The sequence below is a fragment of the Agrobacterium tumefaciens genome, assembly GCA_025559845.1.
GTDB lineage: Bacteria > Pseudomonadota > Alphaproteobacteria > Rhizobiales > Rhizobiaceae > Agrobacterium.
In genome coordinates, this window is the sequence record CP048469.1 from 2,221,751 (window position 1) to 2,452,436 (window position 230,686).

Here is a 230,686-nt window from a genome sequence, read left to right on the forward strand (position 1 = left end):
TACGACCGGGAAGGATTTCGCTTTCCTGGCGCGGCGTCAGCCGGCCGATCATGCACACGACTTTGGTGGAACCAATATCGAGCACGGACACGATGTGGCTGCGCTTGGAGGAAAGCGGCTTCAGGCGAGGCAGGCCGAAATGGGAAGAACCGAAAAAGCTCATGTATTCTTCTCCGCTTTCTTGAGAGCTTTCGTCCGCGCCTCTACCGCCGCCTGACGGCGTTCGGCAGCACCTTCGGTCAGTTGAACGGTCGTACGGTCCGGCAGGCGCAGGTCGACAGCGGCGACATCGCGAGACAGAACCTTTTCTTCCAGATCGAGCCGCGCCAGAAGTTGCAGCGCCTTTGGCACGTTTTCTTCCGGCAGCTTGATAACGATGCCGTTGTCGAGATGCAGATCCCAACGACGACCGGCAATCCGCACATAGGCGCGTACGCGGTTGCGAATTTCAGGCCAGTCGGCGAGCTTGTCGACGAAACCGGCGGCACCCGTTTCCGCATCGCGCCCGACGAACAGCGGCAGAGAGGCGAATTTGTTGTCACGCAGCGGCGCGATCACGCTGCCGCTTTTTTCGATCAGCGACAGTTCCGAGCCGTGCTGCCAGATGCCAAAGGCCTGGCGCTCCTTCAGGCGAACCTCGATGGTCTTCGGGTAAACCTTGCGGACGTCTACGTCCTCGACCCAGGGCAGTTGCGCCAGCTTGCGGCGCGCAGCATCGATATCGAGCGCGATCAGCGACGTGCTGCCATCGAGACCGAGCAACTGGAAGATATCGATCTCGGAGGTCTGCAGGTTGCCGGAAACCTTCACGTCCTCAACCGCGAAACCCGCCGCCGAGGTGGTCGCCTGGGTCACGATATTCGTGTGCCCGCCAAGCGACATGCCGTAGAGGCCCGTCGCGGCATAAAAGGCGATGGCGGAAACCGTGCCGGTATGGGCCGGAATATGAATACGTCCAGAAGCAAGGCTGACGCAGAAGCGCACGATGCGACGCAGCGGACGCGGCAGAACCATGCGATCGTCGGCATTCGCCGGCGCCATAACCTGCTCGCGCTTTCTTGCCGTCGACTTTTTACCGGTCACCGCAAACACGAAGCGTCCTCCACCATCCAACGGACAAGTTCACCAAAGGAACGGCCCGCGTGGGCCGCCATCTCAGGCACCAGGGAGGTCGGCGTCATGCCGGGCTGGGTATTCACCTCGAGCCAGATAACTTCGCCATCTTCCGAAAAGCGATCGTCGTAACGGAAGTCAGAACGGCTAACGCCACGGCACCCGATCGCCTGGTGTGCCATGACCGCCAATGTTTGAATTTTTTGGTAAATTTTCGGTGAAATTTCTGCCGGGATGACATGCTTTGAGCCACCAGCAGCGTATTTTGCATCGTAATCATAGAAATTGTGACCAAGCGGCACCACTTCGGTGACACCGAGCGCCTCGCCATCCATGACACCGCAGGTCAGTTCGCGACCGTGGACATAACGCTCGACCATCACCTGATCGCCATAACGCCATTCCGACGATGTCAGAACCTGTGGGGGGTGCGACTGATCTTCCTTGACGATAACGACGCCGAAGCTGGAGCCCTCACGGACCGGCTTGACTACGTATGGCGGCGGCAAGGGATGCTCGCTGGTGAAATCGAAGCGGTTCATCACACGCTCCTGGGCAACCGGAATACCGGCTGCGGCAGCAACCTTCTTGGCCTGCGCCTTGTCCATGGCAAGCGCGGACGCCAGCACGCCGGAATGCGTGTAGGGAATGGCGAGATATTCGAGAACGCCCTGAATGGTTCCATCTTCACCGAAGGGTCCATGCAACGCGTTAAAGGCAACGTCCGGGCGCAGCGCGTCCAGAACCGCCGCTATGTCGCGACCGACATCAACGCGCGTGACCTTGTATCCCTCGCCTTCCAGTGCAAGCGCGCAAGCCTCCCCCGACGACAGGCTGACCGGCCGTTCGGAAGAAATACCACCCATAAGAACAGCTACGTGCTTGCCGCTCATGAAACCCTCTGACACCAACTCTCCGCTTTCGAACCGCCACCCGGTGATTCCGGGACACGATCCTCATGATCAGTTAAACGCTATTAAGGTTAATGAACCGTTTACTTTCGTTAACCGCCCTGATCGGCAGACCGACTTTCGTTAAAGAATCAGCACCTACCCGGATTCCCTCCTTGGAATCAGAGAGTTGCGACGATTGCAACATGCAGATTTTCAATGATCGGAAATGGAAAGCCGGATTTCGGGGTAGCTGACACCGCCAAACGCAAGAGCCAAACGTTAAGATGAGCGCGCTTTCCCCAACAAAAATCCGCTTGGCTTTCAGCCCGTTAGAAACGCAGCCTGAATCAAATTTTTAACAAAAGCTTAATGAGCCGACGCGCGGTTTTCAGCGTTTTTCGCAATTGCGAAAAGAAAATGCGCTTTATTTCTTTTTTTGCATTTCAAAAGACCGAAAATTGCGTTAACGCATTTTGCGCCTGCGAAGGCCGCTAGTCTAAATCATCTACAATGGAACCAATACCATGACCGACGCGATATCACCGGTATCGCCGACCGCTGACAATTCGAACGCTGTAAAGACAAATTCGCCTGCACGAGTTCTCACTGCCAGCCTGGTCGGCACGACCATCGAGTTTTTCGATTTCTACGTTTACGCCACTGCTGCAGTGCTTGTGTTCCCGGTCTTGTTCTTCCCGAACAACGATCCGATGACAGCTCTGCTTGCATCCTTCGCCACCTTCTCGATCGCCTTCTTCGCCCGCCCGCTCGGCGCGGTCGTATTCGGCCATTATGGTGACCGCGTTGGACGCAAGGCAACGCTGGTGGCCGCTTTGCTGACCATGGGCGTCTCGACCGTGGTGATCGGCCTACTGCCTTCTTATGAGACGGCTGGCGTCCTTGCACCGCTGTTGCTGGCGCTTTGCCGTTTCGGCCAGGGCTTCGGCCTCGGCGGCGAATGGGGCGGCGCTGTTCTGCTCGCAACGGAAAACGCACCTCCCGGCAAGCGTAGCTGGTACGGCATGTTCCCGCAGCTCGGCGCTCCGGTCGGTCTGTTCCTGTCCTCCGGCGTATTCTGGATTCTTCTGCACTTCATGTCGCAGGAAGCACTTCTGAGCTGGGGCTGGCGCATTCCCTTCGTCGCCTCGATCATCCTGATCGCCGTCGGCATGTGGGTTCGCCTTTCGATCACCGAAACGCCCGACTTCCAGAAGGCTATCGACAAGGAAGAGCGTGTTGCCGTTCCGGTTGCAGAACTGTTCCGCAACCACAAGCGCAGCCTCGTTCTCGGCACCTTCGTTGCTTTGGCAACCTTCGTGCTGTTCTACATCGGCACTGCCTATCTGCTGTCGTACAACGTCAAGGTTCTGAAGATCCCGTTCCTCGACGCGCTCGAAGTTCAGATCCTCGGCTCCATCGTCTTCGGTATTTTCATCCCGATCGCTGGCAAGCTCGCAGAGCGTTTCGGCCGTCGTGAGATCCTCATCTTGACGACGGTTCTGATCGGCCTGTTCTCCTTCCTGCTGCCTGGCCTGATGACCGGTGGCGAAGGTTCGATCTTCGTCTTCGCGGCGCTCGCGATGGTATTGATGGGCATGACCTACGGTCTGATCGGCACGGCACTTGCCGCTCCGTTCCCGACCCGTGTTCGCTACACCGGCTCGTCCATCACCTTCAACATGGCCGGCATTTTCGGCGCCTCCCTGGCTCCCTACATTGCCACATGGCTGCAGGTGAACTACGGCATGGGTTATGTCGGTTATTACCTCTGCGTATCGGCGATCATCACGCTCGCCTGCATCCTGCTTTCTGGCAAGGATGAAGTCTAAGCCGAGCGCTTGAATCGCAGAAACAAAGAAGCCCGCGAAACCTTTGGTCTCGCGGGCTTTTTCTTGTCAGTTTGTCAGGCGCATCAGGCGCCGAGGAACGGTTCGACTTCACGTCCAGGCATGAAGAGACCAAGGCGCTTGATTTCCCACTCAAGGCGAATACCGGAGTTTTCGAACACGCGCTTGCGAACCGCTTCACCCAGATATTCCAGATCGTAACCGGTCGCATGGCCCGTATTGATCATGAAGTTGCAGTGCAGCGAAGACATCTGCGCACCGCCGATCACCATGCCACGACCGCCGGCCTCGTCGATCAATTCCCAGGCAGAATGTCCTTCAGGATTCTTGAAGGTCGAACCACCGGTCTGCTCGCGAATAGGCTGGACGGTTTCACGGTGATGACGAACGGCATCCATGTCGGCACGGATCTTCGCCCGGTCTTCCGGGTAGCCTTCAAACAACGCACCGGTGAAAATCAGGCCAGCATCAGCGCCGGAGTGGCGATAGCTGTAGCCCATGTCAGCGTTGGAAAGAACATGCTCGTTGCCCTGACGGTCAACAGCGTAGACTTCGACGACGCGTTCACGCGTTTCACCGCCATTCGCACCGGCGTTCATGCGCAACGCGCCACCGATCGAACCGGGAATGCCGTAATAGAAATGGAAGCCGCCGATACCATTGTCCATGGCCATCGCGGCGATGTGCTTGTCGGGGCAAATCGCGCCCGCCTTGAGGCGGTTTTCACCGGCCAGTTCGACCTGACCGAAACCCTTGGCGGAAAGACGAACGACAACGCCGGGAATACCACCGTCGCGAACCAGGAGGTTCGAGCCGACACCGACGACCGTCAGCGGTACATCTTCCGGCAGCATTTTCAGGAAAGTGACCAAATCCTCGGTATCGTGCGGCTGGAACATGACTTCCGCCAGACCTCCCGCTCTGAACCATGTCACACGGTCCATAGGTGCATCCGGTGTCAGACGTCCCCTCAGTTCATTAACCCCGTCGCCGAGCCTCCCCAGCAATTTAACCCCATCGACCTGTCTCATGCAGACTTTCCTGATATGCTCTTCAATTCCGAAGGCAGCGCGGCCGCCCACTGGGTAATGTTCCCAGCCCCCAAGAGAACCACGAAATCACCCGGATTCGCAATGCCTGCGACCACCGAAGCAAGGTCTTCGCGGTTTTCGAGGAAACGGGCGTCACGATGGCCCGCCGCCTTGATCGCCGAAACCAGTGTTTCCGAGTTCGCGCCTTCGATTGGATCTTCGCCCGCCGCATAGACCGGAGCAAGGAGAATCGTGTCGGCATCGTTAAAACAATGGGCGAAATCGTCGAAAAGGCTCGCCAGACGGCTGTAACGGTGCGGCTGATGCACCGCGACGATACGGCCCTTGCAAGCCTCACGCGCAGCCTTCAGCACGGCCTTGATCTCAACCGGATGGTGACCGTAATCGTCGAAGACCTGAACGCCGTTTGCTTCGCCCGTCAGTGTAAAGCGCCGCTTGACGCCACCGAAAGAGGAAAGCCCCTTCTTGATATCCGCTTCGGAAATGCCGAGACGATTGGCGACGGCAATCGCTGCCGTGGCATTCGAGACATTGTGACGGCCTGGCATCGGCAGGACGAGATCCTTGAAGGTAAAGACCTTGCCCGTGCGACGACGACGGATTTCCACGTCAAAGACCGAACGAATTCCATCAATGCGCACGTTGGAGAAACGCACATCAGCCTGCGGATTTTCACCATAGGTGATGACCTTGCGGTCTTCGATCCTGCCGACCAGCGCCTGCACTTCGGGATGGTCTAGGCACATGACACCAAAACCGTAGAACGGCACATTTTCCACGAACTGGCGGAACGCGGCGCGCACGGCATCAAAATTGCCGTAGTGGTCCAGATGCTCCGGATCAATATTGGTGACGACAGCAACGTCGGCGGGCAACTTCAGGAAGGTACCATCAGACTCGTCGGCTTCGACAACCATCCATTCGCCCGCACCCATGCGGGCATTGGTGCCGTAGGCATTGATGATACCGCCGTTGATGACGGTCGGATCGAGATTGCCGGCTTCGAGAAGTGTGGCGACCATAGACGTCGTGGTGGTCTTGCCGTGGGTGCCACCAATGGCGATGGCGTTACGGAAACGCATCAGTTCAGCCAGCATCTCGGCACGACGAACGATCGGCAGGTGCTTTTCACGTGCGGCGATGAGTTCGGGATTGTTCTTCTTGATCGCGGTGGACACGACAACGACTTCGGCATCCCCGAGGTTTTCAGCCCGATGACCAACGAAAACCTCGATACCCTTGTCACGCAAACGCTGCACATTGGCACTGTCGGCCTGATCCGAACCCTGAACGCGGTGACCGAGATTGTGAAGCACTTCGGCAATGCCGCTCATGCCGATCCCGCCTATCCCGATAAAATGGACAAGGCCTATGGCTTTCGGCATCTTCATGCCCCAACTCCTTCAACTTTCGATTTGAATTCCTGTACGGACTGACCGTTGGCGACTGCCTCAACCAGATCGGCAAGCGCATCCGCCGCATTCGGTTTACCCGTCGCCCTGGCTGCTGCCGCCGTCTCGGCAAGTCGCTCGGGCTCTGCAAGCGCCGATACCAGAAGACCGGAAAGCTTCTGTGGCGACAATTCCGCCTGCTTGATGACCCTCGCACCACCCGCAGCCGAAAGCGCTGCCGCATTGGCAGCCTGATCGTGATCGAGGGCGTGCGGATAAGGCACGAGAATGGACGGGCGCCCAATCACGGAGAGTTCCGAAACGGTCGACGCGCCGGACCGGCTGATAACAAGATCAGCATCGCCAATGCGAGCCGCCATATCGCCAAAGAACGGTGACACATCAGCTTTGACGCCAAGTTTCTTGTAGGACGCGATAACGCTGTCCTTGTCTTCCGGACGGGCCTGCTGCGTGACGGTAAGGCGAGAGCGTTGTGCATCGCTCATCAGGCAGATTGCCGCCGGAACGGCGCCCGAGAAGAACTGTGCCCCCTGGCTGCCGCCAAACACGACAAGATTGAACGGCTCGCCCTGTTGCGAAGGCGTGTAGGGAATTTCCGAAGCGTGCAGGACGGCAGGGCGCACCGGGTTGCCGGTTGCAATGGTCTTTTCGGCGTATTGGCCACTCGCGGTCGGAAGGAACCCGCCCGCAATCGCCTTCACGCGTCCCGCCAGCGCCTTGTTGGCGCGTCCCATAACAGCGTTCTGCTCGTGGATGATCGAGGGAACACCCAGGCCCGTCGACGCAAGCAGCGGTGGCACAGTTGGATAGCCGCCAAAACCGACAACAGCAACAGGCTTCAGTTTCGCGACCAGCTTTCTCGCCGAACGAAGGCCGACCCAAAGCTTCCACAATGAACGCGCCACCGAAACCGGATTTTTCGATCCGAGCGTTGCAGATGGAACGACATGAATTTCATCGGCGGGAAATTTGCCTGCGTAACGCTCGGCGCGACTGTCCGTCACCAGATGCACAGAATAACCGCGTGCTTTGAGCGTGTGCGCCAAAGCCTCGGCTGGAAAAACATGGCCGCCGGTTCCCCCGGCGGCAAGTAGAACAATACCCTTGCTCATTCAGATTACTCCGCAGGAACGCCTGAACCGACGCGGAAGAAGCTGCGTTCTTGCGCTCTCTTCTCAGGTCTGTGGCGTGTCAGGGCCAAAAGGAAGCCTGCCGTCACGCAGATCGCCATCATCGACGAACCACCGTAGGAAATCAGCGGCAGGGTCATACCCTTGGCTGGCATCAGTTCGAGATTGACGCCGATGTTAATCATGGACTGCATGCCGATCTGCAAAACCAGACCAGCCACCGCGAAACGGCAGAAATCGTCCTTTTCCTTAAACGCGTGGCTGAGACCACGCAGCACGATAAAGGCAAAGATCGCGACGAGGAACATGCAGAAGACAATGCCGAATTCTTCCGCAGCCACGGAGAAGATGAAGTCGGTGTGGCTGTCTGGAATGATGCGCTTGACGATGCCCTCGCCCGGTCCGCGGCCGAACCAGTCGCCGCGAATGATTGCTTCACGTGCAGTGTCCACCTGGAACGTGTCGCCCTCCCCTGTCCAGAAGCGGTCGATACGACCTGCAACGTGCGGCAGCATCAGATAGGCCGAAACGATACCAGCGACACCGAGACCGCCCAGCACGATGATCCAGAACCACGGAACGCCGGCCATGAAGAACATGCCGCCCCAGACAACGGATGTCAGAATGGTCTGACCGAAGTCCGGCTGGGCAATGAGCAAAGCCGCGACAACGCTGAAGGTGATGATCGCAAAGAGGTTGCCAGGAATTTCAGGATGACGTGCACGCTCCGCAAACAGCCAGGCGCAAACGATCACGAAGGCCGGCTTCATGAATTCGGAAGGCTGAATCGAAAAGCTGCCGATCGAGATCCAGCGCCGCGCGCCTTTGACCTCGATACCGAAGAACAGCGCGAAAATCATCATGAGCAGCGATGCGATCAGCAGAATGATCGCGACACGGCGGACCTGACGCGGCGACAGGAAAGACAGGCCAACCATGATCGCCAGAGACGGCACCATGAACATCGCCTGTCGCTCGACGAAGAAGAAGCTGTTGAGGCCGATACGCTCGGCAACCGCTGGCGATGCAGCGAATGACAGCATCAGGCCAATGCCCATCAATGCGATGAACGCCGCCAGAAAGAAACGGTCAATGGTCCAGAACCATTCGGCGACCGGACCACGATCAACACGGCTTACCATGACGTCAGCTCCCCTTTCCCGAATCAACCAGCATCGTTACGCCAGCAAGCGCCGAAACGTGCGAAACGAAAGAATCACCCCGCACTTCAAAATTCTTATATTGATCGAAGCTTGCGCAAGCCGGTGATAACATCACGACATTTCCAGCTTTCGCATCGTCGGCAGCATCAGACGCCGCATGTTCGACGGCTTTGTCGAGAGTTCCGGAGATTTCGTAAGGCACAGCCTCGCCAAGCGTGGCCGCAAATTCGGCAGCAGCCTCCCCGATCAGATAGGCTTTGGCAATGTGTGAAAACAGCGGCGAAAGGCTGGCGATACCCCCGGCCTTCGGCAGACCGCCTGCGATCCAGTAGATGCGATCATAGCTCGACAAGGCAGGCGCAGACGCATCGGCATTGGTCGCCTTGCTGTCGTTGACGAAGGTGACATTGCCTCGCCGGCCGACCGGCTGCATACGGTGTTTGAGACCCGGGAAGGATTTCAGCCCGGCACGGACCTCATCTTCCGAAACGCCGACAGCTAGGCATGCAGCAATGGCCGCCGCCGCATTCTGGGCATTATGGCTGCCGCGAAGCGTCTGGATTCCATCGAGATCAACGAGCAATGCCGATGTTCCGCCATGCGCGCGCAGAATACGGCTACCCTCGGCATAAAGCCCATCGGAAACGACATTGCGCTTGGAAATACGTTCGACCTTCACGCCTGCGCGTTCGATGCGATCGGCAATCAGCGTCGAATAGCTGTCGTCCACACCGACAACCGCGGTGCGACTACCGGCAACAAGCCGTTCCTTGACGTCGGCATAGTGCTGCATCGTGCCATGACGGTCGAGGTGATCGGGCGTCAGGTTAAGCAAGATACCGGCCGTCGGGTTGATCGTCGGCGCCAGGTCTATCTGGTAGGACGAGCATTCCACCACGTAGTAGCGCTCCGCCTTCGGCGGATCGAGGCTCAGCACCGCCGTGCCGATATTGCCGCCGAGCTGCGTATCGCGACCGGAGGATTGCAGAATATGAGCAATCAATGCCGTCGTCGTCGATTTGCCGTTTGTGCCGGTGATGGCAATGAAGGGGCTATCAGGCGCATGAGCGCGACGTTCGCGCACAAAAAGCTCGATATCGCCGATCACATCAACCGCAGCGGCACGTGCCAGATCAACCGACCAGTGCGGTTTCGGATGTGTAAGCGGTACGCCCGGTGCAAGCACGAAGGCCGCGAGCGCAGACCAGTCGATCGTTCGAAGATCAGCCGTAACGATGCCTTCAGCCGAAGCCTTGGCAACGCTGTCGGGATTGTCGTCGTAGGCGACGACATCCGCCCCGCCCGCAACCAGTGCCCTGGCGGTAACCAGACCGGAACCACCAAGCCCGAACAGCGCGACCTTTTTTCCTTTGAACGATGTGACTGGGATCATCGGCTCACCTCAGCTTCAGCGTGGCGAGGCCAAGCAAGGCCAGACCGACCGAAATGATCCAGAACCGGATCACCACCTGGCTTTCCGTCCAGCCCTTTTTCTCGAAATGGTGATGGATCGGCGCCATCAGGAAGACGCGTCTGCCCGTCCGCTTGAACCAGAATACCTGGATGATGACCGACAAGGTTTCCATGACGAACAGACCACCGACGATGACCATGACGATCTCGTGTTTCGTCGCGACGGCAATGGAGCCGATCAGGCCACCGAGTGCCAGAGAACCCGTGTCGCCCATGAAGATTGCGGCCGGCGGGGCATTGAACCAGAGGAACCCGAGACCCGCACCGATCACCGCGCCAACGATAACTGCAAGTTCGCCGGTACCGGGCACGAAATTGATCTGCAGGTAGTTGGAGAAAACGGCGTTACCTGTGAGGTAGGCAATCAGACCGAACGTAGCAGCGGCAATCATCACCGGCACGATGGCAAGACCGTCAAGACCATCCGTCAGGTTGACGGCGTTGCCCGCACCGACAATCACGAAGGCACCGAACAGCACGAAGAAGTAACCGAGGTTGATGACGAATTCTTTGAAGAACGGAAACGCGATGGAGCTGCCGAGGGTGCCGCCATGCGGTGCCGATGCAAGCGCCATCTGCATCATGAAGAACACGGCAATGGCCGCAATCACGAATTCGATGCCGAGACGCGCTTTGCCGGAAAAGCCCTTGTCGCTCTGCTTCGTGACCTTGAGATAGTCGTCGTAAAAACCGATTGCTCCGAAACCGAGCGTCACGAGCAGGACGGCAACAACATAAACGTTGGACAGATCGCCCCACAGCAGCGAACCACCGAGAATCCCCGCAAGGATCATCAGCCCGCCCATTGTCGGCGTACCGGCCTTCTTGAAATGCGTCTGCGGTCCATCCGCACGGATCGGCTGGCCCTTGCCCTGGCGAACGCGAAGAGAATTGATGATAGCCGGACCAAACAAAAACACGATCAGCGCAGAAGTGAACAGCGCGGCCCCTGCCCGGAAGGTGATGTACCGGAACAGATTGAAGATTTGAATTTTGTCCGACAGTTCTACGAGCCAGATCAGCATAAGTGCCCTTTCACAAGGCTAGTTCAGATTTGGCGTTCCGTCTCGGGGAATGCCGGAAACTTGTCAAGCAGGGCAGAGATAATCTTGCCAAAACCGAGGCCCAACGACGATTTTACCATCAGTGCGTCGCCCGGTTGCACCCATTGCAGCGAAAAATCGACAAGTTCCGCGGTTGTCGGGAACCAGATGACCGTCACACTGTCCGGCAATGCGTCACGAAGGGCAGCCATCGCTTCACCCGCCAGCCAGACATGTTCGATACCAGCGGCAAGCAACGGCCCCGCCAGTTCTTCATGCACTTCAGCCGAGAACTCGCCCATTTCCAGCATGTCGCCGAGCACGGCAACACGACGGCCGTGTCCCTGTGTTTCGGTCGCAGCCAACACTGCAATTGCTGCCCGCATGGAGGCCGGATTGGCATTGTAGCTTTCATCGATCAGCAGGAATGAGCCGCCGTTGATCGCAAGGCGATGGCGCTGTCCGCGTCCTTTGACGGCCTCAAGCGTTCCAAGCGCTTCGAACGCCTTGTCCAGATTGGCGCCGGTCACGGCGACCGCACCGAGAGCCGCCATGGCATTGTCGGCAATGTGCCGGCCCGGAACGCTCAGGTGCAACTCGCTCGTTTCGCCATTCAGGATCGCCCAGATCGTCGATCCCGATGTCGTTGCCTCAAAATCCGCCAGGCGGAAGTCGGCTTTGGCATGTTGACCGAAGGTCAGAATGTGGGAGACGCCCGCTTCCTGCGCTGCGGTTTCGAGCTGTTCGAACTGGGCGTTGTCGCGATTGAGGATAACCGCGCCGCCCTCTTCGACACCCTCGAAGATTTCCGCCTTGGCGGCGGCGATTTCTTCAATGTTGCTGAAATTGCCGAGATGGGCTGCGGCAATGGTGGTGATGATTGCCACATGCGGGCGCACCATCTTGACCAGCGGGCGGATTTCGCCTGGATGGTTCATGCCAATTTCAAAAACACCGAATTCAGTGTCGGCAGGCATGCGCGCCAATGTCAGCGGCACGCCCCAATGGTTGTTGAAGGATGCCACTGCCGCATGCACCCGGCCGGATGGCTCCAGAACCTGACGCAACATTTCCTTGGTGGTCGTCTTGCCGACGGAGCCCGTCACAGCAATGATGCGTGCGGAGGTGCGTTGGCGGGCAGCAACAGCGAGCTTCCCAAGTGCCACAAGCACATCTTCCACAACGATCATCGGAACCGTCAAACGACCGAGAGCCGGCAGCTTCCCTTCCGCCACGACGAGAAGACCGGCGCCGTTGGCGACCGCGAAACTCGTGAAATCATGACCGTCGACACGGTCACCCTTGATGGCAAAAAAGGCCTCTCCGGGTTTGACCGTGCGGCTGTCGATGGAAATGCCCGTGATGCCCAGAGGCAGATTGCCGACCGGACGCCCTGCCGTAACGGCGACCATTTCCTCCACTGTCCATAGCCAGTTCAAATCTTCAATCCTTCCAGCGCGGTGCGCACCTGTTCATGGTCGGAAAATGGCAGCGTCACAGAACCGACGATCTGCCCTTCTTCATGCCCCTTGCCCGCAACGATCAGCGTGTCGCCGTTCGAAAGAAGCGAAACGGCGTGGCGTATTGCCTCGGCCCTGTCGCCAATTTCCAATGCGCCCGGCGCCGCAGCCATGATCTCGGAACGGATCGTCGCTGGTTCTTCCGAGCGCGGATTGTCATCCGTCACAATGACGATGTCGGAGAGGCGCGTCGCCACTTCGCCCATGATCGGACGCTTGCCCTTGTCGCGGTCGCCGCCGCAACCGAAAACGGTAATGATGCGTCCGGAGGTAAACGGCCGCACCGAGGTCAGGACATTCTCGAGTGCGTCCGGCTTGTGGGCATAGTCCACATAGGCAAGCGCACCGTTTTTCGTGTGCCCCACCAGTTCGAGACGACCTGCGGCACCGATCAGCTTTTCAAGAGCCTTCATCGCAACGGCAGCAGGCACGCCGGTAGACATCGCAAGGCCGGCGGAAACCAGAGCGTTGGCAACCTGAAAATCGCCCGCCAGTGGAATATCAACCTCGAAGATCGTGCCTTCGTGATGCACCTCGATCATCTGCTTGTGGCGGAAATGCTCGACCCTTTTGAGGGTCAGATAATCGCCCGTGCGGCCCACGGTGCGAACGTTCAGCCCCGCCTCTTCCGCAGCTCTGATTGCCTGAGCCGACCAGGGGTCGTCTGCAAAGATCACGGCCGGTGAACCCTTTGCCATCAGTGTATCGAAGAGCCGCATCTTCGCAGCCATGTAGTCCTCGATCGTCGGATGGTAATCCATGTGGTCACGACCGAGATTGGTAAAACCGGCCGCGGCGAGTTTCACACCATCAAGACGGCGCTGATCGAGCCCGTGACTGGAGGCTTCCATCGCAGCGTGCGTCACACCTTCTGAGGTGAGTTCGGCAAGAAGCCCATGCAACGTGACCGGGTCCGGTGTCGTCAGCGCGCCGTAGTCTTCACGACCGGGTGCAATGACACCTGTCGTGCCGATCTGCGCTGCGGGATGACCGGCGAAGGCCCAGATTTGTCTGGTAAAGGAAGCAACTGAGGTCTTCCCCGCGGTGCCGGTAACGGCAACCATGGTCTGCGGCTGTTTTCCGTAAAAGCGGGAGGCGGCAAGCGCGAGGTAAAGGCGCGGGTCAGTGACGGTCAACACCGGAACGCTTGCTTCGAGCGCGTGGTTGGAGACGATAACGACAGCACCCTTGGAAATGGCGTCCTGCACGTAGACTGAACCATCAGCCTTGCTGCCTGCGACTGCCACGAAAAGGGTGGCCGGACCGGCCTTGCGGCTGTCTGCGGTAATTCCCCCTATTTCGATCGCCCCGATTTCAGAGCGCAGTAGTTCGTTCAATTCCGGAAACTCGGTTCCGGACAGATCTCGCAAATTCATCGACTGTTTCCGTCTTGTCCCCCCGGCACGAATCACCGGAATATCATAAGCTCTAACAATCAATAAGACACGAGCAAGGCCGAGCCGTCCTTCCCGAACTTGGGCTTTACACCCAAAATACCTGCCGTGCGGGTGATGATGTCGTGGACCATCGGCGCTGCGGACGTACCCGCGAGTGCCGCGCCATTGCCCTTGTCCGTCTTCGGTTCGTCGATGAACGTCAGCACCACGTATTGCGGATCGTCGATCGGAAACGCGGAGAGAAATGCGTTGAAGTTCTTGTCGTGAACGTAGCGGCCGTTGACCACCTTGTCGGCGGTGCCGGTCTTGCCGCCAACGTTGAAACCTTCGACGCGGGCGTTGCGGCCCGAACCGTTCACGCCGTTCCATTCAAACAGGAAACGCATGTCCTTGCTGGTCGTCGGCTTCAAGACCTGGGTTGCAACCTGGTCGGCCTGTTCGCGGCTGCGCGGCAGGAAGGTCGGCTCGATGAGTTTGCCGCCGTTGACGAGTGCGGCACCTGCCACCGCAGTCTGAAGCGGGGTCGTCGAGACACCGTGACCGAACGAAATGGTAATGGAGTTGATCTTCTTCCACTGACGCGGCTGCGTCGGCATCGCAACTTCCGGCAACTCGGTCTGCATGCGGCTCAGTAGTCCTAGGCGCGTCAGGAATTCCTTGTGCCCTTCGGTGCCAACCGTGTCGGCAATTTTCGCCGTACCGATGTTGGAGGAATACTGGAAGATTTCAGGAACGGACAGAACGCGCCCCTTGCCATGGAAGTCCTTGATGGTGAAGCCGCCGATGCGGATCGGATAACGCGCGTCGAACGTATCGCCCAGCCGCACCCGGCCGTCATCAAGACCCATGGCGATGGTGAAGGATTTGAAGGTGGAGCCCATTTCGAACGTGCCGTTCGACATGCGGTTCAGCCAGCCTTCCTTTGCGCCTTCAGCCGGGTTGTTCGGATCGTAATCCGGCAACGACGCCATGGCCAGAATCTCGCCGGTATGCACGTCCATCACCACGGCGCCGGCACCAATCGCCTTGAACTTGTCGATTGCCGAGACGACAACCTCGCGCACGATGGCCTGAACACGAAGATCGATCGACAGCTTGACGGGCTCAAGTGGCTGATCACTGGTCATGCCAAGCGCCGTCAGGTCGGCAAGACCCTGGCTGTCGACATAGCGTTCCATACCGGCAACACCGCGGTTGTCGATGTTGACGTGACCGACGATGTGCGCAGCCGTAGGCCCGCCTGGATAGAAGCGGCGTTTTTCCGGTCGGAAGCCGATACCAGGAATTCCGAGCGCCAGAATCTGGCTCTGCTGCTTCGGCGTCAGTTGTCGACGCAGCCACTGGAACCGCGAATTGGAGGACAGTTTCTGATAGGTTCCACGCTGATCGAGATCGGGCAGAACGGTGCGCAGTTTCTCGATTGCCTCATCGATATCGACGATGCGATGCGGCTCGGCAAACAACGAAACGGTACGGATGTCGGTTGCGAGCACTTCACCATTGCGATCGAGCAGATCCGGACGCGACGCCATCAGGCGGTCAGCGGGTGCGATGCTCGAAACGGTTTCCTGTTCGGCAAGACCGTACTGGACAAGACGGCCACCAACCACACCATAAAATGCGACGAAGCCGAAAATGAGAAGGCCAACCCGGCTCTTTGCCTGGGCTGCCCGCTTCTTGCGCGCACCTTCGAAGGCCGAATGGTCGGTGTAACCGGTGGTGCTGGCGGAAAAGTGAGCCTTGCTCTTCAAAACCATGACGCGGGAAAGAAAAGACATCAGTGGTTCACCGATCCTGTAATGGTTTCATCCATATCGCCAGTCTCGTCTCCGGCCTGCGCCGACATGGCAGGAGCAGCCGGGCGTGCGACAGGCGCGCGTGGCGTCGGAACCGGAATGCCGTTGACGGCAATCTGTCCGGCGGGCGGTGATTTCGGCTTGGAGGCTCCGCCAAGGGTGGCGCCGGGTTTCGACCCGTTCACGGCGGCAGCAATCACATCCTCGACGCTCATGCCTTCGGGCTCCGGCGGCTGCGGCAGTTGCGAACGCAGCATCGGGAGTTCGCGCGGCTGCGCCAGTTGCGTCGGCTGCGTCGGAGAAAGATTGAGTTCCGTCTGGTAGGCGTTGACCAGACGATGCAGGCGGTTGGGCTGCGTCAACAGAGCCCAGTCGGCACGGAGAAGATCGATCGTATCTTTTTCAAGCTTGATTTCCGCTTCAAGCTTGCGGACTTGTTCAAGCTTGAGATCTGCCTGATGCTTGATGGAATAGGTGACGACAGCCGCCGCGACCATAACTCCCATCAGAATGATGTCGAAAGTGCGCAGCATGTCAGCCCCCCAACTTTTCAAGGCTAGCGAGATCGGGAAGTTCGAAGATCGAAAAATCTGCCGGACGGGCCGGAGCGGACGTGCGCAAGCCGGCTCGCAATTTTGCTGAACGGGCGCGCGGATTGATGTCGGCTTCTTCGTCGCTTGCGGCAATCATCGGCTTGCCGATGCTGTCGAACACCGCCGGCTTGTCTTCCACCATCGGCATATGACGCGAGCCAGCCGCGCGGCCGGAACGGTCGGCGAAGAACTTCTTGACTATACGGTCTTCCAGCGAATGGAAGGTAACGACGACGAGCCTGCCGCCCGGCTTCAATGCCTGTTCGGCGGCAAAAAGCGCCTGTGCCAGTTCTCCCAGTTCGTCATTGACGAAGACGCGCAGCGCCTGGAACACCCGTGTTGCAGGGTGGATCTTGTCCTTGGCCTTGCGCGGCGTGACGATTTCGATGAGGCCCGCCAGGTCGCGTGTCGTACGGAATGGCTCTTCGGCACGTTTCTTTTCAATGGCGCGGGCGATACGGCCAGGCTGCTTTTCCTCGCCGAGAAAACCGAAAATACGGATCAGGTCGCTGACCTTGGCGCGATTGACCACATCAGCCGCTGATACACCGCAGGCCGACATGCGCATATCGAGCGGCCCGTTCTTCTGGAACGAGAAACCGCGCTCGGCCTCATCGATCTGCATCGATGACACGCCGATATCGAGAACGACACCGTCCAGCCCACCGTCAGGCGCGTGCGCTGCAAGGTTGGAGAATTGCGACTGAATGAGAGAAAGCCTGCCGCCATTGGCAGCAACCATCGTCTGCCCGCCCGCGATAGCGGTCGGGTCGCGGTCGAGCGCGATAACGTTGGCACCTTGATCGAGAATGGCCTGCGTATAACCACCGGCGCCGAAGGTTCCGTCCAGGATGACCTTGCCGGGAGCCGGTTCGAGCGCCGTGATGACCTCACGCAGCAGAACCGGGATGTGACGAACAGGTCCGCCACCGGCATCAGAAGATCGTCCGCCAGAATTCGCCGCCATCCCGTATCCCCGTTCTAGGCAGGGCGGATCGTCGTAAAACCGCGCCCTGCTCTTGCTTCCGCCTGCGCCGCCAAAAACGCCTGCGGTTGCCAAAGCTGAAAATGATCCGCCCGTCCAACGAAGGTGACCTCGGTCGTTATGCCGGTAAATTCCCGCACGAAATCCGTCACCATCAATCGACCTTCCTGGTCGAGCTTCATGAAAACACCGCCGCCGTGAACCAGCAGCGACATTGCATTCGCCTGCGGCGAAAACGCATCCATGGACGCGATCTGCCGCTCGTAACGCTCCAGCAAATCCGGACCACCCACGCTGATCGCCGGAAACGCAAAATCCTGAAGACAATAAAGCTCCTGAATGCCGCGTTGTGCCAGCACCGAACGAAACACCGAAGGAACCGAAACGCGCCCCTTGGCGTCGATCCTGTTCGTTACGTTCGATAAAAAGCGGTCCATAACTCAACTCGCTCAAACCGCACTCCGCCAAGCGATACATCCGCTCGACAGGCAACACCGGTACGCACGACATATCGCTGAGCGCCGGGACGAAGCGCCCCGTAGCAGCCCCTCGTAGGCTCCTTACTCGTTTCAGCGATTGCGGGTCAGAAACACGACCCTTTGTGGTGTGCATTTGGGATACCATGGGACACTATGGGCGTCAATGGGAGAAGATGGCACGATACCGGCTTCGCATCGGAAATTCATAGGCCGTTAAGTTTAACGAATGGTTTACTTCGCGCGTCAGAGCGCGCAGCGCCCACACAAGCGCGACCGAAAAGCGATTGTTTTTGCAAAGAAAATGGCCCTGACACGTAAAAACGCCGGAGACATCAAAAGTTGAAGGGGAATTTTGCCAGTTGGCCTGTAAGCCGGGTTCTGTATGGCTCCGGTTTGATCCGGAACGTGGCAGCCATTCATCTGGGACGACATTTGCATGCCGCCTCACGCAACCCACCCGGATGACTGGCCCAGAAACAGGCTGTTGGCAGACTTTCGTCCGCCCCGCATCATCCCTATTCGGTCTTGCTCCCGGTGGGGTTTACCTTGCCACCGCTGTTACCAGCGGCGCGGTGGGCTCTTACCCCACCCTTTCACCCTTACCACGCAGGCGTGGCGGTTTGCTCTCTGTGGCACTTTCCCTAGGGTCGCCCCCGCCGGACGTTATCCGGCACCGTGTTTCCGTGGAGCCCGGACTTTCCTCACTTTACCGTCTTTCGACATTGGTAAGGCGCGGCTGCCCGGCCAACTGGCATGCGCTCCATAACCGTGTTCCAACACGAAAGCCACCGAAAAGCGCAGAAAATTCTCAAAGAAACGCAGGTGAAAAGTCTGTCGTGAAGGCATCGTCAGCGATTTGGCCATCAAGCAGCAACGTCGCACCCAGACGACCGATCTCATCCGAGCTTTTTGCCGCCGTGCCATTGCCGCCGGTCAGAACGGCGATCCGCGATGATGTGGTAAAGCCGATGGACGGATAACCACTTTTCGTTTTGGAAACGACGCAAGCCGCCATTGAGATGCGGGACCTGTCAATAGACGGCACCAGACCGTCAACAATATCAGACAGATGTTCCCTGACACTCTCGCGGCCACCGGAGCGAAACCATGCACGGATCTCCATGTCGCTCTTCACCAGGATATCGTCCGGATCGCCCCCAATTTTCAGATAGACCTTGCCGTCGGGATAACGGACAGGTGGCAGCAGATAGATGTGCTTTCTCGTATCACGCGGCTCGTAGATCAACGACGGCATGCCAGCGTAACGTTCAGCTTCGTTGTCCGGTATTTCGAAGAACGCGACCGTGCGAGCGTAGACATCCAGCGAAATCGGTTGCGGCAACAGGTTTTCGCTGATCGAAAAACCACCCGCAGCAACCAGCACCTTGTCCGCCGTGTAAGTGGCGCCAGATGCAGTCGCGACACAAACAACACCATTCTCGTCGCGGGTCGACACAACGATATCGTCGATCAAGATTACACCGGCATTCCTGGCGAGAACGCTCTGCGCCTCCACCAAAGCACGCGGGTTAACGTAACCGGCATTATCCCTCTCGAATACGCCTTCGCATTCCGCTTCGAAGGCGAAATACGGAAACCGGCTTTTCAGCGAAGCATCATCCAGCAGCTCGGTAGCAACATTGAGGCGCGTTGCCGCCGCACAGACATTGTCGATGTACGGATTGCTGCCTCCCCGTTTCGGACCGACAATAAGACAGCCAACCGGCCCGTAAAAATCAACACCGCTTCGTGTCGCGATATCGTCGTAACGGGCGATGGAACGGTTGGCGAGCAAGGCCCAGTCAGCATTCCCATCAATCGTCCGTGTAATGCGCGCCTCGTCATAGTGACTGGCAAAAACGCCCTGATGCGACTTGATGTCTTTCGGTTCTCCAGGGCCTATCAAGGCAACACCATCGGTTTTCTCTGCCAGATGGCGGGCCGCTGCGGCACCCATCATCCCACGACCGACGACGATATATTTGAAATGCCCTGACATGCCATTCTCCAGCACGATTTGCGTGTGTGATTGCGTGAGATGTTTCTAGCCGCTTCGCCGTATCAAGTCAGACGAAAACAGGTGACATATTCTGCGCGAAATCTGTCTCCGTCAGCTGGCCATCGACAAGCAGCACAGCGCCGAAGCGGCCGATTTCATCCGACGACTTGGCGGAAACGAAGTTGCCACCAGTCAAAACCGCGATGTTGGAGGATTGTGTATAGCCGATATAGGGATATCCGGTGCGGGTGATTGAAGCGACGCAAGAACCGGACGTCACCGGGCATCCCGCCAACGCCGGCATGAGCGAAACTGCCTTGCGTGTCAGGAAGTCCACCTCGGAAGGCGTTCCGTCCGAATGGAACCAGCCGATCGCCTGCTCAAGCGTCTCCAGCCGCCCCTTTTCGCTTTCGCCGCCGATCTTCAGGTAGACCTTGCCGTCTGGATAGCGCACAGGCGGCAGAATGTAGACGATGTCGTCTTCGCTTTCGGCAAGAACAATCGTCGAGGGCATATCGCGAAAATGCGCCTGCTTTTCATCATCAAGCTCGAAAAAGGCAATGGTTCGGCCCGTGGCAGCCATGTCGACGGGCGTGGGCAACAGCTCGGCCATATTGGTGAAGCCACCCGCTGCAACAATCACTTTTTCCGCAGTATAAATCGCGCCTTCGCGTGTCGATACTTCCACACCGCTCGAGGTGTCGCGAATACGTGCAGCGGTCTCTCGGATAAGCTCTGCACCCTGCTGTACGGCAACCGCGCACTGCGCCTTCACCAGCGATCGGGGATTGATGTGCCCTGCGTTTTTCGCTTCAAAATAACCATCGTGATCGGCCGGGAGTGAAAACATCGGAAACCGATTGCCGACTGCATCATGTCCGACCGTCTCGATACCGAGGCCATCGGCGAATGACAGAGCACGCGAGACATAGGTTCCCGCCAGGCCCTTGCCGTTTCCGGTAAACAGGCATCCGGCTTCGGTGAAGAAGCGGACGCCACTTTGCGCTTCAAGTCCGGCGTAGCGAGCGATGGAGCGCTTGGCGAGCGCCGCCCAGACAGGATCGCCATCGAAACCTCGGGTAATCCGCGCCTCATCGTAGTGGCTGGAAAAGACACCCTGTTGTACCTTGCGGTCAGCAGGCTCGGCAGGCCCGATCAACGCGACCCCACCTGTTTGAGCCGAGAGATGACGCGCGGCTGCCGCGCCCATCATGCCTGCACCAACGACGATATATTTGAAGTCTGGCATTTCCGGTTTTCCTGTTTGCCATTGTTGAATAGCAAAGCAATCCAGCCGGAAAAAGCCCTAGTGTTTGAGAGTATTTCCACGACAGAGGAAACACTCTCTCCGTGATCAGCCTTGCAGCAGCGCCTGTACCTTGCCGCAATAACGCTTGGACACAGGGTTCATGCGCTTGGCACCATGACCCGCATTGTAACGCAGGATCGTGCCACAGACCTCACCCCCACCGAGCTGGTGCGCGGTTGCCAGGTACTGCATGCCCCAGCGGATATTGGTTTCCGGGTCGTAAAGAGCCTTGGCGGTGCCGCGAAAGCCCATCATCCGCGCCGTCGCCGGCTTGATCTGCATCAGCCCGACTTCACCTGCGCTGCCACGAGCCTTTGGATTGAACTTGCTTTCAACGGAAACAACGGCATGCGCCAGATTGACGGGAACGCCATAACGCTTGGCATATTTGACGATCAGATCGGAGTAGTCGTTCTTCAGCGCGGCAGGCAAAACTTTGTCGGGGCTGGGATAACCGGGTTTACGGAAAAAGCTTTCCAGTGGCACGGTCTTGGTCTTCACGTCTTCATCTTTGGCAAAAACGGCCCCTGCCTGCGCAGCGAGCATAATAACGCCCGCGGCGACAGCAACTACAACTCTGTTCATATGCAGAAATAAACTCCAGAACGGATGACTGGCACGATGCAACGGCACAAAAGTCCAGCGTTCGGAAAGTCTATCCAGACCTTCCGTGGTTCAGTCTCCTTGATTGATATTGACGGTCAGTTCCCCTGAAGAACAACACCGCGTCCGGTGCCGTTCTTAAACTTCCTCAATGCGGATTAACTGTGGCACAAGAAAAATGTGACTTTTCGCGAGGCAAAATTTCCAGGAAAATTACAGCAAATGAACTTCAAACGCCGGAGAATCTCGGCAGGCTGGCAATCAGCCTGTGCAGCGTGTCGATCGTTGAAAAATCAGCGATGCCATCGACCAGAGTCGGACGGAAATGCCGCTGGAAAGCAGCCACCGCACCCTCGGTCTGCTCGCAATAAGCGCCTGTTATTTCAATACCGTATCCATAGATGGAAAGCATGGATTGCAGTGCTTCGACCGGCTGGCCTTGATCACCGCGCTGAAAAAACCGACCTCCGGCGATGGGCGCCGGTGCGACCCAATGGCCGATACCGTTCTGCGACAGGATGTCCCACGGGAATTTTTCACCGGGATCGACCTTGCGGATGGGCGCAACATCCGAGTGTCCGAGCACCCGTTCCGGGGCAATAGACCACCGCTCACCACAATCCCGACACAATTCGACGACTGCTGCGATCTGTTTTTCAGGAAATTCGGGCAATCCGCCTGGATGGCCCTGGTTGGCGATTTCGATGCCGATTGAGCGGGAGTTGATATCGCTTTCGCCGCCCCACGTGCTCTTTCCCGCATGCCAGGCGCGTCGATCTTCCGGCACAAGCTGGATCACCCGTCCATCTTCGAAGACGAAATAATGGCTGGAAACCTGGCTTTCGGGATTACACAGCCAGGACAGGGCGCCGTCCGCAGTCGTCATGCCGGTATAGTGGAGAAGGATGATATCCGGCCCACTCACTCCCAGCCGCTCCCCATGGTTCGGCGAAGGCGCAACTGTGGCGCCTTTGAAATCCGGCATAAAATCGATCATGCGACGCGGCGTTCTTTCTCAATCGCCGCATAAGCGGCATTGAGAGCCGCCATACGCTCATTTGCGGCGGCATGCAATTCCATCGGAACGCCACGGGCAATCAGCTTGTCCGGATGGTGTTCTGCGACCAGAGAACGGTAACGCTTGCGGATATCGGAAAAATCGTCGGACGGCGAAACGCCGAGCACACGGTACGGATCACGCCCGTCCATATGAACATGTCGCGCCATGATCGTTTCGAAATGATCTTCGCTGATATGGAAGATTTCCGCGATACGACCAAGGAAGGCCAGTTCCCGCTCGTGAATCAATCCATCAGCCTTGGCGATATGGAAAAGACCGTCAATGACGCTTTCCAGCATCTGGCAATTGTCGTTGCCGGAACCGCAAAGGCCAGCCAGCCTCTCGGCATAGGCTTCGAAACCGGCCACGTCCTGACGGGCTAGATTGTAAAGACGCGCAACGTTCTTGGCTTCCTCATCGGGAAAGTCGAAGATTTGCCGGAAAGCCCGGACTTCCGCATCATTCACGACGCCGTCAGCCTTGGCCATCTTGGCGGAAAGCGCAATGATGGCGACGGAAAAGGATACTCTGCGACGGGTTTCTGGATCGCCTTCGAACAAGGTGCGGATCGCTTCGACAACGCGCCCGAGCGCACCACCTGCAGCGTCGCCGATTGCGCCGAGCAGCCGTTCCCACAGGGATGAAATTTGCAAACAGGCGAAATCGATGATCATGGCCATAAGCATGACGGCATATCATCGTGAATGCAATATCTCGCGCGACCTCAAGGCATTAACTTTTATTCATCTTTGCAACAGCTTCGCTTCATCATTTCAGTTGCCGATGAAAAGTTTTCCACAGGCAGCCAAACCCGTTCCGCGCACGGGCCAACGAAGTGCCGATTGAAACGATTATATTCGAAATCTCGCTGCAAGCTCCTGAAAAACCGCAAGAAATCGCCATTTTTCTCCATAAATTCGCTTTACACCTACACGCGCCTGTCGCATCCATTTGCCAGACATAATCATGGACGCGTGCAAACAAGGAGAGTCATGATGGCCAAACAGAAAGTCGCAATGTTGACCGCGGGCGGTCTCGCTCCCTGCCTTTCATCCGCGGTCGGCGGATTGATTGAACGCTACAGCGACATCGCACCCGAAATCGACCTTGTGGCTTATCGCTCCGGTTATCAGGGCGTGCTTCTCGGCGACCGGATCGAGATCACCAAGGATATGCGCGAAAAGGCATACCTGCTGCATCGCTACGGCGGCTCCCCCATCGGCAACAGCCGCGTGAAGCTGACGAATGCCGCCGACTGTGCGAAGCGCGGTCTCGTCAAGGAAGGCGAAAATCCGCTGCGCGTTGCAGCCGAGCGTCTGGCCGCAGACGGCGTAACCATTCTGCACACGATCGGCGGTGACGATACCAACACGACGGCAGCCGATCTCGCCGCCTACCTAGGTGCAAACGGTTATAATCTGACCGTTGTCGGCCTGCCCAAAACTGTCGACAACGACGTCGTACCGATCAAGCAGTCGCTTGGAGCATGGACGGCAGCCGAAGTCGGCGCCTCCTTCTTCGACAATGTCAGCAACGAGCAGAGCGCCGCACCGAAAACATTCGTCATTCACGAAGTCATGGGGCGCCATTGCGGCTGGCTGACAGCGGCCACTGCCCGCGCCTACATCCAGAAGACCAGCGGCAATGAATATGTCGAGGGCCTGATGATGAATTCTCATATGAAGAACATCGACGGCATCTATCTGCCGGAAATGGCCTTTGATATCGAAGCAGAGGCGGAGCGCCTGAAGAAAATCATGGAAAAGAACGGTTATGTAACGCTGTTCGTTTCCGAAGGTGCCGGCCTCGACGCCATCGTCGCTGAACGTGAAGCCGCAGGCGAAGCCGTCAAGCGCGATGCCTTCGGTCACGTCAAGATCGACACGATCAATGTCGGCGGCTGGTTCCAGAAGCAATTCGCAAGCCTGATCGGCGCCGAACGCTCGATGGTACAGAAATCCGGCTATTACGCCCGCTCCGCGCCTGCCAACGGCAACGACCTTCGCCTGATCCAGAGCATGGTCGATCTGGCCGTCGAAAGCGCACTCAACAAGGTGTCTGGCGTCACCGGCCACGATGAGGAACAGAGCGGCAAACTGCGGACCATCGAGTTTCCACGCATCAAGGGCGGGAAGCATTTCGACATCTCCGCGAAATGGTTCGCAGAAGTCATGGATCATGTCGGCCAGCCGTTCACAGCAGCATGATTTTACGCTACGCTAAAAGAATGCGATGACAGGAAGGGGAGACATGAGAGTGAAAATCCCCTCGGTTTTCGCAGGACAAAAAGCGTGGATTCAATGAATTAGAGCGCCAGTTTTGTGTCTTCATCGACACGTGGCGCTCTAAGGAGGAAAGAGAATGTCTGGAGAGGCCTGGCTGATTTTCTGTACAGCGTGTGCCGTCATGTTCGCACTCCCCTCTCCCCTTGCATTCTCTGCCGCCTCTTATTCTGCCATTCGCGGCAAGCGCACGGTGCTGGCCACCGCTACCGGTGGTGCCCTCGGCGTCACGACGGCCATGACATTGGCCGCCATTCCGACAGTTGCTTTTGCCTACCTGCCCAAGTCGTTTCTCGAAATCATCGAGTGGGCCGGCATCGGCTGGTTAATGCTGTTCGTCCTGTGGATCATGGCAACGCCTGTCGCCAGAGCCGCGAATGCCGACAATGACAACCTGAGAGGCAAAACATTCGGTGCCATCTTCAGGGATTGTTTTGCCGTTGCGGCGTTTCGCCCACGCTATTTCAGCTTCTTCCTTGCGCTGCTTCCGCAGTTCGTTTCCCAGCCTGCCGACGCGGTTGAAGTGCTTGCTGTTGCGCAGAGCGCGGTTTTGATCGCCGCGCTGGTGATACTCGTCGGACAAGCGCTTTTCGCACCCTCGATGCTTGCCCTCATTCGCCGCATGTCAGGCGGCAAAAAGGTCAAGCCGAAGTACCGGACATATTTCATTTCGGGCCGCGCCGTAAGCGCCGGCTACCGGCGAATTGCCGCCTGAAATCGGCGCCGATATCTCACAGCTTGCCGCTATCCTTACAATAGGTTAATGAACGTTCGACGGGACACAGCCTGCTTCGTTCGACGCGGGGTATCGAAAGACAGGCACAACGAAGGCGGCAGCATGCAAATTTCGGGCAAATTCCGCGGGAAAACGGCGCTTTTCCTGTCTTCCACCGTGGGACTCGCACTGACACTGGCTGGATGCACAAGTGTCGAATACACCGCGAAAGAAGGCCCTGACGGCCCGAAGATCGCGACCGTAGCGCCGAGCGCCGCGACTGGAAATGCCCCTGCAACAGCAACGCCTGAAACGGCTCAGGCGGCCGCCCCAGCGGGAACGGCCGCAGCCCCTGCCGCGACCACAGCAACGGCAGACGCAAGCCTGGCGCAACAGCAGCCTGCTCTTCCCAACGTTGCCGCTGTAAAAGGTGGGCGTGTTGCCCTTCCCCCGGCAGCCGAAATCGCGGCAGCCGCAGCCATCGTAAACCAGATGCAGCCGACCGCGGAGACGCAGGTTGCGCAGACATCGACGATGCCAGCAGCGCAGACCACAACCGTCGCTCTTGCTCCGACCACAGCAACACCCGCTGTCGCCGCCGTCAATGCGGCTGCGCAATCAACGCACCCGACCGCCGGCGAACTGCCACAGGTCGTCGCTGTCAAAGGCAGCTTCCCACCTGCACCGCCTCCTCCGGGTTCGCCATCCATCGGCACGGAGTTGACGGCGGAACGCAAGGTTATCCCTCTTCCGAAGCCGGACAGCACTGTACTCGCTTACGCAGCCGGCCCGACCAATGCTGCTCTGGCAGCCGTCAACGCCAGCGGGACCATGACCGCGCCCCTCAACCCGTCGCCAGCAGGCCGGGACAAGTTGAGCGGACTGATCTCGAAATATGCTGCAATGTATCAGGTCCCGGAAGATCTGGTTCACCGCGTCGTACAGCGTGAAAGCCGCTACAATCCCGCCGCCTATAATGGCGGGCATTTCGGCCTCATGCAGATCAAGCATGCAACGGCACGTTCGATGGGCTTCGATGGCCCGGCTTCTGGCCTCTTCGATGCCGAAACCAATTTGCGATACGCGGTAAAGTATCTGCGCGGCGCCTGGCTGGTGGCAGACAACGATCGTGACAATGCGGTCAGGCTCTATGCCCGCGGTTATTATTACGATGCCAAGCGCAAAGGCATGCTGCACGTTCTGCGCAAGTAACGCATAGCACCACAAACGAATTGAAAGGCACTGCATATCTCATGCGGTGCCTTTTTGTTTTGGCGTCAATGCGGCCCTTGGCCAACCGCCCCGTCATCAAACTGTAGTCTCACGGCTGTAGACGCCTCTCAATCGAGCGAGAGGTGGAATCATATGACGAGCGCCGCACCGAAAACCGGCTTCAGCAGAAACGTCAAACTCAAATCCGCATTGCTTCAGCACAAGGCTCTGTCAAAAAGTGGCCTCTCCGAACGACTGTTTGGCGTGCTGTTCTCTGGCCTGGTTTATCCGCAGATATGGGAAGACCCTGAAGTCGATATGGAAGCGATGGAGCTTCGTGACGGCCACAGCATCGTCACCATCGGTTCGGGCGGCTGCAACATGCTGGCATACCTCTCCCGCAATCCGGAAAGCATCGATGTCGTCGATCTCAATCCGCATCACATTGCGCTCAACAAGTTGAAGCTTGCCGCCTTCCGTCACCTTCCGGCCCACCAGGACGTAGTGAGACACTTCGGCCGCGCCAACACACACGTCAACAGCCAGGGCTTCGACCGCTTCATTGCCCCGCATCTCGACGACACCACCAAGGCCTACTGGTCCAAACGCACGATCTCCGGGCGGCGGCGCATTGCGGTCTTCGACCGGAACATCTATCGCACCGGCCTTCTTGGCCGCTTTATCGGCGCGGGCCATCTGATGGCCCGTCTGCATGGCGTCAAGCTGACGGAAATGGCAAACAGCCGCACGATGGAAGAGCAGCGCCAGTTCTTTGACAGCAAGGTCGCGCCGCTGTTCGACAAACCTGTCGTGCGCTGGCTGACGAAGCGGAAAAGCTCGCTTTTTGGCCTCGGCATTCCCCCACGCCAGTATGACGAACTTGCCAGCCTTTCCTCCAACGGCACCATCGCCGCCGTTTTGCGCGAACGGCTGGAAAAGCTCGCCTGCGATTTCCCTCTGAGCGACAACTACTTTGCCTGGCAGGCCTTTGCCCGCCGATACCCGGAACCGCATGAGGGCGCGCTGCCTGCCTATCTGAAGCCGGAATATTACGAAGCGATCCGCAACAACGCCGCACGCGTTTCGGTTCATCACGAAACCTACACCGAGCTTCTGGGGCGAAAGCACGCCGGCAGCGTCGATCGCTATATCCTGCTCGACGCGCAGGACTGGATGACTGACACACAATTGAATGAGTTGTGGTCGCAGATCAGCCGCACGGCGGCACCAGACGCACGCGTCATATTCCGCACCGCTGCCGAGAAAAGCGTGATCGAAGGGCGTCTGTCCCCCGACATCCGCAAACAGTGGGCCTATCTGGAAGACCGCTCGAAAGAACTCAATGCCAGAGATCGCTCCGCCATCTATGGCGGTTTCCACATCTATCAGAGGGCCTCGGCATGAAAACCATCGGCGAGAATGTCAGCCTTGCAGACACGGCCCATGCGGGCCTGATGGATCGCATGTACCGTCACCAGAGGCACATCTACGATCTTACCCGGAAATATTATCTGTTGGGACGCGACAGGACCATCGCCGCCCTCGATATCCCCGAAGGCGGCTCGCTGCTTGAGGTGGGCTGTGGCACCGGGCGCAATTTGCTGCTTGCAAACCGCATTTTTCCGAAAGCGCGTTTGTTCGGTCTCGATATTTCCGCCGAGATGCTGGCAACGGCGTCGGACAATTTTTCCGGAAAAAAGCAGCGCCCTCATTTGCGCGTCGCCGATGCGACGGCGTTCAGAGCAAGCGAATTTGGTGAAGCCGATGGCTTTGATCGGGTGATGATTTCCTATTCGCTGTCGATGATACCGGATTGGGAAAAGGCGGTTGACCGGGCATTGGCAGCGCTCGCCCCGGGCGGCTCGCTACACATCGTTGACTTCGGCCAACAGGAGCAGCTTCCGCGCTGGTTCCGCTCCCTGCTGAAGGCATGGCTCACGCGTTTCCACGTCACACCGCGCGCCAACCTGCGCTACGTGCTTGCCAACATGGCTGGAAGCCATGGCGCAATGCTGCAGTTCGAGGAAATCGCACGCGGTTACGCATGGCGCGCCGTCATCACTCTTCCGGTTGCCGAGCCACAGAAAAAAGCCAGCTGTATTCTCGAAGACGCATGATCTGAGGCCAAAAACGGGCCTGCCCCTCTTGCCATAACCGCTTGTTTACCATGTTATGGTTAAACAGGGAGAGGTGCCGCGCATGGCGTGGCTGCCTGACGGGAAACGACATTTTTCAGGGTTTCAATGCGGTTACGTTTATCGGCGATACTCTCGGCCTTGCTGCTGGTGAGCGGCTGCACCTCCACGAGCTACGATCTGCTTGAGACGGCATCGGTCGCCAAACCGAAATTTGTCGACACGGACCCGCAGGATTTCGGTGTCAACAACCCGCATCGTCATGAAGTTCACGGCATCGACGTGTCGAAGTGGAATGGCAGTGTAGACTGGCAGACAGTTCGCAAATCCGGCGTATCTTTCGTTTTCGTAAAGGCAACGGAGGGCTCCGACCGCATCGACCCGAAATTCGATGATCACTGGCGCAATGCCGCGGCTGCGGGCATTGCCCATGCCCCCTATCATTTCTACTATTTCTGCTCCACGGCCGATGCACAGGCGGACTGGTTCATCCGAAACGTTCCAAAGGGTGCGGTCACATTGCCACCCGTTCTCGATGTCGAGTGGAACCCCGCCTCGCCCACCTGCAAGACGCGCCCGGCGCCCGCAGTCGTCCGCTCGGAAATGCAACGCTTCCTCGATCGTATCGAAGCCCATTACGGCAAGCGCCCGATCATCTATACATCAGTGGACTTCCATCGCGACAATCTGGTCGGCCAGTTCAAGAACTATCATTTCTGGGTCCGCTCCGTCGCGGCCCACCCGGCCAAGATCTATGAAGACCGGCAATGGGCGTTCTGGCAATACACCGCTACGGGCGTGGTACCTGGCGTCACAGGACCAACAGACATCAACGTCTTCTCCGGAACGGAGAAAAACTGGCGTAAATGGGTCGCTGAAGCAAATAACAACGGCTAAGAAGCAACACTTTGTAAAAAACCGCGTTCTGACGTGTGCATTGAAGCAACTGCCCGTTTTTTTGTCACAAACATAGAGGTAAAGCGGGCAAACAATCCATTGAGGACGTTCCTATGCCCACTTTCCGGTCGCGCGGTATCCTTTTTGCCGCGGCTCTGTCTCTACTGTCTGCCGGTTCGGCTTTCGCCGTTACGCCTGTGGCGTCGCCTGACGATCCGAAGCAGGTCGCTTGTGGCGGTGATCTTGCCGCATTCCTGCAAGGCGTAAAAGCCGAAGCCATGGCAAAGGGCGTCCCGGCCGAAGCCGTGGACAAAGCGCTTGCAGGCGCGCAGATCGACCAGAAAGTTCTTTCCCGTGACCGTGCCCAGGGCGTGTTCCGCCAGACCTTCCTTGAGTTTTCCCAGCGCACCGTCAGCCAGGCCCGCCTCGATATTGGCCGCAAGAAGCTTCAGGAACTCTCTTCCACCTTTGCACGCGCCGAAAACGAATTCGGTGTACCTGCTGGTGTGATTGCAGCGTTCTGGGCGATGGAAACGGACTTTGGCGCCGTGCAGGGCGATTTCAACACCCGCAACGCTCTCGTCACCCTGTCGCATGACTGCCGCCGCCCGGAACTGTTCCGTCCGCAGCTCATTGCCCTGACCGAGATGGTTCAGCACGGCGATCTCGACCCGGCGACGAACACCGGCGCCTGGGCTGGCGAGATCGGCCAGGTTCAGATGCTGCCCAAAGATATCATCGCATTCGGCGTTGATGGCGATGGTGACGGCCACGTCAACGTCAAGAGCAGCGCTCCTGACGCGATTTTGACGGCCGCGAAATTCATTCAGCATCTCGGCTTCAAGAAAGGCGAGCCATGGATTCAGGAAGTTTCCCTGCCTGAGAACCTGCCATGGGAAAAATCGGGCCTCGGCGGCCCTCTGACCGCCGGTGACTGGTTCGCACTCGGTGTCACGCCAAGGGACGGCAACAAGAATTTTGCCAATCTGCCAGCCTCCCTGATCATGCCACAGGGCCGCAAGGGGCCGACCTTCATCACCTACCCGAACTTCAATATTTACCTCGAGTGGAACCAGTCGTTCATCTACACGACCTCCGCCGCGTACTTCGCCACGCGCCTGATGGGCCTTCCTGTCTACGACAAGGGCAACCCGGATCCGGGCTTTGACGATGCCACCATGAAGCAGCTTCAGAGCAAGCTCGAAGCCAATGGACACAACGTCGGCAAGGTGGATGGCATTCTCGGTTCAGGCACCCGCGTTGCAATCCAGAAGGAGCAGCAGCGCCTCGGATTGCCTGCCGACGGCTGGCCCACGGCAGCGCTTCTGGAAGCCCTTTAATCTGTCTTAACGGCGGGTCCCGGCCATTAATGCATGAGCCGGAAACAAGGCGAAAACTGTTAATCTCTACCTGATGACTGGGGATAAGACCCCGGTCATTTACTTTTTTTAAAGATATGAAGCATTGCGTGAATTAAAAATAAATTCACATTTTCAATCACTTAGGGAACTCAGAATTTTTCCGACCCAAATTCCGTGCTGCACCGCATCACAGAAACCGCTTTTCAACTGCCACGAAACCGTCATAATGTCTTCTTGTCAGCAACAGGAGGCACCCATGGGACTTACAAAATCTCTTAATGCCTTGGCAGTCGGTTTAGCGTTTCTGTTCGTGACGATGATGCTTTTCATCTAACGAGGAGAGCGGACGGAACGCAAGTGAAGCCGCATTCGATGACACAGTTTAAAAAAAGCGCAGGTTCAGCAGAACCTGCGCTTTTTTCTTGTCTTGTTATGTCGAAAACTCAAGCCGCGCTGCGACGCAATCTCTGCATGCCGAGGTTTTCGAGAACAGCATTGACGAGCGGCGCACGGTTCATCGTGTAAAGATGGAATTCATGGATACCGCGCTTTTGCAGATCGGCAATCTGCTCGGCTGCAACCTCTCCTGCCACCCTGGCGCGGCCTTCCAGGTCCTGGTCGTATCCGGCAAAGCGGTCGTCCAGGAATGACGGGACGCTCGTCCCACAACGTCCTGCAAACCGCTTGAGCTGCGTCAGGTTCTGGATCGGCATGATACCTGGCACCACCGGAATGGTGATCCCGGCAGCGGTCACACGCTCCATGTAACGCTCGAATAGGTCGTTATCGAAGAAGAACTGGGTCAGGGCGCGGGTCGCACCGTTATCGGCTTTGCGCTTCAGCATATCGATGTCGACCGCCTCGCTGGCGCTCTCCGGATGCTTCTCGGGATAAGCCGACACCGAGATTTCGAAGTCACCGATCTCACGAAGCCCTTTCACCAACGCTGCCGCGTTCTCGTAGCCTTCCGGATGGGGTGTGTATGCCGTGCCGATACCGGTAGAAGGGTCGCCGCGCAGCGCCACGAAATGCTTTACGCCCGCATTCGTGAACTCTTCAATGACCTGGTGTACCTCATCGCGGCTTGCATCGACGCAGGTCAGATGCGCAGCCGTGGCCAGGCGGTTGTCGCCAATCATCCGCCGCACCGCATCCAGCGTCGGCGCCTTGGTTGATCCGCCGGCACCATAGGTGACCGAAACGAAGTCTGGGTCCCAGGTCTGAAGCTCTGCCACAGTTTCCCAAAGCTGGGCTTCCATGTCCGGGTTCTTGGGCGGAAAAAATTCGAAAGACAACCGGATATCGCCGTCGCGGCCTGCGGTGTTCGTTCTGGTCATGTCATGCCCTCCCGGCGGCAAGTAAAACGGTCTCTTGCGCCGCATCGTCTGCAATCAGAAGACGCTGGTCGCGGGCAACCCAGATGGTCACGTCCAGCGCATCGCCGGACGCTTTTTCAGATTTGAGATCGACAGTGCGATCCAGTTCAAGTCCGGCCTTCTTCAACCATTCGTCCATGAGTTGGTGTGAGAAACCGAGCCTGACATGCGCATGTTCGCTACGCAGATAGTCGAAAGAATGAGGTGCCAGATCGATGATGATCAGACGTCCGCCGGGGCGCAGCATGCGCGACGCTTCGGAAAGGGCAATTTCCGGCTGGTCAAGGAAATGCAGCACCTGGTGAATGACGATCAGGTCGAAATCCTGCCCTTCCAGCGGCAGGTTGAGAATGTCGCCATGACGAACGGATGCGTTGACGACACCCGCCTTGTCGAGATTGGCGCGCGCTACGGACAGCATGTCGCGGCTCGCATCCACTCCGATTGCCCGACGGTAAACACCGCTCAGAAGCTGAAGGATGCGTCCAGTTCCGGTACCGAGATCAAGCAAAGAATCGATTGGCGTCGTGCCGACAAGCTTTACGAGCGCACCTTCGACAGCCTCATCGCTGACATGCAGGCGACGCAGTTCGTCCCAGGCGGACGCATTGCGGCTGAAATAGTCCTGTGCCCGTTCGGCCCGAACCCGCTTCACAGCCGCCAGTCGTTCGCTGTCGCGCTGCAGGACGGCGTCAGATGGCGATGCAGCGGCAAGAAGCTGGCGGACCAGCCCGGCAGATTGACCGTCCTGCATCAAACGAAAATAGGCCCAGGCACCTTCCTGATAACGCTCGATCAGCCCCTCTTCCGCAAGAAGCTTGAGATGTCTGGAAATTCGAGGCTGCGATTGACCGAGAATTTCGGTAAGATCGGTGACAGTCAGGTCGCCAGCCGAAAGCAGCGCAAGCAAACGAAAGCGCGTTGGCTCTCCCGCCGCCTTCAAGATATCCACCAGATTGTCCAGCCCGAAATCCAAAACTCTCACCATACCCAATCAAGACATAAAGATATCTTTATGTGATTTATGCAGGGGGCGCAACAGGAATTGCGGAGCAACCTCCAATATCATCAGGAAAATCGGCACAGACACATAAAAGGGGCAGCCATTCGGCTGCCCCTTTCAATTCCATGTCTGTAAGTCGGATAAGCGCATTGCACGAGCACAATGCGCTTCCCGCTCAATCTTATCGCGTCAGACGCTTGTAAGCCTGGCTGCCAGGGTTCAGGGCATCCGGACCAAGGCGACGGACCTTGTCTTCCTCGTAATCTTCGAAGTTGCCTTCGAACCATTCAACATGGCCGTCACCTTCGAATGCCAGAATATGCGTGGCCAGACGGTCGAGGAACATGCGATCGTGGCTGATGATGATGGCGCAACCGGCGAAGGCTTCGAGCGCGCTTTCAAGAGCACCCAGCGTTTCCGTATCAAGGTCGTTGGTCGGTTCGTCGAGGAGCAGAACGTTGCCACCGGCCTTCAGCATCTTGGCAAGGTGAACGCGGTTACGCTGACCACCCGAGAGATTGCCAACCTTCTGCTGCTGGTCGCCGCCCTTGAAGTTGAAGGCACCGCAATAGGCTCTGGAGTTCATGTCGAACTTGCCGAGCTTGATGACTTCGGCCCCACCGGAAATCTCTTCCCAGACGGTCTTGTTGGCATCCAGCGCGTCGCGGCTCTGGTCGACGTAACCGAGGTGCACGGTGTCACCGATGCGGATCGAACCGGCATCCGGCTTTTCCTGACCGGTGATCATCTTGAACAGCGTCGACTTACCGGCACCGTTCGGGCCGATGATGCCGACGATGCCGCCTGGCGGCAGCTTGATCGACAGGTCGTTGATCAGTGTACGGCCTTCAAAGCCCTTGTTGATGCCTTCCAGCTCGACCACCACGTTGCCGAGACGCTCGGACACGGGGATGATGATCTGTGCGTCGCCGGGGCGGATGTTTTCAGCCGCATCAACCAGCTGTTCGTAGGCCTTGATACGGGCCTTCGACTTGGCCTGACGAGCCTTCGGGCTCGATGCAATCCATTCCTGCTCGCGCGACAGCGCCTTCTGGCGACCGGCTTCTTCGCGGGCTTCCTGCTGCATACGCTTGGCCTTGGCCGTCAGATAAGCAGAGTAGTTGCCTTCGTACGGAATGCCGCGACCACGGTCGAGCTCGAGAATCCAGCCCGTGACGTTGTCGAGGAAGTAGCGGTCGTGGGTAATCATCATCACGGCGCCGGGGTAATCGCGCAGGTGCTTTTCGAGCCAGGCGATGGTTTCCGCGTCAAGGTGGTTGGTCGGTTCGTCAAGCAGCAGCAGGTCCGGCTGCGACAAAAGCAGACGGCAGAGCGCGATACGACGACGCTCACCACCGGAAAGCACGGTAACGTCCGAATCCTTTGGCGGGCAGCGCAGGGCTTCCATTGCCATTTCGACCTGCTGTTCCAGATCCCAGAGGTTCTGGCTGTCGATGATGTCCTGAAGCTTTGCGCCCTCGTCCGCCGTCTCGTCGGAATAGTTCATCATCAGTTCGTTGTAACGATCGATGACGGCCTGCTTGTCGGCGACGCCTTCCATGACGTTTTCGAACGCGGTCTTGGTCGGGTCCAGGTGCGGTTCCTGCTCGAGGTAACCAACAGTGGCGCCTTCGGCGAGCCAGGCTTCACCGGTGAACTCCTTGTCCTGGCCGGCGATGATGCGCAAAACAGTCGATTTACCGGCACCGTTCGGGCCGAGGATACCGATCTTGGCATCCGGGTAGAAAGACAGATTGACGTTTTCGAGAATCTTCTTCGCGCCATAGGACTTGTTCAGTCCCGACATGTGATAGATGAACTGACGTGCCATTGTAGCGAATGCTCCAGGTCGGATTTTAAGTTCGGATTGGGAAATTTGCCGCTATGTAGGGTAAATGGGGTTCCGGGGCAACCTCTGGCACGACTATGACCCCATGATTATGACAATGTGTCAGCACGAAACGGGGCCAAACATGGACGAGATGGAATTCAGCCGCATCCAGAGGCTCGATGCTCCCTCCGGTGCGTCCATCGCCTATCGTCACCAGCCAACCGCCTTGCCTCAAGCCTGCGGCGTGCTGATGATCTGCCACGGCCTTGTCGAACATGCGGGCCGGTACAGACATTTCGCAGACGTCATGTCGAAACAGGGATTCGAGGTCTACGCACATGACCATCGTGGTCACGGCCGTACCAGGGCATCAGACGCCCCGCTGGGCCGCTTCGCCTGGAAGGATGGCGCCAGCAAGGTCATCGCCGATGTGATGACCATGCGCCGAATGATTGGAGAAAAACATCCCGGCCTGCCGGTGATCCTGTTCGGGCACTCGATGGGGGGGCTGATCGCGCTGAACACGGCCGTCAGCCACCCGAATGCTTTCGATGGGCTTTCGATCTGGAACTCAAACCTCAATCCCGGTGTCATGGGACGGATTGCGCAGGTCATCCTGCGGCTTGAAAAAATGCTCAAAGGTTCGGATGTACCGAGCGCGGTCCTGCCGAAAGCGACGTTCCGGACCTGGAATGCAAAAATGCCTGAAAAACGTACCCACGCCGATTGGCTGAGCCACGACAGGGCCGCTGTCGACGCCTATGTCGAAGATCCGCTCTGCCAGTTCGAGGCAAGCGTTTCTCTCTGGCAGGATGTTTTCGAGCTGTCCTACCGTGGCCCGAAACTGATGGAACGCCTGCCGAAAAACCTGCCGGTACTGCTTGTCAGCGGCGATCAGGATGCTGCGACCAACAATGGCCGGGAAATCGAATGGCTGGCGGAGCGTTTCAGGCAAGCGGGCTTCAATCGCATCGACATGACGATCTACAGGGGCATGCGCCACGAGACGTTGAACGAGATCGGTTGGGAAGCAGTGGCGGCGGACTTCGCAGCCTGGTGCAGAAAGACCATTTCCGTCTGACGGCACATGTGCCTAAACGGAATAAGATTATGAATTAATATCAAATGCAATGTCGTCAGCGGCTGGTTATAGATGGACCTGCGGTTGCACAACTACGAGAACGAAAGTGCCGTCTGCATGACATCAGGTTCCGCCTCCAATAAAACGATGACGACGCCGAAATCAGGCGGAACGAGTGTCCCCACCGGCATGTTGCTGATGTTTCTGGCGGTGATGATTTCGCCGATCATCGACATTTTTGCCAAGCTCGCCATCACGACCATTCATACCGTCGAGATCAGTGCCGCACGCTTCATCGTTCAGACCTTGGCCATGTTGCCAATCCTCTTCATGCGCCCCGGCCTCCTGTCATTTTCGTGGAGTGGCACCGGTTTTCATATTGTGCGCGGCGGCATCCTCGCTTTGTCCATGGTCAGCTTTGTCGCAACGCTGGAATTCATGGAGGTCGCGGACGCCATCGCGATCTTCTTCGTAGAGCCGATCATCCTGACGATCATGAGCAGCATTCTGCTCAAGGAGACAATTGGCTGGCGCCGGTATACGGCCTGTGCCGTCGGTTTCTTCGGCGCAATCCTCGTGATCCAGCCGAGTTTTACCGAAGTCGGCTATGTTGCGCTCTTTCCCGTTGTCTCGGCTTTCTGCATTGCCATTTTTGCGATCCTGACACGGGTTCGTTCGCGAACCGAAGATCCGTGGAGCATGCAATTCCAGACAGGCATGTGGGGTTTTGCATTTTGCGCCCTACCCATCCTGTTCAGCGATGCACTGGGCATGCCCGGCCTATCCTTTGTCGCACCCGATCCGACGACGTCACTCTACCTGCTGGGTGTGGGCATTTCGGCAAGTCTCTCCGGCATTCTCAGCGTCTATGCCTATCGCGCCGCGCCCGCATCGACACTCGCGCCGCTGCAATATCTGGAAATCGTCTCGGCAACGATCTTTGGCTGGCTGGTGTTCAACCACTTCCCCGATCCGCTGAAATGGCTGGGCATCGCGATCATCGTCGCCTCCGGCCTCTATATCATCTGGAGGGAGCGTCGCTTCGCCTCCAAACCGGTTTCCGATGTCGAGAACCAACCGCTTGCACCATGAGCTAATGGCTGAGGATATGACCCGTCAGATCACCGAGAAACAACCGCCCCTTTCCGGCATCCGCGTTATCGAACTGGCCCGCGTTCTGGCCGGCCCATGGGCGGGGCAGATGCTGGCGGACATGGGTGCCGATGTCATCAAGGTCGAAAATCCCGAGGGCGGCGATGATACCCGCGCCTGGGGTCCGCCCTTTGTGGAGAGTGTCGATGGGGATAATCTGTCCGCCGCTTATTATCACGCCACCAACCGTGGCAAGCGTTCCATCGTCGCCGATCTCAAGACGGAGGACGGCTGCGAACTGGTGCGCCGCCTCGTCAAAACCGCCGATGTCGTCATCGAGAACTTCAAACGCGGCGGGCTGGAGAAATACGGCCTCGACTACGACAGTCTGAAGGCCATCAATCCCAAACTGATCTATTGCTCCATCACCGGCTTTGGGCAGACCGGCCCTTACGCGGATTTTGCCGGTTACGACTACATCGTCCAGGGCATGTCCGGTTTCATGTCGATCACCGGCGAACCCGACGGCCAGCCGATGAAGGCAGGCGTGGCGGTCGCCGACATCTTCACCGGCATCTATTCCGTCACCGCCATTCAGGCTGCACTCATCCATGCCATGCGCACCGGCGAAGGCCAGCACATCGACATGGCGCTTCTGGACGTGCAGTCAGCGGTCCTGGCCAACCAGAACATGAATTATCTGATTTCCGGCAAGGCACCGGTTCGGCTTGGCAATGCACATCCGAACATCTCGCCTTACGAGGTCGTCCCCACCGCCGATGGCTTTCTCATTCTCGCCGTTGGCAACGATGGACAATTCCGCCGCCTGTGCAAAATTCTCGGCATAGGCACGATCGCAGACGACGAGCGTTACGCGACCAATAAGGCCCGTGTGGCCCACAAGCTCGATGTCCGACAGATCGTGTCGACAGAAACACTGAAATGGATGAAACGTGACCTTCTGACGGCCTGCGAAACAAATGCCGTTCCGGCTGGTCCAATCAATTCGATTGAGGAAATGTTTGCCGATCCGCAGGTACAGGCCAGAGGTCTGCGCGTCGATCTGCAAGCGGCAGATGGCACCACCATTCCGGGGGTTCGTACACCGATCGTTTTGTCGGAAACGCCCCTGCGTTACGAACGGCCAAGCCCGCGTCTGGGAGAACATCAGCAGGACGTATTGGTCGAGTTGGAGGAGATCGAAGGGAGGATGTCGGCACAATGAAGAAAACGGGTGGAGAATTGATTGTCGATGCGTTGAAGGCCAACGGGGTCTCGCGCGTCTCGTGCGTTCCGGGCGAAAGTTATCTGGCGGTTCTGGATGCGCTTTACGATAGCAGCATTGAGACCATCGTTTGCCGTCAGGAAGGCGGAGCTGCGATGATGGCCGATACCTGGGGTCGCCTGACCGGACAGCCCGGCATCTGCATGGTGACACGTGGTCCCGGCGCGACCAACGCTTCGGCGGGCCTCCACATCGCCCGTCAGGATTCCATTCCGATGATCCTGTTCATTGGCCAGGTCCAGCGCGACGCACGCGAACGCGAAGCTTTTCAGGAAGTGGAATATCGCCGCGCCTTCACCGAATTCGCCAAATGGGTGGGTGAGATCGATGATGCCCGTCGCATTCCCGAATTTGTCACCCGCGCCTTTGCCGTTGCCACGTCCGGACGGCCCGGTCCGGTGGTGTTGACGCTTCCCGAAGACATGCTGGTGGAAGAAGTAGAGGCCCCGGCAGCCAAAGCCTACACGCCGGTCGAAAATCATCCCGGCCCGAAACAGATGGCAAAATTTGCCGAACTGCTTGGTAACGCCAAGCGTCCGATGGTGATCGTTGGCGGCACACGCTGGACGGAAGAAAGCGTTTCTAAATTCAAGGCGTTTGCGGAGCGCTTCAAACTCCCGGTCGGCTGCTCGTTCCGTCGCCAGATGCTGTTCGACCATCTCAGCCCCTCCTATGCGGGCGATGTCGGCATCGGCATAAATCCCGCGTTGTCGAAGGAAATCAAGGAGGCCGACCTTATCGTGCTTCTCGGCAGCCGGCTGTCTGAAATGCCCTCCTCCGGTTACACCATGCTGGATATCCCCTATCCTTCGCAGACGCTTGTGCACGTCTTCCCGGAAGCGGAAGAGCTCGGCCGCATCTATCGCCCCGATCTCGGCATCTGCGCTTCAACGACTGATTTTGTCGATGCGCTCGATACACTGGAAGCGCCGTCCAACCCTGTCTGGGCAGATCGCACCGCGGCGATGCACGACGCCTATCTGAAATGGTCGAGCCCGCCCAAAACCGGTCCCGGCCCGGTGCAGATGGGTCCGATCATGGACTGGATCGAGGCCAACGTTGCCGAAGATGCAATCTTCACGAATGGCGCTGGCAATTATGCCACCTGGCTGCATCGCTTCCACCGTTTCCGCCGCTTCAACACGCAATCAGCGCCAACCTCCGGATCGATGGGTTACGGTCTGCCGGCAGCGGTCGCCGCCAAACACCTGTTTCCGGAACGCGAAGTGGTCTGCTTTGCCGGTGACGGCTGCTTCATGATGCACGGACAGGAGTTTATAACCGCTGTCAGATATGGGTTGCCGATCATCACCGTGCTGGTGAACAACGGCACCTACGGCACCATCCGTATGCATCAGGAGCGGGAATATCCCGGTCGCGTCAGCGCAACCGATCTCGTCAACCCGGATTTCGTCGCCTTCGCCAAGGCCTACGGCGGCCATGGAGAACTGGTGGCGAAGAGAGACGATTTCGGCCCCGCTTATGAGCGGGCCCGTGCCAGTGGCAAACCGGCGATCATCGAAGTCAAACTCGACGCCGAAGCCATTACCCCTGCCCGGACGCTGACACAGATTCGCAACCGGACTTGATAAGAGCCATGGACAAGCCTCCGGCATGATGTAAATCCTGACTTGATTTAAAAACTCAGGAAACAGCATGCCGGATCAAGTCTCGCCTGTTATTACGCCCCGCGGCGCAAAAATCGAAGCCTCGGCTGGCGCACCGTTCGAGGCCGTGCGCGTTGCCCGCGATGTCCTGCACACATCCCGTATTGCAGCGCTTGCGACGCTGGACCCGGTCAGCGGATACCCCTACACAACGGCAACCAACGTTGCGATCGACCCGGATGGGACGCCGTTCTTTTTCGCAGCGCGACTGGCGTTGCACGCCCGCAATATAGAAGCCGATCCACGCATTTCCCTGACATTGGCACCCTTCAACAAGGGCGATGCGCTGACCTTGCCGAGACTGACTCTGGTGGGCAAAGCCGAACTGATTGGCGAAGACGATGTCCCTGACGCAAAGGCGCGTTACATCGCGCGTTATCCGAAGGCGAAACTCTATTTGTCGTTACCGGACACCCAGCTCTACCGGTTGCGAACCGAGGGTGTGCAGATCAATGGTGGCCCGGCCCGTAACGCGAGCAACATCACGCCCGATGACCTGAAGACGGAGCTCTCCGGTGCTGAAGAGCTGATGGCGGCAGCAGAGACGGAAGCCACGCGCCTGAACGCCATCAAGGGTGAAGCCTCTCGCCTCGCGGTTCTGGCAGGCGCCAAAACCGGCCGCTGGTCGATTACGACGATCGATCCCGACGGCATCAATCTTGCCTCTGCCAGCGACCTCGCCCGGCTCTGGTTCGACACGCGTGTGGAGACCCTGAACCAATTTACGAAGGCTTTAAGCCAGCCTTCGAATTGACGGCACCAGGCGATTCAAAACAAACAAAAAGGCCGGTCGGTATTTCCCCGACCGGCCTTCTTTTTCAGATCATCTGGCGACTTAGAGAGCAGCCGTAACGATGAACTCAACCTTGTAGTCAGGCGTTGCGAGAGCTGCTTCGCTCGTCGCACGTGCCGGCGGGTTTGCCGGGTCGATCCAGCCTTCCCAGACAGCGTTCATTTCAGCGAAAGTCGACATGTCGGAGAGGTAGATGATCGTCTGAAGAACCTTCGACTTGTCGGAACCAGCCAGAGCCAGCAGGCGATCGACTTCAGCAAGAGCAGACTTGCTCTGTTCGGTGACGGATACACCTTCACCAACCTGACCGGCCAGGTAAACGGTGTTGCCGTGAACAACGGCGCCGCTCATACGCTTGCCCGGCTCGATGCGCTTGATGGTCATGATATAAACTCCTGTTGACTAGCTTTTAAAATAACAATGCGTGCCGGCAGTCAGCCGCGCAGATGATGGGTCTTTTCGTAGATCGCCGTCGAGCGCGCGCCGGAACGGCAGTAACCGAGCATGGGGCGCTGCAACTCATCAAGCGCGTCCACCATGCCTGCAACCGCATCGGCATCGACACCGAAACGACCGACCGGCACATGCACGATAGTGATGCCGAGCTGTTCGGCGCGCTCAGCAATATCAGCAAAAAGCGGCTGGCCCTCTTCTTCGCCATCAGGGCGGTGGCAAACGATAGACTTGAAGCCCTGCGCCTTGATCTCATCAAGGTCGGCAACGCTGATCTGGCCGCTTACGGAATATTCGTCGTCGATACGTCTGATATCCATCTTCATATCCTCCGATAACGCGGCAATCTCGCATCTGGGTGCCGCGCAGTCCTGAAATCCGCATCCGATGTAAGGGGTTAAAACGGGTGCGTCAATGACGCGCCGTTCCAATTCAAAGGCAGTTCAGAGAATAGAAAAGCGCAAACCATAGGTGCGGTTTTCACCGGGCTTGAGCATGTTGAACTCTTGCGCGGCGCGCAGGTCATCGCGCCCAACCCAGCGATGCGATACCGGCTCGATGCCAAGCACATTCGCCGGGCTTTTCTGGTTTCTCCACATCTGCAGATAAGGCAACGTATCGGTGCGAAACGCCACCTTGAGCGACCGTCCACCAATCGCGGCGATTGGTCCAAGCGTCAACTCGGCCCAGTCCGAGCCGCTTTGGCTCGCAGATACGCAAAATACGCTGCCCGGTTCCTCGCCAAAACGCCAGCTGTGGCCGCCATTTTCAAGCATGGCTCCTTCCAGCCTGACGCCATCATCGAACAGGCGCGCGCCGACGTTCATGTGATACATGTGAAAGACCGGCCGTATTTCGTCACTGGTATTGGTGACACGGTCTGAGAGGCTGACTTCGCCGCTTTGTCCATCTATCCGCCACTCGCGCTCCAGCAGGGCCGTCCCACCATCGGCAAGTGTCACGGGAACCTCAGCCCGCGCCAAAGCATTTCCTTCCGTAACCTCGAATGCCACGATCTTCGCAGGATGAGAGGAGAAGGAACCATGCAACGGATATTTCCGGCCTTCGGAATTACCTTCGATCGGTTCGGGATGGCGAATATGGTCAGGACCGCAGGTAAACAGAAAACCTTCAAGCGAGTGGTCGATACGGGGATCACCGTCATCGGGAATGGCGCGCCCCGGCGCAATGTCGGTATCGCCAACGAACAGCGAACCGATATCGAGAACGGATGTTTCATCAAGGAAAATACGTGGCGAACGTCCGGCCTGAAACTCGCGCAAAACAACCTCCTCCGTGGCAATAAAATCGCAGCGATCACGCAAACGCTATCAATCGTCAGCAAAATTAAGATTGCATTAACCCCGAATTCACCTTTTTCACAATAGGGTCAAGATTGCGGTGTGTTTGTCGGTGACCGAAACAAGGATTGCAGAATCGTGAAACAGTTTCTTAACGCAGCTATGGGCCTGACGATTGCAGCGGCAGCCGCGCTTGCACCGCTACAGGCTGGTGCGCAGCAGCGTTATGGCTATCAGGAACAACCGGTTCTCGTCACTCCGGATGGCCGCGTCCTCGACTTCGTGCCAGACCGCAACGATATCGTCATCAGCCGCGACGCCATGGGCCGTACCGTTCTTTACGACCGCTATGGTAACCTGCTCGCAACGGAAATGCCTCCGGGATACGGACAGCGGCGTCAGCAGGCGCAGCGCGACACCACCTACTATCCGCCGGCACCCGGCGGTCAGTATCGTGAACCGCAGCGCGACTACGGATATCAGGACAATGGCAGCGTGCGCGACTACCGTGAATATCGCGGTGACGGCAATGACAATGATCTTTACACCGGCTCGGTCCCGGGACCTGGCGCTGTCGAAAGCGCGCCGTTGGGCCAGCCTATGCCGGGAGAATCCACAACTGAAGCTGTTCCGCAGCCAGATCGACTGATCGAACGGCACACACCCGTTACGACGCCGGTCAACCGCTCACGTCAGGAGATCGTTGCGCTCCAGACCTTCCTCGACCGCGAGGGTGTTTCGCCCGGCGTGATAGACGGCAAGATGGGTGACAACGTCAACAAGGCCATCTCCGCCTGGCAGGACATGACCGGCGAAAAACTCGATCCGAACAATTCCGACGATATTCTGGAACGCCTGCGCTCTTCGGGCGGCATGCCGATCGTTGACTACACGATCACGGCAGCCGATGCGGCCGGTCCTTATGTCGCGTCCATTCCGGATGACTATGCTGAGAAATCGCAGCTTCCTGCCCTGTCTTTCACGTCTACCTCGGAAGCCTTGGCCGAGCGTTTCCATATGGACGAGAACTATCTGAAGGAATTGAACCCCGGCGTCGACTTCACTGTCCCCGGTACGATCATTAAAGTCGTGAACCCTGGCGACACGAAAAAGGGACAGGTCGCTCGCATTGTTGCCCACAAGGGCATCAAGCAGGTCTTTGCCTATGGTCAGGACGGCAATCTGATCGCAGCCTATCCGGCAACCATCGGCTCCACCGATACCCCGTCGCCAAGTGGCACGCATACGGTTGAGCGTATCGCTCTTAATCCCGGCTACACCTACAATCCGAAGATCAACTTCAAGCAGGGCCAGAACGACAAGATTCTGCAGATCCCGCCGGGTCCGAACGGACCTGTTGGCACCGTCTGGATCGCTCTGTCGAAGCCGACCTACGGCATCCACGGCACACCCGAGCCATCCAAGATCGGCAAGACCAACAGCCATGGCTGTATTCGTCTGACCAACTGGGACGCTACGGAACTGGCAAAAATGGTGCGCCCCGGCGTCGTCGTTGAATTCGCGGAGTAAGGTTTCTGACCGACCCCAAAAAAGAAAGCCCCGGAGCAGATGCTGCCGGGGCTTTTTCATAAGAAGCAGTTATCCACGTTTCTCGGTCAGGAAGTAGACAAGCGCCGCAACAGGCATCGCAAAGCCGACCCAGGAAGCGATCGACCATTCTCCGACCGAATAAGCCCAACCGCCCACCGCCGACCCGATGGCGCCGCCCATGAAAAAGGTTGCCATGTAGATACCATTCAGGCGGCCGCGGAATTCGGCGCCGAGGGTGAAGATAGCACGCTGCCCAAGCACGAGGTTGGTGGTGACACCGAAGTCCAGAACGATGGCGGCGACGACCAGGATGGCCAGTGCAAGATGCGATCCTTCGGGTGCGAGATGCGTGACGGCAAAGGACAATGCGACCATGACCATCGCCGCAAAGGTTGCGGAATAGGTCCAGCCGCGGTCTGCCACGCGTCCCGCAATCGGCGCTGCCACGGCACCCGCCGCACCTGCAAGAGCAAATAGCGCGATTTCTCCCTGGCTCAGGTTGAAGTGCGGACCGCTGAGATAAAGCGGTGTGGTTGTCCAGAACAGACTGAACGCTGCAAACATGAAGGCATGATAGATGGCTCGGCGTTGCAGCAGCGGCGTGTTGACGGCAAGCTTACCCATTGACGCCATCAGCGCACCGTAGCCCAGACGTGACTCGGGCTGTCGAACCGGCAGCAGTCGAAAGAGGACGACAGCAAGAATTGCCATTACCACGGCCGAAACCAGATAGACGCCCCGCCACGAGACGACTTCCGATAGCAGACTGGACACCGGCCGTGCCAGCATGATGCCGACCATCAGACCACTCATGACGTTGCCGACGACGCGACCACGTATGGCATGCGGCGCCATATGGGCGGCATAGGGAACAATGACCTGAACGGCAACAGAACTGACCCCGATCAGAAACGCCGCAAACAGGAAGGGGCTGGCATGCGGCGCGAAGGCGGCAGCAACAAGTGACAGCACTGCCATGGACACAGCACTGACGACAAGCTTGCGGTTCTCGACGAGATCTCCAAGCGGCACGACGAACAGCAGGCCGACGCCATAACCGATCTGTGTCAAAGTGACGATCAGGCCGGTGGCAGCCGAGGAAAGGCCGAGTTCGGCACCGATAATGCCTGCAAGTGGCTGACCGTAATAGAGATTGGCAGCAATCAACCCACAGGCGCTGGCCAGTAAGAATGTCAAAGCGGGGGATATGGATGCCTCATGCAACCCTTGCCCCTCAATCGTCCGTGTCGTCATCATAGTCTCCAAATTCGGAAATAGTCATTTCCTAAATAGTCGTAAAATCAAATGGCAATTCAAAGGGCTAGCCGCATCGCGACATCAACCACGCCGATCATCTGCTCGAGCGTCCGCCCGGTCTTTCCGACCACGCGCATCCCATACATCAAACACAACATCGACCGGGCCAAATCATCGGCATCAACATCTGGATTGATCGAACCATCCTGCTGCCCCTCACGCACGATACGCGAAATGATCTTTTCCCTCGCCTTCACAGCCCTGTCGACAACGGCAGCCATGTCATCATCAAGTGCTGCGAGATCCGCGACAGCACCGACCACAAGACATCCTTCCGACCCGGAGGCGCCATGAGAACGAGACGCATAAAACATCATCCCAGCCCGCAGACGCTCGCGACCTGTACCAAGCCCGGCAATCGCCTGTTCGAACCGCTCTGTCTGAACTGTTCTGTAGCGATCCATCGCCGCGATGAAGACAGCCTTCTTGTCTTTGAACGCTTTGTAGATACTGCCCTGAGCCAGTTCCATCGCGATGGCGAGATCACCGATCGACGTGGCATGATAACCACGCTCGGAAAAAACCCGGATGGCACCGTCAAGCGCTGGTTCGATATCGAACTCACGCGGCCTGCCGCGTTGACGCTGATCCTGACTGGCAATTTCTGTTTTCGTGCTCATGACCGCTATATAGAAAACGATCATTTCCAAATCAAGAAAAAATTTGGGCTGCCTTTGGACAAGACAGCCCGTCCTGATGTGTCAGGCGGCCTTACGCATGAAAATGGCACGCGGTTGCGCGCCTGAACGCAACATCCGACGCGGAAGAAGACTGAGCACCTCAGTCGCAAAAGCGCGGGCATTTTCCTGCGCCTTGTCGACATTGTTGACCTTGCCCTTATCAAGACAGTGCAGTGTGCCGCCATAATCGAAAATATCGCGATAGGCTGCCCGTTCGGCGATTGGCGTGTTCAGGACCGATACATTTCTCTCCGCCAGCAGCATTTTGACCAGCAACAAAGATCGCGTGGCAACCATCGCATTCACGCGGGTCAGCACGACGGAATGTGAGATGGCTTTGTCCATTTTGCGGTTCAGGAAGTCGATATGTTCCAGCACTTCCGCCGCACCGCGCGCATCCATGGCACAGCCCTGAACAGGGATGAGGACGTGATCGGATATGCCGAGCGCCATGGTCAGCAACGGATTTTTCGTTCCCGGCAAGTCTATGATGAAACAGTCCGTACTGATCCTGTTCTCACGAATATGGCCCTCCAGCGAGGCCATGGTGACGTGCGAGATGACGGAAAGGTTCTGGATTTCACCGGAGAGTTCGTACCAGCGAGAAATCCACAATTGCGGATCAGCATCGAGAACCGTAACGCGGTGCCCCGCCCGGGCCAATTCTGTTGCAAGCAGCAGAACTGCAGTTGTTTTCCCTGCCCCGCCTTTGGTGTTGGCAAATGTAATGACAGACATGTCGTCTCCGATAAATCGGAGCCGGATCATGCTCCCATGCGCACCGGACAAATCATGGTGCTTTCCATAAGCTTAACGATCATGGTTAACAAATGGATAAGATCGTTTCCTGGCGCAGTAAAAACCCGCGAGGATCAGGGATCGTCGCGGGTTTCTTACTCAACTATCGGAGCTTGCGGCACGAACCGACATCGACCGGTCGTGGTCGCCCGGCCTTAAGATCCTCATATTGCGGCAGGCTTTTATCAGGACCACCCATTCTTTTTTCGAATGCGGCGCGATCAAGCGTCATCACACGCCCCGCACTGGTGAACGAAACCATGCCGTTCTTGCCTGAATAAGCCAACGATGCTCGCAACTCACAAAAGTAACGAACAGGTCCTTTCGATAGGGTCCAACCCTTCACGCCAGCCTTGTTGTTACTCAGCGCAGCAACCTTGTAGCCTTGCCCGGAAAGCCCCTGAAAATTTTCAGCATGAGCGACAACGGGAAGGCTGAAAATCGCCAACGCAATGAGAGGCCCGAAAAAGGGCAATTTCAGCTTCATCACAAATGCCTTTTAAAAGCAGTCTTCGAACAGTTTTTTTGTGTTTTCCAGGGTCATTTCAACCGGATTGCCGCCGCAACTCGGATCTTTGATCGCCTCAGCCACAAGTTCATCGATACGATCCGGCTTGATGCCCATGGCCGTCAGGTTTTCCGGCACGCCAAGCTCCTTGCGAAGCTCCAGAACGTAATCATAGAAGCCATCGAAACCGCCGGAAATACCGAGATACGCTGCCGCACGGCCGATCTTGTCCTCGATGGCCGGACGGTTGAAGCGCAGGACCGCCGGCATGACAACGGCGTTGGTCATGCCATGATGGGTATTGTAGACAGCACCAATCGGGTGCGACAGCGAATGGATCGCACCAAGCCCCTTCTGGAACGCCACGGCACCCATTGCCGCCGCTGCCATCATATTCGTGCGCGCCTCGATATCCGTTCCCTCGCGATAGGCACGCGGCAGGTATTCCTTGACGAGCCGAAGACCTTCCAGCGCAACGCCAGCGCTCATCGGATGGTAGAACGGTGAGGAATATGCCTCGAGGCAATGCGCAAAAGCGTCCATGCCTGTCCCAGCCGTGATGACCTTCGGCATACCGACCGTCAGTTCAGGGTCGCAGATCACCACGCCTGGAAGCATCTTCGGATGGAAGATGATCTTTTTCACATGAGTCTGCGAATTGGTGATGACGCTGGCACGCCCGACTTCCGAACCGGTCCCCGCCGTGGTTGGAACGGCAACGATTGGCGCGATCTTCGACGCATCGGCCCGTGTCCACCAGTCACCAATATCTTCGAAGTCCCAGACAGGACGTGTCTGTCCGGCCATGAAGGCAATGGTCTTGCCAAGATCGAGGCCGGACCCGCCACCGAAGGCAACAACACCGTCGTGGCCGCCATCGCGATACACTTTAAGACCCGCATCGAGATTGATTTCGTTCGGATTCTGGTCGACGTCGGCAAAAAGTGCACGACCGAGACCCGCCTCTTCCAGGACATCGAGCGCGTGGCCGGTGATCGCCATATTGGCCAGACCACGATCCGTCACCAGCAGCGGTTTCTTTATGCCAAGTGTCTTGCAGGCATCGGCCAGTTCCTTGATGCGACCACGTCCGAGCTTGACGGCAGTGGGATAACTCCAGTTGGCGACGATATTCATTTCGTGACTTTCTTCAAATGGTAGGATTTCGGGCGGGTCAGGTTCTGGAAGCCGAGTACGGAAAGCGATCCGCCACGACCGGTTTCCTTCACGCCGGTCCAGCAGAGCGCCGGGTCGAGATAGTCCGCCCGGTTCATGAACACGGTTCCGGTTTCAATCTCGCGGCCGATCCGCCCGGCACGTGCAGCGTCCTGCGTCCACAGCGAAGCAGTCAGACCATATTTGCTGTCGTTCATCAGGGAGATGGCTTCATCGTCGTTCTTGACCTTCATGATGCCGACAGCCGGGCCAAATGTCTCTTCCGTCATGAACTCCATGGAGTGGTCGACATTGACGAGAACCTGCGGAGCGACATAAGCGCTCTCGCCGTCATCGGCGGGGAAAAGTTTTGCGTCGACCAAGGCTTTTGCGCCCTTGGCAACGGCATCGGCGATCTGGGCGCGAACGACCTTGGCGAAGCGCTTGTTGGCCATTGGTCCAAGCGTCGTCTCCTGCTCCAGCGGGTTGCCGAGCTTGTAGTTGGAAACCCAGGCGACGGACTTCTCGACGAAGGCATCGTAGAGATTTTCATTGACGTAGACACGCTCGATGCCGCAGCAGCACTGCCCGGAATTATAGGTGGCGCCGTCCATCAGCGTATCGACGGCAGCGTCGAGATCGGCGTCTTCCATCACATAGCCGGGGTCCTTGCCGCCAAGTTCCAGGCCAAGCCCGGTGAAGGTTCCAGCCGCAGCCCGTTCGATGGCGCGACCGCCTTCCACCGATCCGGTGAAATTGACGAAGTTGAACAGCCCCTCGGAAATCAGCGCCGATGTTGTCGCATGATCGAGGAAAACATTGATGAAGACGTCCTCCGGCACACCCGCCTCGACAAAGGCGCGCACCATACGCTCTCCGACCAGCAGGGTTTGCGCGGCATGCTTGATGACAACCGTGTTGCCCGCCATCAAAGCTGGAGCAACCGTATTGATCGCCGTCATGTAGGGGTAGTTCCAAGGCGCGATCACGAAGACAACGCCATGGGCCTCACGCTCGATGCGACGTTCGAAATTGCCACTTTCCTCGATGACCAAAGGGGCCAAAGCATCCGCCGCAATCGATGCGACATAGTTCGAGCGCTCGTTGAACCCCTTGAATTCCCCGCCATAGCGAACCGGACGGCCCATCATGTGGGCCAGTTCCGGCACAACTTCGCCAACCATCTCGTTCAACCGCGCAACGCCTTTCAAGACAAGCTGCACGCGGTCTTCAAGCGGGCGTCGAGCCCAGTCCTTCTGAGCCTTGCGCGCCCTTGCGACGGCGGCGCGCGCCGCCTCCAGCGGCATCGCCTCACGCTCGGCATAAACCGAGCCATCAATCGGCGAAATATTCTGGATCATTGTCATGATAAATTCCCGTAATGATTTAGGCTCTCTCGAAACCGCGGGCGACTTCCCAGTCCGTCACGCGGCGGTCGTATTCTTCCTGCTCCCATTTTGCAGCGCGCACATAGTGGTCGATCACGTCGTCACCAAAGGCATCGCGCAGCATTTTCGACCCCTGCAGAAAGGTCGTTGCGTCACGCAGCGTCTTGGGTATCTCGCGCACCTCTCCACCATAGGCATCGCCGACAAAGGCGGGCTCAAGTTCCAGCTTATTTTCAATGCCGTCAATGCCCGCCGCCAGCAATGCCGCCATGGCAAGATAAGGATTAAGGTCAGAGCCGCCGACACGGCATTCTACCCGGATCGCCTTCGTGTCTTCTCCGCAAAGACGGTAGCCAGCGGTGCGGTTGTCCAGGCTCCAGATTGCCTTTGTCGGCGCGAAGGTTCCGGCCATGAAACGCTTGTAGGAATTGATATAGGGCGCCAGGAAATAGGTGATTTCGCTGGCATGCGCCAAAAGCCCGGCAACATAATGCCGCATTAGTTCGGACATGCCGTGCTCTGCATCCTTGTCGAAGAAAGCGGAGGTCTTGCCATCGGCGCTCCACAACGACTGATGAATATGAGAGGAGCTTCCTGCCGCGCTGTAGTTCCATTTGGCGAGGAACGTGACAGCCTTGCCCTTTGACCAGGCAATTTCCTTTGTCGCGTTCTTGATGATGGCATGCCGGTCGGCCATGGTCAGAGCGTCTGCGTAACGGACGTTGATTTCCTCCTGGCCGGCTGAAGCCTCACCCTTGGAGTTTTCGACCGGAATGCCGGCCCCCTGCAGCCCTTTGCGCAGGGCGCGCATGACATCCTCTTCCTTGGTCGTCTGAAAGATGTGATAGTCTTCGTTGTAACCGCTGGCGAGATTGAGATTGCGATATCCGCTGGTACGCGCCGCGTCAAAAGTCTGGTCGAACAGGAAGAACTCCAGTTCGCTGGCCATATAGGCTTTCAGCCCCATCGCCTCCAGGCGTGCGACCTGCTTCTTCAACAGCGCACGCGGCGAATGCGGCACTTCGGCGTGCGTGTGATGATCCAGCACGTCGCACAGCACCAGCGCTGTTCCTTCCAGCCAAGGCACTTTGCGCAACGTCGAAAGATCCGGCTTCATCGTATAGTCGCCGTAACCCCGTTCCCAGCTCGATGCCTTGTAGCCCGGAACCGTCTCCATCTCCATGTCAGTGGCAAGCAGATAGTTGCAGCTATGGGTTTCCTGAAAGGCGCTCTCGACGAAAAACTCCGCCTGAAAACGCTTCCCCATCAAACGGCCCTGCATATCCACCAGACATGCGAGAACGGTGTCGATGCGCCCGTCGGCGACATCCAGTTTGAGGGCATCGAATGAGTAGGTCGCCATGTCTTGTGTCCGTTCCCTTTTATATTTTATGGGGGCGGCCGTTTACCGGCCGCCCGTTACAATCAATGTCAGGCCTTTGCAGCCGAGGTGGCATTTGCCGCTGCCTGTTTGTGCTCCATCGCAAATTCTTCCTCCGGCGAGAGGATCAGGCGATGACGGCCGACGAAGGCGAAGTAGGCAATAGCGACGGCAAACCAGACGGCCACCCACAGCACACCCTTGCTGAAATTGGGGTCCTGGATCTGGTAAAGCAGTGTGACGATGGCAATGACGATTGTCAGGACAGCACCGGGAACGCCGAAAGGCGAGCGGAACGGCCGTTCAATATGCGGCAGGTTCTTCCTGAGCAGGATGAACGAAATTGCCTGCATGATGTAGGAGAACATCGCACCGAAGACTGCCATGTTCAAAAGTACGCTGCCGATGATGCTGCCGCCCTGCTCCGCACCAAGTGCGAACCAGATGGCGAGCATCACGGCCAGACCGACCACGGCACCGGCAATGTTGGCAACGAATGGCGTCTTGTATCTGGAGTGGGTGATCGAAAGCGCAGTCGGGAAATAACCCGCACGCGACAGCGAGTAAATCTGGCGGCCTTGTGCGTAAAGGATCGTGTGGAAGCTGGCGATAAGACCGGTCAGTGCCACAAGACCGAGCAGAACCACGCCACCGTCACCATAGATCGCCTTGAAACCATCCAGCAGCGGCTCAAGCGATGAACCAAGGTGGAAAGCGCCAACACCCGGAAGCGACGGGTTGAGCAGCACGATCATGAAAGCCGACACCATCAGCGTAACCATGCCGAGAATGATGCCCTTTGGCATGTCGCGCTTCGGATCAACGGATTCTTCTGCCGCCAGCGGAAGCTGCTCGATGGCAAGAAACAGCCAGACCGCAAAAGGCAAGGTTGCCAGAACACCGGAGAAACCGAAGGGGAAGAACGAGCCGTTACCTTCCGGCAGTTCGACCGCAGCGCCATCCGGACCGACGCCGATATTCAGCGCCCAGCGCGAGAAGTCGATGTTGGGGATGGCGCTCATCCAGAAGAACACCAGAACGCCAAGCGAAATCAGCGTGATGACCAGCGTCACCTTGAAGGACAGTTCCAGTCCGAAAATGTTAAGCCCAAGGAAAATAAGGTAGAACACGATCCACACGAAGGGTGAATAGGCCGGATCAAGGCCCAAGATCGAGTTCACGTAGGCGGTGATGAATGTCACCACTACGGCGGGCGTCAGAACATACTCGACGTTCTCGCAAAGACCGGTGATGAAGCCGCCCCACGGGCCCATGGCGGTTCGTGCGAAAGAATAGGCCGCGCCTGTGTGCGGCAGAGCCGGGCTCATTTCCGCAATCGAAAACGTCAGTCCCAGATACATGATGGCGATGATGATGCCGGCAACCAGCATGCCACCCCAGCCGCCCGTGGCAAAACCGAAGTTCCAACCGGAAAAATGGCCTGAAATCACTGCGCCAACGCCCAGCGACCATAAAGACCACACGCCTGCATAACGGGAAAGTCCCCGCTTTTCGAAATAGGATGCGTCCGCTTTTTTATAGCTGACGCCTGCTGATGAACTGTCCATGCCCTTCTCTCCTGATCTAAGAAAAAAACAAGCCAGTCAGCCGCTATTGGCCGATTGTGCCCCAGTCTCCGGCGCAGTCGGCACGCATGCACGACAACACCTCACGCACTCGCTGTTCCCTATCCGCATTGTGCCGTTCCGGCTTCTGTGCGGCCTTGTCATAAAAAGGCTGGCCCCGGTGTTTTCACCGTTGGCCAGCCTGTTGCTCCCTCACTCATCGAACGATGAGAGCGCCTTCCCCATAAGCTCGTATAGAAAATCGGCCATCGCCGACTGGTCGTCGGCAGTGGCAATCAGATCGTTTCGAATTTCGATCATCACATTCAAAAAACCGTCCGGCAGCGCGTGCAGCCTCAGCGTATGCGTTACGCCGTCATCAGGTCCGTAGGGTTCATTGCGCCTGACATCGAGGCCTCCCGCAGCCGACCGAAGCATCGCATCAGCCAGACGGCTGTCGGTATCGTGCAGAACGCCGACTTCAACCTCGCGAAACCGCCCGTGATACACAGGCGTAAAGCTGTGAACGGTCACTACGACCGTCTCCTGCCTGTTTGCCTGCCGCTCTGCGATGATCGCATCGACGCGATCATGAAACGGCACATAAAGAGCTGAGGTGCGAGCGAATTTCTCCGCGTCATCGAGGTCGAAATTTCCCGGAATTTCGTGGATTTCACTCTTCACCGGCATCGCCGAAGACGACTCGGGAGGGCGATTGCAATCGTAGATCAGTCGGGAGAAGCGTTGATAAACGAGCGTGGCATCAAGCTTTCGTGACAGCAATCGCGATACCGCCAATGCACCTGGGTCCCAGGCAATGTGGCTCGATAACACATCCGCCGTCAGCCCCAATGTCCCGTATTTTTCTGGAACGGTCGCGGATGCATGTTCGCAGACGAGAAGCACATCGCCCTTTGCTGCTGCGTTTTCCACGGCGACGGCTTCCCCTTCCGCCTCAGTGAAAAACCGTGAACGTACCGTCATGCACGCACCCCGTCCGAAAAGCCCGCTGCCCCGCCAGCACGAAAAGAATTCTTCACATTATGGCGAGTGTCAAATGGAATTTTGAAATTATCTCTTCATTTTTCCATTGACTCGATGGCAGGCCCAGATGTTTTATTTTTTCAAACAGACCGGCGAAAAGACCGGAAGGGGAAAAGTTTGCGAAGCTCCACAGCAACGGTAGCAGACGTCATTCATGCGCATTATGAGACGCTGACCCGTTCTGAAAAGCGGTTGGCGGAAAGCCTTCTTGGCAACTACCCCGTTTCAGGTCTTGGAAGCATCACGACGATTGCGGAAAACGCCGGTGTTTCCACGCCGACCGTGGCGCGCATGGTCCAGAAACTGGGCTACAAGGGCTATCCCGAATTTCAGGCGCGTTTGCATCAGGAACTCGAGGCCACCATCTCCGGCCCCGTCGCCAAGCATGACAGATGGGCGACCAATGCGCCGGGCCTGCATATCCTCAATCGCTTTGCCGAAGCGATCACCAGCAATCTGCGCGAGACACTGAGTGATCTGGATACGGCCGATTTCGATAGTGCCGCGACGTTGCTCTCGGATAGAAAGCGCAGCATCTACTTCGTCGGCGGCCGCATCACCGGCGCGATTGCCGAGTATTTCTTCACGCATATGCAGGTCATCCGGCCCAAGACGGCGTTGATGTCGTCGAACTCCAGTTCATGGCCGCAATATATGCTGAACATGAACGCGGGTGACGTGCTGGTGATCTTCGATATCCGCCGCTACGAGCGGGACATGGTGACGCTGGCGCAGGTGGCCCATGACAATAATGTGAGCATATTGCTGTTCACCGATCAGTGGACATCGCCCGTTTCCCGCTTTGCCAAACACACCTTCCGCGTCAGAATAGAGGCACCCTCCGCGTGGGACAGCTCGGTGGTGACGCTGTTTGTCGTGGAAGCGCTGATCGAAGCGGTCCAGAGCAATGGCTGGGAGGAAACCCGTCAGCGCATGAATTCGCTGGAGGGGCTGTTTGAACAGACCCGGCTCTTCAGAAAACCGGGGAAAGGGGAAACTTAAAAACGGGCGTCTTATTTGCGCATTATCGTCGCCAAGGACGCAACACAGACTTATTATGTCGTTTCTCAAATATCACGGCGACAACAAGGCGCAATGATGGCAAGAAAACGGCCGGGACCATGAGAAGGGCGGGAAACTGCCCGACACAGTTGTCACATAACCTTCATGCAACCCACGTATCAGCGTCCGCCGACGCATGAGACACCAAGAGGAGAACCAAAGTGATCTCACACAGCCGCCGACTGCTATCGCTCACCACTGCTATGGTCATCGCATCCACCGCGATCGCTGCGGCCGAACCGAGCGCCGAACTGATCGCAGCCGCCAAGAAAGAAGGCATGCTGACGACCATCGCTCTGCCGCACGACTGGTGCGGTTACGGCGACGTGATTGCTTCCTTCAAGGCAAAATATCCGGAAATCACCGTCAACGAACTGAACCCTGACGCCGGTTCTGCCGACGAAGTTGAAGCCGTAAAGGCCAACAAGGACAACAAGGGCCCGCAGGCACCTGACGTCATCGACGTCGGTCTCGCATTCGGCCCGCAGATGAAGGCTGAAGGCCTGCTGCAGCCTTACAAGGTTTCCACCTGGGACGAAATTCCGGACAACGTGAAGGATGCCGAAGGTTACTGGTACGGTGACTACTACGGCGTGATGTCCTTCATGGTGAACAAGGATCTCGTCAAGGAATCGCCGAAGGACTGGGCCGATCTCCTGAAGCCTGAATTCTCCGGTCAGGTCGCTCTCGCAGGTGACCCGCGCGCGTCCAACCAGGCAATCCTCAGCGTTCTCGCTGCTGGTCTTGCTGCCGATGCGAAGTCCGGCAAGGAAGCTGGCGAAGCTGGCCTGAAATACTTCGCCGACCTCAACAAGGCTGGCAACTTCCTGCCCGTTATCGGCAAGGCCGGTACGCTGGCGCAGGGCGCGACGCCGATCGTCGTTGCCTGGGACTACAACGCGCTTTCCTGGCAGAAAACGCTGAACGACAACCCGCCGACCGAAGTCGTCGTACCTGCCAAGGGCGTGCTTGCCGGTGTTTACGTTCAGGGCATCTCCGCTTACGCACCGCATCCGAACGCAGCCAAGCTGTGGATGGAACACCTCTATTCGGATGACGGTCAGCTCGGCTGGCTGAAGGGCTATTGCCACCCGATCCGCTTCAACGCCATGGTCAAGGCTGGCAAGGTTCCGCAGGAACTGATCGACAGCCTGCCGCCGGCAGCAGCCTATGAGAAGGCCTACTTCCCAACCCTCGAGGAAGTGGATGCCAACAAGGCTGCCGTAACCGGTGGCTGGGACAGCGTTGTCGGCGCGAACGTGAAGTAAACTGTTGAAAACATTCACCCCGGCTTTTCAAAAGGCCGGGGTGCTTATTTGATAAAAGCGTCTTGCGTTCCGCAGTCAGACTGAGCCCGTGCGCAACGACGCATAAAATTATTGAATCTGTTCATTGCCCCGTCGGAAATTGTTTCCGGTTTACAGGCGATGCGCGAAACAGACCGTTTTAAAGCGGCGTTTGGGGACACGGCATGCCATCAACAAACACCGGCGGACCATCCACCGTGGGCAAGAAATTGCCGCTTCACTGGATAGGTGTGGTGCCATTTGCCATTTTTGTCCTGCTCTTTCTGATTTTGCCGACGATGAAAATCGTCGTCGGCGCTTTTCAGAATGCGGAAGGCGGCTTCACGTTCGATAACATTATCGGACTGTTTACACCGTCCATTCTTGCAGCCTACTGGATTTCCATCAAAATCAGCATTGCATCGGCCTTCTTCGGCTGTCTGATCGGTTTTTCCGTGGCATCCGCAGTCGTACTGGGTGGCTTGCCACAGAAAATTCGCGGGCCACTGCTGACCTTTTCCGGTGTTGCCTCGCAGTTTGCTGGCGTACCGCTTGCCTTCGCCTTCATCGCGACGCTTGGTCCCGTCGGTCTGATCACCGTGTTTTTGAAAACGCAGATCGGTATCGACCTGCGCATGCTGGGCTTCAACATCCTTTCCTTCTGGGGACTGACGATCACCTATCTGTTTTTCCAGATACCGTTGATGATCCTCATCATTACCCCGGCCCTTGATGGCCTGAAGCGCGAATGGCGTGAAGCAGCCGAAATTCTCGGCGCGAGCGGCACGCAATACTGGCGTATGGTGGCATTCCCAATTCTGCTGCCTTCGCTTCTCGGTACCTTCTCGCTGCTGTTCGCAAATGCTTTCGGCGCGGTTGCAACCGCCATCGCGTTGACCGGCTCATCGCTCAGCATCGTTCCGATCCTGCTGTTTGCGCAGATCCGCGGTGACGTCCTGGGCAATCCCAATCTTGGTTATGCACTGGCCTTCGGCATGATTATCGTCACCTGCATCGCCAACACACTCTATATCTGGATGCGCACGCGCAGCGAGAGGTGGCTGAAATGAAGCGGCTTTTTGCCTGGGGCGCCCTGCTCTTCGGAATTCTCTATTTCGCCCTGCCGCTGATCGGCATGACGAACTTCTCGCTGAAAATGCGACGCGGCGAATATTCCTTCGACGCCTATGCCAAGGTCCTGAGCGACCCGCGCTTTCAGGAGACCTTCAGTTACTCCGTGATGATGGCATTGTTTACCATTGTCTTCGGTGTCGTGCTGGTGGTTCCAACCGCTTACTGGGTACGACTGAAACTGCCTGGTCTGCGGCCGATCATTGAATTCATCACGCTTCTGCCGCTGGTCATTCCGGCCATCGTCATCGTCTTCGGTTACATCCGGCTCTATAACACTTCGAGCTGGCTTCCTCTCACGGGCACGATTACCGGCACCAATCTATTGCTGATGTTCGGTTATACGACCCTCGCGCTGCCCTACATGTACCGCGCCGTCGATACCGGACTTCGAACCATCGATGTGGCGACGCTGACCGAAGCGGCGCAAAGTCTTGGTGCCGGTTGGACGACGATCCTTGCGCGTATCATTTTGCCGAATGTGCTGGTCGCCGTGTTGTCGGGAGCCTTCCTGACATTTGCCATTGTCATCGGTGAGTTCACCATGGCTGCACTTCTAAACCGACCTGCCTTTGGTCCCTACATGCAGCTGCTCGGCGCCAACCGCGCCTACGAACCGGCAGCGCTTGCCGTGATTTCCTTCGGCATCACCTGGGGTTGCCTTGGTTTGATTCAACTCGTTTCCCGCTATCAGAAGGGCACCCCTCCCAAGGGCTGAGGACAAGATTTTCATGAGCTTTTTGACACTCCAGAACATCAAGAAATCCTTCGGTCAGGTTCAGGTCGTGCACGACTTCAACATGGCCATCGAGAAGGGGGAATTCGTCTCCTTCCTCGGGCCATCGGGTTGCGGCAAGACCACCGTGCTTCGCATGATCGCCGGTTTCGAAACGCCGACGGACGGCTCCATCGTCATCAACGGCAAGAACCAGACGACGTTGAAACCGAACCAGCGCAACATCGGCATGGTATTTCAGGCCTACGCCCTGTTCCCCAACATGAACGTCTACGACAACGTCGCTTTCGGCCTGAAGGTGGCAGGCAAGCCAAAGGCCGAGATCGATACGCGCGTGAAGGAAATGCTGGCGCTCATCCACCTGGAACATCTGGCGGACCGATACCCCTATCAGATGTCGGGTGGCCAGCAGCAGCGCGTGGCGCTGGCACGCGCCCTCGCCCCCAAACCGCAGGTCCTTCTTCTGGATGAGCCGCTTTCGGCACTGGATGCCAAGATTCGCGTCTCACTGCGCGAAGAAATCCGCCAGATCCAGCAACAACTCGGGATCACCACGATCTTCGTGACGCATGATCAGGAAGAGGCCCTGTCGATTTCCGACCGCATCGTCGTCATGAATGCCGGCCGCGCCGACCAGATTGGCTCGCCGTTCGAGATCTACAATCAGCCTGCAACCCGTTTTGTCGCCTCATTCGTCGGCACGCTGAACCTGATCGACGCGACGGTTGTCGACGCATCGACCAGCACTCTTCGCATCGGTGACCAGCAGGTGTCGCTGAAGAAACCGCTGTCGAAGAAGAACGGCGAAACGATTACCGTGGCGCTGCGCCCGGAAGCAGGCTCGCTGGCAGAAGGTGCGAAGGAAGACGTGGCAATTTCCGGCACGGTCACATCCAGCCACTTCCTCGGGTCGGTCATCCGCACGCGCATGGATGTCGGTGGCGCTATCCTGTCGTTCGACAGCTTCAACGATCCGGGCACGGCCCCGCCGTCCATCGGCGAGCGCGTCACACTGAAATTCGCATCAGAAGATTTGATGATTGTAGCAGAGTAACTGCCTTTTTCCTCCTGAGCAAAAAGGCTAGTCCAGTCTGAACTCAGGAGTGAAATCATGCGCGCACTGTTTTACGAACGCTTTGGCGAAGCCCCGAAAATCGCAACCCTGCCGGACCCCGAACCGACACCGGGCGGCGTGGTGGTCGAGGTCAAGGCAACCGGGCTTTGCCGCAGCGACTGGCACGGCTGGATGGGGCATGACAGCGACATCCACCTGCCGCATGTGCCCGGCCACGAATTCGCCGGAGTGATTTCCGCCGTTGGCAAAAATGTCATGCGTTTCAAGGTTGGAGACCGTGTGACCGTGCCATTCGTCTCCGGCTGCGGCCATTGCCAGGAATGCCGCTCGGGCAATCAGCAGGTATGTGAAACCCAATTCCAGCCAGGCTTCACCCACTGGGGCTCCTTCGCAGAATATGTCGCCATTGATTACGCCGACCAGAACCTCGTGCATCTCCCCGAAAGCATGGGCTTCGATACCGCAGCAAGCCTCGGCTGCCGTTTCGCAACCTCGTTCCGCGCTGTGGTGGATCAGGGCCGCCTGAAGGGCGGTGAGTGGCTGGCAGTGCACGGATGCGGCGGTGTTGGCCTCTCAGCGATCATGATCGGTGCTGGCCTTGGCGCGCAGATCGTTGCCATCGACATTGCCGAAGACAAGCTGGCGTTTGCCAAACAGCTCGGCGCAACCGTGACCATCAATAGCCGCAAGGTTGCGGATGTGACGGAGGCAGTACGGGAAGTGACCGGTGGCGGCGCCCATGTGTCGGTGGATGCGCTGGGGCACCCGCAGACCTGCTGCAATTCCATCAGCAACCTGCGCCGTCGCGGACGCCATGTGCAGGTGGGTCTGATGCTGGCGGATCACTCCATGCCACAGATCCCGATGGCGCGTGTCATTGCCCATGAGCTGGAAATCTACGGCAGCCACGGCATGCAGGCGTGGCGCTATGACGACATGCTGGCGATGATCAAGACCGGCAAACTCTCACCGGAAAAACTCATTGGCCGTCACATCACACTTTCCGATGCCGTGACCGCCCTGCCCGCAATGGATAACTTCAAGGACAGCGGTATCAGCATCATTGACCGTTTTGAATGAGGTCAACCACGTCGCGAGACGGAAACAGGCGACAAAAGACTTGAAATCCCGGTCTTATTGCCGCATGCGAACCTGCATAAAGTAATATGAGAAGAACCGCGTCATGTCTCCCACAACGACACCCGCCTCAGCGCGCCCGCTGAACGCACAGGATTACAGAACCCTTGGCCTGTCCGCCCTTGGCGGCGCTCTGGAATTCTACGACTTCATCATCTTCGTGTTTTTCGCCACCGTCATCGGCCATCTTTTTTTCCCACCGGAAATGCCCGACTGGCTGGTGATGATCCAGACCTTCGGTATTTTCGCCGCAGGCTATCTGGTGCGTCCTCTCGGTGGCATCGTGCTGGCGCATTATGGCGATCGTTATGGCCGCAAGCGTGTCTTTGCCTTTTCGATCCTGCTGATGGCTCTGTCGACACTCGGCATGGCTTTGATGCCGACTTACGCGACAATCGGTGTGGCTGCACCGATCCTGCTCATCGTGCTGCGCATGCTGCAGGGCGCGGCCATTGGCGGTGAAGTTCCCGGCGCATGGACCTTCGTGTCCGAGCATGTTCCCTTCCGCCGTGTTGGTCTTGCCTGCGGTTTCCTTACCTCCGGCCTCTCCTTCGGCATTATGCTCGGTTCGCTGATCGCCTTCGCCATCAACTCCATCTTCCCGCCGGAAGATGTTGCCGGTTACGCATGGCGCATCCCCTTCCTGCTGGGTGGCGTTTTCGGCCTGATTGCCGTTTACCTGCGCCGCTGGCTCGAGGAAACGCCGATCTTCACCGAGATGAAAAAGTCGAAGTCGTTGACGGACAAGCTGCCGCTTGGCCTCGTCCTGAAGCACCATATGCGCGGCGTGATCATTTCTGCACTGCTGACCTGGGTGCTTTCGGCTGCCATCGTCGTCACGACGCTGATGACAGCGACATTCCTGCAGAAGCTTTACGGCTACACACCGACCCAGGCGCTTGCCGGCACCAGCTTCGGCACGCTGTTCCTGATCTTCGGCGTCATCATCGCCGGTGCGCTGATCGATCGTATCGGCAGCGGCATCTTCTTCATGTGTGCAAGTGTCTTCTTCGGCGTCGCCACCTTTGCCTTCTACAGCTACGCAGGCACTTCGCTGACAACCATGTTCGCGCTCTATGGCGTCATGGGTCTCTCGGTCGGCATGGCGGGTGCAGTGCCATACGTCATGGTCCGTGCCTTCCCGGCATCTGTCCGGTTCTCCGGCCTTTCCTTCGCCTACAACGTCTCCTACGCCGTCTTCGGCGGCCTGACACCGATTGCCGTGACAACAGCACTGGCCGTCAACCCCATGGCGCACGCCTGGTATCTGGTGTTCATCGCCGTTCTGGCCTTCTTTATTGGTGTGTACCTCTATCTACGCGGCAGCGAGGTGGAGAGCCATGTCGGGATCGAGGAACTGGCAGCGCTTCGTTCGTAAGCAGACCGGAAACAACAAAAAAGCGCGGGTTTTTCCCGCGCTTTTTTCGTTTCTGGTGTGTCTCGGTCGAAGGCGGTGCTGGACCGCCGACGACTTTAGATCTCAAGCCGCGCTATCGATTTCTTCCGCAGCATTCGTAGGCACGTAGTTCAACACCGGCCCAAGCCAGCGCTCGACCTCTTCCACCGGCATATCCTTGCGGCGGGCATAGTCCAGCACCTGATCGCGCTCCACTTTCGCGACGCCGAAATAATAGCTTTCGGGATGGCCGATATAGAGGCCGGAAACGGATGAGCCAGGCCACATGGCATAGCTTTCTGTCAACTCCACGCCGGTCGCCTCGGTCGCGTCGAGAAGAGAAAACAGCGTCTTCTTTTCCGTGTGATCCGGTTGCGCCGGATACCCCGGTGCAGGGCGGATGCCGGCATAGGCCTCTGAAATCAGTTCCTCACCGTTGAAGTTCTCCTGCGGTGCATAACCCCAGAACTCGGTACGGACACGCTCATGCATACGCTCGGCAAAGGCTTCGGCGAACCGGTCGGCCAGCGCCTTGACGAGGATCGACGAGTAATCGTCGTTCGCGCGTTCGAAACGCTCGGCAATCGCCACTTCCTCGATACCAGCCGTCACCACGAAGCCCCCGACATAATCAGCCACGCCGCTATCAACAGGAGCCACGAAGTCAGACATAGCCACATTCGGACGCCCGTCCCGTTTGGAAAGCTGTTGGCGCAGTGTGAAGAAGGTTGCGAGTTCTTCAACACGGCTTTCATCCGTAAAGACACGAATGTCGTCGCCAAAGGCATTGGCCGGCCAGAAGCCGATGACCGCACGCGGACGGAACCACGTCTCGTCGATGATCTTCTTCAACATGGCCTGTGCATCGGCATAAAGCTGCCGTGCGGCCTCACCCTGCTTCTCGTCGTCAAGAATGGCGGGGAAGCGGCCCTTCAGCTCCCACGTCTGGAAGAACGGCGTCCAGTCGATGTAGCGCGAAAGCTCTTCCAGATCGTAGGTTTCAAAGACCTTCGTGCCAAAGAACTGCGGTTTGACTGGCTGGTAGCCAGACCAATCAACCTTCTGGGCGTTCTCGCGGGCGCGGGCAAGCGGCAAACGCTGCTTCTCACGCTCGTTACGCGCATGGGCTTCGGCAACCTTCGCATATTCGCTTCGGATACCTTCGATATAGGCTGGTTTCTGTTCTGCGGACAGGAGCGCGGAAACGACGCCGACGGCACGAGACGCGTCGGTAACATAAATTGCCTGCCCCTTTTCATAGCGCGGATGGATTTTGACAGCCGTGTGGACACGGCTCGTCGTCGCGCCACCGATCAGCAGGGGAATATCGAAGCCCTGCCGCTCCATCTCTGCGGCAACATGCACCATTTCATCCAGCGACGGCGTAATGAGGCCGGAAAGACCGATCACATCCACCTGTTCGGCAATCGCCGTCTCGAGGATCTTGGTGGTGGGCACCATCACACCGAGATCGATGATCTCGTAATTGTTGCAGGCCAGAACCACGCCGACGATGTTCTTGCCGATATCGTGAACGTCACCCTTGACGGTCGCCATCAGCACCTTGCCGGCAGCGCTGCGCTCGCTGCCGCCATTGGCGCGCTTTTCCTCTTCCATGTAAGGCAGGAGAACGGCAACGGCCTGCTTCATCACGCGGGCAGATTTTACCACCTGCGGCAGGAACATCTTGCCGGAACCGAAGAGGTCGCCAACCACGTTCATACCGGCCATCAACGGGCCTTCGATGACGTGCAGCGGACGCTCCGCCTTCTGGCGTGCCTCCTCCGTATCAGCTTCGATGAATTCGGTAATGCCGTTGACCAGCGCATGCTCGAGGCGCTTTTCAACCGGCAGTTCGCGCCAGGACAGGTCCTGCGCCTTGGCTTCCTTTGCACCGGCGCCGCGGAAGCGTTCAGCAATTTCCAGCAGCCGCTCGGTCGCATCGTCGCGGCGGTTCAACACCACGTCTTCGCAGGCGTCGCGCAGTTCCGGGTCGATATTATCATAGACGGCAAGCTGGCCGGCGTTGACGATACCCATATCCATGCCAACCTGGATGGCATGGTAGAGGAACACGGCGTGCATGGCTTCGCGCACAGGCTCATTGCCGCGGAACGAGAAGGACAGGTTCGACACGCCACCGGAAATATGTGTGAGCGGCATCGTCTCACGAATGGTCTTCGTCGCTTCGATGAAGTCCACACCGTAATTGTTATGCTCTTCAATGCCGGTCGCCACCGCAAATACATTCGGATCGAAGATGATATCTTCGGGCAGAAGTCCTGCCTTCTCCGTCAGAAGTTTATAGGCACGTGCGCAGATTTCTATCTTGCGCTGATAGGTGTCCGCCTGCCCGACTTCGTCAAAGGCCATGACCACAACAGCAGCGCCGTAGTTACGGACAAGCTTCGCCTGCTGGAGAAATTTCTCCTCGCCTTCCTTCAGCGAGATCGAGTTGACGATCGGCTTGCCCTGAACGCATTTCAGACCAGCCTCGATAATCTCGAACTTCGACGAGTCGATCATGACAGGAACGCGGGCGATATCCGGCTCGGCTGCGATCAGGTTGAGGAACTCGACCATCGCCTTTTCGGAATCGATCAGACCTTCGTCCATGTTGATGTCGATGATCTGCGCACCGTTTTCCACCTGATCGCGCGCAACAGCCAGCGCCGCCGTGTAATCGCCAGCGGTGATGAGCTTGCGGAAACGGGCCGAACCGGTGACGTTGGTACGTTCGCCGACGTTGACGAAGGGAATGTCCTTGGTCAGCACGAAGGGCTCGAGGCCCGAAAGTGACATGAATGGCTTGTGCTCGGGGATCGGGCGCGGCTTGTGGCCCTTCACCGCCTCGGCAATGGCGCGGATATGATCCGGCGTCGAACCGCAGCAGCCGCCAACGATGTTGACGAGACCATCGCGGGCAAAGCCCTCGACCTGACGCGCCATCATTTCCGGCGTTTCGTCATACTGGCCGAATTCGTTGGGCAGGCCCGCATTCGGATAGGCACAAATGAAGGTATCGGCCACATCCGACAATTCCTGAAGATGCGGACGCATTGCATCTGCACCGAGCGCACAGTTCAGGCCAATGGTGAACGGGCTCGCATGGCGCACGGAATTCCAGAATGCCGATGGTGTCTGGCCGGACAGAGTACGGCCCGAAAGATCCGTGATCGTACCGGAAATCATCACCGGAAGATGAATGCCCTTGGCCTCGAAGCGCTCTTCGCAGGCGAAGATCGCCGCCTTGGCGTTCAACGTATCGAAAATCGTTTCGATGAGGATGATATCCGCACCACCGTCGATCAGACCATCGATCTGCTCGCCATAGGCGATGCGCAGATCATCGAAAGAGACAGCGCGGTAACCGGGATTGTTGACGTCAGGCGAAATCGACGCCGTACGGTTGGTCGGCCCGATGGCGCCTGCGACGAAACGGCGACGGCCATCTTCCCGCTCGGCACGGATCGCGGCACGACGGGCAACCTCCGCACCTTCGCGGTTGAGATCATAAACCGCACTCTCCATTTCGTAATCGGCCTGGGCTATGCGGGTCGAGGAAAACGTGTTGGTTTCCAGAATATCGGCGCCCGCCATGGCGTAACGATAGTGAATTTCTTCGATGGCATCCGGTTGGCTGAGGATCAGAAGGTCGTTGTTGCCCTTCTGGTGGCAGGCGCAGCCGATGAACCGATCACCGCGAAAATGATCTTCATCGAACCCAAGCCCCTGGATCTGCGTTCCCATTGCACCATCGAGAATGAGGATACGCTCATTGGCAGCTTCACGCAGCGCCTTCATGATTTCCGCGCCGTCGCGCTTTGCCCCTTCCGGGCCGAACAGGTCGTCAAACACGGGCACACTCCTCATTTCGATTTGCAGGTCGCAACGCGTCAAGTCACATAAAGATATGTTTATGTCAATATATCTTCAATGCATAGGTATGGCTTTGCGTCGTTGCGGGAGACTACGAAATTTCCCGAACAGATGACAGGCTCATATGGCATGGATATAACCCGAAGCAGCAATCAGTATGGAGGACCGAATGCCTGAAGATGACCGCACGAACAACAACTGGAACACGTTGCCATGGCATCGCCAATGGCTGGTCAAGCAGGCAGAAGGGCTTTTCGATTTCTTCCAGTACCGCGCCATCAATCCGGCCGGAGGCTTTTTCGACCTCGACAGCAAAGGCGCACCGCTGCAACCGCAAAACCCGGTGCGCGGCATCCACGCTTCCGCACGAATGGTACATTGCTTCTCCATCGGCCATCTTCTCGGACGGCCCGGCTGCGGAGACATCATTGACCATGGAATGACCTATCTGTGGAACAATCACCGCGACAGCGAGCACGGTGGATACTTCTGGCAGACGGATGACAATGGTCCGGTCGATTCGACGAAGCAGGGTTACGGCCATGCGTTCGTGCTGTTGGCAGCCTCATCAGCCAAGACCGTTGAGCATCCACTGGCCGACCGCATGCTCCAGGACATTACCGAAATTCTCGAAACGAAGTTTTGGGAAGAAAAGCATGGGGCAATTGCCGAGGAGTTCAATCGCGACTGGTCGCCGATCGAGAATTATCGTGGGCAGAACTCCAACATGCATCTGACGGAAGCGCTGATGGCGGCCTACGAGGTCACCAGGGAGCGTTCTTACATCGAAAAAGCGGAAAAGATCGCAGATCTCATTATCCGTCGTCGCGCCGGTGAGCTGGATTTCCGTGTTCCAGAACACTTCGACGAGGACTGGACGCTCGACAAGAATTATCGCGGCAACGAGATGTTCCGCCCATCGGGATCGACGCCCGGGCATTGGCTCGAGTGGGCTCGTCTCCTGCTGCAACTGTGGGTGCTGGGTGAGCGCAAGCATGACTGGATGCCTGTCGCGGCAAAGTCTTTGTTTGTGCAGTCCATGGCGCTCGGCTGGGACCGGGAAAAAGGCGGCTTCTTTTACACGCTCGACTGGAACGACAATCCCGACAAGACGTCGAAGCTGTGGTGGCCGATGTGCGAGGCAGCGGGTGCAGCCCACTTCCTCAACGAAAACCTCCCGGCTGACGATTTTTACGAAGACAGCTATCGCCGCATCTGGAGCACGATTGCCAACAACTTCCTGGATCACGCACATGGCGGCTGGCACGAGGAACTGACCGAAAATCTTGTTCCAGCGAAGACATTGTTCCCCGGCAAGGGCGATATCTATCACGCCCTGCAGGCCTGCCTTATTCCGCTTTTCCCGGCAACGGGAAGTCTGACCAAGGTGATTGGGGAGAACGGCGGCTCATATTGAGCCGCCAGCCTCGGCAAACGAGGCTCAAAAGCCGAGCGTTTCCTCGAAATCATCCCATGACTGGTACATTTCGTAACGACCAATGCCGCGAATGGGCACATGGCCATAATAGGGCGAGAGCTGAAACTCTGCAGCAGCCTCGCTCTTTCCCGCGACGGCACCCACATAGATTGCCGACGCGAGGCCGGTGCGGTTTGCCCCATGCTCACAATGGATCAGGATCGGCTTGTCGGCATTGCGCATGACTGCGGCCAGCATTTCGGCATCATCCACCGACAGTTTCTCACTCGAACTCAGTGGATAATCGATTAGGCGAATACCGTTCTGTTTTGCCGCCGTGCTTTCCGCATCGTACCAGGCTTCACGCTTCTCATTGCGAAGATTGAGAATGGTCTTGATTCCATGCTTTTTGGCGTAGTCGGCAATGTCTTCACCACTTGGCTGCGCCGACCGGTAAAGCTCGCCCGGAATGACCTCATGGAAGTTTCCCGTCAGTTGGCCAATCCCCATATGCGCCCCGGCCAGAACCGGTACTGCAACCAGGACGACGGCCGAAACTTTCAAGAGCACTAGGAGAGAACGCACGACAACAACCCATCACTTTCATCAGATGCATGGCGGGATGCCATCACAAGCTGGCGAAAACAAGTCGAAATGAAAACGCCTCAGTCGAACTCCGCTGAATTGATTGTGACCCGCCAATTCAGCGTGCTCGCATCTACCCGCTCATTGTTGCGCAACCGGTAGGCCCGGCAGGTCGCAAAGCTTTCTCCAGGTTCTATCCGTTTGTCACTTGTCTGGTATGGATTGAAGGCGACGGAAACGCCGACGTCCTGTTCGAAACCTTCGAGCGTATAGGTCAGACGTTTGACCGCAACTCTGTTGTCGTTGCGAAAACTGACCTGAACAGGCAGGGCAGGATCAGTGCAGGTCGCATCAAAGGCGGCAGTCGCAACGATGTTCTCAAGCCGGTTGCCGCCGCGAAACCCGTCAAAAACAACGATCGCTGCAGTGACACCCCAAACCAGCCCCAGGCACAAAACGGCCGGCTTCAGGTATCTTGGAAAAGCGATCAGCGTAACCAGAAGAAGCGCGCTAAGAACGGCCGCAACAATCACGCCATCTCCCCCTGCCCCGAACAAATCTTCACGCGATCATACCTCCCATAAAACGCCGTATTCAACGCCGGCGAAAATCTTTGCCGCAAACTTATGATCGGTACTTGCGCTGTCAATACAACCAAGCGTGACAAGCACGGAACGTCTCCATACCCCACAGGCTTATCTGAAAACGGAACCAAATCGCATCCAAAAACGTTCGCGGCTCGATAAGAACGTAATGCGTGGGACAAAGCATCCGTTTTGCATGCCTTGGCGAGCGTATCTCGCACCCCATATTAAATACGCCTAATACATGATATAGAGGTTCGTCAGCTCAGGGAGACAAACAATGAAAACGCTGATCGCATCATCAATGTTCGCCTTGGCGGCAAGCATGGCAATGGCTGCCGACGCCGTTTACGAGACCCCCGCACCGCCTGTCGCGCAGGAAACTCTGCCGACATTCACCTGGTCTGGCCCCTACCTTGGTATTCAGGGCGGAGCAGGCTGGCTGAATGGTGATTTTTCGGCGGGTGGGCCCGTTGCCTCCGACAACTTCGATGGCGGCATCTTCGGCGCTTTCGCGGGCTATAACTACCAGTTCGACAACAATTTCGTCGTCGGCATCGAGGGTGATCTCGATTACAACTGGAACGACAACGACTACGGCGGCACGAAGGTTGGCACCGATTGGCAGGGCTCCGTACGCGGCCGCGTCGGTTACGCCTTCGATCACGCTCTGCTTTACGCGACCGCAGGCTGGACCGCGACGCGCGGCTTTGTTGAAACCCCAGTCGGCGACGACAATACCACGTTCAATGGTTACACCGTCGGAGCAGGTCTCGATTACGCCTTCACCGACAATATCTTCGCCAGGATCGAATATCGCTTCAACGACTACAGCGACAAGGATGTCTTCGGCATCAATACCGATCTTGACCAGCACACCGTCAAGGTGGGCCTTGGTGTGAAGTTCTGATCCGCCTGATGGCGCTCAAAAAAGCCCGGTTTTTACCGGGCTTTTTTCATGCGCGAACTGGCCATGGCGACCAGAACTGCAAGGCGTTCGGACCTCATGAAAAATGAAAACCAAACAACGAACCATTCACAAGCTGTTCAGAAGGTTCGTGCCATCATCCGGGCATAATGAGCCTCTATCTCCTGCAGCAGGCTTATGGAGTAGCCCTGATGAAAAAAGTAATTCTTTCGACCCTTGCTGCGCTTGTCGCCACCGGAAGCGTCCTCGTATCTTACGGACCGGTTGCTGCGCAGGAATACCGTCCACGTTATGACCGTGGCGGCCCTCCACCCCCGCCCTACCGCGAGCATCGTCGTCATAACGACGGCGCGGCTATCGCCGGTGGCCTGGCAGCCGGTGTGATCGGCGGCCTGATCGGTGGTGCAATCGTCAACAACAGCGGTCCTCGTTATTACGAGCCCCCACCACCGCCGCGTCCACGCTGCTGGTACGAAGATCGCCGCGTCCCGAATTCCTATGACGGCGGCTGGCATACGGAAACAATGCGCGTCTGTAACTGACCCGCAACATATCGACCGGTCAGCCCTCGGCTGGCCGGCTCTCCCTCTTCCCCAAATTTCCTGAACCGAGCACACGGCCGCAATAAAATTGCGGAGCGCTACCACATTGTTGCGCCTGCAAAAATCGGAACCAAACGCGCGTCTTCCCCAAAAAATGAGAGCCACGACGGCCTTATATCTGGTTCAGAAGACGAATTGGTGGGCCCGGAGGGACTCGAACCCCCAACCAAGCGGTTATGAGCCGCCGGCTCTAACCATTGAGCTACAGGCCCTTTCGGACTTAAGATCCGAAATACCGGGTTTCGCAATGGTTCGAAACCGGCGGTCACGCTCTAACGCATATTTCTTGAGCCGACAAGCCATTGATGATGGCGCAACAGCAGGTTGCCGTAATAGCTTCACAATCTCTGGCAATAGCTTGCACAGGGACACAATCAACGAGGAAACACCATGACGACAAGAACGGCCCGCCTTTTCGCCCTGACCGCTTTGACTGCAGCATCGGTTATGCCGCTTGCCAGTCATGCGTTTGCACAGGAGACGACAAAGAGCGAAGCAACGATCAGCGTTTCGGGTGAAGGCCAGTCCGCAGTCGCACCAGATATGGCGATCCTGAATTTCAGCGTTGTCAAACAGGCGGAGACCGCTGCCGTGGCTCTGACGGAAAACTCCAAGGCACTGTCGGAAGTGCTGAAAGCCCTGAAAGCCGCGTCGATCGAAGACCGTGATCTTCAGACCAGCAATTTTTCCGTCCAGCCGCTCTACAAGCACTTCGAGCCAAAGGACGGCGTCTACGTCGCTCCCGAAATCACCGGATATCAGGTCAGCAACGGATTGACGGTGCGCGTCCGCGATCTCAAGAAACTCGGCGAAATCCTCGACACCTCCGTCAAGCTCGGCATCAATCAGGGTGGCGATATCACCTTCACCAACGACAAGCCTGAAGCAACGGTGACGGAAGCCCGTAAACTGGCGGTGGCAGATGCGCTGGCGAAAGCCAAAACCTTGACGGAAGCAGCAGGCGTGAAGCTCGGCCGGGTCATCCAGATCACCGAAAACATGCAGCGCCCGATGCCTGTACCGCAGGGCGCAATGCGTGCATCGATGATGAAGGAGGCAGATAGCGTGCCGATCGCATCCGGCGAGAACAACTACAGCGTTGTCGTCAACGTCACTTTCGCCCTCGACCAATAAATCGAGACGACCGTAAAAAACTGAGCGAGGGATGAAGCCTGAAACGGCCTCATCCCTCGCTTCTTTTTTAAAAATCTTGCTCATCGTCCCGGCCTTGACGCCGCAAAAAGGAAACGCCCCGCCAGGCATTCAGCCAGACGGGGCGATCCATTTGATCCGCATCAGGGGGGACCGGGGATTTTCCGCGGATCAATTCTTCAAAGACGTCAGATTAACGGCGGATAACCGGGCAACCACGCTCATTGGCGAAGACAACGCGGTCACGACCATGACGGTCGAAGCCGGCAACCACGACGCGGCGCGGCGACATGTCAACCACACGTGCGCGACGAAGACCCATGCGGCTTGCCTTTTCTTCCGCAAGCCACGGCGAGCAGCCACGACGCGGGCCACCCCAACCATGACGACCGCCATCGCGGTGACCGTCGCGAACCTGGATACCGAACTGCACGTCCGGACCTGCCGAAGCCACTGAGGCCGTTGCAGAAATTCCGCCCAAGGCGATAAGGGCTGCCATACCGGCTTTAGCAAAAGTGCTGAACATGATTCACTCCGTTTCGCTTTTCCGCCGGCAGATCATCTGACCAGCGATTGAGAACACATTAGGGTCCGTCGCCTGAATGATTTCAGAACCGCACATTCAGCCAAGGTTCATGCTTGAGGCGAGATGGCAGGCTCCGCAAATCAGGCTTACGGAGAAAGGTGAAGGACGATTTCCCGACGGTGCGGGTGGTCGCGGTGCTCAAACAGGTAAAGCCCCTGCCAGGTTCCAAGGACCGGTTTTCCGTCGCTGACAGGAACGCTGATCGAGACGGCGGTCAGCGCTGCCTTGATATGCGCGGGCATGTCATCCGGCCCCTCAAGCGTATGGCTGACCCAGCCCATAGACGCATCGCTGGAGGGAGGAACGAGACGGTGGAAGAACACCTTGAGATCGCGCCTCACATCCGGGTCGGCATTCTCCTGTATCAGCAAAGAACAGGAGGTGTGCCGGACAAAGACCGTCAGCAACCCTTCACTCATGCCACTCTCGCGAACGAAGTGACGGGCCTCATCGGTAAACTCGTACAGACCCTGGCCATTTGTGGCGATGATCGTTTTCTTTTGGGGCACAATATTTCCTCTGGATGCCAGGAACAAAACACACGTTAAGGACGTTACATCGTGTTAGTCAGGGGTGAATGCCTGCGAGCACGTCTGCAACAGCGGCAAAAACGATCCGGCAGACCTCACGGTTGCATCGAAGGGGAAGGAATACAGACGCATATGGACGACACGACGCCCTCCCCTTTTGGATCGATCGGATTTTTGTATCCGGTAATGAGAACGGATGCGAAAGACTAACCTATGGCATCCACCGATTATCAGGTCGATCTCACAAACTGTGACAAAGAACCAATTCATATTCCCGGCTATATCCAGCCCCACGGCTGTCTGATCGCATTCGACAGCGCCATGCGTATCGCGTTGCGCCACTCCGAAAATTGCAGTGAAATGCTTGGCCTGGAAGGAGAGATCAACGGCAGGTCGGCAGATGACGTGCTCGGCGCAAAGCTGACGCATGATCTTCGAAACGCATTGACCGTGACGGGCAGATCCATTCGCCCATCCCTGCTCCCCGGTATAAAAACGGCCAACGGTCAGACGTTCGACATCGCGCTCCACAGGCACAAATCCGTGACCATCGTGGAGTTTGAACCATCGCGCTCGGAAGCCCAGCCCCTCGGCACTGCGCGAAAGATGGTGGATCGAATTCGCGAAGCCGACAGTGTCGACAGCCTCATTTCGAGGACGGCCAGATTGATAAAGGCGACTCTCGGCTACGACCGCGTGATGATCTACCGCTTTGAAGATGACGGCTCGGGAAAGGTCGTATCAGAGGCCAAACAGCCGGAACTGGAAAGCTTTCTCGGCCAATATTTCCCTGCCAGCGACATACCGCAGCAGGCCCGTACGCTGTACCTCAAGAACACGCTGCGCATTATCTCCGACGCACGCGGCATGCGCGTACCTGTTGTGCCCACACTCGATGCCTCCGGTGAACCGCTGGATCTTTCCTTTGCTCATCTTCGCAGCGTCTCGCCCATTCATTGCGAGTACCTGCGCAATATGGGTGTGGCAGCATCCATGTCCATTTCGGTGATCGTCGATGGGGCGCTCTGGGGGCTTATCGCTTGCCATCATTATTCACCGCGCGTCCTTTCGATGCCGGTCAGGATTGCTGCGGAAATGTTTGGAGAGTTTTTCTCCATGCACCTCCAGATCCTCAAGCAGAAGCGACGGCTGACGACGATCAGCCAGGCGCACAGTGCGCTCGACCGGTTCCTGCGCCTTGCCGCGCATCATTCCAATATCGAGGAATTGCTGGTCGACAGTTTTCAGGATTTTGCCGATCTGATGCCATGTGATGGCGTTGGCCTCTGGGTCAACGACAACTGGCATGGTCACGGCTCCGTTCCCCCGCATGATGCCATCCCTCGGCTTGCCCGGTTTATTGCCTCTACCGCTGAAAACAAGGTTTGGGCAACACACGCGCTGTCGCAGGTTATTCCCGAGGCAGAGACCTACGCGCCGATTGCCGCAGGCGTGCTGGCCATTCCCCTTTCCCAGGTCAAAAACGATTATCTGCTGTTTTTCCGCAAGGAGATTGTCCAGACCCTGAACTGGGCGGGCAACCCGGAAAAATCCTATGAGACAGGCCCGATGGGCGACCGTCTCACCCCGCGCAAGAGCTTTGCGATCTGGAAGGAAACCGTCAGCCTGCAGGCGCAGCCCTGGTCGGAATCGGACCGGGAAATTGCCGAGGCAGCGCGTATCGCGCTGGTCGAAGTCGCGTTCCAGCACAGCGAACTGATGGCGGGTGAACGCGACCGGGCAGAAGTCCGTCAGCGAATGCTGAACGAAGAACTCAACCACCGCGTCAAGAACATCCTGGCCATCATCAAATCGCTTGTCGGCAATCCTTCTCAGGAAGGCAAGACGCTGCAGGAATACGTCACGGCACTGAAGGGCCGCATTCAGGCGCTTTCCTTCGCCCATGATCAGATCATTCGCGGTGAAGGCGGCGGGTCGCTTCGTGATCTCCTGGAGGCGGAACTGTCGCCTCACCGGTCGCCGTTGACAGATGTGATGCTCACCGGTCCCGAAGTCACGCTCGATTCACGCGCTTTCTCCGTCATGGCGCTCGTCCTGCACGAACTGGCGACAAATGCCGCCAAATATGGCGCGCTTTCTCCGCAAAACAGCAACCGGCTGGAGGTCAGTTGGGAGCTCGACACCAGCCATGATTGCCGTCTTGTGTGGCGGGAAACCCTTGCCGGCCCCTTGGCGACACCGTCACGTGCCGGTTTTGGCACCGCCCTGATCAGCCGTAGCATACCCTACGATCTTGGCGGCCGCAGTACGCTGCACTATCGCCCCGACGGGCTTGAGGCAGAAATGGTTTTGCCGGCCCGCCATGTGTCCTTGAAATTCTCTTCACTGCCCCAATCGACAAAGGGCGATATGTCCGGTGCAAGAAAGACTTATGACCGGGAGGAACCGTTGAAAATCTTGCTCGTAGAAGACCAGATGCTGATCGCCATGGATGTTGAGAGCATGCTCGAAAACAATGGCATCGAACGCATTGAAACCGCCACGTCCTCGGCCATGGCGATTGAGAAGCTCAAAGCCTATCTGCCCGATATCGCGATCCTCGATATCAACCTTGGCTCGGACACCTCAATTCCGGTTGCGCGGGAACTGCACAAACGTGGAATTCCCTTCATGTTCGCAACGGGTTATGCCGATGGCGTGATGGTGCCTGAAGAGTTTTCTCATGCTCCGATCATCCGAAAGCCCTATGATGAAGACGCCCTGATGTCCGGTATCGGCCTTCTGGTTGAGAGTGTGGAGCGGGCTTGAGCGCAATCAGCGCAGGGTCGAAAAACCGCGCTTTTTGGCGTCGGGCTCCGAAAGCTCATTGCCGATCTTGAAGCGGAAGGCCGTGACCGCGTAATTGTCCATGTCCACTTCGCACTGGAACGAGATATCGTGCCATTTGCTGCCGACGTTGAAAGCGCCGCCCGTGGCATCGAGCTTGTTTCCTGAAATCAGGCCACCCGTATCGGAATAGGCAACGATCCCTTCGATCGGAAATCCCGCATTCTGAACCTGCGCTATCGCCTCGCTGCGACATAGCTGGACTATTCGGCGTCGCGGTGGCAATTCACCGAAGATCTGCCGGCGCTGATCTCGCGTCAGCATCGCGGACGACAACAGGCTTTCTGCGGCAGGAAGCGCGTCAGAATTTCCTTTTGCCGCCTCGGCAGCAGGTTTTTCTTCGGCTGGTTTCGGTTGCGGTACTGGTGGCTTGTCTGGTGGAGCAGCCTCGTTCGGCGTCAGTGACGCCACGATCTCCCCATCGTCCGCCTGTGCGGCAAGATTGCTCTCTTCGGCTTCCTGTGCTGCCGCGTCCTGCTGTTTGGCTGTCGGCTCAGGCTGGCTGTCCGGTTCGCCCCCTGCAGTATTTGGCTCCTCAGCAGTCGATGTCTTTTCCTTCTCTTCCGTCTTACCAGGCTTGTCGACGGGATCGAGCTGCGTCATCTCGGGCCTGACGGCGATAGAAGGCTGCATCGCTGGCGCGGGCGGCGTGGGTGCAGGCGGTGGCGGAGGAGGATAATCCTTGGCCTGCTCTTCTGCAGGCGGCTTCGGCTCTTCGGGCTTTTTTTCTTCGTCGGCCTTCGGTTCTTCAGGAGGCGGCACGAGATCGACGCTGATGCTTTCCGGTTCCTGCGGTTCGGCCATCCGTTCAGGCAGTTGAAAAAAGAACGCACCAACGACAAGCAGATGCAGCAGCACGGAGGCCGGTATTGCCCACCCTCCTACGCGCCTTTTGCTTGCGGGCACAGTCTCTTGCATCGCTCACGTCCAAATCCAGTACGGCTCTACACATAAGCCTTGTCACGAAGTTCGCCAGTGCGCGAAACAAAAAACCCGGCCAGACAATCTGACCGGGTTCAATTTTACGAGAAGCGTAACGCTTAGCTGTCCAGGAAGCTGCGCAGCTTTCTGGAGCGGCTCGGATGCTTCAGCTTGCGCAGCGCCTTCGCCTCGATCTGACGGATACGTTCGCGCGTCACCGAGAACTGCTGGCCAACTTCTTCGAGCGTGTGGTCGGTGTTCATACCGATACCGAAGCGCATGCGCAGAACGCGCTCTTCACGCGGCGTCAGCGACGCCAGAACGCGGGTCGTCGTTTCACGCAGGTTGGCCTGGATAGCCGCATCGATCGGCAGAAGCGCGTTCTTGTCCTCGATGAAATCGCCGAGATGCGAATCTTCTTCGTCACCCACAGGCGTTTCGAGCGAGATCGGCTCCTTGGCGATCTTCAGAACCTTGCGCACCTTCTCAAGCGGCATGGCCAGCTTTTCAGCCAGTTCTTCCGGCGTCGGCTCACGACCGATCTCGTGCAGCATCTGGCGCGATGTACGAACGATCTTGTTGATCGTTTCGATCATGTGCACCGGAATACGGATCGTGCGCGCCTGGTCGGCAATCGAACGGGTGATCGCCTGACGAATCCACCATGTCGCATAGGTCGAGAACTTGTAACCACGACGGTATTCGAACTTGTCCACCGCCTTCATCAGGCCGATGTTGCCTTCCTGGATGAGATCGAGGAACTGCAGACCACGGTTGGTGTACTTCTTGGCGATCGAGATCACGAGGCGGAGGTTGGCCTCTACCATTTCCTTCTTGGCGATACGGGCTTCGCGTTCACCCTTCTGCACCATGGAAACGATACGACGGAACTCGGCGATCGAAATGCCGGTTTCAGTCGACAGGTTCTGGATCTCCTGACGGATCTCGCGGATCGTGTTGCTTTCTTCGCGGGCGAATTCTTTCCAGCCGCGAGCAGCGAGGTTGGTAATCGACTTCATCCAGTTCGGATCAAGTTCGGCACCGTGATACTGCTCGAGGAAGCTGTCACGCTTCACGCCGTAGGACTCGGCCAGACGCAACAGGCGGCCTTCGTTCTGCATCAGACGCTTGGAAATGTCGTAGAGCTGCTCAACGAGCGAATCGATACGGTTCTGGTTCAGCGACAACGACTTAACCGCCGTGATAAGCTGATCCTTCAGTTCCTTGTAGCGGCGCTCCTGACCGGAAGACAGCGTGCCCGTGCAAGCCAGACGTGCTTCAACCTGCTGATCCTGAAGCTTGCGCAGCTTCTTATAGGTATCGGCAATGGTATCCAGCGTTTCCATGACCTGCGGGCGCAGTTCCGCTTCCATCGCGGCCAGCGACAGGTTCGACTCGTCGTCGTCTTCTTCTTCCTCTTCAGGCGGAAGACCGTCGCCACCGACGTCAGTCACATCCTCATCACCGGAAGGCGCACGCAACTTGCGCGTCTTTTCCTTCTCTTCAGCCGCCTTGCGGTCGGCTTCGATCTTTTCCGGGCTCTGGAACTGCGGTGCTGCCTTGGCTTCCGGACCGGAATAGGTCGTTTCGAGATCGATGATCTCACGCAGCAGCGTCGTGCCTTCGTTCAACTCGTCACGCCAGATAATCAGCGCCTGGAACGTCAGCGGGCTTTCGCAAAGGCCCGAAATCATCGTCTCGCGGCCGGCCTCAATGCGCTTTGCGATGGCGATTTCGCCTTCGCGCGACAGAAGCTCAACAGAACCCATTTCACGCAGGTACATGCGCACCGGATCGTCGGTACGGTCGGTCGGTTCTTTTTTCTTGGCCGTTGCAAGTGCGGTGCCACCGGAAGGCGCGAGTTCGCCGCCCTCGGAATCATCGCTGTCGGAATCGTCGTCGCTGTCGTTGCCGCCAGCTTCTTCCGCTTCTTCATCCTCGATAACGTTGATGCCCATATCGGACAGCATTGCCATCGTGTCTTCGATCTGTTCGGACGTCACCTCTTCCGAGGGCAGGACGGAGTTCAACTCGTCCATGGTCACATAGCCGCGCTTCTTGGCGGCCTTGATCATCTTCTTGACCGCGTCATCCGAAAGATCGAGAAGCGGACCATCCGTCGCACCGTCGCGTTCGTTTTCTGCTTCTTCGTTTTCTTTGACTTTGGTTGCCATCTATCTCGTCGCTTTCCCTGACGCTAACACCTGCTTCGCCGCTGCGCCGTCTGCCCGTGGGGCATTCGACTGTTTGCCGCGAATCACTGTCAAACACCTAACGGAGTGATCTTTAATTGCCGATTAACCACGGCAGCCGCTGGCAGAATGCAAAGACAGTGCATCTGGAAATGCTTGCTCATGCAATTTCGATCCACCAAGGCCCAATCCATCTTATTTTCCTGAAACGGTGATTCCCGCTATTTTTCGCCCCGTCAAGCCTCTGAGGGCAAGACAGGCACGGAAATTCCGAAAAAGGCCGCATTTTGCGGGTTATCACCAGACTATCCCCTATTTAGGATGCCTGCCGCAAAAGGCAACCCCACTCGCGCCTCCAATTCGATTTCCCGGTTCGACGCCCTCACTCAACCATGCCCGAAAGCCGGCCCCTTGACGCGGCCAGACATGACACCGAAGCCGTCGATAATCGCCTCCTGATTTTCCATACGACCAATTTCAAGCTGAACTTCGGCAAGTGCACGCACAAGGAGTGTGCCGCGCTCGTCATCCGTTGCTTCGGCAATCTCGCGCTCCAGTTCCCGCTTCTGCCAGAGAAGGGACTTGGTCCGCTTATGCAGAGACAGCGCCTGAACATACCCCTCGCGAGCGTCCTCAAGCGCCGCCTGCTCGGTCGCCGTCCACAGACGCGCATTGCGAACCTGTTGATCCATTGTCTTCAACAGCGGTTCGAAATCCTGCTGCCCAAGACGCTCCACCAGACCGGCTCGCGAGATATCCGCAGCGCTTTCGGCCGCATAGGTCAGAACCGCCGACCAAAGCCTTTGAAGATCGCGGTTTTCGAAATCGATGGCGGCAATCTCGTCATATTCTTCCAGCAGGAGTTCCGGATGGTTGACGATGGTAATGGCCAGCACGCTTTCACGCAGCGACGGCTTCGTCTGGTATCCCTTGACGAGGCCGGATTGCACCAGCCTGTCGGAAATCGAACTTGTAGGCGCAGTCATGGCGCCACCCCTACCGCCAGCGCCGCGCTGGAAACCTCGACCCGAACCACCCGCACCGCCGTTGCGGCGGAATGTGTTGCCGGCGTTTCCACCTTGCTGAAAACGCGGCTGGAAGAACGCGCTCAACCGATCGCGCATATCCTGCTGGTAAAAGCGACGCACCGCCTCGTCGGCAATGACGGCCACGATCTGCCGCAAACGGTTTTCAAGCTGGGCACGTTTTTCAGGCGTATCAAAGGTTACCGACGACGTCTCACGGCTCCAGATCATCGCCGCCAGCGGCTTTGCTTCGGAAAGCACCCTATCAAAAGGCGCCCGGCCCTCCAGCTTCACAAGATCATCCGGGTCCTTGCCGTCAGGCAAAAGGGCAAAGCTCACGGAACGATCCGGTTTGATATGTGGCAAAGCGAGATCGGCTGCGCGATTGGCAGCGCGGATACCGGCGCCATCACCATCGAAGCACAGGATCGGCTGTGGCGACATTTTCCAGAGCAATTCGAGCTGGTTCTCGGTCAGCGCAGTGCCAAGCGGAGCAACGGCGTTTTCAACGCCCGCCTGATAGAGCGCAATGACGTCCATATAACCTTCAACGGCGATCACCGTGCCACCGGCGGCCTGAGAGGCGCGGCGCGCACGGGCGAAATTGTAAAGGACGTTGCCCTTGTGGAAGAGTTCCGTCTCGTTGGAGTTGAGATACTTCGCCAGCGCATCTGCGGCCATCGCGCGGCCACCGAACGCGATAACCTTTTCCCGTGAGGAAAGGATCGGGAACATGATGCGGTCGCGGAAACGGTCATAGGAAACCGGTACATTCTCGTGCACGACAAGGCCGCATGCCTCCATCTGCTCTTTCGACACACCCTTGCTGGCAAGATGCTCCTTCAAGGCATTCCGGCTTTCCGGCGCATACCCCAGACGGAAGGTTTCAATCGTGCGTCCCGTCAAGCCACGATCGCGCAAATAGGCCCTTGCCCGCGCCCCCGCCGACGTCTGGAGCTGATCCTGAAAGAACAGCGTCGCCATTTCCATGACATCCTGCAGGGAGGTGCGCTCGCGTTCGCGTCGCTCCGCCTGCAAATCCGGTTGCGGCATCGCAATGCCCGCCATGTCGGCAATCTGCTGCACCGCCTCGGGAAAGCTTAGACCCTCAAGGTCGGTGAGGAACCGAAAATGATCGCCGGAAACGCCGCATCCGAAACAATGGTAACGGCCCTTGCGGTCTTCACAGTGAAAACTCGGGCTCTTTTCCCCATGAAACGGGCAGCATGCCCAATAGTCACCGCGCGAGGTATTGGTCTTCTTCTTGTCCCAGGACACACGACGCCCAATCACATCGGAGATGTGCACGCGGTCGCGAATCTCATCGAGAAAAGAATTGGAAAAGCGCATGGGTTACCTGTTCGAGGCCAGTCTTTCATATAAGCGCACAACGGCACCGATACCAAACTTTAAGATAAAGAATTCCCGCTATTCACAGGCCACAAAACCACGGCCGCTTCGCCTTGCTCTGGCATCCGGCGAATTTGTGGCGGCGCAACATCAGCAAAAATTATGTTTTTGTAATTTGAGCGTGCGGGAACCCGGCGGTAAAACCTCACCTACAGGCAGCGCTACTTACAGATATAGCTGCTGGCGAAGCAGGTACGTCCCCCGAAAAATTACCTGCGACAGACAGTGCTCTTTATCCGCCGGAGCGCAGAGCGCCAGCAGAAAAAAGGCAGGGCAGCCCACATCTGCCCTGCCTTTATTTTTTGAGCTTGAAGTAACGTTACTTCAAAAGGTCCTTCACGACGCCGGAAGCCTTCGCAAAGTCGATCTGCCCAGGGTAACGCTCCTTGAGCGCATTCATGCATTTGCCCATGTCGCGCAGACCAGCAGCACCCGTCTCGGCGATAACAGCCTGGCAGAGTTCACGGACCTTCTCCGCCGGAATTTCCTCCGGCATGAATTCCTTGATGATGACGATCTCTTCGCGCTCCTGCGCGGCCAGTTCGGCGCGACCGGCACCGTCATAGATATTGGCCGATTCTTCGCGCTGCTTGACCATCTTGGTCAGGATTTGCATGATTTCGTCATCGCTGACAGGGTCCTTGCCCACGCCGCGATTGGCGATATCACGATCCTTGATGGCGGCCTGGATCAGTCGCACGGTAGACGTACGTCTGGAATCACGCGCCTTCAGAGCGTCCTTCAAAGCATTTGCGAACACGTCGCGCATCATTTCTTCTTCTCCTTGGGAAAGCATATTTTGCGCCGTGTGGCGCACGAACTTTCCGCCTTATTTTTTGGAACGACATAAACGAGCAAACAAGGCCCGGCAAATCAATTGCGTAAGACCTTGAAAACACGAGGGTTTAAATCCGCGTGAATCGTGAGCCTACGGTTGACCGCGTGGGCTCCTTTCGTTATTTTCCGGCACCTGCACGAGATTTTAACGAAGGGTTGAAACGCGAGGTTTTCGCGCGCCCTTGCCTGCGACCAAAAATGGCCACTTACCCCCTGCCTTTCAAGAGGCGGGGTGCGAAGCGGCAGAAACGGAACGAGATGACCGAGACAGCTCCCTGGACTACCCGCAAACCAACCGCAATGCTTGTTCTTGCCGATGGCACAGTGATCGAGGGAACCGGTATCGGCGCAACCGGCAAGGTGCAGGCTGAAGTCTGCTTCAACACGGCTCTGACAGGCTACGAAGAAATTCTTACAGATCCTTCTTACCTCGGCCAGATCGTTACCTTCACCTTCCCGCATATCGGTAATGTCGGTACCAACGAAGAAGACATTGAAGACCTGACGCCAGCCGCTCGTCGCGGCGCAGTTGGCGTGATCTTCAAAGCTGACATCACTGATCCTTCCAACTTCCGCGCCGTCAAGCATCTCGATGCATGGCTGAAGGCACGCGGCGTCATCGGCCTTTGCGGCATCGATACGCGCGCCCTGACAGCCTGGATTCGTGAGCACGGCGCACCGAACGCAGTCATCGCCCATGACCCGAACGGCGTTTTCGATATCGAAGCCTTGAAGGCTGAAGCGAAGGCCTGGAGCGGTCTTGTTGGCCTCGACCTCGCGATCGAAGCAACCTCCGGCCAGTCATCCACTTGGACGGAAACCCCATGGGTCTGGAACCAGGGTTACGGCACGCTCGGCGACGCCGACGCCAAGTATCACGTCGTCTGCGTCGATTTCGGTGTGAAGCGCAACATCCTGCGCCTCTTCGCCGGTCTTGATTGCAAGGTCACGGTTGTTCCGGCACAGACCTCGGCAGAAGACATTCTGGCTCTGAAGCCGGATGGCGTATTCCTCTCCAACGGCCCTGGCGACCCGGCCGCAACCGGCGAATATGCCGTTCCGGTCATCCAGAACCTCATCAAAAGCGAATTGCCGATCTTCGGTATCTGCCTCGGCCACCAGATGCTCGGCCTCGCCGTTGGCGCCAAGACCGAGAAGATGCATCAGGGTCACCACGGCGCGAACCACCCGGTCAAGGACTTCACCACCGGCAAGGTGGAGATCGTTTCCATGAACCACGGCTTTGCGGTCGACACGAAATCTCTGCCTGATGGCATTGAAGAGACCCACATCTCCCTGTTCGACGGCACCAATTGTGGCCTGCGCATCGTTGGCAAGCCGGTCTTCTCGGTTCAGCATCACCCGGAAGCTTCGCCCGGCCCGCAGGACAGCCACTACCTGTTCCGTCGCTTCGTCAACCTGCTGCGTGAGAAGAAGGGCGAACCGGCACTCGCAGAGCGTTGATCCGGATCGATCAAATCAGGAAATTAGAAACGGCCCGCTTTTAGCGGGCCGTTTTCATTTCATGCTTTACCAGAATGACAAAACGGATCGTCAGCAGAATGGCGGCGGTCGATAGGCCGATCAGAAAGCCGAACCAGATGCCGCGCCCGCCGAGCCCGAATGGAAAGGCCATGGTCCAGGCCAGCGCCAGCCCGATTGGCCAATAGGAAACCAGTGCCAGCATTGCCGGAATACGGGCATCCTTCAGTCCCCTAAGGAGACCGGCGGCAACCGCCTGAATACCGTCCACAAGCTGAAACACACCGGCAATCACCACAAGCCCGCTGGCATAAGCAAGCACCTCAGGCGCTTCTGGCAATTTCGCGTCGAGGAACCACTGCGCGAGGAACTGCGGAGCCATTGCAAACAGGATACCGCCGCACAATGCAATCGCACAGGCAATGACATAAACAGTCACCGCCGCCCGCACCAGAGCGGTATAATCCCGCTGGCCACGTGCAATCCCGACCCTGACCGTCGCCGCCTGAGACAGACCAAGCGGGATCATGAAGGCGATGGACGCCAGTTGAAGCGCGATGCCGTGGGCAGCCAGTTCGACAGTGCCGATTTGCCCCATGAGGATCGAAGCCGCAGCAAACAGCGTCACCTCGGCAAGGATGGTGATGCTGATGGGCAGCCCGAGACGCAGCACTTCCCACAAAGCGTGCCAGTCCGGCCTCCAGAAGCGGACAAACAGTTCGTATTGCCGCGTTTCGTCACGCGTCTGCACGTAACCGACGATAAAGATAAAACTGAAAGCGTTGACGATGACGGCAACGACGGCAGCCCCGTTCATGCCAAGTGCCGGAAGACCGAAATGGCCAAGAACCAGCGCGTAGGCAAACACGCCGTTTATCACCAGCATGATGATGGTGACATAGAGAATGATACCCGCCCGGCCGATCGCGCTGACGAGCCCGCGCAGAACATAAAAAAGCAGGGCCGGCAGAAGCGCAAATTGCGCGATGGCGAGATAATGTCCCGTCAGGGCCGCCACAGCAGGGTTCTGGCCGAGGGCGATCAAAATCCGCTCGGCATTGAAAAAGATCGGCAAGGACAGGAACCAGTAGGCGATAGCCACCCACATCCCCATGCGCAGCGACCGGCGCGCAGCCGTCGCATCGCCCTGCCCGTAGGCCTGGGCCACCATCGGCACGACGGCCACGGAGAAGCCGGAACCGAAAATGAAGACAACAAAATAGAACTGCCCGGCAAGCACCATGGCCGCCAGCTTTTCCGCACCGAGCTGACCGACGATCACCATGTCGGTCGTATGGATGCCAAGCTGTGCGAGCTGCGCACCGATGAGCGGAATGCCCAGCGCTAGCGTAGCCCGAAAATGCGAGAACCACGAACCCGTTCCAGAACGAACGGACTCTGTCATAACCGACGAAGACATTTAAATTCACCCGACTGGTAGCCGTCGCCATATTTCCGGAGACGATCAAAGCTTGATGAATAAAATATTCGCTTCCTGCGCGCAAGCGCACCAATCCACGATTAAAATTTATGCAAAACAGCAAAAAACTTGATCTATTCGGACGTAAACTTGGAAAAAATCAAATTTAACTGAATTTTACTAATTTACATTATCAGTTCGATTACCGCTTGAACGCGTATCAAGCTCGGCTGCATGACGCAGAGCGCCCCTGCCTTCCAGGCATGTTTCCCCAACGTTTCCAGAGGCGCCCTTACGTGCGCATTCGCCCCCAAGGACGTGTAGCTTGTCGAAAAAATCCAATCTGATGACGCGCATTCTGCTTGCCGCGTCCCTTCTTGTCGTCGCCGCTTTTGTGGGTTTTTCGGCCTACATCGATAGCTTGCAGCGCAAGGTCACGACCAATTCCGTAGCCGAGAACATTGAATCCTCCGGAAAGCAGGCCTCACAAAGCATTGCCAACTGGCTGAATGGTCGCATCATGCTGACCGACACGGTCGCCAAGACACTTGGCAAGCTGACCGACGATGGCGCCAAGGTACAGTTCCTGCAAAACGATGTACTGACCGGCCAGTTCATGTCCACCTACTTCGGTGACGCATCGAGCGGCAAGTTCACCACATGGCCTGCACAGCCGCTGCCGGCTGATTACGACCCGCGCAAGCGCCCCTGGTACTCGGATGCGGTAAAGGCTGGCAAGCCGGTACTGACCGAACCATACGCCGACGCCTCGACCGGCGGTCTCATCATTACCGCGGCGGTGCCCGTGAACATCAACGGTACGCTTGCAGGCGTGACCGGCAGCGACTTCTCGCTCGACACGCTCGTCACGATGATCAAGTCAGTCGACGCCGGCACGGATGGTTATGCCTTCCTCGTCAGCAAGGATGGCAAAATCCTGATCCACCCGGATGCGAAATTCGTCGGCAAGCCGATGACCGATCTCTTCAAGGTCAATACACCGGCAATTTCTTCGGCAATCTCGGAAACCGATATTGACGGCAAGGGCAAGATCACCAGCTTCATTCCTGTCGCTGGTCTGCCGTCTGTCGAATGGTATCTTGGCTTCGTTGTCGACTCCGATCTTGCCTACAGCGCGATTGGACAGTTCCGCATTGCTGCCACTGTCGCAACGATCCTGGCCGTCGTCGTCATGATCGGCCTGCTGGCCACCCTGCTCAGCAGGATCGTCATCCGTCCGGTCACGCAGATGACGGCAGCGATGGAAGGTCTGGCAGCCGGCAACCTCGACGCTGCCATTCCCGGTCAGGAACGCACCGATCAGATCGGCTCCATGGCAGCCGCAGTTGCGGTGTTCCGCTCCAATGCCCTTGAGCGCCTGCGCCTTGAGGACAATGCCGAGCACACCCGCAATCTCTCCGAACAGGAACGCAACGAGCGCGAAAGACTGGCGGCCAAGGACGCACAGGACATTCAATTCGCAGTCGATGCCCTGGCAACAGGCCTTGCTCATCTGTCAGAAGGCGACCTGAATTACCGCATCCAGACGCCATTCGTAACGCGTATCGACCGTTTGCGCAGCGACTTCAACAACTCCGTCGCCAAGCTGAACGCGGCGCTGATCACTGTCGGCCAGAATGCCCGCGCCATTGATGCCGGTGCCACTGAGATCCGCCAGTCGGCCGACGATCTGGCGCGGCGCACCGAACAGCAGGCTGCCTCTGTTGAAGAAACCGCTGCGGCACTGGAAGAAATCACCACCACAGTCAAGGATTCCGCACACCGTGCAGAGGAAGTTGGCCGTCTGGTCGAGCGCACCCGCAACAATGCCGAACAATCCGGCGTGATCGTCGGCGATGCTGTTCGGGCCATGGAAGGCATCGAAAGCTCGTCGTCGGAAATCTCCAAGATCATTGGCGTGATCGACGATATCGCCTTCCAGACCAACCTTCTGGCTCTGAATGCCGGCGTTGAAGCCGCACGCGCTGGCGAGGCCGGCAAAGGCTTCGCTGTCGTGGCTCAGGAAGTCCGCGAACTTGCGCAGCGTTCCGCCAATGCGGCGAAGGAAATCAAGACGCTGATCAACACATCGACATCGCAGGTCCAGTCTGGTGTCGACCTGGTCGGCAACGCTGGAAAGGCCTTGGAAACGATCGTCCGCGAAGTGCAGGAAATCAACCGGCACATCAACGCGATCGTTACCGCCTCGCGCGAACAGTCGACAGGTCTTCAGGAAATCAATACCGCCATCAACACCATCGACCAGGGCACGCAGCAGAATGCCGCCATGGTCGAAGAGCAGACGGCGGCAAGCCACGGCCTGGCCACAGAAGCGGCCGCCCTCAATGAGCTGCTGGCACAGTTCAAGCTGGAAGCCGAACGTTACGGCTCCGCCTCCAGCTATGGGCGCGCAGCGTAAAAAAGACGCATGAGACAAAGGAATGGCCGGAGCGATCCGGCCATTTTTATTTCAACTGTGTCGGGAAAACTCTCTTCTGCCCCAAGACTCTCCTGTAGACAGGAGATGGTAGATTTTGATGGAGGAAACGCATGTTTGAAGTGTTGTGGCGCGGCGTGTTGATGGGGATTGGCGGAACCGTCTTCATGGACATCTGGGCGATTGTCCTGCACCGCTTTTTCGGCCAGCCGGCACCAAACTGGGCACCCGTCGGCCGCTGGTTCTGGCATGTGCCGAAAGGCAGAGTCTTCCATGACAGCATCGCCAATGCCGCGCCTTACGATCACGAGCTGACGCTCGGCTGGATTTCACACTACGCCGTCGGCATCCTCTACGGCATCATTCTGGCGCTCGTGGTTCCGGCGTCGTGGTTCGCGAACCCGACTTTCCTCCTGCCCTGGATCGTTGGCATCATAACCGTCGGCGCTGGCTGGTTCCTGCTGCAGCCCGGCCTTGGCATCGGCTGGGCAGCCTCGAAAACACCCAATCCTAACAAGGTCCGTTTCCTGAACCTGGTTGCCCACACCATCTTCGCACTCGGCATGTACGCTGTGGCGCTGTTGATCCGGTAAAGAAAAGGGGCCGAATGGCCCCTTTCTGTATCTTGGTCAGATATCGGCCGAGAATGTATCACAATCCTCGACACGACCGTTCTGGAAACCACGCTTGAACCATTCCGCGCGTTGGGCCGATGTACCGTGGTTGAAGCTGTCCGGTACCACATAACCCTGCGTCTGCTTCTGCAACGTGTCGTCACCGATCTGGTGAGCGGCATTGAGCGCCTCTTCCAGATCGCCGGTCTCCAGAATGCCCTTCTGCTCGGTGAACTTACCCCAGATACCCGCGTAGCAGTCCGCCTGAAGTTCAACGCGGACCGACATGCGGTTGGCATCGACCTGGCTCATCGACTGACGGCGACGATTGAATTCCGGCAACACGCCGGTCAGGTTTTGCACATGGTGACCAACCTCATGGGCAATCACATACGCCTGCGCAAAGTCGCCGGACGCTCCGAAACGCTGATCGAGTTCCTTGAAGAAACTGGTGTCGAGATAGACCTTGCGGTCCGTCGGGCAATAGAATGGCCCGCTTGCTGCCGATGCATAACCGCAAGCCGACGACACCTGCCCGGAAAAGAGCACCAGTGTTGGCTTCTCGTAGGTTTCACCGGCAGACTGGAAAATACCGCTCCAGGTGTCCTCGGTTTCGGCAAGAACCGTCCGAACGAACGCGGTCGTGTCATCGGACGACTGGCCCTGCGGCCGCGTACCGGTCTGTTGCGTCGTACTGCCGCCATCAAGAGAAACATCACCGCCTGAAAGCAGCGTCAGCGGGTTGATGCCAAGCACCCAGCTTATCAGCAGAATAAGCAGAATACCGCCGATCCCGATACCGCCACCGCGCCGGCCAACCGGCACGCGCAATCCACCTCGCCCAAACGGATCGCCACCCGATGAACCCGACCCAGCCGACATTCCGCGCCTGTCTTCAATATTGTCTGACTGGCGGCGCCCTCTCCATTCCATGCTTTTCTCCCGGCGAAAGACCGCCTCAATAACCGCTGAACAACGATACTATAACGCATCTTGTTCCCGAAGACAGCAGAGGAGACGGTGTCTTGCGTCAGATCGCGTGGGGACGCTGGTACCAGACGGCAAAACAGAAAAACGCGAAGATGATGACGACAGGAAGCAAGGACATGAAATCCACGGGACCGGATCCAAAAACGGCAGCTTGCATGATACGCCCCGGGACGAATGTGAAAGCCCCCGCCACCACGATGCCACCGAGATATACACTCTGCATGATGCGCAAAATAGAGCCGAATTGCTACGGTTGTCAGTCCAGGATCACTATACGGATGTTGTAACCACGCGCGGGCATCAACTCGTTCTTCTGCATTTTGCAGATGCGCTGCGCGAAGTGGGCAATGCGAAGGGATTGCAGGTTCACCGATCTCACTGGATTTCAGATGCGGATGTGATGTCGCTGAAAAAACAGGCCGGACGCCTTTTCATCGTGACCCGGGACGGTTCGGAAATACCCGTCAGTCGGCCCTACAGCGCCCAAGCGCTGGCGCGCTACGCAGACCGTGTACCGATATATTAAGAGTTTCTGTCGATTCCGGAATTTATGGGGTTCCGTTCTCAAAAACATTTGCCTATAAGCCGCTTCTAGCCTGAAAACATTTGAAGTTGCGCGCCCGGCCGGTGAAATCTCACCATGGCCGATTTTTGCGCAACAAAAAAACGGAACGAGAGCCCATGCCGAAGCGCCAAGATATCAAGTCCATTCTTATCATCGGCGCTGGACCGATTGTTATCGGTCAGGCATGTGAATTCGACTATTCCGGCACGCAGGCCTGTAAGGCTCTGAAGGAGGAAGGCTACCGCGTCATCCTCGTCAACTCCAACCCGGCAACGATCATGACCGACCCGGGTCTTGCTGACGCAACCTATGTCGAGCCGATCACACCGGAAGTCGTGGCGAAGATCATTGCCAAGGAGCGCCCGGACGCGCTTCTGCCAACGATGGGCGGCCAGACGGCTCTCAACACTGCCCTCTCTCTGAAGCGCATGGGCGTTCTCGACCGCTACAACGTCGAAATGATCGGCGCCAAGCCGGAAGCCATCGATATGGCTGAAGACCGCGCTCTGTTCCGCGAAGCCATGGCGAGAATTGGCCTTGAAACCCCGCGCTCGATGCTGGCCAATGCCACCGAGATCAAGGACGCCGACCGCAAAAAGCATGAAGCAGCCCGTTCGGAACTGAAAGCCAAGCTTTCCGGCACGGACCTGGACAAGGCGCTGGACGATCTTGAAAACCAGTGGAACCTCGGCGAAACCGATCGCAAGCAGCGTTACATGGCCCACGCCATGGCAATTGCAGCTCAGGCCATCGATCACGTCGGTCTGCCGGCCATTATCCGCCCGTCCTTCACGCTTGGCGGCACCGGCGGCGGCATTGCCTACAACCGCTCGGAATTCTTCGACATCGTTTCCGGCGGTCTCGACGCATCGCCCACCACCGAAGTTCTGGTCGAAGAATCGGTTCTCGGCTGGAAGGAATATGAAATGGAAGTGGTCCGCGACAAGGCGGACAACTGCATCATCATCTGCTCGATCGAAAACATCGACCCGATGGGCGTCCACACCGGCGACTCCATCACGGTAGCTCCTGCCCTCACTTTGACGGACAAGGAATACCAGATCATGCGTAACGCCTCGATTGCGGTGCTGCGCGAGATCGGCGTTGAAACCGGCGGATCGAACGTCCAGTTCGCCGTCAACCCGAAGGACGGCCGTCTGGTCGTCATCGAAATGAACCCGCGCGTGTCGCGCTCCTCGGCTCTGGCCTCCAAGGCAACCGGCTTCCCGATTGCCAAGATCGCTGCGAAGCTGGCCATTGGCTACACGCTGGACGAACTCGAAAACGACATCACCGGTGGTGCAACCCCCGCTTCGTTCGAACCGTCCATCGACTACGTGGTCACCAAGATCCCGCGTTTCGCCTTCGAGAAGTTCCCTGGCGCCTCTCCGATCCTGACCACCGCCATGAAGTCGGTCGGTGAAGTCATGGCCATCGGCCGTACCTTCGCAGAATCGCTGCAGAAGGCACTGCGCGGTATGGAAACCGGTCTGACCGGTCTCGATGAGATCGAAATCCCCGGCTACGAAGAAGGCGAAGGCTCCAAGAACGCCATTCGCGCGGCCATCGGCACACCGACCCCGGATCGCCTGCGCATGGTCGCTCAGGCACTGCGCATGGGCATGACCGAAGAGGAAGTGCACGAGAACTCCAAGATCGATCCGTGGTTCATCGCCCAGTTCAAGGCGATCGTCGACACGGAAGCGCGTATTCGCGAACATGGCCTGCCGACCGACGCAGAAAACCTGCGTATGCTGAAGGCCATGGGCTTCTCCGATGCCCGCCTGGCAAGCCTGACCAGCAAGCGCCCGAAGGAAGTTGCCGAACTGCGCAACAGCCTGAACGTCCGCCCGGTCTTCAAGCGCATCGACACCTGCGCTGCCGAGTTTGCCTCGCCGACCGCCTACATGTATTCGACCTACGAAACGCCGTTCGTTGGCGCGTTGCGCTCGGAAGCTCAGGTTTCGGATCGCAAGAAGGTCGTGATCCTCGGTGGTGGTCCGAACCGTATCGGCCAAGGCATCGAGTTCGACTATTGCTGCTGCCATGCTGCCTTCGCCCTGAAGGACGCAGGCTTCGAAGCCATCATGATCAACTGCAACCCGGAAACGGTCTCGACCGACTACGACACCTCCGACCGCCTGTATTTCGAGCCGCTGACTGCGGAAGACGTCATCGAAATCATGCGCGCCGAGCAGGAAAAGGGTGAACTTGTTGGCGTGATCGTTCAGTTCGGTGGCCAGACGCCACTGAAACTGGCCGAGGCACTCGAGAAGAACGGTATCCCGATCCTCGGCACCGCGCCTGACATGATCGACCTCGCCGAAGACCGCGACCGCTTCCAGAAGTTGCTGATGAAGCTGGACCTCGCCCAGCCGAACAATGGTATTGCCTACTCGGTTGAGCAGGCTCGCCTCGTTGCTTCCGAAATCGGCTTCCCGCTGGTGGTTCGCCCATCCTACGTTCTGGGCGGTCGCGCCATGCAGATCATTCATTCGGAAGGCCAGCTCCAGACCTACCTGCTGGATACGGTTCCGGGCCTCGTTCCGGAAGACATCAAGCAGCGCTACCCGAACGACAAGACCGGCCAGATCAACACCCTGCTTGGCAAGAACCCGCTGCTGTTCGATAGCTACCTGACGAACGCTGTCGAAGTTGACGTCGATGCACTGTGCGATGGCGAAAGCGTCTTCGTATCCGGCATCATGGAGCACATCGAAGAAGCCGGCATCCATTCCGGTGACTCCGCCTGCTCGCTTCCGGTTCGCTCTCTGTCGAAGGAGATTGTCGACGAACTGGAGCGCCAGACGACGGCTCTTGCCAAGGCATTGAATGTCGGCGGCCTGATGAACGTTCAGTACGCCATCAAGGACGGCACGATCTACGTTCTGGAAGTCAACCCGCGCGCCTCGCGTACGGTGCCTTTCGTCGCCAAGACTATCGGCGCACCGATCGCCAAGATCGCCGCCCGCGTCATGGCTGGTGAAAAGCTCGATCCGGCGATTGCTGCTTATGGCGAAAAGCCAGATCCGCGCGACCTGAAGCATATTGCCGTCAAGGAGGCCGTATTCCCGTTCGCGCGCTTCCCCGGCGTCGATATCCTGCTTGGACCGGAAATGCGCTCCACGGGTGAAGTTATCGGTCTCGACACCGACTTCGCACTGGCATTCGCGAAGAGCCAGCTCGGTGCAGGCGTCGACCTGCCACGTTCTGGTGCAGTGTTCGTATCGGTGCGCGACGAGGACAAGGAACGCGTTCTGCCGGCTATCCGCATTCTGGTTGAAATCGGCTTCAAGGTTCTAGCGACCGGCGGCACGCAACGCTTCCTCGCCGAGCAGGGCATCAATGCCGAGAAGATCAACAAGGTGCAGGAAGGCCGTCCGCATATCGAGGACGCCATCCGTAACCGTCAGGTTCAGCTCGTCATCAACACCACCGACAGCAACAAGGCGATCTCCGACTCCAAGTCGCTGCGTCGCGCCACGCTGATGCAGAAGGTGCCCTACTACACCACCATGGCTGGCGCCGAAGCCGCCGCACTGGCGATCAAGGCTCTCAAGGCCGGCAATCTGGAAGTGAAGCCGCTGCAGAGCTACTTCTGAGCGACTGTGATATAAGAAACCGGCCAGCAGCAATGTTGGCCGGTTTTGTTTTGTCCAGAGTTTGCCGATCGGCTCGGCAAAACAATGGAAGCCCTGGTGGATGGAGGCGTATATGACGGACAAAATGGAAGTTCTGAACGAGCGGCTGTTTGACGTCGATCGCGAAACGCTGTTCCGGGCTTTCTCGGAGCCCGAACTGTTGGCGCAATGGTGGGGCCCGCATGGCTTCACCAACACAATTGGCGCCTTCGATTTCAGGCCCGGAGGCACGTGGCAGATCACCATGACGGCGTCCAATGGCACCGATTTTCACAACACTTCCACGTTTCAGGAGATCACGGCACCGGCACGCATCGTCTTCCTGCATCACGAGCCGATGCACGTTTACACGATGGAAATCGACTTTACGGAACAGGAAGACGGCACATTGCTGAACTGGCGAATGCTGTTTGACGCAACAGATGAAAATCTGGAAATCAAAAAGTTTATCGCTGCTGCCAACGAGCAGAACTTCGACCGATTGGAAGAGGTTGTCCTGCAGCGATAACAATATAAAGCGCACCAAATCACCGGTGCCTCGACCAATGCCATTGTCGATCAGGCATCTATTTTGACGTTTGCTCGTTTTCGCAGTTTCAATGAACTCTTCATGTGCACGGGAAGGCCAGAGGATGGAAGCGACACCGGAAGAAGAGCTGGCAGGCAGGCGCGAATGGATCGGTCTCTTTGTGTTGTCTATCGCCTGCCTGATCTATTCGATGGATCTGTCGGTGCTGTTTCTTGCGATCCCAGCAATCGTCGCTGATCTCGACCCATCCGCTTCGGAGCTTCTGTGGATCAACGACATCTACGGCTTCATGGTCGCAGGGTTTCTCGTGACCATGGGCACGCTGGGTGACCGTATCGGGCGCCGTCGCGTCCTGTTGATCGGCGCCTTTGCCTTTGGCATCGCATCTGCACTCGCCGCGTTTTCTTCCACATCTCAGCAGCTCATCATTTCGCGGGCACTTCTCGGTATCGCCGGCGCGACGATTGCGCCTTCCACACTCTCGCTCATCGTCAACATGTTCAGGAGTGAGGCCGAACGCAACCGTGCCATAGGCATCTGGGGCACCGCCTTCGCGCTCGGCGGCGTGATCGGCCCGCTGATTGGCGGCTTCCTGCTGCAATATTTTCACTGGGGAGCTGTATTCCTTATCAATATTCCGATCATGCTGGCGCTTCTCGCCGTCGCCCCGTTCCTGTTGCCGGAATACAAGAACAGCGAGGGTGCATCGATCGACCTCCTGAGCGTCGTTCTCTCACTCGCAACGGTTCTGCCGGTCATTTACGGCTTCAAACATATGGCAGCTTATGGGTTTCAAGCAGATCAGTTGCTCGCCATCGTGATTGGCCTCTGCTTCGGCGCCGTCTTCCTGCGGCGGCAAAAACGGCTTGAGCATCCGCTGATAGACCTGCAGCTCTTTCGCATTCCGGCTTTCAACGCCTCTCTGGTCGTTAATCTCGCTGGCGTTTTTTTCGTTTTCGGCGTCTTTCTCTACCAAAATCTCTATTTGCAGCTTGTCCTCGATCTGACACCACTTTCCGCAGCCATCTGGTCACTGCCCTCTGCGCTGGTTTTCACCATCATGTCGCTGCAAGCCTACCGGTTCACCAATAGGCTTGGTGCAGTCAAGACCGTGCTGATCGGTCTTGTCATCAACGCCTTGGGCACAGCGGTCATGGCCATTGCCGCATATAGCCAGTCGATCTACGGCATTCTTGGCGCCAGTACGCTGATCGGACTTGGTTTCGTCCCGGTCATTCTCACCACAACAGGGCTTATCGTCGGAACCGCCCCACCTGAACGGGCGGGTTCCGCATCAGCAATCTCCGAAACCAGTGCGGAATTCGGCGGTGCCTTGGGGGTGGCGCTGCTCGGCAGCCTCGGCACCGTTATTTATCGTATGTCCCTGAGCAACACCGATCTGTCGAGCCTGAGCGAAGATCAGGCCACTGCGGTCTCATCCACGCTCGCGGGTGCGGTGGAGACCGCAAAGGCAATGGGCGTGACTGGTCAGCAAGCCTGGTTGGATATTGCCCGAAACGGCTTTTCCCTTGGTTTCGCGGCCTGCTGCCTACTGGCATCGGTGACATTGTTGCTTCTTGCCGCGATTGCCAAAAAGATCTACGCCAAGGCACACATCGAAGAGTGACGAAGTGAAACAGCACAGAACAATCAGGCGACAATGCCGGTATCAACCAGCCGCCTGATGCTTGTCATATCATCTTGAAATCTTTGTAGTTCTTCGTTGCGCTTCGCGCTTTCTGGAATGCGAAGCAGATAGGATGGATGCACGGTGATGAACAGCATTCTGCCACCATCCATCGGTATAGGCTTGCCGCGCAAATCTGATAGTTTTTCTTTCATTCCAGTCAGAGCGAAAACCGCAGTGGCGCCCATTGCGACAATCAGTTTCGGCTGAATGAGGTCGATTTCCCGCGTCAGCCACCACCTGCATCGCTGCACTTCTCCCGCATCCGGACGCTGGTGAATACGCTTTTTGCCACGGCTTTCATATTTGAAGTGCTTGACGGCATTGGTGACATAAAGTTTCGAACGGTCCATTCCGACAACCGCGAGCGTCTGGTCAAATACCTTTCCTGCCGGGCCCACAAAAGGCCTGCCAGCCAGATCTTCGTGATCGCCCGGCTGCTCACCGACGATCATTACGTCGGCATCAGCCGGTCCCTCGCCAAAGACAGTTTGCGTGGCTTTGCAATGGATCGGACAAAGCGTGCAGCCCTGCGCCTTATCCCTCAATCCCCCGAGGCTGTTGGCATCGGGCAATTCTGGTGCGGGCATGTTTGTTCGTGCCGTCTGGAGCCGGTGATGGAATGGTTGGGGTTCGCTCGCGGCTTTCGCCGCCATCTCCAGAACACGTGCCTCCGCACCGAGGATCAGATCCGGAATTAGCGCTGCCTCAGGCAGGTTTTTCCAATATTTCTTTGGCATCTCCGCCGTCATAGCCTTGATCTTCAATCGGGCCGGATTGAAAATATTGGCGTAATAGGTCCGCCAGAGTTCATCCGCTTCATCGGATAGATCGGGTTTTTCTGCCGCCTCCCGCGACGTCTTCAACGTCTCTCCATCCCATCGGGCAGATCCCTTCGGGGTTGCAATCAGCCAATCCATGTCTGTGAACCGCCGTTGGAAAAAATCGGCCTTGCGCTCCACAATGAAGTGATCCGGCTCAAACCATGCGATAAACCGCCGCCGACCGACCTCCTCTTCAGCCAGGGGCACTTCCTTGAAACGGACAAAGGCCGTCATCTTGTGACTGTCGCGACGGACGGATTTTTCCATGTGCCGGGCGTCAACGACATCCGCGTCGGATTTGAATTGCAGAAGTGCCCGATCTTCACGCAACCGCCACAACAAACGATAGAGCAGAGCAAACCGGGCACGATCACTGTGACAGATGACGGCCTCGGCAAGCGGCAGGAATGCAGAGGGAACACTGAAAGACGCGGAACCTGTTGCTGCGGGGAAAACGGAGCCCTCGTCAAAACCAAACAAATCCGCGCCATCGTCACGACATCGCCAGTCTATCTGGTCTGGTGAAATACCGGCCAGAAGACAGGCGCGCGCGGCATTGCGCCACTCGGCAAAATCTCCCCGTCCCTCCAGCACGATCCTGTACATTACAGCAACGACAATTGTTCCGGCTGCGGCGCGAACATGGCACGCAGATCAGGGCGTTCCGTCAGTTTTCCCGGCACCCAGCCATCTGCCACCACAAACGCCTTCACCTTTTTCAAGGAAGCGCCAAAGCGACCGATATCCTCGAGCCGCAGCCGGCGAAATCTCCGGGATGACAGGATTGAATTGACGGTCTTGACGCCAAATCCCGGAACCCGCAGCAAAAGCTCTCGATCCGCCTTGTTCACATCCACCGGAAACGACTGCCGATTGCCGAGCGCCCAAGCGAGCTTCGGGTCGATGTCGAGGTCCAGCATCCCATTCTTTTGTGTGGAGATAATTTCTCCAATATCGAAGCCGTAAAACCGGTAAAGCCAATCGGCCTGATACAGCCTGTGCTCCCGCATCAGTGGCGGCTTGATCAACGGCAGATTTTTCGATGAATCAGGGATCGGGCTGAAGGCTGAATAATAGACGCGTCGCAAACCATAGCTGCCATAGAGTCGCGCACTTGTTGAAAGAATGGTGCCGTCATCCGCACCATCGGCGCCAACGATCATCTGCGTGCTTTGCCCTGCGGGAGCAAACTTTTTGACACGCTTGCTTTTCAGCGTCGGCTCACCCGCCTCTTCGATCTTGAGGCGAATATCGGCCATCGACCGTCGGATATTGTTGGGATGTTTCTCCGGCGCGAATTTGCCGATACCGCTATCGGTGGGAAGCTCGATATTGATCGACAGACGGTCGGCGTAGAGTCCGGCTTCTTCCACGAGATGCGCAGACGCTTCCGGAATGGATTTCAGATGGATGTAGCCGCGAAATCCATGCGTTACTCTCAATTCGCGTGCGACACGCACCAGTTCTTCCATCGTATGGTCAGACGAGCGAATGATGCCGGAGGATAAAAAAAGGCCCTCGATGTAGTTTCGCCGATAGAACTCCAGCGTCAACCAGACGACCTCCTCGACGGTAAAGCGTGCCCGCTCGACATTGCTTGAGGAGCGATTGATGCAATAGGCGCAATCGTAGATACAGAAATTGGTCAGCAGGATTTTCAACAGGGAGATGCATCGACCATCTGGCGCATAAGCGTGGCAGATGCCCGAACCTTCTGTAGAGCCAAGACCGCCGCTTGCGGAAGAGTTTCGTTTCGTGGTGCCACTGGACGCACAAGACGCATCGTACTTCGCTGCGTCCGAAAGAATGGCAAGCCGCTCTTTGATTGACTTTCTCATGCAATGTTCTCTATATGTTCCGATGACGAAAGTCAACTAAACTGCATAAGAGACTGAATTTCATAGCGATTATCGGGAAGTTTAATTTTCTGGCATTTCGCTGTCGTCTTCTGATATAGTCGGTTTAATTCTGATTTTGACACGGTTCCGGAGCTCTGCTTCGGAACCTGTTTCTTTTTGTGTCTGCGAATACCGCGGCTCGAATGCGAAGGAATAAGAAATGGTAGAAAAAGTACCGATGACTCAGGGTGGATTCGTCAAGTTGCAGGAAGAGCTGCGTTGGCGCCAGCAGGAGGAGCGTCCGCGCATCATCGAGGCAATTTCGGAAGCGCGCGCCCACGGCGACCTTTCGGAAAACGCCGAATACCACGCCGCCAAGGAAGCCCAGAGCCACAATGAAGGCCGCATCACCGAACTGGAAGATCTGACCGCCCGTGCGGAAGTCATCGATCTGTCCAAGATGTCCGGCTCCAAGATCAAGTTTGGCGCCACTGTGAAGCTTGTCGATGAGGATAGCGACGAAGAAAAGACCTACCAAATCGTTGGCGACCAAGAAGCCGACGTGAAGGCTGGCCGCATCTCCATTTCTTCGCCCATCGCCCGCGCCCTGATTGGCAAGGAAGTCGGCGACAGCATCGAAGTTAACGCACCGGGCGGCGCAAGAGGATACGAGATCCTCGCCGTACAGTGGGGCTGACTGCCGCCAGGCGTCACGTGTTCCATAGGACGCGTAGACATGCCGCATCTGCTTTGAAATCTTGCATCTCTGTTCCGCTCGGGTGACGTCATTCGAGCGGAATGTGTTTTAGCGGAACAGACGGAACGTTAAATTTGTCTCGGGTCGATCTCAAAGATGTGCAGGTGCTTGCGCCGAATTTTAAAAAAAGACTTTCGGGCGTAACGTCCACCATTGTTCAGCTTATTCCGGCCCAGAACCGGATGGGACAAAAGGTGGCAGCTATCGGCCCGGGCCTGCCTGCACATTTGCCATGGGTACGCTTCCGCGATCTTTGGCGGCTTTGGCTGGCCGGTCCGCTCGGCGGACCTCGCATATGGCATGCACGACGCAACATCGAAATGTTGCCGGGCATCATCATGCGCGACGTGCTGCGTATGAAGGTCAAGCTTCTCTTCACCTCCGCCGCACAAAGACGTCACTCCGGCTACACCCGCTGGCTGATTTCGAAAATGGATGCGGTCGTGGCGACCAGCGGTCGTTCCGGATCGTTTCTGGAAGTCCCGCATCAGGTCATCATGCATGGCGTTGATACGACGCTGTTTCATCCCGGCAAAACGGACGAGGACACGATAGCGGCAACTGGCCTTCCGGGTCGATATCTGGTCGGTTGTTTTGGGCGTGTCCGTCACCAGAAGGGCACTGATCTTTTCGTTCGCGCCATGATCGAGCTACTGCCCGACTATCCCGAATGGACCGCGGTGGTCTCCGGCCGGGTCACGCCCGAACATAAGGCCTTCGGTGACTCCCTGAAGTCCGATACAGAAGCCGCCGGCCTCACACAACGCATCATCTTTCAGGGGGAAGTGGATGACATCAAACCCTGGTACAGACGACTGTCGCTCTATGTTGCCCCTTCCCGCAACGAAGGTTTTGGCCTCACGCCATTGGAAGCCATGGCATCCGATGTCGCCGTCGTCGCCAGCGATGCAGGCGCTTACGCGGAAATGATCGCTGAGGGAGAGACGGGCATGGTCGTTAAGGCTGGCGACTACGATTCGCTGCGTGATGCGATCAGAAGCTATCTCGCCGATCCGGACAAAACGCGGCAACACGCACATGCCGGACTCCATCATGTCCGCACCGCCTTCCCGCTGGAAAACGAATCGGAACGGCTAGGCGCGCTCTACGACAAGCTACGGCAGAACTGAAAAAGCGCGCAGTCGCCTGCGCGCTACAGATATTAGACTTCGACAAGTCCAACGCGTTTGACCTGACGGATCGTCAGCATGGTGCGCACCGTATCGACATTCTCGTCGGCAGTCAGAACCTCAATGACGAAATCCTGGAACTCCGTCAGGTTTTTTGCCACGCAGTGCAGCAAAAAATCGCTTTCGCCTGAGACCATCCACGCCTGCCGCACCAGCGACCATCCGCCCGTTGCAGCAGCGAAGGCTTTGAGATTGCTGTCCGATTGGCGCTTGAGACCGACCATGCAGAAGGCAACGAGATCAAAGCCAAGCTTGGGCGCGTTCAACATGGCGTGATAGCCTTCGATGACACCGGCCTCTTCCAGCTTACGCACGCGCCTGAGACACGGCGGCGCTGAAATGCCGACCCGTTCAGCAAGCTCTACATTTGTCATGCGGCCGTCACGCTGCAATTCGCGCAATATTTTCAGATCGATGGCATCGAGTTCGACGCTGGTCACGGAGAGTTCCTCTTTGAGCGGAAGAACTTCCTTGTACTATTCGGGGCAGGATTCGCAAGAATATGCCGCTCTCGGGACACAAAATTACACAGGCATCCACAACTGCCTTGTTGGTAACGCAAGGCTGCCCTTGAATAAAGGCACTAGACAACCTTAAATACCGGCAATTGAAGGGTTGAGGCACTGCCTCTACCCCTGCTGAAAGGAACACCCCATGTCTGCCCGCCACACCAAGGTATTAATCATCGGTTCCGGCCCCGCCGGCTACACGGCCGCGATCTACGCTGCGCGCGCGATGCTGAAACCTGTGCTGATTGCCGGCATGGAACAGGGTGGCCAGTTGATGATCACCACGGATGTTGAAAACTATCCAGGCTTTGCCGATCCTATTCAGGGTCCCTGGCTGATGGATCAGATGCTGAAGCAGGCAACCCACGTCGGTGCAGAAATCGTCAATGACCTCGTAACCGAAGTTGAAACCACGGTACGCCCCTTCGTCGTCCGCACCGATTCCGGACAGGTCTGGACCGCAGACACACTGATTATTGCGACCGGCGCGAAAGCCAAGTGGCTTGGCATCGAAAGCGAACAGCACTTTCAGGGCTTTGGCGTTTCGGCCTGCGCGACCTGCGACGGCTTCTTCTATCGCAACAAGGATGTGATCGTCGTGGGTGGCGGAAATTCTGCAGTCGAGGAAGCACTCTATCTCGCCCATATCGCCAAGACCGTCACCGTCGTACATCGGCGTGACAGCTTCCGCTCGGAAAAGATCCTTCAGGAGCGCCTGTTCGCCAAGGAAAACGTCAAGATCCTCTGGAACACGGAAGTGGCTGAGATCACCGGCGCACCTGCCAAGCATCCAATGCCACCATCGGTTTCCGGTGCGAAGTTGCGCGACACGAAGACCGGCGAAATCAGCGAAATGCCGATCGACGGCGTCTTCGTCGCAATTGGTCACGCGCCGGCCGTCGAACTGTTCAAGGGCAAAGTGAAGCTCAAGGACAATGGCTACATGTGGACGGCTGCCGATTCCACGGCAACGAGTGTTGAAGGCATTTTTGCTGCCGGCGACGTGACTGACGACATCTATCGACAGGCTATCACGGCCGCTGGCATGGGTTGCATGGCAGCACTCGAGGCCGAACGTTATCTGACCGCACATCAACCGCTTGCGGTAGCAGCCGAATAATCGAAAGGCAGGATCGGCATGGCGATGCCATTGGACTGGGACAAACTGCGCATTTTCCATGCCGCCGCGGAAGCGGGTTCATTTACCCATGCGGCAGACAAGCTGCACCTGTCCCAGTCGGCGATCAGCCGTCAGGTCAGCGCATTGGAACAGGACGTCGGCGTCAAACTGTTTCACCGGCACGCCCGTGGCCTGATCCTCACGGAACAGGGTGAATTGCTGTATCGCACAGCCCATGACGTGCTTTTGAAGCTTGAAACCGTCAAGATGCAGTTGACCGAAACGACGGAGAAGCCCAGCGGCAAGCTGCGCGTCACCACCACGGTCGGCCTCGGTCAGGGTTGGTTGACGGACAAGGTACAGGAATTCCTGCAGCTTTATCCGGAAATGTCGATCCAGCTCATCCTCGACAACGAGGAACTCGACGTGAACATGCGGCACGCCGACTGCGCGATCCGCTTGCGTCAGCCGCAGCAGTCGGACCTCATCCAGCGCAAGCTGTTCACGGTGCACATGCACGTCTATGCCGCGCCATCCTACATCAATCGATATGGCGAACCGCAATCGATCGAGGATCTGGACAACCACCGTATCATCTCATTCGGTGAACCGGCTCCCAACTATCTGCTGGACGTGAACTGGCTGGAAAACGCCGGTCGTTCATCCGACAACACCCGCACGCCGCACTTGCAGATTAACAGCCAGACCTCGATCAAACGGGCCTGCCTGCTGGGAATCGGCATCGCCTGCCTGCCGGATTACATCGTTGGACGTGACCCTGGTTTGATTCAGTTGTCGCTCGCCGCGGACATTCCCTCATTCGATACCTACTTCTGCTATCCCGACGAGATGAAAAACGCTGCAAAACTGAAGGCGTTCAGAGACTTTATCGTTGCCAAGGCGCGCAACTGGAACTTCTGACGCAAAAACAGTCGACCTTATGAAATTGTCAATAAAGTTCAATCGGTTAACTGCCGATCAGAAGGAGCATAGCCGTAACTTTCGCATAGAGCCCTGCACAAAAAATGTACCGGAAAGATGCAGGCCTGCGTAAATCGCATGCCTGACCTGCACAAAAAAGAGTTGTTGTCTGCACAAAAAAGCACCATATCGCACTCAGCTGATGCACACCGGTGGCTTTCCTCCCAGTTCCACCGCATCAGCTGTTCCCCTCTGGAGGTTTTTAACCTTCACACTTAAAAGGGCCCTGGATCTTTCCGGTGGCCCTCTTTTTTTACCCGCAATAATTTTCTCCAAATATGCGCAATACTGCATAATACAACCTTGTTTTGTAGGCACCGCGCACCCATATCTAATTCAGCTGTCGCGGCTGACTTTTGTGCGCTGGACAGCTGTTCCCCTCTGGAGGTTTTTGACCTTCAAACTATCAGGCCGCGGAGAAATCCAGCGGCCTTCTTTTTTGCTAAGCATGCAGCGTGGAAACGGGGCGCGTTTGCGCGAGAGCGCAATAGCCAGTGCATCCTTGCATGGCTTTCACAGAGACGTGAATTGTATATCGATTTCTACCGATATATAGATCGCCAACATCAGATTTAAGAGAAAAACGCTTATGAACCCGGAGGCCATCCTCAAGGCGATCTCGCATCCGGCACGACTGCAGTTTCTGGCATGGTTGAAACACCCGGAACGGCATTTCTGTCAGGATCATCCGTTCAGTATGGGCGTGTGCGCCAACCAGTTCCAGGTTGGCGGTCTGTCGCAATCAACCGTCTCCTCGCACCTTGCGATCCTGCAATCCGCAGGCCTCATAAAATCGAAGAAGGTTGGCCAATGGGTGTTTTTTGAACGGAACGAAGAAACAATCGACGCATTTCTCGACCATCTGAAAACCAATCTCTAAGCATCCCAAGCTTCGAGCCCTCTTGCGCAAATGCCTGCGCAAACAAGCCAACCGACCAGAAAGTGAAGTCGTATGACCAGTCTTTTCGAACCGGCACAGGCCGGCGACATTGTCCTCGCCAACCGAATTGTCATGGCGCCCCTCACCCGCAACCGGTCTCCCGGGGCAATTCCCAACAATTTGAACGCCACATATTACGAACAGCGCGCCTCGGCCGGTCTGATTGTAACGGAAGGCACGCCGATCTCTCAGCAGGGCCAGGGCTACGCCGACGTTCCCGGTCTCTATAAGAAAGAAGCTGTTGACGGCTGGAAGACGGTCACAGACGGCGTTCACGCTGCCGGCGGCAAGATCGTCGCCCAGATCTGGCATGTCGGGCGTATCTCGCACACCTCGCTGCAACCGCATGGTGGGCAGCCTGTCGCGCCATCTGCGATCACGGCAAAATCCAAGACCTATATCATCAACGACGACGGCACCGGCGCTTTTGCCGAAACCTCTGAGCCTCGCGCGCTCACGCATGATGATATCGGCCTTATCCTTGAAGACTATCGCTCCGGCGCACGTGCAGCGATCGAAGCAGGTTTCGACGGCGTCGAAATTCATGCTGCCAATGGCTACCTCATCGAGCAGTTCCTGAAATCCAGCACCAATGAGCGCACCGACCAATATGGCGGCTCGATCGAAAACCGCGCCCGTTTCCTTCTGGAAGTCGTTGATACCGTGACAAAGGAAATTGGCGCTGGCCGCACCGGTATCCGCTTGTCTCCGGTCACACCGGCCAACGACATCTTCGAAGCTGATCCGCAGCCGCTCTACAACTATGTTGCCGAGCAACTTGGCAGCCGCAGCCTGGCGTTCATCCACGTCGTCGAGGGCGCAACCGGCGGTCCGCGTGACTTCAAGCAAGGAGACAAGCCGTTCGACTACGACGCCTTCAAGGCTGCCTATCGCAACGCTGGCGGCAAGGGGCTCTGGATCGGCAACAACGGCTATGATCGTGACACCGCGATAGCAGCGGTCGAAAACGGCAAGGTCGACGCTGTCGCCTTCGGTAAGGCGTTTATTGCAAACCCGGATCTGGTCCGCCGCCTCAAAGACGACGCGCCGCTGAATGAGCCCAACCAGCCGACCTTCTATGGCGGCGGCGCCCAAGGTTACACGGATTACCCGGCTCTCGCCTGATAACAAACGATAAGCCGCGCCCCTCAGGGCGCGGCTTATCGTTCAAGGATGCCTCCTGGCCTGCCGAGCGGCAAAGTCCGAGAAAGCTCCCATGATAAACGCGTTGGGCACATGCAGCGCCTGAAGAAATCCGCTCCCTGTTTCCCGGCCGATGCTCATCAGCGCGACTTGCAGGCCATATAGCCCGAGCAGGATTATCGCGCGTGAGAGATTGGGGCGAAGATCACTCTGGCGCAGGGCCATAACCACCAACGCGCCAATTGGAAGCACGAGAAACATCCCAAGCGACTTATGCAATTCAATCAGCGAGCTGTCATAATAGAGCGATAGTCCCGCCAGCAAGACTTGCGCGAAAATCAGTGCCGGCACACTCGCCGATATCAAGGCAAACAATTGGCGCGAGCGCGATCCGGAATGGACAGGAATGGCCATCACACCCTCCTCGTCACGTTGATCAAACGGCCGATCTCCTCAGCACCATCGCGGACGGGGTCGAAACAGCCAAGCCCCGCCAGAGTTGCCGATATTGCCAGATCGATCGGGGTGTGCGGCTCTTCCCCGAGAAACTCCACGAGCTTGCGATTGCTCATCCGGATCGGCATCCGCCAGAGATATTGCATTTCGAGGACTTCACGAAACAACGGAACAACAGGCGCGGCCAGCCGCACCGCACTCCACGACAGACGCTTCATCTTGACGGGATGGCCGGATACACGCTCGATTGCCTTGACGATCTGCAGACCGTCGAAGTCCCAGAAGCCATCCATATGGAAGACAGAGAACGGGGCCAGCGCATCCGATCGATCAAGCAGGCGACCGATTGTTTCTGCCGCATCCGGCAGATAGGCCCATTGATGCCCGGCATGAGGATAGCCGGGGTTCGATACGCGACGGACAGGTTTTCCTGGTCGCACCAGCATCTGCGAGAACCAGTTGTTCTTCGCACCGGGCCCGAAGAAATCTCCCGCCCTCACGATCAGCACCGGTACGCCGCGAAGCGAGGCCGCCGTTAGCCGCTGCTCCATTTCCTTTCGCAACATGCCTTTACGGGTAAAAGGATTTTGCGGACTTACTTCCGTCAGGACAGGAAAGGCATCAGCACCGAAATTATAGACCGAGCCGGGAAATACGATACGTGCCCCGACAGCTTCGGCGGCTGCAATTGTGTTGTCCAGCATAGGCAACACCTGCTTTTCCCAGTTCTGGTATCCGGGCGGATTAACCGCGTGAACGATCATATCCGCATCTTCGGCGGCTGCCAGGACATCGGTGCGACTCAAGGCGTCGCCAGTGACATATTCCATGTCCACCCTCGCCCCTGACAGCGCCGCCCTGCGGCTGATCGCCCTGACGCGCCAGCCGCGCTTCAAAAGCATTCTTGAAATCTCGCCACCGATACCGCCATTTGATCCCAGCACGAGCGCCAGACGCCCACCGGTTTGAACTGAAGCTTTACTGTCTTCATTGATCATTGCCGTCACTCCTTCATCTTGACTGGAGTATTGGCTCGTTATGGATTATACGAAATTGTCGAAACACGTGGATCGGCCATACAAAATCTTATGATGAAGAACCGTAACGTGAGTTGGGATTTTTACCGAACCTTTCTCGGTGTTCTCCGGGATGGTTCCCTCTCTGCGGCAGCCCGTGAGCTAGGCATCACGCAGCCCACCGCTGGCCGCCACATCGGGGCGCTGGAGGAAGCCATAGGCTTCCCGCTGTTCATTCGCTCTCCGCACGGACTGATGCCGACGGAAGCGGCACTTGCCCTGCGTCCCTACGCAGAAAATCTTGCTGCGACGGCATCGGCTCTGATGCGGGCAGCATCTGGCGAAGTCGGCAAGATCGAGGGCGCGGTTCGCATCAGCGCCTCCGATATCATCGGCGTGGAAATCTTGCCGTCGATTATCGCCAAGTTGCAGGATATTCATCCGCGGCTCGAGATCGAACTCTCACTGTCCGACACACTGGAAGATCTTCTGCGGCGAGAAGCCGATATCGCCATTCGCATGACAGAACCGCAGCAGGATGCGATTGTCATGCGCTATATCGGTAATTTCCGGCTGGGCTTTCACGCAACGCGCGAATACCTGGAAAAAGCCGGTACTCCGATGGAAATGATGGATCTCGAAGACCATCGCATGATTGGTTTCGATCGCAAGACGCCTTTCATTCGGGCTGCAATCCACCATATGCGATCCCTCAAGCCCGAGATTCCCGATACGGAAGAAATTTCATTCGCCGTACGCGCAGACAGCAATCTTGCGCAACTCTCTATGATCCGCGCCAGCGCCGGAATCGGTGTCTGCCAGATAGGTATGGGGCAAAAAGATCCTCGGCTTGTCCGTGTTTTGAACCACATCGACATTCCGCTGCACACCTGGGTCGCAATGCACGAAAATCTCAAGACGTCACCACGTTGCCGCGCCGTTTTCAGCGCGCTGGTGGAAGGCTTGAAAGCCCATCTGAAAGAGACGGACCCGGAAGCGCCGCCGCAAAGGCGTTAAAACTCAATAAGGCCGCGCCTGGGACTGGCGGGTGGTCTTGTCCACAATCTCGGCCTCCGGCCGGTCGCCGCCCTGACTGTATTCTTCGTGCCAGTGGCCTGTTTCGTCCTGATAGCTTATCTCTTCATCTTCCCCGCCGATCTGCTGTTCAACGGCAACGATCCGCGCCGCCTGAACGGCATCGGAATAGGATGGGAACGTTTCGGAATAGGCGCCATTCAGTCGATAGGCAAAACCTCCATCATGTTCCACAATTTCATACACCACTTTGGTCATACATGCTTCCTCCTGCTTCAGGCGACATGACCATAACCGCTATTCAGATGTGGCATTCAGCGGACACCACAGCGCGGGCGGCACGTCCTTGACGCCACCACTATCCTCCCAAAAACGCCTGAGTGCAAATTCTGCTTAAACGATGAGACGAGGCGTCGCAGGTCGATCGCGACTGAGCGAAACGTTTCGCTCGATGAATCGACGTGAGCTAACACAAATAAAAAAGCCCGGCATCGCTGCCGGGCCTTATCATAATGTCAGTGCTATTAGCGGCAATCAGCGCAGAAGCGCTGGATACGCTTGCAGGCCTCTTCAAGCAGCGTTTCCGAGGTGGCGTAGGAGATGCGGAAGTTCGGGCCAAGACCGAAAGCCGAACCGTGCACAACGGCAACGCCTTCAGCTTCGAGCAACTCGGAGACGAAATCCTCATCCGTTTCGATGACCTTGCCGGACGGTGCGGTCTTGCCGATCATGCCAGCGCAGGACGGGTAGACGTAGAACGCGCCTTCAGGTGTCGGGCAATTGATACCCTTGGCCTGGTTAAGCATCGAAACAACCAGATCACGGCGACCTTCGAAGATCTTCTTGTTCTCGGGAATGAAATCCTGAGTACCGGCAAGCGCCTCGACGGCGGCCCATTGCGAGATGGACGACGCACCCGATGTCTGCTGACCCTGGATCATGTCCATTGCCTTGATGAGCGGCAGCGGACCCGCAGCGTAACCAATACGCCAGCCGGTCATGGCATAGGCCTTGGAAACGCCATTCATAGTCAGCGTGCGGTCATAGAGCGACGGCTCTACTTCAACAGGCGTCACGAATTTGAAATCGCCATAGGTCAGGTGCTCGTACATGTCGTCCGTCAGCACCCAGACATGCGGATGCTTGACCAGCACGTCCGTCAGAGCCTTCAGCTCGTCATGCGAATAGGCCGCGCCCGATGGGTTGGAAGGCGAGTTGAAGATGAACCACTTGGTCTTCGGCGTGATCGCCTTTTCCAGTGCTTCAGGCTTGAGCTTGAAATTGTCTTCCAGCGTGGTGTCAACGAAAACCGGCGTACCACCGCAAATCGCAACCATTTCCGGGTAGCTTACCCAGTAAGGTGCCGGAATGACGACTTCGTCGCCCGGGTTGAGCGTTGCCATGAAGGCGTTGAAAAGAATCTGCTTTCCACCCGTGCCGACAATGGTCTGCTCAGGCTTGTAGTCGAGACCGTTTTCACGCTTGAACTTTTCAGCAATCGCCTTGCGCAGTTCAGGGATACCGGAAACAGGCGTGTATTTCGTTTCGCCACGCTTGATGGCATCGATGGCCGCTTCCTTGATGTTTTCAGGCGTATCGAAATCCGGCTCGCCTGCGCCAAGGCTAATCACATCGCGACCCTTCGCTTTGAGATCGCGAGCTTTCTGGGTGACGGCGATGGTGGCGGACGGCTTTACGCGGGAAAGAATGTCGGCAAGGAAGGCCATTTTTAATCGGTCCTGTTGAAGTTGACATCGGCAGAAGCCCGAAAACGTCGACGACTGCGGCATTTTCTATGTCTAAAGAGCAGCAGTCTTTCAAGGCCAAAAGCCGACATATGTGGAATAACGGAAGATTTAAATCTTCCTTTACCGGGAAGTAACGCTTCCTCGTTAAAATCTGGGGGTCAAATCGTGTGTTTTGCTGCTGGTGAAATATGGCGCAGAAAAGCATCTTTTCCAGCCTCGTCCGCCAAGCCGACGGGACCTGGACCACAACCTATCGCACGTTCAGCTTGAAATCGGCTTTACAGCCGATCTTTCGAAGAACGGAGGTCGGCCCTCTCGACATCGATTCCTTCGAGGGTCTCGTCCGTCCCTATCGTGGTGAAGAGCCTGTCACGCCGGGTGAGTTTTTCGCACTCGTTGCGCCTGAAGATATCGAGAACATCGACAGCATTCTGCGCACCATCCATATTCTCAACCTCGGCAGGCTGGATCGCGCCCGCGCCCGCATCTTTGTCAATTTTCATCCTGGCCTCTTCCAGACACCCGCCAAAATGCGGCAGGAGGTGGAACGCATGCGACTTGCCGCCCACGAAGCGGGCATCACAGCAGATCGCATCGTCTGCGAAATCTCGGAAAAGAAAACATCCGACACACGCATGGTGGCGGATTTTGCCTATCATATGCACGATATCGGCTTTCGCGTCGCCTTGGACGACTATGGCGCCGGCGATTCCGACATCGAGCGCATCAAGCTTATCAAGCCGGACTATGTGAAATTCGAATCCGGATGGGTAAATGAGTTCATGCGCAATTCGGCCGGCGCTGCATTGCTGCGCGTCATCGTCGGCCAGTTCCGCAACGATGGCATAGAACCCGTCTTTGAAGGACTGGAGTCAGACTGGCAGGTCGACCTTTGCGAAGAACTCGGCGTTTTCCTGATGCAGGGATATGTGCTGGCCAAACCCGAACTGGCCCCGACGAGCTTCGATGAGCGTTTTCCCGAACTGGGAAGCGACCGATACAACGCCACGGTGCGGGCAGAACGAGCCACATCAGGCCTGCCGCTCTTCAAGGAAGATCGTCCTTCGGACATTCGTCCGGCACGCCCAACACGAACATTTGGAAAACGCGGCATCTGACAAGACCGCACGCATTAACCGTGCCTTGATATTGCCACAATAAATACCGCGGACCGCCTGAATTCGGTCTCCAAGCAGTCCATTTCGAAGCCTCTTCTATCCTTCGCGAGCAGGGATAAAAGGGAACTGGACAATGTTTACGAACGACAGGACTTCCGTCGAAAAATTACGGGCCAAAAGAACATTGTTTTCTCTCTGGATGGCGATAGCTGCTCTCCTCGTGATCCTGACCATGGCAGCAGGACTTGCAACCTCGGCAAATGCTGCGCAGGCCGTGGACACCATGCAGACCGCCTCCATCCCTCAGGTTGCCGCAACCGCACCGGAAGGCGACAACACATTGCTCATCGCTCTCTCTGGCTTCGTCTTTCTCGGCCTCGGTGTCGGCGGTTTGGTACTGACAAGGCGCAGCCTGAGGGACGAAGCGCGTCGTTTCAAATAGCGACCACGAAATGCTCCCTGCCGCCTTTTGCCCGCCTCGCCCCGAGCCTGCCCTATCCGCCGTCGCTGACTTGCAGCGCCCGCACCTTGCTGATAAAGCACGTAGCTAACGTCGTATCGACAATTCAAAAAATTCCCGAACGTCCAAGGCCGTGACACTAGGTTGTCAGGCCCTTGTCTTGCTGCTGGTGCCATTATGACACGTGTTCAGGCCAATCTGGTGCTTCTCCTCGCTGCGGCGATCTGGGGTGGCGGTTTCGTTGCCCAGTCCTCGGCGATGGCATCGATCGGGCCGTTCTGGTTTGTTGGGCTACGCTTTGCGATCGCAACCATTGCCGTCCTGCCATTTGCCCTGCTCGAAAACCGCAGCCTCAAAGCCGCCCCCACGAGGAGCAACATGCGGTCGTTTGCGATTGTCGGGCTTGCTCTGTTTGGGGGCGCTACTACACAGCAGGTCGGCCTGCTCACCACCACGGTGACGAATTCCAGCTTTCTGACTGGTCTCTATGTGATTTTCGTACCGGTTATTGCGGTCGTTCTTTATCGTCGCCATCCACACTGGATTGTCTGGCCTTGCGCTCTGATGATGCTTGGCGGAATTTTCCTGCTTTCGGGCGGCGCGTTCGCTGCTCTCACCCAGGGCGACGTCCTTAGCATTATCTGCGCCTTCTTCTGGGCCATCCAAATCACGCTGGCTGGCCGCTTCGTTTCCGAAACTGGAAGACCTCTGGCGCTGTCCTGCACACAGTTCGCTGTTTGCTCCCTCCTGAGTTGCATCATCGCTCTCGTCTACGAGCCGATCAGCATGGCAGCGATTACAGGTTCGCTGGCCGAGATTTTCTATGTAGGACTGGTCTCATCAGGCCTTGCTTTCGTGCTGCAGGTCATCGGCCAGCGTTACACGACAGCCCCTCAGGCAGCGATATTTCTCTCATCGGAAGCCCTTTTCGGTGCTTTGCTAGCATCGATTTTCCTCAACGAGACGATTTCGGGGGCCGGTTACGTAGGCTGCCTGATTATCTTCGTTGCCATCCTGATGGTCGAACTCATACCCGAACTCACCAAAAAGCGACCCAAAAGCATGGCGGGCGCGGCCTGACACAAAAAGAACCATTTTTCCCAATTCGGGAAAAAGCGCGGCGCCACTGCGAGAAATTTGCTGAAAATGCCGAACCATACGGCGATTATTTCAGCAATTTAGCAGGCTGCAGAAAAATTATGCGATCGCCGTCATTTGCTCTACCGCAGGTTTTTTATCTGATAAAAAGCCCTTGAAAACTTTTGCTTGCCAATTTCAAATAAACGCATCACTCTACCGCGGTTCGGGCAATTTGCGAGCATGGGAAGGCCTATAAATTTGCGCACCGGGGACGCTATAAACCTCGGGCGGCGGGACGAAAAACGTTGGATGAGAACGCCATTACTTCCCGTTGCGAAGGTCCATTTTCTCAATAGTCAAAAACTGCCTGCCAACGCCCACGCGGGGCAAAACTGTAATGCTGCCTGTAGCTGAACGCGGGCAGAGCGAAAAGGACCTGATGCATGGCCGAGACTGGCACCGTAAAATTCTTCAATACCGACAAAGGCTTCGGCTTCATCAAGCCAGACAATGGTGGCGCTGATATCTTTGTTCACATCTCTGCCGTACAGGCTTCTGGCCTGTCCGGTCTCTCAGAAAATCAGAAAGTAAGCTTCGACACGGAACCGGATCGTCGCGGTAAGGGCCCGAAGGCAGTCAATCTGCAAATTGCTGGCTGACCCGACACGGCTTTCTCTTCTAGTTGAAGCCCGGCAGGAATGCCGGGTTTTTTTATTTGCGCTGCCAAAACAACTTCAGGTTCAAATGCCTTGAAGATAGGGGTTCGTACGGCGTTCTTCACCCAGGCGCCCACCCGGTCCGTGACCGCAAATGAACCCGACCTCATCGCCAAGCGGCAGAAGCTTGTCGCGAATGGATGCAATCAGTTGGTCATGGTTGCCACCCGGCAGATCGGTGCGACCGACGGAACCGGAGAACAATACGTCTCCGACATGCGCAAAATTCTGGTCACGATTATAATAGATGACATGGCCTGGCGCATGGCCAGGGCAATGATAGACCTCGAACAGATGATCGCCGAAGGATACCCGGTCGCCGTCATTCAGCCATCGGTCCGGCAGTACGTTTTGCAGACCGCTGATCCCGTATTTCTCCGCCTGCGCCTCAATTCGCTCAAGAAGCGGACGGTCGTCTTCGTGCGGGCCAACAATATCAAGAGCGAGCTTCTCTTTGAGTTCCTTGGCTCCGCCGGCATGATCGAGGTGACCATGCGTCAGCCAGATCTCTTTCAACGTGATGCCGTTTTCCGCAACAACCTGGAGAATAACATCGACATCCCCGCCGGGATCGACAATGACGCCCTCCTTGGTGTCCTGATCGAAAAGAACAGTGCAGTTCTGTTCAAAAGGCGTAACAGGAATAATGCCTGCCTGTAGTTTTCCCATGTTATCGTCTCCGGCACCCAAAAAATCCAGTTTTCTATAACGCGCTGTCCTGCCCGGCACAATGCAACGACCGCATTCGTTGGAACGCTGTTTGGCGTTGGAAATCAGTGAGGACGGCCCTAACAGAACGTTTTCAGATACCGGCTGCACAAAAAATCTTGGAACGGACGGACCGTTCTGACGTTTAGCTCCCGTCTTAAAAGGAGTGAGACACATGGACAAAAAGCTGAAACTACTCATAGCCGGCAGCGCTTTTGCGCTCATGGCCGGTTACGCAAATGCCGCCATGGTCGCCACAACCGCATCCGACATTTCCGTGCGTTCTGGCCCTGGCGAAGACTATCCAGAACTGGGTCTTGCTACCCGTGGCAGCAATGCCGTGCTTGATGGCTGCATCGAGAGCAGCGCCTGGTGTCGTATTGAGGTGAACGGTATGAGAGGCTGGGCGCATGCCGACTATCTCAACGTGATGTATGAGGGCTCGCCTGTCATTCTGGAAGAGCGCCGTAGCGATCTAAACGTGCCCGTTGTCACCTATGAAAAGACCTCGAGCATTCAGGCTGAACCGAACCCCGGCGACCCCAATCTTGGTCGCGTGGCTGATGTCGATGCCATCACCCCACCTGAAACGGTGATCACCTACATGGATAGCCATCCGGCTGACGTGGTGCGTGTCGATGGTGACGTCGTTGTCGGCTCGACTTTGCCGCCCAATACGCAGCTCATGACGATCCCGGACTACGAGTATAGCTATGTGCGGGTGAATGATGTTCCGGTTCTGGTCGAACCTGGGACTCGCCGCATTGTCTACGTGTACGAGTAACGGCAAGGCAAGGCGTGACAAAAATCGCCAGACCTATCGAGAAGAGCGCGGATTTCCGCGCTCTTTTCTTTTGCCATCGCTTCGCAGCAGGATTCCGGTTGCACCCCGACCCGCACCATATTATCCAGCGCAACAGAAAATGATCGGCGACATCCTCCCGAGCGGGCACGTTTTCGGCTATGTTTACAAAATATTGGCGCATGGACGTGAGTCAGCCGCAGACAACGAAGGAACAGCAGTGCCACCGCAATCGCTCAAGAACGCAGCCACGAAGCAGACACCTGCACTTCCGAAGGTTGATGACGGGAAGATCGATTTCGACACGATAGAAGCACTGTTCTTCGCTTACCGCGACTTCGTCTCCGATCCGGATGTCATTCTTTCCAAGCTCGAATACGGGCGGGCACACCATCGTGTTGTGTATTTCGTCAGCAGACAGCCTGGCATGACAGTTGCAGATTTGCTGGATACCTTGCAGATCACCAAGCAAAGCCTTGCGCGCGTTCTCAAGCAGCTCATTGACGATGGCTATATTCGCCAGATGGCAGGCCCGGAAGATCGTCGTCAGCGCCGGCTCTACCCCACCCTCACCGGACGGGAGCTTGCACTGGCACTCAGCGAACCACAATCACGTCGTATCGATCGCGCACTGGAAGGCCTTGGCCCCGATGCGCGCGACTGCGTGCGGAAATTTTTGGCGCAGATGCGAAGCCCGACACCCCTTGAAGGGGTTCCATTGGAAAGCGAATAACCATGGCGACATCTCCGACCAAACGCCCTCCCGCGGAAGACGATGCAGCTCACCTGCTGATCGTCGATGACGATGCCCGCATCCGCGATCTCTTGCAGCGTTTTCTCGGAGACAAAGGTTACCGCATTTCGGTTGCAGCCGATGCGGCCGAAGCACGCCGCAAGATGCTGGGCATTCGTTTCGACTTGCTCATTCTCGACGTGATGATGCCCGGTGAAAACGGTCTGTCGCTTACTCGGTCCCTGAACGAGGACAAGTCCGTTCCCGTCATTCTCTTGACGGCACGCTCTGAAGCCGACGCCCGCATTGCCGGTCTGGAAGCTGGCGCTGACGACTACCTCGCCAAACCTTTCGATCCCCGCGAACTGGTCTTGCGCATCAACAATATCCTGCGGCGAAACACATCACCGGATACGCCGAAGATCGAACAGATAATGTTCGGCCCCTTCAATTTCTCGATTCCCAAAAAGGAATTGCGACGTGGAGCGGAATCGATCCGTCTCACGGATCGCGAGCAGGAGATCATGCTGCTCTTTGCCCTGCGCGCCGGAGAAACGATACCGCGACATGAATTGGTCGAGGCAGAATCCGATGTTGGCGAGCGAACGATCGACGTGCAGATCAATCGCCTGCGCCGCAAGATTGAGGATGATCCCGCCAACCCTGTCTATTTGCAAACCGTACGCGGTATCGGTTATCGCTTGAGCGTAGATTGAACCTCGCAACAGCGAAAACGGGCGCATAAACATGGCAAGCCTCGATTTTCTCACCACCGTCAAGAACAGCGGCATCGCGAGAAGCTGGCGTTCCTTCGGCAGATTGGTTCGCCACTGGCTACCAACCGGGCTTTATACCCGCTCGCTCATCATCATCATCCTGCCGATGATCCTGCTGCAGGGGGTCGTGGCCGCTGTTTTCATGGAGCGTCACTGGCAGCTCGTCACGGAACGCCTTTCTGCTGCCGTTACCCGCGACATCTCGGCCATCATCGAATTGCTGCAGACGGACCCTGAAGAGGACGACTATCAGCGCGTCATCCGGATCGCCCGCGATAAGCTCGACCTCAGCGTCTATATTGAGCCCAAATCCGATCTGCCCGCACCAAGACCCGAACCGCTGTTTTCCATTCTCGACAGGATTCTGGCAGACCAGCTGACCCAGCAAATCGGCAAGCCGTTCTGGATCGACACCTATGGCAATGGCTCGCTCGTTGAGATTCGCATCCAGCTTGAAGACAAGACACTGAGGGTCTTCACCCGGCGCAGCCAGGCCTACGCATCCAACACCCATATTTTCCTTGTCTGGATGGTCGGTGCATCGCTGGTGCTGATCGCCATTTCCATCCTGTTCCTGCGTGGACAGATCAAACCGATCGAGTCGCTGGCGCTTGCAGCCGAAAGCTTCGGCAAGGGCCAGAAAATCAGCGCTTACTCACCGCGCGGCGCAGATGAAGTCCGGCGAGCGGGTCTCGCTTTCATCCTCATGCGCGAGCGCATCGAACGCCAGATGGAGCAGCGAACGGCTATGCTGAACGGCGTGAGCCACGACCTGCGCACCATCCTGACACGCTTCAAGTTGCAATTGGCCCTGGCCGGCGATAATCCCGACCTTGAAGGATTGGACAACGACGTCGAGGATATGCAGTCCATGCTGGAAGCTTATCTGACATTTGCGCAGACCGACGTGGAGGAGAATGTCGGCACGCTGGCGCTTGTTCCGCTTCTGGAAAAGACCAAGCACGACTTTGCGCTGCACGGCAAAACCCTGAGCTACGAACTTTACAACGTCGAGAATGTCGTCGCGCGACCAAATGCGCTGTCCCGCCTTGTTGCTAACCTGGCCGCCAATGCGCAGCGCTATGCCAACCGCCTTCATATCGATATTCGCAAGGCGCCACGCTCGATCATCATGACGTTCGATGACGACGGTCCCGGCATTCCCGAGCAATCACGCGAAGATGTCTTCAAACCGTTTTTCCGGTTGGACGAAGCACGTAATCTCAATGCTTCGGGAACGGGACTTGGCCTTTCCATTGTCAGGGATATTGCGCGTAGCCATGGCGGCGAAGTCACACTGGGTGACAGCGCGATGGGCGGCTTGCGCGTCATCGTGAAAATTCCGGCCTGATCCGCTTATCCGAGGATCGAGGCCGGACAAGCCGTGATCAGCACATTTTCTCGCCGTTTGGCACGTCGCGCTCGACGCCTGCCAGAACGATGGCACCGTCCTTGTCGGCAAAACCGAGGGTCAGAACTTCCGAGCGAAAGGGACCAATCTGCCGCGGCGGAAAATTTACCACGCCCAGCACCCGCCGACCGATCAGGCTTTCCGGCGTATAGTGCACGGTGATCTGTGCCGATGATTTCTTGATGCCGATTTCCGGTCCGAAGTCGATCTTCACCTTGAAGGCCGGTTTGCGCGCTTCCGGAAAAGGTTCGGCTTCGATGATCGTACCGACACGGATATCGACCTTCTCGAAATCGGCATAGGAAATTTCACCGCTCATATCTGTACCTTGTCAGCCGGCCAATTCTTCGGCGCGTTTTTTCGCGGCTGCAACCGCCTTGTCGAACAAGGGCTGCATACCGTCGTCCGCCATCAGGACGGACAGTGCCGCAGCAGTCGTACCACCCGGAGAAGTCACGTTCTGGCGGAGGCGCGACGCCTCTTCCGTGGCCTGGTGCAGCAATTCCCCTGCCCCGGCAACGGTCTCACGCGCAAGACGCATTGCCACATCGGCAGGCAGGCCTGCTTTGCGACCAGCTTCGGCCATACACTCGACGAGATAGAAGACATAAGCTGGACCGCTACCCGAAACTGCCGTCACCGCGTCGATATCGCTCTCGGCATCGACCCACTCAACGGGTCCGCTGACTTTCAGCAACCCATCGACCACGGATTTCAGAGCTGGCGTAACCGCAGCATTGGCATAAGCGCCCGTGACGCCACGGCCAACCATCGCTGGAGTGTTTGGCATGGCTCTGACAGCAGCCACGTCACCGAAATAAGAAGTGAAGGTGCTGATGGTCGTTCCGGCCGCGATTGAAACGACAACCGTGGACGGACCGACGAGTGACTTCAACGCTGGCAGCACGCTGTCCATCAGTTGCGGCTTCACGGCAACGAACAGAATACCCGCTGTCACGCCTTCCGGTGCGCTTTCGCTATGCAGCGCGCCAGCCTCGGCGATCGTCGTTCTCATGGCGTCGGAGGGGCGTGGGTCGACAACGATGACTTGCGATCCGGGCACACCTTTTTTGAGCCAGCCGGTCAGCATTGCGCCGCCCATATTGCCCGCTCCGACCAGAACGAGCGGCCCCGAAGCCTTGTACACCATATTACGCTTCTCCAACGGTCTCGAACATAACGGCTTCAATTGCCGTTTTGGCGTCCAGTCCCGACCAGACGACGAACTGGAATGCCTGATAATATTGCTCGCAGGACTCAAGCGCGCTGGAAAGCAGCACCTCAACCTGCTGGTTGTTGGGCTCCGCGCCGCCAGCGAGCAGAAGCGACTGACGGAAGATCACCACATCTTCCTGCCGCCACAGGTCGAAATGCCCCATGAGCACCTGACCGTTGATTTGCGAAAGCAGGCGAATAACCTCATTGACGCGTGGCTCGGGCACCTTGATGTCGAATGCACAGGCAAGATGAAGCGCCTCGAACTCCTCCATCCAGGAAAAGGAGATATGGTAGTCGGCCCAGTGACCCGCTACCGTCATGGCAATTTCATCCTCGCCAGAGCGTTCGAACGACCAGTCGTTCGTCGCGGCAACGATCTCGATCATGTCCACTGGATTGGACTGACGCTCAATTTCAAATTCCATCAGGCTCATGCGGCACCTTCTCAGCCGGAATCGATGTTACGTTTTGAACGCCGGGCACAAAACTCACATACAAACCGGATTCAACATTTGAGACGATTGCCCGACACCACCAGAATTACGCAGTCACCCTGTCTGGAGCTTACCAGGTTCGTTTCGAATCATCATTTAAAATCAGTCTATAATGCGCGAGTCCCACTGCCACCCCTCGAAGGCCATTTTTGCTTTTTGAGCAGTGGATATCTTCTCCCGCATTGCCTCAGGCGAGAGTCATAACCGACTCTGACAATTGTGTTTTTTGCATGTGTCCACAGGCCGGAAATTTCCCGTCCCGGTTTCGAAAATGACACCTGATGCAGACCGTCACGGGACAAGCGCGCAACAAAAAACCGGACCCGCTGCGCGAATCCGGTTTCCATCAGAATCTGAGAGCCTTAACCGTGTCAGTCGGTCGAGGTCGAGAGTTTTGCTTCGAGTGCCTCGATGCGGGCGCGCAGGGCGTCATTTTCGTCGCGCGCCTGGATAGCCATTTCGCGCACAGCTTCGAATTCTTCGCGCTTTACGACGTCGAGGCTATTGAGCCAGCGATCCGCCTGCGCATGAAATGCGGATTCGACTTCCTTACGCATGCCCTGCGCAGCGCCGGCTGCGTCTGTCATCAGCTTGGCAAATTCATCCAGAAAACGGTTGGTGCCCGTCGTGCTCATGGCGCAGTTCCTTCGTCGGTTAAAAGAGCTTTCCGCTCCATCCGGTTGATATGTTTCAGGTAGGCACTCGACCGCCACCTTGCAAGCAAAATCGCACAATCCGGCACCTTTCCTCGTCACAAATGGCGCCCGGACAGGCTGCAAAAATCACCTTGACCACCGCCACTTCAATCGCCATTTTCCTCGCTCCGGATAACGGCCGTCATGGCCGGAAACCTTGAGGCAATGGAACCAATCTGTTGTCAGTAACAGCAACGATGACGGAATATACGATTGTCAGCCGCAGCAGCCCTACTTGCCATTATGCCGTTCCCAGATATCGATCCGGTGGCCGTTTCCATCGGACCCGTCGCGATCCACTGGTACGGGCTTGCTTACGTCGTCGGCATCATGCTCGGCTGGTCCTACGCCCGCCGACTGAGCCGCACCAATCATCTCTGGCAAAAAGACAACTCACCAGTAACCGTGCAGCATCTCGATGATTTCATCCTGTGGGCTGCCGCTGGCATCGTATTGGGCGGGCGCATCGGCTACATCCTGTTTTACGATCTTTCCTCCGTCGCAGCCAATCCGATCAGAGCAATCGAGATCTGGAACGGCGGCATGTCTTTCCATGGCGGGCTAATCGGCACCACCATCGCGATGATATTGTTTGCGCGCAAGAACGGCATTCCGGTCTGGAGCATGTTCGACATCGTCGCCGCCGTCGCCCCCATCGGCCTGTTTTTCGGCCGCATCGCCAATTTCATCAACGGCGAGTTGTGGGGCCGTATTTCCGACGCTCCATGGGCCGTTGTCTTTCCAACAGGCGGCCCTTTCGCCCGCCATCCGAGCCAACTGTACGAGGCGGGTCTCGAAGGCTTGCTTATGACCGCTGTACTGGCTCTGGCAATCTACGCGTTCAAGGCATTGAAAGCTCCCGGCACCGTGACCGGTATCTTCGTCGCAGGTTATGCTCTTTCGCGTATTTTCGTCGAATTTTTCCGCGAACCGGACGCCCAGATCGGTTATCTGGCAGGCAATTGGCTGACCATGGGAATGGTACTTTCGACACCCATGGTGCTGCTGGGACTGTGGGCAGTCGTTCGCGCCCGCAGTGCCGCAGGCCGCGCGTAACCGGGATGCCTTGCTATGAGCACACCACTTGCGCGTCGCATCAAATCTATGATCCGCCTCAACGGGCCTTTGAGCGTCACAGATTTCTTTTCGCTCTGCCTCGCTGATCCCGAACACGGTTATTACAAAAGCCGAGAGCCTTTCGGCCGCTCAGGCGATTTCATAACCTCACCGGAGGTCAGTCAGCTTTTTGGTGAAATGATCGGCGTTTTCGTGGTGCATGCCTGGCAACGCCACGGCGCGCCTGCCGAGGCAAAGCTGGTCGAAATCGGCCCCGGACGCGCTACGATGATGTCCGACATATTGCGCGTCATTCGCCGTATCGCCCCACCTCTTTACGAGACGATGCAGATCCATCTCGTGGAAACCAGTCCAAGATTGACGGCCATCCAGAAGGAAACGCTTTCCGGTCACACCGGCAAGCTGACATGGCACGAGAGTTTCGATGCCGTTCCGAACGGTTTTCTGCTGCTCGTCGCCAATGAACTGTTCGACGCCATTCCAATCCGGCAATTTGTCAGGACGCCACAGGGTTTTCGTGAGCGCGTCGTGAGCCTGGATGCCGACGACGATCTGGTATTCTCGGTAGGTGTTGCAGGTATCGACCCTGCCCTCTTGCCGCCCCTTCCCGAACGACAGCCGATTGGAACCATCGTCGAGATATCCCCTGCTCGCGAAGCGGTGATGACGGCAATCTGCCAGCGATTGACCACGCACGGCGGCACGGCACTCGCGATCGACTACGGCCATCTGGTTTCAGCTTATGGCGACACGCTGCAGGCTATGCGCCATCACGCCTTCGACCCGGTGCTAGCCCACCCCGGCGAAGCCGATCTCACGAGCCATGTGGATTTCGAAAGCCTCGTCAAAACAGCAGAGGCAAACGGCGTCCATGTCAACGGCAGTCTGCGTCAGGGAGACTTCCTGTACGGGCTAGGCCTGAAGGAGCGTGCCTCGGCACTGGCAGCCAAGGCGGACCCCGATCAGACGCTCGCGATCGCTGAAGCAGTCAATCGTCTCGCCGGCGAAGGAGCAGGCAAAATGGGGGAACTTTTCAAGGTGATCGCCGTTTCAAGCCCTGCACTTCATCTCATGCCGTTTCGCGCGGTGGATTGACACGACGAACGGGTCTGGGCCACCATTGCCTGTAAAACGAAGCAGGCGAATGGCATCAAATCCACCTTAGCCCTGCCGACAGGAAACATCTCGCTTACCGCATTCCCACTGCAAAACAGCGACATTCTCCAAGGAATTCCAAGACCATGCAGAACGAAACGCTGCCGCTCCCGATCCAGAGCCCCCTGCTTTCGTCCCTCTCCGGCAACAAGGTTCGCCACGGCTTTTTTACACGCTATGGCGGGGTTTCGGCAGGCATTTACGAAGGTCTGAATGTCGGCCTCGGCTCGAACGACGAGCCGGAACGGGTCAAGGAAAACAGACGCCGCGTTGCGCAATGGTTTGGCCTGCCGACAGAAAAACTTGCGACCGTCCACCAGGTCCATTCTCCCGATGTGGTCGTCGTGGATGACAGCTACGCAGGCGATCGCCCGGAGGCAGACGCCATGGTCACGGCGACACCAGGCGTGGTTCTCGGCGTGTTGAGCGCCGATTGCGGCCCCATTCTTTTTGCCGACGCCGAGGCGGGTGTGGTTGGCGCAGCCCACGCCGGATGGAAAGGTGCGCTGTTTGGCGTTCTGGAAAACACCATCAGCGCCATGGAACGGCTTGGAGCAAACCGCGGACGCATCATCACATCGCTCGGTCCGTCCATCAGCCAGGCCAATTATGAGGTCGGGCCGGAATATGTGACGCGCTTTACCGACGTCGATCCCGATTACCAACGTTATTTCTCCGCTGCAGAAAAAGCCGGCCATGCCTTTTTCGACCTTAAACAGTTCACCATCGACCGCTTGATCAAGGCAGGTGTCAGGGCGGAAAATCTCGGTCTTTGCACCTACCCCGACGAAGAGCGATTCTATTCCTATCGCCGCACCACCCATCGCGCCGAACCGGATTACGGACGGCAGATTTCTGCTATCGCTGTTGTGGAGGATTAATATGGCCCTGCATTTCGAGCCCTCGGAATTCGAGGCGCGTCGCGAACGGCTGACCGCGAAGATGGCGGAAGAAAAGCTGGATGCCATGCTACTGTTTGCGCAGGAAAGCATGTACTGGCTGACCGGTTACGACACCTTCGGCTACTGTTTTTTCCAGACGCTTGTCGTGAAGTCCGATGGCTCCATGACGCTCCTCACACGGGCAGCAGATCTCAGGCAGGCGCGCAATACCTCCACCATCGAAAACATTCTGATCTGGGTCGACAGGCCCAACGCTGACCCGACGCTGGACCTTAAAAATCTGCTGAGCGATCTCGATCTGCTCGGCGCCCGGATTGGTATCGAATACGACACTCACGGTATGACCGGGCGTGTCGCACGCCTCATCGACAATCAGCTCGCCAGCTTCGGTCAGCTTGTCGATGCCTCCTATCTCGTCAGCACACTTCGTCTCGTCAAAAGCCCGGCGGAAATCGTCTATGCAAAACGGGCCGGCGATATGGCCGACGACGCACTTGATGCCGCGATGAAAATCATCGCGCCCGGCGCTGACGAAGCAGACATTCTGGCAGCGATGCAAGGCGCGATCCTGGCACGCGGCGGCGACTACCCCGCCAACGAATTTGTCATTGGCTCTGCCGCGGACGCTCTGCTCTGCCGCTACAAGTCTGGCCGCCGCAAGCTTGATACCACGGATCAGTTGACCTTGGAGTGGGCAGGAGTCAGCGCTCACTATCACACGGCCATGCTGCGAACGGTACTGATAGGCGAGCAGGATTTCCGGCAGAAGGAGCTCTACAGCGCCTGCCTGCAAAATCTGACGGCGATCGAAGAAATCCTGCGTCCCGGCAGCACATTCGGCGAAGTTTTCGACATGCATGCCCGTGTCATGGATGAACGCGGCCTCACCCGACACCGCCTCAATACCTGCGGTTACTCGCTCGGCACCCGTTTTTCGCCGTCCTGGATGGAGCATCAGATGTTTCAGGCAGGCAACCCACAGGAAATTCAGAAAGACATGACACTGTTTGTGCACATGATCGTGATGGATTCCGACTCGGGCTACGCGATGACGCTAGGCCAGACATATCTGACGACGGACGGCGCCCCGGAGCCGCTGTCACGCCACAGCCTCGACCTTCTTACGGCGTGAGTCTTACTCCACAACCGGCCATTTGACCTGGTAAACCAGCGTGTTTGACAGGAGGGGAGAACCCGCCATACATTGCCGCACCCTGGAAGAATATGGAGCGGAACATGAGAGGCAACATCGCATGAGCCGAACGAGGCTCATTCTCGTCATCCCGGCGCTCACCCTCATGCTGTCGGCCTGCAACACGACGGAAGCCCTGACACCGCAGGTCGATATTGGCCAAAGCGGGTCCACACCCGTGACCCAGGGCGACCTTGATCAGATGGCCGCCGCCGCAGACAGGGCACCAGCCGGTTCACCAGCGACATCCAGCTCAGTTCGCTCCTATGCGCCACAAAATACGCTGCAGGCTCAGGCACAGGCGCTCTCCAACGGCAATCAATATGGCCAACCAGTCGACCAGAGCCCTCCCCAGCAGCAACCGCAACAGACGGCCTCGCTCGCTCCTTCCGGTTCCTCCGGCGATTCCATTCGCTTTCTGCCCATTATAGGCGCTCCCGTACAGGCGGTAACACCGCTGTCGCGCCAGCTCGGTGCAGAAGCACGTGCCAAGGGTCTGACAATCCGCGCCTCGAACGACAACTCCGCCGACAATATCCTGAAAGGATACTTCTCCGCCTTCGCTGATGGCAGCAAGGTCAATGTCATTTATGTCTGGGATGTTCTCGATGCGAATGGTGCGCGCCTGCACAGGCTTCAGGGCCAGGAAACAGTACCTGGCAAAGGCACTGATCCATGGTCGGCCGTCAGTGATCGTGTGATGCAGGATATCGCGGCAAAAACGCTGAATGAATATGTCACATGGAAGCAAGCACAGCGGGGATGAGGCAGTAAAACCGGACAAGTCGCAAAGATTTCACGAAAATCATTGGGAAAGCATGGAGTCCTCTTGCAATCGGAGGCAACAGCGCTATTAAGGCGCGCATGGCAATAGGGCGTGTCCGGCAAAGGTCTTTCGGCCGGGTATTCCTCCCCTTGAACGACGCTTGGTCACGGAAAACCTATCCCGGACCATAGGCGATGGCATGGAAACAGGCGGCCGCAATGAAGGTTTTCGCAGGCAATTCGAACCGGCACCTCGCCGAAGCGATCTGCAAGTATCTCAACGTTCCTCTAGGAAATGCCACTGTAAAGCGGTTTGCTGACCAGGAAATATTCGTAGAAATCGGGGAAAACGTACGTGGTGAGGACGTTTTTGTCGTCCAGTCCACCTCCTTCCCGGCAAACGATCATCTGATGGAATTGCTCATCATGATCGATGCCATGCGTCGCTCCTCGGCTAAGCGCATCACGGCGGTTCTTCCCTATTTCGGGTATGCCCGCCAGGACCGTAAGGCCGGCCCCCGCACACCGATTTCCGCCAAGCTTGTCGCCAACCTGATTACTGAAGCGGGTGCTGATCGCGTTCTGACGCTCGATCTTCACGCTGGCCAGATCCAGGGTTTCTTCGACATTCCGACCGATAACCTCTTCGCCGCCCCCATCTTGGCGCGCGACGTGAAGGAACACTACGACACCAACAACGTCATGGTGGTTTCGCCTGACGTCGGCGGTGTGGTTCGCGCCCGTGCATTGGCAAAGCGCCTCGACTGTCTGCTGGCTATCGTCGACAAGCGCCGCGACCGTCCGGGCGAATCCGAGGTCATGAACGTCATCGGTGATGTCTCTGGAAAGGACTGCCTCCTGATCGACGACATCGTCGATTCCGGCGGCACGCTTTGCAACGCGGCCGAAGCGCTGCTGAAAAAGGGCGCGACCAGCGTTACCGCTTACATCACCCACGGCGTTCTGTCCGGCGGAGCCGTTGCCCGTGTCGCTTCATCGAAGCTTCGCGAACTCGTCATCACTGACAGCATTCAGCCGACCACAGCCGTTCAATCGGCCCACAATATCCGCGTTGTCACAACGGCAAACCTTTTGGGCGAAGCCATCAACCGTACGGCTCAGGAAGAGTCTGTGTCTGGTCTGTTCGACTGAGACATCGAAGATCAGGTAACAATTTGAAAGGCGGCCATCATTCCGATGCCGCCTTTTTGCTTTTCCGGGGCTGCGACTGGGAAGCGCATCGGCTGGAAAAACGGCTCGTCCAACCCGTTCTCAACATCCACTGGCGAAACATTTTCGTCAGTCACCACCGATCCTCCACGACAAGTGCCGTCAACGGAGCTTCGCGCCGTTTCCTTACCGTTTTATGCAAGCCTCAACATGACGGGAACACGGGAAATTTTCGCGTAAAAAGAGAAATATAGTCGTACAATTGCCTCGAAATTTAACGCGTCCGTAAACAATTGTTGCGACGTTTCCGGCACGTATTTCAGGGGGGAGAAAACACGATGCCCGGCACGATTCCGTCCAATGGCAAGATCAAGTCATTGTCGATAAAAGCAAAGTTTGCAGCGCTGGTCACAGGCGCAACCTTGATTTCCTGTTTGTCCGTAGGGCTGATCTCCTATCAGATCGGCAAGGCAGGTCTGATCGACGCCAGCACAATCAGGCTCGAAACGGTTGCAGGAAATCAATCGAAACAGCTTGACGCTTATACATTGCGCGTCGAACAAAGCATTGCCGAACTGTCGCAGAACTCTGCAATTGCACAGGCAACGGAAACGATGACCAACATCATTCCGAGCGAACTGGATGCAGTCGTGCAGGCTTTCCGTCGTGATGGCATTTCTGAAGAAGAGCGCGCCTCTTTTGACGGCACCGGATTGAAGTTGCTCTACGCCATCCAGCACGCAACCATCAATGGGACCATTGCCAGCGTTTGGCGCAATACCAAGGTCAGTGACATCTACGTAATCGACAAGAACGGTCTGATTGTCTACTCGGTGACCAAGGGCAAGAACTTCCTCACCAATATTTCCGAGCCGCAGAACAGACCCATCAAGGATCTTTATGATCGCGTCTCGGCAGGCAAAGACGGCGTTATCACGACTGCGTCGTTCAGTGGCCAGGGCGCGGACGAATCTGCTTTCGTCGGCATGCCGCTTGCGGTTTCGAACTGGGGACAGATACAGCGAAAAGGCGTCGTGATCATGCGCGTATCTGCCGACCGGGTTGGCACGATCGTCACGCCCGAAGAAACCGGCAAGAGCATTGACGATGCGCTTCTTCTGAGTGCAGACGGCAAACGCCGCGCGGGCGTCCTGTCCGGCGGTGCGGACGCTCGTGTGCCCGAAAGCCTGGCGGGCCTGTCCGGCTCGGCAAACGCCGGCACGGTCATCGCAAGCACACCTGCTGGCAACATGTTCTACGCGTATCGCCCGGTCACCGTTTTCGGCGAAAAGCATTTGCTCGCGATCGGCCAGCAGGAGAGCAAGGTTCTCGCCGCTGCCAACAATCTCGCCTTCTGGGCGACGCTGGCAACACTCGCAGTCCTGGCCGCCATGACCCTCATCGGCATCGTCGTTTCCGCAGGCCTGACAAAGCCGCTGACCGGCCTGGCAAACCTCATGGAACGCCTGAACGGCGGCGAAAACAACATCGAGATCAAGGCTGTCGCACGCGGCGACGAAATTGGCACAATGGCACGCGCACTGGAATCCTTCCGCCAGGGCATCCTTGATAAGCTGCGCATGGAAGACGAAGCCGCCCGCAAGGGAGAGGAACTCGACGAAGAACGCGCCCAGCGCGAAATGGAAAAGGCGAGAGGCGCCAAGGAGCTGGAAGAAGCTGTCAGTGCTCTTGCAAAGGGTCTCGCCAATCTCGCCGCCGGCAGGCTCGATCTGCGGATCGAGAAAGCCTTTGTTCCGTCCCTTGACCATCTGCGCATCGATTTCAACAATTCGATGGCGGGTCTGGAAACGACAATCGCCAATATCGATCACAGCGCCAGCGCCATTCGTGCCGGCTCGAGCGAACTCAAGAGTGCTTCGGAAGATCTGTCTCGCCGCACGGAACGGCAGGCCGCTGCCCTTGAAGAAGCTGCGGCAGCACTGGGCGACATGACGAAGGCCGTCAACAATTCTCTCGAGCGTTGCAACGTGGCGGTCGAAGCAACAGCCGACACCATGCAGGACGCACACAAGTCTACAGCCGTGGTGAAGGAAGCCATCGTTGCGATGGAACGGATCGAAACCTCATCGTCCAAGATCCGCCAAATCATCGATGTCATCGATCAGATCGCGTTCCAGACCAACCTTCTGGCTCTGAACGCCGGCGTCGAAGCTGCGCGTGCCGGCGAAGCAGGCAAAGGCTTTGCTGTCGTTGCACAGGAAGTCCGCGAGCTTGCGCAGAAATCCGCCGCCGCGGCCCGCGATATCACCCAGCTGATCGCAACCTCGGCAGGTGATGTAGAAAGTGGCGTTGCACTTGTTCTGCGCACCGGCGAGAGCCTGGAGCAGATTCAGGGCCGCATTCAGTCCGTCAACGATCAGATCGTGGCGATTGCCGCCGCGTCGCGCGAACAATCGGGACGCCTTGGTGAAATCAACGCCTCCGTCAACGAACTCGATCAGGTCACACAGCAGAATGCCGCCATGGTCGAGGAAACCACTGCCTCTGCCTTCTCGCTGGCCAGCGAGGCCGACGGCCTGACCGAACAGGTCGGACAGTTCTCGGTTGGCTCCGGTCATCAGGATGAGCGCCGCTACGCCGCTTGACGGCGACCACGCATAGAAATTTGTAAAAGAGGCCGGACACTTTCGTGTCCGGCCTCTCTCTATCGGGCAGGGATTTCAAATTGTCTGAGCCGGGCTCCCAGGAGCCTTGAGCCCCTGGGAGCTTGCCGGCGACCACCGCCGCCGGCCCCGGGGAGGAGATCAGAAGAAACCGACCTTGTTCGGGCTATAGGAAACAAGAAGGTTCTTGGTCTGCTGATAATGATCGAGCATCATCTTGTGGGTCTCGCGACCAATGCCCGACTGCTTGTAACCACCGAAGGCGGCACCCGCCGGATAGACGTGGTAGCAATTTGTCCAAACACGGCCGGCCTCGATGCCACGACCGGCACGATAGGCAACGTTGGTATCACGGCTCCACACGCCAGCGCCTAGGCCGTAGACGGTGTCGTTGGCGATTTCGAGCGCCTCTTCCACTGTCTTGAAGGTCGTCACAGAAACGACGGGTCCGAAGATTTCCTCCTGGAAGACCCGCATCTTGTTGTTGCCTTCAAAGACCGTTGGCTGGATGTAGAAACCATCCTTCAGATTGCCGGAAAGCGATTTCTTGTCGCCGCCAGCAAGCACTTTCGCGCCTTCTTTCTTGCCGATTTCCAGATAGCTCATGATCTTGTCGAACTGCTCTTGCGAAGCCTGCGCACCGATCATGGTGGAGTTGCTGAGGGGATCGTCCTGCGTGATTGCAGCAACGCGCTTCAGTGCCTTTTCCATGAAGCGATCATAGATGGACTCATGCACCAGAGCACGAGACGGGCACGTGCAGACCTCACCCTGGTTGAGCGCGAAGAAGGCGAAACCTTCGAGCGCCTTGTCGAGGAAGGCATCGTCTTCATCCATGACATCGGCAAAGAAGATGTTCGGCGATTTGCCGCCCAGTTCCAGCGTGATGTTGGTTACATTGTCAGCCGCATAACGCATAATTTCCTTGCCGACCGACGTGGAGCCGGTGAAGGCGATCTTGGCAATGCGGTTGCTTTGCGCCAGTGGCTTGCCTGCTTCCGTGCCGAGGCCGTTGACGATGTTGATGACACCAGGCGGCAGAAGGTCCTCGATCAGTTCCATCACTACCAGGATGGATGCTGGCGTCTGTTCGGCAGGCTTGAGCACGACGCAGTTGCCAGCAGCGAGAGCTGGCGCAAGCTTCCAGGCCGCCATTAGGATCGGGAAGTTCCACGGAATGATCTGACCGACGACGCCCAGCGGCTCATGGAAATGATAGGCAACGGTATCATTGTCGATCTGGCCGATCGTACCCTCCTGCGCGCGAATGCAGCCTGCGAAATAACGGAAGTGATCGATCGTCAGCGGAATATCCGCGTTGGTGGTTTCACGTAGCGGCTTGCCGTTGTCCCAGGTCTCCGCCCGGGCAATGAGATCGAGATTGTCCTCGATGCGTTGCGCGATCTTGAGAAGAATGTTGGAGCGTTCGGTCACGCTCGTCTTGCCCCACTTCTCCCGCGCCTGGTGCGCGGCGTCGAGGGCAAATTCGATATCGGACGCATCCGAGCGTGGGACTTCACAAATCTTCTGTCCGGTCACGGGCGACAGATTATCCATGTAGCGGCCGGATTTCGGTTCGACCCACTTGCCGCCAACATAGTTGCCATACTTCAGCTTGAACGGCGCCTCGCCAGCCTTTTGCTGAACCTGAATATTCATGATTTCATCCTCCCTGATGAAAAACGATCCGTTGCAGACCGCATGGGAAGAAGGTGGTCCCCTATCGTGATATTTGGTAGAGGGGCGGCGAGGTTCCGCACCGCACAGTGTTTCACATCTGCGACAAAGCGGCCTTGCGGAGAGCGCAAGACCGCTTTTGCGGGTCCAGAGTTTAGAAATGTCAGTGAACGGCGAGCTTTTTCATCTTGCGATGAAGAGTCGCACGGCTGATCCCCAGCAAGGAAGCAGCCTGCGTAACATTGCCGTTTGTGCGCGAAAGAACCCGGCGCAGCGCGGCTCTTTCCGCTTCGGCGAGATCAGAGCCGCCGTCATGTCGCTGCTCGTGGAGTATGTCGGCAGCGGGCACGCCCTGGGCAATTTTTCCGTCATCCAGCTTGAGTGCAATTCTCGCAGCACGCGTCGCACCGAGAACAAGGTCGTCCTGATCGACCGCAAGCAGCGAGAGCGACGCACCCGAACCAGTTGGCACAATCACGATGCGAGCACCCGGGAAAGCACGACGGAAAAGGTTGCCCTCTATCCGTTGCGCCGCATCCTTGACCGCCTGGGTCACGAAAGAGAACGTCATTTCATCGATGTCGTTACGGCACGTCGAAATATCGAGGGCGCCCGTCACCCTCCCCGTATGATCGCGAATGGGAGCAGTGGTGCAGCTCAATCGGGTGTTGGACGTGAAGAAGTGCTGGTCGCGATAAACGACAACTGATCGCTCATCGACAAGCGCTGTTCCGATACCATTTGTCCCGACGCTTTGTTCGCTCCACACCGCTCCTGACCATAAACCAAGGGCACGGAAATCGCGGTCATCTCCCGCCGCGCCGCGCCGTTCCAGCGCAACCCCCTCGGCATCCGTCAGCAACAGACAACATCCCGACCTGCCTACACTCTGAAATATACGGTCGAGTTCCTCAGTGCTTTCGGCAATAAGGCCGGCAGCACTTTCCCGCGCACGGCGGAACTCGCTGTCGGTCAGGAAAAGAGGCTTGCGATTTTCTTCCGGGGCAAGGTGATGTTTCACCATGCAGCGACGCCATGAGGCGATAATTGGAGAGCTCGCGGCGGCGGAACGGTGTCGCGCGATTTCATACACGCGGTCTGCATGGGCAAGGTCAGATGACATGCGCTCCTCCCAAAGCTTTTGGGCAATGTGCGCTGTAAGCCTTCACGTTTCAATAAAAAACTTTGCGAGCGCGGGCTCGCCAGGTTTTCTCGTTCAGCTTGCGGCGCGATAGCGCAGGTCGTCAAGGCCTGCCTGATCGTCCGAAGACTGCAGGTCATCACCCACGAGATTGGCGATCGAGGTCACAGGGCCAGGTTTACCGAAGAAGAAGCCCTGCACCTGCAGGCAACCCTCGCGGCGCAGGAACTCGATATGAGCCTGGGTCTCAACCCCTTCGGCCAGAACCGGAATGTTCAAGCTGTGCGCCAGGATAAGCGTCGAACGGACGATGGCCTCGGACTGCACATTCGTCGAGAGACCGTCGATAAACGCACGATCAATCTTGATCTTGTCGAAGGGGAAACTCTGCAAAGTCGAAAGCGAGGAATAACCGGTACCGTAGTCGTCCATGGCAATTTTCACACCCAACGCTTTCAGTCGGCGAATGGTCGTCAGGGCATGGCGATGGTCGGCAATGATGCTGCCCTCGGTAATTTCGAGTTCCAGCCGCGCTGGCTGAAGCCCCGTCTTGCGTAAAATCCTGTCCACCTTGTCAGGAAAGTCGTTGTCGGCCAGCTGCTGTGGCGCCACGTTGACGGCGACCGAAAGCGCCTTTTTCCAACGCGCGGCCTGTGTGCAAGCTTCTGCAAGCACCCATTCACCCAACTCGACAATGAAACCATTCTGCTCGGCAATCGGAATGAAATCGGCAGGAGAAATCATGCCACGTGTCGGATGCTTCCAGCGCAAAAGCGTCTCGAAACCGACAATGCTGCCAGTATTGGTGTCATTCTGCTGCTGATAATAAAGCTCGAACTCGTTGTTCTCCAGACCGGCACGCATGGCGATTGCAAGCGCATTGCGCTCGCGGGCCGCATCGTCCATCGACTTGTCATAGAAGCAGATCGTTTCTGCGATGCCATTCTTGGCGCGGTACATGGCCACATCGGCTTGGGCAATCAGTGTATCGGCATCGACCGAACTGCTGTTGCGAACAGAAATGCCGACGCTCGCCCCGACGGTGAAAGAATGACCGTTCCACTCGACCGGCATGTTAATCTGCTCGATCAGCCGTTTGGCAAACTCCGTGCCGTCTGCACGGGTGTAATAAGCTTTGGTCAGCGCCACGAACTCGTCACCGCCCATACGCGCCAGGAACTCGCCCGACCTCAACACGGAACTCGCCCGGTCTGCAATCGTGCGCAGCACCGCGTCTCCCGCCGCATGGCCGTGCACATCATTGATTTCCTTGAAGCGGTCAAGGTCGATCGACAACAGTGCAATATGCGCGCCGGTGGACACGTCACGCGTAAAGCGGGTGAGATGTTCGATAAATGCCGCACGGTTTGGAATGCCGGTCAGTGGATCGTGAAGCGACAGATGCCGATAACGCGCCACTGCCTGCTGCGTTGATTGAGCATCGATCACGTAGGTCGACAAGCCCAGTGCAAAAAGCAGCACAGTCACTCCGATCGCTCCTCCTCCCATAAGTGCGGGCGAAAGGAGGCTCTCTTCAATGACAATCCGGGGATCGAACTCGAACGTCATCGATGCCATGCCGGTATAGTGCATCGACGCGATCGCCAGAATGAGAAAGGCGACGGCGGAATGTTTACAGAACCAGTTGATGGGGCGGGCAATGCGATTAACAGCCAAGGCGCCGAAGACAGCGCCGAGGATCAGCGATGCGATGACGTAGCTTTTGTTCCACTGGATGAAACCCTGGACGTTATAGGCTGCCATGCCGGTATAATGCATCGCCGCGATACCAAGGCCGACAATTGCACCACCGGCTTCGACGAAGGCACTTCTTCCACCATAAGCGGAAATGCCAAGCCCCGTCGTCATGGTCACGATGGCGATAACCAGCGAAAACCCGGTCAATGTCGGATCATAACCGACAGTGCCGGCCGCGATATATCCGAGCATCGCAACGAAGTGGGTTGTCCAGATGGTTGCACCACCATTTACGCCGGCCAGAAACAACCAGCTCACCTTCTGCACGCCGGACGCGAGTCTGACGCGTGAGAATAACCTCATCGTAACGAAGCTGCCCAGAATACAAACGATCACGGCGGCGGCCGTGTAGCGGATGTCATGATCGATGATCAGGCAGTATAGAACCAGAAGCATTATTGTCTTGCACCAACGGAATGTCGGCGACACTTATCATTCATCAAGTTTGCGCTTGGTTTATGTACATGGATAAGCATTGATTAAAAAAATCGGCCAAGACACTATAGATGCAGGATCGGTATTGGCGCAGTTCGAGTCTGGCGATGCAGCCTTGTCATTGCGGCTGTTTTGTACTATAGCGCCCGCACCCGTGCAGACACCCTTGGAGGCAACGCGGGCGGGATGACCTGATGGCCATCTCCAGTTCAAGCCAAAAACAGGCATGAACTCTCCATATAACCTCGAAAGGAAATGCCATGAGCAAAGAATCGTATGAGCTCAAGGCCGAGGCGCGCGAACGAGTTGGTAAGGGGTCCTCTCGTGAACTTCGCCGCAACGGTTTGATTCCCGCTGTCATCTACGGTGACAAGCAGGCCCCAATTTCTATCGCCCTGTCGACCAAGGAAGTAACGCAGCGCATTCACGCTGGCGGCTTCATGACGACGATCGCGACCATCGACTTCGACGGCCAGAAGATCAAGGTTCTCCCGAAGGATTACCAGCTTGATCCGGTTCGCGACTTCACGATGCACGTCGACTTCCTGCGCGTTTCCGGCAATGCTGCCGTTAACGTTGAAGTTCCGGTTCACTTCGTCAACGAAGACAAGTCGGACATCAAGATCGGCGGCGTTCTGAACATCGTCCGTCACACGGTCGAACTGCACTGCCCGGCAACCGATATCCCGGAATTCATCACGGTTGATCTCGCTGGCCTGAAGATCGGCGACAACGTTCACATCTCGAACGTTAAGCTGCCGAAGAACGTTACGCCGGTTATCGACCGCGACTTCACGATCGCAACGATCGTTGCTCCGGCCGCTGGCGTTGCTGAAGAAGCAACCGAAGAAGCTTCCGGCGAGTAATCGACCGGACCGAAAGGTCCTGATCGCCTTGCTTATGAAGACCCGTTCCGTTCGCGGAGCGGGTTTTTTTGTGTTTTGTGAACCTTAAATCGAAACCCCTTTTCTATCCCGCGCGAACGCCGCAGCGTTTCAGCATCGATTAATAATTCCATGAAACGATGCAATTGCTCTCACCCAGCACCGGACGCCAAGAAAAACAATGACCTGACTGTTTTCTCATTCAGGTTTTCAAGGACGGCCGGAAAGGCGAGACGCGTAATTCAGGGGCAAAGGGTAACGACAATCAAACATGGCTCATTCCGTCGAAAGTCGCTTCATAGCGATTGTCTCCGGGGCACTTCTCACGGTCGTTGCTCCCCTCTTCACGCTACTGTTGACGCTCTCCTATCACGAAGCCATTCGTAGCCAGCGCGATCACCTTGAAATACTGCTGACCACAAACACGCAGGCCCTTGCACGCCCCCTGTGGGATCTGGATGATGACACCATCAACCAGATAACCGGAACGCTTGTCTCAGACCCCATGGTAAAGATGGTGGAGGTCAAGGACACGTCTGGACAGCTCGACATCGTCCAGACCGCGGGCGACGACGCTGTCGAAGACACGGTTTCGACATCCCGCACGGTTATCTACAAGACGTCGGGCGGCGCGATCACGGTCGGACAGCTGATCGTTCACTACCAGAGCCTCAGCCTGTTCACGTCCCTCAGCCAGATGGAAATGGCGTTCATTACCATTTTCATTCTGGCGATTCTGACGATCGTGCTCGCAGCCATTGTCGGCAACCGCTTCATGGTCATTCGGCCGCTGATGCGATTGGCAGCGGCCATCGAAGCGACACGGCGTCTTGGCTCGCGCCACCACGTCGACTGGCGCTCGAAAGACGAAATCGGCCGGCTGGCCAAAAGCTTCAACGAAATGCAGACCCAGCTCGAAAAAGAAGAGCTGGAGATCAAGAATGCCCATGAACGCAAGATCGAGATCTACAACCGCACGCCCGCCATGCTCTTCTCTCTCGACCGGCAGGATCGGGTCGCAGCTGTCAGTGACTATTGGGTCCAGGTAAGCGGTTACAGCCGCGCAAAAGCACTGGGTCTGGATTTTGCCGATCTCATTCATCCGGAAGATCGACCACTCTTCAAGACGCGCAAGACTGCGTTCGAGGCTGTGGATGCCACGGGACAGATGGGCATTACGCTGCGCTTCCGTTGCGGCGACGGCCGCACCATGGATATCCTTATTCTCGAAAAAGAACTCCACTCCAGCGCAGTGACGCAATCGGACACAAGGCTTTGCGTCATGACTGACGTGACCGAACTGCGCCAGTCGGAAAAGCGCAATCGGCAGCAGGCCATTTCCGATCACCTGACAGGCCTTTTCAATCGCCAGGGCTTCGAGGCTATCCTGGACACCCAAATCCGCGAGGCGGACAAGAATGGAACGGAACTGGCGTGCCTTTTCATCGACCTCGACCGGTTCAAGGCAATCAATGACAGTCTCGGCCACGCCATAGGCGATGCCGTCCTCAAGGAGTTCACGCTGAAGCTTGAACCTTTGCTCACGGCTGACGATAGCGCGTCGCGGCTGGGCGGTGACGAGTTCGCCATTCTGCTCGCCGGCGAAAATGCTGCCGAGCGCGCCTCCAAATTCAGCGACCGTATCTGCTCGATCCTGGATACGCCTTTCGACATTGACGACAACAGCATCCGTATGAGCGCCAGTATTGGCATGGCGATCTACCCGGTTCACGCGTCGAGCGCCGCTGAACTTCTACAGAATGCCGATATGGCGATGTATACACGCAAAAGGGCCGGCAAGAACGGATCGCAAATGTTCGACCCGTCCATTACCGACCGGGCACGCGAACACGCGGAGATGGAACGCGATATCGAACAAGGGTTGGCGGAGGGCTGGTTCGAACCATATTTCCAGCCGATCCTGGATCTTGCAACAGGCCAGACGGCAGGCTTTGAAGCCTTGATGCGCCTCAATCATCCGGAAAAAGGGCTGCTGCCCCCCGCCGCCATCGTCAGCCTTGCGGAGGAAAACGGTACGATCAATCGGATCGGAAACACGATCCTCGACCTTTCGATTGCCAATCTGGCCGAGATATCGCGCATCCCCGGAATGGAGAATTCCTATGTGGCGGTTAATTTCTCACCGCTGCAATTTGAACCGGGACTTCCCACACGTATTGCCGGCGTTCTTCATCGCTACGGCATCCGCCCACGTCGCCTCGTCATCGAGATAACCGAAGCGGTCATCATGAAGGATGATCCGCAAATCCGGGCGATCCTCGACGCCATTCATCAATTGGGCTGCCGGATCGCTCTCGACGATTTTGGCACGGGTTATTCGTCCTTGAGTTACCTCAGCCGTTTCCCGGTCGATATCGTCAAGATCGACCAGTCGTTTACGCGTTCGATCTGCGAGGAAACCGTCGAGGTAAAACAAAGAAGTCGCATGCTGATCGAGGGCATCGCTGCCATATCGCACAAGATGAACTGCATCGTCGTGGCAGAGGGTATCGAAACCGAGGAGCAAAAGGCACTTCTTCTGTCAATTGGTGCGGACTGTGGTCAAGGTTATCTGTTTGCAAGGCCACAACCGGTTCCCGCCGTCATCGACGACCTGAACCGTGATCGACTTGTCGACAGCGTATCGGTCCGGCAGGCATGAGATCGAAAGGAGCGGGTTTGATGCGATTGATCTTGTTGCCCCTGATCTGCCTCGCGCTTGCCCATCCTGTCAGTGCGGCAACACTGTTTCTCACCACGGAGATCTATCCTCCCTATAACGTCCGGTCCGCCGATGGCGGCGTGGAAGGCGTCTTCATCGATCAGCTCAAAATCCTGCTCGATGAAACCGATACGGATTATCAGGTCAGTGTGATGCCGTGGGCGAGAGCCATTGCGCTTGCCAGAACACAAAGCATGCATTGCGCCTTCGCCGCCGCGCGGACACCGGAGCGGGAAAATCAGTTCAAGTGGGTTTCTCCGATCCTGACCGACAAGAATATCCTCATCGCCAAAAGTACGACGCCGATCGACTCCACTAGTCTCGACAAGATGAGGAAATATCGGGTCGGCACCCAGCGCGGCGACTATACGGAAAAACTGCTACAATCGCTCGGGTTTGCAAACATCGATCTCGGTGCGGACTTTTCCATCACATTGAACAAGTTGAAAGCCGGACGCATCGATCTGATGCCCATGTCCGAATTTACCCTCGGGAGCTTGCCGGCGGGCGAGTTCAAGGAGGTCATGACCTTTTCGAAACAGCAGTTTGGCTTGGCATGCCACAAAAGCGTGCCTGATACCTTGATAAAAAAACTGCAGGCTCGCCTTAACGCACTGATCGCCGATGGCAGACAGCAGAAACTCTTCGACCGCTATAACCTAAACTCTCGCTGATTGCGCGACAGGACACAAAGAGGTTGACAGCGGCGGCATTTCGGGGTGGTGACAGGCGAGAAAACCAGTCAGAACGCGGACAGCCCCCCATGAAGATCATTGCAGGATTAGGTAACCCCGGCGCGCAATATGCGGGTAACCGACACAACATCGGGTTCATGGCCGTCGATGCCCTGCAACGTCTGCCGTCTTTTGCCCCCTGGTCGAGAAAATTCAAGGCAGAGATTTCCGAAGGAGAGATCGACGGCGAGAAAGTGCTGTTGATGAAGCCCCTTACCTATATGAACCTTTCCGGTGAGGCTGTGGGGGAAGCAATGCGCTTCTTCAAGCTCAAGCCCGCCGACATTATCGCTATCCACGACGAGCTGGACCTGCCGGCCGGCCGCAGCCGGATCAAGATCGGTGGCGGACATGGCGGGCACAACGGCCTCAAGTCGCTTGATGCCCATTGCGGCAAGGAATATCGCCGCCTGCGCCTCGGCATCGGACATCCGGGAGACAAGGAGCGTGTACACGGGCATGTCCTGGGTGACTTCGCCAAGGCCGATGCAGTTTGGCTCGACCCGCTGCTCGACGCTATTGCCGACAACGCTGCCATGCTGATCAAGGGCGAAGATTCACAGCTCATGAACAAGCTGGCTCTCGCCACTGGCAGCAAGCCGGAAAACGAGAAGCCCGCCAAGACAGCGAAACCTGCCGCGCAATCGCATATTCACCAGGCCAGAAACAGCACTCAGCCAAAAAAGCTGCCGGAGACTGGTCCCATGGCAGAAATGCTGAAGAAGATGTTCGGCAAGAAAGACTGAGGAAGCGACACGCTTGGGGTCATTCCTCCGGCTCGGTGGTGAACATCAGCGGAAATCCCGCCTGCTTGCCAAGATCATTCGCCTCCTTTGCTTTTGTCTCGGCGATATCACGCTCACAGACAACCACAACCGAACTGCCGAAACGATGTGCCGTCATCATGACGCGATGGCCGGTTTCCTCGCTCATGCGAAACACCGCTTTGAGGACGATGGTCACAAAGTCGCGCGGCGTGTAATCGTCATTCAACAAAATGACCTTATAAAGCTTCGGCCGCTCAAGCTTTGGTTTCGTCTTCGGTTTTGGTTTGAGATCGACAGCGTTGTCACTCATGGGAAGTCCCCGTTGATGACGAAAAGACCGGACGCTTGGCCGACGCATATTGCGCCGCGGCCGCCATATCGGCAAGTCTGCCGAGAGCGGAAGCCCGAAATTCAGCACCATTCCGCCGCTTTGCCCGGACAAATCAGGCGCCGGGCTTGACCTTGCCCCGCCCTTTCCGCAAAAGGCTCCCAACGAATTCTTTCAAACGGACAGGTTTCAAGCCATGGGCTTCAAATGCGGTATCGTCGGGCTGCCGAATGTCGGCAAGTCCACCCTCTTCAACGCGCTGACGAAAACGGCTGCCGCACAGGCAGCCAATTATCCTTTCTGCACGATCGAGCCCAACACTGGTGAAGTGGCTGTTCCAGATCCCCGCATGAAGGTGCTGGCGGATATTGCCAGCTCCAAGGAAATCATCCCGACCCGCATTTCATTCGTCGATATCGCCGGCCTGGTGCGCGGTGCATCGAAGGGCGAAGGTCTCGGCAACAAGTTCCTTGCCAACATCCGCGAAGTCGATGCGGTGGTACATGTTCTGCGCTGCTTCGAAGATGACGACATCACCCACGTCGAAGGCCGCATCAATCCGGTTGGCGATGCCGAGACGATTGAAACAGAACTGATGCTCGCTGACCTCGAGAGCCTCGAACGCCGCGTCGAACAGACCCGCAAGCGCGCCACCTCCAAGGACAAGGAATCGCTTGCGCAGCTTCCTGTCATGGAAGCGGTCATCAAGCTGCTGAATGAAGGCAAGCCTGCCCGCCTGCTGTTGAAGACGCTGGCCGCAGACGAGATCGAAGTGCTGAAGGGTCTGAACCTTCTCACCTCGCACCCGGTTCTCTACGTCTGCAACGTCGCTGAAGCCGACGCTGTCGATGGCAACGAGCACACCAAGGCAGTCGCCGAAATGGCCAAGGCTCAGGGCGCGGAATGTGTGATCATTTCTGCAGCGATCGAGGCCGAAGTCGCGCAGCTTCCTGAAGAAGAAGCCAAAGAATTCCTGTCTGCTCTCGGTCTGGAAGAAGCAGGTCTCGACCGCCTCATTCGTGCCGGTTACCACCTGCTCGACCTCATCACCTACTTCACCGTTGGTCCGAAAGAATGCCGCGCCTGGACGATCGTTCGCGGCACCAAGGCGCCGCAGGCAGCGGGTGTCATTCACACGGATTTCGAACGCGGCTTCATTCGCGCCTTCACCATCGGCTATGACGATTACGTTGCCTTCAAGGGCGAAGTCGGCGCCAAGGAAGCTGGCAAGGGTCGTGACGAAGGCAAGGAATACGTGGTTCAGGACGGCGACGTCATCCATTTCCGCTTCAACACCTGACACATCAGGCATTTCCGGACATTCCGTCCAACACGAAGTCATAAAGCTTGCGCCGCCCTCCGGGCGGCGTTCTTGTTTGTGATGTTGCATTCTCCCGCCCTAATGATTTGACCTTTACGTAAAAGGCAAAATCATCTTAGATGCCGCCGTATTGACTGTGCACAGGAGGAGAACATGGCACCGGTCGCGACATATGCCTACGAGGATTTTTCTGCAGGGCGGGAATTTCCCCTAGGGCCGCAGCCGATTTCAGCAGCAGATATCATTGAGTTTGCCAGCGAATTCGACCCCCAACCCATGCATCTTTCAGAGGAGGCTGGTCGCGCCAGCATTCTTGGCGGGTTGGCGGCCTCAGGCTGGCACACATGCAGCCTGTTGATGCGCATGATGGCGGACAGCTACATCATCAATTCGACGTCGCAGGGCAGCCCCGGCATCGATTATGTCGAGTGGAAAAAACCGGTACTGGCCGGCGATACACTCACTGGAAAATCCATTGTCCTGGAACAGCGCACATCCAGCTCGCGCCCCGGCATCGGGCTCGTGAAATTCAGGCACGAACTCTACAATCAGCGCGGCGACTTGGCAGCCCACGGAGAAAACACCGTCATGTTCAAAATTCGCGTAAACGGAGGTGCTGCAGCATGAGACTGGCGGAACTCTCTCCCGTTGGTGAGCGTGTCAGACTCGATACGTTGCACTTTTCCGCTGACGACATCATTCGTTTTGCCGAAAAATTTGACCCGCAGCCATTCCACCTGGATGCGACGGCGGCGAAGAACAGTGTTTTCGGCGCCCTGTGCGCGTCCGGTTGGCACACCAGCGCCGGTTGGATGAAGACCTTCCTCAGCCATTGGGCAAAAGAGGTAAAACGCCTGAAACAGGAGGGCATCGAGCCGCCCAAACTTGGCCCCTCCCCTGGATTTCGCAAGCTGCAATGGAAAAAGCCGGTCTATGCCGGAGACGACATCACATATTTTGTCACCTTGGTCGACACGCGACCCCTGGCATCAAAACCCGGCCTGCTGCTCAACACCACCTTTAACGAAGGCGTCAATCAGGCCGGCGAAACGGTGATTTCGTTTGAAAGCGGCGTTCTGGAATTTGAATAAATTCTTGCCCTGCGCGCCGATGGGCGCGCAGGGTGGATTTCGTATCAGTGACCTGAAAATTCGACCAGCGTCCGCACTTCAACGCCAAGGTCTTCCAGTTTCTTGCGTCCGCCAAGATCAGGCAGGTCAATTACGAAGCATGCGGATACGATGTCCGCTCCCATCTGCCGCAAAAGCTTCACTGCCCCTTCCGCCGTTCCACCGGTTGCGATGAGGTCATCCACTAGAATCACCTTTTCACCGGGCTGCACGGCATCCACATGCATTTCCATCTCGTCGACGCCATATTCAAGGCTGTAGGCAACGCGAACGGTGGTGTGAGGCAGCTTGCCTTTTTTGCGGATCGGCACGAAACCGGCCGAAAGCTGATGAGCGACAGCGCCGCCAAGGATGAAGCCGCGTGCTTCCATCCCTGCAATCTTGTCGATTTTCGTCCCCGCATAAGGCTGCACCAGTTCGTCTACGGCCCGCCGGAACGCGCGTGGATTGCCAAGCAGCGTGGTGATGTCACGGAAAATGATGCCCGGCTTTGGATAGTCGGGAATGGAACGAATGGCAGCGGAAAGCTCCGAAGCGATGACGGTCATGGTATGTCCAGTTAATATGGGAAATGGATCAGAAGGTTCGCGCTACCCTATCAATTCGGCGGCGACGTACCAACTAAAAAGGACAGTGGCTTACGCGACCTGCTCCATGCCAGCCATCCGCCCCCATGACGGACAAACATCTTCGAAGGAATGAGACTGTGGTCTCAGCCCCTCGTCGGCCTTGTCGTCGAAACAACCGAAGACGAGGGCAACGGTCGGCGCGTCATCGATGGCGCCCAGCGTGCTGCCGCAGGCAGCGCAGAATGCACGGCTGGAATAGTCTGAAGAACGATAGGTGGCAGGCATGCCTCCCGCGCCGGTCCACCGCACAGCATCCTTGGCAAACTCCACCCACACAAGGCTCGCAGCACCCGAATGACGCTGGCATATATCGCAGGAACAACTATGCGGGCTGGCCGCCTCGCCACTCGCCTCAAACCGGATGGCACCGCAAAGGCAGCCGCCACAACGTGTTATACTCATTGAACGTTCTCCTGCTGCACCGCGCATGAAAAAGCCCCCATGCGGTCATGGGGGCCAAATCCTCTTCAATGATTCCGTCTGTTCGGATCAATGTTCCTTGTTCGCGTAGACCGATTTCTTGGTGAGGTAGACCAGGGCGGTAAAGATGAACAGGAACACCATGACCATGAAGCCGGTGCGCTTGCGATCTTCCAGATGCGGCTCAGCGGCCCACATCAGGAATGCGGAAACATCCTTGGAATACTGGTCGACCGTCTGTGGCGTGCCATCGTCATATGTCACCTGATCGGCGCTGATCGGCGGCGCCATTTTCAGCGCGGTTGCACCAACGAAATACGGGTTGAAATGCGTGCCTTCCGACAGCGTGTAATCCGAACCGTCCGGGTTTTTTACTCCTGCCGGTGCATCCTGATAACCGGTCAGCAGCGCATGGATGTAATCGGGGCCGCCTTCCTGATAACCACCGACGATCGGGATCATGTCGATGAGGAACTGCGGAAAACCACGTTCGACGCCGCGTGCCTTGGCCAGCAGCGACATATCAGGCGGAGCGGCTCCACCATTGGCTGCAGCCGCCGCCTCATGGTTCGGGAACGGTGATGGGAAATGATCCGAAGGCACGGCCTTGCGGTTAAACATCTCGCCGTCGGCATTAGGGCCGTCCTGGACTTCGTATTCACCAGCGAAAGCCTTCACCTGATCTTCCGAGTAGCCCAGATCCTCCAGCGTACGGAAGGAAACGAGGCTCATCGAATGACAGGCGGAACAGACTTCCTTGTAGACCTTCAGGCCGCGCTGAAGCTGGCCCTTGTCATATTTTCCGAATGGCCCGGCAAAGGACCAGCTCTGCTCTTCGGGCTTGATGACCGGGAAATGATTTCCGGCGATCGCATGCGTGGTCTGGGCGGCGAGATCGTGGCTTTCTTCCGCCGCAGAGGCGACAGAGACTGAACCGGTAAGGGCGGCGATCAGCGCGATGCTCGTGAGAAGCTTTTTCATTGTCGTCATCCTTCCTTCGCGATCACGCTTCGGCAGCCGCAGAAGCGGCCGACTTCTTGCCGCTCTTTTCGAGAACGGCTTCGGTAATCGAGTTCGGAATACGCCGGGGCGTTTCGACAAGGCCGAGGATCGGCATGATGACGAGGAAGAAACCGAAGTAATAAAGCGTGCCGAGCTGCGAATAGCCGACATAGTTGCCCTTCAGGTCGCCACCGAAAATCAGACCGATCAGACCGCTGCCTTCAGCAGGGCGCGAGCCCAGCCAGCCAAGTAAGATCGCGTTGACCACGAACAGCCAGAAGAACATCTTGTACCACGGCCGATAGACGGCAGAACGGACACGCGACGTATCGAGCCAAGGCAGGAAGAACAGCACGACGATCGCACCGAACATCACGAGAACGCCACCCAATTTGGAATCGATGATCCAGATGTTGAAGGTGATGGCGCGCAGCATGGCGTAGAATGGCAGGAAGTACCATTCGGGCACGATATGTGCCGGTGTCTTCAACGGATCTGCCATGATGTAGTTGTCAGGGTGACCGAGGAAGTTTGGCATGTAGAACACAAACCAGGCATAACCGATCAGGAACACAGAGACGCCAAGCGCGTCCTTCAACGTAGCGTAAGGCGTGAACGGCACCGTGTCGGTCTTGCTTTTCACTTCAACACCGGTCGGGTTTGTCTGACCGGTCACGTGCAAAGCCCAGATGTGCAGGATAACGACGCCCGCGATCATGAAGGGCAGAAGGTAGTGCAGCGCAAAGAAGCGGTTCAGCGTCGGCTGATCCACGGCAAAACCACCGAGCAGGAACTGCTGAATCCACTCGCCCACAGCCGGGAAAGCAGTGAAGAAGCCGGTGATAACGGTGGCGCCCCAGAAGGACATCTGACCCCAGGGCAGAACATAGCCCATAAAGCCCGTTGCCATCATCAGCAAGAAGATGACACAGCCGAGAATCCAGAGAATCTCGCGCGGCGCCTTGTAGGAGCCGTAGTAGAGACCACGGGCGATGTGAAGATAAACGGCGATGAAGAAGAAGGATGCGCCGTTTGCATGCATGTAACGCAACAGCCAACCATGGTTGACGTCGCGCATGATCTTTTCAACGGAATTGAAGGCAACCGTCGTTTCCGCAGCATAGTGCATGGCAAGCACTACACCCGTCAGGATCTGCACCAGCAGCATGACGGACAGCATAGCCCCGAACGTGTACGCGTAGTTCAGGTTACGCGGGACCGGATAGGCAACGAAGCTGTCATAGATCATGCGCGGCAAAGGAAGCCGCGAATCGATCCACCTCTCGATGCCGGTGGACGGCTGATAACTGGAATGACCACTCATGAATATCTGTCCCCTTATCCGATCTTGAGTACGGTATCGGATGTGAATGCAAATGTCGGAATCGCAAGGTTCTGCGGCGCCGGGCCTTTGCGTATGCGGCCCGCCGTATCGTAGTGCGAGCCATGGCAGGGACAGAACCATCCGCCGAAATCGCCGGCCTGGCCGAGCGGAATGCACCCAAGATGCGTGCAGGAGCCGATCATGACGATCCAGTTTTCCTTGCCCTCTCCGGCGGAACGGTCGATGTCGGTTGCCTGCGCGTCAGCGGCGATATTGGCATTGCGGGCCACAGGGTCCTTGAGATCGGCAAGAGCCACGGCCTTGGCTTCTTCGATTTCCTTTTCCGTGCGGTTGCGGATGAAGACGGGCTTACCACGCCACTTCACCGTCAAAGACATGCCCGGCTCGACGGCTGCCACATCCACCTCGATAGAGGCGAGCGCCAGCGTCGATGCGTCAGGACGCATCTGGTCGATAAATGGCCATGCGACGGCAGCGGCACCAACAGCCCCCGCCATTCCGGTTACAAGATATAGAAAATCGCGACGGGTCGGTTCACCCGATGCGTCATGATTGGTTACGTGCTCGCTCACCGCTACACCATCCTCTGCGCTGTTTTTGCCGTAGATCGCATGAGTCCTCCCGCTATGATTTGATCCAAGACAAACTCCATCCCTCGTCTCGGGTCATGTGCGCGGCAGATAGAATCCGCGTCATTGTGTTTGATCGCAAAATATTGACGGACTTGGCAAGAGCAAAGCACACAAAGCTGCCGTAATTCTGTCCCTAGGGCCTCATTTGCTTCGCGATTTCCGCTGCGTTCGACAGCCATGCAACATTGTGCACGGTTCTACGGCATGTTAGGAGACGGGCGGGAGAGCTTGGAAAGCAGGAATTCGTATGAACGCGAAGCTCGCTTGCATGGCTTCCTCGGCGATATTGGGCGCGCTTTTTATAATAAGCCTGCGTTATGTCACCGATTTTTGGCTACTCGCCTTCGTCAACAGCTTCCAGCTTCACATCGCTGTTGTCTGCATCCTGCTGTCTTTGCTGGTTTTTTGGGCGGCACGTAACGCCATATCCGTCATTCTCGTGGTCTGGTCGCTGGTGCTTGGCGGTCATGCACTCGCCATGATGCTGGAATTCTCCACGCCCGCCTCCCCTCCGGCAGACGCAAGGCCCTTTCGCTTGCTGTCATTCAACGTGTTGATGGAAAACGCCGCCAATGCCGATGCCATCGCCTACACCATTCTCGCGTCAAACGCGGATGCAGCCTATGTTTTCGAGGCTGGCGCGTTGGAATCGGTCCTGCCGAGACTGTCCCTGACCTACCCCTACAGGCTGGGATGTTACCAGGGCACCCCGACCTGCGACCTGTTGATCCTGTCGAAGCGGCCGCTGAATGAAGGGCACTTCCACAGCCTGAGCGATCTGCGCCGCGACCGGTTTGCAATGGCCCAGATCGATTTCGAAGGGACCGAACTGACACTTGCCGCAGGTCATATCACCAAGCCCTATTTTGACGACTATCACCGTGACGAACTGGATGAAGTGAGCGAACTGATCTTCAAGATCACAGGACCGCTCATTCTGGCGGGTGACTTCAATTCGGCAAGCATTGCACCGGATATGCGCGCTTTTCTGGCCTCAAACGATCTGAAAAAAGCGTTTTGGGAACCGGCAACATGGCCGATCGAGGCCGGTAGCTTCGGCATTGCCATCGATCACATTTTCGCCCGCGAACCGGCAATGCTGATGAAAACCACGCGACTGGCAGACAATCTCGGTTCCAATCACTACGGTCTTGTTGCCGATTTCATGATCGGACAATAACGACAGCAGTTTATTGCGCGGCCTCATCTGCGGCCAGGAAGCCGCCGGACTGCCGTGCCCAAAGCTCGGAATAAAGTCCGCCGGATGCGACGAGTTCGGAATGTGTTCCCTGCTCGACGATGCGACCGCGATCCATCACGATCAACCGGTCAAGGGCAGCAATAGTGGACAGACGATGCGCAATGGCCAGCACCGTTTTCCCCTGCATCAGTTCGTCCAGATTGCTCTGGATCGCAGCTTCCACCTCGGAATCGAGTGCGGAGGTGGCTTCGTCGAGCACGAGAATGGGAGCGTCTTTCAGCATGACCCGTGCGATGGCGATGCGCTGGCGCTGGCCGCCAGACAATTTCACACCGCGCTCGCCGACATGGGCATCCAGACCCTTGCGACCGCGCTGATCTTCCAGCCTTGCAATAAAATCATCCGCCTTGGCTCGCCGCACGGCTTCCAGCAACTGCGCCTCCGTCGCATCCTGCCGACCGAACATGATGTTGTCGCGGATCGAGCGGTGCAGCAGCGAAGTGTCTTGCGTCACCATGCCAATATGGGCGCGCAGCGATTCCTGCGTGACCTTTGAAATGTCCTGTCCGTCAATGAGAATGCGGCCGCTCTCCACGTCGTAGAAGCGTAAGAGCAAATTGACCAGCGTGGATTTTCCGGCGCCTGAACGGCCAACGATACCGACCTTCTCGCCCGCAGCAATGTCGAGATTGAGATTGTCGATGACGCCGCCGCTGCGGCCGTAATGAAAACTGACATTATCAAAACGGATCGCAGGCTTGCGAACGGAAAGAACAGTGGCGTCAGGCGCATCGACAAGATCGATCGGCTGCGAGATCAGCTCTGCAGCGTTCTGCACCGTACCGAAATTGCGCATGATGCCGTTGAACTGGGTCATCAATCGCCCGAGCAGGAAGTTCAGTCTCAACACCAGTGCCAGCGTGAAGGCGACGGCACCGGAACTGATCTTGCCGGTCAGCCAGAGATGCATGCAGAGCGCGGCCATGGACGTGATCATCACCCCTGACAGCAGCGCCATCGAGGCCCGCACGCCAGTGATGAAACGTGTGAAGGTCATGGTGGTGGTCTGGAAGATATCGAAACCCTGCCGCATGTAACGGTCATTGGCATCATCACGCCCGAACAACCTGAGCGTCTGAATATTGCTGTAAGCATCGACCATGCGGCCCGACAGCATGGACGCGGCTTCCGCGGTCTCCTTTGAGTGGTAGCGGATACGCGGCACGAAATAGCGTGCCAGCATCGAAAAGATCACCACCCAGACGAGCACGACCACCGCCAGCCGCCAGTCCAGTCCGCCAATAAGGAAGAGCATCGAGACGGAGTAGATGCCGACAAACCAGACGCTTTCCATCAGCGACGTGACGAGGTCACCTGCCGCCTGGCCTCCAGACCAGACCTTTGTGACGATCCGTCCGGAAAAGTCGTTCTGGAAGAAGCTCAGCGATTGTCGCGCGACATGCATATAGGATTGCCAACGCACCAGGTTGTAGAAACCCGGCGTAATGATCTGCTGATCAACCAGAGCCGTGATCATCGTCACGATAAAACGTACGACAGCAATCAGGACGAGCATGCCGAACAACTCTGTTCCATGCGTGGCCAGCAATCCTGACCATCCCTCGCCCGGTTTCACCGTCGCCAGAATATCGACAAGCCGTCCAACGAACCAGAACAGCGCCGCTTCAATGGCCGCAGTCATGCCGCCAAGAACCAGCATGGCAAAGAATGGCGCCTTCGCCTGAGAGACATAGAACCAGATGAAGGAGAATGTACTTTCCGGCGGCCTCAGATCGTCCTTACGGGCGAAAGGCTTTATCCAGTTCTCGAAGAACTCGAAGATGCGCGTCATGACCATGTTTCGGATATAGGCGGATTCTGCTTGAGGGAACAGCCGCACAGGCGACCCCGGCGGATTATATTTCGGTAATATTTGCGGATATGAAAAAGGGCAGGAAATGCTTCCCGCCCTTTGATTTTTCTTATTCAGCCGCCACATCGGCCTCGTGATCGGCAATGAAGCCGCCGGACTGGCGCCGCCAAAGATCGGCATAGATACCGCCCATTGCCACCAGTTCGGCATGACTTCCAGCCTCGACGATCCGGCCTTGATCGAGGATGATGAGCCGGTCCATTTCGGTCAATGTCGACAGCCGGTGGGCAATCGCAATCACCGTCTTGCCTTCCATCAGGGCAAACAGGTTTTCCTGAATTGCCGCTTCGACTTCACTGTCCAATGCCGAGGTCGCCTCATCGAGAACAAGGATTGGTGCGTTCTTCAAGAACACCCGGGCAATCGCAATACGCTGGCGCTGTCCGCCCGAAAGCTTCACGCCACGCTCCCCCACCTGCGCGTCGAGACCATGGCGACCCTGCATGTCCACCAGACTCTCGATGAAGTCCCAGGCATTGGCACGTTTCGCCGCTGCAATGATCTCCTCATCCGTCGCCTCTGGATGACCATAGGCGATGTTGTCTCGGATGGAGCGATGCAGCAGCGACGTATCCTGCGTGACCACACCGATCAGTGAACGCAGGCTGTCCTGCGACACTGTGGAGATATCCTGCCCGTCGATGGTGATCCTGCCCGCCTCCAGATCGTAGAAACGCAACAACAGGTTCATCAGTGTCGTCTTGCCGGCACCGGAGCGACCGACCAGACCAACCTTCTCGCCAGGCCTGATATCGAGCGTCAACCCATCGATCACGCCCTTGTTCTTGCCGTAGTGGAAGCGAACGTTGTCATAATGGATAGCGCCCTTCGGCGCTGCCAGTTGCGGAGCCTGGGGCGCATCGACGATATCGTGCGGCTTCGTCATCATCGACATACCGTCGTAAACGGTGCCGATGTTTTCGAACAGTGATGTCACTTCCCACATGATCCACTGCGACATGCCGTTGACACGCATGGCAAGGCTGACCGCTATGGCGACAGAACCCGCCGTTACCGAACCCTGCATCCAGAAATACAGACCCAGTGTCGCCGTGGAAAACAGCACGACCGCATTGTTCAGGTCGATCAGGATGTTGAAGCCGGAAATCTTGCGCATCTGGCGATGGACGGTTCCAAGAAACACGTTCATCCCTTCACGCGCATATCTTTCCTCACGACCCGCGTGCGAGAACAGCTTGATCGTCGAAATGTTCGTGTAGCTGTCGACGATACGGCCGGTCATCATCGAGCGAGCGTCCGCCTGTTCCTGCGCCAGGCGCCCAAGCTTCGGCACAAAATAGGCAAGAATGCACATATAGATGCCAAGCCACGCCAGAAGCGGAATGACAAGCCGCCAGTCCGCCGCCGCAACCATGAACAGCATCGAAACAACGAAGCTGATCGCGTAGACGAACACGTCGATTACTTTCAACGCGACTTCACGGATCGCCAGCGCCGTCTGCATCACCTTGGTCGAAACACGACCCGCGAACTCGTTGGCGAAAAACGTCATCGAGTGGCGAAGCAGGAAACGATGCATTTTCCAGCGCGCGATCATGCCGAAGTTACCGGCAAGCGTCTGGTGCATCGTCATGGTGTGGATAGCGCCCATGAGTGGCAGTAGGAACAGTACCAGACCGGCCATGGCAATCAGATGCCATCCTTCATCGGCAAAGAATGTCTCGCGATTGGCCGTAGACAGCCAGTCGACGATGTTGCCGAGGAACTTGTAGAGCATCGCTTCCGCAACCGCGATGCCCATCGACATCAGGCCGAGCAGAAGAAGCCACGGCCAGGCGGGCTTCACGTAATGCCAAAGGAACGGCAACAGCGTCTTCGGCGGCACGGTGGGCGTCGAAGCGGGAAAAGGATCAAGGCGTTTTTCAAACCAGCCAAACATAGGCCAAGCTCCGGCAAACAATCGCCTCATCGTTGAAGTCGGTGAAACGCAATTATAGCGCCAACGACGAAGCGGAACAGTCTTGGAACGTGGCCGTGACAGCCACATGACGAATCAGGAAAAGGAAATTGCGGGTGGACCGCGAAGAAACACCTAAGCCAGCAGTGGCACGGCCATGGCTGGGAGGCGGTAGCGAATATTCATATGCATGGAAACCTCCCTCGGCTGGTGTTGAAGATGGCAGCTTTCTACCGCAAAAAACAGGGAAACGCCAGCCTATTGCCCGAAAAAAGTGCAAACGCATGATACTGCAGCCGTCCCTATGCCTTCCGTTACACCCAGGCCGTGTGTTAGTGCCTTGGGAAATAATGGAAAGACCAGAGAATGTCAGAGATCCGTATCGCTCTTTATCAGCCTGACATAGCGGGCAATACCGGAACCATCCTACGCCTTGCCGCGTGCCTCGGCATCGGCGTCGACATCATCGAACCGGCAGGTTTCGACATTTCCGACCGCAATCTCAAGCGTGCAGGACTGGACTATATTGCTACGGCAGCCCTCACCCGCCATGTCACCTGGGAACGTTTCGAAGAATGGCGGGCTGAAAGCGGTCGACGGCTTGTCCTCGCGTCCACAAAGGCCGCTTTGCCTTACGCGAAAATCGCCTATCGACCCGATGATATTCTGCTCTTCGGACGAGAAAGTGCCGGCGTTCCCGACCATGTCCATGAAAAAGCCGACGAGCGTGTTATCATCCCGATGGTAGAAGGTCAGCGCTCGATCAACGTCGCCATGTCTGCGGCAATGATCACTGGCGAGGCCATGCGTCAGACCGCCTGGGCCTGACAAACAGATTCCGGCATGACCGTTTTTCCTGAAAAACTGTCGCAACCCGACCTGTTTTTCAGACATTTACGGCGCTATACTCCTTAGCCGGACAATAAAATTCGCCTTCGCCAAGAGAACAATGGCGGATGCGAGGAGACGTTGAATGCAGTCCACAATTGTCATCATCAACCTTCTCGGCGCAGTTGCGCTGCTGCTTTTCGGCCTGGCTCAGGTCAAGGATGGCGTTACGCGCGCCTTTGGCATGAAGCTGAGAAGCGTGCTGTCGACTGGTACCCAGAACGGACCACGCTCGTTTTTTTCGGGATTTCTGGCGACCGTCGCATTGCAAAGCTCTACGGCAACCGCATTGACCGTCGCCTCCTTCGCCGAGCGCGACCTTATTCGCCCGCGCATGGCGCAGATTGTGCTCCTGGGCGCCAATGTTGGAACAGCCGTGACGGCTTGGATTGTCTCCGCAGGCGTCGAATGGCTTTCGCCTTTGCTGATTCTGACCGGCATCATCCTCAAAAAAGGCAGTTCAAACGCTCGTCAGGGCGGAGGCACGGCAGTCATTGGCATCGGCCTGATGCTTCTGTCACTTCATCTGTTAAGTGGCGCTACTGAGCCGATGCGCGCCTCACCAGCACTCGCCGTCTTTATCAGCCTTCTCGATGGCGCATGGCCTGTGGCACTGATCTTTTCTGCAGTCTTAGCTTTCGCGTCCTCCTCCAGCCTTGCGGTTGTCGTGCTTATTCTTTCGCTTGCAGCGACGGGAACCCTATCGACCGGCCTCATTATCGTCCTCATCCTCGGCGCAAATCTCGGCGGCGCCATACCTCCGGTCATTGCCACCCTCTCCGGCCCGGCCTCGGCAAGGCGCATCACCATCGGCAATCTTGTCGTGCGCACCATCGGCTGCATTGTCGCCCTGCCCTTGGCGTCCTATGGCGCAACGTTGTTGCAGACGTTGCCGCTGTCGCCAGCGAAACTGCCTGTTGATGCTCACCTGATTTTCAACGTCATGCTGGCTGCATTGGCATGGCCCTTTTCCAGCGTCATTTCCGACCTGATGGCCAAAATGGTGCCCGATGACGCGAGAAACGATGACGGTCCAAGCTTCCTTGACGAACAGGCACTGGAAACGCCGGTCGTGGCGCTCGCGAATGCAACACGTGAAGTTCTCGGCGTTGGAGATACCATCGAACGCATGCTCATCCGTGCGGAAAATGCGTTCAAACACAATGATCTGGACCCGCTCAAGGAAATTTCAGCTCTGGAAAAACGGGTCGACACCCTACAGCAGGCGGTGAAAGTCTATCTTTCCAAGCTTGGTCGAAAGGGATTGGACGCTGATGATGCACGTCGATCGATCGCCATCATCGACTATGCGATCAATCTCGAACATATCGGCGACATCATCGAAAAAGGCCTGTGCGAGCAGATCCGCAAGAAAGTTCTGAACGGCTTTAAATTCTCTGAAGACGGCTATGGAGAATTGAAAACCCTGTTCGACATGACAATCGAGAACCTTCGTTCAGCGCAGAGCATTCTGGTCACAGGTGACTTTGATCTTGCGCGCCGCCTGATGGAAAGCAAGGTGGATATCCGTCATCTCGAAAAGCGGTCCTCTGCCCGCCATCTTGAGCGGCTGCGCGACGGTCTGGCGGAGAGCATGCAGACCAGCTCACTCCATCTCGATATGCTGCGCGACCTGAAGCGGATCAACGCCCATATCGTTTCGGTTGCCCATCCCATTCTGGATGAAAGTGGTGTTCTGATCGAAAGCCGCCTGCGTCACGCCGAGCCGCACGCCTGATGTCAATCGGCGGAAGGAAGGCGTCTCATGGTGAACTCGATGCGATCACCTTCAAGCTGCCGCCAGCTTTCGACTTCTGTCCAGTAAGCCGCTTTCGGAAACGCTTCAAACCATTCTCGCGCCTTGGCACGGGCCTCTTCGCGTCCGAGACAGAAGGTCTGACGAACGAACATGCCGTTCTTCGCCGTATCGAGACTTTCGCTTGCCTTCTCCTTGCGGTGGTTGGCAATCCTGCGCTTCAGCCCATCGAGGGGCGGTCCGGTAAATTTCGTCATGACATTCACCTGTGGCACCTTCACTCAGCAAGATAGTGCAAGCAAAGTGACTTTACGAGTCGAGGTTTGCTTGGCCCGCCCAGCAAGAGCATTGAGCTCCCTCTTTGGCGTGCAAGTGAAGCACCGACATAATCTGCGTATCCGCGTTGCAGAAATCGATTCCGATTTCCGCACCTATGCTGTAGACGCAGCTTGTTTGAATAACCGACCACCATGACAGGAGAATGGACATGGAACGGCCATCTTTGCCGAAGGGTTTGCCCGAAGACATCGAGGAAAAGAAGGCCGCTGCCCAGGCATGGTTCCAACACCTGCGCGACACCATCATCACATCTTTCGAGACGCTGGAAGACGATCTGTCCGGCCCGCTGTCCGATCAGGAACCGGGACGTTTCGTCCAGAAGCAGTGGTTGCGCGACAACGGCGCCGGCGGTGGCGGCATCATGTCGATGATGAACGGCCGCGTCTTCGAGAAAGTCGGCGTTCACACCTCAACCGTCTACGGGGAATTTTCTCCCGAGTTCCGCAAGCAGATACCGGGCGCCGAGGAAGATCCACGCTTCTGGGCCTCCGGCATTTCCTTGATCGCTCACCCCGTCAATCCAAACGTTCCAGCCGTTCACATGAACACCCGTATGGTCGTGACCTCCAGCCATTGGTTTGGCGGCGGCGCCGACCTGACGCCTGTTCTGAACCGTAGACGCACCCAGGACGACGCGGACAGCCAACTTTTCCACCGCGCCTTCGAGATAACCTGCAACCGTCACGCGGTCGCCGATTATCCGCGCTACAAGACCTGGTGCGACGAGTACTTCTTCTTGCCTCATCGCAATGAAGCGCGCGGCATTGGCGGCATATTTTTCGACTGGCTGCACCCGGATGAAGACAAAGGCGACTGGAACGCCAATTTCGCTTTCGTGCAGGATGTCGGCCGCGCCTTCAATCTGGTTTATCCGAAAATCGTTCGCGCCAACTTCAACCAACCGTGGACGGAAACGGACCGTGATGAGCAGTTGATTCGCCGTGGGCGCTACGTCGAATTCAACCTTCTCTACGACCGCGGCACGATTTTCGGCCTCAAGACCGGTGGCAATGTGGAATCGATTCTTTCGTCTCTCCCGCCTGTCGTGCGGTGGCCGTAAAAAGCTCACGAAATTTTGACGCTTGTCAGCTCTGCGACGAAAAAAACCGTAAATTAGGACTTATGGAAATATAAAGGCAGTGTTAGTCTCCTCCTCGCAGACGTACTGGAGGAGCTATCGTCATGATTACTTCGAACAGCATGCCTATGTCCTCTTCCCGCAAGGAAGAGCAAAATTCCATTGAAACTTCGGAACTGATCGAACGCCTAGCCGCAGAAATGCGCGCCAGCGGCGACCGTGAGCTGCCGATTTCGTTCTATGTTGATCAGGTGAAACGCACCCTCGCCAGAGAGCGCGTCACAAACCAGGTCGCCAACGACGAGCCGTCTCTCGCGAAGGTTCCGGCCGCCAGCACATCATCCGTGTTCCAGTGCTGGGCGATGCCTGAATAAAGCCGGCTCTCGGCGGGAACCCGGAACCGAACCGGGAAAAGTTCGTTTCAGTCATACCATGCCGCACAGAAAACAGAGGTGTTCCTGACGGGATGGTTACGCAGGCAAGTGGAGCGTTTCCAACGAGATGCTCCACAGGGACAACGAAGCTCCTGGCAGTGCACGCGTTGTCCCTGGTCATTACAGGGAGGTACGACCATGCGGTTGTTTGAATGCGGAACGCTTGTTCCCGGCTGCGGCTGGCACACGCGCGCAGAAGACGATGCGGAAGTGGTTCGTCGCACGGTAGAGCACATGAAAACGGCTCATGGCGAAACAGTGATCCGCGAAAACATGATCGAAAACATCAAGGCGCGCATTCGCAACGAAGCCAACGCGGCTTGATTTGGCGCAGTCGGAAACGACCTCAGCCAAAACACGTCAACACAGTCCAATCGTGCCGCAATCCGAAGATCGCGGCACGATTTCTTTTTAACGTCAGTTCTCGACCATATCCTTCAGCCGAGCGGTAAGCGCCGACCGGTCGAGAGAGAAATTGACCTCGATCCATTTGTTCTCGAGGCTTTTCAGCACTTCTCCGACTTTGGGACCCGCAGCAATGCCCGCTGCCATCACGTCCGCGCCGCTCAATGGAAAATTCGGCTTCTGGAATTTTTCTGCACGCGCAAGCAGCGTCGAAAGACGCGCGACCTTCTGCATAGCGGTCTCGCTTGCGGACAGATCGGCACGGGCTGACGCGAGCGCCAGCTTGAGCCGAGCTTTCACGCCATCGACACCTTGACGGTAAAGCAGACGGTCAAGGGCCGTCTCCTTCATATCGGGATCGGCTGCAGGCGCACTGGCCCAATGATTGAGGAATGCGGCTTCGGCTTTTGAGAGCCGCAAACGACTGGCGAGCGCAGCCAGCCTTTCAACATCCGGCGGTACAATGGCGGCAAGCCGCAGCAATGGAACAGGCGTCCAGTTAAGCGCTTGTTCCGTAGCCACAAGGCCATGAATGGCATCGATGCCCCATTTTTCCGTTTCCGGCAGCACTTCCGCCAACACACCGGACTGGCGCATCCACAAAAGCGCCCGCGACGGATCGGTCGCCGACAGCAGCTTCTTGATTTCACTCCAGACCCGCTCTGCGGAGAGCGTCTGCAGCTTGTCCTTGGCGCGCGCGCTGGCTCTGAGCCCATCGGCATCGGGACGGCCGGACCCGTAATGCGCAAAGAAGCGGAAAAAGCGCAGGATGCGCAGATAGTCTTCAGCGATCCGCGTCGCCGCATCGCCAATAAACCGGACTGTTCCCGTCTCGATATCAGCAAGACCGCCGATCAGATCGATCACCGCTCCGCTGTGGTCGGCATAAAGGGCGTTGATCGTCAGATCACGTCGTTCTGCATCAGCCTGCCAATCAGTGCCAAACGCAACCTGCGCATGCCGGCCATTGGTTTCGACATCGCGGCGCAACGTGGTGATTTCGAAGCCTTCACCGTCGATCACAAGCGTGACGGTACCATGCTCGATACCGGTCGGGACCGCCTTGATACCCGCAGCCTTCGCACGAGCAACCACCACATCCGGCGTCAATGTCGTCGCCATATCGACGTCGCCAACCGGCAATCCCATCAAGGCGTTGCGTACCGCACCGCCGACAACACGCACTTCGCCTCCGTCCGCATTCAAAAGCGCAAAGATGCGCTCCAATGCCGGTCTCTGAAACCAGTCTCGCCCGGCGACGCTGCTCATGCATAAAACCTTTCGTAGATTGTTCGTACGATGCCCGCGGTAATGCCCCAAATATAACGTTCGCCATAGGGCATTTCGTAGAAAAACCGCTCCTTCCCCTGAAACATCCGGCTTCCGCGCGCATGATTTTCCGGGTCCATTAAAAAGGACATCGGCACTTCAAAGACATCGTCCACCTCGTCCGGGTTAAGCGTCAGGTGAAAACCTGGCTGGATGACGGCGAGCACCGGTTTGATGCGAAAGCCCGTCCCGGTAATATAGTCTGGCAGACGTCCAACGGTTTCCACGTAGGATCGCGCCAAACCGATCTCCTCTTCGGCCTCACGCAACGCAGCATCTTCCGGCGTGCGGTCTTCGGCGTCGATACCGCCGCCCGGAAATGAAATCTGACCGGAGTGCTTGCGCAGGGTTGCCGTCCGCTGGGTAAAGATCACCCGCGCATCATCACCTTCATCAACCACGGGCACGAGAACGGCAGCATCCTTCAGCCGGATGCCGTTTCCCGAGAGAACGACACCCGGATTAAGCACATGGTCGCCAAGTTCCTGTTCGGCGACACCCTCACCGTCCCGCAGCACGCGCCGACGGAAATCGTTTGCCGAAAAGTCCAACATCTTCAAAGTCATTGCGAAAGTGCTTCCAGTTCATCTGCCGGCATCACGGCAAAAACGCTTTTGCTCGAACGGACCGCAAACATGGCGCGACCATCCATATCCACAATCTCGCCGCATGCGACCAGATCATACATCACCGCACGCGACACCAGTGCTTCGAGCCTTCCGCGCACCAGAATATACGGCTTAAGCTCGTTGTTTTCGCCAGCGATTTCAAATCGCAGCGGATGGTCCTCGCCGATCTCCACCACGTCGCCTACATTGGTGCGAAACGTCAGGCGTGGCTCACCCTCCTTTTCAGTCACAATCATCTCGACCGCTATGAACGGTGCGTCGGCCACCTTGATGGCGACTTTTTCCACAGGTGTTACGAGATAGGTCTGACCGTCCTCATCCTTGCGCAAAACGGTCGAAAATAACCGCACCAACGGCGCTCGTCCGATCGGCGTTCCCATGTAAAACCATGTCCCGTCGGCACGGATTTCCATGTCGATATTCCCGCAAAACGGCGGGTTCCAGCGTTCGACCGGCGCAGGCCCACGCTTGGCGTCACCTGTCTGCTCCGCAGCGCGGGAAATCATGGCCGCCAGCCCCGCTGCATCGCCCGCCGAATGAATTGTTTCCAGTGCCATATTCGAGTCTCGCTTTGCCGATAAGGAAACATTAGGCTGTGTAAGTCACGAGATAGTCATTCTGATGGTGCTTGTCAGCGGGCAAGAGAGCAATAAGCTATATGCAGTGCGAAATCCGTGCCGGAGCGAAGGTTTTGAGGAGAACGACATGGGCGTGATGAATACCGGCGAAACCCTCGACGAGAAAGCCATCGTCGCTGCCGCCGAAAAGGCGTTGTCCGATATAGCTGCGATCCGAGCGGAGGTGTCCAAAGTCATCTTCGGTCAGGAAAAAGTGGTCCAGAATACGCTTCTTGCCATTCTTTCAGGCGGACACGCCCTGCTCGTCGGCGTTCCCGGTCTCGCCAAGACAAAACTCGTCACCACGCTCGGCACCGTTCTTGGCCTTGATGCGAACCGCATCCAGTTCACGCCTGACCTTATGCCATCCGATATTCTCGGCTCTGAAGTGATGGATCAGGACGAAAACGGCCGCCGCTCTTTCCGCTTCATCAAGGGGCCGGTCTTTGCCCAGCTTCTGATGGCCGACGAAATCAACCGTGCCAGCCCGCGCACGCAATCGGCGCTGCTGCAGTCCATGCAGGAATACCACATCACGGTTGCCGGCCAGCATTACGACCTGCCCAAGCCCTTCCACGTTCTTGCCACCCAGAACCCTCTGGAGCAGGAAGGTACCTATCCGCTGCCGGAAGCCCAGCTTGACCGCTTTCTGCTGCAGGTCGATGTCGACTATCCAGATCTTGCCGCAGAGCGCCAGATTCTTCTCGACACCACCGGCATGGCTTCCGGAGAAGCCCGCCGCATGATCGATGCGGAACGGCTGATGGATATTCAGACACTCATCCGGCAGATGCCTGTCAGTGACAAGGTTGTGGATGCCATTTTGTCGTTGGTTCGGTCCGCGCGTCCAGGGCATGGCAACAAATTGACCGACAAGAACGTTGCATGGGGACCGGGTCCGCGTGCCGGACAGTCTCTCATGCTGACGGCCCGTGCCCGGGCACTCTACGAAGGCAGGCTGGCGCCGTCGCTCGATGATATCTACGCGCTGGCTGAACCTGTGCTGGAGCATCGTATGGCACTGACATTCGCGGCCCGCGCAGAGGGTATGTCGGTCCGTGATGTGATCGCTGCACTGGTAGAGCAGGCAAGGGACTAAAAACGCCGGATTGTTAAAAAGGAGCGCATGTGGCGTCCATCGGCCAGATCGTAAAGCAGACACCCGGAGCCGAGGTATTGGCGCGCGCCCAGCAACGCGCAGCCCTTGTTCCCGATTGCATGGTGGAAGCGCGGCGTATCGCGAATACCGTCATCGCTGGCTGGCACGGACGCCGCAAACGCGGTGTCGGTGAGAATTTCTGGCAATTCCGGCCCTACGCGGAAGGTGAAAGCCTGTCGCGGATCGACTGGCGGCGTTCAGCCCGCGACGATCATACCTATGTGCGCGAGCGGGAGTGGGAAGCGGCGCATACCATCTGGCTCTGGGCCGATATGTCACCGTCGATGATGTATAAATCAACGCTCGGCACTGTCTCCAAGGAAAGCCGCGCGCTGGTTCTGATGCTGGCGCTGGCGGAAATTCTCGCCAGATCGGGAGAGCGCATCGGGTGTCCCGGCATCATGGAGCCGGTTTCGGCCAGAAACGCAGCGGAGCGCCTCGCCACCGCCATCATGCATGCACCGGTGACGAATGGTCTGCCTGAAACAGGCATGATCCGTGGCGCCAGCGATATCGTTCTGATCGGTGATTTTCTCGATGATGCGGCAAGCGTCATGGAACGCATCTCGCCGCTGGCGCGCCGAAGCCTTCGCGGCCACGTCGTAGAAATCGCCGATCCTGCAGAGGAGATGTTCCCCTATTCCGGCCGTACAGAATTTACGGACCCGGAAACGGGAGAGAAACTCGTATCCGGCCGGGCCGAAACGATCCGTGAGGACTACACCCGAGCGTACCTCGCCCGCCGCGAAGCCTTGTCGTCATCGCTGCGTCGTCTCGGCTGGAACTTCGTCTTCCACCGCACTGACCATCTCGCCTCCGAAGCGCTTGTCGCCGTCCATATGTATCTGTCCGGATCTCCGGCGGAAGGCGGTGGTCGTCGATGAGCTTTCTGCCGTTCGTTTTTTCCAGTCCCTACATTCTCTTCGGTCTTCTGGCGCTGCCAGCCATATGGTGGTTGTTGCGGCTCACTCCGCCACGTCCGAAGGCGGAAATCTTTCCGCCGTTGAAAATCCTCGCCACCGTGCTGAAGCGGGAAGAAACGCCCTCGAAAAGTCCGTGGTGGCTGACGCTGCTGCGCATGGCTTTGGCCGCGGCTGTTATTCTGGCGCTGGCCGATCCCGTGATGAACCCGCGCAACAATACGCTGGCGGGCACAGGACCTCTGGTGATGGTCGTCGACAACAGTTGGGCGGCGGCGCCGGATTGGGATCGCCGTGTCGAAACCGCAAAAGCCTTGATTGGCGATGCGGAACGGGCCGAACGGCCGGTGTCGATCAGCTTCACCGCGGACGCAGACCATGATGCCGTCCCCTCAACGACGGCTGTTGCGCTGGAGAAACTTGCGGCAGCAAGGCCGAAACCTTTGGTACCGGATCGCACGCGGACAGCCGAGGCCGTGACCGAGGCGCTGAATGGCACGACGCCAGGCACACTTGTCTACATCGCCGACGGTGTGGCGACACCACAGGACGAAACGGCACTTGCAACATTTGCTAGCCTCTCACCCGCCGAGTTTCGTTTTGTCGAAGGTGACGGCAATAACGTTACGGCCATTACTGCCGCGACCAACAATGCCGATGCAATGAGCGTGATCGTCTCGCGGCTCAAGGCCTCATCGCAGGAGCGTCTGGTTGTCAATGCACAGGACAGCCAGGGTCGTATTCTCGCAAACGGCATTGCAGATTTTGCCGCAGGAAATGCTGAGACAACGGCAACCGTAGAAGCGCCCTTCGAACTGCGCAACGACTTTGCGCGCCTCTCCCTTGAGGGTGTCTCGACCGCCGGTTCGGCTCATCTCCTGGATGACGGCTTCCGTCGCCGCCGTGTTGCGCTGCTTGCTGGAGAAACCGGCAACGACTTCCAACCGCTCCTGCAGCCACTCTATTATATCAGCCGCGCCCTCCAGCCCTATGCGGATTTGATCCCGCAAAGGCAAGCTGATCTCTCGCAGGCAATTCCGGAAATTCTGCAGTCAAATCCGTCCGTGATCGTTATGGCGGACATCGGTCGTTTACCGCAGGAAACCTACGAGCCGATGCAGCGCTGGCTTGCAGGCGGCGGCACGCTGATCCGGTTCGCGGGACCGCGTCTGGCCGCTGCCCCGGCAGACGATCCTTTGGTTCCCGTGACGCTTCGTCAGGGTGAACGCGCGCTCGGCGGAGCGCTTTCCTGGGCCGAGCCGCAGCCGCTGGCCGATTTCCCCAATTTCGGCGCCTTTGCAGGCATGCCGAAAGCCGACGGTATCCTTGTCAAACGGCAGGTTCTTGCAGAGCCGACGCCTGACCTTGCCGAACGCACATGGGCAAGCCTCGCCGACGGCACGCCGCTCGTGACGACGCGCAATATCGAAGCCGGGCGCATCGTTTTGTTCCATGTCAGCGCTGAAGCAAGCTGGTCGGACCTGCCCATCTCCGGTCATTTCGTCGAGATGCTTCGCCGCATCGTCCAGCTATCACAGGCAGGCGGCGCATCGGCCTCCGCCAATGCGCCTGCAGCAGCTTTGCCGCCCTATCGCCTGCTGACGGCAGGGGGCGCATTGTCGGCGGAAATCGGCTCTGCCCGCCCGCTTGAAATCCGCGCTGGACAGCAACCGCGTACAGGTTTCGACAACCCACCTGGCCTTTATGGTACGGAGGACGGCTTCGTGGCGCTCAATCTTCTTCCCGCCGGAGCAACGCTTCGTCCAATGAACACGACCCCTGCGGGAGCATCGACGACTGAGGCACTGGTTGGAGAAACGGCAAAATCGCTACGCCCCGCCTTGTTCATCGCCGCCTTTCTCATGCTGGTGGCAGACAGCCTGATCGTGCTTTTCATGAACGGCGCTTTCGCGCGTTTCCCCAAGACACGTGGCTCAGCCGCCGCCGTCGTGCTTCTTGCCTTATCAGGCTTCGCTACCCTTTCGCCGCAACAGGTGCGTGCTGACGATCCCAAATCCGGTGACGAACAGATCTTCGAACGCCTGGACACGACACACCTTGCCTATGTCCGCACTGGCGAGGATGATGTGGATCGCATCTCGGAGCAGGGATTGCAGGGTCTGAGCGAGTTCCTGACCTGGCGCACGACGCTGGAACCCGGCCAACCGGTCGGCCTCGATATCTCAAAGGACGAATTGTCCTTCTATCCGATTATCTATTGGCCTGTGTCCGCGACCGCCCCCATGCCCTCCAGCGCCGCCATTTCACGGATCGACGCTTATATGCGGGCGGGCGGAACCGTCTTGTTTGATACGCGCGACCAGTTCTCGTCGCTCGACAATGGCAATTCGACGCCCAATGGTGAACGCCTGCAGGCCATTCTCGCCAATATCGATATTCCACCGCTGGAGCCGGTGCCGGAAGACCATGTTCTGACGCGTTCTTTCTACCTGCTCACCAATTTCCCGGGGCGCTACAATGGCTCACCGCTCTGGGTCGAGTCCCGCCAGGGTGCTGCGAAGACAACCTCTGGCCTGTCTTCATCGGGCGATGGTGTGACGCCGATCATGATCACAGGCAATGATTTCGCCGGCGCATGGGCGATTGATCAGCAAGGTGCTCCCGTTCTGCCGACTGTGCCACCGGACGAACTGCAGCGTGAACACGCCTTCCGTTCCGGCGTCAACATCATGATGTATATGCTGACCGGCAACTACAAGGCTGACCAGGTTCACGTTCCGGCCCTACTCGAACGACTGGGGCAATGAGATGAACCTGACCTTCGCCCCCTTCTTGCCCTGGATCGTAATTGCCGTTCTTGCTGTTGCCGCGCTGGCGCTCGCCGTTATCGGCCTGTGGCGTGGTGTTCGCGGTGCATGGCTGCGCGGGCTGGCCCTCGCCGCTCTTTTGCTCGCCATCGCCAATCCGCTTCTGACCAACGAAGAACGAGAGCCGCTCTCGACCATCGTTCCCGTCATCGTCGATCGTTCGCAAAGCCAGGACGTGCAGGACAGGCCACAGACGACGGATCAGGCTCTTGCGAGCCTGCGTGATCGCCTGTCGCGTTTTCCACGCATTGAACCCCGCATCGTCGAAGTGCGTGACGATGCCGAAAGTGATGCCCCGGCGACGCAGCTCTTCTCGGCTCTTTCTTCTGCCGTCTCGGACGTATCGCCGTCTCGCATCGGCGGCGCAATTTTCCTCAGCGACGGACAGATCCACGATATTCCGAATGCCTCGCCGAATGCGGAGCAGGCACTTGGCTTCCGCGCTCCGATACATGGTCTGATTACCGGTAAGGCCGATGAATTCGATCGCCGTATCGAAATCGTCCGCGCCCCCCGCTTCGGCATCGTCAACGAAGAACAGCAGCTGACCTTCCGCGTCTTCGATGACGGCCGTTCGCAAGGTGGCGCCGCCGAGGTGACGGTGAAGATGAACGGTGAGAAAATCGCGACGCTGCAGGCAACGCCCGGTCAGCCGACGCCGTTCAGCTTCCGGGTACCGCGCGGCGGCAACAATGTCATGGAGTTCTCGGTCGCAGGCCTTCCCGGCGAGGTGACAACCGCCAACAACCGCGCCGTTCATCTGATCGAAGGCATTCGTCAGAACCTGCGTGTGCTGCTCGTTTCAGGAGAACCTCACGCAGGCGAACGCGCCTGGCGCAATCTTCTCAAATCCGACGCCTCCGTCGATCTCGTGCATTTCACCATTCTCCGCCCACCGGAGAAACAGGATGGTACGCCGATCAACGAACTGTCGCTGATCGCCTTCCCCACCCGCGAACTGTTCGTGGAAAAGATCGAGGACTTCGATCTCATCATCTTCGATCGCTACCAGCATCGTGGCGTGCTGCCGATCCTCTATTATGACTACATCGCCCAATACGTCGAAAAGGGTGGTGCTCTGCTGATCGCGGCAGGTCCCGAACATGCCGGGCAGGATTCGATTGCCATGACGCCGCTTGCTTCCGTACTGCCAGCCCAGCCGACCGGACAAGTGCACCAGTCTGCCTTCTATCCGCGCCTTTCAGAAGCCGGCAAGAAGCATCCCGTCACCCGAGGCCTGGATGGTTCCGGTGAAGAGCCACCGCATTGGGGCCGCTGGTTCCGCACCATCAGCGTCGACCCGCCGCAGGGCCAGACCGTGATGCTCGGCGACGGACAAGATCCGCTTCTCGTCCTCAACCGTCAGGGTGAAGGCCGCGTTGCGATGCTGTTGTCAGACCAGGGTTGGCTCTGGGCGCGCGGTTTCGAAGGCGGCGGCCCGCACGTTGCACTGTACCGGCGCATCGCGCACTGGCTGATGAAGGAACCGGAACTCGAGGAAGAGGCGCTGACAGCGCGCGCCAATGGCCGCACGCTGGAAATCACCCGTCAGACGATCGGTGACGATCCAGGCCAGGCCTCGGTCACCTTCCCGTCCGGCAAGACGGAAAACATGGCCTTCACCAGCACAGAACCCGGTCTTTACAAGATCGAGCGACGAATGGACGAAACCGGCCTGTTCGAAATCAAGAACGGTGATTTTACCACACTCGTCCATGTCGGTGCAGTCGACGCGCCGGAATTCAAGGCGATGATCTCCACCACCGAAACCCTGCGGCCGCTGGTGGATGCCACCAAGGGCAGCATTCATCGTGTCGCCGATAATTCAGGCCGCGTTGCACTGCCCGATATCCTGCCGGTGCGCGGGGATATCAGGGTTACCGATGACGATCGCATGCTGATCCGCATGACCGATGAGACGGTCCTGAAGGGCGTGAATACGTTGCCGCTCTTTGCAGGGTTTGCGGGCCTTGCCGCCCTCCTCCTTGCCTTCTCGGCACTCTGGTGGCGCGAAGGCCGGTAAAACCGGCTTTCGCAAACAACACATGGCTCCCAATTCGCAATTGCGCGAGACGCAGGGATGGTTCATTTCCTCTTCCGTGAAGACAATTCCACGGAAGGCCGAAAATGGATTTTATCTTGAGCGACGTCGCGGATGCGGAAGCCGAAAAGGCGATTCGTGACCCGCTGGTGGCATATAATGTCGCCCGTTTTGGCGAGAGTGATCGGCGTGAACTCCTCATCACCATCCGCAACGATGACGGCACCGTAACTGGCGGCCTCGTTGGGTACACCGGTCGCGGCTGGCTTTATGTGCAGTTGCTGTTCGTGCCCGAAGATATGCGCGGACAGGGAACAGGTCCCAAACTTCTCGCCATGGCCGAGGAAGAGGCAAAAAACCGTGGTTGTATAGGTGCTTACATCGACACAATGAATCCCGACGCTCTCAGGCTCTACGAGCGCTCGGGTTTCAGCAGGATCGGTGCGCTCTCACCGCTTTCCAGTGGCCAGTCGATTACCTGGCTTGAAAAGCGGTTCTAGGTGATCTCGCGGAGCGCAGCTTATGCGAGCGCTGTGCGTCGCGTTTCGGCATTGATCCTTGTTGCTGCGATTGCTGCCAAGACCAGAAGCCCCGCAAAAATCCCCACAGCAAACCCGAAGCCCTGTGCAATGGCATAGCCAAGGATCGAGGGCGCCATAAGCCCGCCAAGGCGCGCCATGGCTCCAGCCGCCCCCATGCCGGTGGCGCGGGATTCGGTCGGATAGAGCTCCGGCGTATAAGCGTAGAGTGCTCCCCACGTGCCAAGCAGAGCAAAACTCATGATAAGCAGTGAAGCACCGACCATCAGGCTGCTGGGTGCTACCGTAAACAACAGGCAGCCGAGTGCGGAAAGCAGGCAGAAGCCGATGAGAGTCGGTTTGCGTCCCCATTTTTCGACACCATAAGCGGCAAGCGCATAACCGGGGATCTGCGCCAGAGCCACCAGCACAAGGAACCCATACCCCCGCACGAAACCGAAGCCATCGCCAGCAAGACGTGCCGGCATCCATGTAAAGATGCCGTAATAAGAGACGGAGACAAGAAACCAGATCGCCAGGATCATGATGCTGCGTTGCCTCAGCGCGGGCGAAAAGACACCTTGGCCCTTTACCGCCTCCGGTTGGACAAGACGCGTTCCAAAGTCCAGAAGCGGCTTGCCGTTTGCCTCGAGCATCCGGTTCACCACCTCTTTCGCCTCATCCAGGCGGCCGCTTCGCAACAGGTAAAGCGGTGATTCGGGAACCAGAAATCGCAAACCAAAACCCAAAATCGCCGGAACGGCCGTCACCACGAAAATGTAACGCCAGGCATCAAGGACGCCAGCCAGGCTCGCAGCCCAAGCAGCCAGGGCAACGATCAGCGTGCCGATGGCCCAGAACCCTTCGAGCAGAACAAGCCAGCGGCCGCGATTTTTCGCTGGCAGGAATTCGGCCATCATCGCGTAATCCACCGGCAAGGTGCCGCCAACGGCAGCGCCGGTCAAAAAGCGTAGCACCAGCAGAATGGTGAAATCCGGTGAGAAGGCAGACAATAGACCGAACACGGCATCGCATGCCACCGTGACGATCAGAACCCGGCGACGGCCGTAACGATCGGCCAGGCGCCCGAAAACGGCCGCGCCAATCAGCATGCCAAGAAAAAACGCTGTACCGGTCTGCAACGCCTGCGGAACAGTCAAACCAAAAGTTGCTGCAATGGAGGCCGCAGTAAACCCGACCGCCAGAACCTGCATGGCATCCGCCGTCCAGACGAGGCCAAAGATGCCCATCAACCGCCGCTGATACGAACCTGCTCCCGCCCGCTCCAGCGCCTCATTCATTGTGATCGCCGTCATCCTGCTCCCCTCGCCGAAATCGACATCAGATTGCTAGGTTGCGGTTGGTGAACGGTCAAGTACAGGGACTGAGATTTACGTTCAGGCGTAAGCCCGCAGCGGCTCTTCGAAGGCTTCGCTGTCCGTCTCGGACTCTGCCATGACGGCATCACACTTGCGCCAGCCAATCTTGCCCTTCAACCGCTGGTGCACATCCGTGCCAAGCGGCACGACCAGCACCCTGTTGGGATCGACAGGTCCGGGGAAATCCAAGGCGGCGTAAGCGACCTTTTCGAAACCGAGCGGCATGTAATACGGCGGGTCACCAATCAGGATAACCGCTTCAGAACCCTTGCGTTTCGCCGCAGCAATGGCAATCCGCACCAGCTCCCGTCCAATACCCATGTTCTTGTGCGACGGCCGTACAGCAAGAGGCCCAAGCATGTGGCCTTTCACTTGGCCGGCAAGAACAGGTGTCATCCGCACCGAAGCGATCGTTTCACCATCATCGGCGCAGATGAAAGACAGCACCCGGTCATGTGGACCCTGCTCACGAATACGCGCAGCAGCCCGTGTGTGACGGCCCGGGCCAAAAGCTTCTTCGTTGATGATTTCGATGATGGCGTCGTGCGACGCGTCCTCGGTGAGGTAGACCAGTTCGTGTTTGGACATGAAGAGACCGAAACTTCCAGAATGCTGATACGACAATAGATGACGGCTGCGCCGGTTAAGGCGTTCAGGAGCGTCAGCGTCGTCGGAGCATCCGTGTTTCGATCATGGTCGATAATTTCCTCAGAATTATGAAAATCGCAATTATCAGGAAAATTTCCGATCGTCCAGAACAAATATGACAAGTGATCCATTCTCCGACAATGATGCGGAAACGCATTGTTCACCGTGGCACGGATGCACATTCTGGTTGAAACGGCTAAGATTGGCGTGAGGAAACGTACAAGGAGACAATCATGGGCATGTTGGTGGAAGGCGTATGGCAGGACGTCTGGTACGACACCAAGGAAACCAAGGGGCACTTCAAGCGCAGCGCTTCGCAGTTCCGTAACTGGGTCACGGCGGACGGTGCTCCAGGTCCCTCCGGCCACGGCGGCTTCAAGGCTGAGGCCGGCCGCTATCACCTCTACGTTTCTTTCGCATGCCCGTGGGCACACCGTACCCTGATCTTCCGCAAATTGAAGTCGCTTGAAGATCTCATTTCTGTTTCAGTCGTCGACCCGCTGATGCTGGAAAAAGGTTGGGAATTCAAACCCGAGAGCACTCGCACACCCGGCGCCACGCCAGACCATCTCTTTGGTTTTTCAGCGCTCTCGCAACTCTACACCAAGGCCGATCCCAAATATTCCGGTCGCGTCACCGTTCCCGTACTGTGGGATAAACAGACTGAAACGATCGTTTCCAATGAATCCGCAGAGATCATCCGCATGTTCAACAGTGCCTTCGACGGGCTGACGGGCAATACTGCGGATTTTTACCCCAAAGCACAGCGCGAAGACATAGATGCGCTGAACGCCCTGATCTACGACACCGTCAATAACGGCGTCTACAAGGCCGGCTTCGCCACTACGCAGGAGGCTTATCAGGAAAGCGTTGTGAAGGTGTTCGAGACACTCGATCTGCTGGAGGAGCGCCTGAGAGACCGTCGCTTCCTGTTCGGCTCAAGCCAGACCGAAGCGGACTGGCGGCTGTTCACTACACTCGTCCGTTTCGATCCTGTCTATGTCGGCCACTTCAAGTGCAACATACACCGCATCCACGACTATCCGAACCTGACGGGCTATCTGCGTGACCTCTACCGCACGCCGGGCGTGCCAGAGACGGTTGAGATGCGCCACATCAAGGAGCATTATTACCGCAGCCACCGCACCATCAATCCGACAGGGATCGTTCCCGTCGGACCGGAACTGGATCTGAATACGCCGCGTGAGCGGCACAGTCTTGGCTGATTACCAGTAATCGCTGAACGCCGCCTCGCCTGCGAGCTCCGCAAGGCGACGGCGAGTGGCAGGCGTTACACCGTCAGGCAATTCCGACAGTGCGAAAAAACCGCTTTCGACGATCTCGTGATCCGGTTTCTTCGGCGCGGTCTGCTCGACCTGCAAACGATAGAGAACCACATGGTCGCGGTTACTCCCTTCCGTGTTGAGGTAGAGATGCACCAGCTCGGGGCTTGAGACAGCCTTGAGATTTCCCTCTTCACGGATTTCCTTGTGAAGCGCCATCGCCACCGTCTCACCGCGTTCAACGCCGCCGCCGGGCAGGTACCAACCAGGCAGATAAGAGTGCCTGACGAGAAAAATCCGCCCCTCCTCATCGTAGCACGCGGCCCTGACACCAACGGTTGCACCGCGGGTGAATAGAAAAATGAAATGAAGCAGGCGTATCAACACCCGTGAATGGAACGGCCGCGTATCACGGGGCATTGTTTCTTGGTTCACTCGCGCTCTTCTCCGGCGTCAGGCTTTCATTGGACGCGCTGCATATCATAGGGTATCTCTGCCGCCATGTTCAAACTCGCGCATATTTCAGACATACATCTCGGCCCGTTGCCGAAGCTTACTTTCCGGGAACTGGCATCAAAACGCATCACCGGTTTTGTTAACTGGCATCGCAATCGCCGCAAGCATCTTTTCACCGATACGTTGGAAAAACTGCTTGATGATCTCGAGACGAAAGCGCCTGATCATCTGGCGATTACCGGTGACCTCGTCAATCTCGCCACCGGCATCGAAATCCGCGCCGCCGCCGACTGGCTCGAAGAGGTTGGCACGCCAGAAACAACCTCGGTCGTTCCCGGCAACCACGACGCCTATGTCTCAGGTGCACACGACAAGGCCATGCATGCCTGGTACCCCTATGTGCGCGGTGATGGCGATCCCGACGAATGGGACGAGGATCGCAAGATTTTCCCTTATATGCGCGTCCGCGGACCTGTCGCACTCATCGGCTGCTCTACCTCGATTGCAACACCACCATTTTCCGCGACGGGATATTTCGGCAACAGGCAGGCCCGTGCCACAGCAGACCTTCTGAAAAAGGCCGGCGAGATGGGCTTGTTTCGCGTCGTGATGATCCATCATCCACCGATCCGCGGAGCTGCGGCAACCCACAAGCGCATGATCGGCATTCGCCGGTTTGCAGGCGCGCTCGGTGTCGGCGGCGCAGAACTCGTGCTTCACGGTCATACCCATCTCAACACGGTCTACTGGCTGAACACCCACCATGGCCGCGACCATATTCCCGTTGTCGGGATCGCGTCTGCAAGCCAGGGCCCAGGTGGCGAAAAACCGCGTGCAGCCTACAATCTCTTTAACATTACGGGTGAAGCCGGGGCGTGGAACGTAACCTGTGAGCGCCACAGTCTCAACGAAGCCGCAACCGGAGTTGAGCTGGAAGATGTTCGCGTTTTTTACGAAAACGGTCGCCCGCTGGGCTTTACCCGGCTGGATCGCGACTGACATCAGCCAGGGCCGTCATGCAGCTCTGACAGCATCACATTTGTCATCCTCGCCTCAGCGGCGAGGATGATGTCGAAGCCCCGTAAAGGACTGGATCGGCTGTTACTTCGCCCGCTCTTCCAGAACGCGGTTGGCAGCGGATACGATGGCCTCCAGCGAAGCGCCAACGATGTTGGTGTTAACACCAGCACCGAACAGTTTTCCGCCAGGGTGCTCCATTTCGACATAGGCGATTGCCGACGCGTTGGAACCGTGCTGCAGGGAATGTTCGGAGTAGTCATTTACCGACAGGTCGATGCCGAGGTAGACCGACAGCGCGTTGATGAAGCCATCAATCGGACCAGTACCTTTGCCCTCGATACGCTTGACCTCGCCATTGTCGGTAATTTCTGCTGCGACGACGCGCACACCCTTGAAATCACCTGCCGGATAAGTGTGGTGATCCACGAATTTCAGACGTGCATTGGGCTGCGTGACGTAACGTTCCATGAAACGCTCATGGATACGCTTGGCGGGCAGTTCCACACCTTCTTCGTCGGTAATGCGCTGGATGTCTTCGCGGAACTCGACCTGCAGGTTGCGCGGCAGGTTCAAGCCGTAGTCCTGCTGGAGAATATAGGCGATGCCACCCTTGCCAGACTGCGAGTTGATGCGGATGATCGCCTCATAGGAACGACCGACATCCTTCGGGTCGATCGGCAGGTAGGGCACTTCCCATACCGGATGATTGGCAACCTTGATGGCCTTCATGCCCTTGTTGATCGCGTCCTGATGCGAACCGGAAAACGCCGTATAGACCAACTCGCCGACGTAAGGGTGACGTTCCGGGATCGTCATTTCGTTGGAATATTCATAGACGGACTTGATACGCTCGATATCACGGCAATCCAGGCCCGGATCGATGCCCTGCGTGTACATGTTCAATGCCAGTGTCACAACGTCCACATTGCCGGTACGCTCGCCGTTGCCGAACAGCGTGCCTTCCACACGGTCAGCACCCGCCATCAGAGCCAATTCTGTTGCAGCGATGCCCGTGCCGCGGTCGTTGTGCGGATGCAGGGAGATGATGACATTTTCGCGGTTGTCGATGTTGCGGCACATCCACTCGATCTGGTCGGCATAGATGTTCGGTGTCGCCATCTCCACGGTGGACGGCAGGTTCAGGATGAGTTTGTTGTCGGCCGTCGGCTTTATCTCGGCGATCACGGCGTTGCAGATCTCCAGAGCCACGTCCAGCTCCGTGCCGGTGAAGCTTTCCGGCGAATATTCGAAGCGATAACCACCGCCGGCCTTGGCCGCCATATCGGTAATCATCTTGGCGGCATCGACGGCGATCTGCTTGATACCGGCAACATCCTTGCCGAACACGACACGGCGCTGCAACTCACTGGTGGAGTTGTAGAAGTGGATGATCGGATTTTTCGCACCTTCCAGCGCCTCGAAGGTGCGGGTGATCAGTTCAGGACGGCACTGCACCAGAACCTGCAGGGACACGTCATCCGGAACATTGCCTTCTTCCACGCACCAGCGGGCAAAATCGAAGTCAGTCTGCGAGGCGGACGGAAATCCGATCTCGATTTCCTTGAACCCCATATCCAGCAGCAGCTTGAACATGCGCGCCTTGCGATCATGTCCCATCGGATTGACGAGCGACTGGTTGCCGTCGCGCAAGTCCACCGAACACCAGACGGGCGCCTTGGTGATGGTGTTGGAAGGCCAGGTACGGTCGGGAATGTTGATGGTCGGATAAGGGCGATACTTTACGTTCGCGTCCGGCATACCCTTGGAAACGGTGTTGGTCTTGGCGTCCATTGTCTTTGCTCCTTCCGCGTCCACGATGCTCGTCGGCTATCGGCGGATGCGTACCCCTTACGGGCCTAAATCATATCAAATGAGATTTCGAGTTGAGGAGCGTTCGCACCAGCGGGCTTTCGGCCGCCGGGCGCTCCTCACTGGACCCGGCAACCGCGTGTAAGGTCGAGGCTAAGAAGCGAGAGTGCACCGCATGGCGAAGCGTTCGCAGAAATCTGCGCCTTCATGCCGAAAAAGGTTGCGATGCAATTGGTCATGCCTGAGCTTATAAGCGGCGAAATATTCTGTTGCAAGAGCAAGTTTAATTTTTCATTCGTTTCACGAAGCCGGTCAGAGCCATCATCAACCCTCCCCCGAGCAGGCCCCAGAAAGCACCGGAGATCCCCGCGAAAGACAGGCCGGAAGCGGTAATCAGGAAAGTGATGGCAGCCGCCTCACGCGTCTCGGCATCCTTGAAGGCGGCAACCGCCGAACCGGAAAAAGCACCAACCAGTGCAAGGCCGGCAACGGCTTGAATGAGAATGGGCGGAGCAAGTGCCACGAATGCCGTCACCACACCAGCCAAGAGGCCAAGGATGATGTAACCGATGCCCGCAATAATCGCCGCCCAGTACCGTCGCTTCGGATCGGCATGGGCATCCTCGCCCGCGCACATGGCGGCGGTAATGGCCGCAAGATTGACAGCGTGGCCACCGAAAGGCGCCGATAGCAGGGAAAACAGGCCGGTGGTCGCAAACAACGGTCCAGGTTGCGGATCGTAGTGATTGACTTTCAGGACGGCGATACCGGGAATGTTCTGCGATGCCATAGTGACGATGAACAACGGCAGCGCAATCGAAATGACCGCCTGCAGATTGAAAATCGGCGTCACCCACTCTATCGGCGGCGCCAGCGACTGTGCCAGGCTGTCGAGTGCACCTGCCGGGATCTCCACACCGAAAACCATCACCAGAACGAAGGCGGCGAGTGCAGCCGGGACGGCATAAAGCCGCTTGAAAGCCCCAACAATGATCCAGGCAAGGATGATCGGCAGACCGAGCGCCGGGTTGAAACCAATGGCTTTGACAGGAGCAAAACACAGGCCAATGATCACGCCAGAAAGCATGGCGTTGGCAAGCGGCGCCGGGATCGAGGCCACCGCCCGACCAAGCGGCTTGAAAAGTCCAGCAATGATGATGAGCACAGCGCAGATGATGAAAGCGCCCACGGCGGCGGGAAAGCCGCCATCGATCACACCGGTGGTGGCCAGAAGTGCGGCCCCCGGTGTCGACCACGCTATGCTGATTGGCAGTCTCGTCGAGACTGACAGAACGATGGCACAAAGACCCATGGCCACAGAAAGCGCCATCAGTGCGGATGCTGCCTCATAGTCCGTTGCACCGACACCTTTCAGCCCCTGCAGCACCACGGCGAAGGAACTGGCGAAACCGACAAAAGCGGTCAGGCAACCCATGAACAGGCTCTGGACGGAGAGATCTTTCAGCATGGCGGGACTCGGATTTTTCGTCTGACCTGCAGATCAAAAAAAGCGGGCACTGGCAAGCCGCACTGGAAATGAAAGGGTACTCATCCTACCAGCGCAGCAAGCGACGGCCGGCAAAAGCTCCGATCAGGCCCGTCAGGAAAATACCGAGAGAATACCAGATCAACACGAAAGGCATGCCATTTTCCGTGCAGAACCATGAATAGACCCAGGCACCCGATGCGCCGGCGGCAATGCCGCCGACAAAACCAGCGAGGCAGGGACTGGCCGGGGCGGCAACCCGCCTGAGCGCCGAAAGGTTCGCGAGGAAAACAGGCAAAGCAAAAGCCACGATCAAGATCGGGCAATGCAGTGCCGACGAGCCGATAATCAGCGTCCGATAAGCATCCGGGACGGCAAACCCCAATTGTACGAGCGCGATGGCGGCCATTGCGGCAAGAACCAGCGATACCCAGACAAAAAAGTAGCCCCGGTCTCCGTCCGGGCGGGACAGACGTATGAACGCAACAAAAGCGATGGCGGCCAGCAGGGCGTTGTAAGCGGACTTGATCCAGAACGCCAACTCGGTCCGGGCTTCGATCATATCGCTTCGAAGACCGAGAAAAACGAGCAACAGCAGCAACGAGACACATAAGGCGGGAAAGACCGCGAACACCAGCCGCCGCTCCAGGGCATGCGCAGGCACAGACTGAAGATCGCGCGTCAGGCTCTCGATGATGTCATCCGTCTTTTTCACGTTTCTCCTCGCAACTTCTGCGCCAACGCCTTCAGTGTTCTGTGAATACCCACGCGCGCCGCCAACTCTGTCTGACCTGATTTGATGGCAGCATCGGCAATCGATTGCCCCTCAAGTTTTACATTGCGGATCAACTCTCGTTGTTGCGGCGGCAGGCTTTCCAGCAACCTTTCCACATCCATGCGGGCCGTCACCGCATCCACAGACGAATCCGCCGCCAGCGTCTCATCGAGTTCAACTTCGGCCAACATCCGCCCGCCCCGGCCCCGATAATGATCGATAAGCTTGTAGCGGGCGATCGAGAAGAACCAGGCGGTAAATGGCCGCGTCCGATCATAGGTCTCACGACGGGCATGCAGCGACAACAGCGTTTCCTGCACGAGATCTTCAAGATCGGCCTTGATGCCGGGGATCATGCGTCGCCCATAATAGGCCACCAGCAATGTCCGAAGGGCATGGAGCAAATGCCTGTAAGCGCCCTCGTCCCCATCAAGGGAACGCAGCATCAGCATCTTCAAGGTCTCTTCCGTAACGGTGCTTGTCATCTTTTCTGCAGGTTCATTCGAAAGCAGACCGACATTGTTACACGCAAATACAAAAATTTTTCGAGCGAAAAACGATAACACCACCGTGAGGCGGTTACGTCGAGACCAAAACCGCGCACATGAATGATGGAAATCTTCGTGTGCAGAAGCCATAGCGGCTCAATGAAGTCTGTCTCGTCCGCCAGCAAAAACAAAAGCCCGCACTGCAATGCAGTGCGGGCTTGTATTCAACCGGAAAGCGGATGCTTTCAGAGTTCTGACTGGTTCTCGACGATCTTGCCGACAAGGCCGTAATCCTTGGCTTCCTCAGCGGACAGCCAGTAGTCACGGTCGGTATCCTTGGCAATTTTTTCGACCGGCTGGCCGGTTGCCTTGGAGAAAATCTTGTTCAGGCGCTCGTTCATCTTGATGATTTCGCGGGCCTGAATTTCGATGTCGGACGCCATGCCGCGCGTGCCACCAGAGGGTTGGTGCAACAGGAAGCGGGTGTTCGGCAGGCAAAGGCGGCGTTCTTTCGGAACCGATACGTAAATCAGCGCACCGGCGGAAGCGACCCAACCGGTCCCGATGATGTATACCTTCGGCTTGATGAACTTGATCATATCGTGGATGGAGTCACCCGATTCGACATGGCCACCCGGCGAATTCACGTAAACGCGAATGTCTTCGTCGCTGGCTGCAGCCAAAGCCACGAGCTGCGTGCAGACTTTCTGCGCCAGTTCCTGAGTGATACCGCCATAGATGAAGATCGAACGCGATTTGAAAAGATTCGCTTCCGTTTCCTTCCCGATCGGCAGTTCCTTGCTCTTGTCGTCTTCGTCTTCGTTCATCAACGGCTCTCCAGCGTAATTCTATGCATGCCCTTCGGACATAGTGCGACTTGTTACGTAAGGCAATGAGCGAAAAAGGCAAGGTTTCGGACCACAGAATAAACAACGGCACCGGCAGATGACGCATGGACAATTTCTTCACAGTTACGATATCGTTGCCAATGTTGCATTGCCTGCCGGTTCAAAGATGCCCCAAGCTCCTTGGCCGGCGATAAAGATCAAAGAGGGAACCATGCTCAAAAAACTGAGCTTTACCGCAGCCGCACTTGGCTTGACCACCCTGCCCGCTTTCGCGCACCTCAACCCGGAAGAGCATGGCTCTTTCATGGCCGGTGTGTCGCATCCGTTCTTCGGCGCTGACCATATTCTGGCAATGGTCGCGGTCGGCATCTGGGCGTCACAGATAGCGTTTGCCCAAAACGACCGCAAAGCACTCTGGATTGTTCCCTCCGCTTTCGTCGGCACAATGGCAATCGGCTTCCTGTTGGCCGTATCCGGCCTCGATCTGCCATTCGTAGAACCTGCCATTCTGGCATCCGTCATCGGCCTTGGTCTGCTCGTTGCCATGGCAGCCAAGCTTCCGACCGCTGCAGCAGCGGCGGTCGTTGGCATTTTTGCCCTCTTTCACGGCCATGCACATGGCGGAGAACTTGGCAGCGCGGGCGCGTTGCAGTTTGGTATCGGCTTCATGATCGCAACCGCAATCCTGCATGCCGCCGGTATCGCCCTTGGTCTTGGCATTGGCCGTTTCGGTAACATCGCTGCCCGTGCCGCCGGCGCCCTGACAGCACTTGCCGGCCTTTCGCTCGTCTTCGGCGGCTAAGGTCATTCCAGAAAAGACGTCGTATTAACGATCAAAGCCTCATCCTGGGATGCTCCAGACCATTACCGAAATTTAAAGTTCCGGATGCTTTGAAAAGCCGGAATTGCAGCATACTTCCTTATCGTGGATTTTCGCTTCACGGTAAGGAGGCACAAGATGTCACCGGAAGAAACCCAACTTCTCAAGGCCCTTTTCGACAGGACCAAAGCCGCCTCGGCAACACCGCGCGACCGCGAGGCGGAAACGTGGATCGCCGATCAGGTGCGTGATCAACCAGACGCGCCCTATTATCTCGCCCAGGCCGTCATCGTGCAGGAAAAAGGGCTGGAAGCGGCAGCGGCCCATATTCGCCAACTTGAAGAACGCATTCGCGATCTGGAAACGGGAAGCGCCGACCAGCATCGGGGAACGCAAGGCGGTTTCCTGAGTTCGATCTTCGGCACCAGTCAACAGCAAACGTCGCCGCCGGCTCCACAACCGGCAGCAGTCTATCGCAACGATACGGCTGGTCAGACGGCGGGGCCGTGGGGCCGTGCCAATGAACAGCCGCAAGCGGGTGGACCATGGAGCGGACAGACGTCTGGTTTCGGACGGTCTTCCGGCGGCAGCTTCCTGCAAGGGGCGCTTGGTACCGCAGCGGGCGTTGCGGGCGGAATGTTACTTGCAAATTCGCTCAGCGGACTTTTCAGCAACCATATGTCGTCGCTTGGCCTGGGATCACCTTTCGGAGGCAATCCGGCAGGCAATGCGCCTGTCGAAGAAACCGTCATCAACAATTACTACGGTAGCGACGCTGACCAGCAGAACGACAATGACGATCTGCAACAAGCCGACTACGACGACGATAACGACACGGATTTTGATTCAGGCGACGACAGTTCCGTCGCCTGATCATGCACCGCTGCCTCACGATGAGAGGCAGCGACCGTCGACTTTTCAACGCCCGTACAGCGCCGGATCAGCCGCGACCGCGATACGTCGCCACACCCTGATCCGGTAACCAGACGCCTTCCGGGGCCGCGCCGGTCTGCCAGAATACGTCGATCGGAATTCCGCCGCGCGGATACCAGTAAGCGCCGATGCGAAGCCATTTCGGCTGCAGCAGGTCAACAAGACGCTTGGCGATGTAGACTGAGCAATCCTCGTGGAACGCACCATGGTTGCGGAACGATTGCAGGAAGAGCTTCAGGGACTTCGATTCCACCAGAAAATCGCCCGGAATATAGTCGATGACAATGTGGGCGAAATCCGGCTGACCCGTCATCGGGCAAAGCGAGGTGAATTCCGGCGCGGTAAAACGCACGACGTAATCGGTACCGGCATTGCCGTTCGGTACTTTTTCGAGAACGGCCTTTTCCGGGCTTTCTGGCGTGTCAACTTTCGCGCCCAGCTGCGAAAGACTGGAAACATCCGTCACGGACATAAAAAACTCCTGTGGTTCATAAGACGACTTTGACGCCGTGGGCCTTTTCGCCTTCCGGCTCAACGTGAATGGCAAGGCTGGCGCCCGATATGACGTCCCTTATGGCATCTTCAAGGCGGTCGCAAATATCATGCGCTTCCCGCACCGTCATGGTCGCCGGCACGACGACATGAAAATCGATAAAGGCGGCCGCGCCCGCACGACGGGTTCTAAGGTCGTGCACCCCGATAATACCATCGCAATTGTCGGCAATCGCCTTCTTGATGGCTTCGTCTTCTTCCGGCTCGACCGCTCGGTCCATCAGACCGCCCAGCGAATGCAGGATAACTTTCGATCCTTGAAACAGAATGTTGATTGCGACAACGACAGCAAGCAACGGATCAAGGATAGCATAACCGGTCAGCAAGGCCAGAACGAGACCAATCAGAACGCCGGCCGATGTGACGACGTCCGACATGATGTGATGCCCATCCGCCTTCAATGCGGGAGACGCGTATTTTTTGCCGACGCGGATCAGAATAGTCGCCCAGACGGCGTTGATACCCCCGGCAAAAGCATTGATGGCAAGACCAAGGACAGGTGCTTCCGGCAAGCGCGGATTGAAAAGCGCACCCCACGCCTCCTGCACGATCAAAAGGGCGGCAACGACGATGAGTACCCCCTCCAGGACGGCAGACATGTACTCCGCCTTGTGATGGCCGAACTGATGATCGTCATCGGCAGGTTTTTGCGCATAGCGGATGACGAAGTAGGCAACAAATGCCGCAACCACGTTCACCGTCGATTCCAGACCATCCGAAAGCAGCGCCACCGACCCCGTGACCCACCATGCCAGAAGCTTTAGGCCCAATACGCCGATTGAAAGCGGAATACCCCAGAATGCGAGCTTCCTGACGAGTGCGTTACCTTCGCTGTTCATAATGTCCCCGTGCGGATGCGAATGAATTGCAGGACTGGCTGCCAAAACGAAACGAACCGCGCACACGGGTTGGCCCCGTGTGCGCGGTTCGATATCGGCTTTCTATCGTTCAAACCGCTTCAAAGGTCAAGACCTGGCGGAAATCAGCCATTTTCAGTCGCGTTGCTCACAAAAACGAATGCGATTGCTGAAAGGGTCGGTGACCTGCATCACGTCACCCCAGGGTTCGCTCTCTACACCCGGCTTCATGAAGGTGTATTGCTTCGCTGCCAGTTCCTTTTGAAAGGCGTGCACACCCTTCATCGTGACAAACACATTTGAGCCTGGCGTTGCATCGCCGTGATGGCCACTCAGATGCAGGCTCAGGCCCGCACGCGAAACCTGCATGTAGAGGGGGAAGTTTTCACCAAAGCGATGCTCCCAGTCGATCGTGAAGCCGAGGAACCCGACATAGAACTCCCGTGCCTTGTCTTCATCGAAAATGCGGATGATCGGCGATACGCGGTCGAAACCGATCCCCGCCCCTCGCTCCGACTCTTCGATTTTTGCTGCAAGCACATTCCAGTTGTCGCAATCGAATTGCCGAGCGACGATTTCCAGTGCCTGCGAATGGGAAATGGTTGTGCCGCCCTGTTCCAGCGACGACTTCAGTGCACGCGCCATCAGCTTGGCGTCGAGATAGTTGCGCATCTCTGCCTTGTCCTTTCGTATCGAGCGAAAGCCTTGTCAGTGCTCGCCTTGCCGACACGTTCGCTCATCAACGATGGACGTCAAGAAAGCGCAACTGAATACATTCACCATACCCAAAGGGCGCGAGCGGCAGGTTATATTCGACCTGCCGCTTTTCTAACCTATTTCAGCGATCGGGGAAAGCCGTATCAAGCGCGGCTGAGCAACAGCCGGATACCTGCAAATCCGAAAAACATCGCCAGAGCGCCTTCGATATACCGTCGGCTGCGCTGATAGACGCGGATGGCCGGAGCGGTTGAAAACAACAGGGCATAGCCGCAAAAGATGGTAATGCCGAGAACACCGCAGCCGACAAGGATAGCGGCGAGGGTCGATGCATCCGCTCCAGGCTGAAGGCCGATCGACATGATGGCAATCCAGCCGAGCACGGCTTTCGGATTGGCGATGTGCAATAGCAATCCGCGACGGTAAAGGGCCCGATAGTCCGGCACCGTAACGTCCGTTGCCACCATCGCCTTGGCTGGCTGGTGAGCCATGGCCGAGCGGGCGGACTTGAATGCCAGATAAAGGAGATAGAGACCACCGGCGATCTTGATGACGAATAACGCATGCGCGTAAGTCGCAAGCACGGCGGAAAGACCTGTCGCCGCGAGTGCTGCCCAGGACAGCGAGCCGGTAATCACGCCAAATGCAAGCATCAAGCCCGGTTTACGCCCCTGGCTCATGGCAACGCCCATGATCGCCATGTTGCTCGGACCAGGGCTGGCAACGGCAATGATGTAGGCTGCATAAACAAGAAGAAGGTGGTCGAGATGCTGCATGGCTGCGCGCTCTTTCGTGCGATTGGAGCTTTACCGGAATACATGCATTCTGATTGATCGGCGACATCTGTGCGAGGCCGCCGATCTGAAGCGATCAAGCCGCCTTCGTTTTCGCTTTGCGCGCCAGATGCGCCACAACGTTTTCGATCATCCGCATTCCCGCGTCCTGACCAAGCGTCATGATCGATTCCGGATGGAACTGGACCGCTGCGACTGGCTCCTTGGCGTGTTCGATACCCATGATCGTGCCGTCTTCGCTTTCCGCCGTGATGATGAAATCACGGTGCAAGGTAGCAGGATCAGCGAAGATCGAGTGATAGCGGCCGACAGTGACCTCTTTGCCAAGACCGGAGAACACCAGACCCGGCTCCAGAACGCGAATACGTGACGGCTTGCCGTGCATTGGCACAGCGAGCTGACGAAGTTCACCACCATAGGCTTCTGCCAAGGCCTGCAGGCCAAGGCAAACACCGAAGATCGGCAGATCGCGGGCACGCGCGGCTTTGATCGTCGCTTTACAATCAAAGTCGGTCGGGTTGCCTGGTCCGGGCGAGAGCACCACGAGATCGGGCTGGAAGCGGTCGAACACCTCGGCTGGAACCGGCGTGCGCACGGTCGAAACCGTCGCCCCGGTCTGGCGGAAATAGTTGGCGAGCGTGTGGACGAAGCTGTCTTCGTGGTCGACGAGAAGGATCTTCACACCGTGACCAACCTTGGCGGCATCGCGTTTGCTGGACGCCGAATTCGTTGCTTTCGCATCGCGAATGGCGGCGATCATGGCCGATGCCTTCAGTTCCGTTTCGGCTTCCTCTTCCTGCGGATTGGAATCATTGAGAAGCGTTGCACCGGCGCGAACCTCGGCAATACCGTCCTTTATACGAATGGTGCGCAACGTCAGGCCGGTGTTCATATCGCCGTTGAAGCCAACCATGCCGATCGCTCCGCCATACCAGGCACGCGGGCTCTTTTCGTGGCTCTCGATAAAGCGCATCGCCCAGAGCTTCGGTGCGCCTGTCACTGTGACCGCCCAGGCGTGGCTGAGAAAACCGTCGAAAGCATCCATGTCGTCGCGAAGGCGACCTTCAATGTGGTCGACGGTGTGGATCAGACGCGAATACATCTCGATCTGGCGGCGGCCGATAACCTTGACCGACCCCGGTTCGCAAACGCGGCTCTTGTCGTTGCGGTCGACGTCCGAGCACATCGTCAGCTCAGACTCATCCTTCTTCGAATTCAAGAGCTTGAGAATCTGCTCGCTATCGGCAATCGGATCGTCACCACGCTTGATGGTACCCGAGATCGGGCAGGTCTCAATGCGGCGGCCAGAGACACGGACGAACATCTCGGGCGACGCGCCGACCAGATATTCCTGATGTCCAAGGTTGATGAAGAAGGAATAAGGCGACGGATTGATGGCCTTGAGGCGGCGAGAAATATCGGATGGCTTGCTCTCGCAACGCTCCATGAACTTCTGACCAGGCACGACCTCGAAAAGATCGCCGCGACGGAAGCTCTCCTTGGCCTTGACCACGAGTTCTGCATATTCGCCGGGACGATGGTCTCCCTTCGGAGGAATGGTATCGGTCGTCTTGAATGGTTCCGGCGCAATGTCCGAAGATTTGCCGTCCGTCGTTACCCCGCCCTTTTCGAAATCATAGCGATCAATCCAGGCTTTGGCGGAATAGTGATCGACAACGAGAATTTCGTCCGGGAGAAACAGCACCATATCGCGCTGGTCTTCCGGGCGCGCAAGCGACAGCTTGATCGCGTCGAACTGGAACGCCAGATCGTAACCGAAGGCCCCGAACAGGCCGATGGCCGAGTCGGCACTGGAATAGAACAGATCGACAATGGCCCGCAACGCGGTGAAGACGGTCGGGATTTTCGAACGTTCTTCTTCCGTAAAGACACGGTCCGGTTCGTTGATCGTCAGATCAAGCCGGCGTGTCGTGGAGGCACCAAGCGTCAGATCAGGGGTCGCCTTCAGCTTCTCGGTGATGAAGGACAGCAGTACCTCGCCGCGGCCGTTGTAGGCCTCGATCCACATCTTGCGACCAAAGCAGGAAATACCGAGCGGCGGGTCGATGATCGCCGTGTCCCAACGGGTGTACCGACCCGGATATTCGTAGTTGGACGAGAAAACCGCGCCACGCTGGGTATCAAGCTTTTCGACATAGTTGTCGATCGCATTGGCGTAGTCGGCTGCACGGCGCTGACGGCTGACTTTGATGCCGCCTTTCGTCTCGTAAACTTCGCCACCGTCATCCTGAATGATCGTTACCATTTTCTCTCGTACTTCCCGTTGTTCAGACCCGATGACAGGCGGCAGAATAACAAAAAAGCCGCCTGAAATTTCGGGCGGCTTGGACTTGTCTTGTGAACATGACTGGTCAAGGCCGCGTAAAGCTGCTCCACCACCAGTTAGCAATGTTCTTGGACACGATGTTCATGGCGAAAATTGTTAGCGCGACGAAAGGCCGTTGGCAAGCAAAGATTCCCTTGAGTTTGCATGGCATGCATGGACGCGAACGAGAAGCCGCTGAACCATACCCGCCGCCGATGCGTTCATCCCGGACCTGACCGTAAGGAGGCTACGGCTAAATGCTGCATCGCGTGTTTTTTCTTCTGGCAAGTTTTCTGATGATTTCCGCTGCAGAACCGCCGCCCGATGTGCCCGTTCCGCAGCCCAAACCGGAACAGCAAACCGCGCCTACGGAGACGCAAGAACCGTCGGAAACCCAAAAGCCAACGCCCAAACCCGCGCCTCCCCAAAGCGAGAAATCTTCAGAGCCCGTTCAAGACGAGGACGAGAAAAAGGCCGATGAGCCGTCAAAGCCAGTAGAGGAAACGGCGAAGCCTGAAGAGGAGCAGCCAGAACCGGTCAAAGAAGAAGATCCCGCGGCCCTTCAGGCCTGCCTGGGCGCATTGAAGGAGATAGGCGCCGGGTTCAAGACACTCGCACCCATCCGCGATGAGGACGCAGGCTGTGGCATCGCATCACCCATCGAACTGTCGGAAATATTGCCTGGGATCAAGCTTGAGCCAGTGGGAACGATGCGTTGCGAGGCTGCGCTCGCACTTTCTCGCTGGACAAAGGACATGATGCTGCCAGCCGCGAACCTCGCCTTTCCCGACCGCAAGGTGACAGCAATCGCCAACGCGTCCACATATGTTTGCCGCAATCGCAACAGCGCCGAAAATGGCAAGATTTCCGAACATGCCAAAGGTAACGCCGTCGATATTTCCACCATCGCCTTCGACAAGGGCGAACCGCTGGTAATGAAGCCGCGCACGGAGGACGGCACACCCGAAGGCGCCTTCCAGAGAACGATTACAGCCGCAGCCTGCCTGTTTTTCCGAACGGTCCTCTCCCCAGGCAGCGACGCCACCCATCAGGATCATTTGCACCTGGACATTCTGGAACGAAAAGGCGACTTTCTCTACTGCCGATAATAAAAAAGGGGCGACCAAAGGCCGCCCCCGACTGGAGATGAAGTTCAGCTCCCTTAGAACCGCTGTGTCAGAGAGATTTTGAACGAACGGCCAGGTTCGGAATAGAACTCGTTGGCCTGAGAACCCGCAGTGCGAGCCGTGGCATAATCGTAATATGTCTTGTCGAAGACGTTATAGATGCCGGCATTGATCCGTAGACCCTTGACCTGCTCAGGCTCGTACCAAGCAGTCAAGTCAACGATACCATAACCCGGCGTCGAGAAATAACTTCTCTGACCGTTGGTGATGATGTCTTTGCCCCGTCCACCGTTTGCAGCAATCCAGTCGATCCCGACACCCCATGTCTCAGTATCATAAGCAGCACTTATAACGCCCTTGAGAGGTGAAACCGACTGAAGGAAGCTGCCATTATCGAGATTTTTGCCGTTCGCGTAGGCCAGACCAGCACGTAGGCTGAAACCATTGTCGAAGCGGGTATGAGCAGAGAGTTCCGCACCATAAATACGCGCCCGGTCAAGATTCACACCTCGCGTAATACCACCCTGTCGATAGTTATTGAGATCATATCCGAGAGCTGCCGCCTCGCTGGCTGTCAGACTCGCCGTTTCAATGAAGTTTTTGTAGCGATTGTAGAAGAGATTGATACGTCCACCGAGATCGTCGTCGCCAAAGTTGGCCCCAATTTCAAATCCGTTGCTCGTCTCGGACTCAAGATTAGGGTTGCCAAGACGTAGATAGGTTCCTGGACCACCGAATACGCTATACAGTTCACCCGCATTCGGAGCGCGGAAACCCATGGCCCACTGCGCGTACAGCTCCACTTTCTCAGAAACGTCGTACGCAGCGCGCACCTTAGGTGAAATTCCCACATCGTCAAACTCGCCGGGCAGTGCGGGGCGATTGGTATTGCGGGCGTACTCTGGCGTCATCTTCGGTGTATGTTCGACCCAGTCGAAACGGATGCCTGGGGTCAAAGAAAAGCCACTGGAACCAAATCCGATTTTGTCATCGAGGAAGAAACCAATCCGGTTGCTATCGACCTTCGGCGTATCAGCCTGATTGGTGTGCAGGTTTGCGCAAGCAGCGAACGCACCAGTATAAGGCAAGCGGCAATTATCAACACCGGATGAGTATTGTTCAGAGGTGCTTCGCGAAAGATCAAAACCAAATGTGACGTCGTGATTGAGTTGTCCGGTTGAGAAATCTTTCTGCAACGCGCCAATCAGGCCGAAGCTGTTTTCATCGTAGTCATTGAGACGGCTGATATTACCAACCACGCTTGTGGAACGATATCCAGTGTATCCGGTTTCGCGAGACTGTCTTTGCCAATATAGCGACGCCCAGGCGTTGTCTATCGGGCCGTCCTCGCCAATTGCCTCATAGTTATAGTCAAGAGAAATGCGATCGCGAGCGGATGCGTTATTCGTAGAATAATTTCCGGGAAGGTAGTTGTCGCGCGGACCCAGCACAGCCACCTGATTGATCTTGGAGTCCGTATCACGATCGATACGGAAACTTTCTGCCGTCAATCCTATGCGATGCCCCCCTTCCAAGTCTTGTCGTAACTTAAAGAGTAAGTTGTGCTGATCGTAATCAGAAGGATTGGCCTTAGTGCGGGTTGTGCCGTAGCTGTCGACACCTCCGTTGGTCTTACGCTCCTTTCCTTTCTTGTATCCGCCCTGAAACATGATCGAGGTATTTTCGATCTTCTTTGCCACTGCAATTGAAGGATCGTAACTCGTATCAGCGCTGTCAAAGGTGAACTTTGCGACGCCACCCCAATCGCGGCCATCTTGAATAAGGTCTTCAGGTTCAAGTGTGCGCAGACCAAGGACGCCCCCAAGAGCCCCTGATCCGGCACGGCTCGAATCTGCACCACGAACAACATCAACGGCAGAGAGGGAGGAGAAATTGAAAGTATCTAGACCACCAGTAGCACCTCGAGTGGCGTCTGAAAGATACCTTACTGGAATTCCGTCGATTGTGGTCAGCACGCGGTCGCCTTCAAGGCCTCGAATGTTGACGGAACCATTGCTCCGGTTGAATGACACTCCAGGCTGAGCGACACGTCCCAAATCCTCAATGCTCGTAATCTGCTTATTCTGGATTGTTGCTGCAGTCGTTTCGGTCGCAAGAGGCGTATCGGCAACTGTGCTACCAGCCTTAACGCGCTTGCCCTTCACCACAATCTGGTCAAGCGATGTTGTGCCGTTGGTCTGTGAGGTGTTTTCCTGAGATTGCGCTGCCGCTGCAATCGGAAGGAAGACCATGGCTGTGCAAAGAAGCAGCGCGGAATGTGAGCGCAGAATGGACATGAATTATACTACCCCCGGTACGCTGCGCGCACGAAAACACCGGCGCGCGAAAAAGCGCCCCGAGCTGTGAACACGGCGGAAACTGTTATGATTTGTTACGGCTTTCCCGTTATTCGAGGACTAAAAAACATGACATTAACTGTCAACATATTAAATATGACTCTAAGCATCATATTTTAAAGTAGTTTGCTGCGTTGCAAAAATGTAACAAAATGTTGCTGCGGGTGAAAAACCGGAAATATCTGTAAAAATGCAGCGGCAAATTCAAAGTCCGCATATTCGCACTTGATACAATATTGCCTGCCAGATTAGATGGCAGGTTCGTTTTGCCAATAACAAACATAACAGATAATCAAACGGATACGGACAATGAAGTCTCTTGAACTGCTCGTTGAGCGGATCATTCTCTCCAGCCGCTGGCTACTCGTCGCTTTTTATCTCGGCCTTGTTGCCGCACTTGCTGTCTATGCGTTTTCGTTCGCGCTCAAATTTTTCAAGGTCGCGAAGAACGTTTTCAACTACGACGAAGCCGATATGATCCTTGCGATGCTGGGTCTGATCGATGCCGCGCTGGTTGCCAGCCTCATTGTGATGGTGATGATTTCGGGTTACGAAAACTTTGTCAGCCGTTTTGATGAAGCCGACGGTGAGGTTTCCTTCCTCGGAAAGCTCGATGCTGGCAGCCTGAAGATCAAGGTCGCATCGTCTATCGTGGCAATCTCATCCATCCATCTGCTGCAGATCTTCCTGAACGCCAACCAATACACAGACAGCAAGCTGATGTGGTTCACCATCATGCATCTGGCGTTCGTCGTGTCTGCAGTCATGCTTGGCTACCTTGAAAAACTGATGGCGAAGTCGAAGGACAAACCCGAGAACCCGGCCATATAAATCAGAATCCAATTGTTACGAGGTCTGGATACCGTGTCCGCTTTTTCCGCATATTCTTCGTTGCCGAAAGCGGCACCCTACCGGACAGCGTTGCCTGAATGCTGACGCTTTGCCGCCAATCGAACCTCAGCCAACAATTCTCAGCTTCCGCCAACACGGGAGACTGGCTGGCGGCCTTGACGAATCTGGCCTGCGAATTTGGCTACGCCCATGTCACGCTACTAAAAATCCCTTCGACGGCTGGCTCCGGCGTGTCCGCCGTCATTCTGGAAACCACACTGCCGCAATGGATCATCCGTGAAGTGGGCCATCACGGCCCTCCGAACGACTGTGCAGCCATACGTTGCGGCATGTCATCGCTTGTCCCTCAATATTGGTCCATGGATGAAGACGATGCCTTGCCGGGCACGATCGCGCTGACAACGGATTCCTTCCGTGGCATCGGCATCACATGCGGACTGACCATTCCACTGAATGGTCTGAACGGAGGTAAACATCTCCTGACCTTTGGCGGGGATCGCACACATCTGCCGCAGGCTGCGCTCAACGAACTGGGCATGATCTGTCTTCACGCTTTCGAGATTTACGATCGCCTCTGCCGGACAGGGATCAAGACTCCGTCGCCACTGACAAAACGAGAATTGGACGTTGTGCGCTGGACAGCGCAAGGCAAGACATCGGTTGAAATCGCCGAGATCCTGTCGATCTCGGAACATACGGTCAACGCCTATATGAACAACGCCATGCGCAAGCTGGATTGCGTCAATCGCACCCAACTCGTCGCAAAAACCATTCGCCTGAAACTCATCAACTGAACGCGGCGGCTTATCGATCCAGTACGGAGCGCAGCTCCACCAGGTTCGAACGCACCCGCAGGACATAAAAGCCCATGGTTGCGAGGTGCGATGGCATGATCCAGCCGCTTTCCTCGCCGTTCGAAATGATGGCTGGCTGAATGCGCAGTGCAGCGCGCGTCTGCGCCAAAGTGTCGTTCCAGAGATTGGTCAGGTTACGTTCACGAATGACCTGCGCGAAGTCCGAACCCGCTGCGGAGAGCACCCCGTAATATCCGTAGAGCTGACCGTAAGCGAACCAGAAGCGATCGTCAGCGCGTGTATCGAACCAGCCACCGTTATAGTTCTCGGAACGCTCGCGCAGGATCGCCGAGGTCGCCCCGATATCGCCGGCGATACGGTCGATAAACTGGATCAGGTTGTCGGCGCGGGTGTCGAACACCGCCTTGCAGGCAACAAGCTCGCCGTTGAATGCCTGGAAGCTGCGGATGGCGGCACGGTAATAGCTTGGCGTCGGCGTTTTCGGACCGAAGGGGTCGAGGCCGAAATACCAAGAATACTCGCTGAACTGCATGTTGCCACGCGCTTCCTGAAGATTGTTATTGATGCCGGAGGTTCCACGGACGCGACCAAGCGTATCCACCAGTTCGATCGACGTACGACGTACCGCCTGATTGATACCACGCTGAAACGACGCCTTGTTGTCGAGGAAAGGGGTGCTGTCCCAATCGATCCCGAACAGCCCCAACCTGTAAAGCAGCATGGAGGAAATCCAGGCGTTCTGGTTAACGTTGAAATCGGTCAGATCGGCAGCCACGTCGACAATAGCGGATCTCTGGCAGACGGGCGCTGCAGTGCTGGCGGCGCTGGACGTTGTCTGTGTGGAAGCACTGGCCGCAGCATCAGGCAATTCCTGGCCCGCCGGAACGGCGCGCTCGGACAGTTTGTAACGACTTACATAGTCAGGGTCGAAATTCGTCCAGACCTGTGTCTGCCAGACGAAATAGCCGTAAAATCCCACAAGTCCGATGAGAACGAGAGCAACCGGCCCCTTCACCGTCCAGTGCCGACCCCGGTACCAACCGTGTGCGGCGAGAAACGGCCAAAGCAGCCACGCCACGAAAACACTGACAGCCTTGCCAATGGCACTGAATACGGCCTGAACCAAAGCGGTAATCCGGTCGATCATGTCGTCATGTTCTCCTCTGTCCGGTGGGACGAAAGGACAAGAGGCGTCACATTAAGGACGCCGCCCATCCCTAGGCCGACATTGTGGCCGGTTTCGCTCTTCCAGATATGTGCCGGTCGATGTGGATGCAACACGATTGCGAAACTTTTCTCAACCCGTGGTCCGTACAATCGAAGCGAAATGACAGAGGCACCCGTCAGAGACCGAGCTTTGCAATCTCCGCTTCAAGACGCTCTTTGGCCTTCTTGGGCAACTTGCCGTTTTTCACCGCATCCAGATTGGCGGGCGCCGCATCACCAACGACCACCAAAGCGACCATGCCCATGCCCACATGCGGCGTGCATTTGACGACATAGGCCCCTTCCTTTTCGACCGTGACCTTCAGCGTCTCGTTCATCTTGCCTTTGAAATCCGCAACGCCTTCGGGGAGCATGTCTCTCACCGCTGCAGCATCATGCCCCTTGTCAACCGGAACGAAGACGATCACGTCGCCCACGGCCGCTTTGACGGCTGCCGGTTCGAATACCATCGCCTGACCGTCGCTGCCCTTATTCAGCATCTTGATTTCGATCTCGGCCGACGCCGCGGGAAATGCGAACAGCCCTGTCATGGCTGCAAGCGTGATGAATTGGGCGATCTTATTCTGCATGTCTTCTGCTCCTGAGGGACACCACATTGGCGCAAATGCGCAGGCATGGTGTTAGCCTCAGGCAGAATCGACCTCTTTGCGAAAAATCAAATGCGGCAAGGCGACGCGGAGCATCAGCCTTCCTTGACGGTCTCCACCCAGTGGCGACGGCAGAACGACACATATTTCTCGTTACCACCGACATCGATCTGAGCACCGTCCTTGACGACTTTTCCTTGCTGATCGAAACGCGCCACCATCGTCGCCTTGCGGCCGCAATGGCAGATGGTGCGGATTTCGCGCAGCTCATCGGCAATGGCGAGCAACTCCCTCGACGCCGGAAACAGTTTGCCCTGGAAATCCGTCCGCAGGCCATAGGCCATCACCGGGATATTCAGCTTGTCGGCAATATGCGCCAATTGCCAGACATGATGTTCGGAAAGGAAATGAGCCTCATCGATGAAGAGACAGGCGATTGCCGCCTGCTCGTGCAACACCTGCACTTCGGCGAAGATGTCAGTGCTTTCGTCAAAAGTCAGGGCATCCGAGGAAAGGCCGATGCGCGAGGCAACCTTGCCAACACCCGCCCTGTCATCAAAGGCAGCCGTAAAAATCAGGGTGCGCATGCCGCGCTCCTGATAGTTGTAGGATGCTTGCAACAGCATGGTCGACTTGCCGGCGTTCATCGCAGCATAATTGAAATAGAGCTTGGCCATCATCCACTCCTTGTGCGGCGTCTTTTGCCGGGGATGGCCCGCGATGAAAAGTGGCACAGCATAAAAACCACAGATTTCCACGAAGGAAGAAGCCTTGATTCGACGCAGGACAAGGCGGTTTTCATCCGCTGTGTCGCAAACGGTGCGCCAAAACACGCAAATGCGCATGAGTTGATTGTGCGGTGCAGATATTGATAATGGCAAGGGAACTGAAAAGGGAGCAAGCAATGTTTGCAAATAGAAATCGCTGTCTGGCGCTGGCCGCAGCAATCTCCACGCTGGCCCTCGGTGCAGCCAGCGCGCAGGCGGCAGAGCCCGCAAGTTGTGGTACGGTGCGCTTCTCCGACGTCGGCTGGACCGACATCACCGCCACAACCGCCACGGCAACCGTGATTTTGAAAAGCCTTGGCTACGAAACCGACGTCAAGCTTCTCTCCGTCCCCGTCACCTACACCTCACTCAAGAACAAGGACATCGACGTCTTCCTCGGCAACTGGATGCCAACCATGGAAGGCGACATTGCCCCCTATCGCGAAGACAAGTCCGTCGAAACTGTCCGTGAAAACCTCACAGGTGCCAAATACACGCTGGCGACAAACGCCAAGGGCGCCGAACTCGGTATCAAGGATTTCAAGGATATCGCCACCCACAGCGATGCTCTCAGCGGCAAGATCTACGGCATTGAACCGGGAAATGACGGAAACCGCCTGATCCTCGATATGGTTGCCAAGGACACATTTGGCCTCAAGAGCTTCGAGGTCGTCGAATCGTCCGAACAGGGCATGCTGGCGCAGGTCGCCCGTGCTGAAAAATCCGGTGAGCCGATCGTCTTCCTCGGCTGGGAACCGCACCCGATGAACGCGAATTTCAAGCTGGCCTATCTGACCGGCGGTGACGACGTTTTCGGCCCGAATCTCGGCGGCGCGACGATCTACACCAACGTTCGCAAGGGCTACACGGAAGAATGCCCGAACGTCGGCACATTGCTCAAGAACCTGCAATTCTCGCTGCCCATGGAAAACGAGATCATGGGCAAGATTCTGAATGACGGCCTTGAGGGCGAAGCCGCAGCGACGGCCTGGTTGAAAGCCAATCCTTCGGCAATCGAGCCATGGCTTGCCAACGTCAAGACCAAGGATGGCAGCGCGGATGCCGTGCCAGCCGTGAAGAAGGCATTGGGCCTCTAAAGCGAAGACATGCGATGCTGATCCGAGTTGTCTTTTGACATACCCGGACCAGCGGGGCATGACATGATATCCGTGCATGGCGTGGCCGCGAAATTCTGTCGCGTCAATCGCCAAGCGCTCGCCCGGCGTCTGGCAAGGCGATGTCAGAATCTATGAAACGGATCGAAATGGCGAGGACTGCGACAAAAGCCGAAGGGTGAGGTCAGTGGCCCCGCCATAGGCTGCAACAAGTAGACTGATGCATAGCCGTCATCATTTCGATCCATTTCACAGGTTCCAAGCCTGAACTGCCCGCCGTCGTCCCTGAATCTGTTCGCGAAAGGTCTCGTCTTACCGTGGAATGGCTCAGCGCCCCTGAAAACCGTTTGCCCGTCGGCCGATACGCCAAGGAAGCCATCGACTGGCTGACTGGAAATCTCGCATTTTTCTTCGACTGGCTGTCGTTCATTTTCCAAAGCGTCATCGATGCTTTGCTATATGTCCTCCAGACGCCACACCCGCTTGTGATTGTCGCAATTCTGACCGCACTGTCTGCGTGGACACGCCGCTCGGTCGGCATGCCGATTTTCACCATCCTCGGGCTGCTTCTCATCATCAATCTCGGCTACTGGAAAGCGACAACGGAAACCCTTGCGCTTGTGATTGCCGCAAGCGCAGTGTGCATGATTATCGGCATACCGCTTGGAATCCTGGCTGCACGCCGCAAATGGATTTACGCCGCCATGCGCCCGGTTCTCGATCTGATGCAGACGATCCCGACCTTCGTTTATCTCATCCCCGCGCTGGTTCTTTTCGGGCTCGGCATGGTTCCCGGCCTGATCGCCACGGTAATCTTTGCCATTCCGGCACCGATTCGCTTGACCCGCCTCGGCATCATCTCAACACCGCCAGCCCTTGTTGAAGCCGCCGTTGCCTTCGGTGCAACGCCGGGACAGGTACTTCGCAAGGTCGAACTGCCATTTGCAGCCCCTCAGATCATGGCAGGCCTGACCCAGACCATCATGCTGTCGCTGTCGATGGTGGTGATTTCCGCCCTTGTCGGTGCAAACGGCCTCGGCGTGCCAGTGGTACGCGCGCTCAACACCGTCAACATCGCAATGGGCTTCGAAGCCGGCCTGTGCATCGTCATATTAGCGATCGTTCTGGACCGACTGTTCCGCCTTCCCGGCTCGGAGGACGACCTGTGACAGACGCAATCATTTTCGGAAATGTCGACATCGTCTTCGGCAACAGGCCAGAACCCGCTCTGTCGCTGATCGACATGGGCAGATCCCGCGAGGAAATCAACGCGAAAACGGGACTGGTGCTTGGCGTCGCCAACGCATCGCTCGCGGTGAAGGAAGGTGAAATCCTCGTTCTCATGGGGCTTTCCGGCTCCGGGAAATCCACTCTGGTTCGCGCTGTCAACGGACTTGCGCCGGTGGTGCGCGGCAATGTCTCCATCAAAACCAAATCCGGTTACGTCGACCCTTATCGCACGACGGCGAAGTCGCTGCGCGATCTGCGCATGCACACGGTGTCGATGGTGTTTCAGCAATTCGGCCTTTTGCCCTGGCGCAATGTTGCAGAGAACGTAGGCTTCGGCCTGGAACTTGCCGGTGTGCCCGAGGCGGAACGCAAGCGCCTCGTCGATGAACAACTGGAACTCGTCAATCTTTCCCAGTGGGCGAACAAAAAGGTCGGAGAACTATCCGGAGGCATGCAACAGCGCGTCGGACTGGCCCGGGCCTTTGCAACGGGCGCACCGATCTTGTTGATGGATGAACCGTTTTCAGCGCTCGACCCGCTCATCCGAAGCCGCCTTCAGGACGAACTTCTGGAGTTTCAAAGCCGACTGAAGAAAACCATCCTGTTTGTCAGTCACGACCTGGATGAGGCATTCCGCATCGGTAACCGGATCGCGATGATGGAGGGCGGGCGTATTATCCAGTGCGGCACACCGCAACAAATCGTCAAACATCCGGCCACACAATATGTCGCGGACTTCGTCCAGAACATGAACCCGATTTCCATGCTGACTGCAGCGGATGTCATGACGCGCGGCATCGGCGAAAAGAACGGGCATCTGGCGGTTGCCGCAACGGCCCGCCCCACGTCGCCGCTCATCGATATTCTCGACGCTTTGTCGAAACATTCCGGCGCAATCGGCGTCGTCGACAACGGCTCAATCGTCGGCACGATTTCGGCGGATGACATCGTCAGCGGCCTGACTCGACACCGCAAAAAATGACATTGCACCAGATTCCAAGAAGGCTTTCGCAACCGCGGAAGCCTTCTTTTTTGTTCCTGGAACACGAAAACTGTATCTGGAATGCAAGTTTCAAAAAAAAGATTGTATGGAACAACCATTTTAACAAGAATGCGATTGCAAACTAAAAAAAATCGCACAAGCTCAAGCATAGCTTTTGAAGCGATTGCTAAATTTAAGGGGACAGCGATCATCGAAGCCGAGATGGCGCTGCTTTAACCGGAAGTACGACGCTTATTTTTTAGCCAGTGAAGTGTCGCAAATGTTATGCCGACAACATGAATACTCATGATTTCAGACAAAAAACAGGCATAAGGTAAGCAAATTAGTCATGAAGTCCCAAGTAGAGCATCATCTAACAATACTCAGAAAAAGGAACACGACATAAGCTAAATTTAAGTATATACAACGCGATCGTAGAACATTAAAACGCCCCATCGAACACCGGTTAATAGCCACCATGACCGTCGTTTCGACTGTCATTAGGAGACTTGAGCGCATGGACAACGAATCTCTGTCGGATCATAGTATCGCCGCTGCGGATCTGCTTTCGGCAATGGCGAATCCAAAACGTCTGCTGATTCTTTGTACGCTCGTGGACACCGAAGTTCCTGTCGGAGTGCTTGCCTCCCAGGTCGGTCTGAGCCAATCCGCTCTTTCGCAGCATCTTTCCAAGTTGCGCGCACAGCGACTGGTCAAGACACGCCGCGACGCTCAGACGATTTATTATTCCAGCAATTCTGAATCGGTGAAGAAGATCCTCGCATCGCTTGAAGAGATCTATTGTCAGTCGCAGAAGAGCAGCCGCACTGCCGCCTGATACTCGCGCTGGCGCTGGCGCTCGCACTTTTGAAAGATGATACCCGAAACCGGCTTCAGGCCGGTTTTTTGTTTTGAGGCTCAGGCTGCGGAAACGATCGAAGCCTGCTGTTTCAGCTTGTTGGCCGCAGCCGCATATCCACCCGATGCACCGTCAACGAAATGCATGTGGTCCCTCGACAACGGCGACGGTACGATGCAGGTCATCAGCGCAGCATCCTGCTCATGCAGGCCATAATAACAGGCCCCCGTGACACGGCCTCTTTCCAGTCGTGCCTGCAGACTCTCAAGTCGCGCCGCGTCCATATCGACTGTCATCTTCAATCCGTCATCGAACTTCCTGAAATCTGTGTTGCTGGCAACGGACCGGCGGTAACGCGCCGCATTGAACCGCCCGAGCGAAAGCCCTGTGATTTGAAGTATATTGATCAAAAAGCTCTCTGCCAGGATACGCAGAGAACTGCGGATCGCCCCGACACGATCATGGTAGCCTGAGCGCGCATGCGCTTCCAGGCCGAGCCCTTCGCGCACGAAACCGAGCTTTGGCCCATCTTCGGGCACGGGATGCCCCTGCCGGGCATCATCGCCGGCAAGCTCAACAATATCCGCCACCAGCGCCCGAAACGCCTGCATATCCTGTGACGGACCCGGCACCGCAATGATGGAAACGATCTTGCCATGTGTCGCCTCGATCGGATTCCAGCGACAGGAAAGCCCCGTCAGATCCGGCCGCGCACCCGTTTCCGCTTCAGGCACACCATAACGCCCCTCTTTCATGCGCGCTTCCGCCCAGCTGTTGCCGCCGCCCGAAAACATCGCATAGGAAACATCCTCGCTCGCCTGAAAACGCGCAACCCGCACGTCGAAACCGTTTTCCCGTATCTCGGCAACGGGAACCAGCGCCACACGCATGGTCAGGTCGAGTTCGTCCTTCACCCAGCGCTGCACATTTGAAAGCGCGGCACTGGCAATCTCCAGTGTATGCGGCGGCACAGCCACTGCCGCCCCATCGCCACCGAAAACGAAAGGCAGATCATGCCGCTTGAGACTGTTTGAAACCCCTGAGATGACAGCGGCCCCCGCCATGTTGACGGTCTTGTATCGACCAGCACCAATAGCTGCGGTCGAATCGACAATATCGGCAATCGCCAAAGCCCAGCCTTGCGGCAGGGCGCGATAAAGGGCCGGATCGGCAACATCCTCAAAGTGCTGGAACACAGGAAGTGCGGCCAGGAATTCGTCGTCGACTGTTCTCATGCCGTCATTATCCTCCAACGCGCACCAAACGCCAAGCATTCGCAATGCCACAGGTGTATATTCAAACCATGCGTTTCAGGGTCTGATCGCAATCGATTTACCATCTATGAACCGTATAGCTTCAAAGGCCGCTTGCCTAAACCATCAAACCTTTCCTATGAACTGGTTTGAACACTCGGAATTCAAATATGAAACGGGTTTTCGCGTCGCGACGTCTGCAAAACGAAAAATAGGCTGCGGACGAGGCGCATACCGGGTCCAGGACCCATTCCAAGGAGATACCAGGATGAAACTGAAGACTTTGACCAGCGTGACGCTCGCAGCGTCCTTCGCCTTCGCACCGCTCGCCCATGCCGAAATCGTCATCGGCCTGATTGCACCTCTGACCGGCCCGGTCGCCGCTTATGGTGACCAGGTCAAGAACGGCGCCCAGACCGCCGTCAACGAAATCAACAAGAAGGGCGGCATCCTCGGCGAACAGGTCGTGCTGAAGCTCGCCGATGACGGTGGTGAACCAAAGCAGGGCGTTTCTGCCGCCAACCAGCTCGTTGCTGACGGCATCCGTTTTGTTGTCGGCCCGGTGACCTCCGGCGTCGCCATTCCGGCCTCCGACGTTTTTGCTGAAAACGGCATCCTGATGGTAACGCCGACGGCAACCGCTCCCGACCTGACGAACCGTGGTCTTTCCAACGTTCTGCGCACCTGCGGTCGTGATGACCAGCAGGCCGAAGTCGCCGCGAAGTATGTGCTGGCAAACCTGAAGGACAAGAAGGTCGCCATCATTCATGACAAGGGCGCCTACGGCAAGGGTCTCGCCGACTCCTTCAAGGCAACGCTGAACGCAGGTGGCGTCACCGAAGTGTTCTATGACGCCTTGACCCCGGGTGAAAAGGATCTGGGTGCGTTGACGGCTCGCCTGAAGTCGGAAAACACCGACGTCATCTACTTCGGTGGTTACCACCCCGAAGCGGGTCTGCTGGTCCGCCAGCTCAATGACGCCGGTTCCAAGGCTGTCGTTATCGGTGGCGACGGCCTTTCCAACAGCGAATTCTGGAACATCGGCACCAAGGCCGCTGAGGGCACGTTGTTCACCAACGCCTCCGACGCCCTGAAGAATGCCGATTCCAAGGCTGCGGCAGACGCGCTGGCAGCTGCCAACATTCCGGCAGAAGCGTTCACGCTCAATGCCTATGCGGCGGTTGAAGTGTTGAAAGCCGGCATCGAAAAGGCGGGAAGCGCTGAAGATTCCGAAGCTGTTGCCACCGCCCTGAAGAGCGGCGACGCCTTTGCAACGTCGATCGGCAAGGTCACCTACGGCGAGACCGGCGATCTGACCTCGCAGGCCTTCACACTCTACAAGTGGCAGGACGGCAAGATCGTCGCTGCTGAATAAGCTTCAATATATCGTCGGCCCGGAGGCAATCTTCGGGCCGACACACGCTCAAACAGTTGAGCGCGAAACGCCAATTGTTGCGCTCTGTCACTTCCATCTTTAGGGTCGGATAAAGATGAATCGAAGAAAGTCCGACATGGTTTCCACACTTGAAGCGCGCATTGACCAGGGTACCGGCCGTGAACCGGCGGATATCGTTCTCAAGGGAGGCCGTTTCTTCGATCTGGTGACGGGCGAACTTGTCGCGTCGGATATTGCCATCTGCGGCAACACCATTGTCGGCACGACGGAAACCTACACGGGTCGTCAGGAGATCGACATTACCGGCAAGATCGTCGTGCCAGGTTTCATCGATACTCATCTTCACATCGAATCCTCGCTGGTCACGCCGCATGAATTCGACCGGTGCGTCCTACCCTACGGTGTCACGACCGCAATCTGTGATCCCCACGAAATCGCCAACGTTCTTGGCGAGGAAGGCATCCGTTTTTTCCTGGATTCCGCCCTGGAAACCATCATGGACATCCGGGTGCAACTGTCCTCTTGCGTGCCGGCGACACATCTGGAAACGGCAGGTGCCGATCTGCCAATCGAAAAGCTTCTGCCATTCCGGAACCATCCGAAAGTTATCGGCCTTGCCGAGTTCATGAACTTTCCGGGTGTGGTCCACAAGGACCCCGTATGCATGGCAAAACTGGAGGCATTTCAGGGCCAGCACATTGATGGCCATGCGCCTCTTCTCTCCGGGACGGCGCTAAACGGCTATCTCTCCGCCGGCATCCGCACCGAACACGAATGCACGACTGCCACAGAGGCGCTAGAGAAGATCCGCAAGGGTATGCACATTCTTGTGCGCGAAGGTTCTGTATCGAAAGATCTGCACGCCCTGATGTCCATCATAACCGAACGCTTGTCGCCGTTTCTGGCGCTCTGCACGGATGATCGCAATCCACTCGACATCGCCGAACAGGGCCATCTCGACTACATGATCCGTACCGCCATCGCCAACGGCGTCGAACCACTTGCCATCTATCGCGCCGCCTCCATTTCGGCTGCAAAGGCTTTCGGCCTTCGCGATCGCGGCCTCGTTGCTCCGGGCTGGCGCGCCGATCTGGTGGTGATCGACACGCTGAAGAACTGCAAGGCAAGCCTGGTACTGTCGGCCGGCAGGATCGTCAACGACGACTTGTTTGCCACACGCAAACCTGTCGCCCCGGTTGGCCTCGACAGCGTCAAGGCACGACACGTGCTCGCAGCACATTTCGGCGTTCCGGCGACGGACAGCGAAAGCCCGGTGATTGGGGTGTTGCCCGGCAAGATCATTACCGAACATCGCCGCTACAAGCTGCCGACAGATGGCAACCAGACCACCGTCGATCTCACCAATGACATCATAAAGGTCGCGGTGATTGAGCGGCACGGCAAAAACGGCAATCATGCCAACGGGTTTGTGCAAGGTTTCGGCCTGAAGAAGGGTGCTATCGCATCAACCGTTGGACATGACAGCCACAATATCTGCGTCGTCGGCGTCAATGAGGACGATATGGCGCTTGCCGCCAATCGCCTCGGCGAAATCAATGGCGGTTTCGTTGTCGTTGCGGATGGCAAGGTAATGGGTGAAATCGCACTGCCGATTGCTGGCCTGATGAGCCTCGAGCCTTACGAGACGGTTCGCGACACATTGCACGATCTGCGCAAGACGGCTTACGCGCTCGGAACGACGCTGGAAGAGCCTTTCCTTCAGGTCGCCTTCCTGCCGCTTCCCGTCATTCCGCACCTGAAGATTTCCGATAAGGGCATGGTGGACGTGGATCGCTTTGCGCTGATCTGAGCCGAACCAGACGCTGCCAGCCTAAGGTTCGCTGCTAACTCTTTGGTGCCGGTGGCAGGATCTTGCGGAAGTAGACGACACGTTCCGTTTCCTCAAAACCCAGAGCCGCGTGCATGCAATGAGAAGCGATGTTGGCAATATCCGCATCGGAGGCGAGTTCGGTCACGCCTTTGCTGGCGGCCCATTGTGTGACTTCCGCGATCAACGCAGCGGCAACACCCTGCTTTCGAAACGCCTCCTCAACATAAACCCCTTCAAGGAACGCCACGGGCGACGTCTGACAACCATTGACGTAGTCATGCCGCAGACTTGCTTCGGCGAAGCCGACAGCAACTCCCTCCGCACTATAGGCGACCAAGCCGGTCTGCCTGTCCAAGAACGTCTGCAGTTCGGCTTTATGCTCGGCAAGCGAGCTTGTGGGCCATAAAAGAGATCGCAGTCGTGACCAGTCATCCAGACAGGCGATGCCGGCCTTGATGACGACCGGCCTCGTCACGCAATGATCCCGCAAAAAACATCCAGCCCTTCAAGGGTCACCACACCTGCTCCGAACAGCGGCGTGAAGCCCGGCATCGGCGTGATGTCCTTGATGACGGTGCCCTTCGGAACAGGGAATTCCACGGGATCGCGGGTGAGATTGAAGACGAAGAGCAACGTCTCCTCTCCCTTGGTGCGGGTAAAGGCCAGGACATCGAGATTGGTCTTGAGAAAGTGCATATCGCCATCGCGCAATGCACCATGGCCTTTGCGAAATGCCAGCACCGCTCGATAGTGGTTCAGAACCGACTCCGCTTTGCGCTGCTGCCCATCTGCTGCCAGCATCGCATGAGCGTAGGGCACCGGAAGCCACGGCTTCTCCGCGGTCGAAAACCCGGCATTCGGCATACCCGTTTCCCAGGGCATGGGCGTGCGGCACCCATCCCGTCCTTTGAAAGCCGGCCAGAAGCGGATGCCGTAGGGATCGCGAAGATCCTCAAAAGCAAGCTCAGCCTCGGTCAGAGCCAGCTCCTCGCCCTGATAGAGGCAGATCGAACCCCGAAGGCTCGCCAGTACGCAGATTGCAAGCTTCGCAACACGCGTCTGTTCCTCGACATTTTCCGTAAACCGGCTGAGATGGCGAACCACATCATGATTTGAAAAGGCCCAGCAGACCCATCCATCTGTGACGGCCTTCTGAAAGCCTTCAACCGAGTTGCGCAGATGCCGTGCCGTAAAATCCGGCCCGAGCAGATCGAACGTGTAACACATGTTGAGCTTGTCGTTGCCGGACGTGTAGGCGGCAACAGTCTTCAGCGACCTCGCCCCGTCTCCGACTTCACCAACCGTGGCCCGGTCGTCGTACTGATCCAGCAGAGCACGAAACCGTTTGAGAAAATCGATGTTTTCCGGCCGCGTCTTGTCGTAGAGATGATCCTGCATGCCGTAGGGGTTAACGTCCGATGCATCGAGGCCGAAACTTTCCTCGTCGAACAGCGGCGGGTTATCGCGCAGCAGCTTGTCGTGGAAATAGTGGTTGACGGTGTCCAGCCGGAAGCCGTCGACCCCACGCTCCAGCCAGAACTTGACGGTTTCGAGCAGCGCATCCTGAACATCGAGATTGTGGAAATTCAGGTCCGGTTGCGAGCCCAGAAAACTGTGCATGTAATATTGCTTACGCACGCCGTCCCATTCCCATGCGGGTCCACCGAACACAGACAGCCAATTGGTCGGCGCGGTGCCATCCGGCTTCGGATTGGCCCAGACATACCAGTCGGCTTTCGGATTGATGCGGCTGGCGCGGCTTTCCACAAACCAGGGGTGTTTGTCGGAAGTATGCGAGATCACCTGATCGATGATGACCTTCAAGCCGAGCCGATGCGCCTCCGCGATCAGCGCGTCGAAGTCAGCCAATGTCCCAAACAACGGATCGACATCGCAATAATCGGAAACATCATAGCCCATATCGGCCATCGGCGAGGTGAAGAACGGTGAGAGCCATATGCCGTCCACGCCGAGCGAGGCAATATAGGGCAAACGCCTGGTTACGCCGGCAAGATCGCCATATCCGTCCCCGGTCGTGTCCTGAAAAGATCGCGGATAGACCTGATAGATCACCGCTCCCCTCCACCAGTCCGATTGCACAAGAGGTTTCTGAACCGGGGCATGGGTTGGCTGCATGGAGGCTCTCCTGATGGCGGCGAATCCCAGAATATAAAGCTGTCGCCCTGCCGTAAACGGCAACTTCGCAAATGCACACAATCCGTCGCAATGGACTTGTCAGGCAAGGTCAGGCGTCGTAATTCGAACGCAAGAGCGAGTGGAGGATTAAGGCGTGGGTGGACGGTTTCTTTCGATTGGCGAGTGCATGGTGGAACTGTCTCAAGCTGGAGACGGGCTGCTGCGCAAAGGCTTCGCAGGCGATACCTTCAACACGGCCTGGTACGCACGGGCCTGCCTGCCGGACGATTGGTCGGTGGATTACTTCACCGGACTTGGCGACGACAGCCTTTCAGAAGACATGCTGGCTTTCATCGAGGCAGCAGGGATCGGTACGCACAGCATCCGCCGCATCAAAGGTGGCACACCGGGCCTCTACCTCATCAACCTCAAGAACGGCGAACGGACCTTTAGTTACTGGCGCAATGCCTCGGCGGCGCGGCAGCTTGCCGATGATGCCGATCACCTGCGCAAGACAATCGAAAACGCCGATCTGATCTATTTCTCCGGCATTACCCTTGCTGTCCTGTCCTCGCCAAACGCGGTGGAGACGTTCCTGTCGGAACTGCGCCGCGCCAAGGCGGCCGGTAAGCGCGTGGTGTTCGATCCGAATATCCGCCCTCGTCTGTGGGCCGACAAGGCAACGATGCTCGACACCGTTTCGCAGGGCGCGCGCGCCGCGACACTGGTGATGCCGAGCTTCGATGACGAAGCGACCCATTTCGGCGATACCTCCGTCGAAGCGACAATCGATCGCTACCGCGCACTTGGCGTCATCGACATCGTCGTCAAGGACGGTGCGAAGGGAGCCACGCTCGACTTCGGCGGTCAGCGCAGCCACGCACCTGCCGTTCAGGCTGTAGATGTGGTGGATACCACCAGCGCCGGCGACAGCTTTAACGGCGCGTTCCTCGCCCGCTACGTCACCGGCAGCGCGCCAGACGAGGCAGCAAGCTTTGCTGCCGAGGCCGCTGCTGTTGTGATCGGCCACCACGGTGCATTGATCAGCCCGGAGCTTCTGCCGCTGGTTGGCTGAAGCACCGCCCTGCCAACTGACATGATCCTGTAACACGCACGCCGCATATACGGTCCGAAACCGCGCAAATCGGGATTCGGCGACGCGGATGCAAGCAGGATCGGCTGTTCATGACGAGAATCACGATTGTCACAGATGCCTGGCACCCGCAGGTCAACGGCGTGGTTCGCTCGATTGAAAACACCAATTTGGAATTGGCCCGCCTTGGCGTCGACGTCCGCATGGTGACACCACAGAATTTCCACAGCATACCCTGCCCGACCTATCCCGAGATCCGCCTGTCCGTCGCCGGATATCGCCGTGTGGCCGCCGAGATCGAGAAAAGCCAGCCGTCCTTCGTCCATATCGCAACGGAAGGTCCGCTCGGCTTTATGGCACGACGCTGGTGCGTAAAAAACAGGATGCGGTTTTCGACCAGCTACCACACGCGCTTCCCCGAATATGTCGCAGCCCGCTTCCCGGTCCCAGAGCGCTGGCTTTACGCCTTCGTTCGCTGGTTTCACAACGGGGGCAACACATGCATGGTCGCAACCCAGAGCCTTGAAACCGAACTTGAGGCGCGCGGCGTCAGAAACCTCAGACGCTGGAGCCGTGGTATCGACGCGCACCTGTTCCACCCGCGTCCAAAAACGTCCCTCCCCTTCGATCTGCCGCGCCCGATCTTCATGACGGTCGGTCGTGTCGCGATTGAGAAAAACCTGCCCGAATTCCTCGATCTCGATCTGCCGGGTTCGAAGGTCGTCGTCGGAGACGGCCCCGCACGCGCCGAATTGCAGGAAAAATATCCCGACGTGCTGTTTACGGGCGTAAAGACCGGCGAAGCCCTCGCCGACGCTTACGCGCAAGCGGATGTATTTGTCTTTCCATCGAAAACAGACACATTTGGCAACACCATCCTGGAAGCGCTTGCAAGCGGCGTGCCGGTGGCGGCGTTTCCGGTTACCGGACCGATCGACATTCTCGGCGACAATCCTGAGGCTGGCGCACTGGACAACGACCTCCGAAACGCGTGCCTGGCTGCGCTCTCCTGCTCAGCGGAGGGAGCACTGGCGCTCTCGAAAAACTACAGTTGGGAAAAAGCCTCCCGGCAGTTCCTCGACAACGTCATCCAGGCGGCAGGCAAGAACCTGCCTCGCTTACCGCAATCGCGCCTGGCCTGACAAAACGGAAGCTGGCGCCTCCATATTTCGATGGACGAACGACCGCGACAGTGCCAAAAGGCGATCAGGACGCGACCGCCGTTAACTTTAGAACGGGGTCGGGCTGCTGATTGACGTCAGGCGGCTGCCGCGAGAACACGCTGGCCGTCCTTTTTCCATATTGTCGAGATTACCAGGCGCCGCTCAGACCATTGCCGGTCAGAGGAATGGTTGTGCTTTTACCATTGCTGTCGCTGACAGAAATCTCGCTTTGCATCTGCTTTGGCGACTTGCGGAACCACCCGGCTGCAATGGACGCCAGATCGCCGATCATGCCGTGCTTGTGCCAATCCGCAAAACGTTGCCCCATGGCCTCCGGCTCAACCTTGTAGAAAAAGTCGCCAGACTGACCGAGATCGTTGATGGATGTCGCCATGGACGAAAGCGGACGCTGAAACATCTTGGAAGGTACGGAAAGATGTTTTGCACTTTCCGAAAATGCAGGCGCCATGAAATCGATCGCCCATCCATCCGCTTCAACCCAGCAATGGAAGTTTTCGCCAGCACCGGTCACATAACCGTCCTCACGATGATCCCCGAACAGGATGAGCGTTCCGCCGAGATTATAGGCAGCGAGGCCGCCCTTGGGCACGGCCTTGATCTTGTACTGCTGCTGGAGAATGAACGCGCCAAACGTGCTGAAATACATGCACGCCGTTGCCGGATCAGCGTTTTCATTGATGAGCAGGCTGTTGATGACGCGGTAAATCCGGTGGTAGTCGCTCTGCTTAATCAACATGGTCTTTCACTCGCAGTTCTACGTCGACGATAGAGCCGTCAACCAGGCCCATCGTCCGGTGCGATTGTTCAATCTCGTCTGAGAGCATCCCCGCCTTCAATGCGAGGATGCATCAATCTTCGATCCGATCAGCGCTTCTTCTTCGCCTTGCCTTCGAACGGGTTGTCAGAGCCGCGGTAATGCACACGGATCGGGACGCCCGGCATGTCGAAATCCTTGCGCAGGCCGTTCACCAGATAACGCGTATAGCTTTCCGGAATAGCTTCCGGGCGTGTGCATGAAATCATGAAGGCCGGCGGACGCGCCTTCACCTGCGTCATGTATTTCAGTCTCAGGCGGCGACCGGAAACGGCTGGCGGCGGATGCTGCGTCGTCTGCGCATCCAGCCAGCGATTGAGCCTTGCCGTCGAGATACGACGGTTCCAGACCTTATCCGTATCGATGATGTTCTGCATCAGCCGGTCGAGACCATACCCGGTCTGGCCGGAGATCGGCACGGCGCGAATACCACGCGCCTGCGGCAGAAGCCGCTCGGTCTTTTCACGCAGATCGGCGAGATAGGCCTGCGGATCTTCGACGAGATCCCACTTGTTGAAAGCAAGAACTGCGGCGCGTCCCTCGCGGATCACGAGATCGACAAGCTGCAAGTCCTGCTTTTCGAAAGGAATGGTGGAATCGAAAACGATAACAACCGTTTCGGCAAAGCGGATCGAGCGCAGGGAATCGGCGACCGAAAGCTTCTCCAGCTTCTCCGTCACCTTCGCCTTGCGGCGCATACCAGCCGTGTCGAACATCTTGATGGTGCGGCCGCGCCAGTCCCACTCGACCGAGATACTGTCGCGGGTAATACCGGCTTCCGGACCGGTCAGCAAACGGTCTTCGCCGAGGAAACGATTGATGAGCGTGGACTTGCCCGCATTCGGACGACCGATGATGGCGACGCGAAGCGGCTTCGTGTCGTCGTAAACCGGCTCTTCGTCCTCATCGTCTTCGTCACCAAATTCGTTGTGCGAAAGAACGATGTTGGTTTCCGCCTCATCCACCTCTGGCGGGAACGCCACATCTTCGCCGATCGCGGCGACGATGGCGTCGCGCAGGTCGATCATGCCCTGGCCATGCTCGGCAGAGATCGGGCAAGGATCGCCGAGACCCAATGTGAAGGCATCGTAAAAGCCGCCGTCAGAACCGCGTGCTTCCGACTTGTTCGCCACGAGAACAACAGGCTTGCCGCGACGACGCAGCATTTCCGCAAGCGTTTCATCAGCCGGCGTCAAACCCGCCTTGGCATCGACAACAAAAAGCGAAACATCCGCTTCCTCGATGGCCGCTTCGGTCTGCGCCCACATGCGGCCTTGCAGCGTCTCGGGACCCGATTGCTCCAGACCAGCGGTATCGATGATGGTGAAACGCAGATCGACGAGCTTCGCCTCGCCGGGGCGGCGGTCACGGGTCACGCCTGGCGTGTCGTCCACAAGCGCCAGCTTCTTTCCGACCAGACGGTTGAAAAGCGTGGACTTTCCGACATTGGGGCGCCCGACTATGGCGACGGTGAAGTTCATTGATCGTAGTTCCTTGAAGGTGGAAAAGCTCTATTACGAAGCTTTGCCCGAAGCGGTGATATTGTCGAGCATGATCTGCGCACGATTGGTGACGTTACGCGGTGCCTGTGCATCCGTCACGATCTGCTCGAACCATTGTTTTGCCTTGGCGAAGTCGCCCGCCTTGTAAGCGGAGAGACCCAGAGCCTCACGTGCGGAAGCGCGCATCGTCTGGGCTTCGCCGCTCAGCGGTTCCGCCAGCGCAGCAACCTGATCATAGGTGCCGTTATCGACCAGCAACCATGCAGCGCGAACCTTTGCCGTATCGCGGAACACCTGCGGTGCAGACGTGTCGTTGCCGATATCGGTAAAAGCGGCGATGGCACCTGCTGCATCGCCCTTTTGCGACAGCAGCGTCGCCGAACGGAATTTCGCCAGAACCGGATAATTGCCGTGGCCGGATGTCTCCAGATCCGTGAATGCCTTCAGCGCCTCGTCCGTCTTGTTTTCGGAAGCAAGCTTCAAGGCTGCAAGGAACTGATCGCCGGAGTTGGATGCACGGCTGGTATTCCAATATTCGTAGATACCTGCACCGGCAGCCCCCAGCACGATCAGGACCGCGCTTCCCACGACCACAATCCCGTAGCGGCCCCAGAAATTGGACAAGCGTTCCGAACGGATCTGCTCGTTCACTTCGCGGATAAAGGTATCATTTTCGTTTGCCATCGAATTCTCCGTTATCCACCCGGAAAGGTCGCTACGACCAACCCGTCGGCGGACATGCCAAGGCGCGCTGCCGGGAGCCAGTAAAAAAGGCCCACCAAGCTATGGTCGGCCTTCTAGAGCGTTTTCGCCTTATATGTAAGGGGGAAACGTCGATTTCCTACATCGCAAGCGGTTGCACGCCGATCAACCATTCGTGCAACTTGAATATGAAAGCTGCCCAGAGCGCAACACCACCGATAACGGCGATGATATCGTAGCGACCCGACACGAATGGACGCACCACCTTCTCCCCTGCCCGCTCACGTCGCTTGAGAGAAATTCTGAGCACCACACCCCAGGCAAGAAACGATGCGAAGAGCAGGATGGAAGACGTCTCACCGTTCGCGAGAAGATGTGCCAGCGCCCAGATTTTCACGGCCAGAACCAGCGGATGTTTTGATTTCGTGGCAATGTGCCCGGCTGGAAGAAGGCTCGCCACAAGACAGATCATCGAGAGCAGCATCAGCGTCAGCGCGATATGGCTCATCCAGATTGGCGGATACCAGAGCATTCCGGTTTCCTGCCGTGCCTCACCAAAACCGTAGACGAGGAGAACGATGGCAAGAAGACTGACGAGCGAGTAAAGCCCCCTGAACGGGCCCTGACCAAGCCGCGCAATCATGCTGGCCCGGAACCCGGGCGCAATCACGCTGAGCGAATGCGTCAGGAAAAAGAAGATAAGACAGAGTACGAAAAAGAGCATGGAGCAATTTCCCCTGATGTCCGCGAACGCCGGACTGCGACAAGCCGATGAACGGAATTAGGACGAAAGCTGTAAAAAAGCCAGATTATTCAAAGCTTCGCCTTATTCCGGCGGCAAAAGGCCACAGTGTTTGATAGTCCGGATACCCGATGATTTCCCGTTTTGCCGCCATTTCACTGTCGTTCTGCATCGCCGCCCCGGCCTTCGCCCAGGTTGATGAGAAGCCCAAACAGCTCGTCATCGTGTCTTTCGATGGCGCTGGAGACAACACGCTGTGGGACCGGAGCCGGGCGACGGCAAAAGAAACCGGCGCACACTTCACCTATTTTCTTGCCTGTACCCTGGTGATGGATCGCAAGACCAGCGCCAAGACCTATCAGGCGCCCGGCCAGAAGGCCGGTCGGTCGAATGTCGGTTTCGGACAGTCGATCGACGACGTCGAGACACGTCTGAGAAACATCTGGACAGCCTCGCAGGAAGGCCACGAAATCGGCAACCACACCTGTGGCCATTTCGATGGCGGGCAATGGACGACAGAGCAGTGGGACGCGGAGTTCACGACCTTTACCAGCACGCTGGAAAACGCCTGGCAGATGATTGGCAAGAAGGGCGAGGAACCCGAGGGATGGCGCGACATGGTGCGCAAGATCAACGGTTTTCGCGCGCCCTATCTTTCACAGGGTGAAGCCTTGACGGCCGCACAGAAAAAACACGGCTTCGTCTATGACGCCACCAGTATTACCAAAGGGCCGGAATGGCCGGTGGAACGCGAAGGCATCGAGCATTTCGGCCTGCCGCTTATTCCAGAGGGCCCAAGCAATCGACCGATCATAGGCATGGACTACAACCTGTTTGTTCGCCACTCCATCGGTGTCGAGACACCCGATCGCTCCAAGGAATTCGAAGAGCGCGCCTACACCGCGTTCCGCAACGCCTTCAACAAGCAATATAACGGCGAGCGCATTCCCCTGCAGCTCGGTTTCCATTTCGTCAAAATGAATGGCGGTGCCTATTGGAACGCCTTTGAGCGATTGCTGCGCGAGGTCTGCAAGAAAGACGATGTCGCCTGTGTCAGCTACGCACAGGCAATGCCGATGATCGAGGCACGCCAGAAACACAAGACGGAAGGGTAAAACCCAACCGGTTACAAAAAGGGCGGCCAATCGGCCGCCCTTTTGTTTTCGTCACGGCCGGTTGGCGGCCATTTCACCCTCTTCAGCCTCACGCTGCAGATAACGCTCGTCGATATCGGGCAGGGGCTGGTCATCGATTGCCGCTTCGAAGGCGACCAGACGTTTGCGGATCGACAGAAGCTCGATGATCGTCGACCAGGAGCTGACGAGATACTGGAAGCTGTCGCTGACCTGACCGAACGCCGTGGCGATCTGCTGCCATACACCCATGGTGATCTTCGCTGCCACGATGGTCGGGATCAACATGAAGGTCAGGATGATCGCATCGAGCTGGCCAAAGGTGTAGCGAGCGACGTTGAAATAGAGATAGTGCCAGTACATGCGGAAATAGTTCTTGCGCACATTGGCGAACAGCTCACGCATGGTTGGCGGCTGGGCACGGTCGCCATGGTCTTCGCCATAGACAAGCTCCTTGCGGAACGCTGCCTCGACGCGCTGGTTGCGGAACTGCAGGCCAGGAAGCTTGATACCGACAACGGCAAGAAGCACGGTGCCGAAGACGGACCACAACAGGGCAAGCCAGAACAACGAATGCGGGATCGCGCCGAGGAACGGCAATTCGGTGACATGCGCCGACATCTGGAACAGCAGCGGCAGGAAGACGACCAGGGTCATGACCGAGTTGATCAGGACAACGCCAAGGCCTTCAACGATCGATGCAAACCGCATCGTATCTTCCTGCACACGCTGGGAAGCACCCTCGATATGGCGAAGCTTGTCCCATTTCGACAGGTAGAAATCGTTCATCGCAGTACGCCAACGGAAGACATAGTGGCTGGTGAAGAACGCCGTGGTGACGTTCATCGCCACGCCAACCATGCCGATTTCCAGGAAGCGCAATTGGAGTGCATAGAACTGGCTTGCCTCGATCCCCGGCTGCCCTTCCAGCGCGCGCTGGAAAAGATCGAAGAACGGGCCGCGCCAGTTGTTGATCGCAACGGAAACCTGAACTGCGAAATAGGCGATGAAGATGATGAAGGCCGAACCCCAGATCGACCAGTTGGTCCAGGGGTGGTCTTTGGCAAGGATCTGCCACGTCACGCCGAATATCGCGACGAAAATCGTGAAGTAGAGATAGAACCAGACGTTATCACGGGAAAAGAAATACGCGATGCCAAGAGGTGCCGTTTCGCCCGGAGCCAAGGGCGGCATGCCAAGGGCGGCGCCCAATTGTGGACCGATGCTGTACCACACGGCAATGCACACGACGGTCCACAATGCCGCTGAGGTAAAAAACAGCTTCGGTTTGGGAAAGAAGGAATGAAACACGTTTTTAGTCCACGCGCGTTTGAGATCGGCCATTATTGGCGAAGCACTTGTTGGCGCGAACCTAGGGCAGAAATTTGTGCACAGCAACGCCGAAGCGCTCACCTTAACAATATGTAAGGCATATCAGCCGTGTGAAGGGCTTTTCAGCGCCTCGCGTCGGCTGCGAGAACAGGCAACATCAGAAGAATGCTGACACCGAGAATGCATGTAGCAAGAATCGAGGGGGCCGTGAAATTTCCTGTCGCCTCAGCAATCCATCCGGCGGCAAGCGGGCCAATGATCTGACCCGTTCCGAAAGCTGCCGTCATGAAGGCGAAGGCGCGTCGGGGGCTACCAGCCGCAAATTCGCGTCCGAGCTGCAGCCCGTACGCTGTGATGACCATGAAGGTCAGACCAAGCAGCAGGCCACCCGTGAGAACACCTGCAACGGGCGGCAACATCACCGATCCAAGGACGCCGACCGCCTCCACCGCCAACACGATCACAAATGCGCGCTTCAGCCCTTGAGCCTTCAATACCGGTTTCCACAGGAACAACGAGATCGCCGCAGCGCAGCCGGTCACAAACCAGGCCAGAAACTCCACGAAAGCACCGGCTGACGCCATGCGCGCGATGGCGACGATAAAGGTCGCGGTTATGACGTAGCCAAAGCCGAACAGACCGTAAGCAAGCGTGGTCAAAACCAGTGGCCGTTTCCATTGAAGCGGCGGCTCGGCGGCGGCAGACGCATGCCGGGGCGGTCCTGCAGGCAGAACACGCCAGACGATGACCAGAGTTGCGAACGTAAAGATGGCACCGGCAACCCATTCCTGTCGCCAGGACGCGCCGCTGCCATGAAAAACAACACCAATCAGGTAAACGACAAGCGACGAAATGGCGATGCCTGCACCGACGCCGCCAAAATGCAGTGCCTGGATATGGTCTTTGCCGGCCTGCATCGCATGACCGATGACGATCTGCGAGGTGAAGATCATGGTGAAAGCGCTGGCGAGACCGGCAAGGAAACGAATGACTGTGAAAGCTGCAACACTATCGAAAACAGCCATGGCGAACAGCAGGACACCGGTTGCCAGCAGACCGGAAAGAGCGACCAGACGCTCTCGTCCCTCTGCCCATGAATAGGCCGCCAGGATGGCGCCCGCCAGATATCCGGCGAAATTGCCGGCCGCGATCACGCCAGCATCTGAGGCCGACAGCGGAATGTCCGCCATCATCCCCGGGAGAATGGGGGTGAAGGAAAAGCGGCCGAAACCCATGGCCGATGCCATCATCAACGCGCCGCTGAAACCAAGCGCGACAAGCCGCCTGTTCGAAATATGGTCTGAGGAGGTCATGGACGGCTTATCGCAGCCGCCCAGCCAACCCACAAACAAGTTATTTTGATTGCGCCAATAACGCGTTTTGATCGATCACTCGACAAGCGTCAGAACGAGCGGACCATTTTTCGTCGCAACGACAGTGTGCTCGTACTGAACCGTCGGGGCGCTCGGATCACTAAAGAGCGTCCATGGATCATCATCACCGTCTTCGGCCCAATAGGCGCCCATCGACAGGAACGGCTCCACGGTGAACACCACACCTTCCTGCATGATGCGTCGCTCCGCTTTGTCCGGCCAGGTCGCAAGTTCTTTCGGCTCCTCGTGCAGCGAGCGACCGATGCCGTGGCTGGCAAGATTGGTAATCAACGTATAGCGGTTCTTCTTCGCAAACGAGCCGATTGCATTGCCGATATCGGCGAAAGGACGCCCGGTCTTTACCTGCTGAAGCCCAGTCCACATTGCCCGCTTGCCATCACGGCAAAGCCGCTCAATCTCTTTCTTGACCGGCGGCACGGCGAACGACGAACCCGTATCGCCGAAAAAGCCGTTTTTCACGGCCGAAACATCGATATTGACGAGATCACCCGCCTTTATGATGCGCGGACCTGGAATGCCATGCGCCACTTCCTCGTTGACGCTGATGCAGGTGGCACCCGGAAACTGGTAGCAGAATTCCGGTGCCGATTGTGCACCATTGTCTTCCAGCACCTTGCGACCGATCGCATCCAGCTCCGCGGTGGTGATGCCAGGCTCAAGCGCATCAGCCATCGTCTGCATCGCAAGCGCGCAAACCCGGCCGACATCCTTCAGCATCTCCAGTTCTTCGTCGGTGGATATGACCATTTTTCCGTCCGTATTCTTGTAAGCGATGTCCTCCTGGGGCACCGCCATCATCGTCAATCAGGCTGTGGCTTTCACCGGATCAGCGCTGCCAGTCAATTCTTTTCTGACGATCGGGGCGACTTTCGTGCCGTAAAGCTCGATACCGCGCATGATCTGGTCATGCGGCATGAGCCCGATGGCCATCTGCAAAAGGAAGCGATCATTCTTGAAGAGACCATGCGCCTTGATGATCTTTTCCGCCACCTGCTCGGGTTCACCGAGGAAGAGGTTGCCTTCAGCCCCACGCGCTGCGTCGAAATGGGCACGGCTCGTCGGCCCCCACCCCCGCTCGCGACCGAGACGGTTCATAACCTCCGCCTGCGGACCATAAAACTGATCGGCGGCCTTCTCGGTGGTATCGGCAATAAAACCATGGACGTTGATGCTGGTCCGCAATTTCGTCTTGTCCTGCCCTGCGCGGCGAGCCGCCTCGTAATAGAGATCGAATAACGGTGCGAAACGACGATATTCGCCGCCGATGATCGCAAGCGCGACCGGCAATCCCATCGCACCTGCGCGTGCGACCGACTGCGGCGTACCGCCAACGGCGATCCAGACAGGCAGCTTCTCCTGTAACGGACGCGGATAGACACCACGTCCGTTGATCGGCGCGCGCTTGGCACCGCTCCAGGAAATGACCTCCTGCTCGCGCAACGCCAGCAGCAGGTCGAGCTTTTCGGTGAACAGCTCGTCATAATCTTCCAGATTGTAGCCGAACAGCGGATAGGATTCGATGAAGGAGCCCCGCCCTGCCATGATCTCGGCGCGACCATTCGAGAGCAGATCGACAGTCGAAAATTGCTGAAAGACCCTGACCGGATCATCAGAACTGAGCACGCTCACGGCGCTCGTCAGCCGGATGTTTTTCGTTTTCACCGCAGCAGCCGCAAGCACGGTGGATGGTGAGGAAGCGACGTAATCAGGGCGATGATGTTCTCCGAGCCCGAAAACATCCAAGCCAACCTGGTCGGCAAGCTCGATTTCTTCCAGCAGATTTTTCAATCGCCGCACGCCTTCAGGCCCGCGTCCATCAGCGGGGTTGGGGTCGACATCCGCGAAGGTGTAGAGACCGAGTTCCATGTCCGATACCTCTGTTTTCCGTTTCCCTGAGATAGGCACCCACCCTCCCCAAAACAAACGGGAAAATCTGGAACGGTCTCTTCGAAAAAATGGATGGAAGCGGTTTCTCCAGCGTTTCCCCCGTCACCCATCTTCCCGCAGGAGGCGTATACAGCGCATTCTTCAAATGCCGATTGCCAGCCGGGCCGGTTTGGGCATACGCTCGTCAATATATATGTGCGAGGTAATGCCGAGAGGGGAATGCATGCATCGGACAGTGATCGTAACAGGCTCTACAAGTGGAATCGGTCTTGCCATCGCCCAGGCGTTTGCCAAGGATGGAGCCAATGTGGTTTTGAATGGCTTCGGCGACGACGATGAAATCGAGGAGCTTCGCCTCCTGCTGGAGGCAGAGAGCGGTGGTCGCGTCCTCTATCATCCGGCGGACATGACACAGCCCGATGAAATTGCCGATCTCGTCAATTCCACGTTCGAGAAACTGGGCTCGATCGACGTGCTCGTCAACAACGCAGGTGTTCAGCACATTGCTCCGGTCGATGAGTTTCCGCCGGAAAAATGGGATGCGATCATCGCCATCAATCTGACGAGTTCCTTTCATACCATGCGTGCTGCGATACCCTTGATGAAAAAGGCTGGCAAAGGCCGCATCATCAACATCGCCTCGGCACATGGGCTTGTCGCCTCGCCGTTCAAATCCGCCTATGTCGCAGCCAAACATGGCATCATGGGGCTGACCAAAACGGCAGCGCTGGAGTTGGCGCAAACAGGCGTGACGGTCAATGCCATCTGCCCCGGCTACGTGCTGACGCCTTTGGTCGAAAAGCAGATACCCGAAATGGCAAAGGCGCGCGGGATCAGCGAAGAGTCCGTCAAGAACGATGTGATGCTGGAACTGCAGGCCATCAAGGAATTCGTCACGGTCGAGGATGTCGCGGCTACAGCGCTGTTTCTGGCGAGCGATGCTGCCAACCACATCACGGGTACACATATTTCTGTCGACGGCGGATGGACGGCGCAATAATCAGCCGATTTTATTTCCATTTCAGAAATAATGAATTTCCGAAACGGAAATCGATCTCCACCCGCAGGCGTGCATAGATGATGAGACAGGAACCGGCGATTTGCCGGGCAACGAAGCAAGGCAGTGCATGAACGACGCAATCAGTTTCATCCTCAACAACGAAACCGTTTCGTTGAAGGATTTTGGACCAACCGACACGCTTCTTGATTACCTTCGGCTCTCCAGACGGCTGACAGGCAGCAAGGAAGGCTGTGCGGAAGGTGACTGCGGCGCATGTACGGTCTTGGTCGGGCGGTTGCTCGATGGCTCGCTGCGATATGAAAGCGTCAATGCCTGCATTCGCTTTCTGGGCTCGCTGCATGGCACCCATATCGTGACGGTAGAGCATCTCGCCGCGCGTGACGGCACGCTGCATCCCATCCAGCAGGCCATGGTGGATTTCCATGGTTCGCAATGCGGTTTCTGCACGCCGGGCTTTATCATGTCGCTTTACGGCCTGTGGCTTTCGGCTGAAAATCCATCACGTGCGGATATCGAAAAGGCCCTGCAAGGCAATCTCTGTCGATGCACGGGCTACGAGCCGATCGTCCGCGCCGCGGAAAAGATCGCGGCAGCCCGCCCCAGTGCGCTTTTCGATCCGCTACAGCGCGATCGTACCGACATCATGGCACGTCTTTGGGCCATCCGGACCAATGAAACCATCGTCGTTACCAAGGGCGACGACCGCACCATCATTCCGGCAACGCTCTCATCGCTGATCGATCTCTATGCCGCCGAACCGAAAGCAACCATCGTTGCCGGCTCTACCGATGTCGGCCTGTGGGTGACGAAGCAGATGCGGGCGCTGAACCCGGTCATTTTCATCAACAATCTGTCCGAATTGCAGACCGTGACGGTCGATGGCGAGGGCATCACGTTGGGCGCTGGCGTCACTTACAGCCAGGCCTTCAAGACCATTGCGGATCATGTTCCGCCGCTTGCCCGACTGTTCGACCGGATCGGAGGTGAGCAGGTGCGCAATATGGGCACGATTGGCGGCAATATCGCCAATGGTTCGCCGATCGGCGATACGCCGCCAGCATTGATCGCGCTCGGCGCCATTCTGACATTGCGCTCCTCATCGGGTGCACGCACCATACCGCTCGAAAGCTACTTCATCGAATACGGCAGGCAGGACAGATTGAGCGGCGAATTCGTCGAAAAACTCCTCATTCCGCTTCCTAAGGCGGAAAGCCGCTATGCCGTCTATAAGATCTCGAAGCGGCGTGACGAAGACATTTCTGCCCTGTGCGCCGCCTTCAATCTCATCCTGGATGCAGACGGCAGCGTCGAAGATATCCGCATCGCCTTCGGTGGCATGGCGGGCACGCCCAAACGAGCGGCCCATCTGGAAGCCGCTTTGCTGGGAAAACCATGGACGCAGGAGACGATCGAGGCTGCCCGCGATACGCTGGACGAGGATTTCCAGCCGTTGACCGACTGGCGCGCGACAGCCGAATACCGGCAACTGACGGCTAAGAACCTGCTGACGCGCTTTTTCCTTGAGACAAGCGGAGCAAAGCAGGAATTGAACCGTTTTGCGCTGGAAGACGCATAAACGCGAAGGATTGACACAGATGGACACGACCACCTTCGACAAGACCAAAACAAAGATCGATGGCCCGATGCATGCGTCGCTGCGGCACGATTCCGCCCATAAGCATGTCACCGGCACCGCCGAATATATTGATGATATTCCAGAACCCGCCGGTTTGATCCATGGCGCGCTTGGCATGGCCGACCGCGCCCACGCAGAAATCGTTTCGATGGATCTTTCCGAGGTCGAAGCGATGCCTGGCGTCATCTGGGTGATGACAGGCAAGGACGTACCGGGCGAAAATGACGTGTCCTCCGGTGGTCGCCACGACGAGCCGTTGCTCGCAGAAAAACTGGTCGAATTTCACGGCCAGCCGATCTTTGCTGTCTTTGCAGAGACCCGTGACATCGCCCGCAAGGCCGCCCGCAAGGCAAAGATTACCTACAAGGATCTGCCGCATTGGAGTGACATCGACGGCGCCTTGGAAAACGGTGAGCCGTTGGTGACACCGGGCATGGTCTTGCAACGTGGCGAAGCGAAAATCGAGATGGACGTTGCGCCACGCCGTCTGACCGGCACGATGCGCATTGGCGGGCAGGAACATTTCTACCTCGAAAGCCATATCGCCATGGCGATTCCCGGCGAAGATGACGAGGTTACGGTGTGGAGCTCCACCCAGCACCCGAGCGAAATCCAGCATATCGTCAGCCACATTCTCCAGGTGCCATCAAATGCAGTGACCGTGCAGGTGCGTCGCATGGGTGGCGGTTTCGGCGGCAAGGAAACGCAAGGCAACCAGTTTGCGGCCCTTTGCGCCATTGCTGCCAAGAAGCTGAACAGGGCTGTCAAAATTCGTCCCGATCGCGACGAGGACATGACGGCAACCGGCAAACGCCATGACTTCCGGGTCGACTACGAGCTTGGCTTCGACGAGGAAGGCCGTATCCATGCGGTTGACGCCACCTATGCGGCGCGTTGTGGCTTCTCATCCGATCTGTCTGGTCCCGTGACCGACCGCGCCTTGTTCCATGCGGATTCGAGCTACTTCTACCCGCATGTGCATCTCGCGTCGAAGCCGCTGAAAACCCACACGGTTTCCAACACGGCGTTCCGCGGCTTCGGTGGCCCTCAGGGAATGGTCGGCGGCGAACGCTTCATCGAGGAGATCGCCTATGCGGTGGGCAAGGACCCGCTGGAAATCCGCAAGCTGAATTTCTATGGCGAACAGGGTTCCAACCGCACCTTGACCCCCTACCATCAGGAGGTCGAGGACAACGTCATCGGCCGGATCGTCGACGAACTGGAAGCCTCCGCCGATTATCAGGCCCGCCGACAGGCAATCATCGAGTTCAACAAGACAAGCCCGGTCATCCGCAAGGGCATTGCTCTGACGCCGGTAAAATTCGGCATCTCCTTCACCATGACGGCCTTTAACCAGGCTGGCGCGCTGGTTCATATCTACAATGATGGCTCGATCCATCTGAACCACGGCGGCACCGAAATGGGCCAGGGCCTTTATACAAAGGTCGCACAGGTGGTCGCCGATGCATTCCAGGTCGATGTGGGTCGGGTGAAGATCACCGCGACCACCACCGGCAAGGTGCCGAATACTTCGGCAACCGCAGCGTCTTCCGGCTCCGATCTCAACGGCATGGCCGCCTACGACGCCGCGCGGCAGATCCGCGAGCGTTTGGTCAAGTTTGCCGCGGAAAACTGGAACGTCTCGGAGGAAGATGTCGTTTTCCTGCCAAACCGGGTGCGGATCGGACAGGAAGAAATCGGCTTCAACGATTTCATCAAGAAGGCCTATTTCGCCCGCGTGCAGCTTTCTGCCGCCGGTTTTTACAAGACGCCGAAAATCCATTGGGATCGCGCTGCTGGACGGGGCACGCCGTTCTATTACTTCGCCTATGGCGCATCCTGTTCCGAAGTCTCGATCGACACGCTGACCGGTGAATACATGATGGAACGCACCGACATTCTGCACGATGTCGGCAAGTCGCTGAACCCGGCCATCGATATCGGTCAGGTGGAAGGCGCTTTTGTTCAGGGCATGGGCTGGTTGACGACCGAAGAATTGTGGTGGGACGCCAAGGGACGGCTACGCACCCACGCACCGTCGACCTACAAGATCCCGCTTGCCTCCGACCGGCCGAAAATCTTCAACGTGAAGCTCGCAGAATGGTCGGAAAATGCCGAGCCAACGATTGGCCGCTCCAAGGCTGTCGGCGAACCACCCTTCATGCTGGCGATCTCGGTTCTGGAGGCACTGTCGATGGCCATTGCCTCCGTCGCCGACTATAAGGTCTGCCCGCGTCTTGATGCACCTGCAACACCGGAACGGGTGCTGATGGCGGTGGAACGGCTGAAGAAGGTGTGAGGGCAAGCGCCAATGCCTGAAACGCGCCTTTCCCGTTTCCTTGCCAGTTCCGGTCCGGCCGTCCTCGTCGAAATAGAGGCCGTGAAAGGATCTTCGCCGCGTGCGGCAGGAACCTTCATGCTGGTGGCTGAAAACCTGCTTTGGGAAACCATCGGCGGCGGGCAGTTCGAATATATGGCAATCGACCATGCCCGCGCCATGCTGCGCAGTGGCGCGGTGGAAGACAGCATGGACATCCCGCTAGGCCCGGAAATCGGCCAATGCTGCGGTGGACGGACATTGTTGCGTTTTCAGCGTGTGACCACCAGCATTGCCAATCAGCTCGAACAGAGGCTTATGCGGGAAGAACAGGCACAGCCCGCCGTCTTCATTTTTGGCGCCGGCCATGTCGGCAAGGCGCTCGCACAGGCACTTTCACTTTTGCCTTTGGCCATCACGGTCGTGGAAACACGCCAGAACGAATTGGTGGACCTGCCGGAAACGGCAGAAACCGTTCTCACGCCGATGCCGGAAGCTGCTGTCGCCACTATTCCCGAAAACGGTGCGGCGATCATCGTCACTCACGATCACGCTCTCGATTTCCTCATTGCCAAAGAGGCGCTTGCGCGTTCCGATCTTGCCTATGTCGGCATGATCGGTTCGAAGACCAAACGCGCTACCTTTGCACATTGGCTGGAGCGAGAGGGAGAACCGACATCAAATCTACAAAAGCTGGTCCTGCCAATCGGCGGCAGCAGCGTGAAGGACAAGCGCCCTGCTGTCATAGCGGCCCTTGTGGCAGCCGAGCTGCTGCACGCAATTTCCCTTGTCGGAAATCACTTCGAAAATAGCCACGTCCATCCCTGACACCGATATCGCGCTTGATATCATCCGACAGGCTTTCTTCTGCCAAATCATCTGGCTTGAAGCTTTCAAAGGTAAACCGTTCCAGTGCTCGCAGACCGGCGCGCACGCGGGTCCACGCATGCGAAAGATATCGCCGCATGTTCATCTCCATTCAGAAATTCAATTGATGACTGAGAAGAAAGATGCTTTGTTTTTCATCGAAAAACCAATGAAACATCCATCTCATCGCATAAAGAGAACTTATCCATGAAGATGTCGCGCCAGTTCCCGCTGAACGCACTGAGAGTGTTCGAAGCCGCTGCCAGACATTTGAGTTTTACGAGGGCCGGCGATGAACTGGGCATGACGCAGACCGCCGTCAGCTACCAGATCAAACTTCTCGAAGAACACATTGGTGAACCGCTGTTTGTGCGCAAGGCACGGCAGGTGATGCTTACGGAAACGGGACAGAAACTTGCGCCTAAAATTGCCGAAGGTTTCAGCATTTTGCGGGAGGCCGTAAACGGTGCGCGCGATACGGCTGACGAAACGTTGAGCATCCACTCGACGGCAACGTTCGCGTCGCGCTGGCTTTCAAAACACCTGGGTTCGTTTCAACTCGAAAACCCGTCCATCGCCGTAAAACTCGAGACGTCGAGCGACCTCATCGACTTTGCTCGCTCGGATGCGGATGTTGCAATCCGCTGGAGCACAAGCGACAGCCCCGGCCTTGTTTATCACCGTTTGCTGAGAGGGGTTTTCAGCCCAATGCTACACCCGGCCTTGGCCGAGAGCGTGGGCGGCCTTCACGCGCCAGCGGATTTGCTGAAACTGCGGATCATCGATCCGGGCGATCTCTGGTGGGCAAAATGGTTTCGGGACGTCGGTGTTGAAAATCCTGATCTGGCACGATACCCGCGAAGCCGCCTCAGCGTACAGGCCTTCGAGGCTGCCGCTGCCATTGCCGGTCAGGGTGTCGCCATGCTGACGCCTGAGCTTTACGCAGACGAGATTGCGCTTGGACGACTTTATCAACCCTTCGAGTACCTCAGCACCGAGGGCAAGGACTATTGGCTCGTTTATCCGGAAGGCAGGAAAAACCAGAGGAAAATAAGGTTGTTCCGCGACTGGATTTTAAAACGGATCGAAGAAGGCAGAACACCGCCAAGTCAAAAACCCATATCGGGCGCATAGAAACAGCGGGGCGTATCTTCGTTTGGATAGAGGCACAGATGATATTCCCCATCGTCCGAGCGGCGTGCCTCACGCTGCGACCAGTTGAAGACGTGGCGTTTGGTCACCAGCCTATGATCTCCCGGTCCAAGTGAGACCTCGTAACCGTCAGGGGTAACGCGAACACTCCGGGTCGGGATCATCTGGCAATCCCCCCCTTCGGCATCGCCGTTGCAGCAATAGCTCTCATATTTGAAACCCTTGTGGGATTCATGAGCAAAAGCAGTGGCACTGAAAGCCAGTAGCAGAAAAGTCACTGTCAGAATAACGCGCATCGGCATAGTCTCCGTTGAAGAACAACGGCAGCAGCCGGAAAGTCATTGCGTCACTTCATTCAAAATCCAAACATTACAAGCAAAACCCGGACACAATGGTCTTCGGGACCTGCTTCACCCTGCCCTTGACTGCCCCCCGCCCCAGGGATTGCAGCTCCCGCTTTCGGCACACCGCCAAGCGAAGCAAGTATGGAAGCATTTTTTGGCTCCGCAGCCTTTTAGTGTAGCACATCACCGGGCTGCACATCCATTATTAGCTGAGTCGCGATAGCCGGCTAAGTGCAATCTGTGCGCCGCACAAGATCGTCGCCCTATGTGACGGCGGCGCATCATCAGCGATGCCTTCGGCGACTGATGTTGTGGACACAAACGCTCCATATTGTGAACAATCATTGCGACTGCTCTGCTTTTTTCTTCCCTCTCCGGCAATTTTCTCGCAATGTGCACTGCACAGGATCAGGGGAACAGAATGTACGAATACGCCATTGCCTGGGAATGGATGGCTTTTGCCGTCCGCTGGCTTCATGTGATCACCGCAATCGCCTGGATAGGCTCATCCTTTTATTTCATTGCGCTCGATCTCGGACTGGTCAAACGCGCCCACCTTCCGCCCGGTGCTTACGGCGAAGAGTGGCAGGTCCATGGCGGCGGTTTCTACCATATTCAGAAATATCTGGTCGCCCCTGCGCAGATGCCGGAACACCTGACCTGGTTCAAATGGGAAAGCTATGCCACATGGCTTTCCGGCTTTGCCATGCTCTGTATCGTTTATTACGGCGGTGCGGACCTTTTCCTTATCGACCATTCGGTGCTGGCACTCACCCAGTTTCAGGCAATCTGTCTTTCGCTTGCCTCGCTGGCGATCGGCTGGCTGTTTTACGACTTTCTCTGCAAGTCACCGCTGGGCAACAACACCTGGGGCCTGATGATCGTGCTCTATGTTGCGCTGGTGGCGATGGCGTGGGGTTATACGCAGGTCTTTACCGGCCGCGCCGCGTTCCTGCATCTTGGCGCCTTCACCGCCACCATCATGTCGGCCAACGTTTTCTTCATCATCATTCCCAACCAGAAGATCGTCGTGGCCGACCTGATTGCCGGCCGCACACCCGATCCCAAATACGGTCGAATCGCCAAGCAGCGTTCGTTGCACAACAACTACCTGACGCTGCCGGTCATTTTCTTCATGCTGTCAAACCACTACCCATTGGCCTTCGCCACTGAGTTCAACTGGATTATCGCGGCACTGGTGTTCCTGATGGGGGTTACCATCCGTCACTGGTTCAACACCACCCATGCCCGCAAGGGCAAGCCGACATGGACCTGGCTTCTGACAGCGATCATCTTCATCGTCATCATGTGGCTATCGACGGTTCCGAAAATTCTGACTGGAGAGCAGGAGGAAAAAGCCGCCACCCTGTCTCCTGTCCAGCAGCGCTTCGTCAGTGATGCGCATTTTGCGACGGCGCGCGATGTGGTGCAGGGACGCTGTTCCATGTGCCATGCGGCAGAGCCGGTCTGGGAAGGCGTACCCTTCACACCCAAATCGGTGAAGCTTGAAACCGACGCGCAAATCGCCGCCCATGCACGTGAAATCTATTTGCAAGCTGGCCGAAGCCATGCCATGCCGCCCGGCAACATCACCGCCATCACTCCCGAAGAACGCAAGGTGCTTACCGCCTGGTATGAAAGCGCCGTGTCCGGGGGTGGAAATGCCGAAGGAAAAACAGAATGAGCATGCTTCTGCTGCGTGGCCGCCTGCTGAGCTTTAACCGTGCCCCGCACTCCATCGACGATCATCAAAGTTATCTCTACATCGAAGATGGTGGCCTGCTTGTCGAGGACGGCAAGATCGCAGCGATCGGCGACTACGCCGATATCCGTAAAAAAGCGCCGGAAGACGTCGCAGAGAAAGATCACCGACCTCATCTGATCGTGCCCGGCCTGATCGACATGCACCTGCATTTCCCGCAGATGCAGGTCATCGGTTCCTACGCCGCCAATCTTCTCGAATGGCTGAACACCTATACGTTCCCGGAGGAATGCCGTTTCGTCGAAAGTGCGCATGCCCAGCGCATCGCCACGCATTTTTACGATGAACTGGTTCGCCACGGCACCACCACTGCCGTCGCTTACTGCTCCGTACACAAGACCTCCGCCGACGCCTATTTTGCCGAAGCCATAAAGCGCAACATGCTGATGGTTGGCGGCAAGGTGATGATGGATCGCAACGCGCCGCAAGGGCTACTCGATACGCCGGAAACCTCCTACGACGAAACACGGCAGGTCATCGCGGATTGGCACGGCAAGGGCCGTAACCACGTTGCCATCACACCACGTTTCGCCATCACTTCCACGCCCAGGCAGATGGAAGCCGCGCAAGCGCTGGCACGCGAATTTCCCGATCTCTTCATCCAGACCCACCTGTCCGAAAATCTGGACGAGATCAAATACACCTGCGAGCTTTACCCCGAAGCGACCGACTATACTGACATTTACGTCCGCTACGGTCTGATGGGTAAGAAGACCCTGCTCGGTCACGCCATCCACCTGTCCGAACGCGAGGCAGACGTGTTGTCGGATACGGGTGCGGTTGCCGTGCATTGCCCGACGTCCAATCTGTTTATCGGCTCCGGCCTGTTTCCGATGAAGAAACTTCAGCGGCGCGAGAAGCCGGTCCGCATTGCCGTGGCGACCGACATTGGTGGCGGCTCCAGCTACTCGATGCTGCGCACCATGGATGAAGCCTACAAGATCCAGCAGCTTCTGGGCGAGCGTCTCAATCCGCTGGAAAGCTGGTACCTGATGACGCGCGGTAATGCCGAAGCGCTGTCGATGGTTGACCGTATCGGCACGCTGGATGCGGGCACAGACGCCGATATCACCGTTCTCAATGCGTCCTCCACCCCTGCCATGGCGCTGAAAATGGAAGTGGTGAAGAGCCTGACGGAAGAGCTGTTCCTGATGCTGACCATGGGTGACGACCGCACTGTGGTGGAAACCTATGTGGCAGGTGAAGCAATGAAAAGCGCGCTCGCATAATTCGGTCACGGCCGAAACATCGCGTCGCCATAACCTTTATATCGGCCCCGAAGAACCAACTCTGTAAGGGAAGTCTCCGTGGTCGATCTGCAAACCGGTAGTCTTGTTGCGATATTTGCGATCTTCACGATTGCAGGGATCGTCAAGGGTGTGACGGGCATGGGTTTGCCGACTGTCGCCATGGGCATGCTTGGGTTTTTCATGTCTCCCGTGGCTGCCGCCGGCATGCTCATTCTGCCATCCTTCATCACCAATATCTGGCAACTTCTGTCGGGACCGCATCTGAAGGCCACTCTCTTGCGGCTGTGGCCCATGATGATTGCCATCGTCGCCGGTACGCTGATCGGCATCCGATTGATGACGGGCGGCGCGGCAGTCTGGACGACTTCGGCGCTTGGAGCAGCACTCGCCACATATGCCGCTTTCAGCCTGCTCGCCCGTCCCTTCTCTCTTCCCCTTGCTCTGGAAAAATGGCTCTCCGCACCGGTCGGCTTCATCACCGGTCTCTTGACGGGTGGTACCGGCGTTTTCGTCGTTCCCGCCGTGCCCTACATACAGTCGCTGGGTTTCCAGCGTGACGATCTCGTGCAGGCGCTCGGCCTGTCATTCACGGTTTCCACGATGGCGCTGGCTCTTGGTCTTGCCTCCCAATCGGCGCTCCAGACGCAGGAACTCACCATCTCGGCACTCGCCGTTATACCGGCTCTCCTGGGGATGTGGGCAGGTCAGAAAATCCGTCATATTGTCAGCCCGACGACGTTTCGACGCTGGTTTCTGATATGTCTGCTCATTCTGGGATGCGAACTGTTTTTACGGACATTCTGGCACTGAAAACGACGACGATTTCGATGTCACAATCCAGAAATTCGTGATATTTGAAGCCAACATTCAAATGTGAAGGCTTTATCCATGGGCAAAATCCTCACCATTGCAGACCTGAAGAAGAAGGCGCAACGCCGTGTTCCGAAGATGTTTTTCGACTATGCCGACAGCGGCGCATGGACGGAAAGCACCTACCGCGCCAATGAAGAGGACTTCCAGAAGATCAAGCTTCGCCAGCGCGTGCTGGTCGATATGACAGACCGCTCCCTGGCAACGGAAATGATCGGCCAGAAGGTCTCGATGCCTGTTGCCCTTTCACCCACCGGCCTCACGGGCATGCAGCACGCCGACGGTGAAATGCTGGCCGCCAAGGCTGCAGAAGAATTTGGCGTACCCTTCACGCTGTCCACCATGAGCATCTGCTCCATCGAGGACGTTGCCTCTGTCACCTCGAAACCATTCTGGTTCCAGCTTTACGTGATGAAGGACCGCGACTTCATCAACAACCTGATCGATCGCGCCAAGGCCGCCAAGTGCTCGGCGCTGGTTTTGACGCTCGACCTGCAAATCCTTGGCCAGCGCCACAAGGATTTGCGCAACGGCCTGTCAGCTCCGCCGAAATTCACGCCGAAACACATCTGGCAGATGGCGACGCGCCCGCAATGGTGCCTGGACATGCTGCAAACCAAACGCCGCAGCTTCGGCAACATCGTTGGACATGCCAAGAACGTCTCTGACCTGTCCTCGCTATCGTCCTGGACAGCAGAACAATTCGATCCGCGTCTATCCTGGAAGGATGTCGAATGGATCAAGGAACGCTGGGGTGGCAAGCTGATCCTCAAGGGCATCCTGGATGAAGAAGATGCGCGTGCAGCCGTCGGCACAGGCGCGGATGCGATCATCGTCTCGAACCATGGCGGTCGTCAGCTCGACGGAGCCCATTCTTCAATCGCCATGTTGCCGAAGATCGTCGATGCGGTCGGTGACCAGATCGAAGTCCATATCGATGGCGGCATTCGCTCCGGCCAGGACGTGCTGAAGTCGATCGCTCTGGGCGCCAAGGGCACCTACATCGGTCGCCCCTTCCTGTATGGCCTGGGCGCCGGTGGCAAACAGGGTGTCACAACGGCCCTCGAAATCATCCGTAAGGAGATGGACATCAGCATGGCCCTCTGCGGTAAACGGCTGATCACCGATGTGGACCGCAGCATCCTGGCATAACGTGACCGGGCGGGGAAACCCGCCCTTAATGTCCGACCGTCTTTGAGAACACGTTCACAACCACGACCCCGGCGATAATGAGGCTAAGACCGATCACGGCCGGCAGATCCAGCGTCTGCCGGAACACGAAATAGCCGATGGCCGAAATCAGGACGATGCCGAGACCGCTCCAGATCGCGTAGGCAACGCCGACCGGCAGGGTGCGCAGCGTGATCGACAGCAGATAAAAAGCCGCGCCATAGAACAATGCCATCAGGAGCGTCGGCAACAGCCTGGTAAACTGCTGCGATTGCTGCAGGAAAGACGTCGCGATGACCTCGCAGACTATGGCCGCGACAAGCGCTCCGTAGGTCAACATCACCGCATTCATCGTCCTTTTCCCTTTTCCGTTTGCGTAATCAGCAATGCATGAAGTGCGGCGCGATCATCGCCTGCCCCACCATCATCGGCCAGCAGGTCGGCAAGCCAGACGCCATCGGCAGCAAGCCGAACAGCTTCAAGCTGGGGCGTGTTATCCGTGTCTTTGTGACGGACAAGACGCTCTGCAAGCCATGTCGACCACATGCTCCGCAGCGACGGTTCTCCAATCATCGAAACCGAGATTGCCGCCCATTGTTTGCCCGAATCGCGCTCTCGATCGGCGAAAACCGCATTCACATAGGCACGCGTGAAGCATCCGTGAGCTTCACAATCCTGTGAGACCAACCCGTCTATTTCCGCGTCTAACGCCATCAAAAGGTCGGCCATCACCGCTTCGAGCAGGACCTGCTTTGAGGCGAAGTGATGAAACAATCCGCCCTTCGTCACGCCCGCCGCATCAGCAACGGCCTGGATGGAAATCGCCGAAACCCCTTGATCGGCAGCAAGTTTCGCTGCGCAATCGAGAAGATTGCGACGAACGAGTTCGGGCTGCTTCTTTCGCTCATGTGCATTTGTCATGGCAATAAACATACCGGACGGACGGTTTCTTTTCAAGGGGACGAGAGGTTCACCACATTGGCGGAAATTCATACTTAATTAAGCATGAAAGCTATCTCTAAAGTTTTAGCGGTTTTGTTGCCGGAATGTGTCAGTAAAAATGCGCCGGAAACAGGCTTTCAGGCGGCCAACAGATTTGAAGGGGCGGAAAATGTCGGGAACGATCAAACGGGGAATGGCGGGAGCATGGGTTTTCGCACTCGCCTTCTTTTGCGCGATCCTCTCTTTGCAGGCAAAGCCGGCTATGGCCGGTTATGCGCACTTCATCATGGATGCAAACACCGGCAAGGTGCTGGCCTCGCGCAACGCGGATGTCCTCAACCACCCTGCCTCTCTCACGAAGATGATGACGCTCTACATGACTTTCGAGGCGCTGCACAACGGCCGCCTGAGATGGGATCAGCGCATCACCATGTCAAAACACGGCGCGGCCGCTGTTCCCTCGAAACTGTGGGTCAAGGCTGGCACCACCTTCACCGTGCGCGAAGCCGTTTATGGCATGATCGTAAAGTCCGCGAATGACATGGCGGAGGGCATGGGCGATCACCTGGGCGGATCTGAAGCGAAGTTTGCGCAGATGATGACCCGCAAGGCCCGCCAATTGGGTATGTCGAAAACCGTGTTCCGCAATGCGTCCGGCCTGCCAAGCAAAACGCAGGTCACCACCGCGCGCGATATGGCCAAACTCGGCCTCGCCCTTCAGCGGGACTTCCCTAGAGAATATCGGCTTTTCGCCACCCAGTCTTTCAAGTTCCGCGGCCAGACCATCCGGGGGCACAATCGTCTTCTGGCAAGCTACAGAGGCGTAGATGGCATCAAAACAGGTTACACGAACGCCTCCGGCTTCAACCTGGTCAGTGCCGTCAATCACAATGGCCGTAGCGTCGTAGGCGTCGTGCTTGGCGGCAAGACGGCCCGTAGCCGTGATGCGCAGATGGCAGCGCTGCTGGACAAGGCTGTACCGCAGGCCTCGCGCGGTCGCGCCGCCGAACAGCTCGTTGCCAGCGCCAGCGTCAGCCGCACCTTCGATGTGCCACCGGCGACTGTACCTCTGCCGATGTTTGCAGAGCGCCGCCAGGATCCTGTCGCCATGCAGATTGCCACGGCAAACAGCCAGATGGCCGACATGATGCAAGTGTCTGCCATTCCGACACCGGCCTCCCAACGCAGCCGCTGGGAAGTTCAGATTGCAGCAACGGACTCGGAATCTGCCGCGCGCTCGCTGCTGGCCAACGCGCAAAGCAACATTGCGGGAAGCCACACAGGCATTGCCCCCTATACCGAGGCTGTTCAAAGCGGATCGGCAACACTTTACCGCGCCCGTTTCACCGGGTTCGAGGACCAGTCCTCCGCAGTTTCGGCCTGCAAGGCATTGAAGGCGCAGTCCTACTCCTGCGTGGTGATGACGAGCGAGGGCTGACAGGTCAGGTCTTCAGCCAGCCGGTGGCCAGGGCATTGGCGAGATAGTCAATGCCGTTTGCCCGCGCCATTTCAGCCATGGCAAGATTGTCATAACGCACCTGCCGGAAATGCGCCTGCCAGCCTCTGTGCGTCTTTTCCAGAACGGCGTAGCTCGCAAGCGGATGACCGGCCTCGACATGATGATCGAACGGCGCGTTGTCTCTCCAGCCGGGGCAGCCGACACTGCCGGGATTAACGATCAATCGGCCATCGGAAAGCTGAACCATGCGCTGAACATGCGTATGGCCGCACAACATCAGCGGCTCGGAAACACCCTCTGCCATGGCCTCGATTTCGGCCAGAGGCCGAAGCTTCAGCACCCCTTCCGGCGAAAGTGTCTCAAGCCAATATTCGAGATCGTCGCGCGGCGACCCATGACAGCAATAGGCAACGTCCTGAAACACCAGACTGAACGGCAAGGTCCGCAACCAGTCCAGATGCGCTTCCGTCAGTTGCGCATAAGCGGGTTTCTCCCAGCTCCCCATCTCTTCCGGTGCGCGATCTATCAATTCCCGATCATGATTGCCGCGAACCGAGGGTATCCACTTGCGAAGCAGAAGATCGCCCGTAAAACCGGCTTCCAGCGGACCGCTGAAGCAATCGCCAAGATTGACGATATCGCTGATGCCCTGTTTGGCGATATCCTCAAGAACGGCCTCCAGCGCCGCGCAGTTTCCGTGGATGTCGGCGATGGCGGCAAAGATCATGACACTTAACTTCCGCGGTAGGTCGAATAGCTGAAGGGCGAAAGCAGGAGCGGCACATGATAGTGCCCGCTTTCGTCGGCAATACCGAAACGGATCGGAATGACATCCAGAAAGGCTGGTTCAGGCAAGACAATACCTTTGGCGCGCAAATAGTCGCCGGCATGGAAGATGAGTTCGTATTGCCCTTTTTTGAAGTTGTCGCCAATCAGCAGCGGTCCACCATCGACGCGCCCGTCACTGTTGGTCGTCACCGTTTTCAGCTTCTCGCGTGTTTCACCATCAAGCCGATAAAGATCGATTTGCAAGCCTTCTGCGGGTGTGCCGTGGGCCGCGTCGAGAACGTGGGTTGTCAAACCGGTCATAGGGCAGGCTCCGCGATCATGTAGGGTTCGTCGAAAAAATACTCTTCCAGATTGTTACCCGGCCCATCACGATCGGCAACGATAAAATCCGACACGTTCTGCAACGGCATCAAGGGGTAATGCCACGTATTGCGCCGGTAATTTACACCCTGATCACCACGCGCCAGAAACACCTGAGGCTCACCTGGACGTCCGCCCTCGTCTTCTGCCACCACAACCAGAAACGGCCGACCAGAAAGCGGCGAAAAACTCTGGCTGCCAAGCGGATGCCGCTCCATCATCTCGATGGCATGCGGAAACCGACGCGGCTGGCCACGAAAGATATTGAGAACAATATGCGCACCCTCCCCGGCGGCTTCTGGTGCCGCAAGCGCATGATGTCTCTCGGTCTGACCACCATTGATAAGCCGCATCGAGGATGGGGTTGGTTCGATGACATCGCCGAACGACGCGAATGCCTCTTTGGTCAGGGGGCGGATTTCCAGGAAATCAGTCAAACGTCATTCACCTTGTGTATGCCAGTCGCGGATGAGATCGAGTTGGTCGAGCAGTTCAGGAATGCTGACAGAGGCCGTACGCCACAACAGTGGGAGTTCGGCGCGATAGTGATCGTACGCAATCAGATTTTTCATTGCCCTGATCTTGGACCATGCAATCTCCGGGTGGTCGCTGACGAATGCCGGATAGAGTGTATCTATCCTTGAGGCCGCTTCACCGATCAGCGCAAGTGCCATCATGATCGCCATCTGGGTTCGTTCGTCGGCATTGAATTCCTGCTCGTTGATGCCGCGCAGAAAAAGCCGGGCCTTGTTGGCCGCCAGCCTCATGTCATCGAGATAGGATAAAAGACCATCCTCTTTCATATCGGTCCGCCCCTTCAAGCACTCGGCAACATCGAGGACAGACGCAGCCAGGCGATTTTCTCGACCTGCGCGGTGGCAGTCGAAAATTCATCCTCCGGGCTGTTGTCGATGCGGTTTTCGAAGGCTGAAAGGATATCCTGTCTGTTCAGACCCTTGACCGCAATGATGAAAGGGAAACCGAATTTCTGTGTGTAAGCAGAATTGAGTGCCGTGAAGCGCGCATGCTCTTCAGGCGACAAGCGGTCGAGCCCAGCCCCAGCCTGCTCGTTGCGGCTATCCTCCGTCAACTCGCCAGCAATCGCGAGCTTGCCGGCAAGATCGGGATGAGCACGCAAGACACCGAGCCTCTCTGGTTCCGACGCTGCGCGAAACTGTGTGCAAAGCGCGTCGTGGACGACATTTGCCGTCAACGGTTCGGAGATCGCTCCGGCGTCAAAAGCACGCTCGGCAATGAAGGGCGAATGTTCGAACACGCCGCCGAAGCGGGTTACAAAGTCCTGCCGCACGATCATGATGCAGTGCCTGGCTTGTGGTGTTCGTGCCAATGGCGAGCGATATCGATGCGCTGCGGAATCCAGACCTTTTCATGCCCCAGCACATATTCAATAAAGCGCCGCAGCGCCGCAGCGCGGCCAGGCCGCCCAACGAGACGGCAATGCAGGCCGACGCTCAGCATCTTCGGCGAACCTTCGACGCCCTCTTGATAGAGAACATCAAAAGCATCCTTCAGATAGGTGAAGAACTGATCACCGGAATTGAAACCCTGCGGCGTCGCAAACCTCATGTCGTTGGTCTCAAGCGTGTAGGGAATGATCAGGAAAGGATCGTCTTTAGCTCCTTCAACCCAATAAGGCAGATCGTCGGCATAGCTGTCAGACGAATAGAGGAAACCGCCCTCTTCCATGACCAGCCGCAAGGTATTGTCAGATGGTTTGCCTTGATACATGCCGTAAGGGCGTTCGCCCGTCAGCTCCGTATGCAGGCGAACGGCCTCCTGAATATGCTTGCGCTCTTCCTCTTCCGAGAAGTCCTTGTATTCCAGCCAGCGATAACCGTGGCTGGCGATCTCCCATCCAGCTTCCTGCATCGCAGCAACCGCTTCCGGGTTGCGCGCCATCGCGGACGTCACACCGTAGACAGTCGTTGTGACGCCGAGGCTGGTGAACATGCGCCACAGACGCCAGAAACCTGCCCGTGACCCGTATTCATAGATCGATTCCATGTTGAGGTTGCGCTGACCCTGCCAGGGTTGCGCACCGACAATCTCTGACAAGAGCGATTCCGATGCCTTGTCGTTATCGAGAATGCAGCTTTCGCCGCCCTCTTCGTAGTTGATAACGAACTGTACGGCGATACGGGCGCCGCCCGGCCATTTCGGATCTGGCGCATTGCGGCCATAGCCGATGAGATTGCGCGGGTAATTATCGGAGATCATTCAGCCACC

At 57.2% G+C, this 230,686-nt stretch carries 210 protein-coding genes, 1 tRNA gene and 1 other RNA gene (1 of these 212 only partly in view); 99 read left to right on the forward strand and 113 right to left on the reverse strand.

What is annotated here, in order from left to right:
- The 3 genes in view from ftsA to FY156_11395 are tightly spaced (each overlapping or abutting the next) and all read right to left on the reverse strand, a layout consistent with a single transcriptional unit that may run on beyond the window.
- A protein-coding gene (gene ftsA, locus FY156_11385) for a cell division protein FtsA (protein ID UXS02019.1) crosses the window boundary here: on the reverse strand, positions 1-163 show its start. Its footprint begins 1,169 nt before the window's first position; 163 of the gene's 1,332 nt are visible here — the first part of the coding sequence; it begins with the start codon at positions 161-163; its stop codon lies beyond the left edge, outside the window.
- Positions 160-1,092 (reverse strand): cell division protein FtsQ/DivIB, encoded by a 933-nt coding sequence (locus FY156_11390; GenBank protein ID UXS02020.1) that lies wholly within the window; start codon positions 1,090-1,092, stop codon positions 160-162. Before FY156_11390 ends, ftsA begins: the two co-directional genes overlap by 4 nt.
- Positions 1,080-2,006, reverse strand: coding sequence for a D-alanine--D-alanine ligase (locus tag FY156_11395; GenBank protein ID UXS02021.1), 927 nt, complete (start codon positions 2,004-2,006; stop codon positions 1,080-1,082). The genes FY156_11390 and FY156_11395 overlap by 13 nt, the downstream gene beginning before the upstream one ends.
- A 524-nt stretch (positions 2,007-2,530) precedes the next feature.
- On the opposite strand from FY156_11395, the gene FY156_11400 reads away from it, so the two are divergent.
- Positions 2,531-3,835: an MHS family MFS transporter gene (locus tag FY156_11400; GenBank protein ID UXS02022.1), complete on the forward strand. Its 1,305-nt coding sequence runs from the start codon at positions 2,531-2,533 to the stop codon at positions 3,833-3,835.
- Positions 3,836-3,918: 83 nt separating this feature from the next.
- Here the strand turns inward: FY156_11400 and murB are convergent, their stop codons facing one another.
- From murB to FY156_11490, 18 genes are all read right to left on the reverse strand, one after another.
- Positions 3,919-4,884, reverse strand: a complete 966-nt coding sequence (gene murB / locus FY156_11405; protein UXS02023.1) for a UDP-N-acetylmuramate dehydrogenase — start codon at positions 4,882-4,884, stop codon at positions 3,919-3,921.
- Positions 4,881-6,296, reverse strand: coding sequence for a UDP-N-acetylmuramate--L-alanine ligase (locus tag FY156_11410; protein UXS02024.1), 1,416 nt, complete (start codon positions 6,294-6,296; stop codon positions 4,881-4,883). Before FY156_11410 ends, murB begins: the two co-directional genes overlap by 4 nt.
- Positions 6,293-7,429 (reverse strand): undecaprenyldiphospho-muramoylpentapeptide beta-N-acetylglucosaminyltransferase, encoded by a 1,137-nt coding sequence (gene murG / locus FY156_11415; GenBank protein UXS02025.1) that lies wholly within the window; start codon positions 7,427-7,429, stop codon positions 6,293-6,295. Before murG ends, FY156_11410 begins: the two co-directional genes overlap by 4 nt.
- A gap of 5 nt (positions 7,430-7,434) precedes the next feature.
- Positions 7,435-8,589, reverse strand: coding sequence for a putative lipid II flippase FtsW (gene ftsW, locus FY156_11420; protein ID UXS02026.1), 1,155 nt, complete (start codon positions 8,587-8,589; stop codon positions 7,435-7,437).
- A gap of 4 nt (positions 8,590-8,593) precedes the next feature.
- Positions 8,594-10,003, reverse strand: coding sequence for a UDP-N-acetylmuramoyl-L-alanine--D-glutamate ligase (locus FY156_11425; GenBank protein ID UXS02027.1), 1,410 nt, complete (start codon positions 10,001-10,003; stop codon positions 8,594-8,596).
- Positions 10,004-10,007: 4 nt separating this feature from the next.
- Positions 10,008-11,108: a phospho-N-acetylmuramoyl-pentapeptide-transferase gene (locus tag FY156_11430; protein UXS02028.1), complete on the reverse strand. Its 1,101-nt coding sequence runs from the start codon at positions 11,106-11,108 to the stop codon at positions 10,008-10,010.
- A 23-nt stretch (positions 11,109-11,131) separates the two neighbouring features.
- Positions 11,132-12,565: a UDP-N-acetylmuramoylalanyl-D-glutamyl-2,6-diaminopimelate--D-alanyl-D-alanine ligase gene (locus tag FY156_11435; protein ID UXS02029.1), complete on the reverse strand. Its 1,434-nt coding sequence runs from the start codon at positions 12,563-12,565 to the stop codon at positions 11,132-11,134.
- The gene (locus FY156_11440; GenBank protein UXS02030.1) at positions 12,562-14,022 is read right to left on the reverse strand and encodes a UDP-N-acetylmuramoyl-L-alanyl-D-glutamate--2,6-diaminopimelate ligase; all 1,461 of its coding nucleotides are present in this window, start codon (positions 14,020-14,022) and stop codon (positions 12,562-12,564) included. The genes FY156_11435 and FY156_11440 overlap by 4 nt, the downstream gene beginning before the upstream one ends.
- Before the next feature lie 59 nt (positions 14,023-14,081).
- On the reverse strand, positions 14,082-15,821 hold the full coding sequence (locus FY156_11445; protein ID UXS02031.1) for a penicillin-binding protein 2: 1,740 nt from the start codon (positions 15,819-15,821) through the stop codon (positions 14,082-14,084).
- Positions 15,821-16,372, reverse strand: a complete 552-nt coding sequence (locus FY156_11450) for a hypothetical protein (protein UXS02032.1) — start codon at positions 16,370-16,372, stop codon at positions 15,821-15,823. Before FY156_11450 ends, FY156_11445 begins: the two co-directional genes overlap by 1 nt.
- Before the next feature lies 1 nt (position 16,373).
- Positions 16,374-17,399 carry a 16S rRNA (cytosine(1402)-N(4))-methyltransferase RsmH gene (gene rsmH, locus FY156_11455; GenBank protein ID UXS02033.1) on the reverse strand — a complete coding sequence of 342 codons (1,026 nt, stop codon included), beginning with the start codon at positions 17,397-17,399 and terminating at the stop codon, positions 16,374-16,376.
- 14 nt (positions 17,400-17,413) lie between these two features.
- Positions 17,414-17,854, reverse strand: coding sequence for a division/cell wall cluster transcriptional repressor MraZ (gene mraZ / locus FY156_11460; GenBank protein ID UXS02034.1), 441 nt, complete (start codon positions 17,852-17,854; stop codon positions 17,414-17,416).
- Positions 17,855-18,247: 393 nt separating this feature from the next.
- An RNA gene (rnpB, locus tag FY156_11465) (RNase P RNA component class A) lies at positions 18,248-18,648 on the reverse strand.
- Positions 18,649-18,704: 56 nt separating this feature from the next.
- Positions 18,705-19,895, reverse strand: coding sequence for an FAD-binding oxidoreductase (locus FY156_11470; protein UXS02035.1), 1,191 nt, complete (start codon positions 19,893-19,895; stop codon positions 18,705-18,707).
- Between the two features lie 67 nt (positions 19,896-19,962).
- A complete protein-coding gene (locus FY156_11475; protein UXS02036.1) occupies positions 19,963-21,144 on the reverse strand; it encodes an FAD-dependent oxidoreductase in 1,182 nt (393 codons plus the stop codon).
- Positions 21,145-21,249: 105 nt separating this feature from the next.
- Entirely contained in the window at positions 21,250-21,789 is a 540-nt protein-coding gene (locus FY156_11480) for a lytic transglycosylase domain-containing protein (GenBank protein UXS02037.1), read from the reverse strand.
- Positions 21,790-22,036: 247 nt separating this feature from the next.
- Positions 22,037-22,804 (reverse strand): N-acetylmuramoyl-L-alanine amidase, encoded by a 768-nt coding sequence (locus FY156_11485; GenBank protein ID UXS02038.1) that lies wholly within the window; start codon positions 22,802-22,804, stop codon positions 22,037-22,039.
- The gene (locus FY156_11490) at positions 22,801-23,541 is read right to left on the reverse strand and encodes a DnaJ family molecular chaperone (GenBank protein UXS03123.1); all 741 of its coding nucleotides are present in this window, start codon (positions 23,539-23,541) and stop codon (positions 22,801-22,803) included. The genes FY156_11485 and FY156_11490 overlap by 4 nt, the downstream gene beginning before the upstream one ends.
- Before the next feature lie 321 nt (positions 23,542-23,862).
- On the opposite strand from FY156_11490, the gene FY156_11495 reads away from it, so the two are divergent.
- The 7 genes from FY156_11495 to FY156_11525 all read left to right on the forward strand — a co-directional run bounded on the left by FY156_11495 (position 23,863) and on the right by FY156_11525 (position 31,448).
- The gene (locus FY156_11495) at positions 23,863-25,074 is read left to right on the forward strand and encodes a pyrophosphate--fructose-6-phosphate 1-phosphotransferase (protein ID UXS02039.1); all 1,212 of its coding nucleotides are present in this window, start codon (positions 23,863-23,865) and stop codon (positions 25,072-25,074) included.
- Positions 25,075-25,228: 154 nt separating this feature from the next.
- Complete coding sequence (locus FY156_11500; protein ID UXS02040.1) at positions 25,229-25,864, forward strand: LysE family translocator; 636 nt, start codon at positions 25,229-25,231, stop codon at positions 25,862-25,864.
- Between the two features lie 123 nt (positions 25,865-25,987).
- Entirely contained in the window at positions 25,988-27,076 is a 1,089-nt protein-coding gene (locus FY156_11505; GenBank protein UXS02041.1) for a lytic transglycosylase domain-containing protein, read from the forward strand.
- Positions 27,077-27,229: 153 nt separating this feature from the next.
- Positions 27,230-28,480 (forward strand): DUF3419 family protein, encoded by a 1,251-nt coding sequence (locus FY156_11510; protein UXS02042.1) that lies wholly within the window; start codon positions 27,230-27,232, stop codon positions 28,478-28,480.
- Positions 28,477-29,193, forward strand: a complete 717-nt coding sequence (locus FY156_11515) for a methyltransferase domain-containing protein (GenBank protein UXS02043.1) — start codon at positions 28,477-28,479, stop codon at positions 29,191-29,193. Before FY156_11510 ends, FY156_11515 begins: the two co-directional genes overlap by 4 nt.
- A 126-nt stretch (positions 29,194-29,319) precedes the next feature.
- Positions 29,320-30,108, forward strand: coding sequence for a glycoside hydrolase family 25 protein (locus FY156_11520; protein ID UXS02044.1), 789 nt, complete (start codon positions 29,320-29,322; stop codon positions 30,106-30,108).
- A gap of 113 nt (positions 30,109-30,221) precedes the next feature.
- Complete coding sequence (locus tag FY156_11525; GenBank protein ID UXS02045.1) at positions 30,222-31,448, forward strand: lytic murein transglycosylase; 1,227 nt, start codon at positions 30,222-30,224, stop codon at positions 31,446-31,448.
- A 464-nt stretch (positions 31,449-31,912) separates the two neighbouring features.
- Here the strand turns inward: FY156_11525 and metF are convergent, their stop codons facing one another.
- The 3 genes from metF to ettA all read right to left on the reverse strand — a co-directional run bounded on the left by metF (position 31,913) and on the right by ettA (position 35,679).
- Positions 31,913-32,806, reverse strand: coding sequence for a methylenetetrahydrofolate reductase [NAD(P)H] (metF, locus tag FY156_11530; GenBank protein UXS02046.1), 894 nt, complete (start codon positions 32,804-32,806; stop codon positions 31,913-31,915).
- A gap of 1 nt (position 32,807) precedes the next feature.
- Positions 32,808-33,821, reverse strand: a complete 1,014-nt coding sequence (locus FY156_11535; GenBank protein ID UXS03124.1) for a metalloregulator ArsR/SmtB family transcription factor — start codon at positions 33,819-33,821, stop codon at positions 32,808-32,810.
- Positions 33,822-34,029: 208 nt separating this feature from the next.
- The gene (gene ettA / locus FY156_11540; protein UXS02047.1) at positions 34,030-35,679 is read right to left on the reverse strand and encodes an energy-dependent translational throttle protein EttA; all 1,650 of its coding nucleotides are present in this window, start codon (positions 35,677-35,679) and stop codon (positions 34,030-34,032) included.
- Positions 35,680-35,794: 115 nt separating this feature from the next.
- Between ettA and FY156_11545 the strand changes: the two genes are divergently transcribed.
- The 5 genes from FY156_11545 to FY156_11565 all read left to right on the forward strand — a co-directional run bounded on the left by FY156_11545 (position 35,795) and on the right by FY156_11565 (position 41,558).
- Positions 35,795-36,760 (forward strand): alpha/beta hydrolase, encoded by a 966-nt coding sequence (locus tag FY156_11545; GenBank protein ID UXS02048.1) that lies wholly within the window; start codon positions 35,795-35,797, stop codon positions 36,758-36,760.
- Positions 36,761-36,907: 147 nt separating this feature from the next.
- A complete protein-coding gene (locus FY156_11550) occupies positions 36,908-37,852 on the forward strand; it encodes a DMT family transporter (GenBank protein UXS03125.1) in 945 nt (314 codons plus the stop codon).
- A gap of 16 nt (positions 37,853-37,868) precedes the next feature.
- Complete coding sequence (locus tag FY156_11555; GenBank protein UXS02049.1) at positions 37,869-39,077, forward strand: CoA transferase; 1,209 nt, start codon at positions 37,869-37,871, stop codon at positions 39,075-39,077.
- Positions 39,074-40,726, forward strand: coding sequence for a thiamine pyrophosphate-binding protein (locus FY156_11560; GenBank protein UXS02050.1), 1,653 nt, complete (start codon positions 39,074-39,076; stop codon positions 40,724-40,726). The genes FY156_11555 and FY156_11560 overlap by 4 nt, the downstream gene beginning before the upstream one ends.
- A gap of 67 nt (positions 40,727-40,793) precedes the next feature.
- The gene (locus FY156_11565; protein ID UXS02051.1) at positions 40,794-41,558 is read left to right on the forward strand and encodes a HugZ family protein; all 765 of its coding nucleotides are present in this window, start codon (positions 40,794-40,796) and stop codon (positions 41,556-41,558) included.
- Between the two features lie 81 nt (positions 41,559-41,639).
- Here FY156_11565 and FY156_11570 read toward each other — a convergent pair whose 3' ends face one another.
- The 3 genes from FY156_11570 to FY156_11580 form a co-directional block, all read right to left on the reverse strand.
- The gene (locus tag FY156_11570) at positions 41,640-41,981 is read right to left on the reverse strand and encodes a RidA family protein (protein ID UXS02052.1); all 342 of its coding nucleotides are present in this window, start codon (positions 41,979-41,981) and stop codon (positions 41,640-41,642) included.
- 50 nt (positions 41,982-42,031) lie between these two features.
- Positions 42,032-42,370 (reverse strand): TIGR01244 family phosphatase, encoded by a 339-nt coding sequence (locus tag FY156_11575; protein UXS02053.1) that lies wholly within the window; start codon positions 42,368-42,370, stop codon positions 42,032-42,034.
- Between the two features lie 123 nt (positions 42,371-42,493).
- Positions 42,494-43,333, reverse strand: a complete 840-nt coding sequence (locus FY156_11580; protein ID UXS02054.1) for a DUF4432 family protein — start codon at positions 43,331-43,333, stop codon at positions 42,494-42,496.
- Between the two features lie 156 nt (positions 43,334-43,489).
- Between FY156_11580 and FY156_11585 the strand changes: the two genes are divergently transcribed.
- Positions 43,490-44,881 (forward strand): L,D-transpeptidase, encoded by a 1,392-nt coding sequence (locus tag FY156_11585; GenBank protein ID UXS02055.1) that lies wholly within the window; start codon positions 43,490-43,492, stop codon positions 44,879-44,881.
- A gap of 69 nt (positions 44,882-44,950) precedes the next feature.
- Here the strand turns inward: FY156_11585 and FY156_11590 are convergent, their stop codons facing one another.
- The 9 genes from FY156_11590 to FY156_11630 all read right to left on the reverse strand — a co-directional run bounded on the left by FY156_11590 (position 44,951) and on the right by FY156_11630 (position 54,678).
- Positions 44,951-46,159, reverse strand: a complete 1,209-nt coding sequence (locus tag FY156_11590; GenBank protein UXS02056.1) for an MFS transporter — start codon at positions 46,157-46,159, stop codon at positions 44,951-44,953.
- Positions 46,160-46,215: 56 nt separating this feature from the next.
- Positions 46,216-46,863, reverse strand: a complete 648-nt coding sequence (locus FY156_11595; GenBank protein ID UXS02057.1) for a TetR/AcrR family transcriptional regulator — start codon at positions 46,861-46,863, stop codon at positions 46,216-46,218.
- A 57-nt stretch (positions 46,864-46,920) separates the two neighbouring features.
- Positions 46,921-47,637 (reverse strand): ParA family protein, encoded by a 717-nt coding sequence (locus tag FY156_11600; GenBank protein UXS02058.1) that lies wholly within the window; start codon positions 47,635-47,637, stop codon positions 46,921-46,923.
- Positions 47,638-47,800: 163 nt separating this feature from the next.
- Entirely contained in the window at positions 47,801-48,184 is a 384-nt protein-coding gene (locus FY156_11605; GenBank protein ID UXS02059.1) for a hypothetical protein, read from the reverse strand.
- 12 nt (positions 48,185-48,196) lie between these two features.
- Complete coding sequence (locus tag FY156_11610; protein UXS02060.1) at positions 48,197-49,342, reverse strand: iron-containing alcohol dehydrogenase; 1,146 nt, start codon at positions 49,340-49,342, stop codon at positions 48,197-48,199.
- Positions 49,339-50,727 carry an aldehyde dehydrogenase family protein gene (locus tag FY156_11615; GenBank protein ID UXS02061.1) on the reverse strand — a complete coding sequence of 463 codons (1,389 nt, stop codon included), beginning with the start codon at positions 50,725-50,727 and terminating at the stop codon, positions 49,339-49,341. Before FY156_11615 ends, FY156_11610 begins: the two co-directional genes overlap by 4 nt.
- Positions 50,728-50,746: 19 nt before the next feature.
- Positions 50,747-52,111, reverse strand: a complete 1,365-nt coding sequence (locus FY156_11620) for a glutamine synthetase (GenBank protein UXS02062.1) — start codon at positions 52,109-52,111, stop codon at positions 50,747-50,749.
- Between the two features lie 68 nt (positions 52,112-52,179).
- The gene (locus tag FY156_11625) at positions 52,180-53,697 is read right to left on the reverse strand and encodes an amino acid permease (GenBank protein UXS02063.1); all 1,518 of its coding nucleotides are present in this window, start codon (positions 53,695-53,697) and stop codon (positions 52,180-52,182) included.
- 210 nt (positions 53,698-53,907) lie between these two features.
- Complete coding sequence (locus FY156_11630) at positions 53,908-54,678, reverse strand: N-formylglutamate amidohydrolase (protein UXS02064.1); 771 nt, start codon at positions 54,676-54,678, stop codon at positions 53,908-53,910.
- A 177-nt stretch (positions 54,679-54,855) separates the two neighbouring features.
- Between FY156_11630 and FY156_11635 the strand changes: the two genes are divergently transcribed.
- The 7 genes from FY156_11635 (at position 54,856) to FY156_11665 (ending at position 62,543) form a co-directional block, all read left to right on the forward strand.
- Positions 54,856-55,740, forward strand: a complete 885-nt coding sequence (locus FY156_11635) for a MurR/RpiR family transcriptional regulator (protein UXS02065.1) — start codon at positions 54,856-54,858, stop codon at positions 55,738-55,740.
- Between the two features lie 221 nt (positions 55,741-55,961).
- Positions 55,962-57,068, forward strand: a complete 1,107-nt coding sequence (locus tag FY156_11640; protein UXS02066.1) for an ABC transporter substrate-binding protein — start codon at positions 55,962-55,964, stop codon at positions 57,066-57,068.
- A gap of 203 nt (positions 57,069-57,271) precedes the next feature.
- Positions 57,272-58,156, forward strand: coding sequence for an ABC transporter permease subunit (locus FY156_11645; protein ID UXS02067.1), 885 nt, complete (start codon positions 57,272-57,274; stop codon positions 58,154-58,156).
- Positions 58,153-58,935: an ABC transporter permease gene (locus tag FY156_11650; GenBank protein ID UXS02068.1), complete on the forward strand. Its 783-nt coding sequence runs from the start codon at positions 58,153-58,155 to the stop codon at positions 58,933-58,935. The genes FY156_11645 and FY156_11650 overlap by 4 nt, the downstream gene beginning before the upstream one ends.
- A 13-nt stretch (positions 58,936-58,948) precedes the next feature.
- Entirely contained in the window at positions 58,949-60,007 is a 1,059-nt protein-coding gene (locus FY156_11655) for an ABC transporter ATP-binding protein (GenBank protein UXS02069.1), read from the forward strand.
- Positions 60,008-60,064: 57 nt separating this feature from the next.
- Positions 60,065-61,108 (forward strand): zinc-dependent alcohol dehydrogenase family protein, encoded by a 1,044-nt coding sequence (locus tag FY156_11660; protein UXS02070.1) that lies wholly within the window; start codon positions 60,065-60,067, stop codon positions 61,106-61,108.
- Positions 61,109-61,211: 103 nt separating this feature from the next.
- Positions 61,212-62,543: an MHS family MFS transporter gene (locus FY156_11665; GenBank protein ID UXS02071.1), complete on the forward strand. Its 1,332-nt coding sequence runs from the start codon at positions 61,212-61,214 to the stop codon at positions 62,541-62,543.
- Positions 62,544-62,645: 102 nt separating this feature from the next.
- On the opposite strand, the gene metH is transcribed toward FY156_11665, so the two are convergent.
- Entirely contained in the window at positions 62,646-66,419 is a 3,774-nt protein-coding gene (gene metH, locus FY156_11670) for a methionine synthase (protein ID UXS02072.1), read from the reverse strand.
- Positions 66,420-66,597: 178 nt separating this feature from the next.
- Between metH and FY156_11675 the strand changes: the two genes are divergently transcribed.
- Positions 66,598-67,857 (forward strand): AGE family epimerase/isomerase, encoded by a 1,260-nt coding sequence (locus FY156_11675; protein ID UXS02073.1) that lies wholly within the window; start codon positions 66,598-66,600, stop codon positions 67,855-67,857.
- A 24-nt stretch (positions 67,858-67,881) separates the two neighbouring features.
- Here the strand turns inward: FY156_11675 and FY156_11680 are convergent, their stop codons facing one another.
- Both FY156_11680 and FY156_11685 read right to left on the reverse strand, forming a co-directional pair.
- The gene (locus FY156_11680) at positions 67,882-68,442 is read right to left on the reverse strand and encodes a dual specificity protein phosphatase family protein (protein UXS02074.1); all 561 of its coding nucleotides are present in this window, start codon (positions 68,440-68,442) and stop codon (positions 67,882-67,884) included.
- Positions 68,443-68,522: 80 nt separating this feature from the next.
- Positions 68,523-68,975 (reverse strand): hypothetical protein, encoded by a 453-nt coding sequence (locus FY156_11685; protein ID UXS02075.1) that lies wholly within the window; start codon positions 68,973-68,975, stop codon positions 68,523-68,525.
- A 331-nt stretch (positions 68,976-69,306) separates the two neighbouring features.
- Between FY156_11685 and FY156_11690 the strand changes: the two genes are divergently transcribed.
- Both FY156_11690 and FY156_11695 read left to right on the forward strand, forming a co-directional pair.
- Positions 69,307-69,936: a porin family protein gene (locus tag FY156_11690; GenBank protein ID UXS02076.1), complete on the forward strand. Its 630-nt coding sequence runs from the start codon at positions 69,307-69,309 to the stop codon at positions 69,934-69,936.
- A 209-nt stretch (positions 69,937-70,145) separates the two neighbouring features.
- Positions 70,146-70,496: a hypothetical protein gene (locus tag FY156_11695; GenBank protein UXS02077.1), complete on the forward strand. Its 351-nt coding sequence runs from the start codon at positions 70,146-70,148 to the stop codon at positions 70,494-70,496.
- Positions 70,497-70,692: 196 nt separating this feature from the next.
- On the opposite strand, the gene FY156_11700 is transcribed toward FY156_11695, so the two are convergent.
- Positions 70,693-70,768: transfer RNA gene (locus FY156_11700), tRNA-Ile, on the reverse strand.
- A 178-nt stretch (positions 70,769-70,946) separates the two neighbouring features.
- Between FY156_11700 and FY156_11705 the strand changes: the two genes are divergently transcribed.
- Positions 70,947-71,690: an SIMPL domain-containing protein gene (locus tag FY156_11705; GenBank protein ID UXS02078.1), complete on the forward strand. Its 744-nt coding sequence runs from the start codon at positions 70,947-70,949 to the stop codon at positions 71,688-71,690.
- Positions 71,691-71,901: 211 nt separating this feature from the next.
- Here FY156_11705 and FY156_11710 read toward each other — a convergent pair whose 3' ends face one another.
- Positions 71,902-72,234 carry a hypothetical protein gene (locus tag FY156_11710; GenBank protein ID UXS02079.1) on the reverse strand — a complete coding sequence of 111 codons (333 nt, stop codon included), beginning with the start codon at positions 72,232-72,234 and terminating at the stop codon, positions 71,902-71,904.
- Positions 72,235-72,380: 146 nt separating this feature from the next.
- Positions 72,381-72,803, reverse strand: a complete 423-nt coding sequence (locus tag FY156_11715; protein ID UXS02080.1) for a YjbQ family protein — start codon at positions 72,801-72,803, stop codon at positions 72,381-72,383.
- Positions 72,804-73,037: 234 nt separating this feature from the next.
- Here FY156_11715 and FY156_11720 point away from each other — a divergent pair, with 234 nt between their 5' ends.
- Positions 73,038-75,593 carry a GAF domain-containing protein gene (locus FY156_11720; protein ID UXS02081.1) on the forward strand — a complete coding sequence of 852 codons (2,556 nt, stop codon included), beginning with the start codon at positions 73,038-73,040 and terminating at the stop codon, positions 75,591-75,593.
- Positions 75,594-75,599: 6 nt separating this feature from the next.
- On the opposite strand, the gene FY156_11725 is transcribed toward FY156_11720, so the two are convergent.
- The 4 genes from FY156_11725 to FY156_11740 all read right to left on the reverse strand — a co-directional run bounded on the left by FY156_11725 (position 75,600) and on the right by FY156_11740 (position 81,991).
- The gene (locus FY156_11725) at positions 75,600-76,541 is read right to left on the reverse strand and encodes a DUF930 domain-containing protein (GenBank protein ID UXS03126.1); all 942 of its coding nucleotides are present in this window, start codon (positions 76,539-76,541) and stop codon (positions 75,600-75,602) included.
- A 170-nt stretch (positions 76,542-76,711) separates the two neighbouring features.
- A complete protein-coding gene (gene rpoD, locus FY156_11730; protein ID UXS02082.1) occupies positions 76,712-78,766 on the reverse strand; it encodes an RNA polymerase sigma factor RpoD in 2,055 nt (684 codons plus the stop codon).
- Positions 78,767-79,170: 404 nt separating this feature from the next.
- The gene (locus tag FY156_11735) at positions 79,171-81,159 is read right to left on the reverse strand and encodes a DNA primase (GenBank protein ID UXS02083.1); all 1,989 of its coding nucleotides are present in this window, start codon (positions 81,157-81,159) and stop codon (positions 79,171-79,173) included.
- A gap of 379 nt (positions 81,160-81,538) precedes the next feature.
- Positions 81,539-81,991: a GatB/YqeY domain-containing protein gene (locus tag FY156_11740; GenBank protein UXS02084.1), complete on the reverse strand. Its 453-nt coding sequence runs from the start codon at positions 81,989-81,991 to the stop codon at positions 81,539-81,541.
- Between the two features lie 323 nt (positions 81,992-82,314).
- Between FY156_11740 and carA the strand changes: the two genes are divergently transcribed.
- Positions 82,315-83,520, forward strand: coding sequence for a glutamine-hydrolyzing carbamoyl-phosphate synthase small subunit (gene carA, locus FY156_11745; GenBank protein ID UXS02085.1), 1,206 nt, complete (start codon positions 82,315-82,317; stop codon positions 83,518-83,520).
- Between the two features lie 40 nt (positions 83,521-83,560).
- Here the strand turns inward: carA and FY156_11750 are convergent, their stop codons facing one another.
- Positions 83,561-84,958: an MATE family efflux transporter gene (locus FY156_11750; GenBank protein ID UXS02086.1), complete on the reverse strand. Its 1,398-nt coding sequence runs from the start codon at positions 84,956-84,958 to the stop codon at positions 83,561-83,563.
- A gap of 346 nt (positions 84,959-85,304) precedes the next feature.
- On the opposite strand from FY156_11750, the gene FY156_11755 reads away from it, so the two are divergent.
- Both FY156_11755 and FY156_11760 read left to right on the forward strand, forming a co-directional pair.
- Positions 85,305-87,377 carry a HAMP domain-containing protein gene (locus FY156_11755; protein ID UXS03127.1) on the forward strand — a complete coding sequence of 691 codons (2,073 nt, stop codon included), beginning with the start codon at positions 85,305-85,307 and terminating at the stop codon, positions 87,375-87,377.
- Positions 87,378-87,508: 131 nt separating this feature from the next.
- Positions 87,509-87,988, forward strand: a complete 480-nt coding sequence (locus FY156_11760; protein ID UXS02087.1) for a DUF2938 domain-containing protein — start codon at positions 87,509-87,511, stop codon at positions 87,986-87,988.
- Positions 87,989-88,024: 36 nt separating this feature from the next.
- Here FY156_11760 and FY156_11765 read toward each other — a convergent pair whose 3' ends face one another.
- Entirely contained in the window at positions 88,025-88,942 is a 918-nt protein-coding gene (locus FY156_11765) for a zinc metallopeptidase (GenBank protein UXS02088.1), read from the reverse strand.
- Here FY156_11765 and FY156_11770 point away from each other — a divergent pair.
- The 4 genes from FY156_11770 to FY156_11785 all read left to right on the forward strand — a co-directional run bounded on the left by FY156_11770 (position 88,941) and on the right by FY156_11785 (position 95,361).
- On the forward strand, positions 88,941-89,525 hold the full coding sequence (locus FY156_11770; protein ID UXS02089.1) for a LytTR family transcriptional regulator: 585 nt from the start codon (positions 88,941-88,943) through the stop codon (positions 89,523-89,525). The genes FY156_11765 and FY156_11770 overlap by 2 nt on opposite strands.
- A 155-nt stretch (positions 89,526-89,680) precedes the next feature.
- Positions 89,681-93,166 carry a carbamoyl-phosphate synthase large subunit gene (carB, locus tag FY156_11775; GenBank protein UXS02090.1) on the forward strand — a complete coding sequence of 1,162 codons (3,486 nt, stop codon included), beginning with the start codon at positions 89,681-89,683 and terminating at the stop codon, positions 93,164-93,166.
- A 112-nt stretch (positions 93,167-93,278) separates the two neighbouring features.
- Complete coding sequence (locus FY156_11780) at positions 93,279-93,713, forward strand: ATPase (protein UXS02091.1); 435 nt, start codon at positions 93,279-93,281, stop codon at positions 93,711-93,713.
- 124 nt (positions 93,714-93,837) lie between these two features.
- Positions 93,838-95,361, forward strand: coding sequence for an MFS transporter (locus FY156_11785; GenBank protein ID UXS02092.1), 1,524 nt, complete (start codon positions 93,838-93,840; stop codon positions 95,359-95,361).
- 23 nt (positions 95,362-95,384) lie between these two features.
- Here the strand turns inward: FY156_11785 and FY156_11790 are convergent, their stop codons facing one another.
- Together FY156_11790 and FY156_11795 are read right to left on the reverse strand one after the other, a co-directional pair.
- Positions 95,385-96,851: a UdgX family uracil-DNA binding protein gene (locus FY156_11790; GenBank protein ID UXS02093.1), complete on the reverse strand. Its 1,467-nt coding sequence runs from the start codon at positions 96,849-96,851 to the stop codon at positions 95,385-95,387.
- Complete coding sequence (locus FY156_11795) at positions 96,851-98,083, reverse strand: putative DNA modification/repair radical SAM protein (GenBank protein UXS02094.1); 1,233 nt, start codon at positions 98,081-98,083, stop codon at positions 96,851-96,853. Before FY156_11795 ends, FY156_11790 begins: the two co-directional genes overlap by 1 nt.
- Positions 98,084-98,303: 220 nt before the next feature.
- Here FY156_11795 and greA point away from each other — a divergent pair, with 220 nt between their 5' ends.
- The gene (gene greA / locus FY156_11800) at positions 98,304-98,780 is read left to right on the forward strand and encodes a transcription elongation factor GreA (protein UXS02095.1); all 477 of its coding nucleotides are present in this window, start codon (positions 98,304-98,306) and stop codon (positions 98,778-98,780) included.
- A 134-nt stretch (positions 98,781-98,914) separates the two neighbouring features.
- Positions 98,915-99,970, forward strand: a complete 1,056-nt coding sequence (locus FY156_11805) for a glycosyltransferase family 4 protein (GenBank protein ID UXS02096.1) — start codon at positions 98,915-98,917, stop codon at positions 99,968-99,970.
- 32 nt (positions 99,971-100,002) lie between these two features.
- On the opposite strand, the gene FY156_11810 is transcribed toward FY156_11805, so the two are convergent.
- Positions 100,003-100,470 carry an Lrp/AsnC family transcriptional regulator gene (locus tag FY156_11810; GenBank protein UXS02097.1) on the reverse strand — a complete coding sequence of 156 codons (468 nt, stop codon included), beginning with the start codon at positions 100,468-100,470 and terminating at the stop codon, positions 100,003-100,005.
- Positions 100,471-100,684: 214 nt separating this feature from the next.
- Here FY156_11810 and trxB point away from each other — a divergent pair, with 214 nt between their 5' ends.
- The 4 genes from trxB (at position 100,685) to FY156_11830 (ending at position 104,705) form a co-directional block, all read left to right on the forward strand.
- The gene (gene trxB, locus FY156_11815; GenBank protein ID UXS02098.1) at positions 100,685-101,659 is read left to right on the forward strand and encodes a thioredoxin-disulfide reductase; all 975 of its coding nucleotides are present in this window, start codon (positions 100,685-100,687) and stop codon (positions 101,657-101,659) included.
- Positions 101,660-101,683: 24 nt separating this feature from the next.
- Positions 101,684-102,580: a LysR family transcriptional regulator gene (locus FY156_11820; GenBank protein ID UXS03128.1), complete on the forward strand. Its 897-nt coding sequence runs from the start codon at positions 101,684-101,686 to the stop codon at positions 102,578-102,580.
- Positions 102,581-103,229: 649 nt separating this feature from the next.
- On the forward strand, positions 103,230-103,520 hold the full coding sequence (locus FY156_11825) for a helix-turn-helix transcriptional regulator (protein ID UXS02099.1): 291 nt from the start codon (positions 103,230-103,232) through the stop codon (positions 103,518-103,520).
- 72 nt (positions 103,521-103,592) lie between these two features.
- Positions 103,593-104,705 (forward strand): alkene reductase, encoded by a 1,113-nt coding sequence (locus FY156_11830; protein ID UXS02100.1) that lies wholly within the window; start codon positions 103,593-103,595, stop codon positions 104,703-104,705.
- A 42-nt stretch (positions 104,706-104,747) separates the two neighbouring features.
- Here FY156_11830 and FY156_11835 read toward each other — a convergent pair whose 3' ends face one another.
- Entirely contained in the window at positions 104,748-105,137 is a 390-nt protein-coding gene (locus tag FY156_11835; protein ID UXS02101.1) for a hypothetical protein, read from the reverse strand.
- Entirely contained in the window at positions 105,137-106,177 is a 1,041-nt protein-coding gene (locus FY156_11840) for an NAD(P)H-binding protein (protein ID UXS02102.1), read from the reverse strand. The genes FY156_11835 and FY156_11840 overlap by 1 nt, the downstream gene beginning before the upstream one ends.
- A gap of 90 nt (positions 106,178-106,267) precedes the next feature.
- Here FY156_11840 and FY156_11845 point away from each other — a divergent pair, with 90 nt between their 5' ends.
- Complete coding sequence (locus FY156_11845) at positions 106,268-107,212, forward strand: LysR family transcriptional regulator (protein ID UXS02103.1); 945 nt, start codon at positions 106,268-106,270, stop codon at positions 107,210-107,212.
- Positions 107,213-107,215: 3 nt separating this feature from the next.
- Here the strand turns inward: FY156_11845 and FY156_11850 are convergent, their stop codons facing one another.
- Together FY156_11850 and FY156_11855 are read right to left on the reverse strand one after the other, a co-directional pair.
- Complete coding sequence (locus tag FY156_11850; protein UXS02104.1) at positions 107,216-107,488, reverse strand: DUF2188 domain-containing protein; 273 nt, start codon at positions 107,486-107,488, stop codon at positions 107,216-107,218.
- Between the two features lie 266 nt (positions 107,489-107,754).
- Positions 107,755-108,957: a pyridoxal phosphate-dependent aminotransferase gene (locus FY156_11855; protein ID UXS02105.1), complete on the reverse strand. Its 1,203-nt coding sequence runs from the start codon at positions 108,955-108,957 to the stop codon at positions 107,755-107,757.
- 209 nt (positions 108,958-109,166) lie between these two features.
- Between FY156_11855 and FY156_11860 the strand changes: the two genes are divergently transcribed.
- From FY156_11860 to FY156_11875, 4 genes are all read left to right on the forward strand, one after another.
- Positions 109,167-110,096, forward strand: a complete 930-nt coding sequence (locus tag FY156_11860; protein ID UXS02106.1) for an EAL domain-containing protein — start codon at positions 109,167-109,169, stop codon at positions 110,094-110,096.
- 199 nt (positions 110,097-110,295) lie between these two features.
- Entirely contained in the window at positions 110,296-110,538 is a 243-nt protein-coding gene (locus tag FY156_11865) for a hypothetical protein (protein UXS03129.1), read from the forward strand.
- 195 nt (positions 110,539-110,733) lie between these two features.
- Entirely contained in the window at positions 110,734-111,636 is a 903-nt protein-coding gene (locus FY156_11870; GenBank protein UXS02107.1) for a DMT family transporter, read from the forward strand.
- A 443-nt stretch (positions 111,637-112,079) separates the two neighbouring features.
- Complete coding sequence (locus tag FY156_11875) at positions 112,080-112,295, forward strand: cold-shock protein (GenBank protein UXS02108.1); 216 nt, start codon at positions 112,080-112,082, stop codon at positions 112,293-112,295.
- Between the two features lie 81 nt (positions 112,296-112,376).
- Here FY156_11875 and FY156_11880 read toward each other — a convergent pair whose 3' ends face one another.
- Positions 112,377-113,021 carry an MBL fold metallo-hydrolase gene (locus tag FY156_11880; GenBank protein UXS02109.1) on the reverse strand — a complete coding sequence of 215 codons (645 nt, stop codon included), beginning with the start codon at positions 113,019-113,021 and terminating at the stop codon, positions 112,377-112,379.
- 214 nt (positions 113,022-113,235) lie between these two features.
- Between FY156_11880 and FY156_11885 the strand changes: the two genes are divergently transcribed.
- From FY156_11885 to FY156_11900, 4 genes are all read left to right on the forward strand, one after another.
- On the forward strand, positions 113,236-113,844 hold the full coding sequence (locus FY156_11885) for a DUF1236 domain-containing protein (protein ID UXS02110.1): 609 nt from the start codon (positions 113,236-113,238) through the stop codon (positions 113,842-113,844).
- A 238-nt stretch (positions 113,845-114,082) separates the two neighbouring features.
- Positions 114,083-114,595, forward strand: coding sequence for a MarR family transcriptional regulator (locus tag FY156_11890; protein ID UXS02111.1), 513 nt, complete (start codon positions 114,083-114,085; stop codon positions 114,593-114,595).
- 2 nt (positions 114,596-114,597) lie between these two features.
- Positions 114,598-115,311, forward strand: coding sequence for a response regulator transcription factor (locus FY156_11895; protein ID UXS02112.1), 714 nt, complete (start codon positions 114,598-114,600; stop codon positions 115,309-115,311).
- A 31-nt stretch (positions 115,312-115,342) separates the two neighbouring features.
- The gene (locus FY156_11900; protein ID UXS02113.1) at positions 115,343-116,722 is read left to right on the forward strand and encodes a HAMP domain-containing protein; all 1,380 of its coding nucleotides are present in this window, start codon (positions 115,343-115,345) and stop codon (positions 116,720-116,722) included.
- 37 nt (positions 116,723-116,759) lie between these two features.
- On the opposite strand, the gene FY156_11905 is transcribed toward FY156_11900, so the two are convergent.
- From FY156_11905 to FY156_11920, 4 genes are all read right to left on the reverse strand, one after another.
- Positions 116,760-117,101, reverse strand: coding sequence for a tRNA-binding protein (locus FY156_11905; GenBank protein UXS02114.1), 342 nt, complete (start codon positions 117,099-117,101; stop codon positions 116,760-116,762).
- 12 nt (positions 117,102-117,113) lie between these two features.
- Positions 117,114-117,932, reverse strand: a complete 819-nt coding sequence (locus FY156_11910) for a pyrroline-5-carboxylate reductase (GenBank protein ID UXS02115.1) — start codon at positions 117,930-117,932, stop codon at positions 117,114-117,116.
- A gap of 1 nt (position 117,933) precedes the next feature.
- Positions 117,934-118,434, reverse strand: a complete 501-nt coding sequence (locus FY156_11915) for a hypothetical protein (GenBank protein ID UXS02116.1) — start codon at positions 118,432-118,434, stop codon at positions 117,934-117,936.
- Between the two features lie 431 nt (positions 118,435-118,865).
- Positions 118,866-119,129 (reverse strand): accessory factor UbiK family protein, encoded by a 264-nt coding sequence (locus tag FY156_11920; protein ID UXS02117.1) that lies wholly within the window; start codon positions 119,127-119,129, stop codon positions 118,866-118,868.
- Between the two features lie 303 nt (positions 119,130-119,432).
- Between FY156_11920 and FY156_11925 the strand changes: the two genes are divergently transcribed.
- The 6 genes from FY156_11925 to FY156_11950 all read left to right on the forward strand — a co-directional run bounded on the left by FY156_11925 (position 119,433) and on the right by FY156_11950 (position 125,432).
- Positions 119,433-120,245 (forward strand): prolipoprotein diacylglyceryl transferase, encoded by an 813-nt coding sequence (locus tag FY156_11925; protein UXS03130.1) that lies wholly within the window; start codon positions 119,433-119,435, stop codon positions 120,243-120,245.
- A gap of 15 nt (positions 120,246-120,260) precedes the next feature.
- Positions 120,261-121,361 carry a class I SAM-dependent methyltransferase gene (locus tag FY156_11930; protein UXS02118.1) on the forward strand — a complete coding sequence of 367 codons (1,101 nt, stop codon included), beginning with the start codon at positions 120,261-120,263 and terminating at the stop codon, positions 121,359-121,361.
- Between the two features lie 146 nt (positions 121,362-121,507).
- On the forward strand, positions 121,508-122,302 hold the full coding sequence (gene pgeF / locus FY156_11935) for a peptidoglycan editing factor PgeF (GenBank protein UXS02119.1): 795 nt from the start codon (positions 121,508-121,510) through the stop codon (positions 122,300-122,302).
- A gap of 1 nt (position 122,303) precedes the next feature.
- Entirely contained in the window at positions 122,304-123,455 is a 1,152-nt protein-coding gene (locus FY156_11940) for an aminopeptidase P family protein (protein UXS02120.1), read from the forward strand.
- A gap of 121 nt (positions 123,456-123,576) precedes the next feature.
- Positions 123,577-124,281, forward strand: coding sequence for a hypothetical protein (locus tag FY156_11945; GenBank protein ID UXS02121.1), 705 nt, complete (start codon positions 123,577-123,579; stop codon positions 124,279-124,281).
- A gap of 218 nt (positions 124,282-124,499) precedes the next feature.
- Positions 124,500-125,432 (forward strand): ribose-phosphate pyrophosphokinase, encoded by a 933-nt coding sequence (locus tag FY156_11950; protein UXS02122.1) that lies wholly within the window; start codon positions 124,500-124,502, stop codon positions 125,430-125,432.
- A gap of 11 nt (positions 125,433-125,443) precedes the next feature.
- Here FY156_11950 and FY156_11955 read toward each other — a convergent pair whose 3' ends face one another.
- A complete protein-coding gene (locus FY156_11955; GenBank protein UXS02123.1) occupies positions 125,444-125,587 on the reverse strand; it encodes a hypothetical protein in 144 nt (47 codons plus the stop codon).
- Between the two features lie 201 nt (positions 125,588-125,788).
- Between FY156_11955 and FY156_11960 the strand changes: the two genes are divergently transcribed.
- Positions 125,789-128,056, forward strand: coding sequence for a methyl-accepting chemotaxis protein (locus FY156_11960; protein UXS02124.1), 2,268 nt, complete (start codon positions 125,789-125,791; stop codon positions 128,054-128,056).
- A gap of 159 nt (positions 128,057-128,215) precedes the next feature.
- On the opposite strand, the gene FY156_11965 is transcribed toward FY156_11960, so the two are convergent.
- The 3 genes from FY156_11965 to FY156_11975 form a co-directional block, all read right to left on the reverse strand.
- Positions 128,216-129,733 (reverse strand): aldehyde dehydrogenase, encoded by a 1,518-nt coding sequence (locus FY156_11965; protein ID UXS02125.1) that lies wholly within the window; start codon positions 129,731-129,733, stop codon positions 128,216-128,218.
- Positions 129,734-129,914: 181 nt separating this feature from the next.
- Positions 129,915-130,874: a sigma-54-dependent Fis family transcriptional regulator gene (locus FY156_11970; GenBank protein ID UXS02126.1), complete on the reverse strand. Its 960-nt coding sequence runs from the start codon at positions 130,872-130,874 to the stop codon at positions 129,915-129,917.
- 93 nt (positions 130,875-130,967) lie between these two features.
- On the reverse strand, positions 130,968-133,046 hold the full coding sequence (locus FY156_11975; protein ID UXS02127.1) for a bifunctional diguanylate cyclase/phosphodiesterase: 2,079 nt from the start codon (positions 133,044-133,046) through the stop codon (positions 130,968-130,970).
- Between the two features lie 299 nt (positions 133,047-133,345).
- On the opposite strand from FY156_11975, the gene FY156_11980 reads away from it, so the two are divergent.
- From FY156_11980 to FY156_11995, 4 genes are all read left to right on the forward strand, one after another.
- Complete coding sequence (locus FY156_11980) at positions 133,346-133,951, forward strand: 50S ribosomal protein L25/general stress protein Ctc (protein ID UXS02128.1); 606 nt, start codon at positions 133,346-133,348, stop codon at positions 133,949-133,951.
- Positions 133,952-134,240: 289 nt separating this feature from the next.
- Positions 134,241-136,631 (forward strand): EAL domain-containing protein, encoded by a 2,391-nt coding sequence (locus tag FY156_11985; GenBank protein ID UXS02129.1) that lies wholly within the window; start codon positions 134,241-134,243, stop codon positions 136,629-136,631.
- A complete protein-coding gene (locus FY156_11990) occupies positions 136,628-137,365 on the forward strand; it encodes an amino acid ABC transporter substrate-binding protein (protein ID UXS02130.1) in 738 nt (245 codons plus the stop codon). Before FY156_11985 ends, FY156_11990 begins: the two co-directional genes overlap by 4 nt.
- 89 nt (positions 137,366-137,454) lie before the next feature.
- A complete protein-coding gene (locus tag FY156_11995) occupies positions 137,455-138,171 on the forward strand; it encodes an aminoacyl-tRNA hydrolase (GenBank protein UXS02131.1) in 717 nt (238 codons plus the stop codon).
- A gap of 19 nt (positions 138,172-138,190) precedes the next feature.
- On the opposite strand, the gene clpS is transcribed toward FY156_11995, so the two are convergent.
- Positions 138,191-138,502 (reverse strand): ATP-dependent Clp protease adapter ClpS, encoded by a 312-nt coding sequence (gene clpS, locus FY156_12000; protein UXS02132.1) that lies wholly within the window; start codon positions 138,500-138,502, stop codon positions 138,191-138,193.
- A gap of 214 nt (positions 138,503-138,716) precedes the next feature.
- Between clpS and ychF the strand changes: the two genes are divergently transcribed.
- The 3 genes from ychF (at position 138,717) to FY156_12015 (ending at position 140,932) form a co-directional block, all read left to right on the forward strand.
- Positions 138,717-139,820 carry a redox-regulated ATPase YchF gene (gene ychF / locus FY156_12005; protein ID UXS02133.1) on the forward strand — a complete coding sequence of 368 codons (1,104 nt, stop codon included), beginning with the start codon at positions 138,717-138,719 and terminating at the stop codon, positions 139,818-139,820.
- 174 nt (positions 139,821-139,994) lie between these two features.
- Positions 139,995-140,468 (forward strand): MaoC family dehydratase, encoded by a 474-nt coding sequence (locus FY156_12010; GenBank protein ID UXS02134.1) that lies wholly within the window; start codon positions 139,995-139,997, stop codon positions 140,466-140,468.
- Complete coding sequence (locus tag FY156_12015) at positions 140,465-140,932, forward strand: MaoC family dehydratase (protein UXS02135.1); 468 nt, start codon at positions 140,465-140,467, stop codon at positions 140,930-140,932. The genes FY156_12010 and FY156_12015 overlap by 4 nt, the downstream gene beginning before the upstream one ends.
- A gap of 44 nt (positions 140,933-140,976) precedes the next feature.
- Here the strand turns inward: FY156_12015 and FY156_12020 are convergent, their stop codons facing one another.
- The 5 genes from FY156_12020 to petA all read right to left on the reverse strand — a co-directional run bounded on the left by FY156_12020 (position 140,977) and on the right by petA (position 144,939).
- A complete protein-coding gene (locus FY156_12020) occupies positions 140,977-141,519 on the reverse strand; it encodes an adenine phosphoribosyltransferase (protein UXS02136.1) in 543 nt (180 codons plus the stop codon).
- Positions 141,520-141,609: 90 nt separating this feature from the next.
- The gene (locus FY156_12025; protein UXS02137.1) at positions 141,610-142,002 is read right to left on the reverse strand and encodes a GFA family protein; all 393 of its coding nucleotides are present in this window, start codon (positions 142,000-142,002) and stop codon (positions 141,610-141,612) included.
- Between the two features lie 87 nt (positions 142,003-142,089).
- Positions 142,090-143,001, reverse strand: coding sequence for a cytochrome c1 (locus FY156_12030; protein UXS02138.1), 912 nt, complete (start codon positions 142,999-143,001; stop codon positions 142,090-142,092).
- A 22-nt stretch (positions 143,002-143,023) separates the two neighbouring features.
- The gene (locus FY156_12035; GenBank protein UXS02139.1) at positions 143,024-144,346 is read right to left on the reverse strand and encodes a cytochrome b; all 1,323 of its coding nucleotides are present in this window, start codon (positions 144,344-144,346) and stop codon (positions 143,024-143,026) included.
- 14 nt (positions 144,347-144,360) lie between these two features.
- A complete protein-coding gene (gene petA, locus FY156_12040; protein UXS02140.1) occupies positions 144,361-144,939 on the reverse strand; it encodes a ubiquinol-cytochrome c reductase iron-sulfur subunit in 579 nt (192 codons plus the stop codon).
- A gap of 307 nt (positions 144,940-145,246) precedes the next feature.
- On the opposite strand from petA, the gene FY156_12045 reads away from it, so the two are divergent.
- Positions 145,247-146,179 carry a hypothetical protein gene (locus FY156_12045; protein UXS02141.1) on the forward strand — a complete coding sequence of 311 codons (933 nt, stop codon included), beginning with the start codon at positions 145,247-145,249 and terminating at the stop codon, positions 146,177-146,179.
- Positions 146,180-146,189: 10 nt separating this feature from the next.
- Here the strand turns inward: FY156_12045 and FY156_12050 are convergent, their stop codons facing one another.
- Positions 146,190-148,058, reverse strand: coding sequence for an ABC transporter ATP-binding protein (locus FY156_12050; GenBank protein ID UXS03131.1), 1,869 nt, complete (start codon positions 148,056-148,058; stop codon positions 146,190-146,192).
- A gap of 124 nt (positions 148,059-148,182) precedes the next feature.
- The gene (locus FY156_12055; GenBank protein ID UXS02142.1) at positions 148,183-150,033 is read right to left on the reverse strand and encodes an ABC transporter ATP-binding protein; all 1,851 of its coding nucleotides are present in this window, start codon (positions 150,031-150,033) and stop codon (positions 148,183-148,185) included.
- Between the two features lie 384 nt (positions 150,034-150,417).
- Between FY156_12055 and FY156_12060 the strand changes: the two genes are divergently transcribed.
- Positions 150,418-150,879, forward strand: a complete 462-nt coding sequence (locus tag FY156_12060; GenBank protein ID UXS02143.1) for a tRNA (cytidine(34)-2'-O)-methyltransferase — start codon at positions 150,418-150,420, stop codon at positions 150,877-150,879.
- 145 nt (positions 150,880-151,024) lie between these two features.
- Entirely contained in the window at positions 151,025-152,677 is a 1,653-nt protein-coding gene (locus FY156_12065) for a Na/Pi cotransporter family protein (GenBank protein UXS02144.1), read from the forward strand.
- A 2-nt stretch (positions 152,678-152,679) separates the two neighbouring features.
- Here the strand turns inward: FY156_12065 and FY156_12070 are convergent, their stop codons facing one another.
- Positions 152,680-152,952, reverse strand: a complete 273-nt coding sequence (locus tag FY156_12070) for a hypothetical protein (protein ID UXS02145.1) — start codon at positions 152,950-152,952, stop codon at positions 152,680-152,682.
- A gap of 230 nt (positions 152,953-153,182) precedes the next feature.
- On the opposite strand from FY156_12070, the gene hemF reads away from it, so the two are divergent.
- From hemF to FY156_12085, 3 genes are all read left to right on the forward strand, one after another.
- Positions 153,183-154,094 carry an oxygen-dependent coproporphyrinogen oxidase gene (gene hemF, locus FY156_12075; protein ID UXS02146.1) on the forward strand — a complete coding sequence of 304 codons (912 nt, stop codon included), beginning with the start codon at positions 153,183-153,185 and terminating at the stop codon, positions 154,092-154,094.
- A gap of 122 nt (positions 154,095-154,216) precedes the next feature.
- Positions 154,217-154,486, forward strand: a complete 270-nt coding sequence (locus FY156_12080) for a hypothetical protein (GenBank protein UXS02147.1) — start codon at positions 154,217-154,219, stop codon at positions 154,484-154,486.
- 198 nt (positions 154,487-154,684) lie between these two features.
- A complete protein-coding gene (locus FY156_12085) occupies positions 154,685-154,870 on the forward strand; it encodes a DUF1059 domain-containing protein (protein UXS02148.1) in 186 nt (61 codons plus the stop codon).
- A 93-nt stretch (positions 154,871-154,963) separates the two neighbouring features.
- On the opposite strand, the gene FY156_12090 is transcribed toward FY156_12085, so the two are convergent.
- From FY156_12090 to FY156_12100, 3 genes are read right to left on the reverse strand one after another with little or no spacing between them, the layout of a single operon-like run.
- The gene (locus tag FY156_12090) at positions 154,964-156,220 is read right to left on the reverse strand and encodes a CCA tRNA nucleotidyltransferase (protein UXS02149.1); all 1,257 of its coding nucleotides are present in this window, start codon (positions 156,218-156,220) and stop codon (positions 154,964-154,966) included.
- Positions 156,217-156,846, reverse strand: a complete 630-nt coding sequence (locus tag FY156_12095; GenBank protein UXS02150.1) for a CoA pyrophosphatase — start codon at positions 156,844-156,846, stop codon at positions 156,217-156,219. The genes FY156_12090 and FY156_12095 overlap by 4 nt, the downstream gene beginning before the upstream one ends.
- Positions 156,843-157,466: a DUF1285 domain-containing protein gene (locus FY156_12100; GenBank protein ID UXS02151.1), complete on the reverse strand. Its 624-nt coding sequence runs from the start codon at positions 157,464-157,466 to the stop codon at positions 156,843-156,845. Before FY156_12100 ends, FY156_12095 begins: the two co-directional genes overlap by 4 nt.
- A 148-nt stretch (positions 157,467-157,614) precedes the next feature.
- Between FY156_12100 and FY156_12105 the strand changes: the two genes are divergently transcribed.
- The 5 genes from FY156_12105 to FY156_12125 all read left to right on the forward strand — a co-directional run bounded on the left by FY156_12105 (position 157,615) and on the right by FY156_12125 (position 164,974).
- Positions 157,615-158,625 (forward strand): MoxR family ATPase, encoded by a 1,011-nt coding sequence (locus FY156_12105; protein UXS02152.1) that lies wholly within the window; start codon positions 157,615-157,617, stop codon positions 158,623-158,625.
- 29 nt (positions 158,626-158,654) lie between these two features.
- Positions 158,655-159,569: a DUF58 domain-containing protein gene (locus tag FY156_12110; protein ID UXS02153.1), complete on the forward strand. Its 915-nt coding sequence runs from the start codon at positions 158,655-158,657 to the stop codon at positions 159,567-159,569.
- On the forward strand, positions 159,566-162,373 hold the full coding sequence (locus tag FY156_12115; protein UXS02154.1) for a DUF4159 domain-containing protein: 2,808 nt from the start codon (positions 159,566-159,568) through the stop codon (positions 162,371-162,373). The genes FY156_12110 and FY156_12115 overlap by 4 nt, the downstream gene beginning before the upstream one ends.
- Position 162,374: 1 nt before the next feature.
- Positions 162,375-164,456, forward strand: a complete 2,082-nt coding sequence (locus FY156_12120) for a hypothetical protein (GenBank protein ID UXS02155.1) — start codon at positions 162,375-162,377, stop codon at positions 164,454-164,456.
- 104 nt (positions 164,457-164,560) lie between these two features.
- The gene (locus tag FY156_12125) at positions 164,561-164,974 is read left to right on the forward strand and encodes a GNAT family N-acetyltransferase (GenBank protein ID UXS02156.1); all 414 of its coding nucleotides are present in this window, start codon (positions 164,561-164,563) and stop codon (positions 164,972-164,974) included.
- Between the two features lie 20 nt (positions 164,975-164,994).
- Here the strand turns inward: FY156_12125 and FY156_12130 are convergent, their stop codons facing one another.
- Both FY156_12130 and FY156_12135 read right to left on the reverse strand, forming a co-directional pair.
- Positions 164,995-166,308 carry an MFS transporter gene (locus FY156_12130; protein UXS02157.1) on the reverse strand — a complete coding sequence of 438 codons (1,314 nt, stop codon included), beginning with the start codon at positions 166,306-166,308 and terminating at the stop codon, positions 164,995-164,997.
- An 81-nt stretch (positions 166,309-166,389) separates the two neighbouring features.
- A complete protein-coding gene (locus FY156_12135) occupies positions 166,390-166,959 on the reverse strand; it encodes an N-acetyltransferase (protein ID UXS02158.1) in 570 nt (189 codons plus the stop codon).
- A 293-nt stretch (positions 166,960-167,252) separates the two neighbouring features.
- Between FY156_12135 and FY156_12140 the strand changes: the two genes are divergently transcribed.
- Entirely contained in the window at positions 167,253-168,245 is a 993-nt protein-coding gene (locus FY156_12140) for a glutathione S-transferase family protein (GenBank protein UXS02159.1), read from the forward strand.
- Here the strand turns inward: FY156_12140 and FY156_12145 are convergent, their stop codons facing one another.
- Positions 168,246-168,722: an NUDIX domain-containing protein gene (locus FY156_12145; protein ID UXS03132.1), complete on the reverse strand. Its 477-nt coding sequence runs from the start codon at positions 168,720-168,722 to the stop codon at positions 168,246-168,248.
- An 81-nt stretch (positions 168,723-168,803) separates the two neighbouring features.
- Between FY156_12145 and FY156_12150 the strand changes: the two genes are divergently transcribed.
- Positions 168,804-169,757: a metallophosphoesterase gene (locus tag FY156_12150; GenBank protein UXS02160.1), complete on the forward strand. Its 954-nt coding sequence runs from the start codon at positions 168,804-168,806 to the stop codon at positions 169,755-169,757.
- 102 nt (positions 169,758-169,859) lie between these two features.
- Here the strand turns inward: FY156_12150 and leuA are convergent, their stop codons facing one another.
- The 5 genes from leuA to FY156_12175 all read right to left on the reverse strand — a co-directional run bounded on the left by leuA (position 169,860) and on the right by FY156_12175 (position 175,163).
- A complete protein-coding gene (leuA, locus tag FY156_12155; protein UXS02161.1) occupies positions 169,860-171,569 on the reverse strand; it encodes a 2-isopropylmalate synthase in 1,710 nt (569 codons plus the stop codon).
- Between the two features lie 301 nt (positions 171,570-171,870).
- Complete coding sequence (gene benE, locus FY156_12160; protein UXS02162.1) at positions 171,871-173,055, reverse strand: benzoate/H(+) symporter BenE family transporter; 1,185 nt, start codon at positions 173,053-173,055, stop codon at positions 171,871-171,873.
- An 85-nt stretch (positions 173,056-173,140) separates the two neighbouring features.
- On the reverse strand, positions 173,141-173,788 hold the full coding sequence (locus FY156_12165) for a DUF1109 family protein (GenBank protein UXS02163.1): 648 nt from the start codon (positions 173,786-173,788) through the stop codon (positions 173,141-173,143).
- Entirely contained in the window at positions 173,785-174,300 is a 516-nt protein-coding gene (locus FY156_12170; GenBank protein ID UXS03133.1) for a sigma-70 family RNA polymerase sigma factor, read from the reverse strand. The genes FY156_12165 and FY156_12170 overlap by 4 nt, the downstream gene beginning before the upstream one ends.
- A gap of 281 nt (positions 174,301-174,581) precedes the next feature.
- Positions 174,582-175,163: an ATP-dependent Clp protease proteolytic subunit gene (locus FY156_12175; protein ID UXS02164.1), complete on the reverse strand. Its 582-nt coding sequence runs from the start codon at positions 175,161-175,163 to the stop codon at positions 174,582-174,584.
- A 232-nt stretch (positions 175,164-175,395) separates the two neighbouring features.
- On the opposite strand from FY156_12175, the gene FY156_12180 reads away from it, so the two are divergent.
- On the forward strand, positions 175,396-175,986 hold the full coding sequence (locus FY156_12180; GenBank protein ID UXS02165.1) for a HupE/UreJ family protein: 591 nt from the start codon (positions 175,396-175,398) through the stop codon (positions 175,984-175,986).
- A 156-nt stretch (positions 175,987-176,142) separates the two neighbouring features.
- Complete coding sequence (locus FY156_12185) at positions 176,143-176,877, forward strand: DUF2076 domain-containing protein (protein ID UXS02166.1); 735 nt, start codon at positions 176,143-176,145, stop codon at positions 176,875-176,877.
- Positions 176,878-176,944: 67 nt separating this feature from the next.
- On the opposite strand, the gene queF is transcribed toward FY156_12185, so the two are convergent.
- From queF to FY156_12210, 5 genes are all read right to left on the reverse strand, one after another.
- Positions 176,945-177,409 (reverse strand): NADPH-dependent 7-cyano-7-deazaguanine reductase QueF, encoded by a 465-nt coding sequence (gene queF / locus FY156_12190; protein ID UXS02167.1) that lies wholly within the window; start codon positions 177,407-177,409, stop codon positions 176,945-176,947.
- A 16-nt stretch (positions 177,410-177,425) separates the two neighbouring features.
- Positions 177,426-178,328, reverse strand: coding sequence for a cation transporter (locus FY156_12195; GenBank protein UXS02168.1), 903 nt, complete (start codon positions 178,326-178,328; stop codon positions 177,426-177,428).
- Positions 178,329-178,481: 153 nt separating this feature from the next.
- The gene (locus FY156_12200) at positions 178,482-179,018 is read right to left on the reverse strand and encodes a VOC family protein (GenBank protein ID UXS02169.1); all 537 of its coding nucleotides are present in this window, start codon (positions 179,016-179,018) and stop codon (positions 178,482-178,484) included.
- Between the two features lie 188 nt (positions 179,019-179,206).
- On the reverse strand, positions 179,207-179,839 hold the full coding sequence (locus FY156_12205) for a LysE family translocator (protein UXS02170.1): 633 nt from the start codon (positions 179,837-179,839) through the stop codon (positions 179,207-179,209).
- Positions 179,840-179,933: 94 nt separating this feature from the next.
- Positions 179,934-182,123: an anthranilate synthase gene (locus FY156_12210; GenBank protein ID UXS02171.1), complete on the reverse strand. Its 2,190-nt coding sequence runs from the start codon at positions 182,121-182,123 to the stop codon at positions 179,934-179,936.
- A gap of 317 nt (positions 182,124-182,440) precedes the next feature.
- On the opposite strand from FY156_12210, the gene FY156_12215 reads away from it, so the two are divergent.
- Positions 182,441-183,292 carry an extensin gene (locus FY156_12215; protein UXS02172.1) on the forward strand — a complete coding sequence of 284 codons (852 nt, stop codon included), beginning with the start codon at positions 182,441-182,443 and terminating at the stop codon, positions 183,290-183,292.
- A gap of 53 nt (positions 183,293-183,345) precedes the next feature.
- On the opposite strand, the gene FY156_12220 is transcribed toward FY156_12215, so the two are convergent.
- Positions 183,346-185,562: a TonB-dependent hemoglobin/transferrin/lactoferrin family receptor gene (locus FY156_12220; GenBank protein UXS03134.1), complete on the reverse strand. Its 2,217-nt coding sequence runs from the start codon at positions 185,560-185,562 to the stop codon at positions 183,346-183,348.
- A gap of 414 nt (positions 185,563-185,976) precedes the next feature.
- Between FY156_12220 and FY156_12225 the strand changes: the two genes are divergently transcribed.
- Together FY156_12225 and FY156_12230 are read left to right on the forward strand one after the other, a co-directional pair.
- Positions 185,977-186,498 (forward strand): TIGR00645 family protein, encoded by a 522-nt coding sequence (locus FY156_12225; protein ID UXS02173.1) that lies wholly within the window; start codon positions 185,977-185,979, stop codon positions 186,496-186,498.
- Between the two features lie 98 nt (positions 186,499-186,596).
- Entirely contained in the window at positions 186,597-187,313 is a 717-nt protein-coding gene (locus FY156_12230) for a LuxR family transcriptional regulator (protein UXS02174.1), read from the forward strand.
- 10 nt (positions 187,314-187,323) lie between these two features.
- On the opposite strand, the gene FY156_12235 is transcribed toward FY156_12230, so the two are convergent.
- The 3 genes from FY156_12235 to FY156_12245 all read right to left on the reverse strand — a co-directional run bounded on the left by FY156_12235 (position 187,324) and on the right by FY156_12245 (position 189,825).
- Positions 187,324-188,481: a DUF2333 family protein gene (locus FY156_12235; GenBank protein ID UXS02175.1), complete on the reverse strand. Its 1,158-nt coding sequence runs from the start codon at positions 188,479-188,481 to the stop codon at positions 187,324-187,326.
- A 196-nt stretch (positions 188,482-188,677) separates the two neighbouring features.
- The gene (locus FY156_12240) at positions 188,678-189,130 is read right to left on the reverse strand and encodes a pseudoazurin (GenBank protein UXS02176.1); all 453 of its coding nucleotides are present in this window, start codon (positions 189,128-189,130) and stop codon (positions 188,678-188,680) included.
- Positions 189,131-189,243: 113 nt separating this feature from the next.
- Complete coding sequence (locus FY156_12245; GenBank protein ID UXS02177.1) at positions 189,244-189,825, reverse strand: thymidine kinase; 582 nt, start codon at positions 189,823-189,825, stop codon at positions 189,244-189,246.
- Between the two features lie 227 nt (positions 189,826-190,052).
- Between FY156_12245 and FY156_12250 the strand changes: the two genes are divergently transcribed.
- The 4 genes from FY156_12250 to FY156_12265 all read left to right on the forward strand — a co-directional run bounded on the left by FY156_12250 (position 190,053) and on the right by FY156_12265 (position 194,080).
- Positions 190,053-191,012 carry a choline ABC transporter substrate-binding protein gene (locus tag FY156_12250; GenBank protein UXS02178.1) on the forward strand — a complete coding sequence of 320 codons (960 nt, stop codon included), beginning with the start codon at positions 190,053-190,055 and terminating at the stop codon, positions 191,010-191,012.
- 335 nt (positions 191,013-191,347) lie between these two features.
- Complete coding sequence (choW, locus tag FY156_12255) at positions 191,348-192,199, forward strand: choline ABC transporter permease subunit (GenBank protein UXS02179.1); 852 nt, start codon at positions 191,348-191,350, stop codon at positions 192,197-192,199.
- Positions 192,196-193,242, forward strand: coding sequence for a choline ABC transporter ATP-binding protein (gene choV, locus FY156_12260; GenBank protein ID UXS02180.1), 1,047 nt, complete (start codon positions 192,196-192,198; stop codon positions 193,240-193,242). Before choW ends, choV begins: the two co-directional genes overlap by 4 nt.
- 517 nt (positions 193,243-193,759) lie before the next feature.
- Positions 193,760-194,080, forward strand: a complete 321-nt coding sequence (locus FY156_12265) for a helix-turn-helix transcriptional regulator (protein ID UXS02181.1) — start codon at positions 193,760-193,762, stop codon at positions 194,078-194,080.
- A gap of 80 nt (positions 194,081-194,160) precedes the next feature.
- On the opposite strand, the gene FY156_12270 is transcribed toward FY156_12265, so the two are convergent.
- On the reverse strand, positions 194,161-195,336 hold the full coding sequence (locus tag FY156_12270) for a DUF3095 domain-containing protein (GenBank protein UXS02182.1): 1,176 nt from the start codon (positions 195,334-195,336) through the stop codon (positions 194,161-194,163).
- Positions 195,337-195,622: 286 nt separating this feature from the next.
- Between FY156_12270 and FY156_12275 the strand changes: the two genes are divergently transcribed.
- Both FY156_12275 and ade read left to right on the forward strand, forming a co-directional pair.
- Entirely contained in the window at positions 195,623-196,729 is a 1,107-nt protein-coding gene (locus tag FY156_12275) for a branched-chain amino acid ABC transporter substrate-binding protein (GenBank protein ID UXS02183.1), read from the forward strand.
- Positions 196,730-196,865: 136 nt separating this feature from the next.
- Positions 196,866-198,560, forward strand: a complete 1,695-nt coding sequence (ade, locus tag FY156_12280; GenBank protein ID UXS02184.1) for an adenine deaminase — start codon at positions 196,866-196,868, stop codon at positions 198,558-198,560.
- 34 nt (positions 198,561-198,594) lie between these two features.
- Here ade and FY156_12285 read toward each other — a convergent pair whose 3' ends face one another.
- Positions 198,595-199,056, reverse strand: coding sequence for a GNAT family N-acetyltransferase (locus tag FY156_12285; GenBank protein UXS02185.1), 462 nt, complete (start codon positions 199,054-199,056; stop codon positions 198,595-198,597).
- On the reverse strand, positions 199,053-200,717 hold the full coding sequence (locus FY156_12290) for an alpha-glucosidase (GenBank protein ID UXS02186.1): 1,665 nt from the start codon (positions 200,715-200,717) through the stop codon (positions 199,053-199,055). The genes FY156_12285 and FY156_12290 overlap by 4 nt, the downstream gene beginning before the upstream one ends.
- A gap of 154 nt (positions 200,718-200,871) precedes the next feature.
- On the opposite strand from FY156_12290, the gene FY156_12295 reads away from it, so the two are divergent.
- Positions 200,872-201,792 (forward strand): sugar kinase, encoded by a 921-nt coding sequence (locus tag FY156_12295; GenBank protein ID UXS02187.1) that lies wholly within the window; start codon positions 200,872-200,874, stop codon positions 201,790-201,792.
- A 110-nt stretch (positions 201,793-201,902) separates the two neighbouring features.
- Complete coding sequence (locus FY156_12300) at positions 201,903-202,952, forward strand: glycosyltransferase family 1 protein (GenBank protein ID UXS02188.1); 1,050 nt, start codon at positions 201,903-201,905, stop codon at positions 202,950-202,952.
- A gap of 169 nt (positions 202,953-203,121) precedes the next feature.
- Here FY156_12300 and FY156_12305 read toward each other — a convergent pair whose 3' ends face one another.
- From FY156_12305 to FY156_12320, 4 genes are all read right to left on the reverse strand, one after another.
- Positions 203,122-203,730: a DUF2026 domain-containing protein gene (locus FY156_12305; protein ID UXS02189.1), complete on the reverse strand. Its 609-nt coding sequence runs from the start codon at positions 203,728-203,730 to the stop codon at positions 203,122-203,124.
- Between the two features lie 128 nt (positions 203,731-203,858).
- Positions 203,859-205,289 carry a ribosome biogenesis GTPase Der gene (gene der, locus FY156_12310; protein UXS02190.1) on the reverse strand — a complete coding sequence of 477 codons (1,431 nt, stop codon included), beginning with the start codon at positions 205,287-205,289 and terminating at the stop codon, positions 203,859-203,861.
- A gap of 33 nt (positions 205,290-205,322) precedes the next feature.
- Complete coding sequence (locus FY156_12315; protein UXS02191.1) at positions 205,323-205,994, reverse strand: tetratricopeptide repeat protein; 672 nt, start codon at positions 205,992-205,994, stop codon at positions 205,323-205,325.
- Positions 205,995-206,151: 157 nt separating this feature from the next.
- Positions 206,152-206,736, reverse strand: a complete 585-nt coding sequence (locus FY156_12320) for an NnrU family protein (protein ID UXS02192.1) — start codon at positions 206,734-206,736, stop codon at positions 206,152-206,154.
- A gap of 149 nt (positions 206,737-206,885) precedes the next feature.
- Between FY156_12320 and FY156_12325 the strand changes: the two genes are divergently transcribed.
- Positions 206,886-207,869: a polysaccharide deacetylase family protein gene (locus tag FY156_12325; protein UXS02193.1), complete on the forward strand. Its 984-nt coding sequence runs from the start codon at positions 206,886-206,888 to the stop codon at positions 207,867-207,869.
- Between the two features lie 51 nt (positions 207,870-207,920).
- Here the strand turns inward: FY156_12325 and sbmA are convergent, their stop codons facing one another.
- The 4 genes from sbmA to FY156_12345 form a co-directional block, all read right to left on the reverse strand.
- Positions 207,921-209,198, reverse strand: a complete 1,278-nt coding sequence (sbmA, locus tag FY156_12330; protein ID UXS02194.1) for a peptide antibiotic transporter SbmA — start codon at positions 209,196-209,198, stop codon at positions 207,921-207,923.
- A 143-nt stretch (positions 209,199-209,341) separates the two neighbouring features.
- Entirely contained in the window at positions 209,342-210,532 is a 1,191-nt protein-coding gene (locus FY156_12335) for an MFS transporter (protein ID UXS02195.1), read from the reverse strand.
- 75 nt (positions 210,533-210,607) lie between these two features.
- On the reverse strand, positions 210,608-211,360 hold the full coding sequence (gene map, locus FY156_12340) for a type I methionyl aminopeptidase (protein UXS02196.1): 753 nt from the start codon (positions 211,358-211,360) through the stop codon (positions 210,608-210,610).
- 57 nt (positions 211,361-211,417) lie between these two features.
- Complete coding sequence (locus FY156_12345) at positions 211,418-212,479, reverse strand: LLM class flavin-dependent oxidoreductase (protein ID UXS02197.1); 1,062 nt, start codon at positions 212,477-212,479, stop codon at positions 211,418-211,420.
- Between the two features lie 244 nt (positions 212,480-212,723).
- On the opposite strand from FY156_12345, the gene FY156_12350 reads away from it, so the two are divergent.
- From FY156_12350 to FY156_12370, 5 genes are all read left to right on the forward strand, one after another.
- A complete protein-coding gene (locus tag FY156_12350) occupies positions 212,724-213,500 on the forward strand; it encodes a 3-hydroxybutyrate dehydrogenase (GenBank protein ID UXS02198.1) in 777 nt (258 codons plus the stop codon).
- Between the two features lie 127 nt (positions 213,501-213,627).
- A complete protein-coding gene (gene xdhA, locus FY156_12355; protein ID UXS02199.1) occupies positions 213,628-215,097 on the forward strand; it encodes a xanthine dehydrogenase small subunit in 1,470 nt (489 codons plus the stop codon).
- A 19-nt stretch (positions 215,098-215,116) separates the two neighbouring features.
- On the forward strand, positions 215,117-217,456 hold the full coding sequence (xdhB, locus tag FY156_12360) for a xanthine dehydrogenase molybdopterin binding subunit (GenBank protein ID UXS02200.1): 2,340 nt from the start codon (positions 215,117-215,119) through the stop codon (positions 217,454-217,456).
- 12 nt (positions 217,457-217,468) lie between these two features.
- Entirely contained in the window at positions 217,469-218,302 is an 834-nt protein-coding gene (gene xdhC, locus FY156_12365) for a xanthine dehydrogenase accessory protein XdhC (GenBank protein UXS02201.1), read from the forward strand.
- A 246-nt stretch (positions 218,303-218,548) separates the two neighbouring features.
- Positions 218,549-219,475, forward strand: coding sequence for a LysR family transcriptional regulator (locus FY156_12370; GenBank protein ID UXS02202.1), 927 nt, complete (start codon positions 218,549-218,551; stop codon positions 219,473-219,475).
- On the opposite strand, the gene FY156_12375 is transcribed toward FY156_12370, so the two are convergent.
- Entirely contained in the window at positions 219,451-219,789 is a 339-nt protein-coding gene (locus tag FY156_12375; GenBank protein UXS02203.1) for a hypothetical protein, read from the reverse strand. The two genes, FY156_12370 and FY156_12375, sit on opposite strands and share 25 nt — an antisense overlap.
- 469 nt (positions 219,790-220,258) lie before the next feature.
- Here FY156_12375 and puuD point away from each other — a divergent pair, with 469 nt between their 5' ends.
- The 4 genes from puuD (at position 220,259) to FY156_12395 (ending at position 224,871) form a co-directional block, all read left to right on the forward strand.
- Positions 220,259-221,521, forward strand: a complete 1,263-nt coding sequence (puuD, locus tag FY156_12380; protein ID UXS02204.1) for a urate hydroxylase PuuD — start codon at positions 220,259-220,261, stop codon at positions 221,519-221,521.
- The gene (gene guaD / locus FY156_12385; GenBank protein UXS02205.1) at positions 221,518-222,828 is read left to right on the forward strand and encodes a guanine deaminase; all 1,311 of its coding nucleotides are present in this window, start codon (positions 221,518-221,520) and stop codon (positions 222,826-222,828) included. The genes puuD and guaD overlap by 4 nt, the downstream gene beginning before the upstream one ends.
- Positions 222,829-222,906: 78 nt before the next feature.
- Positions 222,907-223,659 (forward strand): sulfite exporter TauE/SafE family protein, encoded by a 753-nt coding sequence (locus FY156_12390; protein UXS02206.1) that lies wholly within the window; start codon positions 222,907-222,909, stop codon positions 223,657-223,659.
- A gap of 78 nt (positions 223,660-223,737) precedes the next feature.
- The gene (locus FY156_12395; protein ID UXS02207.1) at positions 223,738-224,871 is read left to right on the forward strand and encodes an alpha-hydroxy-acid oxidizing protein; all 1,134 of its coding nucleotides are present in this window, start codon (positions 223,738-223,740) and stop codon (positions 224,869-224,871) included.
- Between the two features lie 25 nt (positions 224,872-224,896).
- Here the strand turns inward: FY156_12395 and FY156_12400 are convergent, their stop codons facing one another.
- Positions 224,897-225,241: a multidrug efflux SMR transporter gene (locus FY156_12400; GenBank protein UXS02208.1), complete on the reverse strand. Its 345-nt coding sequence runs from the start codon at positions 225,239-225,241 to the stop codon at positions 224,897-224,899.
- On the reverse strand, positions 225,238-225,822 hold the full coding sequence (locus FY156_12405; protein UXS02209.1) for a TetR/AcrR family transcriptional regulator: 585 nt from the start codon (positions 225,820-225,822) through the stop codon (positions 225,238-225,240). The genes FY156_12400 and FY156_12405 overlap by 4 nt, the downstream gene beginning before the upstream one ends.
- Positions 225,823-226,024: 202 nt before the next feature.
- On the opposite strand from FY156_12405, the gene FY156_12410 reads away from it, so the two are divergent.
- Entirely contained in the window at positions 226,025-227,269 is a 1,245-nt protein-coding gene (locus FY156_12410) for a D-alanyl-D-alanine carboxypeptidase (GenBank protein UXS03135.1), read from the forward strand.
- A 4-nt stretch (positions 227,270-227,273) separates the two neighbouring features.
- Here FY156_12410 and FY156_12415 read toward each other — a convergent pair whose 3' ends face one another.
- The 6 genes from FY156_12415 to puuE are packed head-to-tail and all read right to left on the reverse strand — an operon-like array spanning position 227,274 to position 230,677.
- Positions 227,274-228,017: a metallophosphoesterase family protein gene (locus FY156_12415; GenBank protein UXS02210.1), complete on the reverse strand. Its 744-nt coding sequence runs from the start codon at positions 228,015-228,017 to the stop codon at positions 227,274-227,276.
- 5 nt (positions 228,018-228,022) lie between these two features.
- Positions 228,023-228,379, reverse strand: a complete 357-nt coding sequence (gene uraH / locus FY156_12420) for a hydroxyisourate hydrolase (GenBank protein UXS02211.1) — start codon at positions 228,377-228,379, stop codon at positions 228,023-228,025.
- Positions 228,376-228,876, reverse strand: a complete 501-nt coding sequence (locus FY156_12425; protein UXS02212.1) for an ureidoglycolate lyase — start codon at positions 228,874-228,876, stop codon at positions 228,376-228,378. The genes uraH and FY156_12425 overlap by 4 nt, the downstream gene beginning before the upstream one ends.
- Before the next feature lie 3 nt (positions 228,877-228,879).
- A complete protein-coding gene (locus FY156_12430; protein ID UXS02213.1) occupies positions 228,880-229,242 on the reverse strand; it encodes a DUF86 domain-containing protein in 363 nt (120 codons plus the stop codon).
- Between the two features lie 14 nt (positions 229,243-229,256).
- Positions 229,257-229,754, reverse strand: coding sequence for a 2-oxo-4-hydroxy-4-carboxy-5-ureidoimidazoline decarboxylase (uraD, locus tag FY156_12435; protein ID UXS02214.1), 498 nt, complete (start codon positions 229,752-229,754; stop codon positions 229,257-229,259).
- Positions 229,751-230,677 carry an allantoinase PuuE gene (gene puuE / locus FY156_12440; GenBank protein ID UXS02215.1) on the reverse strand — a complete coding sequence of 309 codons (927 nt, stop codon included), beginning with the start codon at positions 230,675-230,677 and terminating at the stop codon, positions 229,751-229,753. Before puuE ends, uraD begins: the two co-directional genes overlap by 4 nt.
- Positions 230,678-230,686: the final 9 nt, after the last annotated feature.

Excerpts from the sequence above, each read along its gene's own strand:
- trxB (UXS02098.1), top strand. The coding sequence starts at position 100,685 with ATGTCTGCCCGCCACACCAAGGTATTAATCATCGGTTCCGGCCCCGCC.
- FY156_11830 (UXS02100.1), top strand. The coding sequence starts at position 103,593 with ATGACCAGTCTTTTCGAACCGGCACAGGCCGGCGACATTGTCCTCGCC.
- FY156_11840 (UXS02102.1), bottom strand. The coding sequence starts at position 106,177 with ATGATCAATGAAGACAGTAAAGCTTCAGTTCAAACCGGTGGGCGTCTG.
- ftsW (UXS02026.1), bottom strand. The coding sequence starts at position 8,589 with ATGGTAAGCCGTGTTGATCGTGGTCCGGTCGCCGAATGGTTCTGGACC.
- FY156_12350 (UXS02198.1), top strand. The coding sequence starts at position 212,724 with ATGCATCGGACAGTGATCGTAACAGGCTCTACAAGTGGAATCGGTCTT.
- FY156_12240 (UXS02176.1), bottom strand. The coding sequence starts at position 189,130 with ATGCAGAATAAGATCGCCCAATTCATCACGCTTGCAGCCATGACAGGG.
- FY156_11720 (UXS02081.1), top strand. The coding sequence starts at position 73,038 with ATGGCATCCACCGATTATCAGGTCGATCTCACAAACTGTGACAAAGAA.
- FY156_11485 (UXS02038.1), bottom strand. The coding sequence starts at position 22,804 with ATGATCGATTTTATGCCGGATTTCAAAGGCGCCACAGTTGCGCCTTCG.
- FY156_11765 (UXS02088.1), bottom strand. The coding sequence starts at position 88,942 with ATGGAATGGAGAGGGCGCCGCCAGTCAGACAATATTGAAGACAGGCGC.
- FY156_11945 (UXS02121.1), top strand. The coding sequence starts at position 123,577 with ATGAGCCGAACGAGGCTCATTCTCGTCATCCCGGCGCTCACCCTCATG.
- FY156_11895 (UXS02112.1), top strand. The coding sequence starts at position 114,598 with ATGGCGACATCTCCGACCAAACGCCCTCCCGCGGAAGACGATGCAGCT.
- FY156_11505 (UXS02041.1), top strand. The coding sequence starts at position 25,988 with ATGCAAATTTCGGGCAAATTCCGCGGGAAAACGGCGCTTTTCCTGTCT.
- benE (UXS02162.1), bottom strand. The coding sequence starts at position 173,055 with ATGCTGAAAGATCTCTCCGTCCAGAGCCTGTTCATGGGTTGCCTGACC.
- FY156_11410 (UXS02024.1), bottom strand. The coding sequence starts at position 6,296 with ATGAAGATGCCGAAAGCCATAGGCCTTGTCCATTTTATCGGGATAGGC.
- FY156_12335 (UXS02195.1), bottom strand. The coding sequence starts at position 210,532 with ATGACCTCCTCAGACCATATTTCGAACAGGCGGCTTGTCGCGCTTGGT.
- FY156_11770 (UXS02089.1), top strand. The coding sequence starts at position 88,941 with ATGCTTTTCTCCCGGCGAAAGACCGCCTCAATAACCGCTGAACAACGA.
- FY156_12250 (UXS02178.1), top strand. The coding sequence starts at position 190,053 with ATGTTTGCAAATAGAAATCGCTGTCTGGCGCTGGCCGCAGCAATCTCC.
- uraD (UXS02214.1), bottom strand. The coding sequence starts at position 229,754 with ATGATCGTGCGGCAGGACTTTGTAACCCGCTTCGGCGGCGTGTTCGAA.
- FY156_11790 (UXS02093.1), bottom strand. The coding sequence starts at position 96,851 with ATGTACAGGATCGTGCTGGAGGGACGGGGAGATTTTGCCGAGTGGCGC.
- FY156_12345 (UXS02197.1), bottom strand. The coding sequence starts at position 212,479 with ATGGAACTCGGTCTCTACACCTTCGCGGATGTCGACCCCAACCCCGCT.
- FY156_11630 (UXS02064.1), bottom strand. The coding sequence starts at position 54,678 with ATGACGGTACGTTCACGGTTTTTCACTGAGGCGGAAGGGGAAGCCGTC.
- FY156_11820 (UXS03128.1), top strand. The coding sequence starts at position 101,684 with ATGCCATTGGACTGGGACAAACTGCGCATTTTCCATGCCGCCGCGGAA.
- FY156_11695 (UXS02077.1), top strand. The coding sequence starts at position 70,146 with ATGAAAAAAGTAATTCTTTCGACCCTTGCTGCGCTTGTCGCCACCGGA.
- FY156_12125 (UXS02156.1), top strand. The coding sequence starts at position 164,561 with ATGGATTTTATCTTGAGCGACGTCGCGGATGCGGAAGCCGAAAAGGCG.
- FY156_11920 (UXS02117.1), bottom strand. The coding sequence starts at position 119,129 with ATGAGCACGACGGGCACCAACCGTTTTCTGGATGAATTTGCCAAGCTG.
- FY156_11965 (UXS02125.1), bottom strand. The coding sequence starts at position 129,733 with ATGAATATTCAGGTTCAGCAAAAGGCTGGCGAGGCGCCGTTCAAGCTG.
- map (UXS02196.1), bottom strand. The coding sequence starts at position 211,360 with ATGGTCATATCCACCGACGAAGAACTGGAGATGCTGAAGGATGTCGGC.
- FY156_12215 (UXS02172.1), top strand. The coding sequence starts at position 182,441 with ATGCTGCATCGCGTGTTTTTTCTTCTGGCAAGTTTTCTGATGATTTCC.
- FY156_11850 (UXS02104.1), bottom strand. The coding sequence starts at position 107,488 with ATGACCAAAGTGGTGTATGAAATTGTGGAACATGATGGAGGTTTTGCC.
- carA (UXS02085.1), top strand. The coding sequence starts at position 82,315 with ATGACCGAGACAGCTCCCTGGACTACCCGCAAACCAACCGCAATGCTT.
- FY156_11875 (UXS02108.1), top strand. The coding sequence starts at position 112,080 with ATGGCCGAGACTGGCACCGTAAAATTCTTCAATACCGACAAAGGCTTC.
- FY156_11610 (UXS02060.1), bottom strand. The coding sequence starts at position 49,342 with ATGAATATCGTCGCCAACTGGAGTTATCCCACTGCCGTCAAGCTCGGA.
- FY156_11615 (UXS02061.1), bottom strand. The coding sequence starts at position 50,727 with ATGACAATGATCCAGAATATTTCGCCGATTGATGGCTCGGTTTATGCC.
- FY156_12300 (UXS02188.1), top strand. The coding sequence starts at position 201,903 with ATGACGAGAATCACGATTGTCACAGATGCCTGGCACCCGCAGGTCAAC.
- FY156_11565 (UXS02051.1), top strand. The coding sequence starts at position 40,794 with ATGCCGGATCAAGTCTCGCCTGTTATTACGCCCCGCGGCGCAAAAATC.
- FY156_12065 (UXS02144.1), top strand. The coding sequence starts at position 151,025 with ATGCAGTCCACAATTGTCATCATCAACCTTCTCGGCGCAGTTGCGCTG.
- FY156_11760 (UXS02087.1), top strand. The coding sequence starts at position 87,509 with ATGTTTGAAGTGTTGTGGCGCGGCGTGTTGATGGGGATTGGCGGAACC.
- FY156_12200 (UXS02169.1), bottom strand. The coding sequence starts at position 179,018 with ATGCGCAACTATCTCGACGCCAAGCTGATGGCGCGTGCACTGAAGTCG.
- FY156_11560 (UXS02050.1), top strand. The coding sequence starts at position 39,074 with ATGAAGAAAACGGGTGGAGAATTGATTGTCGATGCGTTGAAGGCCAAC.
- FY156_11575 (UXS02053.1), bottom strand. The coding sequence starts at position 42,370 with ATGGATATCAGACGTATCGACGACGAATATTCCGTAAGCGGCCAGATC.
- FY156_11445 (UXS02031.1), bottom strand. The coding sequence starts at position 15,821 with ATGTCTTTTCTTTCCCGCGTCATGGTTTTGAAGAGCAAGGCTCACTTT.
- FY156_11865 (UXS03129.1), top strand. The coding sequence starts at position 110,296 with ATGGCGATAGCTGCTCTCCTCGTGATCCTGACCATGGCAGCAGGACTT.
- FY156_11425 (UXS02027.1), bottom strand. The coding sequence starts at position 10,003 with ATGATCCCAGTCACATCGTTCAAAGGAAAAAAGGTCGCGCTGTTCGGG.
- leuA (UXS02161.1), bottom strand. The coding sequence starts at position 171,569 with ATGGACGCCAAGACCAACACCGTTTCCAAGGGTATGCCGGACGCGAAC.
- FY156_12145 (UXS03132.1), bottom strand. The coding sequence starts at position 168,722 with ATGCCCCGTGATACGCGGCCGTTCCATTCACGGGTGTTGATACGCCTG.
- FY156_11975 (UXS02127.1), bottom strand. The coding sequence starts at position 133,046 with ATGCTTCTGGTTCTATACTGCCTGATCATCGATCATGACATCCGCTAC.
- FY156_11690 (UXS02076.1), top strand. The coding sequence starts at position 69,307 with ATGAAAACGCTGATCGCATCATCAATGTTCGCCTTGGCGGCAAGCATG.
- FY156_12235 (UXS02175.1), bottom strand. The coding sequence starts at position 188,481 with ATGATCGACCGGATTACCGCTTTGGTTCAGGCCGTATTCAGTGCCATT.
- FY156_12025 (UXS02137.1), bottom strand. The coding sequence starts at position 142,002 with ATGAGTATAACACGTTGTGGCGGCTGCCTTTGCGGTGCCATCCGGTTT.
- FY156_11785 (UXS02092.1), top strand. The coding sequence starts at position 93,838 with ATGGAAGCGACACCGGAAGAAGAGCTGGCAGGCAGGCGCGAATGGATC.
- FY156_12210 (UXS02171.1), bottom strand. The coding sequence starts at position 182,123 with ATGGTAACGATCATTCAGGATGACGGTGGCGAAGTTTACGAGACGAAA.
- FY156_11620 (UXS02062.1), bottom strand. The coding sequence starts at position 52,111 with ATGGCGACCTACTCATTCGATGCCCTCAAACTGGATGTCGCCGACGGG.
- FY156_12315 (UXS02191.1), bottom strand. The coding sequence starts at position 205,994 with ATGGCAAACGAAAATGATACCTTTATCCGCGAAGTGAACGAGCAGATC.
- FY156_11735 (UXS02083.1), bottom strand. The coding sequence starts at position 81,159 with ATGCGCTTTTCCAATTCTTTTCTCGATGAGATTCGCGACCGCGTGCAC.
- FY156_11960 (UXS02124.1), top strand. The coding sequence starts at position 125,789 with ATGCCCGGCACGATTCCGTCCAATGGCAAGATCAAGTCATTGTCGATA.
- FY156_12135 (UXS02158.1), bottom strand. The coding sequence starts at position 166,959 with ATGTCCAAACACGAACTGGTCTACCTCACCGAGGACGCGTCGCACGAC.
- FY156_11930 (UXS02118.1), top strand. The coding sequence starts at position 120,261 with ATGAGCACACCACTTGCGCGTCGCATCAAATCTATGATCCGCCTCAAC.
- FY156_11490 (UXS03123.1), bottom strand. The coding sequence starts at position 23,541 with ATGATCATCGATTTCGCCTGTTTGCAAATTTCATCCCTGTGGGAACGG.
- FY156_12015 (UXS02135.1), top strand. The coding sequence starts at position 140,465 with ATGAGACTGGCGGAACTCTCTCCCGTTGGTGAGCGTGTCAGACTCGAT.
- FY156_12055 (UXS02142.1), bottom strand. The coding sequence starts at position 150,033 with ATGTTTGGCTGGTTTGAAAAACGCCTTGATCCTTTTCCCGCTTCGACG.
- murG (UXS02025.1), bottom strand. The coding sequence starts at position 7,429 with ATGAGCAAGGGTATTGTTCTACTTGCCGCCGGGGGAACCGGCGGCCAT.
- clpS (UXS02132.1), bottom strand. The coding sequence starts at position 138,502 with ATGAGTGACAACGCTGTCGATCTCAAACCAAAACCGAAGACGAAACCA.
- FY156_12105 (UXS02152.1), top strand. The coding sequence starts at position 157,615 with ATGGGCGTGATGAATACCGGCGAAACCCTCGACGAGAAAGCCATCGTC.
- FY156_11510 (UXS02042.1), top strand. The coding sequence starts at position 27,230 with ATGACGAGCGCCGCACCGAAAACCGGCTTCAGCAGAAACGTCAAACTC.
- FY156_11650 (UXS02068.1), top strand. The coding sequence starts at position 58,153 with ATGAAGCGGCTTTTTGCCTGGGGCGCCCTGCTCTTCGGAATTCTCTAT.
- FY156_12140 (UXS02159.1), top strand. The coding sequence starts at position 167,253 with ATGGGCATGTTGGTGGAAGGCGTATGGCAGGACGTCTGGTACGACACC.
- FY156_11970 (UXS02126.1), bottom strand. The coding sequence starts at position 130,874 with ATGTCATCTGACCTTGCCCATGCAGACCGCGTGTATGAAATCGCGCGA.
- FY156_11795 (UXS02094.1), bottom strand. The coding sequence starts at position 98,083 with ATGAGAAAGTCAATCAAAGAGCGGCTTGCCATTCTTTCGGACGCAGCG.
- FY156_11750 (UXS02086.1), bottom strand. The coding sequence starts at position 84,958 with ATGTCTTCGTCGGTTATGACAGAGTCCGTTCGTTCTGGAACGGGTTCG.
- FY156_11925 (UXS03130.1), top strand. The coding sequence starts at position 119,433 with ATGCCGTTCCCAGATATCGATCCGGTGGCCGTTTCCATCGGACCCGTC.
- FY156_11525 (UXS02045.1), top strand. The coding sequence starts at position 30,222 with ATGCCCACTTTCCGGTCGCGCGGTATCCTTTTTGCCGCGGCTCTGTCT.
- FY156_12185 (UXS02166.1), top strand. The coding sequence starts at position 176,143 with ATGTCACCGGAAGAAACCCAACTTCTCAAGGCCCTTTTCGACAGGACC.
- ade (UXS02184.1), top strand. The coding sequence starts at position 196,866 with ATGGTTTCCACACTTGAAGCGCGCATTGACCAGGGTACCGGCCGTGAA.
- FY156_12400 (UXS02208.1), bottom strand. The coding sequence starts at position 225,241 with ATGAATGCGGTGATGTTGACCTACGGAGCGCTTGTCGCGGCCATAGTC.
- FY156_11495 (UXS02039.1), top strand. The coding sequence starts at position 23,863 with ATGGCCAAACAGAAAGTCGCAATGTTGACCGCGGGCGGTCTCGCTCCC.
- FY156_12270 (UXS02182.1), bottom strand. The coding sequence starts at position 195,336 with ATGAGAACAGTCGACGACGAATTCCTGGCCGCACTTCCTGTGTTCCAG.
- FY156_11870 (UXS02107.1), top strand. The coding sequence starts at position 110,734 with ATGACACGTGTTCAGGCCAATCTGGTGCTTCTCCTCGCTGCGGCGATC.
- FY156_11845 (UXS02103.1), top strand. The coding sequence starts at position 106,268 with ATGATGAAGAACCGTAACGTGAGTTGGGATTTTTACCGAACCTTTCTC.
- FY156_11590 (UXS02056.1), bottom strand. The coding sequence starts at position 46,159 with ATGATGACGACACGGACGATTGAGGGGCAAGGGTTGCATGAGGCATCC.
- FY156_11480 (UXS02037.1), bottom strand. The coding sequence starts at position 21,789 with ATGAACAGAGTTGTAGTTGCTGTCGCCGCGGGCGTTATTATGCTCGCT.
- murB (UXS02023.1), bottom strand. The coding sequence starts at position 4,884 with ATGAGACAGGTCGATGGGGTTAAATTGCTGGGGAGGCTCGGCGACGGG.
- FY156_11570 (UXS02052.1), bottom strand. The coding sequence starts at position 41,981 with ATGACCATCAAGCGCATCGAGCCGGGCAAGCGTATGAGCGGCGCCGTT.
- queF (UXS02167.1), bottom strand. The coding sequence starts at position 177,409 with ATGTCCGTGACGGATGTTTCCAGTCTTTCGCAGCTGGGCGCGAAAGTT.
- FY156_11900 (UXS02113.1), top strand. The coding sequence starts at position 115,343 with ATGGCAAGCCTCGATTTTCTCACCACCGTCAAGAACAGCGGCATCGCG.
- FY156_11740 (UXS02084.1), bottom strand. The coding sequence starts at position 81,991 with ATGATGCGCGACGTGTTCGCAAATGCTTTGAAGGACGCTCTGAAGGCG.
- FY156_11705 (UXS02078.1), top strand. The coding sequence starts at position 70,947 with ATGACGACAAGAACGGCCCGCCTTTTCGCCCTGACCGCTTTGACTGCA.
- greA (UXS02095.1), top strand. The coding sequence starts at position 98,304 with ATGGTAGAAAAAGTACCGATGACTCAGGGTGGATTCGTCAAGTTGCAG.
- FY156_12150 (UXS02160.1), top strand. The coding sequence starts at position 168,804 with ATGTTCAAACTCGCGCATATTTCAGACATACATCTCGGCCCGTTGCCG.
- FY156_12060 (UXS02143.1), top strand. The coding sequence starts at position 150,418 with ATGTCAGAGATCCGTATCGCTCTTTATCAGCCTGACATAGCGGGCAAT.
- FY156_11645 (UXS02067.1), top strand. The coding sequence starts at position 57,272 with ATGCCATCAACAAACACCGGCGGACCATCCACCGTGGGCAAGAAATTG.
- FY156_12085 (UXS02148.1), top strand. The coding sequence starts at position 154,685 with ATGCGGTTGTTTGAATGCGGAACGCTTGTTCCCGGCTGCGGCTGGCAC.
- FY156_12220 (UXS03134.1), bottom strand. The coding sequence starts at position 185,562 with ATGGTCTTCCTTCCGATTGCAGCGGCAGCGCAATCTCAGGAAAACACC.
- xdhB (UXS02200.1), top strand. The coding sequence starts at position 215,117 with ATGGACACGACCACCTTCGACAAGACCAAAACAAAGATCGATGGCCCG.
- FY156_12175 (UXS02164.1), bottom strand. The coding sequence starts at position 175,163 with ATGAACGAAGACGAAGACGACAAGAGCAAGGAACTGCCGATCGGGAAG.
- FY156_12230 (UXS02174.1), top strand. The coding sequence starts at position 186,597 with ATGCTGACGCTTTGCCGCCAATCGAACCTCAGCCAACAATTCTCAGCT.
- FY156_12395 (UXS02207.1), top strand. The coding sequence starts at position 223,738 with ATGGGCAAAATCCTCACCATTGCAGACCTGAAGAAGAAGGCGCAACGC.
- FY156_11475 (UXS02036.1), bottom strand. The coding sequence starts at position 21,144 with ATGCCAGACTTCAAATATATCGTCGTTGGTGCAGGCATGATGGGCGCG.
- guaD (UXS02205.1), top strand. The coding sequence starts at position 221,518 with ATGAGCATGCTTCTGCTGCGTGGCCGCCTGCTGAGCTTTAACCGTGCC.
- puuD (UXS02204.1), top strand. The coding sequence starts at position 220,259 with ATGTACGAATACGCCATTGCCTGGGAATGGATGGCTTTTGCCGTCCGC.
- FY156_11595 (UXS02057.1), bottom strand. The coding sequence starts at position 46,863 with ATGATCGTTTTCTATATAGCGGTCATGAGCACGAAAACAGAAATTGCC.
- uraH (UXS02211.1), bottom strand. The coding sequence starts at position 228,379 with ATGACCGGTTTGACAACCCACGTTCTCGACGCGGCCCACGGCACACCC.
- FY156_11450 (UXS02032.1), bottom strand. The coding sequence starts at position 16,372 with ATGCTGCGCACTTTCGACATCATTCTGATGGGAGTTATGGTCGCGGCG.
- FY156_11780 (UXS02091.1), top strand. The coding sequence starts at position 93,279 with ATGACGGACAAAATGGAAGTTCTGAACGAGCGGCTGTTTGACGTCGAT.
- FY156_11860 (UXS02106.1), top strand. The coding sequence starts at position 109,167 with ATGGCGCAGAAAAGCATCTTTTCCAGCCTCGTCCGCCAAGCCGACGGG.
- xdhC (UXS02201.1), top strand. The coding sequence starts at position 217,469 with ATGCCTGAAACGCGCCTTTCCCGTTTCCTTGCCAGTTCCGGTCCGGCC.
- FY156_12050 (UXS03131.1), bottom strand. The coding sequence starts at position 148,058 with ATGGTCATGACGCGCATCTTCGAGTTCTTCGAGAACTGGATAAAGCCT.
- xdhA (UXS02199.1), top strand. The coding sequence starts at position 213,628 with ATGAACGACGCAATCAGTTTCATCCTCAACAACGAAACCGTTTCGTTG.
- FY156_11915 (UXS02116.1), bottom strand. The coding sequence starts at position 118,434 with ATGAGCCTGATGGAATTTGAAATTGAGCGTCAGTCCAATCCAGTGGAC.
- FY156_11995 (UXS02131.1), top strand. The coding sequence starts at position 137,455 with ATGAAGATCATTGCAGGATTAGGTAACCCCGGCGCGCAATATGCGGGT.
- FY156_12095 (UXS02150.1), bottom strand. The coding sequence starts at position 156,846 with ATGACTTTGAAGATGTTGGACTTTTCGGCAAACGATTTCCGTCGGCGC.
- FY156_11500 (UXS02040.1), top strand. The coding sequence starts at position 25,229 with ATGTCTGGAGAGGCCTGGCTGATTTTCTGTACAGCGTGTGCCGTCATG.
- FY156_11940 (UXS02120.1), top strand. The coding sequence starts at position 122,304 with ATGGCCCTGCATTTCGAGCCCTCGGAATTCGAGGCGCGTCGCGAACGG.
- metF (UXS02046.1), bottom strand. The coding sequence starts at position 32,806 with ATGACCAGAACGAACACCGCAGGCCGCGACGGCGATATCCGGTTGTCT.
- FY156_11555 (UXS02049.1), top strand. The coding sequence starts at position 37,869 with ATGACCCGTCAGATCACCGAGAAACAACCGCCCCTTTCCGGCATCCGC.
- FY156_12120 (UXS02155.1), top strand. The coding sequence starts at position 162,375 with ATGAACCTGACCTTCGCCCCCTTCTTGCCCTGGATCGTAATTGCCGTT.
- der (UXS02190.1), bottom strand. The coding sequence starts at position 205,289 with ATGAACTTCACCGTCGCCATAGTCGGGCGCCCCAATGTCGGAAAGTCC.
- hemF (UXS02146.1), top strand. The coding sequence starts at position 153,183 with ATGGAACGGCCATCTTTGCCGAAGGGTTTGCCCGAAGACATCGAGGAA.
- FY156_12305 (UXS02189.1), bottom strand. The coding sequence starts at position 203,730 with ATGTTGATTAAGCAGAGCGACTACCACCGGATTTACCGCGTCATCAAC.
- FY156_11440 (UXS02030.1), bottom strand. The coding sequence starts at position 14,022 with ATGAATTTGCGAGATCTGTCCGGAACCGAGTTTCCGGAATTGAACGAA.
- FY156_11470 (UXS02035.1), bottom strand. The coding sequence starts at position 19,895 with ATGTCAGGGCATTTCAAATATATCGTCGTCGGTCGTGGGATGATGGGT.
- FY156_11990 (UXS02130.1), top strand. The coding sequence starts at position 136,628 with ATGAGATCGAAAGGAGCGGGTTTGATGCGATTGATCTTGTTGCCCCTG.
- FY156_11835 (UXS02101.1), bottom strand. The coding sequence starts at position 105,137 with ATGGCCATTCCTGTCCATTCCGGATCGCGCTCGCGCCAATTGTTTGCC.
- FY156_12100 (UXS02151.1), bottom strand. The coding sequence starts at position 157,466 with ATGGCACTGGAAACAATTCATTCGGCGGGCGATGCAGCGGGGCTGGCG.
- FY156_11825 (UXS02099.1), top strand. The coding sequence starts at position 103,230 with ATGAACCCGGAGGCCATCCTCAAGGCGATCTCGCATCCGGCACGACTG.
- FY156_12180 (UXS02165.1), top strand. The coding sequence starts at position 175,396 with ATGCTCAAAAAACTGAGCTTTACCGCAGCCGCACTTGGCTTGACCACC.
- FY156_11855 (UXS02105.1), bottom strand. The coding sequence starts at position 108,957 with ATGGCCTTCCTTGCCGACATTCTTTCCCGCGTAAAGCCGTCCGCCACC.
- FY156_11660 (UXS02070.1), top strand. The coding sequence starts at position 60,065 with ATGCGCGCACTGTTTTACGAACGCTTTGGCGAAGCCCCGAAAATCGCA.
- mraZ (UXS02034.1), bottom strand. The coding sequence starts at position 17,854 with ATGGACCGCTTTTTATCGAACGTAACGAACAGGATCGACGCCAAGGGG.
- FY156_12290 (UXS02186.1), bottom strand. The coding sequence starts at position 200,717 with ATGCAGCCAACCCATGCCCCGGTTCAGAAACCTCTTGTGCAATCGGAC.
- FY156_11980 (UXS02128.1), top strand. The coding sequence starts at position 133,346 with ATGAGCAAAGAATCGTATGAGCTCAAGGCCGAGGCGCGCGAACGAGTT.
- FY156_11880 (UXS02109.1), bottom strand. The coding sequence starts at position 113,021 with ATGGGAAAACTACAGGCAGGCATTATTCCTGTTACGCCTTTTGAACAG.
- puuE (UXS02215.1), bottom strand. The coding sequence starts at position 230,677 with ATGATCTCCGATAATTACCCGCGCAATCTCATCGGCTATGGCCGCAAT.
- FY156_11950 (UXS02122.1), top strand. The coding sequence starts at position 124,500 with ATGAAGGTTTTCGCAGGCAATTCGAACCGGCACCTCGCCGAAGCGATC.
- FY156_11655 (UXS02069.1), top strand. The coding sequence starts at position 58,949 with ATGAGCTTTTTGACACTCCAGAACATCAAGAAATCCTTCGGTCAGGTT.
- rpoD (UXS02082.1), bottom strand. The coding sequence starts at position 78,766 with ATGGCAACCAAAGTCAAAGAAAACGAAGAAGCAGAAAACGAACGCGAC.
- FY156_12410 (UXS03135.1), top strand. The coding sequence starts at position 226,025 with ATGGCGGGAGCATGGGTTTTCGCACTCGCCTTCTTTTGCGCGATCCTC.
- FY156_12010 (UXS02134.1), top strand. The coding sequence starts at position 139,995 with ATGGCACCGGTCGCGACATATGCCTACGAGGATTTTTCTGCAGGGCGG.
- FY156_11550 (UXS03125.1), top strand. The coding sequence starts at position 36,908 with ATGACGACGCCGAAATCAGGCGGAACGAGTGTCCCCACCGGCATGTTG.
- FY156_12375 (UXS02203.1), bottom strand. The coding sequence starts at position 219,789 with ATGCGCGTTATTCTGACAGTGACTTTTCTGCTACTGGCTTTCAGTGCC.
- carB (UXS02090.1), top strand. The coding sequence starts at position 89,681 with ATGCCGAAGCGCCAAGATATCAAGTCCATTCTTATCATCGGCGCTGGA.
- FY156_11600 (UXS02058.1), bottom strand. The coding sequence starts at position 47,637 with ATGTCTGTCATTACATTTGCCAACACCAAAGGCGGGGCAGGGAAAACA.
- FY156_11985 (UXS02129.1), top strand. The coding sequence starts at position 134,241 with ATGGCTCATTCCGTCGAAAGTCGCTTCATAGCGATTGTCTCCGGGGCA.
- FY156_12205 (UXS02170.1), bottom strand. The coding sequence starts at position 179,839 with ATGCAGCATCTCGACCACCTTCTTCTTGTTTATGCAGCCTACATCATT.
- FY156_12070 (UXS02145.1), bottom strand. The coding sequence starts at position 152,952 with ATGACGAAATTTACCGGACCGCCCCTCGATGGGCTGAAGCGCAGGATT.
- pgeF (UXS02119.1), top strand. The coding sequence starts at position 121,508 with ATGCAGAACGAAACGCTGCCGCTCCCGATCCAGAGCCCCCTGCTTTCG.
- FY156_11520 (UXS02044.1), top strand. The coding sequence starts at position 29,320 with ATGCGGTTACGTTTATCGGCGATACTCTCGGCCTTGCTGCTGGTGAGC.
- FY156_11545 (UXS02048.1), top strand. The coding sequence starts at position 35,795 with ATGTGTCAGCACGAAACGGGGCCAAACATGGACGAGATGGAATTCAGC.
- FY156_11395 (UXS02021.1), bottom strand. The coding sequence starts at position 2,006 with ATGAGCGGCAAGCACGTAGCTGTTCTTATGGGTGGTATTTCTTCCGAA.
- FY156_12020 (UXS02136.1), bottom strand. The coding sequence starts at position 141,519 with ATGACCGTCATCGCTTCGGAGCTTTCCGCTGCCATTCGTTCCATTCCC.
- ettA (UXS02047.1), bottom strand. The coding sequence starts at position 35,679 with ATGGCACGTCAGTTCATCTATCACATGTCGGGACTGAACAAGTCCTAT.
- FY156_12430 (UXS02213.1), bottom strand. The coding sequence starts at position 229,242 with ATGAAAGAGGATGGTCTTTTATCCTATCTCGATGACATGAGGCTGGCG.
- FY156_12415 (UXS02210.1), bottom strand. The coding sequence starts at position 228,017 with ATGATCTTTGCCGCCATCGCCGACATCCACGGAAACTGCGCGGCGCTG.
- FY156_11665 (UXS02071.1), top strand. The coding sequence starts at position 61,212 with ATGTCTCCCACAACGACACCCGCCTCAGCGCGCCCGCTGAACGCACAG.
- FY156_11675 (UXS02073.1), top strand. The coding sequence starts at position 66,598 with ATGGAGGACCGAATGCCTGAAGATGACCGCACGAACAACAACTGGAAC.
- FY156_11430 (UXS02028.1), bottom strand. The coding sequence starts at position 11,108 with ATGCTGATCTGGCTCGTAGAACTGTCGGACAAAATTCAAATCTTCAAT.
- FY156_11755 (UXS03127.1), top strand. The coding sequence starts at position 85,305 with ATGACGCGCATTCTGCTTGCCGCGTCCCTTCTTGTCGTCGCCGCTTTT.
- ychF (UXS02133.1), top strand. The coding sequence starts at position 138,717 with ATGGGCTTCAAATGCGGTATCGTCGGGCTGCCGAATGTCGGCAAGTCC.
- FY156_12170 (UXS03133.1), bottom strand. The coding sequence starts at position 174,300 with ATGCTGATGCTGCGTTCCCTTGATGGGGACGAGGGCGCTTACAGGCAT.
- FY156_12130 (UXS02157.1), bottom strand. The coding sequence starts at position 166,308 with ATGACGGCGATCACAATGAATGAGGCGCTGGAGCGGGCGGGAGCAGGT.
- FY156_12405 (UXS02209.1), bottom strand. The coding sequence starts at position 225,822 with ATGTTTATTGCCATGACAAATGCACATGAGCGAAAGAAGCAGCCCGAA.
- FY156_11625 (UXS02063.1), bottom strand. The coding sequence starts at position 53,697 with ATGGACAGTTCATCAGCAGGCGTCAGCTATAAAAAAGCGGACGCATCC.
- FY156_12265 (UXS02181.1), top strand. The coding sequence starts at position 193,760 with ATGGACAACGAATCTCTGTCGGATCATAGTATCGCCGCTGCGGATCTG.
- FY156_12325 (UXS02193.1), top strand. The coding sequence starts at position 206,886 with ATGATTTCCCGTTTTGCCGCCATTTCACTGTCGTTCTGCATCGCCGCC.
- FY156_11910 (UXS02115.1), bottom strand. The coding sequence starts at position 117,932 with ATGGTGTACAAGGCTTCGGGGCCGCTCGTTCTGGTCGGAGCGGGCAAT.
- FY156_11905 (UXS02114.1), bottom strand. The coding sequence starts at position 117,101 with ATGAGCGGTGAAATTTCCTATGCCGATTTCGAGAAGGTCGATATCCGT.
- FY156_12115 (UXS02154.1), top strand. The coding sequence starts at position 159,566 with ATGAGCTTTCTGCCGTTCGTTTTTTCCAGTCCCTACATTCTCTTCGGT.
- FY156_11885 (UXS02110.1), top strand. The coding sequence starts at position 113,236 with ATGGACAAAAAGCTGAAACTACTCATAGCCGGCAGCGCTTTTGCGCTC.
- FY156_12045 (UXS02141.1), top strand. The coding sequence starts at position 145,247 with ATGAACGCGAAGCTCGCTTGCATGGCTTCCTCGGCGATATTGGGCGCG.
- FY156_12195 (UXS02168.1), bottom strand. The coding sequence starts at position 178,328 with ATGAACAGCGAAGGTAACGCACTCGTCAGGAAGCTCGCATTCTGGGGT.
- FY156_11515 (UXS02043.1), top strand. The coding sequence starts at position 28,477 with ATGAAAACCATCGGCGAGAATGTCAGCCTTGCAGACACGGCCCATGCG.
- FY156_12225 (UXS02173.1), top strand. The coding sequence starts at position 185,977 with ATGAAGTCTCTTGAACTGCTCGTTGAGCGGATCATTCTCTCCAGCCGC.
- FY156_12370 (UXS02202.1), top strand. The coding sequence starts at position 218,549 with ATGAAGATGTCGCGCCAGTTCCCGCTGAACGCACTGAGAGTGTTCGAA.
- FY156_12080 (UXS02147.1), top strand. The coding sequence starts at position 154,217 with ATGATTACTTCGAACAGCATGCCTATGTCCTCTTCCCGCAAGGAAGAG.
- FY156_11605 (UXS02059.1), bottom strand. The coding sequence starts at position 48,184 with ATGAAGCTGAAATTGCCCTTTTTCGGGCCTCTCATTGCGTTGGCGATT.
- FY156_12245 (UXS02177.1), bottom strand. The coding sequence starts at position 189,825 with ATGGCCAAGCTCTATTTCAATTATGCTGCGATGAACGCCGGCAAGTCG.
- FY156_12275 (UXS02183.1), top strand. The coding sequence starts at position 195,623 with ATGAAACTGAAGACTTTGACCAGCGTGACGCTCGCAGCGTCCTTCGCC.
- FY156_12035 (UXS02139.1), bottom strand. The coding sequence starts at position 144,346 with ATGAGTGGTCATTCCAGTTATCAGCCGTCCACCGGCATCGAGAGGTGG.
- FY156_12320 (UXS02192.1), bottom strand. The coding sequence starts at position 206,736 with ATGCTCTTTTTCGTACTCTGTCTTATCTTCTTTTTCCTGACGCATTCG.
- FY156_11710 (UXS02079.1), bottom strand. The coding sequence starts at position 72,234 with ATGTTCAGCACTTTTGCTAAAGCCGGTATGGCAGCCCTTATCGCCTTG.
- rsmH (UXS02033.1), bottom strand. The coding sequence starts at position 17,399 with ATGGCGGCGAATTCTGGCGGACGATCTTCTGATGCCGGTGGCGGACCT.
- FY156_12090 (UXS02149.1), bottom strand. The coding sequence starts at position 156,220 with ATGAGCAGCGTCGCCGGGCGAGACTGGTTTCAGAGACCGGCATTGGAG.
- FY156_12030 (UXS02138.1), bottom strand. The coding sequence starts at position 143,001 with ATGAAAAAGCTTCTCACGAGCATCGCGCTGATCGCCGCCCTTACCGGT.
- FY156_11400 (UXS02022.1), top strand. The coding sequence starts at position 2,531 with ATGACCGACGCGATATCACCGGTATCGCCGACCGCTGACAATTCGAAC.